This is a genomic window from Sanguibacter sp. Z6_81 (assembly GCF_057180625.1).
In genome coordinates this window covers 1-228014 of record NZ_JBXUFV010000003.1, presented here as the reverse complement: position 1 = coordinate 228014, position 228014 = coordinate 1, and the positions used below count along the sequence as shown (strand labels likewise).

Annotated in this window: 203 protein-coding genes, 1 tRNA gene and 2 riboswitches (1 of these 206 running past the window's edge); of the genes, 82 read left to right on the top strand and 122 right to left on the bottom strand. The window is 71.0% G+C overall.

Annotation, left to right across the window (positions count from 1 at the left end; translation table 11 throughout):
- Positions 1-541, bottom strand: partial view of an NAD(P)H-quinone dehydrogenase gene (locus AC2AXK_RS09415; protein ID WP_484345110.1) — the 5' end (the start) only. The gene continues 938 nt to the left of window position 1, outside the view; the window shows 541 of its 1479 coding nt (coding positions 1-541); it begins with the start codon at positions 539-541; its stop codon lies beyond the left edge, outside the window.
- A gap of 101 nt (positions 542-642) precedes the next feature.
- Here AC2AXK_RS09415 and AC2AXK_RS09410 point away from each other — a divergent pair, with 101 nt between their 5' ends.
- Both AC2AXK_RS09410 and AC2AXK_RS09405 read left to right on the top strand, forming a co-directional pair.
- Entirely contained in the window at positions 643-1482 is an 840-nt protein-coding gene (locus AC2AXK_RS09410) for a purine-nucleoside phosphorylase (protein WP_484345109.1), read from the top strand.
- A gap of 1 nt (position 1483) precedes the next feature.
- Positions 1484-3301, top strand: coding sequence for a phospho-sugar mutase (locus tag AC2AXK_RS09405; RefSeq protein ID WP_484345108.1), 1818 nt, complete (start codon positions 1484-1486; stop codon positions 3299-3301).
- 15 nt (positions 3302-3316) lie between these two features.
- Here AC2AXK_RS09405 and AC2AXK_RS09400 read toward each other — a convergent pair whose 3' ends face one another.
- The 14 genes from AC2AXK_RS09400 to AC2AXK_RS09335 form a co-directional block, all read right to left on the bottom strand.
- A complete protein-coding gene (locus AC2AXK_RS09400) occupies positions 3317-4165 on the bottom strand; it encodes a siderophore-interacting protein (RefSeq protein WP_484345107.1) in 849 nt (282 codons plus the stop codon).
- A 56-nt stretch (positions 4166-4221) separates the two neighbouring features.
- Positions 4222-4956 carry a deoxyribose-phosphate aldolase gene (gene deoC, locus AC2AXK_RS09395; RefSeq protein WP_484345106.1) on the bottom strand — a complete coding sequence of 245 codons (735 nt, stop codon included), beginning with the start codon at positions 4954-4956 and terminating at the stop codon, positions 4222-4224.
- A 43-nt stretch (positions 4957-4999) separates the two neighbouring features.
- Positions 5000-6133, bottom strand: coding sequence for an adenosine deaminase (locus AC2AXK_RS09390; RefSeq protein WP_484345105.1), 1134 nt, complete (start codon positions 6131-6133; stop codon positions 5000-5002).
- Between the two features lie 21 nt (positions 6134-6154).
- Entirely contained in the window at positions 6155-6400 is a 246-nt protein-coding gene (locus AC2AXK_RS09385) for a hypothetical protein (RefSeq protein ID WP_484345104.1), read from the bottom strand.
- A 150-nt stretch (positions 6401-6550) separates the two neighbouring features.
- The gene (locus AC2AXK_RS09380; RefSeq protein ID WP_484345406.1) at positions 6551-6916 is read right to left on the bottom strand and encodes a DUF202 domain-containing protein; all 366 of its coding nucleotides are present in this window, start codon (positions 6914-6916) and stop codon (positions 6551-6553) included.
- Positions 6913-7290 (bottom strand): YidH family protein, encoded by a 378-nt coding sequence (locus tag AC2AXK_RS09375; protein WP_484345103.1) that lies wholly within the window; start codon positions 7288-7290, stop codon positions 6913-6915. Before AC2AXK_RS09375 ends, AC2AXK_RS09380 begins: the two co-directional genes overlap by 4 nt.
- On the bottom strand, positions 7280-8575 hold the full coding sequence (locus AC2AXK_RS09370) for a thymidine phosphorylase (RefSeq protein WP_484345102.1): 1296 nt from the start codon (positions 8573-8575) through the stop codon (positions 7280-7282). Before AC2AXK_RS09370 ends, AC2AXK_RS09375 begins: the two co-directional genes overlap by 11 nt.
- 2 nt (positions 8576-8577) lie before the next feature.
- Complete coding sequence (locus AC2AXK_RS09365) at positions 8578-8994, bottom strand: cytidine deaminase (RefSeq protein ID WP_484345101.1); 417 nt, start codon at positions 8992-8994, stop codon at positions 8578-8580.
- A complete protein-coding gene (locus tag AC2AXK_RS09360) occupies positions 8991-10301 on the bottom strand; it encodes an ABC transporter permease (RefSeq protein WP_484345100.1) in 1311 nt (436 codons plus the stop codon). Before AC2AXK_RS09360 ends, AC2AXK_RS09365 begins: the two co-directional genes overlap by 4 nt.
- A complete protein-coding gene (locus tag AC2AXK_RS09355) occupies positions 10298-11590 on the bottom strand; it encodes an ABC transporter permease (protein WP_484345099.1) in 1293 nt (430 codons plus the stop codon). The genes AC2AXK_RS09360 and AC2AXK_RS09355 overlap by 4 nt, the downstream gene beginning before the upstream one ends.
- Entirely contained in the window at positions 11587-13170 is a 1584-nt protein-coding gene (locus AC2AXK_RS09350) for an ABC transporter ATP-binding protein (RefSeq protein ID WP_484345098.1), read from the bottom strand. Before AC2AXK_RS09350 ends, AC2AXK_RS09355 begins: the two co-directional genes overlap by 4 nt.
- A gap of 118 nt (positions 13171-13288) precedes the next feature.
- Positions 13289-14377 carry a BMP family lipoprotein gene (locus AC2AXK_RS09345; RefSeq protein ID WP_484345097.1) on the bottom strand — a complete coding sequence of 363 codons (1089 nt, stop codon included), beginning with the start codon at positions 14375-14377 and terminating at the stop codon, positions 13289-13291.
- Positions 14378-14515: 138 nt separating this feature from the next.
- Positions 14516-15790: an amidohydrolase gene (locus tag AC2AXK_RS09340; RefSeq protein WP_484345096.1), complete on the bottom strand. Its 1275-nt coding sequence runs from the start codon at positions 15788-15790 to the stop codon at positions 14516-14518.
- On the bottom strand, positions 15787-16908 hold the full coding sequence (locus AC2AXK_RS09335; protein ID WP_484345095.1) for a mannose-1-phosphate guanylyltransferase: 1122 nt from the start codon (positions 16906-16908) through the stop codon (positions 15787-15789). Before AC2AXK_RS09335 ends, AC2AXK_RS09340 begins: the two co-directional genes overlap by 4 nt.
- 218 nt (positions 16909-17126) lie before the next feature.
- On the opposite strand from AC2AXK_RS09335, the gene sdhC reads away from it, so the two are divergent.
- The 4 genes from sdhC to AC2AXK_RS09315 are packed head-to-tail and all read left to right on the top strand — an operon-like array spanning position 17127 to position 20611.
- Entirely contained in the window at positions 17127-17507 is a 381-nt protein-coding gene (gene sdhC / locus AC2AXK_RS09330; RefSeq protein WP_484345094.1) for a succinate dehydrogenase, cytochrome b556 subunit, read from the top strand.
- A complete protein-coding gene (locus AC2AXK_RS09325; protein ID WP_484345093.1) occupies positions 17507-17959 on the top strand; it encodes a succinate dehydrogenase hydrophobic membrane anchor subunit in 453 nt (150 codons plus the stop codon). The genes sdhC and AC2AXK_RS09325 overlap by 1 nt, the downstream gene beginning before the upstream one ends.
- Positions 17960-18011: 52 nt before the next feature.
- A complete protein-coding gene (gene sdhA / locus AC2AXK_RS09320) occupies positions 18012-19847 on the top strand; it encodes a succinate dehydrogenase flavoprotein subunit (RefSeq protein WP_484345092.1) in 1836 nt (611 codons plus the stop codon).
- Positions 19847-20611, top strand: coding sequence for a succinate dehydrogenase iron-sulfur subunit (locus AC2AXK_RS09315; RefSeq protein WP_484345091.1), 765 nt, complete (start codon positions 19847-19849; stop codon positions 20609-20611). The genes sdhA and AC2AXK_RS09315 overlap by 1 nt, the downstream gene beginning before the upstream one ends.
- A gap of 113 nt (positions 20612-20724) precedes the next feature.
- Here AC2AXK_RS09315 and AC2AXK_RS09310 read toward each other — a convergent pair whose 3' ends face one another.
- The 6 genes from AC2AXK_RS09310 to sigE are packed head-to-tail and all read right to left on the bottom strand — an operon-like array spanning position 20725 to position 25763.
- Positions 20725-21288, bottom strand: a complete 564-nt coding sequence (locus AC2AXK_RS09310; RefSeq protein ID WP_484345090.1) for a 2'-5' RNA ligase family protein — start codon at positions 21286-21288, stop codon at positions 20725-20727.
- On the bottom strand, positions 21285-22313 hold the full coding sequence (trpS, locus tag AC2AXK_RS09305; protein ID WP_484345089.1) for a tryptophan--tRNA ligase: 1029 nt from the start codon (positions 22311-22313) through the stop codon (positions 21285-21287). The genes AC2AXK_RS09310 and trpS overlap by 4 nt, the downstream gene beginning before the upstream one ends.
- Positions 22314-22356: 43 nt before the next feature.
- Positions 22357-22701, bottom strand: coding sequence for a twin-arginine translocase TatA/TatE family subunit (locus AC2AXK_RS09300; protein ID WP_484345088.1), 345 nt, complete (start codon positions 22699-22701; stop codon positions 22357-22359).
- A 4-nt stretch (positions 22702-22705) separates the two neighbouring features.
- Entirely contained in the window at positions 22706-24091 is a 1386-nt protein-coding gene (locus AC2AXK_RS09295) for a S1C family serine protease (RefSeq protein WP_484345087.1), read from the bottom strand.
- Positions 24088-25092, bottom strand: a complete 1005-nt coding sequence (locus tag AC2AXK_RS09290; RefSeq protein WP_484345086.1) for a zf-HC2 domain-containing protein — start codon at positions 25090-25092, stop codon at positions 24088-24090. The genes AC2AXK_RS09295 and AC2AXK_RS09290 overlap by 4 nt, the downstream gene beginning before the upstream one ends.
- A complete protein-coding gene (sigE, locus tag AC2AXK_RS09285; RefSeq protein ID WP_484345085.1) occupies positions 25089-25763 on the bottom strand; it encodes an RNA polymerase sigma factor SigE in 675 nt (224 codons plus the stop codon). Before sigE ends, AC2AXK_RS09290 begins: the two co-directional genes overlap by 4 nt.
- A gap of 182 nt (positions 25764-25945) precedes the next feature.
- Here sigE and AC2AXK_RS09280 point away from each other — a divergent pair, with 182 nt between their 5' ends.
- Positions 25946-26578, top strand: a complete 633-nt coding sequence (locus AC2AXK_RS09280; protein ID WP_484345405.1) for an O-methyltransferase — start codon at positions 25946-25948, stop codon at positions 26576-26578.
- Positions 26579-26724: 146 nt separating this feature from the next.
- Here AC2AXK_RS09280 and AC2AXK_RS09275 read toward each other — a convergent pair whose 3' ends face one another.
- The 5 genes from AC2AXK_RS09275 to dapE all read right to left on the bottom strand — a co-directional run bounded on the left by AC2AXK_RS09275 (position 26725) and on the right by dapE (position 31639).
- On the bottom strand, positions 26725-28320 hold the full coding sequence (locus AC2AXK_RS09275) for a leucyl aminopeptidase family protein (protein ID WP_484345084.1): 1596 nt from the start codon (positions 28318-28320) through the stop codon (positions 26725-26727).
- A 2-nt stretch (positions 28321-28322) separates the two neighbouring features.
- Positions 28323-28490 carry a DUF3117 domain-containing protein gene (locus AC2AXK_RS09270; RefSeq protein WP_083942151.1) on the bottom strand — a complete coding sequence of 56 codons (168 nt, stop codon included), beginning with the start codon at positions 28488-28490 and terminating at the stop codon, positions 28323-28325.
- Between the two features lie 166 nt (positions 28491-28656).
- Positions 28657-29592 (bottom strand): dihydropteroate synthase, encoded by a 936-nt coding sequence (gene folP / locus AC2AXK_RS09265; RefSeq protein ID WP_484345404.1) that lies wholly within the window; start codon positions 29590-29592, stop codon positions 28657-28659.
- Between the two features lie 32 nt (positions 29593-29624).
- Positions 29625-30467, bottom strand: coding sequence for an LOG family protein (locus tag AC2AXK_RS09260; RefSeq protein ID WP_484345083.1), 843 nt, complete (start codon positions 30465-30467; stop codon positions 29625-29627).
- Positions 30468-30529: 62 nt separating this feature from the next.
- Positions 30530-31639 carry a succinyl-diaminopimelate desuccinylase gene (gene dapE, locus AC2AXK_RS09255; RefSeq protein ID WP_484345082.1) on the bottom strand — a complete coding sequence of 370 codons (1110 nt, stop codon included), beginning with the start codon at positions 31637-31639 and terminating at the stop codon, positions 30530-30532.
- An 84-nt stretch (positions 31640-31723) separates the two neighbouring features.
- On the opposite strand from dapE, the gene dapD reads away from it, so the two are divergent.
- Both dapD and AC2AXK_RS09245 read left to right on the top strand, forming a co-directional pair.
- Positions 31724-32680 carry a 2,3,4,5-tetrahydropyridine-2,6-dicarboxylate N-succinyltransferase gene (dapD, locus tag AC2AXK_RS09250; RefSeq protein WP_484345081.1) on the top strand — a complete coding sequence of 319 codons (957 nt, stop codon included), beginning with the start codon at positions 31724-31726 and terminating at the stop codon, positions 32678-32680.
- A 4-nt stretch (positions 32681-32684) separates the two neighbouring features.
- Positions 32685-33605, top strand: a complete 921-nt coding sequence (locus AC2AXK_RS09245; RefSeq protein ID WP_484345080.1) for a hypothetical protein — start codon at positions 32685-32687, stop codon at positions 33603-33605.
- 71 nt (positions 33606-33676) lie between these two features.
- On the opposite strand, the gene AC2AXK_RS09240 is transcribed toward AC2AXK_RS09245, so the two are convergent.
- The 3 genes from AC2AXK_RS09240 to fdxA all read right to left on the bottom strand — a co-directional run bounded on the left by AC2AXK_RS09240 (position 33677) and on the right by fdxA (position 36668).
- On the bottom strand, positions 33677-34975 hold the full coding sequence (locus AC2AXK_RS09240) for a citrate synthase (protein WP_484345079.1): 1299 nt from the start codon (positions 34973-34975) through the stop codon (positions 33677-33679).
- Positions 34976-35174: 199 nt separating this feature from the next.
- A complete protein-coding gene (gene dapC, locus AC2AXK_RS09235; protein WP_484345078.1) occupies positions 35175-36341 on the bottom strand; it encodes a succinyldiaminopimelate transaminase in 1167 nt (388 codons plus the stop codon).
- A gap of 9 nt (positions 36342-36350) precedes the next feature.
- On the bottom strand, positions 36351-36668 hold the full coding sequence (gene fdxA, locus AC2AXK_RS09230) for a ferredoxin (protein ID WP_484345077.1): 318 nt from the start codon (positions 36666-36668) through the stop codon (positions 36351-36353).
- Positions 36669-36792: 124 nt separating this feature from the next.
- Here fdxA and AC2AXK_RS09225 point away from each other — a divergent pair, with 124 nt between their 5' ends.
- On the top strand, positions 36793-37065 hold the full coding sequence (locus AC2AXK_RS09225) for a putative acetyltransferase (protein WP_484345403.1): 273 nt from the start codon (positions 36793-36795) through the stop codon (positions 37063-37065).
- Positions 37066-37089: 24 nt separating this feature from the next.
- Here the strand turns inward: AC2AXK_RS09225 and AC2AXK_RS09220 are convergent, their stop codons facing one another.
- The 13 genes from AC2AXK_RS09220 to AC2AXK_RS09160 form a co-directional block, all read right to left on the bottom strand.
- Positions 37090-38091: a prephenate dehydrogenase gene (locus tag AC2AXK_RS09220; protein WP_484345076.1), complete on the bottom strand. Its 1002-nt coding sequence runs from the start codon at positions 38089-38091 to the stop codon at positions 37090-37092.
- The gene (locus AC2AXK_RS09215; RefSeq protein WP_484345075.1) at positions 38088-39038 is read right to left on the bottom strand and encodes a prephenate dehydratase; all 951 of its coding nucleotides are present in this window, start codon (positions 39036-39038) and stop codon (positions 38088-38090) included. Before AC2AXK_RS09215 ends, AC2AXK_RS09220 begins: the two co-directional genes overlap by 4 nt.
- A 7-nt stretch (positions 39039-39045) precedes the next feature.
- Positions 39046-39903, bottom strand: a complete 858-nt coding sequence (locus AC2AXK_RS09210) for a hypothetical protein (RefSeq protein ID WP_484345074.1) — start codon at positions 39901-39903, stop codon at positions 39046-39048.
- 61 nt (positions 39904-39964) lie between these two features.
- The gene (locus AC2AXK_RS09205) at positions 39965-41878 is read right to left on the bottom strand and encodes a VanW family protein (protein ID WP_484345073.1); all 1914 of its coding nucleotides are present in this window, start codon (positions 41876-41878) and stop codon (positions 39965-39967) included.
- Between the two features lie 110 nt (positions 41879-41988).
- Positions 41989-42369 (bottom strand): DUF6113 family protein, encoded by a 381-nt coding sequence (locus AC2AXK_RS09200; protein WP_484345072.1) that lies wholly within the window; start codon positions 42367-42369, stop codon positions 41989-41991.
- Positions 42370-42379: 10 nt separating this feature from the next.
- A complete protein-coding gene (locus tag AC2AXK_RS09195; RefSeq protein WP_484345071.1) occupies positions 42380-43363 on the bottom strand; it encodes a PIG-L family deacetylase in 984 nt (327 codons plus the stop codon).
- 160 nt (positions 43364-43523) lie between these two features.
- A complete protein-coding gene (gene typA, locus AC2AXK_RS09190; protein ID WP_484345070.1) occupies positions 43524-45434 on the bottom strand; it encodes a translational GTPase TypA in 1911 nt (636 codons plus the stop codon).
- 247 nt (positions 45435-45681) lie between these two features.
- Positions 45682-47484, bottom strand: a complete 1803-nt coding sequence (locus AC2AXK_RS09185; RefSeq protein WP_484345069.1) for an ABC transporter ATP-binding protein — start codon at positions 47482-47484, stop codon at positions 45682-45684.
- Entirely contained in the window at positions 47484-48419 is a 936-nt protein-coding gene (locus AC2AXK_RS09180; RefSeq protein ID WP_484345402.1) for an ABC transporter permease, read from the bottom strand. The genes AC2AXK_RS09185 and AC2AXK_RS09180 overlap by 1 nt, the downstream gene beginning before the upstream one ends.
- A gap of 147 nt (positions 48420-48566) precedes the next feature.
- Entirely contained in the window at positions 48567-50084 is a 1518-nt protein-coding gene (locus AC2AXK_RS09175; RefSeq protein WP_484345068.1) for an ABC transporter permease, read from the bottom strand.
- A 198-nt stretch (positions 50085-50282) separates the two neighbouring features.
- The gene (locus tag AC2AXK_RS09170; RefSeq protein WP_484345067.1) at positions 50283-52097 is read right to left on the bottom strand and encodes an ABC transporter family substrate-binding protein; all 1815 of its coding nucleotides are present in this window, start codon (positions 52095-52097) and stop codon (positions 50283-50285) included.
- Positions 52098-52347: 250 nt separating this feature from the next.
- The gene (locus AC2AXK_RS09165) at positions 52348-52863 is read right to left on the bottom strand and encodes a hypothetical protein (RefSeq protein ID WP_484345066.1); all 516 of its coding nucleotides are present in this window, start codon (positions 52861-52863) and stop codon (positions 52348-52350) included.
- 331 nt (positions 52864-53194) lie between these two features.
- Positions 53195-54262, bottom strand: a complete 1068-nt coding sequence (locus tag AC2AXK_RS09160; RefSeq protein ID WP_484345065.1) for an ice-binding family protein — start codon at positions 54260-54262, stop codon at positions 53195-53197.
- 406 nt (positions 54263-54668) lie between these two features.
- Between AC2AXK_RS09160 and AC2AXK_RS09155 the strand changes: the two genes are divergently transcribed.
- The 5 genes from AC2AXK_RS09155 (at position 54669) to AC2AXK_RS09135 (ending at position 58943) form a co-directional block, all read left to right on the top strand.
- Positions 54669-55361, top strand: a complete 693-nt coding sequence (locus AC2AXK_RS09155; RefSeq protein WP_484345064.1) for a histidine phosphatase family protein — start codon at positions 54669-54671, stop codon at positions 55359-55361.
- 24 nt (positions 55362-55385) lie between these two features.
- Positions 55386-55937, top strand: coding sequence for a DUF3090 domain-containing protein (locus AC2AXK_RS09150; RefSeq protein ID WP_484345063.1), 552 nt, complete (start codon positions 55386-55388; stop codon positions 55935-55937).
- Positions 55937-56704, top strand: coding sequence for an SCO1664 family protein (locus AC2AXK_RS09145; RefSeq protein ID WP_484345062.1), 768 nt, complete (start codon positions 55937-55939; stop codon positions 56702-56704). Before AC2AXK_RS09150 ends, AC2AXK_RS09145 begins: the two co-directional genes overlap by 1 nt.
- A gap of 116 nt (positions 56705-56820) precedes the next feature.
- The gene (locus AC2AXK_RS09140) at positions 56821-57435 is read left to right on the top strand and encodes an NAD(P)-dependent oxidoreductase (RefSeq protein WP_484345061.1); all 615 of its coding nucleotides are present in this window, start codon (positions 56821-56823) and stop codon (positions 57433-57435) included.
- Positions 57436-58256: 821 nt separating this feature from the next.
- Positions 58257-58943 carry a BglII/BstYI family type II restriction endonuclease gene (locus tag AC2AXK_RS09135; RefSeq protein ID WP_484345060.1) on the top strand — a complete coding sequence of 229 codons (687 nt, stop codon included), beginning with the start codon at positions 58257-58259 and terminating at the stop codon, positions 58941-58943.
- A gap of 3 nt (positions 58944-58946) precedes the next feature.
- Here AC2AXK_RS09135 and AC2AXK_RS09130 read toward each other — a convergent pair whose 3' ends face one another.
- Positions 58947-59138: a helix-turn-helix domain-containing protein gene (locus tag AC2AXK_RS09130; RefSeq protein ID WP_484345401.1), complete on the bottom strand. Its 192-nt coding sequence runs from the start codon at positions 59136-59138 to the stop codon at positions 58947-58949.
- A gap of 88 nt (positions 59139-59226) precedes the next feature.
- Positions 59227-59709 carry an MT-A70 family methyltransferase gene (locus AC2AXK_RS09125; RefSeq protein WP_484345059.1) on the bottom strand — a complete coding sequence of 161 codons (483 nt, stop codon included), beginning with the start codon at positions 59707-59709 and terminating at the stop codon, positions 59227-59229.
- Between the two features lie 588 nt (positions 59710-60297).
- Between AC2AXK_RS09125 and AC2AXK_RS09120 the strand changes: the two genes are divergently transcribed.
- Complete coding sequence (locus AC2AXK_RS09120) at positions 60298-61134, top strand: hypothetical protein (protein WP_484345058.1); 837 nt, start codon at positions 60298-60300, stop codon at positions 61132-61134.
- A 256-nt stretch (positions 61135-61390) separates the two neighbouring features.
- Here AC2AXK_RS09120 and AC2AXK_RS09115 read toward each other — a convergent pair whose 3' ends face one another.
- The 5 genes from AC2AXK_RS09115 to AC2AXK_RS09095 all read right to left on the bottom strand — a co-directional run bounded on the left by AC2AXK_RS09115 (position 61391) and on the right by AC2AXK_RS09095 (position 67452).
- Positions 61391-61555 (bottom strand): hypothetical protein, encoded by a 165-nt coding sequence (locus AC2AXK_RS09115; protein ID WP_484345057.1) that lies wholly within the window; start codon positions 61553-61555, stop codon positions 61391-61393.
- A 664-nt stretch (positions 61556-62219) separates the two neighbouring features.
- A complete protein-coding gene (locus AC2AXK_RS09110) occupies positions 62220-62603 on the bottom strand; it encodes a hypothetical protein (RefSeq protein ID WP_484345056.1) in 384 nt (127 codons plus the stop codon).
- A 1397-nt stretch (positions 62604-64000) separates the two neighbouring features.
- A complete protein-coding gene (ychF, locus tag AC2AXK_RS09105) occupies positions 64001-65086 on the bottom strand; it encodes a redox-regulated ATPase YchF (protein WP_484345055.1) in 1086 nt (361 codons plus the stop codon).
- A gap of 42 nt (positions 65087-65128) precedes the next feature.
- The gene (locus AC2AXK_RS09100) at positions 65129-66694 is read right to left on the bottom strand and encodes a hypothetical protein (RefSeq protein ID WP_484345054.1); all 1566 of its coding nucleotides are present in this window, start codon (positions 66692-66694) and stop codon (positions 65129-65131) included.
- Positions 66676-67452, bottom strand: coding sequence for an ABC transporter ATP-binding protein (locus AC2AXK_RS09095; RefSeq protein WP_484345053.1), 777 nt, complete (start codon positions 67450-67452; stop codon positions 66676-66678). The genes AC2AXK_RS09100 and AC2AXK_RS09095 overlap by 19 nt, the downstream gene beginning before the upstream one ends.
- A 75-nt stretch (positions 67453-67527) precedes the next feature.
- Here AC2AXK_RS09095 and AC2AXK_RS09090 point away from each other — a divergent pair, with 75 nt between their 5' ends.
- Positions 67528-68802, top strand: a complete 1275-nt coding sequence (locus AC2AXK_RS09090; RefSeq protein WP_484345052.1) for a DNA recombination protein RmuC — start codon at positions 67528-67530, stop codon at positions 68800-68802.
- A gap of 57 nt (positions 68803-68859) precedes the next feature.
- Here AC2AXK_RS09090 and AC2AXK_RS09085 read toward each other — a convergent pair whose 3' ends face one another.
- Positions 68860-69924 carry a 4-hydroxy-3-methylbut-2-enyl diphosphate reductase gene (locus AC2AXK_RS09085; protein WP_484345051.1) on the bottom strand — a complete coding sequence of 355 codons (1065 nt, stop codon included), beginning with the start codon at positions 69922-69924 and terminating at the stop codon, positions 68860-68862.
- Between the two features lie 135 nt (positions 69925-70059).
- Here AC2AXK_RS09085 and xseA point away from each other — a divergent pair, with 135 nt between their 5' ends.
- From xseA to AC2AXK_RS09070, 3 genes are all read left to right on the top strand, one after another.
- Complete coding sequence (gene xseA, locus AC2AXK_RS09080; RefSeq protein ID WP_484345050.1) at positions 70060-71334, top strand: exodeoxyribonuclease VII large subunit; 1275 nt, start codon at positions 70060-70062, stop codon at positions 71332-71334.
- Positions 71335-71401: 67 nt separating this feature from the next.
- Positions 71402-71650, top strand: coding sequence for an exodeoxyribonuclease VII small subunit (locus AC2AXK_RS09075; protein ID WP_484345049.1), 249 nt, complete (start codon positions 71402-71404; stop codon positions 71648-71650).
- Between the two features lie 6 nt (positions 71651-71656).
- Positions 71657-72586 (top strand): carbohydrate kinase family protein, encoded by a 930-nt coding sequence (locus AC2AXK_RS09070; protein ID WP_484345048.1) that lies wholly within the window; start codon positions 71657-71659, stop codon positions 72584-72586.
- 12 nt (positions 72587-72598) lie between these two features.
- On the opposite strand, the gene AC2AXK_RS09065 is transcribed toward AC2AXK_RS09070, so the two are convergent.
- The 4 genes from AC2AXK_RS09065 to AC2AXK_RS09050 are packed head-to-tail and all read right to left on the bottom strand — an operon-like array spanning position 72599 to position 77090.
- Positions 72599-73858, bottom strand: coding sequence for an ABC transporter ATP-binding protein (locus tag AC2AXK_RS09065; RefSeq protein WP_484345047.1), 1260 nt, complete (start codon positions 73856-73858; stop codon positions 72599-72601).
- Between the two features lie 60 nt (positions 73859-73918).
- Positions 73919-74761 carry a carbohydrate ABC transporter permease gene (locus AC2AXK_RS09060; protein ID WP_484345400.1) on the bottom strand — a complete coding sequence of 281 codons (843 nt, stop codon included), beginning with the start codon at positions 74759-74761 and terminating at the stop codon, positions 73919-73921.
- Between the two features lie 5 nt (positions 74762-74766).
- The gene (locus tag AC2AXK_RS09055) at positions 74767-75732 is read right to left on the bottom strand and encodes a carbohydrate ABC transporter permease (RefSeq protein ID WP_484345399.1); all 966 of its coding nucleotides are present in this window, start codon (positions 75730-75732) and stop codon (positions 74767-74769) included.
- Between the two features lie 47 nt (positions 75733-75779).
- The gene (locus AC2AXK_RS09050; RefSeq protein ID WP_484345046.1) at positions 75780-77090 is read right to left on the bottom strand and encodes an extracellular solute-binding protein; all 1311 of its coding nucleotides are present in this window, start codon (positions 77088-77090) and stop codon (positions 75780-75782) included.
- A 154-nt stretch (positions 77091-77244) separates the two neighbouring features.
- On the opposite strand from AC2AXK_RS09050, the gene AC2AXK_RS09045 reads away from it, so the two are divergent.
- Both AC2AXK_RS09045 and AC2AXK_RS09040 read left to right on the top strand, forming a co-directional pair.
- Positions 77245-77895 carry a carbonic anhydrase gene (locus AC2AXK_RS09045; protein WP_484345045.1) on the top strand — a complete coding sequence of 217 codons (651 nt, stop codon included), beginning with the start codon at positions 77245-77247 and terminating at the stop codon, positions 77893-77895.
- A 58-nt stretch (positions 77896-77953) separates the two neighbouring features.
- A complete protein-coding gene (locus AC2AXK_RS09040; RefSeq protein ID WP_484345044.1) occupies positions 77954-79375 on the top strand; it encodes a class II fumarate hydratase in 1422 nt (473 codons plus the stop codon).
- Between the two features lie 55 nt (positions 79376-79430).
- Here AC2AXK_RS09040 and phoH2 read toward each other — a convergent pair whose 3' ends face one another.
- A complete protein-coding gene (gene phoH2, locus AC2AXK_RS09035; RefSeq protein ID WP_484345043.1) occupies positions 79431-80750 on the bottom strand; it encodes an RNA 5'-3' helicase PhoH2 in 1320 nt (439 codons plus the stop codon).
- 407 nt (positions 80751-81157) lie between these two features.
- Between phoH2 and nhaA the strand changes: the two genes are divergently transcribed.
- Complete coding sequence (nhaA, locus tag AC2AXK_RS09030) at positions 81158-82447, top strand: Na+/H+ antiporter NhaA (protein WP_484345042.1); 1290 nt, start codon at positions 81158-81160, stop codon at positions 82445-82447.
- On the opposite strand, the gene AC2AXK_RS09025 is transcribed toward nhaA, so the two are convergent.
- Positions 82444-83568 (bottom strand): sugar kinase, encoded by a 1125-nt coding sequence (locus tag AC2AXK_RS09025; protein WP_484345041.1) that lies wholly within the window; start codon positions 83566-83568, stop codon positions 82444-82446. The genes nhaA and AC2AXK_RS09025 overlap by 4 nt on opposite strands.
- Positions 83565-84212 (bottom strand): bifunctional 4-hydroxy-2-oxoglutarate aldolase/2-dehydro-3-deoxy-phosphogluconate aldolase, encoded by a 648-nt coding sequence (eda, locus tag AC2AXK_RS09020; RefSeq protein ID WP_484345040.1) that lies wholly within the window; start codon positions 84210-84212, stop codon positions 83565-83567. The genes AC2AXK_RS09025 and eda overlap by 4 nt, the downstream gene beginning before the upstream one ends.
- A 112-nt stretch (positions 84213-84324) precedes the next feature.
- Here eda and AC2AXK_RS09015 point away from each other — a divergent pair, with 112 nt between their 5' ends.
- Both AC2AXK_RS09015 and AC2AXK_RS09010 read left to right on the top strand, forming a co-directional pair.
- Entirely contained in the window at positions 84325-85245 is a 921-nt protein-coding gene (locus AC2AXK_RS09015; RefSeq protein ID WP_484345039.1) for an IclR family transcriptional regulator, read from the top strand.
- 35 nt (positions 85246-85280) lie between these two features.
- Positions 85281-85664 (top strand): universal stress protein, encoded by a 384-nt coding sequence (locus AC2AXK_RS09010; protein WP_484345038.1) that lies wholly within the window; start codon positions 85281-85283, stop codon positions 85662-85664.
- 28 nt (positions 85665-85692) lie between these two features.
- Here the strand turns inward: AC2AXK_RS09010 and AC2AXK_RS09005 are convergent, their stop codons facing one another.
- On the bottom strand, positions 85693-86817 hold the full coding sequence (locus AC2AXK_RS09005) for a uroporphyrinogen-III synthase (protein ID WP_484345037.1): 1125 nt from the start codon (positions 86815-86817) through the stop codon (positions 85693-85695).
- Positions 86818-87189: 372 nt separating this feature from the next.
- On the opposite strand from AC2AXK_RS09005, the gene moaA reads away from it, so the two are divergent.
- Positions 87190-88287: a GTP 3',8-cyclase MoaA gene (gene moaA / locus AC2AXK_RS09000; RefSeq protein WP_484345036.1), complete on the top strand. Its 1098-nt coding sequence runs from the start codon at positions 87190-87192 to the stop codon at positions 88285-88287.
- A complete protein-coding gene (locus AC2AXK_RS08995; RefSeq protein WP_484345035.1) occupies positions 88280-88543 on the top strand; it encodes a MoaD/ThiS family protein in 264 nt (87 codons plus the stop codon). Before moaA ends, AC2AXK_RS08995 begins: the two co-directional genes overlap by 8 nt.
- Positions 88544-88555: 12 nt before the next feature.
- On the opposite strand, the gene AC2AXK_RS08990 is transcribed toward AC2AXK_RS08995, so the two are convergent.
- Complete coding sequence (locus AC2AXK_RS08990; protein WP_484345034.1) at positions 88556-91192, bottom strand: substrate-binding domain-containing protein; 2637 nt, start codon at positions 91190-91192, stop codon at positions 88556-88558.
- Positions 91193-91264: 72 nt separating this feature from the next.
- On the opposite strand from AC2AXK_RS08990, the gene AC2AXK_RS08985 reads away from it, so the two are divergent.
- Together AC2AXK_RS08985 and AC2AXK_RS08980 are read left to right on the top strand one after the other, a co-directional pair.
- Entirely contained in the window at positions 91265-92326 is a 1062-nt protein-coding gene (locus tag AC2AXK_RS08985; RefSeq protein ID WP_484345033.1) for a LacI family DNA-binding transcriptional regulator, read from the top strand.
- A gap of 151 nt (positions 92327-92477) precedes the next feature.
- The gene (locus tag AC2AXK_RS08980; RefSeq protein WP_484345032.1) at positions 92478-94343 is read left to right on the top strand and encodes a glycoside hydrolase family 6 protein; all 1866 of its coding nucleotides are present in this window, start codon (positions 92478-92480) and stop codon (positions 94341-94343) included.
- Between the two features lie 110 nt (positions 94344-94453).
- On the opposite strand, the gene AC2AXK_RS08975 is transcribed toward AC2AXK_RS08980, so the two are convergent.
- Together AC2AXK_RS08975 and moaCB are read right to left on the bottom strand one after the other, a co-directional pair.
- Positions 94454-94879, bottom strand: a complete 426-nt coding sequence (locus tag AC2AXK_RS08975; RefSeq protein ID WP_484345031.1) for a molybdenum cofactor biosynthesis protein MoaE — start codon at positions 94877-94879, stop codon at positions 94454-94456.
- Positions 94869-95930, bottom strand: a complete 1062-nt coding sequence (gene moaCB / locus AC2AXK_RS08970; protein WP_484345030.1) for a bifunctional molybdenum cofactor biosynthesis protein MoaC/MoaB — start codon at positions 95928-95930, stop codon at positions 94869-94871. The genes AC2AXK_RS08975 and moaCB overlap by 11 nt, the downstream gene beginning before the upstream one ends.
- Before the next feature lie 185 nt (positions 95931-96115).
- Between moaCB and AC2AXK_RS08965 the strand changes: the two genes are divergently transcribed.
- Positions 96116-96562, top strand: a complete 447-nt coding sequence (locus AC2AXK_RS08965) for a DUF4383 domain-containing protein (protein ID WP_484345029.1) — start codon at positions 96116-96118, stop codon at positions 96560-96562.
- A gap of 142 nt (positions 96563-96704) precedes the next feature.
- Here the strand turns inward: AC2AXK_RS08965 and AC2AXK_RS08960 are convergent, their stop codons facing one another.
- The 5 genes from AC2AXK_RS08960 to AC2AXK_RS08940 form a co-directional block, all read right to left on the bottom strand.
- A complete protein-coding gene (locus AC2AXK_RS08960; protein WP_484345028.1) occupies positions 96705-97697 on the bottom strand; it encodes an NAD-dependent epimerase/dehydratase family protein in 993 nt (330 codons plus the stop codon).
- Positions 97697-97828 carry a hypothetical protein gene (locus AC2AXK_RS08955; RefSeq protein WP_484345027.1) on the bottom strand — a complete coding sequence of 44 codons (132 nt, stop codon included), beginning with the start codon at positions 97826-97828 and terminating at the stop codon, positions 97697-97699. Before AC2AXK_RS08955 ends, AC2AXK_RS08960 begins: the two co-directional genes overlap by 1 nt.
- A 50-nt stretch (positions 97829-97878) precedes the next feature.
- A tRNA-Met gene (locus AC2AXK_RS08950) sits at positions 97879-97952 on the bottom strand.
- Between the two features lie 62 nt (positions 97953-98014).
- Positions 98015-99010 carry an aldose epimerase family protein gene (locus tag AC2AXK_RS08945; RefSeq protein ID WP_484345026.1) on the bottom strand — a complete coding sequence of 332 codons (996 nt, stop codon included), beginning with the start codon at positions 99008-99010 and terminating at the stop codon, positions 98015-98017.
- An 11-nt stretch (positions 99011-99021) separates the two neighbouring features.
- Positions 99022-102069: a UPF0182 family membrane protein gene (locus tag AC2AXK_RS08940; protein ID WP_484345025.1), complete on the bottom strand. Its 3048-nt coding sequence runs from the start codon at positions 102067-102069 to the stop codon at positions 99022-99024.
- A gap of 127 nt (positions 102070-102196) precedes the next feature.
- Between AC2AXK_RS08940 and AC2AXK_RS08935 the strand changes: the two genes are divergently transcribed.
- On the top strand, positions 102197-102757 hold the full coding sequence (locus AC2AXK_RS08935) for a PPA1309 family protein (RefSeq protein ID WP_484345024.1): 561 nt from the start codon (positions 102197-102199) through the stop codon (positions 102755-102757).
- A 43-nt stretch (positions 102758-102800) separates the two neighbouring features.
- Here the strand turns inward: AC2AXK_RS08935 and AC2AXK_RS08930 are convergent, their stop codons facing one another.
- Positions 102801-103991, bottom strand: a complete 1191-nt coding sequence (locus AC2AXK_RS08930; protein WP_484345023.1) for a YlbL family protein — start codon at positions 103989-103991, stop codon at positions 102801-102803.
- A gap of 46 nt (positions 103992-104037) precedes the next feature.
- On the bottom strand, positions 104038-105069 hold the full coding sequence (locus tag AC2AXK_RS08925; RefSeq protein WP_484345022.1) for a Rossmann-fold NAD(P)-binding domain-containing protein: 1032 nt from the start codon (positions 105067-105069) through the stop codon (positions 104038-104040).
- 85 nt (positions 105070-105154) lie between these two features.
- Between AC2AXK_RS08925 and AC2AXK_RS08920 the strand changes: the two genes are divergently transcribed.
- Positions 105155-106627 carry a zinc-dependent metalloprotease gene (locus tag AC2AXK_RS08920; RefSeq protein WP_484345021.1) on the top strand — a complete coding sequence of 491 codons (1473 nt, stop codon included), beginning with the start codon at positions 105155-105157 and terminating at the stop codon, positions 106625-106627.
- Positions 106628-106655: 28 nt separating this feature from the next.
- Here AC2AXK_RS08920 and AC2AXK_RS08915 read toward each other — a convergent pair whose 3' ends face one another.
- On the bottom strand, positions 106656-107216 hold the full coding sequence (locus AC2AXK_RS08915) for a M48 metallopeptidase family protein (protein WP_484345020.1): 561 nt from the start codon (positions 107214-107216) through the stop codon (positions 106656-106658).
- 115 nt (positions 107217-107331) lie between these two features.
- On the opposite strand from AC2AXK_RS08915, the gene AC2AXK_RS08910 reads away from it, so the two are divergent.
- Positions 107332-108327, top strand: a complete 996-nt coding sequence (locus AC2AXK_RS08910) for a ThiF family adenylyltransferase (RefSeq protein ID WP_484345019.1) — start codon at positions 107332-107334, stop codon at positions 108325-108327.
- Here AC2AXK_RS08910 and AC2AXK_RS08905 read toward each other — a convergent pair.
- Complete coding sequence (locus AC2AXK_RS08905; protein WP_484345018.1) at positions 108324-108695, bottom strand: WhiB family transcriptional regulator; 372 nt, start codon at positions 108693-108695, stop codon at positions 108324-108326. The genes AC2AXK_RS08910 and AC2AXK_RS08905 overlap by 4 nt on opposite strands.
- A 391-nt stretch (positions 108696-109086) precedes the next feature.
- Positions 109087-111168, bottom strand: coding sequence for an ATP-dependent helicase (locus tag AC2AXK_RS08900; protein WP_484345017.1), 2082 nt, complete (start codon positions 111166-111168; stop codon positions 109087-109089).
- A 108-nt stretch (positions 111169-111276) separates the two neighbouring features.
- Here AC2AXK_RS08900 and AC2AXK_RS08895 point away from each other — a divergent pair, with 108 nt between their 5' ends.
- Positions 111277-111555: a mycoredoxin gene (locus tag AC2AXK_RS08895; RefSeq protein ID WP_484345016.1), complete on the top strand. Its 279-nt coding sequence runs from the start codon at positions 111277-111279 to the stop codon at positions 111553-111555.
- Positions 111556-111600: 45 nt separating this feature from the next.
- On the opposite strand, the gene nudC is transcribed toward AC2AXK_RS08895, so the two are convergent.
- Positions 111601-112680, bottom strand: coding sequence for an NAD(+) diphosphatase (nudC, locus tag AC2AXK_RS08890; protein WP_484345015.1), 1080 nt, complete (start codon positions 112678-112680; stop codon positions 111601-111603).
- 106 nt (positions 112681-112786) lie between these two features.
- Between nudC and AC2AXK_RS08885 the strand changes: the two genes are divergently transcribed.
- Positions 112787-113875, top strand: a complete 1089-nt coding sequence (locus AC2AXK_RS08885) for a phosphotransferase (RefSeq protein ID WP_484345014.1) — start codon at positions 112787-112789, stop codon at positions 113873-113875.
- 7 nt (positions 113876-113882) lie between these two features.
- Here AC2AXK_RS08885 and AC2AXK_RS08880 read toward each other — a convergent pair whose 3' ends face one another.
- The 3 genes from AC2AXK_RS08880 to AC2AXK_RS08870 all read right to left on the bottom strand — a co-directional run bounded on the left by AC2AXK_RS08880 (position 113883) and on the right by AC2AXK_RS08870 (position 121904).
- Entirely contained in the window at positions 113883-117365 is a 3483-nt protein-coding gene (locus AC2AXK_RS08880; protein WP_484345013.1) for an ATP-dependent DNA helicase, read from the bottom strand.
- Positions 117362-120829: an ATP-dependent helicase gene (locus AC2AXK_RS08875; protein WP_484345012.1), complete on the bottom strand. Its 3468-nt coding sequence runs from the start codon at positions 120827-120829 to the stop codon at positions 117362-117364. The genes AC2AXK_RS08880 and AC2AXK_RS08875 overlap by 4 nt, the downstream gene beginning before the upstream one ends.
- Before the next feature lie 88 nt (positions 120830-120917).
- Positions 120918-121904, bottom strand: coding sequence for a DUF3152 domain-containing protein (locus AC2AXK_RS08870; protein ID WP_484345011.1), 987 nt, complete (start codon positions 121902-121904; stop codon positions 120918-120920).
- Between the two features lie 94 nt (positions 121905-121998).
- Between AC2AXK_RS08870 and AC2AXK_RS08865 the strand changes: the two genes are divergently transcribed.
- Together AC2AXK_RS08865 and AC2AXK_RS08860 are read left to right on the top strand one after the other, a co-directional pair.
- Positions 121999-122658 carry a TetR/AcrR family transcriptional regulator gene (locus AC2AXK_RS08865; protein WP_484345010.1) on the top strand — a complete coding sequence of 220 codons (660 nt, stop codon included), beginning with the start codon at positions 121999-122001 and terminating at the stop codon, positions 122656-122658.
- A 53-nt stretch (positions 122659-122711) separates the two neighbouring features.
- Positions 122712-122936 (top strand): DUF3107 domain-containing protein, encoded by a 225-nt coding sequence (locus AC2AXK_RS08860; RefSeq protein WP_484345009.1) that lies wholly within the window; start codon positions 122712-122714, stop codon positions 122934-122936.
- Between the two features lie 100 nt (positions 122937-123036).
- Here the strand turns inward: AC2AXK_RS08860 and AC2AXK_RS08855 are convergent, their stop codons facing one another.
- On the bottom strand, positions 123037-123777 hold the full coding sequence (locus AC2AXK_RS08855; protein WP_484345008.1) for a ferritin-like fold-containing protein: 741 nt from the start codon (positions 123775-123777) through the stop codon (positions 123037-123039).
- A gap of 250 nt (positions 123778-124027) precedes the next feature.
- Between AC2AXK_RS08855 and AC2AXK_RS08850 the strand changes: the two genes are divergently transcribed.
- On the top strand, positions 124028-125701 hold the full coding sequence (locus tag AC2AXK_RS08850; protein WP_484345007.1) for a DEAD/DEAH box helicase: 1674 nt from the start codon (positions 124028-124030) through the stop codon (positions 125699-125701).
- A gap of 50 nt (positions 125702-125751) precedes the next feature.
- Here AC2AXK_RS08850 and AC2AXK_RS08845 read toward each other — a convergent pair whose 3' ends face one another.
- A complete protein-coding gene (locus AC2AXK_RS08845; protein WP_484345006.1) occupies positions 125752-126609 on the bottom strand; it encodes a PHP domain-containing protein in 858 nt (285 codons plus the stop codon).
- Positions 126610-126667: 58 nt separating this feature from the next.
- Between AC2AXK_RS08845 and AC2AXK_RS08840 the strand changes: the two genes are divergently transcribed.
- Positions 126668-128257 carry an aminopeptidase P family protein gene (locus tag AC2AXK_RS08840; protein ID WP_484345005.1) on the top strand — a complete coding sequence of 530 codons (1590 nt, stop codon included), beginning with the start codon at positions 126668-126670 and terminating at the stop codon, positions 128255-128257.
- Positions 128258-128278: 21 nt separating this feature from the next.
- On the opposite strand, the gene AC2AXK_RS08835 is transcribed toward AC2AXK_RS08840, so the two are convergent.
- The gene (locus AC2AXK_RS08835; protein WP_484345004.1) at positions 128279-128947 is read right to left on the bottom strand and encodes a YflT domain-containing protein; all 669 of its coding nucleotides are present in this window, start codon (positions 128945-128947) and stop codon (positions 128279-128281) included.
- A 122-nt stretch (positions 128948-129069) separates the two neighbouring features.
- Between AC2AXK_RS08835 and AC2AXK_RS08830 the strand changes: the two genes are divergently transcribed.
- The 12 genes from AC2AXK_RS08830 to AC2AXK_RS08775 all read left to right on the top strand — a co-directional run bounded on the left by AC2AXK_RS08830 (position 129070) and on the right by AC2AXK_RS08775 (position 142963).
- Positions 129070-130413 carry a magnesium transporter MgtE N-terminal domain-containing protein gene (locus AC2AXK_RS08830; protein ID WP_484345003.1) on the top strand — a complete coding sequence of 448 codons (1344 nt, stop codon included), beginning with the start codon at positions 129070-129072 and terminating at the stop codon, positions 130411-130413.
- Positions 130406-130969: a DUF1003 domain-containing protein gene (locus AC2AXK_RS08825; protein ID WP_484345002.1), complete on the top strand. Its 564-nt coding sequence runs from the start codon at positions 130406-130408 to the stop codon at positions 130967-130969. Before AC2AXK_RS08830 ends, AC2AXK_RS08825 begins: the two co-directional genes overlap by 8 nt.
- A 50-nt stretch (positions 130970-131019) precedes the next feature.
- Positions 131020-132174 (top strand): Mrp/NBP35 family ATP-binding protein, encoded by a 1155-nt coding sequence (locus tag AC2AXK_RS08820; protein ID WP_484345001.1) that lies wholly within the window; start codon positions 131020-131022, stop codon positions 132172-132174.
- Positions 132175-132458: 284 nt separating this feature from the next.
- Positions 132459-133430 carry a hypothetical protein gene (locus AC2AXK_RS08815; protein ID WP_484345000.1) on the top strand — a complete coding sequence of 324 codons (972 nt, stop codon included), beginning with the start codon at positions 132459-132461 and terminating at the stop codon, positions 133428-133430.
- Between the two features lie 186 nt (positions 133431-133616).
- Positions 133617-134564 (top strand): hypothetical protein, encoded by a 948-nt coding sequence (locus tag AC2AXK_RS08810; protein ID WP_484344999.1) that lies wholly within the window; start codon positions 133617-133619, stop codon positions 134562-134564.
- A 56-nt stretch (positions 134565-134620) separates the two neighbouring features.
- Positions 134621-135589 carry a hypothetical protein gene (locus AC2AXK_RS08805; RefSeq protein WP_484344998.1) on the top strand — a complete coding sequence of 323 codons (969 nt, stop codon included), beginning with the start codon at positions 134621-134623 and terminating at the stop codon, positions 135587-135589.
- Positions 135590-135809: 220 nt separating this feature from the next.
- Complete coding sequence (locus tag AC2AXK_RS08800; protein WP_484344997.1) at positions 135810-136838, top strand: hypothetical protein; 1029 nt, start codon at positions 135810-135812, stop codon at positions 136836-136838.
- 191 nt (positions 136839-137029) lie between these two features.
- On the top strand, positions 137030-138076 hold the full coding sequence (locus AC2AXK_RS08795) for a hypothetical protein (RefSeq protein WP_484344996.1): 1047 nt from the start codon (positions 137030-137032) through the stop codon (positions 138074-138076).
- 163 nt (positions 138077-138239) lie between these two features.
- Positions 138240-139223 carry a hypothetical protein gene (locus tag AC2AXK_RS08790; RefSeq protein WP_484344995.1) on the top strand — a complete coding sequence of 328 codons (984 nt, stop codon included), beginning with the start codon at positions 138240-138242 and terminating at the stop codon, positions 139221-139223.
- Between the two features lie 61 nt (positions 139224-139284).
- Positions 139285-140808 (top strand): efflux RND transporter periplasmic adaptor subunit, encoded by a 1524-nt coding sequence (locus tag AC2AXK_RS08785; protein ID WP_484344994.1) that lies wholly within the window; start codon positions 139285-139287, stop codon positions 140806-140808.
- On the top strand, positions 140805-141512 hold the full coding sequence (locus AC2AXK_RS08780; protein ID WP_484344993.1) for an ABC transporter ATP-binding protein: 708 nt from the start codon (positions 140805-140807) through the stop codon (positions 141510-141512). Before AC2AXK_RS08785 ends, AC2AXK_RS08780 begins: the two co-directional genes overlap by 4 nt.
- Positions 141509-142963, top strand: coding sequence for an ABC transporter permease (locus AC2AXK_RS08775; protein ID WP_484344992.1), 1455 nt, complete (start codon positions 141509-141511; stop codon positions 142961-142963). The genes AC2AXK_RS08780 and AC2AXK_RS08775 overlap by 4 nt, the downstream gene beginning before the upstream one ends.
- Positions 142964-142978: 15 nt before the next feature.
- Here the strand turns inward: AC2AXK_RS08775 and AC2AXK_RS08770 are convergent, their stop codons facing one another.
- The 4 genes from AC2AXK_RS08770 to AC2AXK_RS08755 all read right to left on the bottom strand — a co-directional run bounded on the left by AC2AXK_RS08770 (position 142979) and on the right by AC2AXK_RS08755 (position 146915).
- Positions 142979-143776, bottom strand: a complete 798-nt coding sequence (locus tag AC2AXK_RS08770) for an exodeoxyribonuclease III (RefSeq protein ID WP_484344991.1) — start codon at positions 143774-143776, stop codon at positions 142979-142981.
- Between the two features lie 6 nt (positions 143777-143782).
- Positions 143783-144688 (bottom strand): bifunctional methylenetetrahydrofolate dehydrogenase/methenyltetrahydrofolate cyclohydrolase, encoded by a 906-nt coding sequence (locus tag AC2AXK_RS08765; RefSeq protein WP_484344990.1) that lies wholly within the window; start codon positions 144686-144688, stop codon positions 143783-143785.
- A gap of 122 nt (positions 144689-144810) precedes the next feature.
- Positions 144811-146112, bottom strand: coding sequence for a serine hydroxymethyltransferase (gene glyA / locus AC2AXK_RS08760; protein WP_484344989.1), 1302 nt, complete (start codon positions 146110-146112; stop codon positions 144811-144813).
- 269 nt (positions 146113-146381) lie between these two features.
- On the bottom strand, positions 146382-146915 hold the full coding sequence (locus AC2AXK_RS08755; RefSeq protein WP_484344988.1) for a GNAT family N-acetyltransferase: 534 nt from the start codon (positions 146913-146915) through the stop codon (positions 146382-146384).
- Between the two features lie 104 nt (positions 146916-147019).
- On the opposite strand from AC2AXK_RS08755, the gene purU reads away from it, so the two are divergent.
- A complete protein-coding gene (purU, locus tag AC2AXK_RS08750; RefSeq protein WP_484345398.1) occupies positions 147020-147889 on the top strand; it encodes a formyltetrahydrofolate deformylase in 870 nt (289 codons plus the stop codon).
- A 48-nt stretch (positions 147890-147937) separates the two neighbouring features.
- On the opposite strand, the gene AC2AXK_RS08745 is transcribed toward purU, so the two are convergent.
- From AC2AXK_RS08745 to AC2AXK_RS08730, 4 genes are read right to left on the bottom strand one after another with little or no spacing between them, the layout of a single operon-like run.
- Positions 147938-149167: a sugar ABC transporter permease gene (locus AC2AXK_RS08745; RefSeq protein ID WP_484344987.1), complete on the bottom strand. Its 1230-nt coding sequence runs from the start codon at positions 149165-149167 to the stop codon at positions 147938-147940.
- Positions 149164-149934, bottom strand: a complete 771-nt coding sequence (locus tag AC2AXK_RS08740) for an ATP-binding cassette domain-containing protein (RefSeq protein ID WP_484344986.1) — start codon at positions 149932-149934, stop codon at positions 149164-149166. The genes AC2AXK_RS08745 and AC2AXK_RS08740 overlap by 4 nt, the downstream gene beginning before the upstream one ends.
- 2 nt (positions 149935-149936) lie before the next feature.
- On the bottom strand, positions 149937-151034 hold the full coding sequence (locus tag AC2AXK_RS08735; protein WP_484344985.1) for a substrate-binding domain-containing protein: 1098 nt from the start codon (positions 151032-151034) through the stop codon (positions 149937-149939).
- Positions 151031-152239 (bottom strand): ROK family transcriptional regulator, encoded by a 1209-nt coding sequence (locus tag AC2AXK_RS08730; protein ID WP_484344984.1) that lies wholly within the window; start codon positions 152237-152239, stop codon positions 151031-151033. The genes AC2AXK_RS08735 and AC2AXK_RS08730 overlap by 4 nt, the downstream gene beginning before the upstream one ends.
- A 366-nt stretch (positions 152240-152605) precedes the next feature.
- On the opposite strand from AC2AXK_RS08730, the gene AC2AXK_RS08725 reads away from it, so the two are divergent.
- Together AC2AXK_RS08725 and AC2AXK_RS08720 are read left to right on the top strand one after the other, a co-directional pair.
- The gene (locus AC2AXK_RS08725) at positions 152606-154054 is read left to right on the top strand and encodes a glycoside hydrolase family 10 protein (RefSeq protein ID WP_484344983.1); all 1449 of its coding nucleotides are present in this window, start codon (positions 152606-152608) and stop codon (positions 154052-154054) included.
- A 255-nt stretch (positions 154055-154309) separates the two neighbouring features.
- The gene (locus AC2AXK_RS08720; RefSeq protein WP_484344982.1) at positions 154310-155749 is read left to right on the top strand and encodes a glycoside hydrolase family 10 protein; all 1440 of its coding nucleotides are present in this window, start codon (positions 154310-154312) and stop codon (positions 155747-155749) included.
- A gap of 98 nt (positions 155750-155847) precedes the next feature.
- On the opposite strand, the gene AC2AXK_RS08715 is transcribed toward AC2AXK_RS08720, so the two are convergent.
- The gene (locus AC2AXK_RS08715; protein ID WP_484344981.1) at positions 155848-156837 is read right to left on the bottom strand and encodes a malate dehydrogenase; all 990 of its coding nucleotides are present in this window, start codon (positions 156835-156837) and stop codon (positions 155848-155850) included.
- A 115-nt stretch (positions 156838-156952) separates the two neighbouring features.
- Complete coding sequence (locus tag AC2AXK_RS08710) at positions 156953-158170, bottom strand: NADP-dependent isocitrate dehydrogenase (protein WP_484344980.1); 1218 nt, start codon at positions 158168-158170, stop codon at positions 156953-156955.
- 202 nt (positions 158171-158372) lie between these two features.
- On the opposite strand from AC2AXK_RS08710, the gene AC2AXK_RS08705 reads away from it, so the two are divergent.
- Positions 158373-159635, top strand: coding sequence for an MIP/aquaporin family protein (locus AC2AXK_RS08705; RefSeq protein ID WP_484344979.1), 1263 nt, complete (start codon positions 158373-158375; stop codon positions 159633-159635).
- A gap of 114 nt (positions 159636-159749) precedes the next feature.
- On the opposite strand, the gene AC2AXK_RS08700 is transcribed toward AC2AXK_RS08705, so the two are convergent.
- Positions 159750-160070 carry a hypothetical protein gene (locus tag AC2AXK_RS08700; RefSeq protein WP_484344978.1) on the bottom strand — a complete coding sequence of 107 codons (321 nt, stop codon included), beginning with the start codon at positions 160068-160070 and terminating at the stop codon, positions 159750-159752.
- Between the two features lie 54 nt (positions 160071-160124).
- On the opposite strand from AC2AXK_RS08700, the gene AC2AXK_RS08695 reads away from it, so the two are divergent.
- A complete protein-coding gene (locus AC2AXK_RS08695; protein WP_484344977.1) occupies positions 160125-161456 on the top strand; it encodes an NAD(P)/FAD-dependent oxidoreductase in 1332 nt (443 codons plus the stop codon).
- Positions 161457-161469: 13 nt separating this feature from the next.
- On the opposite strand, the gene AC2AXK_RS08690 is transcribed toward AC2AXK_RS08695, so the two are convergent.
- From AC2AXK_RS08690 to purN, 3 genes are all read right to left on the bottom strand, one after another.
- Positions 161470-163086 (bottom strand): RecQ family ATP-dependent DNA helicase, encoded by a 1617-nt coding sequence (locus AC2AXK_RS08690; protein ID WP_484345397.1) that lies wholly within the window; start codon positions 163084-163086, stop codon positions 161470-161472.
- 61 nt (positions 163087-163147) lie between these two features.
- Positions 163148-164800 (bottom strand): bifunctional phosphoribosylaminoimidazolecarboxamide formyltransferase/IMP cyclohydrolase, encoded by a 1653-nt coding sequence (gene purH / locus AC2AXK_RS08685; RefSeq protein ID WP_484344976.1) that lies wholly within the window; start codon positions 164798-164800, stop codon positions 163148-163150.
- A gap of 60 nt (positions 164801-164860) precedes the next feature.
- A riboswitch (ZMP/ZTP riboswitch) is annotated at positions 164861-164948 on the bottom strand.
- Positions 164949-165041: 93 nt separating this feature from the next.
- Entirely contained in the window at positions 165042-165743 is a 702-nt protein-coding gene (gene purN, locus AC2AXK_RS08680; RefSeq protein WP_484344975.1) for a phosphoribosylglycinamide formyltransferase, read from the bottom strand.
- A gap of 48 nt (positions 165744-165791) precedes the next feature.
- Here purN and AC2AXK_RS08675 point away from each other — a divergent pair, with 48 nt between their 5' ends.
- Positions 165792-166382, top strand: coding sequence for a hypothetical protein (locus tag AC2AXK_RS08675; RefSeq protein ID WP_484344974.1), 591 nt, complete (start codon positions 165792-165794; stop codon positions 166380-166382).
- Here the strand turns inward: AC2AXK_RS08675 and AC2AXK_RS08670 are convergent.
- From AC2AXK_RS08670 to sucC, 3 genes are all read right to left on the bottom strand, one after another.
- Entirely contained in the window at positions 166361-167701 is a 1341-nt protein-coding gene (locus AC2AXK_RS08670; protein ID WP_484344973.1) for a cell division protein PerM, read from the bottom strand. The genes AC2AXK_RS08675 and AC2AXK_RS08670 overlap by 22 nt on opposite strands.
- 169 nt (positions 167702-167870) lie before the next feature.
- Complete coding sequence (gene sucD / locus AC2AXK_RS08665; protein WP_484344972.1) at positions 167871-168761, bottom strand: succinate--CoA ligase subunit alpha; 891 nt, start codon at positions 168759-168761, stop codon at positions 167871-167873.
- Between the two features lie 33 nt (positions 168762-168794).
- Positions 168795-169973 (bottom strand): ADP-forming succinate--CoA ligase subunit beta, encoded by a 1179-nt coding sequence (sucC, locus tag AC2AXK_RS08660; RefSeq protein ID WP_484344971.1) that lies wholly within the window; start codon positions 169971-169973, stop codon positions 168795-168797.
- A 284-nt stretch (positions 169974-170257) separates the two neighbouring features.
- Between sucC and AC2AXK_RS08655 the strand changes: the two genes are divergently transcribed.
- On the top strand, positions 170258-170842 hold the full coding sequence (locus tag AC2AXK_RS08655) for a CueP family metal-binding protein (protein ID WP_484344970.1): 585 nt from the start codon (positions 170258-170260) through the stop codon (positions 170840-170842).
- A 9-nt stretch (positions 170843-170851) separates the two neighbouring features.
- Here AC2AXK_RS08655 and pcrA read toward each other — a convergent pair whose 3' ends face one another.
- The 4 genes from pcrA to AC2AXK_RS08635 all read right to left on the bottom strand — a co-directional run bounded on the left by pcrA (position 170852) and on the right by AC2AXK_RS08635 (position 176168).
- Positions 170852-173575: a DNA helicase PcrA gene (gene pcrA / locus AC2AXK_RS08650; RefSeq protein WP_484344969.1), complete on the bottom strand. Its 2724-nt coding sequence runs from the start codon at positions 173573-173575 to the stop codon at positions 170852-170854.
- A gap of 43 nt (positions 173576-173618) precedes the next feature.
- The gene (locus AC2AXK_RS08645; protein ID WP_484344968.1) at positions 173619-175202 is read right to left on the bottom strand and encodes a methyl-accepting chemotaxis protein; all 1584 of its coding nucleotides are present in this window, start codon (positions 175200-175202) and stop codon (positions 173619-173621) included.
- 142 nt (positions 175203-175344) lie between these two features.
- Complete coding sequence (locus tag AC2AXK_RS08640) at positions 175345-175827, bottom strand: DUF456 domain-containing protein (protein ID WP_484344967.1); 483 nt, start codon at positions 175825-175827, stop codon at positions 175345-175347.
- Positions 175824-176168 carry a hypothetical protein gene (locus tag AC2AXK_RS08635; protein ID WP_484344966.1) on the bottom strand — a complete coding sequence of 115 codons (345 nt, stop codon included), beginning with the start codon at positions 176166-176168 and terminating at the stop codon, positions 175824-175826. The genes AC2AXK_RS08640 and AC2AXK_RS08635 overlap by 4 nt, the downstream gene beginning before the upstream one ends.
- Positions 176169-176569: 401 nt before the next feature.
- On the opposite strand from AC2AXK_RS08635, the gene AC2AXK_RS08630 reads away from it, so the two are divergent.
- The 8 genes from AC2AXK_RS08630 to cobA all read left to right on the top strand — a co-directional run bounded on the left by AC2AXK_RS08630 (position 176570) and on the right by cobA (position 185615).
- Entirely contained in the window at positions 176570-178279 is a 1710-nt protein-coding gene (locus AC2AXK_RS08630) for a nitrite/sulfite reductase (RefSeq protein WP_484344965.1), read from the top strand.
- Complete coding sequence (locus AC2AXK_RS08625) at positions 178276-179115, top strand: phosphoadenylyl-sulfate reductase (protein ID WP_484344964.1); 840 nt, start codon at positions 178276-178278, stop codon at positions 179113-179115. The genes AC2AXK_RS08630 and AC2AXK_RS08625 overlap by 4 nt, the downstream gene beginning before the upstream one ends.
- Entirely contained in the window at positions 179112-180119 is a 1008-nt protein-coding gene (cysD, locus tag AC2AXK_RS08620) for a sulfate adenylyltransferase subunit CysD (RefSeq protein ID WP_484344963.1), read from the top strand. The genes AC2AXK_RS08625 and cysD overlap by 4 nt, the downstream gene beginning before the upstream one ends.
- Complete coding sequence (locus tag AC2AXK_RS08615; protein ID WP_484344962.1) at positions 180119-181435, top strand: sulfate adenylyltransferase subunit 1; 1317 nt, start codon at positions 180119-180121, stop codon at positions 181433-181435. The genes cysD and AC2AXK_RS08615 overlap by 1 nt, the downstream gene beginning before the upstream one ends.
- A gap of 9 nt (positions 181436-181444) precedes the next feature.
- Complete coding sequence (locus tag AC2AXK_RS08610) at positions 181445-182563, top strand: ABC transporter substrate-binding protein (RefSeq protein WP_484344961.1); 1119 nt, start codon at positions 181445-181447, stop codon at positions 182561-182563.
- A gap of 5 nt (positions 182564-182568) precedes the next feature.
- Positions 182569-183345 carry an ABC transporter ATP-binding protein gene (locus AC2AXK_RS08605; RefSeq protein WP_484344960.1) on the top strand — a complete coding sequence of 259 codons (777 nt, stop codon included), beginning with the start codon at positions 182569-182571 and terminating at the stop codon, positions 183343-183345.
- Positions 183335-184246, top strand: a complete 912-nt coding sequence (locus tag AC2AXK_RS08600; RefSeq protein ID WP_484344959.1) for an ABC transporter permease — start codon at positions 183335-183337, stop codon at positions 184244-184246. The genes AC2AXK_RS08605 and AC2AXK_RS08600 overlap by 11 nt, the downstream gene beginning before the upstream one ends.
- A gap of 85 nt (positions 184247-184331) precedes the next feature.
- Positions 184332-185615, top strand: coding sequence for a uroporphyrinogen-III C-methyltransferase (gene cobA, locus AC2AXK_RS08595; RefSeq protein ID WP_484344958.1), 1284 nt, complete (start codon positions 184332-184334; stop codon positions 185613-185615).
- 30 nt (positions 185616-185645) lie between these two features.
- On the opposite strand, the gene arfB is transcribed toward cobA, so the two are convergent.
- The 4 genes from arfB to AC2AXK_RS08575 are packed head-to-tail and all read right to left on the bottom strand — an operon-like array spanning position 185646 to position 188990.
- Positions 185646-186125 carry an alternative ribosome rescue aminoacyl-tRNA hydrolase ArfB gene (gene arfB / locus AC2AXK_RS08590; RefSeq protein WP_484344957.1) on the bottom strand — a complete coding sequence of 160 codons (480 nt, stop codon included), beginning with the start codon at positions 186123-186125 and terminating at the stop codon, positions 185646-185648.
- Complete coding sequence (locus AC2AXK_RS08585) at positions 186122-186910, bottom strand: sirohydrochlorin chelatase (protein WP_484344956.1); 789 nt, start codon at positions 186908-186910, stop codon at positions 186122-186124. The genes arfB and AC2AXK_RS08585 overlap by 4 nt, the downstream gene beginning before the upstream one ends.
- A gap of 17 nt (positions 186911-186927) precedes the next feature.
- Positions 186928-187590 (bottom strand): LuxR C-terminal-related transcriptional regulator, encoded by a 663-nt coding sequence (locus AC2AXK_RS08580; protein ID WP_484344955.1) that lies wholly within the window; start codon positions 187588-187590, stop codon positions 186928-186930.
- Positions 187587-188990, bottom strand: a complete 1404-nt coding sequence (locus AC2AXK_RS08575; protein ID WP_484344954.1) for an ATP-binding protein — start codon at positions 188988-188990, stop codon at positions 187587-187589. The genes AC2AXK_RS08580 and AC2AXK_RS08575 overlap by 4 nt, the downstream gene beginning before the upstream one ends.
- 146 nt (positions 188991-189136) lie before the next feature.
- On the opposite strand from AC2AXK_RS08575, the gene AC2AXK_RS08570 reads away from it, so the two are divergent.
- Both AC2AXK_RS08570 and AC2AXK_RS08565 read left to right on the top strand, forming a co-directional pair.
- Positions 189137-190543 (top strand): PspC domain-containing protein, encoded by a 1407-nt coding sequence (locus tag AC2AXK_RS08570; RefSeq protein WP_484344953.1) that lies wholly within the window; start codon positions 189137-189139, stop codon positions 190541-190543.
- Entirely contained in the window at positions 190540-190758 is a 219-nt protein-coding gene (locus AC2AXK_RS08565; RefSeq protein WP_484344952.1) for a hypothetical protein, read from the top strand. Before AC2AXK_RS08570 ends, AC2AXK_RS08565 begins: the two co-directional genes overlap by 4 nt.
- A gap of 139 nt (positions 190759-190897) precedes the next feature.
- Here AC2AXK_RS08565 and AC2AXK_RS08560 read toward each other — a convergent pair whose 3' ends face one another.
- The 3 genes from AC2AXK_RS08560 to thiE all read right to left on the bottom strand — a co-directional run bounded on the left by AC2AXK_RS08560 (position 190898) and on the right by thiE (position 194299).
- Complete coding sequence (locus tag AC2AXK_RS08560; protein WP_484344951.1) at positions 190898-191887, bottom strand: hypothetical protein; 990 nt, start codon at positions 191885-191887, stop codon at positions 190898-190900.
- A gap of 77 nt (positions 191888-191964) precedes the next feature.
- Positions 191965-193545 (bottom strand): glutamine-hydrolyzing GMP synthase, encoded by a 1581-nt coding sequence (gene guaA / locus AC2AXK_RS08555; RefSeq protein WP_484344950.1) that lies wholly within the window; start codon positions 193543-193545, stop codon positions 191965-191967.
- 34 nt (positions 193546-193579) lie between these two features.
- Positions 193580-194299, bottom strand: coding sequence for a thiamine phosphate synthase (gene thiE, locus AC2AXK_RS08550; RefSeq protein ID WP_484344949.1), 720 nt, complete (start codon positions 194297-194299; stop codon positions 193580-193582).
- A gap of 25 nt (positions 194300-194324) precedes the next feature.
- Positions 194325-194408: riboswitch (TPP riboswitch) on the top strand.
- A gap of 7 nt (positions 194409-194415) precedes the next feature.
- Here thiE and thiO point away from each other — a divergent pair.
- Genes thiO through AC2AXK_RS08535 form a run of 3 tightly spaced genes read left to right on the top strand, consistent with a single transcriptional unit; the run spans position 194416 to position 196630 of the window.
- Complete coding sequence (thiO, locus tag AC2AXK_RS08545) at positions 194416-195609, top strand: glycine oxidase ThiO (RefSeq protein ID WP_484344948.1); 1194 nt, start codon at positions 194416-194418, stop codon at positions 195607-195609.
- Positions 195606-195833 (top strand): sulfur carrier protein ThiS, encoded by a 228-nt coding sequence (gene thiS / locus AC2AXK_RS08540; RefSeq protein WP_484344947.1) that lies wholly within the window; start codon positions 195606-195608, stop codon positions 195831-195833. Before thiO ends, thiS begins: the two co-directional genes overlap by 4 nt.
- Complete coding sequence (locus AC2AXK_RS08535) at positions 195830-196630, top strand: thiazole synthase (RefSeq protein ID WP_484344946.1); 801 nt, start codon at positions 195830-195832, stop codon at positions 196628-196630. Before thiS ends, AC2AXK_RS08535 begins: the two co-directional genes overlap by 4 nt.
- Before the next feature lie 24 nt (positions 196631-196654).
- Here the strand turns inward: AC2AXK_RS08535 and moeB are convergent, their stop codons facing one another.
- From moeB to AC2AXK_RS08520, 3 genes are all read right to left on the bottom strand, one after another.
- Positions 196655-197890 carry a molybdopterin-synthase adenylyltransferase MoeB gene (gene moeB, locus AC2AXK_RS08530; protein ID WP_484344945.1) on the bottom strand — a complete coding sequence of 412 codons (1236 nt, stop codon included), beginning with the start codon at positions 197888-197890 and terminating at the stop codon, positions 196655-196657.
- A gap of 76 nt (positions 197891-197966) precedes the next feature.
- Entirely contained in the window at positions 197967-198311 is a 345-nt protein-coding gene (locus tag AC2AXK_RS08525) for a Fe-S oxidoreductase (protein WP_484344944.1), read from the bottom strand.
- A 288-nt stretch (positions 198312-198599) separates the two neighbouring features.
- Positions 198600-198974, bottom strand: coding sequence for a DUF3817 domain-containing protein (locus AC2AXK_RS08520; RefSeq protein WP_484344943.1), 375 nt, complete (start codon positions 198972-198974; stop codon positions 198600-198602).
- Positions 198975-199022: 48 nt separating this feature from the next.
- Here AC2AXK_RS08520 and AC2AXK_RS08515 point away from each other — a divergent pair, with 48 nt between their 5' ends.
- The 3 genes from AC2AXK_RS08515 (at position 199023) to AC2AXK_RS08505 (ending at position 203372) form a co-directional block, all read left to right on the top strand.
- A complete protein-coding gene (locus tag AC2AXK_RS08515) occupies positions 199023-200813 on the top strand; it encodes an ABC transporter ATP-binding protein (protein ID WP_484344942.1) in 1791 nt (596 codons plus the stop codon).
- Positions 200810-202552 carry an ABC transporter ATP-binding protein gene (locus AC2AXK_RS08510; RefSeq protein WP_484344941.1) on the top strand — a complete coding sequence of 581 codons (1743 nt, stop codon included), beginning with the start codon at positions 200810-200812 and terminating at the stop codon, positions 202550-202552. The genes AC2AXK_RS08515 and AC2AXK_RS08510 overlap by 4 nt, the downstream gene beginning before the upstream one ends.
- 124 nt (positions 202553-202676) lie before the next feature.
- Positions 202677-203372, top strand: a complete 696-nt coding sequence (locus tag AC2AXK_RS08505) for a YceI family protein (protein WP_484344940.1) — start codon at positions 202677-202679, stop codon at positions 203370-203372.
- A 7-nt stretch (positions 203373-203379) separates the two neighbouring features.
- Here AC2AXK_RS08505 and AC2AXK_RS08500 read toward each other — a convergent pair whose 3' ends face one another.
- Both AC2AXK_RS08500 and AC2AXK_RS08495 read right to left on the bottom strand, forming a co-directional pair.
- Positions 203380-203946: a hypothetical protein gene (locus tag AC2AXK_RS08500; protein WP_484344939.1), complete on the bottom strand. Its 567-nt coding sequence runs from the start codon at positions 203944-203946 to the stop codon at positions 203380-203382.
- A 1259-nt stretch (positions 203947-205205) separates the two neighbouring features.
- A complete protein-coding gene (locus tag AC2AXK_RS08495) occupies positions 205206-206126 on the bottom strand; it encodes an SURF1 family protein (RefSeq protein WP_484344938.1) in 921 nt (306 codons plus the stop codon).
- On the opposite strand from AC2AXK_RS08495, the gene AC2AXK_RS08490 reads away from it, so the two are divergent.
- Positions 206126-206560, top strand: coding sequence for a YceI family protein (locus AC2AXK_RS08490; protein ID WP_484344937.1), 435 nt, complete (start codon positions 206126-206128; stop codon positions 206558-206560). The two genes, AC2AXK_RS08495 and AC2AXK_RS08490, sit on opposite strands and share 1 nt — an antisense overlap.
- A gap of 7 nt (positions 206561-206567) precedes the next feature.
- Here AC2AXK_RS08490 and AC2AXK_RS08485 read toward each other — a convergent pair whose 3' ends face one another.
- Complete coding sequence (locus tag AC2AXK_RS08485; protein ID WP_484344936.1) at positions 206568-207545, bottom strand: hypothetical protein; 978 nt, start codon at positions 207543-207545, stop codon at positions 206568-206570.
- A 234-nt stretch (positions 207546-207779) separates the two neighbouring features.
- Here AC2AXK_RS08485 and AC2AXK_RS08480 point away from each other — a divergent pair, with 234 nt between their 5' ends.
- Positions 207780-209195, top strand: a complete 1416-nt coding sequence (locus AC2AXK_RS08480; protein ID WP_484344935.1) for a hypothetical protein — start codon at positions 207780-207782, stop codon at positions 209193-209195.
- Between the two features lie 181 nt (positions 209196-209376).
- Here the strand turns inward: AC2AXK_RS08480 and AC2AXK_RS08475 are convergent, their stop codons facing one another.
- Positions 209377-210273 (bottom strand): SURF1 family protein, encoded by an 897-nt coding sequence (locus tag AC2AXK_RS08475; protein WP_484344934.1) that lies wholly within the window; start codon positions 210271-210273, stop codon positions 209377-209379.
- Positions 210274-210499: 226 nt separating this feature from the next.
- Between AC2AXK_RS08475 and AC2AXK_RS08470 the strand changes: the two genes are divergently transcribed.
- From AC2AXK_RS08470 to AC2AXK_RS08460, 3 genes are read left to right on the top strand one after another with little or no spacing between them, the layout of a single operon-like run.
- Positions 210500-213016, top strand: coding sequence for a phosphoketolase family protein (locus AC2AXK_RS08470; RefSeq protein ID WP_484344933.1), 2517 nt, complete (start codon positions 210500-210502; stop codon positions 213014-213016).
- Entirely contained in the window at positions 213013-215181 is a 2169-nt protein-coding gene (gene pta, locus AC2AXK_RS08465) for a phosphate acetyltransferase (protein ID WP_484344932.1), read from the top strand. The genes AC2AXK_RS08470 and pta overlap by 4 nt, the downstream gene beginning before the upstream one ends.
- The gene (locus AC2AXK_RS08460; RefSeq protein ID WP_484344931.1) at positions 215178-216452 is read left to right on the top strand and encodes an acetate/propionate family kinase; all 1275 of its coding nucleotides are present in this window, start codon (positions 215178-215180) and stop codon (positions 216450-216452) included. Before pta ends, AC2AXK_RS08460 begins: the two co-directional genes overlap by 4 nt.
- 53 nt (positions 216453-216505) lie before the next feature.
- Here AC2AXK_RS08460 and AC2AXK_RS08455 read toward each other — a convergent pair whose 3' ends face one another.
- The 3 genes from AC2AXK_RS08455 to AC2AXK_RS08445 are packed head-to-tail and all read right to left on the bottom strand — an operon-like array spanning position 216506 to position 219777.
- Positions 216506-218173 (bottom strand): succinic semialdehyde dehydrogenase, encoded by a 1668-nt coding sequence (locus tag AC2AXK_RS08455; RefSeq protein WP_484344930.1) that lies wholly within the window; start codon positions 218171-218173, stop codon positions 216506-216508.
- A gap of 21 nt (positions 218174-218194) precedes the next feature.
- A complete protein-coding gene (locus AC2AXK_RS08450; RefSeq protein WP_484344929.1) occupies positions 218195-218656 on the bottom strand; it encodes a GNAT family acetyltransferase in 462 nt (153 codons plus the stop codon).
- The gene (locus AC2AXK_RS08445) at positions 218653-219777 is read right to left on the bottom strand and encodes a GuaB3 family IMP dehydrogenase-related protein (RefSeq protein WP_484344928.1); all 1125 of its coding nucleotides are present in this window, start codon (positions 219775-219777) and stop codon (positions 218653-218655) included. The genes AC2AXK_RS08450 and AC2AXK_RS08445 overlap by 4 nt, the downstream gene beginning before the upstream one ends.
- Before the next feature lie 150 nt (positions 219778-219927).
- Between AC2AXK_RS08445 and AC2AXK_RS08440 the strand changes: the two genes are divergently transcribed.
- On the top strand, positions 219928-220659 hold the full coding sequence (locus tag AC2AXK_RS08440) for an exonuclease domain-containing protein (protein WP_484344927.1): 732 nt from the start codon (positions 219928-219930) through the stop codon (positions 220657-220659).
- Here the strand turns inward: AC2AXK_RS08440 and AC2AXK_RS08435 are convergent.
- The 3 genes from AC2AXK_RS08435 to AC2AXK_RS08425 form a co-directional block, all read right to left on the bottom strand.
- Positions 220586-221542: a pseudouridine synthase gene (locus AC2AXK_RS08435; protein ID WP_484344926.1), complete on the bottom strand. Its 957-nt coding sequence runs from the start codon at positions 221540-221542 to the stop codon at positions 220586-220588. The two genes, AC2AXK_RS08440 and AC2AXK_RS08435, sit on opposite strands and share 74 nt — an antisense overlap.
- A 3-nt stretch (positions 221543-221545) precedes the next feature.
- Positions 221546-223069 (bottom strand): IMP dehydrogenase, encoded by a 1524-nt coding sequence (gene guaB / locus AC2AXK_RS08430; RefSeq protein ID WP_484344925.1) that lies wholly within the window; start codon positions 223067-223069, stop codon positions 221546-221548.
- An 83-nt stretch (positions 223070-223152) separates the two neighbouring features.
- Positions 223153-224325, bottom strand: a complete 1173-nt coding sequence (locus AC2AXK_RS08425; protein WP_484344924.1) for a MerR family transcriptional regulator — start codon at positions 224323-224325, stop codon at positions 223153-223155.
- A 342-nt stretch (positions 224326-224667) separates the two neighbouring features.
- On the opposite strand from AC2AXK_RS08425, the gene AC2AXK_RS08420 reads away from it, so the two are divergent.
- Positions 224668-224970 carry a WhiB family transcriptional regulator gene (locus AC2AXK_RS08420; RefSeq protein ID WP_484344923.1) on the top strand — a complete coding sequence of 101 codons (303 nt, stop codon included), beginning with the start codon at positions 224668-224670 and terminating at the stop codon, positions 224968-224970.
- Between the two features lie 122 nt (positions 224971-225092).
- Here AC2AXK_RS08420 and groES read toward each other — a convergent pair whose 3' ends face one another.
- The gene (gene groES, locus AC2AXK_RS08415) at positions 225093-225386 is read right to left on the bottom strand and encodes a co-chaperone GroES (RefSeq protein WP_484344922.1); all 294 of its coding nucleotides are present in this window, start codon (positions 225384-225386) and stop codon (positions 225093-225095) included.
- 206 nt (positions 225387-225592) lie between these two features.
- Positions 225593-226012: a tyrosine-type recombinase/integrase gene (locus AC2AXK_RS08410; protein ID WP_484345396.1), complete on the bottom strand. Its 420-nt coding sequence runs from the start codon at positions 226010-226012 to the stop codon at positions 225593-225595.
- Between AC2AXK_RS08410 and AC2AXK_RS08405 the strand changes: the two genes are divergently transcribed.
- Complete coding sequence (locus AC2AXK_RS08405; RefSeq protein ID WP_484345418.1) at positions 226011-226493, top strand: hypothetical protein; 483 nt, start codon at positions 226011-226013, stop codon at positions 226491-226493. The two genes, AC2AXK_RS08410 and AC2AXK_RS08405, sit on opposite strands and share 2 nt — an antisense overlap.
- Positions 226494-226837: 344 nt before the next feature.
- Here AC2AXK_RS08405 and AC2AXK_RS08400 read toward each other — a convergent pair whose 3' ends face one another.
- Positions 226838-227665: a NucA/NucB deoxyribonuclease domain-containing protein gene (locus AC2AXK_RS08400; protein ID WP_484344921.1), complete on the bottom strand. Its 828-nt coding sequence runs from the start codon at positions 227663-227665 to the stop codon at positions 226838-226840.
- Between the last annotated feature and the right edge of the window lie 349 nt (positions 227666-228014).

The window sequence follows — 228014 nt, the reverse complement described above, 5'->3', positions numbered from 1 at the left end:
CCGTCGGCAGGACCCGCGGCGTCGAACCCGTCGCGACGAGCACGACGTCGGCCTCGATCGTCTCCGGCTCCGACCCCTCGGTGGGGTCGACGACGACGCGTGACGGCCCGTCGAGCCGACCCTGCCCGTCGACCACCCGGATGGACTCGCGCTCGAGGCGCGCACGGATGTCGTCCGACTGCGCGGCCGCGAGCCGCCGCACGCGTGCGTTGACGACGGCAAGGTCGACCGACAGCTGGTCGGCGGGGTCGCCGGCCGCGTCCTGGATGCGGATGCCCAGCTCCGATGCGGTCCGGCCCACCGCCATCCACTCGGCTGTCGCGATGAGCGTCTTCGACGGCACGACGTCCGTGAGGACCGCCGCCCCGCCGAGGCCCTGGCGCTCGACGACCGTGACGTCCGCACCGAGGCGCTTCGCGACGAGGGCGGCCTCGTAGCCGCCGGGTCCACCTCCGAGGATGACGATCTTCGTCGCCTGCAGGTCCGGGTCAGACAGCGAAGCGGCTCCAGGGACGGGGGGCGGGGTCGTGGATGACGTCATACGTCCAGTATCCCAGGGGTCCGGCGGTCGCTCCACGGGTCGACGACACGCGCACCCGGCGACCGGTCGTCGCCTCCCTGTGCGGGCGCTAGCCTCGAACCATGACCACTCCCTCACCCGCACGAGCGGCCGACCCAGCCGTCACCGACCCCTTCGACCTCGCAGCCCAGGCAGCCAGGCACCTCGCGCAGGCCACCGGCATCGAGCGCCACGACATCGCGCTCGTCCTCGGCTCCGGGTGGGGTGGCAGCGCCGATCTCCTCGGCGAGACGGTCGCCGAGGTGCGAGCGGACGAGGTGCCCGGGTTCACGGCTCCAGCCGTCGCCGGACACGTCGGGACGTTCCGTTCGGTCAAGGTCGCCGCGACGGGCAAGCATGCCCTCGTGCTCGGCTCCCGTACGCACCTCTACGAGGGCAGGGGGGTGCGCGCCGTCGTGCACGGGATGCGCACCGCGGCGGCAGCGGGCGCGAGCACCGTGATCCTCACGAACGGGTGCGGTGGGCTCAATCCTGACTGGGCGCCCGGGACACCCGTGCTCATCTCGGACCACATCAACCTCACGGCGACGTCGCCGCTCGAGGGCGCGACGTTCGTCGACCTCACGGACCTGTACTCGGCGCGGTTGCGTGCCGTCGCCCGCGAGGTCGACCCGGAGCTCGCCGACGGCGTGTACGTCCAGTTCCGCGGACCCCACTACGAGACCCCGGCCGAGGTCCGTATGGCAGGCAGGCTCGGGGGGGACCTCGTGGGGATGTCGACCGCTCTCGAGGCCATCGCCGCACGGCACGTGGGCCTCGAGGTGCTGGGCATCTCCCTCGTCACGAACCTCGCTGCCGGGATCAGCCCGGTACCTCTCTCCCACGCCGAGGTCATCGAGGCGGGCCAGGCCGCCGGACCGCGCATCAGTGCCCTGCTCGCCGCGATCGTCTCGAGGATCTGACATGACGAACGACACCACGACCGACCAGCAGCCGTCCGAGCAGGAGCGCCTCGAGCGGGTCCGGGCACTGGTCCGGGACTGGATCGCGGACGACCCCGACCCCACGACGCGCGACGAGCTCCTCGACCAGCTCCGCGTCGCCGACGACCGGGACGACCCCACGCGAGCGCACGTCGCGGCCCTGCACGACCTGGAGGACCGCTTCTCGGGCACGTTGCAGTTCGGGACCGCGGGCCTGCGGGGAGCCCTGGGCGGTGGCCCGAACCGGATGAACCGAGCGGTCGTGCTGCGAGCTGCGGCCGGACTCACCGCCTTCCTCTCGGACACGGTCGGTCCGGGGCGTCCGCCGCGGATCGTTGTCGGGTACGACGCTCGGCACCGGTCGCTCGACTTCGCACGGGACACCGTCGCGGTGGCGACGGCCGCCGGTCACGAGGCCTTGCTGCTCGACCGGCCCCTGCCGACGCCCGTCCTCGCCTTCGCGCTCCGACACCTCGACGCCGACGCCGGCGTCATGGTCACCGCGAGCCACAACCCCGCGACGGACAACGGCTACAAGGTGTACCTCGGTGGCCGGGTCGTCACCGACGCGGGCCAGGGTGCGCAGATCGTGCCGCCGCAGGACGCCGAGATCGCCGCCCGCATCGAGGCCGTGCCGTCCGTCGCCTCGATCGCCCGCGCCGACCACGGGTGGACGGTCGTCGGACCGGACCTGCTCGCTGCCTACCTCGACTCGGTCGACGCCCTCGTCGACGACTCGTCGCCCCGCAGGCTCAAGGTCGTGGCGACGCCGCTGCACGGCGTCGGAGGGGCCGTCCTCGGCGAGGTGCTGCGCCGCGCCGGCTACCCGGACGTGTTCCTCGTCCCTGAGCAGGCGGACCCCGACCCCGACTTCCCGACCGTGGCGTTCCCCAACCCCGAGGAAGCGGGCGTCATCGACCTCTCCCTCACCTACGCGGAAGCTCTCCGGGCCGACCTCGTCATCGCCAACGACCCGGACGCCGACCGGTGCGCCGTCGCGGTCATCGACCCAGGGGTGATCCGCCAGCTGCCGGTGAACGCGGGCGCCGACACCGCCGCGTTCGAGGGATGGCGCATGCTGCACGGCGACGAGGTCGGAGCGCTGCTCGGTGAGCTCGTCGCGAGCCGGGCCGAGCGCGAGGGCCGCAGGGGCACCCTCGCGAGCTCGATCGTCTCGTCGCGGCTCCTCGCCCGCATCGCTGCGGCGCACGGGCTCGAGCACGCGACGACGCTCACCGGGTTCAAGTGGATCTCCCGTGTCCCCGGCCTCCTCTTCGGGTACGAGGAGGCGCTCGGCTACTGCGTCGACCCGCAGTCCGTGCGGGACAAGGACGGGATCAGCGCGGCGCTCCTCGTCGTGCAGCTGGCAGACCACCTCAAGGCCCGCGGTCAGAGCCTCGTCGACGCCCTCGACGATCTCGCCCGGCAGCACGGGTTGTACGTGACCGACCAGCTCTCGGTGCGTTTCACGGACCTCACCGAGATCCCTCGGACGATGGCGCGGCTCCGGCAAGCGCCTCCCGTGTCGCTCGGCGGCTCGTCGGTCGTGGAGACGGTGGACCTCGCCGACGGGGTCGACGGCCTTCCGCCCACGGACGGCCTGCGCCTCCTCACCGAGGACAACACCCGGGTCATCGTGCGCCCGAGCGGCACCGAACCGAAGATCAAGTGCTACCTCGAGGTCGTCCGGGACGTCTCGGCCAGCGCGTCGTCCGACGACCTGGCCGACGCGCGCGCGGCGGCGCGGCTCAGGATCGCCGACGTGTCCGCGGACATGCGCGCAGCCCTCGGGATCTGAGGGCGCCCCTGGGGGTCACGAGGCGGCGAGGGTGCGCTCGTCCTCGTCGACAGCGGCCTTCCACTGTGCCTTCTCGGTGCGCCAGCCCTCTTCCGTCCGGCCACGCCGCCAGTAGCCCGACGCGGAGAGGGCGGCAGGTGGCACGGCACGCTCGGAACGCAGGTGGCGCCGCAGGTCCTTGACGAGCCCGGCGTCGCCGTGGAGGAACACGGACGGCACCCCCTCGGGGAACGGCCAGGACGCCACCACGTCGAGGAGGCTCCGGCTGCGCCCACGGTGCACCCAGGTGACGAGGGGGTCGTCGAGCGGGCCGTCTGTCCGCGCCGCGACGTGCGCAGCGGTGTGCAGGTCCAGCTCGTCAGCCGGTCCGCCGACCTCGAGGAACACCTTCGCGCGGGCGCCGCTGTCGAGAGCGTCGAGGGCGGCCGCGATCGCCGGCATCGCACTCTCGTCACCGATGAACAGGTGCCACAGGGCGTCCGGGGGCGGGGCGTACCCGCCCCCCGGACCGACGAAGGTGATCTCGTCGCCCGGCCGGGCGCGTGTGGCCCAGGGACCGGCGAGGCCCTCGTCGCCGTGCACGACGAAGTCGATCGCGAGCTCACGCGCCACCGGGTCCCAGGAGCGGACGGTGTAGGTCCGCAGGCGCGGTCTGCCTCCCTCGACCTCGGCAGGGAACCGCAGCTTGATGTACTGGTCCGTGCAGGGCAGCGGCGTGAACCCGTCGAGCCCGGCGCCCCCGAGGACCACGCGGACCATGTGCGGCGTGAGGAACTCCGTGCGCAGCACGACCGCGCTGGTCACCGGGCGCTCGGGCCGTCCGGGTCGGCGCTCGTCGCCGGCTGGCGTGGCATCGGGGGTCATCAGTGCCCTCTCGGGGATGCGGGTGGGTGGCGCCCAGCAGCTGGCGCCAGGGTCGGTCAGTAGCCGGAGCTCTCGCCAGCCGCCGGCGGTTCCTGCTGGGCACCACGACCGTCGAGCGCGTCCAGGCCCGCGAGGACGGCGGCGGTGCCGGACAACCCGAGGCGGGTCGCTCCCGCATCGATCATCGCGAGCGCGGCCTCGGCCGTCCGGATGCCTCCGCTGGCCTTGACGCCCAGTCGCCCGCCCACCGTCCGGGCCATGAGCTCGACCGCGTGCACGCTGGCGCCACCCGCCGGGTGGAAGCCCGTGGACGTCTTGACGAAGTCCGCACCGGCACTCTCCGCGGCCTGGCACGCCGCGACGATCTCGTCGTCCTCGAGCGCGGCGGACTCGATGATCACCTTGAGCAGGGCTGGAGCGGGGACGGCCGCCCGCACCGAGGCGATGTCCGCCTCGACGGAATGCCAGGCGCCAGCCTTCGCGGCGCCGACGTCGATGACCATGTCGACCTCGTGCGCGCCCTGCTCGACGGCGAGCGCGGCCTCCGCAGCCTTGATCTGGCTGTGGTGCTTGCCCGAGGGGAAACCGCAGACGGTCGCGATCTTCAGGGTGCTCCCGGCGGGCAGCGCCAACGGCAGCATCGACGGCGACACGCAGATGGAGTACACGCCGAGCTCGTCGGCCTCCTCCGCGAGCGCCGCGACGTCGGCCTGCGTAGCGTGCGCCGTGAGGAGCGTGTGGTCGACGTACTGGGCGAGCTCGCTCGCGCTCAGGTGGCTCGTGCTGGTCATGATGGGCTCCGTCGTTCGTGCGGTTCTCGTGGGGCGGGTGGGATCAGAGGGCGCTGGACGTCCCGACGACGTCGGACGCGGCCGCAGCGTCGTACGCGGCGGCGATGCGCTCCCCCAGGGCGTGCCGCTCGTCGTGGTGAACGAAGGCGCTCCATGCCGCGGCCAGCGTCACGTCACGCAGGTCCTCGAGGCTCCAGCCGGCCTGCTCGACGAGGAGCGTCATCTCCCGGGTCATCGAGGTCCCGGACATGAGGCGGTTGTCGGTGTTGACGGTCACCGCGAAGTCGAGGTCCCGCAGCCGGGAGATCGGGTGGGCGGCGATCGAGTCGGTGACGCCGGTCTGCAGGTTCGACGACGGGCACAGCTCGAGCGGGATCTGGTTGTCGCGGATCCAGTGCGCGACGCGTCCGAGCTCCGGCGCATCGCCGTCGATGCCGGTGATGTCCTCGACGATGCGGGCGCCGTGGCCGATGCGGCTGGCCTGGCCGAGGTGCACGGCCTCGGCGATCGACGGCACACCCGCGGCCTCGCCGGCGTGGATCGTCACGGGGAACGACGCGTCGTTGAGGGTGCGCCACGTCGAGGGGTAGCGGGACGGCAGGAAGCCGTCCTCGGCTCCGGCGATGTCGAATCCGACGACGCCTCGGTCGCGGTTCGCGAGGGCGAGCGCCGCGATCTCGTCCCAGCGGTCGGCGTGCCGCATCGCGGTGACGAGCTGGCCGACGCGGATCTCCCGGCCCTCCTGCGCGGCCAGCGCGACGCCCTCCTCGAGTCCCTCCTGCACGGCGTCGACGGCGTCCTGCAGGGACAGCCCCTGGGTGAGGTGCTGCTCCGGCGCCCAGCGCTGCTCGGCGTAGACGACGCCGTCGGCGGCGAGGTCGACCACGGCCTCCCGGGCGACGCGGCGCAGGCCCTCGCGGGTCTGCATGACGGCGATCGTGTGGTCGAAGGTCTCGAGGTACCGCACGAGGGACCCGGAGTCGGCCGCTGCGACGAACCAGTCAGCGAGCTCGGCAGGGTCTGTGGTCGGCAGCGTGTGGCCGGCCACGGACGCGAGCTCGATGATCGTCTGGGGCCGCAGGCCGCCGTCGAGGTGGTCGTGGAGAAGGACCTTGGGGAGCGCCGCGATGTGCGACACGGTGGTCGCAGGCGCGTCGGAGCGCGGAGAAGACGTCATGCCCCAACGGTACCGCCGAGGTCAGACGTACTCGTCCTCGTCCGGGACGACAGCCGCCTGCTCGACGACGTCCGCCTCGGCCGCGGCGCCCCGCTGGTCCGGGCGCGGGGAACCGGGCGCGTAGTCCTCCGGCGCGGCATCGGCCGCGGCCGCGGCCGCGGCCTGGTGCTGCGCGTCGAGCTCCTCCGTGAGGTTGACCGCTCCGTCGAGATCGGGACTCGTGAGCCCTGCGTCGCGGAGCGCGTCGTTGCCGGGCTGGGTGCTCATGGATGACCTCCTGGGGGGACGGGGGTGGGGACGGCCGGGCCGTGCGGCTTCACGCCCCGGATCTCTCCATGCTCGCCCCGTCGGCTGCCACCCGCCACCGGTCGGCGGACCACACGGGGGTCTCACCGCTGGGTCCGGACCGCTCGGCACCTACGTGCCCCGGATCACCGCGACCACGGCGAGCGTCGCACCGAGCACCCCGAGCAGTGCGACGACGGTCGCCACCCGGACGAGGACCGGCCCGGTGCGCGGCTGGCGGCCGGCCCGGTGATCCGCCGCCGGATTGCGCCCGGGTGACCCACCCAGGAGCACGGCCCCCACGTAGCCGACCAGCCCCGCTGCCGCCGCAGCGAGCCCGGGCGCCCCGGCGCGCAGCGCGGTGAGGGCGAGGACGAACGTCGCGCCGACCACACCCACGAGGGTCCGCTGCCACGCGAGCGCGGTGCGCTCGGGCTGGGCCCCCGGGGGCGGCTCCGGACTCGTCGCGCCGCCCTCCCCGGGCCCGTCGCCGGTCAGAACGCCGCCGTGAGCGCGTAGCCGCCGAGCAGCACAGCCATGACGACGACGCCGGCCACGAGGACCGGCAGCGCACGCGGCGCCGGCAGCGGCCTGCGCGTGCGGAGCGCGATCTCGTTGCGCCGCCACGCGTGGACCGCGTAGAGCGCCACGACGCCGCCGGCGAGGCACACGACGGCCGCGACGACGTCGAGGAAGACCGAGAGGTCCGCGAACGTCGCGAAGGACGTGAGAGCAACCCCGCCCGCGACGAGGCCCAGGCCGGTGCGCACCCAGGCGAGCGCGGTCCGTTCGTTGGCGAGCGAGAACCGCGCGTCGGGCTCGTCCCCGACGTCGTAGACAGCAGCCGGACGTCGGGGGCGGTCAGTCGACACGGTCGATGAGGAGCGGTCGCGCGGCGACCGGCTCTCCCGTCGGGGCGATCCGGACGGCAGCCCGCGCGGACTCGAGCGCCCGCCCGAAGCGCTCCGGGGTGTCGGTGTGCAGGGTGAGCACCGGTTGTCCGGCGACGACGCGGTCGCCCGGCCGTGCATGGATCTCCACACCGGCGCCCGCCTGCACGGGGTCCTCCTTGCGGGCGCGCCCGGCGCCCAGCCGCCAGGCCGCGAACCCGACCTCCAACGCGTCGAGGGACGCGAGCACGCCGTCGTGCGGCGCGAGCACCTGCTCGGTCTCCCGGGCGACCGGGAGCGGGGCCCGCGGGTCACCGCCCTGCGCGGAGATCATCCGCTCCCAGCGGTCCATCGCGCGACCGTCGGCGAGCGCGGCACGGACGTCGTCCGGGCTGGTCTCCCGGCCCGCACCGGCGAGCATCTCGACGGCCAGCGCCACCGTGAGCTCGACGACGTCGTCGGGCCCCCCGCCGGCGAGCACCTCGACCGACTCCCGCACCTCGAGCGCGTTGCCGGCGGTGAGGCCGAGCGGCGTCGACATGTCCGTGAGCAGGGCGACCGTGCGGACGCCGGCGTCGGTCCCCAGGTCCACCATGGTGCGGGCGAGCTCGCGCGCCGACGCCTCGTCCTTCATGAAGGCGCCGGAGCCCACCTTGACGTCGAGCACGAGCGCACCGGTGCCCTCCGCGATCTTCTTGCTCATGATCGACGACGCGATGAGCGGGATCGCCTCGACCGTCCCGGTGACGTCGCGCAGGGCGTAGAGCTTGCGGTCGGCGGGGGCGAGCCCGAAACCCGCCTGGCAGATCACCGCGCCGACGTCCTCGAGCTGCGCCATCATCTCGTCGTTGGTCAGCGCCGCGCGCCAGCCCGGGATCGACTCGAGCTTGTCGAGCGTGCCGCCCGTGTGCCCGAGGCCCCGGCCGGACAGCTGCGGGACGGCCACACCGAAGACGGCCACGAGCGGCGCGAGCGGCAGCGTGATCTTGTCCCCCACACCCCCGGTCGAGTGCTTGTCCGAGGTGGGCCGCGACAGGGACGAGAAGTCCATGCGCTCGCCGGAGGCGATCATGGCCGCGGTCCAGCGTGCGATCTCGGGCCGGGTCATGCCGTTGAGCAGGATCGCCATGTTGAGCGCCGCCATCTGCTCCTCGGCGACCGCGCCCCGCGTGTACGCGTCGATCACCCAGTCGATCTGGGCGTCGCTCAGTGCTCCCCCGTCGCGCTTGGTGCGGATGACGTCCACCGCGTCCAGTGCCTCAGCCATCGTCATGCCCTCCTCACGAGGTCGTCCGGCCCGAACGCGTCGGGCAGCACCTCGGTCATCTGCTTGATCCCGTTCACCGTCTCCACCTGAAGGTCGGCTCCCCCGTGCTCCCACAGGAGCTGGCGGCACCGACCGCACGGCATGAGGGTGCGCCCGTGCCCGTCGACGCAGGTGAAGGCGACGAGCCGGCCACCACCCGACGCGGCGAGCGCGGACACGAGCCCGCACTCGGCACACAGCCCCACCCCGTAGGAGGCGTTCTCGGTGTTGCAGCCGACGACGACCCGTCCGTCGTCGACGAGTGCCGCGGCCCCCACAGGAAAGTGTGAGTACGGCACGTATGCCCGCGTCATGACGTCACGGGCGGCGGCGCGCAGGGCGTCCCAGTCGACGGGTGGCGGGGAGTCGGCGGTGGTCACTTGGTGTACGGGATCCCTTCTGCAGCGGGCGCCCGCACGCGGCCGACGAGGCCAGCGACAGCGAAGATCGTCGCGAGGTACGGCAGCATGGCCAGGAACTGGCTGGGGATGTCGGAGCCCACGACCCCGAGCGCGCTGCGCAGTGCCTCGGCGAAGCCGAAGAGGAGTGCGGCGAGGAACGCACCGCGCGGGCTCCACCGGCCGAGGATCATGGCCGCGAGGGCGATGAACCCCTTGCCCGCGGTCATCTCCTTCCCGAACGCCAGCCCGAGGGTCACGGTGAACGAGGCCCCGCCGAGACCGGCGATCGCCCCACCGAGCAGCGTGTTCCGCCACCGCGTGAGGTTGACCTTGATGCCGACCGTGTCCGCGGCCTTGGGGTGCTCGCCGACAGAGCGCATCCGCAAGCCCCACCGGCTGCGGAACACCATCACCTGGAGGACCACGACGAAGGCGAACATGAGGTAGACGAGGATCGTCTGGCGGAAGAGCATGGGCCCGAGGACGGGGATCTGCGACAGCAGGGGGATCTCGATGATCGGCAGGCGCGGCGGAGAGTTCCACGTCGACGAGTTGGCCTTGAGGACCGTCGAGAACAAGAAGCTCGTCACGCCGGCGACGAGGACGTTGAGGACGACACCCACGATGATCTGGTCGACCCGGTAGGTGATCGCGAACCACGCGAGAAGGACGGCGACGGCCGCACCCGCGACGGGGGCCGCAACAAGCCCCGCGTAGGGGTTCGACGCGAGAGTCGCGACGACGGCCGCCGTGAACGCCCCCGCCAGGAGCTGGCCCTCGATCGCGATGTTGATGATGCCCGACCTCTCGCACACGAGGCCCGCCATCGCACCGAAGGCGAGCGGGATCGCGATGAAGATCGTCTGCGACAGCAGCAGCGGCACGGGAAGCGACTGTGCCGACCCCGCACCTGCCCACACGAGGAACGCGAGGACGACGGCCACCCCGAAGGTCACCGGCAACCACGCGCCGGTGCGCCGGTGCCGGCTGGCCTCGAAGGCCGAGTACGCCGCCAGGAGGAGTCCCAGCACGGACAGCACGATCGCTGTCGCGCGGGCGGCGACGGTCAGCGGGGCGAGCTGGACGACGTCGCTCGCGCTCGCGAGCGTGAACGTCGTCGAGTCGCCAGCCGGCGAGCCGAGCCCGAACAGCACGAGGCTCGTGAGCGCGACGACCGCGTAGCCCGCAGACGGACCCCACGACACGCGCGGTTCGACCTCACCCGTGAGCGTCCCGTGCGTGGCCTTGCCCGGCGGGACGGACGGGGACTTCGTCGTCGCGCTCACGCTGCGACCTCCTTCGAGAGCCGGACGGACGAGCCCGGGGCGGGCAGCCGGAAGATCGCACGGACCAGCGGAGGCGCAGCGATGAGCAGGACGATGAGCGCCTGCACGACGAGGACGATGTCGATCGGTGTGCCGCTCGCGGTCTGCATGAGCGGCGAGCCTGCTCGCAACGCACCGAACAGTGTTGCGGCGAGGACCGTGCCGAGCGGACGGGAACGCCCGAGGAGGGCGACCGTGATCGCGTCGAAACCGATGGAACCGGCGACGCCGTCCTGGAGGACGCCCTCGGTGCCGAGCACCTGTGACACTCCGCCCATCCCGGCGAGGCCCCCCGCGACGAGCATGACCGCGAGGTACACGGACGGCACGGAGATCCCCGCCGTCCGGGCGGCGTCAGGGTTCTCACCCACGGCCCGGAACTTGAAGCCCCACGTCGAGCGCTCCATGAGCCACCAGGTGCCGACCGCGGCGAGGATGGCGAGGATCCAGCCCGCGTGCAGTCGGAACGAACCTCCGAGAAGCCCGACGAACATCGCCGAGTCCTCGAGGCGGGGCGAGATCGGGTTGTTGCTGCCGGGCCGCTTGAACGCCGTCGTCGACAGCAGGTACGACATGAGGAACACGGCGACCGAGTTGAGCATGATCGTCACGATGACCTCGTTGGCGTCGAACCGCGCCTTGAGGTAACCCGCGATGCCCCCCCACAGGGCGCCAGCCATGAGGCCGCCGACGACGGCGAGGATCACGTGCACGACGCCCGGCAGATCGAACGCGAACCCGATGTACGCCGCGCCGATCGCACCAAGGACGACCTGGCCCTGCGCACCGATGTTGAACAGCCCGGACCGGAAGCCGATGCCGATGCCGAGACCCGCGAAGATGAGCGGGACCGAGGCCGTGAGCGTCTCCGTGATCGGTTTGAACATACGTTGCGTCGTCGAGGCCTGCGGATCGAAGACAGCGCCGCGGAACAACGACGAGTACGCGCCCCACACGGAGTCCCACACGGCTGTGAAGAAGTCGCTCGGCCGGGCGAAGACGTATCCCGCCGTGCGCTGGACGTCGCTGTCCGCGGCCGCGACCAGGACGGCCGCGAGCGCGAGCGCAGCGACGACGGCGAGGACGACGACGGCGGAGCTGCTCTCGAGGATCTCTCGGACCATCGAACGCGGTGCGGCTGCGCCCTTCTCGGTGGTCGCGCCGGGGGCCCCGGGAACGGTCTCGGTCACGGCGGTGCCCTCGGCGTCGTGGGGCGCCCCGGCACTCTGGCTGGGTCGGGGGTCGGTCACGGGGAAACCTCCGGGATGCTGCCGGGCGCGGCATCGGCCTGGCTGAGGAGCGTGGTGTGCTTGGCGGCCTCTGCCCGGGCCGCGTCGAGCGAGAGCCCCGCCATCATGAGCCCGAGGACGTCGCGTGACGTGTCACCCGGGACGATCCCGACGATCGAGCCGCGGTACATGACCGCGATCCGGTCGGCGAGGGCGAGCACCTCGTCGAGCTCGGTCGAGACGATGATGACGGCCGTCCCGTGGTCGCGCTCGGCGACGATCCGCCGGTGCACGAACTCGATCGACCCGACGTCGAGGCCACGCGTGGGCTGCGACGCGACGAACAGCTGCAGGGGGCGCGACATCTCGCGGGCGAGGACGACCTTCTGCTGGTTCCCGCCGGACAGCGTGCTCGCCGCGTCCTTCGGCGACGCGGCACGGACGTCAAACTCCTTGACGTACTTGGTGGCGTTCGCGGCGACGGCGTCGCGGTCGAGGGCGGCGCCGCGGGCGAAGGGCGCCTTGTCGTGCAGGTCGAGGATGAGGTTCTCCTCGATGGAGAACGACGTGATGAGCCCGTCCTTGCTGCGGTCCTCGGGCACGAACCCGACGCCTGCGGAGAGCACGTCGCGGATGGAGCGCCCGAGGAGCTCGGTCCCGCCGAGGCGGATGCTGCCCGTCGCGTCGCGGTGCATGCCGAGGATCGTCTCGGTGAGCTCGGTCTGACCGTTTCCCTGGACCCCTGCGACGGCGAGGATCTCTCCCGACGCCACCTCGAACGACACGTCGTCGAGGAGCGTCTCGTCAGACGAGCCACGCAGTGCCAGCCGGGACACGACGAGGCGTGTCTCGGCGGGCTTGGCGGGCGCCTTGTCGGTCGTCAGGTTGACGCTGCGTCCGACCATGGCGGACGCGAGCTCCATCTCGGACGCGGTGGGGTCGGCGGAGCCGACGACCGTGCCACGTCGGATGACCGTGATGCGGTCCGCGACGGCGCGGACCTCGCGAAGCTTGTGGGTGATGAAGACGATGGACGTCCCCGCAGCCTTGAGCTGACGCATGATCTCGATGAGCTCGTCGGTCTCCTGCGGCGTGAGCACCGCGGTCGGCTCGTCGAGGATGAGGACCTTCGCATCGCGGGAGAGGGCCTTGATGATCTCCACGCGCTGCTGGGCTCCGACCGGCAGGTCCTCGACGAGGGCGTCGGGATCGATCTGGAACCCGAAGCGGTCCGAGATCTCCCGGACGAGCGCGCGGGCCTTCTTCAGGTCGATGAGACCGCCCTTGACGGGCTCGTGCCCGAGGACGACGTTCTCGGCGACCGTGAACACCGGCACGAGCATGAAGTGCTGGTGCACCATGCCGATCCCTGCGGCCATCGCGTCACCGGGGCCGGAGAAGGTGCGCGGCTCGTCGTCGACGAGGATCTCCCCGTCGTCGGGGTCGTACAGGCCATACAGGACGTTCATGAGCGTGCTCTTGCCCGCCCCGTTCTCGCCCAGCAGGGCATGGATCTCCCCGGGTTCCACGACGAGGTCGATGTGGTCGTTGGCGATCAACGACCCGAAGACCTTGGTGATCCCCCGCAGCTCCAGCTTCATCCCGGTGAGTCCTTCACGTCGATCGGGTGGACGGCCACTCTTCCATTGTGCCGTCGCGGTGCGGACGAACGAGCGGGTGGCCCCTGGCGTCGTGCCAGGGACCACCCGCCGGTGTGGATCAGTCGACCGGAGTCGCACTCACGGACTCGACGACGAGGTCGCCGTCGATGATCTGCTGCTCGAGCACGTCGAGCTGCTCCTGGAGCTCGGCGGGCACGGCCGACTCGAGGTCGTGGAACGGGGCGAGCGAGACGCCACCGTTCGCGAGGGTGCCGACGTAGGGCTCCGGGTCGAACGAGCCCTCGGAGGTCGACGAGACGACGTCGAAGACGGACTGGCCGATCTCCTTCATGACGGACGTGAGGATGATGCCCTGGTACTGCGCAAGCTTCTCCTGCTCGTAACCGTCCGAGTCCACCCAGATGACCTTGACGCCCTCGTGCTGGCTGGCGGACGCGAGCGCGCCCTCACCGACCGGCCCGGCGACGGGGAGGATGACGTCCGCACCCTGCGAGATGAGCAGGTCGGCCTTCGTGGCGCCCACGCTGATCTCCTCGAAGGTCTCCGTGAACTCGCCGGACTGCGCGTCCTTGTCCCAGCCGACGACCGTGACGGCCGTGCCGTTGTCCTCGTTGTACTTCGCGACACCGTCGACGAACCCGTCCATGAAGATCGTCACCGACGGGTACGGCTGGCCGCCGAACGTGCCGACCACGCCGGTCTCGGAGACGCCCGCGGCGAGGTACCCGGCGAGGAACGCAGCCTCCTGCGTGTTGAACAGCAGCGGCTTGACGTTGTCACGGACGGGGTCGACGCCCGAGTCGATGAGCGCGAAGCGCTGCTCGGGGTTCGCGTCCGCAGCCTCAGCGGTCGCGTCGGCGAGGTTGAAGCCGACCGTCACGATGAGGTCGCAGTTCGCCTGGACCATCGAGTCGACGTTCTGCGTGTACTGGCCCGCGTCGGTGGACTCCGCGAACTGGACGTCGATGCCCAGCTCCTCCTCAGCGCGCTCCAGACCGCTGAATCCCGACTCGTTGAACGAGTTGTCGTCGAATCCGCCGAAGTCGGACACCATGCACCCGGTGAAGTCGCCAGCTGCAGATGTTCCGTCGGACCCGCTCGTGTCCTCGTCGGGGGCGTCAGCGCACGCGGTCAGGGTGAGCGCGGCGGCGGCGCCCATCGCAGCGATGCGGGCAAGTGTCTTCACGTGGAGCTCCTGTGGTCTGGTCGAGAGAGATCGCCCTGGGTCTTCCAGGTACGCAGGAATGCGCCTAGACCTGGTTCGGTGACCCGTGCGCGCTCACCATACGACCCCGGGTGTGAACATCTCGTTACTGAAGGGTAACTACGCGAGTTCGTTACGAAAGCGCAAGGTTGGTCTGCGCTCTGACACACCGGGTCCCGCGCTTCGAGATGCCGCAGCGCCGCCCGCCGCCGCCACCTCCGAGAGCAGGAGGATGCCCACGGAGATCGCCTGCTCGTCGACGCGCAGGTCCCCCTGGTGGATGTCGTACGTGCGGCCGCCCGGGGTCCGCGTCCCCAGCCGTGCCATCGCACCGGGGACCTTCGTGAGGTACCAGGCGAAATCCTCCCCACCGAGGGACTGCTCGGTGAGGACGACCGACCCCTCGCCGAGCATCTCGCGCGCCGAGCGCTCGAGCGTCGTCGTGCAGGCCGTGTCGTTCTCGACCGGTGGCACGCCCCGCTGGTGGTGCACCTCGACCTCCACGCCGTAGGGCTCGGCGACCTGCCGGACCGCGTCGTGCAGCACCTGTGCGGCGCGCTCCCACGCGCGCACGTCGAGACAGCGCAGCGTCCCGCGCAGCAGTCCGCTCATGGGTATCGCGTTGGGCGCCGCCCCGGCCTGCACCGCGCCCCACGTGAGGTTGACGCCCGACCGCGGGTCGAGCCGGCGCCCGAGGACGGCCGGGACCTGGGTGATGATCTGCCCGAGCACGTACACGAGGTCACCCGTGAGGTGCGGCCGCGACGTGTGCCCGCCCCTCGAGGTCGCGTGCACCGTGACCTCGTCGGACGCCGAGGTGATGGGACCGATCCTCGTCCCGATCTTCCCGACGTCGAGCTTCGGGTCGCAGTGCAGGGCGTAGATCTCGCCGACGCCGTTGAGACCACCCTGGTCGAGGACCTCCAGGGCACCGCCCGGCTGGACCTCCTCCGCGGGCTGGAAGATGAGTCGCACAGGTTGGTGCAGCTCACCGGCGGCATGCAGCCTGGCGAGCACGAGGCCCACGCCGAGCACGATGGTCGTGTGCACGTCGTGGCCGCACGCATGGGCGACGCCGCGGACCGTCGAGGCGAACTCGACGCCGGAGGTCTCCGGCAGCGGAAGGGCGTCGATGTCCGCCCGGACCGCGATACGTCGGCGTCCGGAGCCTGCGGCGCCGGGCCCGATGTCACAGGTCAGGCCACTGCCGTTCAAGAGCCTGGGCTCGAGCCCCGCCTGCCGCAGCCGCGCCGCGAGGAGCGCCGTCGTCCGGAGCTCCGCCCGCGCGACCTCGGGGTGCGCGTGGATGTCGCGGCGGATCCCGACGAGCTCGTCGATGATCTCGTCCGTGAGGTCCGCGATGCGTGCGCGCAGCGACTCCTGCTCACCGGTCACAGGAGCTCGTCCAGACCGCGATCACGCAGCTCGGTGACGACGTCCTTGACCTGCTGCGCCCGGGCGCGTGTCGTGACGAGCAGCGCGTCCGGGGTGTCCACGACGACGACGTCGTCGAGCCCGAGGATCGTCACCACCCGACCTGCCGCGGGGACCACCACCGACCCCGCGCTCTGGATCCGCACGACCGCGCCGTCGTCGCCGAGCACCTTCGAGCCCGCCTCGTCCGCGGCAGGCAGCAGCGCGGCGAGGGAGTTGAAGTCCCCGACGTCGTCCCAGCCGAACGACCCGGGGACGACGACGACGCCACCGGCGGCCGCGACCGGCTCTGCCACGGCGTGGTCGATCGCGACCTTCTCCAGGCCCGGCCACACGCGGGCGACGACCGCCGCGCGCTCCGGCGTGTCCCAGGCGGCCGCGATCGTCCGGATGCCGTCGTGCAGGGCGGGGCGCTCCCGGGCGAGGTGGTCGAGGAGCACCGAGGCGCGAACGAGGAACATGCCGGCGTTCCAGCGGTACTCGCCGGTGGCGAGGTAGCGCTGGGCCGTCGTCGCGTCGGGCTTCTCCGTGAACCCGACGACGTGCAGGGCGCTCGGCGCCCCGGCAAGACCGAGCGGAGCCCCGGAGTGGATGTAGCCGAACGCCGTCGACGGGCGGGAGGCAGCGATGCCGATCGTCACGACGTACCCCTCCTCCGCGGCGCGCACACCCTCACGGACGGCCTGCTCGAAGGAATCCTGGCCGGTGATGACCTGGTCGGCGGCGAAGGAACCGAGGACCACGTCGCCGTGCCGCTGGGCGAGCACCGCCGCAGCCAGACCGATCGCCGCCATCGAGTCCCGCGGCGACGGTTCGGTGAGGATGTTGGCGGCGTCGAGCGCGGGCAGCTGCTCGGAGACGGCTGCGGCGTGCGCCTCCCCGGTGACGACGACGACCCCCTGGGCGAGCGCACCCACCCGGTCCACCGTCGCCTGGATGAGCGAGCGCCCCGAACCGGTGAGGTCGTGCAAGAACTTGGGCGCGCCGGACCGCGACAGCGGCCACAGCCGGGTTCCTGCGCCCCCCGCGGGAATCACTGCGTAGAAGTTCGGGAGGGCGGGCTCACGGGTCGGGGACATGGCACGAGCATAATCACCGGCTCGCCGCCCGGCCGTCGATCCTGTGGAGTGCATCACAAACGACGAGCGCCACACGCGAACTCCCGCCCTGCGGGCGCAACCATGGCGCAACAGTCACTACAGTGAAGAGGTCAGACGGATCTGGTCGACGACGCCCAGAGACTTCCGTGGAGAACCGGACACAGGTCCGACGCTATGAACAGCCCAGGAGGCGCCCAGTGCCCAGTGCACCCGCTGGCACGTTGTACCGCGGCCGCGAAGGTATGTGGTCCTGGGTCGCGCACCGCGTGACCGGCGTGCTCATCTTCTTCTTCCTGCTCGTGCACGTCCTCGACACCGCACTGGTACGGGTCTCACCGGAGGCCTACAACGCCGTGATCGGCACGTACCAGACGCCCATCATGGGCCTCGGAGAGGCCGGCCTCGTCGCGGCGATCGTGTTCCACGCCTTCAACGGTATCCGCATCATCCTCGTGGACTTCTGGGCCAAAGGTCCGCAGTACCACCGAGCGATGCTCTGGACCGTCGTCGGCCTCACACTCGTCACCATGGCCGCGTTCCTGCCGCGCCACCTCATGAACGTCTTCGGGGAGCACTGATGGCCGCCGCACCTGCGCTGACGAACCCGCGCGACTCCTACAAGCGCGTCAAGAGCACGCGCTCGAACTTCGAGCTGTACGGCTGGGTCTTCATGCGGGCCTCCGGCGTCGTCCTGCTCGTCCTCATCTTCGGCCACCTCTTCGTCAACCTCATGATCGGCGACGGCGTGAACGCGATCGACTTCGCGTTCGTCGGCGGCAAGTGGACGTCGCCGTTCTGGCAGATGTGGGACCTGCTCATGCTGTGGCTGGCGATGATGCACGGCACGAACGGGGTGCGCACGATCATCAACGACTACGCGGAGCGTGACGGTGTCCGGCTCGCGCTGAAGATCGCCCTCTACGTGTCCTTCGTCGTCGTGACGGTCCTCGGCACGCTCGTGATCTTCACGTTCAGCCCGTGCCCGGTCGGCGCACCTGCCGACCTGCTCCCGTCCGTCTGCACGTCCTGAGCCACCGCTCGACCCCCTGACCCACCCTCTCGTCACAGGAGACCTCGACCCGATGCAGACCCATCAGTACGACGTCGTGATCGTCGGCGCAGGAGGCGCCGGGATGCGCGCTGCCCTCGAGTCCTCCGGCGAGGTCCGCACGGCCGTGATCTCCAAGCTCTACCCGACGCGCTCCCACACCGGCGCGGCGCAGGGCGGCATGTGTGCCGCCCTCGCCAACGTCGAGGAGGACAACTGGGAGTGGCACACGTTCGACACGGTCAAGGGCGGCGACTACCTCGTCGACCAGGACGCCGCAGAGATCATGGCCAAGGAGGCGATCGACGCCGTCCTCGACCTCGAGCGGATGGGGCTGCCCTTCAACCGCACACCTGAGGGACGTATCGACCAGCGCCGCTTCGGCGGGCACACCCGCAACCACGGCGAGGCCGCCGTCCGCCGCTCCTGCTACGCCGCGGACCGCACCGGCCACATGATCCTCCAGACGCTCTACCAGCAGTGCGTCAAGCAGGACGTGGAGTTCTTCAACGAGTTCTACGTCCTCGACCTGCTCGTCGACCACGACCTCTCCGAGGGCCACGTGCCCGACGGCGAGGAGGTCAACGTCACCGGCGTCGTCGCGTACGACCTCGCCACCGGCGAGATCCACATCTTCCAGGCGAAGGCGATCATCCTCGCCACCGGCGGTGCTGGGAAGATCTTCAAGACGACGTCGAACGCGCACACCCTCACCGGCGACGGCATGGCGCTGGCGCTGCGCCGCGGGTTCCCCCTCGAGGACATGGAGTTCTTCCAGTTCCACCCGACAGGCCTCGCCGGCCTGGGGATCCTCCTGTCCGAGGCCGCTCGCGGCGAGGGCGGCATCCTCCGCAACGGTGACGGTGAGCGCTTCATGGAGCGCTACGCCCCGACCATCAAGGACCTCGCGCCGCGCGACATCGTCGCGCGCTCGATGGCGAACGAGGTCCGTGAGGGCCGCGGGGCAGGCCCGAACAAGGACTACATCCTCCTCGACCTCACGCACCTCGAACCGGCGCACATCGACGCCAAGCTCCCCGACATCACCGAGTTCGCCCGGACGTACCTCGGCATCGAGCCGTACACCGAGCCGGTGCCCGTGTACCCCACCGCGCACTACGCGATGGGTGGGATCCCCACCAACGTCGACGCCGAGGTGCTGCGCAACAACACCGACGTCGTGCGCGGCCTCTACGCCGCCGGCGAGGTCGCCTGCGTCTCCGTCCACGGCTCGAACCGTCTGGGGACCAACTCGCTCCTCGACATCAACGTCTTCGGCAAGCGCGCCGGTCGCGCGGCTGCGAAGTACGCCAAGACGGCCGTCTACCGGGACATCGCGCCCGACGCGGCCGACCCGGTGGTCGCCCAGCTCGACGACATGCGCGGACGCCCCACGGGCGAGCGCGTCGCGGACATCCGGACCGCGCTCCAGGAGACGATGGACCGCAACGCCCAGGTGTTCCGCACGGAGGAGTCCCTCCGCGAGGCGCAGGCGGACATCCGCGAGCTCCAGCGTCGCTACAAGAACGTGTCCGTCCAGGACAAGGGCCGGCTGTTCAACACGGACCTCCTCGAGGCGATCGAGCTGGGCTTCCTGCTCGACATCGCGGAGGTCGTCGTCGTCGGAGCGCTCAACCGGAAGGAGTCCCGCGGGGGCCACTTCCGCGAGGACTACCCCGAGCGCGACGACGCCAACTGGATGCTCCACACCATGGCCTACCGCCGCCCGCTGGGTGACACCGAGGTCGAGAGCGCCGACGGAACTGCCGGTGTCTTCACCGAGCAGAGTGAGTTCGACAATTACAAGGTCGTGCTGGGCGGAAAGCTCGTCACACAGACCAGGTACGAGCCGATGGAGCGTAAGTACTGATGACAGCCACCGCCGAGAAGGCCCCGGAGACCACCGTCGGAGCGATCCCCAGCTTCGAGGTGACCCTCCGGGTGCGCCGCTACTCCCCCGAGTCCGCCCACGGCGACGAGGCGTACTGGGACGACTTCACCGTCACGGCCTACGGCACGGACCGTGTGCTCGATGCGCTCCACAAGATCAAGTGGGAGCACGACGGGTCGCTGACGTTCCGCCGCTCCTGCGCGCACGGCGTCTGCGGGTCTGACGCCGTCCGGATCAACGGACGCAACCGCCTCGCCTGCAAGACGCTCCTCAAGGACGTCAACCCGGACAAGCCGATCCTCGTGGAGCCGATCAAGGGCCTGCCCGTGATCAAGGACCTCGTCGTGGACATGGAGCCGTTCTTCGCGTCCTACCGCGAGATCATGCCGTTCCTCATCACCTCCGGCAACGAGCCGAGCAAGGAGCGCCTCCAGTCGGCCGAGCAGCGCGAGCGGTTCGACGACACGACGAAGTGCATCCTCTGCGCCGCGTGCACGTCCTCCTGCCCCGTCTTCTGGACCGACGGGCAGTACTTCGGCCCCGCGGCGATCGTCAACGCGCACCGGTTCATCTTCGACTCCCGCGACGAGGGCTCCGAGCAGCGGCTCGAGATCCTCAACGACAAGGAAGGCGTGTGGCGCTGCCGCACGACCTTCAACTGCACCGAGGCGTGCCCCCGGGGCATCGAGGTCACCAAGGCCATCAAAGAGGTCAAGCAGGCGATGATCACCCGCGCCTTCTGAGCTCGCGGGGGGCGATGACCGTCCCCACAGACGACGAGAGGCCCGCAACCACCCGGTTGCGGGCCTCTCGTCGTCTGCGCCGGCGCGGAGGTTCTGCCAGCGGGACACCCTCGTCAGCGGGTGGCTTCCTGTGTGCCGGCCGGCTGCAGCGGGAAGCGCCGCACGGGACGCCAGACGTTGTCGTCGCCGTGCTCGTAGAGCGAGATGAAGTCCACCGAGAACGTCGCCTCGTAGTCCGCCATCGCCTCGAAAGCGGTGTCGAGCGCCGTGTCCGGCACCTCGTGGGCGACCGTGACGTGCGGGTGGTAGTTGAACCGGAGGGACTGCTCGAGCGGGCCTGACCGGACCGCCTTCTCGAGCGCCTCGCACTCCGAGATCCCCTGGGCCACCTGGACGAAGACGACAGGCGACACCGGCCGGAACGTGCCGCTGCTGCGCAGCCGCACGACGAACGCCGACACGTCGCGCACGACACTCTCGAGGTGGGCGTGCACGCCCTCGAAGGCCTCGGGCTCGACGATGGTGGGCCCGAGCAGGGTGATGTGCGGGGGGATGAGGTCGGCGAGCGGGTCGCCGAACCGCCGACGGGCCTTCTGCAGCTCGGGGCCGTACGGCTCGGGCACCTCGATGGCCACTCCCACCCTGCGCTGGTCGCCCACCCGCTCGGGGAGGTTCACCGCGCGCGCCCAGGTGCGGGGATGAGTCCGACGCGGTCGTAGATCCGGGCCAGCGTGACGCTTGCGAGGTCCCGGGCCTTGTCGGCGCCACGAGCGAGGATCGTGTCGAGCTCCGCCGGGTCGGAGAGGTAGTGCGAGACGCGCTCCTGGAACGGCGTGACCAGGGCGACGACGAGGTCCGCGAGGTCGACCTTGAGGTTGCCGTACTGCAGGCCGGCGTACTGCTCCTCGAGCTGGGCGATCGTCCGACCGCTGAGCGAGGAGTAGATCGTCAGCAGGTTCGCGATGCCAGGCTTGTTCTCCGGGTCGAACACGATCTCCGAGCCCGCGTCGGTCACGGCAGACCGGATCCGCTTGGCCGTCACCTTGGGGTCGTCGAGCAGCCACACGGTGCCCTTGCCGGTCGACGACTTGCTCATCTTCGCCGTCGGCGCCTGGAGGTCGTAGACCTTCGCTGCGCCCTTGACGATGTGCGCCTCCGGGACCACGGCGGTGCCCTCTCCGAACCTGCTGTTGAGCCGCTCTGCCAGGTCCCGGGTGATCTCGAGGTGCTGCCGCTGGTCCTCGCCCACCGGCACGAGCGCCGTGTCGTACAGAAGGATGTCCGCTGCCATGAGCACCGGGTACGTGAAGAGACCGACCGTGGTGTTGTCCGCACCCTGCTTCGCCGACTTGTCCTTGAACTGGGTCATCCGGCTGGCCTCGCCGAACCCCGTCTGGCAGGACAGGATCCACGCGAGCTCCGTGTGCTCCGGGACGTGCGACTGGAGGAACAACGTCGAGCGGTCCGGGTCGACGCCGCCGGCGAGGTACTGCGCCAGCGTGCGGCGCGTGCGCTCGCGCAGCTTGTCCGGGTCCGGGTTCACCGTGAGTGCATGGAGGTCGACGACGCAGTACAGCGCGTCGTACGAGTCCTGGAGGGCCACCCACTGGGTGAGTGCACCGATGTAGTTGCCCAAGGTCAAGGAGTCGTCGGTGGGCTGCATCCCTGACAGGATCCTGGGTCGCGACGCGTCGTTGGGCATGAATGCCATTCTGGCAGCATCGAGCGGCATTGCCGAATCGTTGTCAGGTCGCCTCGACGTCGAACGGGGCGGGTGCGCCGAGCGCCAGGACCGGCTGGGCCACCGGCTGTGCTGGACGCGACGGTGGGGGCGGCGGCTCGTCGAGCAGGGCGTCGCGGACGATCCGGCGCGGGTCGTAACGGCGGGGGTCGAGCTGGGACCAGTCGACGTCCGCGATCTCGGGACCGAGCTCCTCGGAGACCTTCACCTTGGCCTCGCCGAGCAGCGCCCGTCCCTTCCGGACGAGGACGCCGAGCTGTTCCGCGTACCGCGGGAGACGTTCCGGCCCGATGACGAGGACCGCGATGACGAGCAGGACGACCAGCTCGCCCCCGTTGACTCCGAACACCGGTCTACTCGCTCGTGGCCTTGTCGAGCACGATCGAGACGTCCTGCTCCCCGCTCCCCGAGCGCACGCGCAGGACGACCGTGTCCCCCGGCGCCTTGGCGCGGATCGCGACGATGAGCTCGTCGGACTGCGTCACCGGCCGCCCGTCGATCTCGAGGATGACGTCGCCCGGCTCGAGCCCCGCGTCAGCGGCCGGGCCGTCCGGCGTCACCGGCTCCTGGCCGTCCTGGACGTCCGTGACGACCTGGACGCCCTCGCCGTCGTACGCCGGGTCGAGGAGGACACCGATGATCGGGTAGCTCGCACTGCCCGTCTCGATGATCTCCTCGGCCGTCCGCTTGGCCTGGTTCGAGCCGATGGCGAACCCGAGCCCGATGTTGCCGGACGCCACCATCTGGCCCGGCGGCTGGGCGATGGCGGAGTTGATGCCGATGACGTTCCCCGACGCGTCGACGAGCGGGCCGCCGGAGTTGCCGGGATTGATGGCGGCGTCCGTCTGGAGCGCGTTGATGAAGGCGGTGTCCCCCGTGTCACCTGCGGACACCGGGCGGTTGAGCGCGCTGATGATCCCGGACGTCACGGTGCCGTCGAGTCCCAGCGGGGCTCCGATCGCGATGACGGGGTCGCCGACCATCACGGCGTCGGAGTCACCGAGCCCGAGCGGCGTGAGGCCCGTGAGGTCCACCTGGATGACGGCGAGGTCGTAGTCCGCGGTCCGGCCGACGAGGGTCGCTTCCTCCTCGCTGCCGTCGGAGAACGTCACCCGGATCGTGCCCGAGGGCACAGCGCCGGCGATCACGTGGTTGTTCGTGAGGATGTATCCGTCCTCACGGATGACGAACCCGGAACCCGTCCCCTGGCCGTCCGCCCCGCTCACCCTGATCGAGACGACGCTCGGACCCACGGTCGCGGCGATGTCCGCGATCGATCCGTCCGGGCGCGTGAGGTCGGGATCGGCGACGACGGACGGCAACGAGCCGTCGGTGGGGCGCCCGTCGAGCGCGTCGACGATCCGCGGTGCGACGACTCCTCCGAGCGAACCCAGGACGAGTGCACCGAGGAGCACCATCGCCACGAATCCCGCTCGTCCGCGGTGCTGCGGCTCCGAGCCGCCCGCGACGCCCGGGTGACCCGCGGCACCGGGCTGGAGGGCGAACGGGTCCCACCCGGCGTCGGTGTCTGCGTCGACCCGGTGCTGCGGCTGCGGGTTCGTCTGCCACTGCGGCGCGGTGTGTCCGCCGGGCGGTGCGGGCTCGGCGACGACGGGCTCGTACCGCCGAGGGGCATAGGACGGGGTGGGCGCCCCTGGCGGGAGCGGGACGGGCGGCACGGGGCGCGCCTGCGGGGTCGGCTCCGGCGAGCTCGGCGGCACAGGACCGGTATCGGTCACGAGAGTCCTCCTGTCAGCGACGACCAGCCGCGCACGAGCTGCGCCTGGACCCTCGTGTCGTACTCGTCGACTGAGAACGACGAGATCAGTTCTAGCACGTTCGCCAACGATGTCTCCGCGACGAGGTCGACGACCGTGTCCCCCGACTGCCACACCACGTGCAGCGGGGCGTCGGAAAGGATGTAGACCGGCGCGTCGTGCACGGTCGCCGTCGCGGCGCCCTCGACCGAGCTGGGATCGAGCCGACCCTTCTGCTCGCGCACGACGGCACGGCCGACGGGGCTCTCCAGGTCGAGCTCGAGCACGGACGCGTCGTGGCCACCCACCCGGACGGCGGCGACACTCACGCCGGCTGGTAGCTCGACAGGACACTCCCACCCGTCCGAACGCACCCATGCCAGGGCGTCAGCGTCCGTGCCCGGCCCGGACAGCGCCTCGTCGAACCCGATGGTCCGCACGACCGTCGACGAGTCGCTGGCTGAGCCCGGTGCCGGGGCGGCCGCGAGCACCGACAGCGCCGCGGACGGCACCCGGTCCGGCACGACGACGGGCCGCTGCCCGAGCACGAACAAGCCGGAGGCGGCGACACCCGACGCGACGAGCGCGGTCCCAGCGCCCCAGGCAGCCCACCGGGAGCGAGCGGTGCGGTGCACCTCTCCCCCGAGCGCCCCGCCGCTCGGGAGCCGGCGCGGAGCGCGATCACGCAGCTCGGCGTGGTCACCCCGCAGCGCCCCGCTCTGCGAGCGCCCGCTGTGCGGCGGGGGGATTCGCGCCGCCGACTGCGCGTCCCCCTCCAGGGCGAGCAACCTGGTCATGAAGCTCGGGTCCGGGACGATGCGCGGCAGGTCGACCGACAGTGCACGCCTCGCGGCGCGCGCGTCACGCACCTCGTCGGCGCACCGCGGGCACCGGGCGACGTGGGCCAGAGCCCGCTCGTGCGTCGCCGGGTCGAGCTCGCCGTCGACGAGCTGCGACACCTTGCTGCCGAGGTGCCCGTTCATCCCGCCACCCCGAGAGCGGCCGCGGGCGCATCGTCACGGGGGGACCGAGGAGCTCTGTCGGCGAGGAGCATCCGCAGCTGCGAGCGTGCCCGGTGGATCCTGGAGCGCACCGTCCCGAGCTTGATACCGAGGGTCACCGCGATCTCCTCGTACGAGAGTCCTTCGATGTCGCACAGCACCACGGCGGCGCGGTACTCCGGCGCCAGGCTGTCGAGCGCGCGCTGGATGTCGTGATCGAGGTTGGCGTGCTCGAACCCACGGACCGGGTCGTGCAGGTCCCCGCGCGCAGGAACCTGCATGTCGGTCTCCCCCATCGCGTCCATCCGGATCCGCTGCTTGCGCCGGACGTGATCGAGGAAGAGGTTGGTGGTGATGCGGTGCAGCCAGCCCTCGAACGTCCCGGGCGTGTAGCTGTGCAGCGACCGGAAGACCCGGACGAACACCTCCTGCGTGAGGTCCTCGGCGTCGTGCTGGTTGCCCGTGAGGCGGTACGCGAGCCGGTACACCCGCCCGGAGTGCTCACGGACGATGAACTCCCACGTGGGTGGCTCCCAGGTGTCCCCGGTGACTGCGTCCCCCGCCCCGCCGACGTCGACAGCACCGTCCTGCACAGCCACGGCCCCCGCAGGGCTGCTCACTGGCACGGACGGGGGGTGCGACGACTCCTGCATGGCGTGATTCTCCCAGGCCACGGCGCCGTCTGTCGCACTCGCGGGCGAACTTTCACGCAGAGCACACACGGGCACCACGACGGACGCCGCACATCGGCGTGCACCGGTAGCATTCGGCTGGGGCGTGGGGGTCTGCGCGCCCCTCCCGCTCTGCTCGACCACTCGTCCGCCTGGAGGACATCATCTGTGCTGACAAGGCCCGCTCCTGGGCGTACGCCGAGGACTTCATCGTCGAGGACGACGTCCTGCTCGGCGCCAGGGAACGCGCCGCACAGCTGGGCTGCCCGTCGATCCTGCCGGGTGCTGGTGCAGCACTGAGCGTCCTCGCCGCTGCCGTCGGCGCCCGGGCGGTGGTCGAGATCGGCACCGGGGCCGGCGTCGCGAGCCTGTGCCTCCTGCGGGGTATGCGTGAGGACGGCGTGCTGACGACGATCGACCTCGAGGTCGAGCACCAACGCGCCGCGAAAGAGGCCTTCACCGAGGCGGGGATCCGACCCACCCGGACCCGGACCATCTCCGGCCGCGCGCTCGACGTGCTGCCGCGGCTCACGGACGGGGCCTACGACCTCGTCCTCGTCAGCGCCGGCAAGCCCGACTACCCCGCCTATGTCGAGCAGGCGCTGCGGCTCCTGCGACCCGGAGGCCTCCTCGTGCTCGACAACGCCCTCCTCCACGGGCAGGTGGCCGATCCCGCGCGACGGGACGCGCTCACGACGACCGTCCGCGAGGTGGGGCGGCAGCTGCGCGACGACGAGCGTGTCGTCCCCGCCCTGCTCCCCACGGGCGACGGGCTCCTCGTCGCCGTGCGGCGCTGACCGAGCACGGATCGACGTCGCCGGAGGCTCGTCCGACCGTGACGGCGCCCGTCCGACCGTGACGGCGCCCGTCCGCGACTGACCGGACGGTCACGCGACCGGACGGTCACCCGGCCGGACCCTGACGCAGCGAGCCGCGCGGGGTCTCAGCGCAGGGACTCGAGGTAGCTCAGGACGAGCCGCGCCCCGAACCCCGTCGCGCCCTTGGGCACCTCGTGTGCTGCTGTGCCGGAACGGGCCGGCCCCGCGATGTCGAGGTGCGCCCAGCGGCGCGCGCCGACGAACTCCCGGAGGAAGAGCGCAGCCGTGATCGACCCGCCTCCGGGCGGGGACTCCGGCACGTGCCGCAGGTCGGCGACCGACGAGGTGAGCGCTGGGACGTACTCCTCGACGAGCGGCATGTGCCACACCTGCTCCCCGGTCCGCTCAGCGGCCGCCACGAGCGCGGCGACGAGCTCCTCGTCACCGCTGTACAGCGCCGCGTGCCCCCGACCGAGCCCGAGCGTCGCCGCTCCTGTGAGCGTCGCGACGTCGATGAGGATGTCGGGGTCGAGCTCGGCGTCGGCGTACGCGAGAGCGTCGGCGAGCACGAGCCGGCCCTCGGCGTCCGTGTCGGCGATCTCGACGCTCCGCCCTCCGCCGAGCACGACGACGTCTCCCGGTCGGTAGGCCGCGGACCCCACCTGGTTCTCGGCGAGTGCGAGGACGGCGGTGACCCGGTGCGGCAGCCGCGCGTGCGAGGCGCCGAGCACCGCCGCGAGCGCGACCGCCGCACCGGCCATGTCCGTCTTCATCGGGACCATGGCCGCACGTGGCTTGATGGAGAGCCCACCTGTGTCGTAGGTGATGCCCTTTCCCACGACGACGACGTGACGGGGCGTGCGGCCGCGCGGTTCGTCGAACGGGTCGTAGGTGACCGTGACCAGCCGGGGCTCGTGAGCTGACGCGCGCCCGACGGCGAGGAGTCCGCCGAGACCTGCCGCCTCGAGCTCGCGCGCCCCGAGGACGCGGACGTCGAGCCCTTCACCGTCCGCCAGCTCGCTCGCCCGCTGCGCGAACCATTCCGGGGTCTTGACGTTGGACGGCACCGTGGTGAGGTCGCGGGTGAGCCACGTGGCGCGCGCGGCCCGGGCGGCGGCGTCGAGCGTGCTCTGCCGCGTCCGGCCGAGCATCACCAGCTGCTCCGCCGGAGGCGGCCCGGCTGGTGTCGCCGCGTAGCTCGCCGGTCGGTGCGCGCCGAGGAGGTACCCCTCGACGAAGGCCCGGGCGGTGGCGGCGTCCGACGAGCTCGCGATCGTGGTGACCACCCGCTCGAGGCCCCGCGTCGCACGTGCCAGTGCCGCACCGGCGCGCCGCAGGTCCCGGGGCGACTCGTGACCGAGGCCCACGAGGATGACCCGGGACGGAAGGCCCGCCCAGGGCAGCACCGCAGCGGAGCGGCGATGAGGCTTGGGCAGGTCGACCGTGTGCGTGGTGCCGGACGCGGCACGGAACGCCGATCGGCTCGCGAGCTCTGCGAGGTCGATGCCGTAGCGCGTCGCTGCGTCGACGGCACCGTCCCGCGGTTGCAGCTCGTCGTCGCCGTCGACAGGCGCCGCGACGCCGACAGCGACCGCGTCGACGTCGCTCTCCTCGAGGAAGGTGCAGTCGCGCAGCCGCCCAGCGGCGACCACGACCTCGGGGAGGACGCGGTCGAGACGCGCAGCGATCTCCGGGACGCCAGGAACGGCGGACCGGGGCATGCTCAGCCGACGACGGCCTGGAGCGCCTCGCCCAACTCGCTCGCCTCGACCGCGTTGAGCTCGACGACAAGTCGACCGCCACCCTCGAGCGGGACGCGCATGACGATCCCGCGTCCCTCCTTGGTGACCTCGAGCGGTCCGTCACCCGTCCGTGGCTTCATCGCAGCCATTCGTGGCTCTCCATTCGATCGGTACCGCCGGTAGTCTCGAGGAGATTCTAGTTCACGCGGAAAGGGCTTCGTGCCCCACGTCACTCCGGCACGTCGTGTCATCGCTGAGCGGCGCGGGTCGCCGGCCGCGCGACGGGCCCGGTCGCGGCACGGCGCCAGCCGCGTGCTACGTCTCGGTCCCCCGTCGCGCCAGCCGCGGCGGAAGGTCGCCGCGCACCACCGCCAGCATGTCGAGCACCCTGCGTGTCGCCCGCACGTCGTGCGCACGGAACACGCTCGCGCCCAGCCAGGCGGCGACCGCGGTCGCTGCAAGGGTTCCCTCGAGCCGCTCGTCCGCGGGAAGGTCGAGGGCCTCGCCGACGAAGTCCTTGCGCGAGAGCGCCATGAGGAGGGGGAACCCCGTCGCTGCGAGCCTGTCGGTACGGCGCAGCACCTGGAGCGACTGCGCAGTCGTCTTGCCGAAGTCGTGGGTGGGGTCGACGAGGATCGACTCGCGTCGCACACCGCAGCGCAGCGCCCGTCCGGCTGCGCTCTGCAGGGTCTGGAGGACGTCGAGCACGACCCCGTCGGCAGGATCGGTCCCCGCCGGGGATCCGGGCGGGACGGGGTACGCACCCGGGAACGTGTCCGTGCGTGGTGTCCCACCGCCCGTGTGCGAGCAGACGACACCGATGCCGAACTCCGCGGCGACCTCGACGAGCCGGGGGTCGTGACCTGCCCAGGTGTCGTTGAGCAGGTCCGCACCAGCGGCCGCGACCTCGCGGGCGACCTCGGACCGCCAGGTGTCGACGCTGACGAGCAGGTCGGGGAACTCTCGCCGGACCTGCTCGACGAACGGGACGACGCGGCGGATCTCCTCCTCCACAGAGACGTCCGGGCCGACACCGGCCCGGACGCCACCGATGTCGACGAGCTCCGCGCCGTCCTCCAGCGCGCGCTCCACCGCGGTCATCGCCGCGTGGTCGTCCAGGTGCCGCGCGCCCGAGTAGAACGAGTCCGGCGTCCGGTTGACGATCGCCATGATCGCCGCAGCACCCGCGCCCACGGTCCGGCCACGCAGCACGAGGGCAGGCGCACGAGGCGGTGCCACGAACGGCTCCATGCCTCTCCCGGGATGCTCACCGACGTCCGGCGTCACGCGGACGTCCGCTCCTTCGCCTGGGGGTCTCCTGGCTTTCCGGCCACCTCGTGCGCCAGCTCTGCGACCGCTGCCGCCTCGCGGGCACGGAGCTCGGCGTTGTGCTCGGACACGATCCGCACGGCCTCGTCGGGGTCGTCGACCACCCGCAGGAGGTCGAGGTCCTTCTCGCTGATCATCCCGCGGCTCAGGACGGACGTCCGGAGCCAGTCCACGAGCCCGTTCCAGTAGTCGGACCCGACGAGGACGATGGGGAACTCGGTGACCTTCTGCGTCTGGACGAGGGTCATGGCCTCGAACAGCTCGTCGAACGTGCCGAACCCGCCGGGCAGCACGACGAAGCCTGTCGCGTACTTGACGAACATCGTCTTGCGGGCGAAGAAGTAGCGGAAGTTGACGCCGAGCTCGACGTACGCGTTCATCCCCTGCTCGAACGGCAGCTCGATCCCGAGACCGACCGAGAGTCCGCCCGCCTCCTGCGCGCCCCTGTTGGCGGCCTCCATGATGCCCGGCCCGCCGCCGGTGATGACGGCATACCCGTGCTCCGCGAGCCCGCTGCCGACCCGTCGACCCAGCTCGTAGTCCGGATGGTCGCGCGGCGTGCGCGCGGAGCCGAACACGCTCACCGCCGGCCCCACCTCCGCGAGCGCCCCGAACCCCTCGACGAACTCGCTCTGGATCCTCAGCACCCGCCAGGGGTCTCCGTGCACCCACTCGGCGCTGCCGCTGTTGTCGAGCAGCCTCTGGTCCGTCGTCTCGTGCGGGATCTGCTTGCCCCGCAGCACGACGGGTCCCCTGCGGTACCCCACTCCGGCCTCTGCCACTCCCTCATCAGTCATAGGGCCGAGGGTATGTCCGTGCGGCGACGGCTTCCACCCCGTCCGGACGCCCGGCGCCCGTGTCAGGCGGTCAGCCAGGACCGCAGCGCGAGGTGGCAGAGCTCGATCTGCGCGACGGGGCACCGCTCGTCGTCCTTGTGCGCGAGGAGCGCATCTCCGGGACCGAAGTTCACGGCGGGGATGCCCAGACCTGCGAACCGCGCCACGTCGGTCCACCCGTACTTCGGCGCCGGCGCCCCTCCGGTCAGCGCGAGCACGACCTCGCTGAACTCCACGGCCAGGGGCGCGTCGAGGCCGGGCCTGGCACCCGGCGCCGCGTCGTCGACGACGACCTCGAAGCCGTGGAACACCTCGACGACGTGCTCGAGGGCCTGCTCGACCGAGCGTGCGGGAGCGAACCGGAAGTTCACGGTCACCACGCACTCGTCGGGGATGACGTTGCCCGCGACCCCGCCGGAGATGGCGACGGCGTTGAGGCCTTCCCGGTAGACGAGGCCGTCCACCTCGATCGACTGCGGCTCGTACGCGGCGAGGCGAGCGAGGACCTCGGCGGCGCCGTGGATCGCGTTGACACCCATCCACGCGCGGGCAGAGTGAGCCGCCTCCCCGGGCACGCGGACGTGCACGCGCAGGGTGCCGTTGCAGCCTCCCTCGATCCCCGCGGCGGTGGGCTCGCCGAGGACCGCGAAGTCTGCGGCGAGCAGGTCCGGTGCCTCCCGGACGAGGCGGCCGAGGCCGTTGAGGTCGGAGGCAACCTCCTCGTGGTCGTAGAACACCCACGTGACGTCACGGCTGGGCTCCGTGAGCTCTGCGGCGAGCGCGAGCTGGATCGCGACCCCACCCTTCATGTCCACGGTGCCGCGTCCCCACATCTCGCGGTGGATACCCTCACCGACCACCCGGACGGGAAGGTTGTCCGCGATCGGCACGGTGTCCAGGTGCCCTGCGACGATGACGCGCTGCTCGCGTCCGAGGTGGGTGCGTGCCACCACCGCGTCACCGTTGCGCACGACCTCGAGGTGGGGGTGGAGCCGCAGCGCGGCCTCGACCGCATCGGCGATCGCCCGCTCGTCCCCGCTCACGGACGGGATGTCGCACAGGGCCCGGGTGAGGGCGACGACGTCCCCGAGGAGTGGGAGGGGTGGGATCTGTGCACCGTCCGTGAGAGTCATCCTCCGACCCTACCGGCGCCTCCTTCGGGCACGGCCCGCCTGTCGATTCCGGAACCCCGGCACGGCCCCTCTAGGCTGGTCGCCATGACCCCCTCACCCGTGCGCCTGGCCCACGGCCACGGCCTCGCCACCGTGACACGCTCCGGCACGACCCTCGACGTCTGGTACCCCCGGCCCTCGCTCGGCCCGGTCGCCGACGACGCGGCCGTCCCTGCCGACCTCGCCGCGCTCACAGGCCCCGACGACGTCCGGGAGGTGGACCTCGTCGTGGTGAGCACGCAGACCGACCTCGACGCGCCGCCCGCGGACGCAGCGGACGTGTACCTGCGTCTGCACCTGCTGTCCCACCGCCTCGTGGCGCCCCACGAGCTCAACCTCGACGGCGTGTTCGGGCTGCTGGCGAACGTCGTCTGGACGAACCACGGGCCCTGCGCGGTCGACGGGTTCGAGGCGACCCGGCTGCGCCTGAGGGCACGGGGACCGGTCACCGTCCACGGGATCGACAAGTTCCCCCGCATGGTCGACTACGTCGTCCCGTCGGGCGTCCGCATCGCCGATGCCGACCGCGTCCGGCTCGGTGCCCACCTCGCGTCGGGCACGACGGTCATGCACGAGGGGTTCGTCAACTACAACGCCGGCACCCTCGGGACCTCGATGGTCGAGGGACGCATCTCAGCGGGCGTCGTCGTCGGGGACGGCAGCGACATCGGCGGCGGTGCCTCGATCATGGGCACCCTGTCCGGGGGCGGCCGCGAGGTCATCTCCATCGGCCGCCGGTCCCTGCTGGGAGCCAACGCCGGGCTCGGCATCCCCCTCGGTGACGACTGCGTCGTGGAGTCCGGGCTGTACCTCACGGCCGGGACCAAGGTGACGGTCGTCGGTTCCGCCGATGCCGGAGCCGATCCCGTCGTCGTCAAGGCCAAGGACCTCGCCGGGCGGGACAACCTGCTGTTCCGCCGCAACTCGCTCACCGGAGCCGTCGAGGCCGTGTCCCGCTCGGGCGTCGGCATCGAGCTCAACGCCGCTCTGCACGCCAACTAGAGCCGTGCCGCGGACAGGGACACCGGCGCGTCGGCTGGGCAGGAGAGCCGTCACCGCGGCGCTCCTCCTCGCCACGGGAGCCGCTGCGGTCGGCGGGGTCGTCCTCGCACTCGAGCGCACCTCTCCGCTCGCCGGCGTCCGCGCCCGGTGCGAGGCGCAGCTCGACGGCTCGACCTGGCAGCTCTCCCCCGTCCAGGCCGACAACGCCGCCACCATCTCTGCGATCGCCGTCCGGCGGGCGATGCCGGCGCGAGCCGTGACGATCGGTCTCGCGACCGCGCTGCAGGAGTCGAAGCTCACGAACATCGACTACGGGGACCGCGACTCCGTCGGTCTGTTCCAGCAGCGCACCTCTCAGGGCTGGGGCAGCGTCGAGCAGATCATGGATCCGGTGTACTCGACCAACGCGTTCTACGACGGCCTCGACAAGGTCCCGGGTTACCCAGAGATGCCCATCACCGAGGCCGCCCAGGCCGTGCAGCGGTCGGGGTTCCCCGACGCGTACGCCCAGCACGAGCCACGGTCCCGGGCCTGGGCCTCCGCGCTCACCGGCCACTCACCGGCGAGCGTCACGTGCGTGCTCGACGAGGCGCAGTCCCCCGAGGCCGCGGACGCCGCGGGGGTCGAGTCCGCCGCGACCGCGCTGCGCACCCGGTTGGAGCGAGACTTCGGCGCCCTTCCCACGACCGTCGCCGACGGTGCGCTCGTCGTCGACGGCGCCGGGCTCCCCGGCGGCGGTGAGCAGCCCGCCAGGATGGCCTGGGCGCTGGGCCACTGGGCGGTCGCGAGCGCATCGGCCACCGGTGTCGTGTCCGTCGTCGTCGGCGACCAGCAGTGGACGCGCGACGCGCAGGCGTGGGGTCCGCTCACCGAGGAACGGGCGCCCGCGGACACCGGGACGGCGCAGCTCGTCGTCGCGCACTGACAGCGGACGGCCCGCGCCCTTCCGGGGGCGCGGGCCGTCTACCGGCTGGACTCGTGACCGACCGTGGGTCGTCAGCGCTGCGAGAGGTCCACGTACGAGCGCTCGGGGGCGCCCGTGTACACCTGACGCGGGCGGCCGATCTTCGTCTGCGGGTCCTTCATCATCTCGCGCCACTGCGCGATCCACCCGGGCATCCGCCCGAGCGCGAACAGGGGGGTGAACATCGCCGGGTCGAATCCCATGGCCTTGTAGATGAGGCCGGTGTAGAAGTCGACGTTCGGGTAGAGCTTGCGCTCGATGAAGTAGTCGTCGCTCAGCGCGATCTCCTCGAGCTCCATCGCGATGTCGAGCAGCTCGTCGCGCTTGCCCAGGGTCGACAGCACGGCGTCAGCGCTCTTCTTGACGATCGCCGCACGGGGGTCGTAGTTCTTGTACACGCGGTGTCCGAAGCCCATGAGGCGGACACCGTCCTCCTTGTTCTTCACCTTGTCCATGTACGACTTGACGTCCGTACCCGAGTCCTTGATCTCGTTGAGCATCGCCAGCACCGACTCGTTGGCGCCCCCGTGCAACGGGCCGGAGAGAGCGTTGATGCCGGCGGAGATCGAGGCGTAGATGTTCGCCTGGCTCGAGCCCACGACGCGCACGGTCGCGGCTGAGCAGTTCTGCTCGTGGTCGGCATGCAGGATGAGCAGCTTGTCGAGCGCGTCCACGACCGTCGGGTCGGAGTCGTACGCCATGTACGGGACGGCGAAGGTCATCCGCAGGAAGTCGTCGACATAGCCCCGCGAGTAGTCGGGGTAGAGCAGCGGCTCACCGACGCGACGGCGGTGCAGGTAGGACGTGACGGTCCGCGCCTTGGCGAGCAGGAGGACGGTGGCGAGCTCGACCGTCTCGTCGTCGAACGGGTCGAGGGACTCGGGGTAGAACGTCGCGAGGGCGTTCACGGCCGACGCCATGACGGCCATCGGGTGCGCGTTGCGCGGGAACGTCCCCATGAACGTGCGGAAGTCCTCGTGGACGAGCGTGTGCCGGTTGACCCGCTCCACGAACGCGTCGTGCTCGGACGGCGACGGCAGCTCCCCGTGGATGAGCAGGTACGCGACCTCGAGGAACGTCGACTTCTCGGCGAGCTGGTCGATGGGGTACCCGCGGTAGCGCAGGATCCCCGCGTCGCCGTCGATGTAGGTGATCTGCGACTCGCAGTTGGCGGTGTTCATGAACCCGGGGTCGAGCGTGACCATCCCGGTCTCCCGGAGCAGGGACGACACGACGATGCCGGGGTTGCCGACCGTGGCCGGGACGACCGGCAGAGTCTGGGTGGAGTCGCCGACGGTGAGGGTGACCGGCGGCTGGTGGGTGTCCGACATGGTGTCCTTCCTGCTGCGCCTGCCGCTCTGTGGAGCTGCAGTGCGTGACTGGCATCTGACGAGTGCCCGGGACCGACGCAGGTCCCGGAGGGCGCCGCCGCTGGCCACCACGACGGTACCTGCCGTCACCCGATTGTGACCACCTGGTGAAGGGACGAAGGGCCTGGCAGGACCGTGATCCGGGTCACACCCGGACGAATCAGGCGTCCAACTCCGTCAAGCGCTCCGCCGCACGCGCCACCGCGGTGTCCGGCGCTGTGAGCGCGACCCGGACGTGACCGGCACCAGCGCTGCCGTAGAAGGACCCCGGAGCGACGAGGATGCCTGCGTCAGCGAGACGCGCCACGAGACCCCAGGCGGGCTCCGCAGTCGGCTGACCGGCACGGTCGCCGGACGTATCGCCACCGTCGGCCCGCGTCCACAGGTACAGGCCGGCCTGCGACCCGTCGACGACGAGCCCGGTACCCGCGAGCGCAGCGGTGAGGACGTCCCGGCGCCTGCCGTACGTCGCGCGCTGCGCGACGACGTGCGCGTCGTCCGCGAGCGCGGTCGTCATCGCTGCCTGGACGGGCGCGGGGACGATCATGCCGAGGTGCTTGCGCAGCTCGAGCAGCCGGCGGACGAGGGCCGGGTCACCTGCGACGAACGCCGCCCGGTACCCCGCAAGGTTGGACTGCTTGGACAACGAGTACGCGCAGAGCACCCCCTCGAGCGATCCCCCGTTCACCCGCGGGTCGAGCACGCTCGGGACACCGCCCGACACCCAGGGCTCCTCCCACGCGAGCTCCGCGTAGCACTCGTCGCTCACGACCGTGGCGCCGATCTCACGCGCCGCGCTGACGACCCGCGCCAGCTCGGCGACGGACAGCACCTCGCCCGTGGGGTTCCCGGGCGAGTTCACCCAGACCAGGCGGACGTCAGAGCGACCCTCCCACTGCGTGACATCGCTCGCGGGCACCGCGCTCGCACCCGCGAGCCGCGCACCCACGTCGTACGTCGGGTACGCCACGCTCGGGTGGACGACCACGTCGCCGGCGCCGAGAGACAACATCGACGGCAGCAGTCCGACGAGCTCCTTGGAGCCGATCGTCGGCAGGACGGCCGCAGGGTCGAGCCCAGGCACCCCCCGGCGGCGCTCGAACCATGCGACGACAGCCTCCCGCAGCGCGGCGGTCCCGTGCGTCGTCGGATATCCGTGTGCATCACCCGCGGCGCTCAGCGCCTCCCGGACGAGCGCCGGTGTGGGATCCACCGGCGTGCCCACGGACAGGTCGATGATCCCGTCCGGGTGCGCTCGCGCGCGTGCGGCGTACGGGGCCAGGGTGTCCCAGGGGAAGACGAGGTCGGAGAGGTCCGCGAAGCCCATGCGGGGCGGTCAGGCCTGCGGGGGCAGGACCGCGATGACCGGGTGGTCCTTGTCGATCTCACCCATCTTCGCCGCACCGCCCGGAGACCCGAGGTCGTCGAAGAACTCGACGTTCGCCTTGTAGTACTCGGACCACTCCTCGGGGACGTCGTCCTCGTAGTAGATGGCCTCCACCGGGCACACCGGCTCGCAGGCGCCGCAGTCGACGCACTCGTCGGGGTGGATGTACAAGGATCGTTTGCCCTCGTAGATGCAGTCGACAGGACATTCCTCGATGCACGCCTTGTCCTTGACGTCGACGCAAGGCTGAGCGATCACGTAGGTCACTTCGAGGTCCTTCCCGGACGAGTGGTCCAGACGATCCGCGAGCCAGTCGGCGCGCGACGTCTAGTATCGCTCACGTCAGCCGCGGCCACAGAGCTGCCCACCCTGTGAAAATGTGAGGTCGGTCATGCCGGAACGGGGCGCGTCAACGGCATCTGACCAGCCTGGAGACCCGTGGCGCACCTGGGCCCCCGGGACCCGGGTGATGGTCCGCCGCCGGCTTCCGGACGGCGCCTCCCACCTCTACACCGACCTCCTTGGTGTCGTCGTGAGCAGTGACGACAGGACCCTCACGCTCAGGACGCGCACGGGCACCGTCGAGGTGCCCGGGAGCGAGATCGCCGTCGGGAAACCCGTGCCGCCCCCTCCCCCGCGGCGTGAGCGGCGCGAGCAGGTGTAGGCGACGGCTCACGCGCGTCGTCGGCTAGGGACGTGCGACCGCGAGCGTCACGGAGCGGCGCACCGTGTCGACCGCAGTGACGTAGGACCCCTGCACCCCCAGCGCGGTGAGGGTGTGCGCCCAGTCGTCCTCCTCGCGCAGCAGGAGATGCTGCTCGGTGACCTCCGTCGCAGCCGGTGCGCGCAGGGATGCTGCGCGATCGAAGAAGCGACCCACGGGAGCCCCGGACTCGAGATCGGCAGCGAGCTCCTCGAGGTGCCGTGCCGCAGCGCGCAGCGCCGGGGCGACGGCGCCGGCGTTGTCGACAACCATCGCCTCTGTCCGTCGCGGGTCCGTCCGCGCGACACGTGTCCCGTCCCGGAAGCTGCCCGCAGCGAGCCGCTCGGCCACGGCGCGCACCGGCGAGACCGCCACCTGGTTGAGCAGCTCCGTGGCGACGACGTGCGGCACGTGGCTGACTAGAGCGACGGCGTCGTCGTGGACGGCGTCGGTGAGGGGCAGCACGACGCCGCCGAGCACCGAGGTGATGAGGTCGACGACCTCGAGAAAGGCGCCGAGGTCGTTCTCTGCACCGAGTGTCACCGCCCAGCGCGCGCCGAGGAGCAGATCGGCGTCCGACGCGTCGAAGCCGCTGTGCTCGGTGCCGGCCATCGGGTGCGCGCCGACGTACCGCGCGCCCAGCCCGTCCTGCTCCACGGCGGAGCGCACCGCGGCCTTGACGCTTCCGACGTCGGTGAGGACCGGGGTCCCGACGAGGCAGGCGCGCAGGGCACGCGTCGTCGCCGGCACCGCACGCAGCGGGACCGCGACGACGACGACCGTGGGGAGCCACGCGCAGAGGTCCTCGAGCGACCGACCGACCGGCACGTCCGCGGCGGAGGCACGCTCGAGGGTGGCAGCGTCCGCGTCCCACGCGATGACGTCGACCCCAGCTGCACGCAGCGCGCGGGCGAGCGAGCCGCCGATGAGACCCAGACCGACGACCGCGACCCGCCGTCCGCTCGTGGAGCCCGCTCCGTCGGTCATGACCAGAGCAGCCCGCGCCGCAGCACGTCTGCGGGCAGTCCGTCCTGGACGCTGCCCGGTGGGACCCGCTGGGCGTCCACGACGTCGTCGATCTCCCCGCGGGCCGGGAACACCCCGAGGGTCTTCACGGAGTCGCCGGAGGCCAGCAGGCCCTGCAGGACGCTGTGGACCCGGTCGTCCCACGGGGGCCCGTCGACGGTCACGATGAAGACGTACCTGCCCTCGAGCGCCTTGAGGGGCCGGGTGATGAGGCTCGAGAGATTGACCCCCGTCTCCCCGAAGGCGCGGGTGATGCGCGCGAGGACACCCGGCCCCGTCGCGTGCGGCGTGATCGCGAGCATCGAGCGCCACGTCCCGGTGGGCGAGGGACCGCCCACCCCGGCGAGCGCGGCCTGACGCCCGGCAAGGAGCAGGAACCGCGTGCGAGCACCGTGGAAGTCCTCGACGCCGCGGGCACGGGTGCGCAGACCGTAGGCCTGCCCGCATCCGGGCGGGCCGAGGGCCACCTGTCCGGGCACGAGGTCGCGGCAGGCTGCCGCATTCGACGTGGCTGGCACGGGCACCAGGCCGGACGACGTGACAAACCCCTGGCACTGCGCGAGACCATGCGGGTGGCTCACCACCTGGGTGGGCTCGACGTCGCTCGTCGGGTGCTCGAACGCGTCGAAGGTGATGGGCACGAACGCCTCGTCGACCGCGACGACCTGCTGCGCCGAGACGAGGGCGTCGAGCGATGGCACGACGTACCCCTCGACGGAGTTCTCGATGGCGACGACGCCGTGGGTGACGGCGCCGCTGTCGACGCCCGCGTAGACGTCGGTCACGGTGGTCATCGGTACGACCTCGACGTCGCCCACCGCCCCCGTGAGGATGCGCGCAGCCTCGTGGGTGAACGTGCCCTCCGGGCCGAGGTACGCGACCCGGGCGCCGTCCGAGACCAGGCTCATCGGGCGCTCATGCGTGCGTGACCGCCCACCGCGGGGTGAGGGCGTCGGGCCCGGGGATGAACTCCTGACCACCGAGGACGCCGAGCACCCGGTGCGAGACCCCCCGCGCGTCGAACTCCTCGAGGAGCCCGGCCAGGACGCCGGAGTCCTCGCAGGAGAACGACGTGAGGAACACGTGCGGACCGGCCTCGGACCGCTGGCTGCGCAGGTGCTGGAGGTCGATCCCCACCGCGGCGATCACCCCGAGGGTCTCCTGCAGCGAGCCCCGGTGGTCGTCCCGAGGACCGAGCGCGAGCCACACCTGCGAGGGCGAGTGGAACGTCGGCACGCTCTCACGCTTCTCGAGGAGCCCGTACCAGATGACCGGCACGTCCGCGAGGAGGGCGCTGCCCGGCAGCTCCTGGAACCCGGACGGCACGGCGGAACGCTCGATGACGAGCGTTCCGCGCTCACCGGCGAGGGCGATGCGCTCGTCGACGGTCGTGCTCGTGGGGACGAGCCGCGCGCTGAGGCCCATCGTGCGCAGCACGTGCCGGCAGTCCCGCATGCCTGCCTCGTCGACGACCGCGACACCGCTCGCATCCGGCGTCCGGCCCACCCACGCCCATTCGGACGCGACCGGGACGGCCGCCGTGAGCAGCAGCGACGGGTCGGCGGCGAGCAGCGTGCGCTCGAGCTCGGGCGCCGGCTGTGCCGGGTGACCGATGTGCACCACGGCCGAGAGGTTCTCGATGCTCGCGACGGTGGCCAGCACAGCCGTCGTCGAGCCGAGGTCCAGCAGGCCGCTGACGTCGTCGTCCCAACCGCCGCGCAGCGCGGCGAGCCTCGCGTGGGGGCCGGACTCGCGACCGCTCTTGCCGAGCATGGATGTACCTCGCCTGCGTTGTGGTGGGGGTGCTGGACGCATCTGATGCTAACGGCTGGCGCTAGCCGTCACAGACGATGGCGTTCTGGGGCTTGTACCGCACGGTCGTGTTCTCGTCGATGACGAGCTCGCCTGTGGCGATGACCGTCACCTTGCGCCAGACCGAGACGGAGAAGCCGGGGCTTCCCGCGCTCTGCGGCTGGCACGTCGGGCCGGACCGGTGCTCCGTCGTCGGGCTGACGACGTTGGAGCGCCCGGAGGTGCCCTCCTGCACGTCGTAGTACTTCGTGCTCCAGGCCGCGACCCACAACCGGTTGTCCGCGATCCACGACTGCAGGAGCACGCCGTGCGGCGAGTCGTTGCGGAACTTCACGTCGATGACGCCCTCGTAGATGGTCGACTCGCGACCCTCGGGGTACCGGCTGAAGTAGTTGCTGTGCGGCTGGTGCTCGACGTCGACCATCCCCGCGAAGAAGCCCGCGTTGTACGTCGTGGTCGCCATCTGGGACAGCCCGCCGCCCATGCCGTCCTGCAGCTGGCCGTTGACGACGACGCCCGCCTCGTTGTAGCCGTTGCCGGCCGTGATCGGCCCGATGACGTCGATGAGCGAGAACGTCTCGCCGGGCAGCACGAGGGACCCGGTCACCTTCGACGCCGCGATCCGCAGGTTCTCCGTGCGGGCCGCGTTCGCGGTGAGCTCGGTGGAGAACTCGCTCACCTTCTCGACGACGCCGAGCGCCTGCAGGGACTCGGTCGACTGTGCGGGGTCGCTCATGGTGAGGTCGACGGTCGCGGTGCGCTCGGTCCCGAGGGCGGCGTCGCGGACCGCGCCAGCGAGAACCACCGGGTCGAGGGTCGTCCCCGGTGTCCCGGGCTGGACCTGCGGGACACCGTCGACGAAGACGAAGCTCGCGTCGGCGGCGGTCGTCAGGAGGTTGTTCGTGCGCTCGAGCACCGCGGTGACGAGGGTGGGCCCGTCGACCGTGAGTGTGAGGTTGCCGTCCTGGGGCACGTACGCCGCGGCGGCGAGGAGGTTGGCGGCAGGGATCTCGACGATCTGCCCCGAGACGGTCAGCGTGACGGGTCCGCTCGCGAAGGTCTGGGCCTCGGCGTACGCGGCGTCGGTCTCGCTCTGGGTGATGTCCGGCTCGAGGGGGACCGTCGGCAGCTCCACCGGGCGCGTGCCGGTGAGCCAGGAGTCGGCGATGCGCTCGCTCGCGGTCGGGCTGTCGAGGCTCGTGCCGTCGGCAGCCGCGGTCTGGACGGGGGCTCCGTCGACGAACGCCACGGTGCCGTTGACGGCCGGCACCTCGAGGTCGGTGGCCAACGGCACCAGCGCCGCTGTGAGCTTCTCCTCGTCCACCGCGGTGACGGGCGCGACCGCCCCACCGCCGGTGACCTGGGCGAGCAGCCGCGACGGGTCGAGCGTGAACTTCGTGAGGGGCTCGACCGTCGCCGCAGCGTCGAAGGTCAGGCCTGCCGCGACGGGGTCGATCGTGCTCGCGGCACCGCCCGCCGTGACGGGCAGGGGCTGTACAGCCAGGGGGCCGAGCTCGGACTCGAGCTTCTCGGTCGCCTCCGTACCGGACAGTCCGCCGACGTCGACGCCGGCCACGGTCGTGTCGGTGGCGATCCGGTCGGCGAAGTACCACTGGGCACCGAGGTAGGCGCCCGCGGCGACGAGCACCCCGAGCACGGTCCACAGCAGCACCTTGGGCCACTTCCGCGAGGTGTCCGGGTCGTCGAAGACGTCGAGCGGGGAGTCAGCGGCCGGCCCCGCGGGTGCGGTGACCTCGTCGTCCGTGCTGTCGCTCGCCGTGCTCTCGCTCGCCGGGCTCTCGCTCGCCGGGCTCTCGTTCTCCGTGGAGGGAGCAGTGCGGTCGGGCCAGCCGGCGTCACGGTCGACGATCGCGTCCTGGTTCGAGGCGACAGCCGGCGTGGTCTGCCCGGACGGACGGTCGGTACTGCTGCTCATGGTTCTCCGCTCGCGAAGGAAGGGCCGCTGCGCGGTCCTGCTGCATCGGGCGTCGTCTGCCCCCCGACGGACCAGTGTACGGCGCGGCTACGCACGCCCATCAGCGCCGTTCAGTCGGTGAACCACCGCTGTGGAGCGAACGCCGCGACGGCGATCATGAGCATCCCGCCGACGAGCCACGCGACGCTCAGCGCCTGCAGCGGCAGCACGACGTCACCGCCGGGTCCGGAGAACATGAGGACCGCCACGACGGCGAACCACCCGAACGCGTAGGGGCCCAGGGCGCTGCTGCCGATCCACGCGCGGACGAGCACGCCCGCGACCGCGACGAGGAGCAGGGAGGCGAGGAGGATCCACGGGGTCCACTGCCTGTGCACGAACGATCCGACAACACCGACGACCGCTCCCAGCCCGAGGGCGCAGGCGTAACCAAGGATCGTCGTACGCAGGGGGCGGGCCTGACGGCTCGCGGCAGTGGGGCTGACCGGCATGGTGGCGAGGCTACCGTCCGCGCCCGGACGGTTCCTGGACGTCCGCACGTGCGCGCACGTAGTGCTCGTACGCGAGCCAGGGCACGAGGACGTCGTTGCTCAGGGCGTACCACCCGACGAGCAGCTCGCCGTCGTGCCGGGCGACGCCCTGGACCTGGGTGGCGTGGGCGCGGAGGGCGGCTGCGACACGGTCGACGACGGGCCGGACGTCGATGACGACGTCGGGCTCGCCGAGATCGTCGGCGAGCGACGGGAGGATCCCGGCAGGGTCGGGCAGGACCGGGGCGCGCCCCTCGTCGAGCAGCTCTCCCTCGTCGAGCGGTGCGACGGCCGCAACGAGCTCGGCGCGCGCGCTGCGGAGCGTGGGTGCAGGAACAACCGCCCACCACGTCTCACGGACCGTGTGGCCGGGCTGGTCGGCGGCTGGCTCACGAGCACGGAGCACCGCGTGCATCGTCAGCTCGTGCGCGCGGACGTGGTCCGGGTGGCCGTACCCGCCACCCGGCTCGTAGGTCACGACGACGGCGGGTCCCCGGTCCCGCACGATCGCGGCGAGCCGGTCCACCTGCTCGGTGACCGACCCCGCGACGAGCGTCCCTGGTGATGGCTCACCCGCAGCGCCCGCACGGCCGCCGGGAGCGGAGTCGTCGAGCCAGGCCATGCCCGAGTCCGCGTAGCGCGACGAGCCGTTCCCGGGTGCCGGGATCTCGTCGAGGTAGACGTGGTCCGTCACCCCGAGGGCAGCGAGGGCGTGGGTGAGCTCCACCTCGCGGTGCGCCGCGAGGGCAGGCCCGTCCCCTTCGAGGTGCGCGAGGTCAGCGCCGATGACCTCGCCCTGCTCCCCCCGGGTGCAGGTGACGAGCGTGACCGGCCGGCCTGCGCGGGCCCATGCCGCGAGGAGGCCGCCGGTCGCGAGGGTCTCGTCGTCCGGGTGGGCGTGCACGACGAGCAGTGCGTCGGCCGGCCCGCCGGGAAGGATCTGGGGCTCGTTCATGGTCGGGTTCCTGTCGTGGACGGCGCTCGCGTCGGGCCGGGGTGGGACGGCCCGCCGGGCGGGTCGCGCCGGGGTGAGACGACGCTGAGTGCGGGCCGAGCGGCACGGGTGCCCCTCCGCCCGCACTCAGCGGGTCATGCAGGTCCTGCGAGGTACGTCGTCAGCTCTTCTTCGCGCGGGAGAAGGCGCGGGCGCGCTCCGACTGGTCGAGGATGACCTTACGGATGCGCACGACCTCGGGGGTCACCTCGACGCACTCGTCCTCGCGGGCGAACTCCAGGCTCTCCTCGAGGGTGAGGTGCTTCGGCGGGACGAGGTTCTCGAAGGTGTCGCTCGAGGCTGCACGCATGTTCGTGAGCTTCTTCTCCTTCGTGATGTTCACGTCCATGTCCTCGTTGCGAGAGTTCTCGCCGACGATCATGCCCTCGTAGACCTCCTGCGTGGGGTCGACGAAGAAGGAGCCACGCTCCTGGAGGTTGATCATCGCGAACGGCGTGACGACCCCGGGGCGGTCAGCGACGAGTGAGCCGTTGACGCGCGTGTCGATCGGGCCGACCCAGGGCTCGTAGCCCGCCGCGATCGAGGACGCGATGCCGGTTCCGCGGGTGTCCGTGAGGAACCGCGTGCGGAATCCGATGAGGCCACGGGCGGGGACGACGAAGTCCATGCGGACCCAGCCGGTGCCGTGGTTGGCCATCGTCTCCATGCGGCCCTTTCGCTGGGCGAGGAGCTGCGTGATCGCACCGAGGTACTCCTCGGGCACGTCGATGGTCATGCGCTCCATCGGCTCGTTGCGCTTGCCGTCGATGATCTTGGTGACGACCTGCGGCTTGCCGACCGTGAGCTCGAAGCCCTCGCGGCGCATCTGCTCGACGAGGATCGCGAGTGCGAGCTCCCCGCGGCCCTGGACCTCCCAGGCGTCAGGGCGCTCGGTCGGCAGGACCCGGATGGAGACGTTACCGATGAGCTCCTTGTCGAGGCGGTCCTTGACCTGGCGGGCGGTGACCTTGTGGCCCTTGCCGCCCTTGCCGGCGAGCGGCGAGGTGTTGATACCGATCGTCATCGAGATGGCGGGGTCGTCGATCGTGATGAGCGGCAGCGGACGCGGGTCGTCCGGGTCGGTGAGGGTCTCACCGATGGTGATGTCCTCGATGCCGGCGACGGCGACGATGTCGCCGGGCCCGGCCGACTCGGTCGGGACGCGGTCGAGCGCCTTCGTCTCGAGCAGCTCGGTGATCTTGACGTTCTGAAGCGTGCCGTCGGCGCGTGCCCAGGCGACCGTCTGACCCTTGCGGATCGTTCCGTTGAACACGCGCAGGAGCGCGAGACGGCCGAGGAACGGCGAGGCGTCGAGGTTGGTCACGTGCGCCTGGAGGGGGTGGCCCTCCTCGTACGTCGGCGCCGGGATCTTCTCGATGATCATCTTGAACAGCGGCTCGAGGTCCTCGCTGTCCGGCAGTCCGCCGTCCTCGGGCTGGTTGACCGAGGCACGGCCGACCTTGGCCGCGGCGTAGACGACCGGCATGTCGAGGATGGCGTCGAGGTCGAGGTCGGGGACCTCGTCGGCGAGGTCGCTCGCGAGACCCAGCAGGAGGTCGGTGGCCTCGGCGACGACCTCTTCGATGCGGGAGTCGGGGCGGTCCACCTTGTTGACGAGGAGGATCACGGGGAGCTTGGCGACGAGCGCCTTGCGGAGCACGAACCGGGTCTGGGGCAGCGGGCCCTCGGACGCGTCGACGAGCAGGACGACACCGTCGACCATGGACAACCCGCGCTCGACCTCGCCGCCGAAGTCAGCGTGGCCCGGGGTGTCGATGACGTTGATGGTGATGCCGTCGGCCTCACCGGCTGCGGCGGCAGCGGGACCTGCGTAGTGCACGGCGGTGTTCTTCGCGAGGATCGTGATGCCCTTCTCGCGTTCGAGGTCGCCGGAGTCCATCGCGCGCTCGTCCACGTGCGCGTGGGCGCTGAAGGCGCCGCACTGACGCAGCATGGCGTCGACGAGCGTGGTCTTGCCGTGGTCAACGTGGGCGACGATCGCGACGTTGCGCAGGTCGGAGCGCACAGACATAAAGAAACTCATTTCACCGTGTGGGAGGACCGAGGTCGGCGCGCAGGTGCGCGCCACAGGTCACCGAAAGATCAAGGCGGTCATAGGCAGTCGACGTGGGCTTTGCGTGGCTGGGCACGCGCGCACGGCGACCTACGGACGACGTTGACCTATGCGATCGTACCGGACGCAGCCGCCCCCGACCGCAATCCCCTCTGAGGACGGGCGCCGCCCACCTCGTCAGAGGCGAACAGCGACCGCCAGGAGGTCATCCGCCGCCGAGCCCTCCGAGGATCCGCGTCGTGGGGTCCGGCCCGTCCGGGTTCGCCCCCCGCTGCAAGGGCTCCGCCGATGGCAGGTGGAGGTCGGAGACCTCCTCACCCAGGCTCGTGAGCAGGGCGCGCCGCGCCTCGCGGCGTCGGCGCTGCTCCCCCGGCTCCGGGACGGGTGCGGCAGCGAGCAGCCGACGGGTGTACTCCTCCTGCGGGTCGAGCAGGACGGCCTCACGGGCCCCCTGCTCGACGATCTTCCCGTTCTGCAGCACGATCACCCGGTGCGCGAGCATGTCGATCACGGCGAGGTCGTGGCTGACGAAGAGGCACCCGAACCGGTAGCGCTCCTGGAGCGCGCTGAACATGGCGAGGACGCTCGCCTGCACCGAGACGTCCAGTGCCGAGGTCGGCTCGTCCGCGACGAGGAACTCGGGGTCGAGCGTCAGCGCGCGGGCGATACTCACGCGCTGCCGCTGACCGCCGGACAGCTCGTGCGGGTAACGGTTGACCGTCGCACGCGGGAGCTCGACGGCGTCGAGCAGCTCGTAGACCTTCGCGAGCTGCGACTTGCGGTCACCCACCTTGTGCACGACGAGCGGCTCGGCGATGGTGTCCCCGATCGGGAACCGCGGGTTGAGCGACGAGGCCGGGTCCTGGAACACCACGCCGATGCGCTTGCGCAGCGCTTTCGCCTCCGCGCGCTTCATCGCACCGAAGCTCGTCCCGAAGATCGACACGGATCCGCTGGCGGCGGGGATGAGGCCCAGGGCACAGCGCGCGATCGTCGACTTCCCCGAACCGGACTCCCCCACGAGCCCGACGATCTCCCCGGCGCCCACGGAAAACGTCACGTCGTCGACAGCGCGGAAGGGCGTCTTGCCCACGCGCGCATACTCGACGACGAGCTTGTCCAGCGAGAGTGCGGCGACCTCGCCCTCGCCTGCGGGCGACTCGACGACAGGCGCCCCGAACTGCCCGGGTCCGGCGCCGAGGCGCGGGACGGATCCCAGCAGGCGCCGGGTGTACGGGTGCTCCGGGTGGTTGAGGACCTGGTCCGCCGTGCCGGTCTCGACGATCTCGCCCTTGAGCATCACGGCGACGCGGTCAGCCATGTCCGCGACGACGCCCATGTTGTGCGTGATGAGCAGGATCCCGGTGTTGAGCTCCGCCGTCAGTGACCGCAGCAGGTCGAGGATGTCGGCCTGGACCGTCACGTCGAGGGCCGTCGTGGGCTCGTCGGCGATGATGACCTTCGGGTCGCAGCTGATGGCCATCGCGATGACCACACGCTGACGCTGTCCACCGGACAGCTCGTGCGGGTACTGCTTGAGCCTGCGCTCCGGCTCGGGGATCCCGACCATGCGGAGCAGCTCAGCGGCCCGGGCGGTGGCCTTCTTGCCGAAGGCGATCTCGTGCAGCTCGAGCGCCTCGGTCAGCTGCGCGCCGATGGTGAGCACGGGGTTGAGCGCAGTCATGGGTTCCTGGAACACCATGGCGACGTCGTTGCCGCGCATCCGGCGCAGGCCGCGCTCGTCGAGGTCGTTGACGACCGTCTCCCCGACCCTGATCGTCCCGCTGACCCGCGCGTTGTGCGGGAGCAGTCCGAGGGCGGTCATGGAGGTCACGGACTTGCCTGACCCGGACTCGCCCACGAGTGCGAGGACCTCGCCCGCGCGGACGTCCAGATCGATCCCCTTGACGGCGTGCACGGTCCCGAACTCGGTGCCGAACTTCACGTCGAGGTCCGCGAAGGAGAGCACGGACGTCGTGCTGGGTGCTGCGGTGCCGGTGCTGCTCATCAGTCCTTGTTCCTGTTCTGACGTGGGTCGAACGCATCTCGGAGGCCGTCGCCGATGAAGTTCACCGTGAGGGCGATGGCCAGGATGAACAACCCGGGGAACCAGAACAGCCACGGACGGGTGGTGAAGGCGTTCTGGTAGGTGCTGATGAGCGATCCCAGCGAGATGTCCGGCGCCTGGACGCCGTACCCGAGGAAGCTCAGCGACGTCTCGAGGAGGATCGCGGAAGCGATGTTCAACGTGGCCGAGACGATGATGACCCCGACCGTGTTGGGCAGGATGTGCCGGAAGATGATGCGCCCGGGACCCGTGCCGACCGCACGCGCGGAGGCAACGAACTCTCGTTCGCGCAGCGAGAGGACCTCACCACGCACGAGCCGCGCGAGGCCCGTCCACGTGACGACGCCCAGCACGAGCGCGAGGCCCAGCACGCCCCAGCTGGCGGCCATCTTCCCGAGCACCGCGGCGAGCACGAGGAGCGGGATGACGATGAACAGGTCGGTCATGCGCATGAGGATGTTCTCGAGCCACCCCCGGAAGTACCCGGCGAGGGCACCGATGACGGTGCCGATGACGGTGGAGATCAGTCCGACCGCGAACGCGACGATCAGGGAGATCTGCGTGCCCCGCATGACGAGCGCGAAGTAGTCCTTGCCCGTCGAGTCCTGCCCGAACGGGTGCTCACCGATGGCGAAGGGCCACAGCTGCATGGTCGGTCGGCCACCGTCGATGACGTTGGCCGCCTTGGTGAAGTCCTTGTCCCACCATCCGGGGATGGGCCCGATGCCGATCGACGTGAAGGCGAGCACGGCGACGAAGGCGAGGAAGAAGAGCGAGACCATCGCGCCCTTGTGGCGGACGAAGCGGCGCAGGACGAGCTGGGTCTGGCTGTACGACTTCTGCTCGCCTGGTTGCATCTGCGTGCTGACGTGCATGTGTGCGGCGACCGGGTCGATGCCCCCGTCGGCCGGGGTCGGCTGCCCTTCGTGATCGGCAGGCTTGTTCGGGTCAGTCATTGCGCTCTCCGGTGGTCGTCGCGCGGGGCCTCGGCGTGGACGGACGGTGTGGTGACGTCATGCCCGTCACCGCCTGATCCGTGGGTCGAGACCGGCGTAGGCAAGGTCCGCGACGAGGTTCATCACGATGGCGGCGCTTCCCGTCACGAGGAAGAACGCCATGACGGGCGCGGGGTCCACGTGGTTCAGGCCCGTCTGGAAGAGCTCTCCCATGCCCTTCCACCCGAAGACCTTCTCTGTGATGACCGCGCCGCCGATCAGCCCTGCGAAGTCGAAGGCGACGATGGTGGTGATGGGGATGAGGGCGTTACGGAACGCGTGCTTGACGATGACGACCCGCTCCGACAGCCCCTTGGACCGCGCCGTACGCACGTAGTCCTGGTTGAGGACCTCGAGCATCGAGGACCGCGTGTACCGGGTGTAGGAGGCGACCGAGATGAGGGTGAGGACGACCGTCGGCAGGAGGAGCTGGGCGCCCTGGTCGAGGAACGACTCCCAGAAGTCGCCCTTGAAGTTGGGCGTCGAGGAGCCGATCGTGGAGATCGGGCGGGACTTGAGCCTCAGCAGCCCGCTCCAGCTCGAGATCGCGTGGTCCGCGATGATGAGAGCACCCATGAACAGCGAGGTCGGGATCGAGATTCCCATCGCGAGCCTGCGCGACTCGCCACCCCACAACCATCCGATGAGCGCTCCGACGGCCAGGGTCACGAGTCCCAGGACGAGGAGCAGCCCCCAGCTCGGCTCTTCGAGCAGACCCAGGGTGGCGAAGTACCCGACCGCCCCGGCGGCGACAGAGGTGAGAGACGCGTAGAGCACCCTGCGGTTGCCCAGTCCTGCGAGAAGCATCGTCAGCAGCAGAGCGAACCCGACGCCGATGAGCACGACGAGCGCGATGCCGAGCGCCGGGCGGCGGAACCACTCGACAGCCGAGAAGTACGTCATCGCTCCGGCCACCACGACCGCTGCGGCACCCGCCGTGGCGAGTCGCCGGCGCACAGGGCCGCCGAGCGCGGCCTGGAGGATGACACCGATGACGAGCGCCGTGAGCGCGATCTGCAGCGGTGAGAACGTCGGATCCGCGATCCAGTCGTTGAACCGGATGGCCCCGTACTCCTTGAGCAGGACGGCCATCCAGAACACGGGCAGGGAGAAGAAGAGGAACGCCAGGAAGGTCACGGCGTAGTCGAAGCCCGAGTACTGGCGGATCGCGGTGAGGATCCCGACCAGGATGCCGATGACGATCGCCAGGACCGTCGCGAGGATGACCAGACGCAGGGTCGAGCCCACCGCGTTCCCGAGCATGCTGTTGACGCTCACACCATTCATGTTGGTGCCAAGGTCGCAGTTGCCGGTGACGCAGCCTGCGACGCCCCGCAGCCAGTCCCAGTACCGCTCGTACCACGGGTCGTCGAGCCCCATGAAGAGCTTGCGCTGCTGGATGAGGTACTCGCGGTTCTTCGCGTTCGACTCACGAAGATCTTCTAGCGGGTCTCCTGCATTGATCGTCAGGACGAACATGAGGAGCGAGCCGCCGATCAGGACGAGGAACGACTGCCCCAGCCGACGCAGGATGAACTTGGCCACGAACGAACCCTTCGAGTGCTCTGGGGAAGCGGAGCGCTTCACCCACTAGTGCGCGCGAAACCACACCATGGTGTCATGGCGGATCGGTTCCGGACGGCCACCGGGGTGGAAGCAGCAGTTCTGCCTCCACCCCGGTGTGATGCAGTTCACGGTCCGTAGACCGTCGGCCCTTCACTCACGTGATGGACGTTCGAGCGATCAGGACGCGCGGACCCACTGCTCCGCGTTCCACGGCACTGCGGTCTGCGCCGAGGAGGAGCGGACGTTCGAGATCGTGGAGTCGTACGCGATCACGCCCGGGTGGGCGAACAGCGGGATTCCGTAGAGCTCGTCCCAGAGGACCTTCTCGATGGTCTCGATCTGCTCGAGCTGCTCGTCGCGGTCGAGCGTTGCGGAGAGCGCGTCCCAGGCGGCGTCGACCTCGGCGTTGGAGAACCCGCCGTAGTTCTGGCCACCGGTGGTGGAGTAGATGTTCTGGCCCGAGACGATCTGGCCGGAGCCGGCCCACGCGAACAGCGCGACCTCGTAGTCACCGTTCGGCAGGGTCTGGTCGAAGAAGTCGGGGTTGCCGACGTCCTGGACGTCGAAGCCGACCTCGTCACAGCTGGACTTGATGAGCGCGACCTGCTCCGTGCGTCGCTGGTTCGGAGCGGAGTAGCCGATGCGGACCGTGATCGGGCCGGCAACTCCGGCCTCCTCGATCTTCGCCTTGGCGCCGTCGAGGTCGACCTCGTCGTAACGGCCGTCGTAGCTGGCCTCCACGATCGTGTCGTAGTCGTCCTGGAACGGGAAGACCTCACGGGCGTTCATGACGCTCGCTTCGTCGGACACCGGAGCGATGAGGTTGTCGACGATCTGCTGGCGCGGGACGCACATCGCGAACGCCTCGCGCAGCGCGAGGTTGTCGGCGAAGACACCGTTCTTGAAGTTGAAGTCGAGGTGCTCCCACGTGAGGCTCTGGTCGGTCTCGATGGTGATCGCGTCGCCGAGGCCCTCGAGCTGCGCCACGGTGTCGACGGTGGCCTGCGGCTCGATGATGTTGAGGTCACCGTTCTGCAGCGCCTGGACCTGCGCCTCGGGCGCGACGAACCGGTAGACGAGGGTCTTGGTCGCGGGCGGCGTGCCCCAGTAGTCCTCGTTCGCGACGAGGGTGATGGACTGGCCGGCCTCCCAGGAGGACAGCTTGTACGGGCCCGAGGACGGCGTGAGCGCCTCGTCCGGGAGCTCGCCCGGGTTCGGCGAGAGCCACCCGGTGTTCCAGAACTCAGCGGCGGGACGGAGCGCCTCGACGTCCGCGTCCTGGATCGCCTGGACGAGGTCCTCGACGGTCATGCCGGCCTGCTCGGCGACGATGTGCGCGGGGAACGCGCTCGTGACCTGGAGCTGGTAGTCCGGGTACGGGTTCGTGTACTCGTACGAGAAGGTCTTTCCGCCGACCTCACCGGTCGGGCCCTCGGGAACGAGCTCACCGAAGTCCAGGCCTGCCACGTGGTTGAACAGCGGGACGGGGTTGCCTTCCTCGTCGGTGCCGTCCGACATCGCCTGCGCTGCCCAGTCGAGGAGGTAGTCCTCGTAGGCGATGGGCGTGCCGTCGGACCAGACCGCGTCCTCGTTGAGCGTGTACTCGACGGTCATCGGGTCTTCGCTCGTGAGCTCGAACGTCCCGTATTCCTCGTTCTGGTAGATAGCCCCGTCCGTACCGAAGTACATGAAGCTGCCCATGATGCGCTCGTTCACGACGCTGTTGTACGTCGAGTACGTCTCAGGCGTGAAGTCGTTGTAGCCGAGCCACTCGTCCTCACCCAGCGTGTAGGAGATGGTGTCGTCAGCGGTGACGACCTCGCCGAGGTCCGCCTTGCCGGTGCCGTCGGGCTCGCCCGCAGCGCCGGAGGACGACGAGGACGACGACGGCGTCGAGCTCTCGTCGGGGTCCTCGGACGTGGTGCAGGCTGACAGCACGAGTGCGCCGCTAGCGAGCATGGCGACCGCGGCATGAGTGCGCCTGATCTTCAATGTTCCTCCTTGAAGGATGGGATGAGTCGTGCGCCGCGGACTGTCGGAGCCGGATCGGCTCGCTCAGCCAGCGTTGGCGTCGGCATCGTTGCGTACGAGAAAAGTACCCAGCGGTAACCGGCACGAGAGCCAGATCACCACTGTCCTGCGCGATCGTTACCGAGATGATACTGGTCGGTAACGTTGGACACCTGATGGTCACACTCTGAGACGGACGTCTGGGGCGGGATTGTCGGAAGTGCGCAGAGTGTCAGGTTAGGGTGGCGTCGGACCCCGTCGCCACGGCCGGAGCGATGCTGTCGTGAAGCGCCATGATTGACGCCTCGGGACCCTCGACGATCCTGCGGGCCACCCGCCCACACACACCGACCCGGACCGCGACGGCGGGCTGACCGACGACGAGCCAGAACGGGTCGTCCTTGTCGCCGGCGACGTATCGCCCTCCGAACTCCTTGCGAGCGACCTCGCCGACATACGACGCGAACGCGTTCCGGATGTCCGCGGCGACCGGAGCGGTACCGAGCTCGGCCGCCGCACGCTGCTCGTGCAGCGCCTGCAGCACCTCGTCCAGCCGGTCGAGCGACGCCCGCGAGAAGTTGAGGCTGCCGGGCTGCAACGGGCCGTCGGTCCCGGTGAGGTCGTTCACGAGGTCGAGCGCTGCCCGCGCGACGACCTGCTCGACCGAGCCCTGGGCCGACGGGGCGGGGCGGCCCGACGAGGCGCCGACTGCGGGTGGGCCATCGACGGGGCTGTGGGCGTGAGCCATCTGAAACACATCTCCTGTGGGTGAGGGCGGCGAGACGTCGGCGCGGAACTCCCCCGCATATCCTCGTGCCCGGAACACCGCACACGAGATACGCGGTCCTGTCCCACGACGCCCGCGTGAGCTGCGACTGCAGCGCCAAGCGTTTCGCCGCGATTATTGTACGCCTGTCTCGACGACGTCCATCCCGCGATCTCTGGGAGAGGGACTGTGCCACGTCCAGCAGGGAGACTGCGGGCTACGGCTTCACCGTGATCGGTCCGGTGCGTCGTCGTTCCCACGGGTCGTCGACTCCGCGTACCCCTTGATCACCTGTCGGCTGTGGAGGCCGTTCTCATCGCAGCCCGCAGCGACGCGTGCCGATGACGACTCCCGCCCCCACGAGTATGGACGCGGCGGCCACGAGGATCGGCGCGGTCATCGTGGGCCCGGTGACCGCCAGCGCCGGTGGCGTTCGTCCCGGCGGAGTGGTGAGGTCGACCGGCGGCGTGCCCGATGGACCGCCCGGGACGATCGGACCGACGGGCGGTTGCACGGGCACGACGGGCTCGGCCGGCGGCACGGTCGGGTCGCCGGGCCCGGTCGGTACGCCCGGCCCGGTCGGGTCCTCCGGCACGGTCGGTACGCCTGGCCCGGTCGGGTCCTCCGGCACAGCCGGCGGCTCGTCGGGATCGACCGGAGCTTCCTCCGGCTCGTCGGGCAGCAGCGCTGGCTCGCACGCACCGCGGGTGAACGTGTTGGTATCGAGGGTGACAGATCCGTCGCGTGCCAGGGCACGGCCCTCGACCGTCGCTCCGGTGTTGGCCGTGATCGAGGTCAGGGCCAAGATGTTGCCGACGAAGGTCGTGTCCGTCCCGAGCGTCGCGGAGCTGCCGACCTGCCAGAAGACGTTGCAGCTGGTTGCTCCGTTGATGAGCTCGACGGTGCTGTCGGACGCCGTGGTCAGGGTCGACCCGATCTGGAAGATGAAGACCGCGTTCGGGTCACCTTCGGCGTCCAACGTCAGCGTCCCGGTGAGCCCGAGAGAGTCGGCGGCGTTGTACACACCTGCCAGCATCGTCGTGCCGCCGATGTCTCCGGCGACGGTGGCGTCGGGCGCTTGGCCGGCGGCATCGTCGTACGCGATGACGAGATCGGCCTGGGCCTGGAGCGCATGAGCGTCCGTCCGATGCTCGACCCCCGCGGTGAGGCCCGGCGGGAAGCCACTGATCGCCGTGCCTGGACTCACTCCGAGGTCGCCAGCGAGGCGGCTCGGTCCGGTGTTCGTCACGGACTGCCCGGCGAGGACCGCGTACGACTGAGCAGTGCCGAGGTCGACGGCGGTGCCGATCGCATAGGCCGGTTGCGTGCCCAGGAGGAGCACGCCCGCTGCAGCCAGAGCGAGCGCTCCTCTGACCGGCACCCGCACCCGTGACGGGGCTCGATCGTGCATTCGTGCGTGTCTGATCTCGTCGCTCCCCATGGAAGCACCCCCCAGTCTTCCCCGGCTGCCGGGGTCAAGCTCGCTGTGAATAGAGGCGACCATACGCATCGCCGCAGCCGTTATCTCGGACATCAGCGGCACACGCGTGAGATTCACCCGCGGAACCTGCTTCCGAGTCCGGTGGTCGCCGGCGCGGTGGCAGCGGCCTCATGGGCGATGGCCACGGCGGGCGGCGGAGTCGTCCGCGGGAGCTGGCTGCCCTGCCGACCTGCCGACCTGCCAGAAGACGTTGCCGCAGGTCGCCTTCCGGGAACGTCGTCGTCCGGCGCTCGCCCGCGCCACGGTGCGATCGGACGGCCGTCGCCCGCGTGGTTAGGCTGGCTGGATGGCGACAGCTCTTCTCGTGCGGCACGGCCGCACCACAGCAAATGCCACGGGGCTGCTTGCCGGGAGGGCCGCCGGCATCAGCCTGGACGAGATCGGGCGCGGCCAGGCGGCTCTCGCCGGAGACCGGCTCGCAGCCGTTCCCCTTGTCGCGGTGGTGTCGAGCCCCCTCGAGCGGTGTCGGCAGACCGCCCAGCACATCCTCGATCGCCAGGCGGGCACGCCATACGCACCGATCGATCTCGATCTCACCGAATGCGACTACGGCCAGTGGCAGGGCCGCACGCTCTCCGAGCTCGCGACCGAGGACCTGTGGCCGCTGGTGCAGTCGCACCCCTCCGCCGTCATCTTTCCCGGCGGTGAATCCATGGCCGCGATGCAGGCTCGCTCGGTGGCAGCGATCCGTCGCCACGACGCAGCGGTCGAAGCCGAGCACGGGCCCGAGGCCGTGTGGGTCGCGGTCAGCCACGGCGACGTCATCAAGTCGATACTCGCCGACGCGCTCGGCATGCACCTCGACCTGTTCCAGCGCATCACCGTGGGCCCCGCATCCGTCTCGGTCGTGCGCTACGGCGCCAGCCGGCCGAGTGTCCACGCGATCAACACCGACGCGGGTGATCTCTCGTGGCTGTCGAAGGGCATCCCGTCCGGGGATGCGCCGGTGGGTGGCGGCGCAGGGCACAAGGCGCCGTGAATCGCATGAGCCTAGGATCCTGACATGCCCACACGCGTCCACGAGTTCGACTGGCCTGATCGGGCCGTCATCGGCACCATCGGCCTTCCGGGGGCGCGCACGTTCTACCTCCAGGTGCGCTCAGGGACACGGCTGGTGAGCGTCGCCCTCGAGAAGCAGCAGTCGGCTCTGCTCGCGGAGAACATCAACGAGATCCTCGACCAGCTCATGACCATCGAGGGCAATCCCTTCAGCGTTCCCACGGGTACGCCTCCCGAGCTCGTCGACAACGACCAGCTCGAGGCCGTCCAGGAGCAATTCCGCACCGGCGCCATGAGCCTGGGCTGGGACCCGAGCACGGCTCAGGTCGTCATCGAGGCCTACGCCCTCACGGACGACGATGCCGACGACGGTGACTCGCCTGATGAGGACGGCGCGCATGACACCGAGATGCTGCTGGTGCGACTTCCGGTGGGCACCGCCCGCGCATTCGCCAAGCGCACCCTGGAGATCGTCGGCGCCGGGCGCCCGGCCTGCCCGCTCTGCGGACAGCCCATGGACTCCGACGGGCACGTCTGCGCCCCTCCCGAGGACTGATGTCGGCGACGGACCTGGTGACGGCGCAGCTGACGATCACCGGCCGCATCAGGACGGCCTCCAACGCGACGTTTCTCGGCACCATCGGCGCCGTGGTCGTCGTCTACAAGCCCATTGCCGGCGAGAGTCCGCTGTGGGACTTTCCCGACGGCCCGCTCGCGCACCGGGAGGTGGCCGCCTACCAGGTCTCCCAAGCTCTCGGCTGGGACGTGGTACCGCACACCTGGCTGCGCGACGGGCCCTTGGGCGAAGGAATGGTGCAGCTCTGGCAGGAGCAGGACCCCGACCACAGCGCCGTCGACCTCGTCGCGACGGACGACGTGCCGACGGCAGGTTGGAAGCCTGTCCTCGAAGGACAGGACGAGACCGGACGGAGGGTCACCCTCGTGCACGAGGACTCGCCCGCGCTCAGGCGCATGGCTGTGTTCGATCTCATCGTCAACAACGCCGACCGCAAGGGTGACCACATCCTTGCCATGACGGACGGCCGCCGGCACGGCGTGGACCACGGGCTCACCTTCCACCGTGACCACAAGGTGCGCACCGTCCTGTGGGGATGGCTCGGAGAGGCACTGACCACCGAGGAACGTGACGGCATCGATCGTGTCAGCGAAGGGCTGCACGGTGACCTGGGAAGGAGCCTGGCGGACCTGCTCAGCGCCGACGAGATCGCATCGCTCGCTGCTCGCTGCTCGAGGTTGCGCCTGGCAGGGCGGTTTCCGGCTCCCGCTGGCGGGATGCCAGCGGTGCCCTGGCCCCTCTTCTGAGGGAGCCGCAGCTCCGAGCATCGCCGGGAAGGCGCGTGATGTCCGATCGGTGGCGGCCGGACGGCGCATAGAATGGCCTGAGGTATCACCTCCTTCCGGCCACTCGAGAGGACCCCGTGAAGATCACGATCATCGGCGGCTCGCAGGGCACAGGAGCCCTCCTTGCCACGCTCGCTCACGACGCCGGGCACGAGGTCACCGTCCTCTCACGCAGCGGCACCGCACCGGCGGGCGTCCGGGCGGTCACCGGGGACGCTCGCGACCTGGCCGCAGCATCCCGGGCCGTCGCCGGAGCCGACGCCGTCGTCATCACCGTGGGCGGCGCCAAGGGCGTGTCCGACCACCGCGCGGCCGTCACCCGGACCGTCATCGCTGCCATGCACGACGCCGGCGTCCGCAGGCTCGTCGCCCAGTCCTCCCTGGGCGCTGGCGACTCCGGCTCGCAGATGCCCGCGCCCCTCCGGCTGATCACCAAGGCGCTCCTCGCCAAGCCGTTGGCTGACCACAACGAGCAAGAAGCTGCCGTGACCTCCTCCGGCCTGGACTGGACCCTCGTGCGCCCGACCGGACTCACGAACAAGCCGCCGACGGGCTCGTGGCATGCGCTCGACGCCGCGAGCGAAGGGACGCTGGGCGGTTCCATCCCCCGCGCTGACCTCGCCGCGTGCATCCTCGACGTCCTCGGCGACGACTCCACGATCGGCAAGGCTCTCGGCGTCAGCAGCAGCTAAGCGATCGGGGCCGGGGTTGTTCCCCCGGACAGGCTGTGTTCTCGGTTCCCGCCGGTGAGATGCCACAGGCTCCCTGGCCCGCGTCAGGCGGGAGTCGCGACTCGAGGCACGGCCGGGTCACGTGATGCTGGGGTCTAGACGGTGAAGCGGAACTCGGTGCGTGTCGTATTTTCCATCGGCTAAATCCCCAGTTTGGGCTGGAGTCGCAGGCCCGATCGTATCGATTTGACACAATGGTCTGACACAGCGATCACGAGGGGCATCGTCCATGGCGAGCGGGATTCCGGTAGTAGGCACGACAGCGACGATCTACGAGTCCACAGAGGCTTACCGATCTTGGCGGATCGTGTGTGTGGATCGAGCCACCGGCAGACGCAAGACCACCAGCGGCGGCAGCACGAGAGACAACGCCGAGAGCAAGGCCCGGATGCCGAGCGGCGAGTATGTGCCGGGCTGGGGACCGAACGACGAGCAGCCCACCGTCAGCGAAGCCGTGGCCAACTGGCTCGCAGCTCACCGGAGAAACTGGTCGCGCAGAACCTACGACCAGTATTTCTATTTTGGCAAGAAGCTCACCGACCCTTACGGGATCGACCCGTCAAGCATGTGTCACCGGCAGAGATTGGTGGGATCGATCTATCCAACTCATTTACGGGGACAGCAGCAGAAGGCACGCTCACTGGTGCGCGGCATCTTCGCCCACGAGCTTGACGAGCTGAGGCTTCTCCCAGATCCGGACCCGGATGCGGAAGGGTGGCCGGTTGGTCCGCTCGTAGTCGGCAAGCCAGTCCTTTGCACCATTGGAGAGGTAGCCGGAAGCGATGAACAGAAACGACAGCGGGACGCTCCGCCATGGCACAGGCCAAAGTTCCTTGGAGAGCGTCAGGCGGCACCCCACGCTTGCAGTGCTTGCAGTCGACGAACCACTGTTCCTGGCAGGCGAGAAGTCCAAAACTGTTCGCGAGAGCGTAAGCGAGTACGAAGGCCACCAGATCGACAATGCGAAAGGCCGAATCGGGCCCGATGTCGAGTGGAATCCCAAGGATGGCAACCTCGACCGGGACTTCTCGAACTTCCGCAGTCTCTACGAGGCGGGTGTGCTCGACCTCGGCATCTTGGTCGTTCGACGCGAGACCGGCATGCGCGGGCTGTGGAGCGACACGATCTCCCGTGCGAAGGAGCTCAACGAGGCCCAGTCGGTTTCACCCGAGCGGACTGAGCGCCTCCACAAGACGCCGATCGACCCTCTCGGAACCAGCACAACTTCCAACTTCGAGAAACTCGTCACCCGAGTGAAGCCCGGCGACGGCGGAGGGTGTCCGATCCTCGCCATTGCGATCACGACTCGCTGCTACGAGCCGCCCGTCGACCTCGATGCCGAGATCGCCCGTGTCGCCCAGAACCACACCGACGGAGGCCATGTCACGCGACTGGCGGAGCGACTCTTCCCAACCGCGAGCATCGGTGACCTTGAGGACGCTACGAGCGATCTCGAAGAAGACGAGTAGCGTCTACGCGTCGACTGCCTGCGGCACTCGGATCGGGCGGCCACGCCGACGGAACTCGACTCCGCCCTTTTCCAGTAGAGCTCGGACTCGCGCGATCGAGTAGCCCGACGAGTCGGCCAGGTGCTGAACCGAGGCTCCCGACTGGTACTCCTCGACGAGAATGCGAGCAACTCGATCCGACAGCCATCCACTCATGCGCTCGTTGGGAGCCAGAGTCGGGAGGTGCGTGATCTCTCCATCGCCAAATCCGCGCTGCGCCTGCCCCTTCGGCTCAACCGTCTCGTCAGCCTCGTTGCCCCAGGCGCTCCACCCAGGTCGCTTGTATCGGGGCATACATCTCACGGTAAGGGCCAGGTGAACAGGATTCGATCAGGTCGTACTGCTCGTCGGGCTTCCGGCTGTGCTCTCGCTTCCGCGTCTCCAGCATGTTCACGGTCGAGCGAGCTGGAGCCAGCGTTCGCATCGATCCCTTGACGCCGAAGACGATGGGCTCGGTCACATTGCGGAAGTAGAACCCGACACCACGCCCAACGGGGACGCAGTCCTTGCGTCGCTTGGCCCAGATGATGTTGCTCGCGGCCTGCGTCTCGCGCCACCTGCGCTTGTAGGCGTCCCTCAGCTCGTTGCTGGCCCACCCGCCTCTGGGTGAGAGTAGGTGTAGCCGTGGAGCTCCATGCGGCGTAGTCGGACATGTGTCCTCCGGATTCGTGTTTGCTTCCCCCGCCTGGTCGAGCGGATTGAGATGTATATCAAAACGGCCAAACAACGAAGAACGACCCGGAGCGGTGGGGAGGAAGCAGGAACAGGAACACGAACCCAACTCAACTCAACCCACTACTCCGAGCCGTATGCTCAGGCGACCAGACCCAGCTCCACCTGCCCGGTGTAGGACTCTTATATGAATGTGGGCCTAATCCCCCAGCCATACTCAGTACCGTCTGCGACCGCATCCTGATACCGAAGTGATGCCGCTTGATACCGAACCTAAAACTTCGGTATCAACCCGCTACAGCATCGGCGAGATCGGGCTTCCTGCCCATTCTCACGGCCTACCAGCGATACGGGCAGACAGCCTTGAGCCTCGATGAGATCGGGGTTTCTGCCTACGAGCCGAGATCCTGATACCGAACGCTCTGGAAGCTGCTCAGCTCTAGGGAAGCGACTCCCGTAACCTCCTACAGGTTTTGACTTTTTCGGTATCTCGGTATCAAAAGCAGAGAAAACAGGCCAGAGCATCGATGAGATCGGGGATATAGCTTGATACCGAAGTTTTAGGCTTGGTATCAATCGGCATCTTTCGGCATCGCTTCGGTGTCAGGCATGTCGTGTCGGAAGCGGCGGCTACCATGAGCCCATGGCTGAAGCCCGAGAGGTCCAAGACCCTGGAACGAAGTTCTCCCAGGTGATCGACGCCGCCGCGAGGCTGCCCGGCGTCAGGATCAATCGAACGAGCTATCTTCGAACAGCACTCAGGCGCCACTGCACCGAGGAGCAAATCGAGCAAGCGATCGCGACGAATCCCGCGTCAGCAGGCATCTCGCTCAAGATCATCACCGAGATCGCCAACACCTCGATCAGCAACGAGACGGGGAAGGTCACCGGCCTCTCGACTCTTGCGGGCATTCCCGGCGGGCTCGCGATGATCGGCACCGTTCCCGCCGATCTCGCCCAATACATGGGCCACATGCTCCGGATCTCGCAGAAGCTCGCGTACATCTACGGTTGGCCCGATCTCTTCGGCGGGGACGGGAAGGAGCTGGACGAGGCCACAGAGAGCATGCTGATCCTCTTCGTGGGCGTCATGTTCGGCGTCCAGCTCGCGCAGGGCGGCGTGTCGAAAGCCGCAGGCATGATCGCCGCCAATGTGGCCAAGAAGCTTCCCCAGCAGGCGCTCACCAAGGGAGCCATCTACCCCATCGTGAAGAAGGTGGCGGGCCGCCTTGGGGCGGAGATGTCTAAGACGATCTTCGCGAACGGGATCGCGAAGGCAATCCCATTCGTCGGCGCAGTGCTCTCCGGTGGCCTTACGCTCGCCACCTTCCTGCCCATGTCGAAGCGGCTCCAGAAGCATCTGGCGAGCCTGGAGCTCACGAAGCCTGGGCACCGTGCCGAGAAGTCGGAGGGGGCAGAGAACATCGAGCTGGCGGTCGTCGAAGAGCCTCTCGACGAGATCGAGGACACCGAGCGCTAGCTGCCCACCTACGCGCCGACGCCCCCGCATAATGAGCATGTCCACGAGGTCGCTCCGAGCGCCTTAGATCGCAGTCTCAGGCGGGATCGCGGTGGTCACAGCCCGACCCGCGATGGATCGAGGTGTCGCACATCCCCAGCTGATCACCCATGGACCAGACCACTCCCCCCCCTAAGCCCATAGCTGAGCCGGGCGGTCAGCATGTGCGTGGCTCCGCAGAAAGTGCCCTAGAACGCAGCCGAGCACACGCGAGCGGTCAGCGGTCCGCCGCTGGAGGATTCCAGAGCTCACCGAAGACGGCGATCTGAGCCTCCCACTCCTCATCGAACTCGGCTCCGAGAGTCCGGAGCTCAGCAGCGACGGCATCGGCGCTGACCGTCAGCAGATGGCCGACAGCCCCCCACCACCCCAGCAACCGCATCTCGAGCTACCCACTTCGCCCTACTCGCTGTCCGGTTGGGCTGCCGCTTCGCTCCACGCTTGGATGCGCGCCCCGCTGTAGCAAGGATCTTCCTCAGTCGATTGCGTCGCTGTCGGGCCATGGCGGCCGGCAGCATGGTGCCATCCTCCCGGAAGCTCTGCTTCCGCTTGGCTGTGCCCACCGTGAATACGCCGCCGAGAAGCGGCGAGATCGCCTGCGTCTGACCGTGGCCGTTGGTTCACAGCTCCGCGCCTCCAGCCTGCGCAGGTTCGAGCATGCTCCGGTGGGCGCCGTAGCGGCAAGAATGGACAGCCACGCAGCGCTGCCACTTGCCCGTCCTTGGGGAGTGATGAAGATTGCTGCTGATGCCACGATGCCTCCGATGTCGGAGCTCATATCGGCGCAGTTAGGACACGGGCCTAGAAGCTGACCTGTGCCCATAGAACAGCGGTCGCGCATGGATGATGCAGGAGCGACGGAAACAGTCCGAGGGCGCAGGCTACGCGCTGGGAGGCCGCCTGGAGCGTCGGGGTCATCGATGCTGTAGCGGGCGGGCTCAGACTGCGATCTCAGCATCCCCGGCACATGCAGAAGGGCGGCGATCCGATGATGAACAAAAAGAGCGCCCCGGCCGATCGGCTGGGGCGCTCTCTTCCGGTGCTGTTTAGGCGTTGGGTGTGTTGACGCCGCGCCAGGTGCCGTCGAGACCAAGGATCTGATCACCGGCGAAACCGCGGTCTAAATAGCCGCCGTAGTACGGCCGCTCATAGGTGTAGTTGCTGTCAGCGTCGAGTACTGGTTCACCGTTGTCGTCAGTGATCATCCCACCGATGATCTCGCGGAATCGATCGGCGGGGATCGTCCACGAGAGGTTGGTGCCGTTGCTGGCAGTGAATGTCATCTCGAACGAGCGCGCGCCCTGGGGCACGCTGGGCGTGAGGTAGCGGTCTGTCACGAGACTGTGAGTGATGTAGCCGTTAGCGGCCGCCGTGCCGTTAATGACGGTCCAGGCATCAGAGCCGTATCGGTAACTGAGCGCTCGGCTCACTGTGGTGTCACACCACTGGTCCCGCCACGCTTCTCGCCGGGTGGCAGGAACGGTGCCAAACGCTCCTCAAGGTGTCCCATCGTCTCTGCTGAGTACAGCGATCCAGCGGAGCGAACACGATGGATGAGATGGAGGAAGAAGGCGGGGCAGTCGGGCGCTGATCCTCCCAAAGATCGGGCGCCTCAGCGCGGCTCGTAAGCTCGGCATCCAACGGCATGTCCACGAAGACGACGAGAAGGCTCTCAGGAAACTCGCCGTCTCGGACCTTCGAAAGGTAGATGCCATAGGAGCTGCTCAGATGGCCCTCTTCCCGCCGGGGATTTGGCCGCACCTGGAATCTCGGTCATGGATGGAAACCGGCGACTGCGCTCATAGCCTCAAGCCTACGGATATGGCTCCCGCTGAGCCCGAGCCGTGATGTCACACCATGCCGCCCGATCCTGCTGATGCTGTGGTGTCACATCACCGCGCCCGGAACTAGCTCAGCCGGAGTGCGACACCATTGCTGGAGCTGAGACCGCGGAGCGGAACTGCGTGGAGCTGGAGCGGAACTGAGGCTGAGGCTGAGGCTGAGGCTGCTACTGAGGAGGAGGGAGTCTGGCTGAAATCCTGGGACAGGCCTGTTGGAAGGCTGACGGCAGGACTGGGCGGACTCGAGGCTGCGGAACTATCCAATGGTGGGAGGAGGAAGGTTTGTTCTACAGGGTGTAGATCCAAACATGTTTCGCATAGTTCACGGTTGATCTAATCGCGAAATCTCCGACATTCGGGTGGTGCAAGCAAATCGGCCCACGGCCCACCTCTCAGACCGACCAGTTCGCCCGTATGCTCCCCCACCATTGCCCCCATGAGTTCCCCCAGGCTTTGATATGGCATCTCGCGCGTGCACCACCCAGGGCGCAATCCATCACAAGCCGTTGGAGGCAATCAGGGACTTCCATTCAGACAATCGAAGCGCTACCGGAGGTCGCTGAGCTCAGCACCGAGCCGACCGTGACGAAGACCGTAGGCGACTACATCGGACCACGGATCACGGATCACTGAGCGAAATGCGCTCCGCCTCTGGTTCTCCGGCAAGTTCCCCGACGCAGATGTAGAGGCTTGCTCCGTCGTCATCGACCGCGAAGATCAGCCCTTCGCGCAGTCCGGACTCATGCCGACCGTCAAGGGCACAGACAAGATCATGCACAAGCTTCGCAGCTTCGGCGCAGTAGGCAAGTACACGAACACGGCGATGACGAGATGCGCGATCAGACGGGCCGGGAGCGACCATGGTTCTGCGAGACCGGCATGGCCGAACGAGAGGTGTCGATCGATGACACAGGTGTGACACAGAGAGCGGTTTGACGCATGCAATCTGTGTCAAGAACTAATCAAAAGGACGTGATTCCGCGCTTCTAGACGTTGAAGCGGAACTCCACGACGTCGCCGTCCTGCATGACGTAGTCCTTGCCCTCGATGCGGGCCTTGCCCGCGCTGCGGGCGGCCGCGATGGATCCGGCCTCGACGAGGTCGTCGAAGCTGATGACCTCGGCCTTGATGAAGCCGCGCTCGAAGTCGGTGTGGATGACGCCGGCGGCCTGGGGCGCGGTCCAGCCCTTGTGGATCGTCCAGGCGCGCGACTCCTTGGGGCCGGCGGTGAGGTACGTCTGCAGGCCGAGGGTCTCGAAGCCGACGCGGGCGAGCTGGTCGAGCCCCGGCTCCGCGATGCCGGAGTCGGCGAGCATCTCCGCCGCCTCGTCGGGCTCGAGCTCGACGAGCTCGGACTCGAACTTCGCGTCGAGGAAGATCGCCTGGGCGGGGGCGACGAGAGCGCGGAGCTCGTCCTGGAACGCGGTGTCCGCGAGCCCGGTGTCGTCGGTGTTGAAGACGTAGATGAACGGCTTGGCCGTCATGAGCTGCAGCGACGCGAGCTGCTCGAGGTCGAGCTTGGCCTTCGCGGCGCCGGCGAAGAGCGTGGTGCCCTCCTCGAGGAGGGCCTGGGCGCCCTGGGCTGCGGCGAGCAGCGCGGGGTCGCCCTTCTTGATCCGCACCTCCTTCTCGAGGCGCGGGACCGTCTTCTCGAGCGTCTGGAGGTCCGCGAGGATGAGCTCGGTGTTGATGGTCTCGATGTCGTCCTTCGGGGAGACCTTGCCGTCGACGTGCACGACGTCGGGGTCCGCGAACGCGCGCGTCACCTGGCAGATGGCGTCCGCCTCGCGGATGTTCGCGAGGAACTTGTTGCCCAGGCCCTCGCCCTCGCTCGCGCCCCGCACGATCCCGGCGATGTCGACGAACGACACGGTCGCGGGCAGGATCCGCTCGGAGCCGAAGATCTCCGCGAGCTTCTCCAGGCGGGGGTCGGGCAGCGGGACGACGCCCACGTTGGGCTCGATCGTCGCGAACGGGTAGTTCGCGGCGAGCACCTGCGCCCGGGTCAGCGCGTTGAACAGGGTCGACTTGCCGACGTTGGGTAGTCCGGCGATACCAATAGTGAGAGCCACGGGACACGAGTCTACGTGGCCCACCTCGAGAGGCGGCCCGCCTCAGCGCGTCGCGAGCACCTGCTGCAGGAGCTCGGCGGACCGGGAGTCGTACACGCGCCCACCGAGACGCACCCCCGCCACGAGGCACACCGAGGACAGGGTGAGCCCCACGGCACACGCGGCCCAGCCCACGATCGCGTTCGAGGTGACGATCGCGATCACCCCGAGGACGACCTCGGGCAGTACGAGGACGAAGAGCACGAGCCACCCGCCCGACTGGATCGCGAGGCTCGCGACCGCAGACCCCTGCGGTGTGCTGAACGGCCCGTCCCCGGGGCGGGGAACCGGGTAGACGAAGCGCGCCGAGACGATGCTCGACAGTCCGAACGCCGACAGCAGCACCCCGACGCTCACACCGAGCAGCGCCGGGAGATCGGCCCACCGGTCGGTGTACCAGCACACGCCGACGACGAAGACGAGCGTCACCGGCAGCCCGACGGCGCCAGCAGCGAGCACCCTCCCCACCCGGTCTGCCTGCCCGCGGATCCCTGCCGCGACGTGCAACCAGAAAGCGCTGTGGTCGTACGCGACGTCGGCCGAGATGATCCACCCGAGGAGGAAGGCCGTCACCGGCGGCAGGAGCAGGAGCACCACGCCGCTGCCCGGGTCGAGGAACTCGAAGAGGAACGGCAGGAACGGCACGACGGCGAGCGAGCTCGCGTACCTGGGGTCCCGCAACCAGTACGTGAGGCACCGGGCAGCGACGCTCCACGCGGGCCCGGACGGCAGGGCGCGGAACAGACCAAGGCCGCGCACGCGCTGCCCGCTCCCGTCCCGCCCGGGGGGCGAGACGACGACGCGTCCGAGCGCCCACCCCCACAGGAGCGTGAGCACCCCCAGGGTCGCGACCGCGGCGCAGAAGTGCGCGAGCGCGAGCCAGGGCTGGCCGGTGGCGATGTTGCCCGGGACCGCCCACACCGCCGCGAAGGGCATCCACGACACGATCTCCCCCGCCTGCGCGAGCGTCACCCGGTCGGTCTCCAGCTCACCGGACGCCCACGACATCACGGGCGCGAGAGCGAGCACCGGCACGAGCACGAGCACCCCGGTGACCTCACGGAAACGCCGGGACGTGCGCAACGGTGCCAGCAGCGTCGTCGTCGCCCTCGACCCCACGACGCACGTCGCGACGGCGACGACCGAGCACACGAGAGCGGCGAGCGCCGCTGCTGGCGACCGCCGCCACACGAGCGCGCTGCCGACGCTCACGAGGACCGTGACGAGGCCGGGCACGCCGACGAGCGCAGCCGCCGCGAGGCCGAGCAGGAGGTCCTTGCGGCGGATCCCGTAGAGCGCGAACCGGTGCGGATCGAGCGTGGAGTCGACACCGAACGCCACGAGTGGCAGGAACCACCAGCCGAGCACGAGGAGACTCCCCGCGAAGACGACGATGGTCGCCGCGAGCGTGACGTCCCGTCGCCCGAGGTAGGCGAGGCCACGCAGGAGCGCGGCGAACACCGTCGTGGCGTACAGCAGGGCGACGACGAGCCCGATGACCTGCCAGACGCTGCGCCGCAGCGCGTTGCCGAGCATGACGAGCTTGAGGCTTACGAGGTGCGCAACCACGGGAGCCCTCCCGCGACCGGGCCTCCACCGACGAGCTCGACGAACCGGTCCTCCAGGGTCCTGCCGGCACGAACCTCCTCGACCGTGCCCGCGGCGCGCACCTGACCGTCGGCGACGACCGCGACGTGGTCGCACATGCGCTGCACGAGGTCCATCGCGTGGGAGGAGACGATCACCGTCCCGCCCGTGCGGACGTAGCCGGTGAGGATCTCGCGGATGTGCGCGGAGGAGACGGGGTCCACGGACTCGAAGGGCTCGTCGAGCACGAGCACGCTCGGAGCATGGATGAGCGCGGCGGCGAGCATGGCCTTCTTCGTCATGCCCGCCGAGTAGTCGACGACGAGGGTGTCCGCCGACCCGTGGAGGCCGAGCGCGTGGAGGAGGTCATGGGTGCGTTCCCGGACCGTCGCGCGGTCCATCCCGCGCAGGAGGCCCGCGTACGTGACGAACTGCTCACCGGTGAGCCGGTCGAACACGTTGAGCCCGTCGGGGAGGATGCCGAGCGTCCGCTTGACCTCGTGGAGGTTGGACCACAGGTCGACACCCAGGACGGCAGCGGTACCGGCGTCCGGTCGGAGCAGGCCGGTCGCCATCGAGAGCATGGTCGTCTTCCCGGCCCCGTTGGGACCGACGACCCCGTAGAAGGACCCACGGGGGACGTCGAGGGAGACACCCGCGACGGCGACCTTCTCACCGAACCGTTTGGTCAGCCCTCGGAGCGCCAGCGCGGGCACGGGCTCCCAGGACGTTCCTGTCATGGACGCACAGTAGTTCCTCGCGGCGCGGAGGACCGCCCGGCGGCCGATGTCAGTGGCTGGAGCGAAGGTGTCGCCATGGAAACGATCCTCTGGCCCCTCCTCACTGCCGTGCTCGGCGCCGTGCTCGGCCTCCTCGCCGGCGCGGTACGCGCGGCCGCCGCAGTCCGCGCTGCCGACGTGCGGGTCGCGCGAGCCGAGGCAGAGCTCCTCGCGGAGCGGCGCGGGTCCGCGGAGCGGCTGCGGGTGCTGCAGGAGGACTCGGACCGCCTCTCCGACCAGTTCCGGGCGCTCGCTGCCGACGCCCTCGCGGCCAACAACGAGCAGTTCCTCGGCCTGGCCGAGCAGCGGCTGCGCTCCACGCAGGTCGCCGGTCAGGCAGACATGGCCAAGCGTGCGGAGGCGGTCCACTCCCTCGTCGACCCCCTCACCCGGACGCTCGCCGAGGTCCGGCAGCAGATGACCGCCGCGGAGGAGGCCCGCATCGCGAGCGCCGCCGCCCTCCGCGAGCAGGTCCGCGGGATGCGGGAGACCTCGGACCTCCTGCGCTCGGAGACCGGCTCCCTCGTCACGGCGCTGCGCTCGTCGCAGGTCCGTGGCGCCTGGGGCGAGATGCAGCTGCGGCGCGTGGTCGAAGCAGCCGGCATGCTCAACCGCGTCGACTTCGTCGAGCAGAGCCACGTCGAGACAGACGGCGGAGCGCTCCGCCCCGACATGGTCGTGCACCTCGCGGGAGGCAAGCGCGTGGTCGTCGACGCGAAGGTCGCGTTCCTCGGCTACCTCGAGGCGCAGCAGGCGACCGACCCGGACGTCCGTGCGGCCCGCCTGGCGGCCCACGCCCGGCACGTCCGCAAGCACGTCGACGACCTCGCGGGCAAACGCTACTGGGACCAGTTCAGCCCGACGCCCGAGTTCGTCGTCATGTTCCTGCCCGCCGAACCGTTCCTCGCCGCGGCGGTCGAGGAGGACCCCGGTCTGCTCGAGCACGCGTTCAGCCGCAACGTCGTCATCGTCACCCCGGTGACGCTCATGGCGCTCCTGCGGACCGTCGCCTACGCCTGGCGCCAGGAGGCCCTTGCCGAGAACGCTCAGAAGGTCCTCGTCATCGGCAAGGAGCTGCACGGCAGGCTCGCGACCATGGCCACGCACCTCACCCGCCTGGGCCGCACGATCCAGCAGTCCGCAGACGCCTACAACCGCACGGTCGGTTCGCTCGAGACGCGCGTGCTCGTCAGCGCCCGGAGGTTCTCCGAGCTCGACCTCGTCGACGACCAGCTGCCCGCACCGACCCCGATCACGCCGCACCTCACGGTGCTCACGGCGCCCGAGCTCCTCGAGGCCGCCGACCTGTGAGGATCGGACGAGCTGGGAGGATCAGACGAGCTGGGAGGATCAGACGAGCTGTGCGGATCAGACCGGCTGGACGGGCAGCTGGGTGCGCGACCCGCGGCGCAACCGCTCGGGCTGGCCGCCCGCCTGCTTGAGGTCCGCCCGGAGCTCCTTCGGCAGGGAGAACATGAGGTCCTCCGTCGCCGTGCGGACCTCCTCGACGGTGCCGTATCCGCGCTCGGCGAGGAACCGCAGGACGTCGTCCACGAGGATCTCCGGCACGGAGGCGCCGGAGGTCACCCCGACGGTCGTCACACCCTCGAGCCAGGCCTCGTCGATCTCCTTCGCGTAGTCGATGAGGTACGACGCGCCCGCACCCGCATCCAGGGCGACCTCGACGAGCCGCACCGAGTTGGAGGAGTTCGTCGACCCGACGACGATGACGAGGTCGCACGCCGGCGCGAGCTTCTTCACGGCGACCTGGCGGTTCTGGGTCGCGTAGCAGATGTCGTCGCTCGGCGGGTCCTGCAGCGTCGGGAAGCGGTTGCGGAGCCGGCGCACCGTCTCCATCGTCTCGTCGACGGACAGGGTCGTCTGCGAGATCCACACGACCTTGTCGGGGTCGCGGACCGTCACGCTGTCCACCTCGTCCGGGGAGTTCACCACCTGGATGTGGTCGGGCGCCTCACCCGCGGTGCCCTCGACCTCCTCGTGGCCCGCGTGGCCGATGAGGAGGATGTCGTAGTCGTCGTCGGCGAAGCGGATCGCTTCCTTGTGCACCTTCGTCACGAGGGGGCACGTCGCATCGATCGTCTTGAGCGACCGCGCCTCGGCTGCCGCGACGACGGCCGGCGACACCCCGTGCGCCGAGAAGACGAGCCGCGCACCCTCGGGCACCTCGTCCGTCTCGTCGACGAACACGGCCCCACGGTCCGAGAGCGTCTCGACGACGTACTTGTTGTGGACGATCTCCTTGCGCACGTATACCGGTGCGCCGTGGAGGTCGAGCGCCTTCTCGACGGCGATGACGGCACGGTCCACACCAGCGCAGTACCCACGCGGAGCGGCGAGGAGCACGCGCTTGGTGTCGGGGCGGTGCGCGTCCGGGGAGGTCGTGCTGGCGGGGGCGATCGAGGGTGCGGTCACACCCTCGAGTCTAGGCGAGAAGCCCTCACCCCGGCCTGCATCGTGATCCACCGCACCAGCTCTTCACCAGCCCGACCCGCCACCCGCACGTCGTACCGCGCCGACGGTGTCAGCCGGATGGGGCAGGCTTGACCCGTGGCCACCCCGAACACGTCCGAGCACACCCCCGTCGCCCCGCTCGCCGCGAAGGCCGCGGACACGACCGCGGAGCGCCCCTGGCCCGTCCGGCTGCTGTCCGCGAAGATCGCCGAGTACGTCGACCGCATGTCGCCCCTGTGGGTCGAAGGCCAGGTGGTGCAGCTCAACCGCCGCCCCGGGGCGGGGATGGCGTTCCTCACGCTGCGAGACACCGACACCGACATGTCGCTGCCCGTGTCCGTGTACGCCAAGGTGCTCGAAGCCGTCGAGACGCCGCTGGCCGAGGGCGCGCACGTCGTCGTCCGCGCCAAGCCCGTGTTCTGGACCAAGCGCGGCTCGCTCCAGCTCCAGGCCGACCAGATCCGGCCCGTCGGCGTGGGTGAGCTCCTCGCCCGGATCGAGCACCTCCGACGGATCCTCGCTGCGGAGGGCCTCTTCGACGTCGAGCGCAAGAAGCCACTGCCCTTCCTCCCCGCCGTCGTCGGCCTCGTGTGCGGACGAGAGTCGAAGGCGGAGCACGACGTCGTCGTCAACGCACGTCAGCGCTGGCCGCAGGTGCGGTTCGAGATCCGCGAGGTCGCCGTCCAGGGCCCCGGCGCTGTCCCCCAGGTGAGCGCCGCGATCGCCGAGCTCGATGCGCGCCCCGAGGTCGAGGTCATCGTCGTCGCTCGCGGCGGCGGCGCCGTGGAGGATCTCCTTCCTTTCAGCAACGAGGCCCTCGTCCGGGCCGCAGCGGCCTGCCGGACTCCGCTCGTCTCGGCCATCGGCCACGAGACCGACGCGCCGTTGCTCGACCTCGTCGCGGACTACCGCGCGTCGACCCCGACGGATGCGGCCCGCCGGATCGTTCCCGACGTCGGCGAGGAACGGGCCCGGATCGTCCAGGCCCGCTCACGGCTCCGCACCGCGGTCACCCACCGCGTCGACCGGGAGCAGCACGGCCTCGACTCCGTCCGGTCCCGCCCGGTCCTCGCCGCGCCCCAGACGATGGTGGACGCTCGCGAGGCGCAGGTCGACCGGTTGCGCGAGTCCGCCCGCGGCCGCTTCGACCGGTTGCTCCTCGCGGCACGCTCGGAGATCGGCAGCATGTCGGCGCAGGTCCGTGCCTTGTCCCCCGCAGCGACGCTCGACCGCGGGTACGCCGTCGTCCAGGCGCCCGACGGGCGGGTCGTCCGGGCCCCCGACGACGTCACCGCGGGCGATACCCTGCGCATCCGCCTCGCAGGTGGCGAGACCTTCGCCACGGCACGCCCCACCCGGGGCGAGCCGTAGCCCTGGCGCTCGGCCGCGCGCACAGGCGCATCCGTCCGGCGCCGCCGGATCTTGGTTTACTTCTTCTATGTCCTCCGACCAGCACGACACCGCGCCCACCGTCCCCGACACCGCGGACCTCAGCTACGAGCAGGCCCGCGACGAGCTCGTGCAGGTCGTCGCGCGCCTCGAGGCCGGAGGCGAGCCGCTCGAGGCGTCCCTCGCGCTGTGGGAGCGTGGCGAGGCCCTCGCCGCGCGCTGCCAGCAGTGGCTCGACGGCGCACGGGATCGGCTCGAGGCCGCCCGCACCGCCACGCAGGCCCCCGACGAGGACTAGGGCACCGTGACTCCGCCGCCACCCGTCCCGCGCGCCCTCGTCGTCGGTGAGGCGCTCATCGACGTCGTCCGCCGGCCCGACGGTTCGGTGGACGAGCACCCGGGGGGCAGTCCCGCCAACGTCGCCCTCACCCTGGGCCGGCTCGGCCGCCCCGTCGAGCTCCTCACGTGGCTGGCGCGGGACCCGCGCGGCGCGGTGATCGACGCGTGGCTCGCGGAGTCGGGCGTCACGCTCGCCTCGGGCAGCACCGGCGCACCGGCCACGTCGGTCGCCACGGCGCACCTCGACGCCGACGGAGCAGCGAGCTACGAGTTCGACCTCACCTGGGACCTCGCGCCGGACGCGACCGTGCCCGAGGGCACGGTCGTCGTGCACACGGGGTCCGTCGCTGCCGTCCTCGACCCCGGCAGCGCGGCCGTCCGACGCGTCCTCGCCGCGGCCCGCCCCTCAGCGACGGTCACGTACGACCCGAACGTGCGACCCACCCTCATGGGCGACCCCGGCACGGTCCGTGGGCAGGTCGAGGAGCTCGTACGCGGAGCCGACGTCGTCAAGGTGAGCGACGAGGACCTGCGCTGGCTCTACCCGGGCGCCGACCTCGACGAGGTCGCTGCCTCGTGGCAGAGCTCCGGCCCGGCTCTCGTCGTCGTCACCTACGGCGGCGAAGGCGCGGTGGCCCTCTCCGCTGCGGGCCGGGCTGACGTCGCCGCCCCGCAGGTGACGGTCATCGACACGGTCGGCGCGGGCGACTCGTTCATGGGTGCACTCCTCGACGGACTCTGGAGCGCCGACCTCCTGGGTGGCGACCGCCGAGAGGCCCTCACCGACATCTCGCTCCGCACGCTCACGCACGTGCTCGAGCAGTGCGTGCGCGTCGCGGCGATCACCGTCTCGCGCGCGGGCGCCAACCCGCCACGCCTGGCCGAGCTCGGCTGACGACGGCGCGGCTCAGGCCGCAGCGTCCGCGTCCTGCTTCTTCGACCGGTCGAGCGACGCCTTGCGGTCCTCCTCGTTCTCCTGGTCGATGCGCTGCGCCTCGGCATCGTCGCGCGTGAGGTTCACGCCGCTCTCCGGGTCGAACGCGAGCATCTTCTCCGGGTTGAACCACAGGGTGGTCGTGCTGCCGTCCCGCACGCGGCTCGCGGAGTCGAGGGCGACGATGAACTGGGTGCGCATCCCCTCCCCGTCCAGGTCACGGTCGAGCTCCTCGAGCTTCGCGGCGATGTCGGGATGCGTCTCGAACGGGACGTAGGCGTAGAGCTCCGAGCCCAACCACTCCGTGACGTCGATGGTCGCCTCGAAGGTCTCTCCACGCTCTCGCTTGCCCTCCTCGACGAGCGCAGCGTCCTCGAAGTGCTCGGGGCGCAGCCCGATGATGACGAGCGAGCGGTCCCCGATGCCCGCTGCGATGCGCTCCGGCAGCGGGAAGGTCCCGAACGGCAACGTGATCTGACCGCCGGAGACCTCACCGGGCATGAAGTTCATGGGCGGCGACCCGATGAAACCCGCGACGAAGAGGTTGACCGGCTGCTCGTAGAGCGCACGGGGGCTCGCGACCTGCTGGAGCTCACCCTTGCGCAGCAGCGCCACCCGGTCGCCGAGCGTCATGGCCTCCGTCTGGTCGTGCGTGACGTACACGGTCGTCGTCCCGAGCCGCCGCTGCATCCGGGCGATCTCGGTGCGCATCTGCCCGCGCAGCTTCGCGTCGAGGTTGGACAGCGGCTCGTCGAAGAGGAAGGCGTCCGCGTCGCGGACGATCGCACGCCCCATGGCGACCCGCTGGCGCTGTCCACCGGACAGGTTCCCCGGCTTGCGGTCGAGGTGGTCGGTGAGCTCGAGGGTCTCTGCCGCCTTGCGGACCTTCGCCTGGATCTCCTCCTCGGTGAACCTGCCCTTCGTCAGCCGCAAGGGGAAGGCGATGTTCTCCCCCACGGTCAGGTGCGGGTACAGGGCGTAGTTCTGGAAGACCATCGCGAGGTTGCGGTCCTTGGGTGCCTTCTCGTTGACGCGGGTGCCGCCGATGAAGAGATCCCCCGAGGTGATGTCCTCGAGGCCGACGATCATCCTCAGCAGCGTCGACTTCCCGCATCCGGAGGGCCCGACGAGGATGACGAACTCACCGTCGGCGATGTCCAGGCTCACGCCGTTGACCGCCGGGAAGCCGTCTCCGTACTTCTTGACCAGGTTCTTCAGCGTGATGGAGGCCATCAGTTCACTCCTTCGTGGTGAGCAGGGACGGTGCGCGGTGGGAGCGGGCTCGCCAGACGGTCACCCCTTGACCGCGCCCTGGGTGAGGCCGGCGACGATCTGCCGCTGGAACAGCAGGACGAGGATGACGACCGGGATCGTCACGACGACGGCGGCCGCGGAGATGGCCCCGGTCGGTTCCTCGAACTGGGACGCTCCCGTGAAGAACGCGAGCGCAGCCGGGACCGGACGGGCTGCCTCGGTCGACGTGAGCGAGATGCCGTACACGAAGTCATTCCACGCGATGAAGAACGCGATGAGCGCCGTCGTGAAGACCCCCGGTGCGGCGAGGGGGACGATCGCCTTGCGGAACGCCTGCCACGTCGTCGCGCCGTCGACCTGTGCGGCCTGCTCGAGCTCCCAGGGGATCTGCCGGAAGAACGCCGCGAGCGTCCAGATGGAGATGGGGAGCGTGAGCGAGAGGTACGGGATGATGAGGCCGAGCCAGGTGTCGTACAGCCCGATCGTCCGCCAGATGTTGAACAGCGGGGTGACGATCGAGATGACGGGGAAGATCGACACACCCAGCGCGGTGGTGAGGATGAGCTTCTTGCCCGGGAAGTCCAGGCGGGCGATCGCGTACGCGGCGAGCGTCGCGAGGACCACCGCGATGGCGGTGGCGATGAGCGAGATGCCGATGGAGTTGCGCAGCGCCGAGAGGAACAGGTCCTGAGCAGCTCCGTCCGGGGAGAGGATGGCCTCGTAGTTCGTCCCCGACCAGGTCTTCGGCAGGAACGTCCCCGTGTTGAGCTCGCTCGGGAGCTTGAACGAGGTCGCGATGATCGAGGCGAGCGGGAAGAGCGCGTAGAGCAGGACGAGGACCGTGATGACACCCCAGCCGACCTTCTGCTTCGTCGTGAGCATGGTCATCAGCTCTCCCCCCGCGCGCCGGCCAGATCGACCTTGAACAGCTTGATGGCGATCGCGCAGATCCCGATGACGCACAGGAACAGGAGCACGGAGATCGCCGAGCCGAGGCCGATCTCGAGCCGGTTGATCGACGTCTCGTACGCGAGCAGGGACAGCACCCGCGTCCCGTACGCACCGTCGGTCATGATGAACACGTTGTCGAAGATCCGGAACGCGTCGAGCGCCCGGAAGAGGACCGCGACCATGATCGCCGCCTTCATGTTGGGCAGGATCACCCGCTGGAGCACCTGCCACGACGTCGCGCCGTCGACCTTCGCGGCCTCCTCGAGGTCCCCGGGAACCTGGGCGAGCCCCGCGAGGAGGAGGAGCGAGATGAACGGGGTCGTCTTCCAGATCTCGGAGGCGATGATGACGAAGAGGCTCGTCCCGGTACCCGCGAACCAGTTGAGGTCAGGACCGATCCCCGGCACCCAGTCGAACCATTGGTTGATGAACCCCGAGTTGATGTCGAACGCGTAGAACCACGAGAACGCGGACACGACGGTGATGATCCCGTAGGGCACGAGGATGGCCGTCCGCAGCATCGGGCGGAGCCTGCGCACCGCGCGGTGCATGACGAGGGCGAGGGCGAACCCGAGGATGAGCTCGATGACGACGGTGACGACCGTGATGAGGAGCGTGACGGCGAGCGCCTGCCAGAACGCCGAGTCACCGAGGATCACCACATAGTTGCCGAGCCCGACGAACGTGCGCTCGTCGGGCGCGGTCAGGCGGTAGCTGAAGAGGGACTCGAACATCGCCTGGAGGATCGGGACGAGGGTGACGGCGAGCATGATGAAGAACGCGGGCCCGGCGAGGTACCACCCGAGGCGGATCTCCGCCTTGGCCCGATCGCTCCGGACGGGCTTCTTCCCCCGCCGCGCACGCCCGCCGGACGAGTCCGCCCCTCCCGTGTCCTCGACGATGCGTGGCCCGTCGCCACCTACCGTCCCCGTCGCAGCCGTTGATGCGCTCACAGCAGCTTCTCCCCTCGTAGCACCGCAAGGATGAGATCGGTCGACACCTCGGGGGTGGTGTCAGGGTTCACGGACGAGATCGGGTGCCACGTCTCCTGCAGACCGCTGGACACCTCGTTGTAGTACGGCGTCTGGGGTCGGGGCACCGCGAGCTCGAGGGACTCCCGGATGACGTCGGCCATCGGGTACGTCTCCTGCACCTCGGGGTCGTCGAAGGCCTCGACGTTCGACGGCGGGTTGCCGTTCGTCACGAAGTACTGGGCCTGGTTCTCAGGCTGGACGATGCACTGGACCGCGTCGTACGCGAGGTCCACGTGGTCGCTGAACCTGCCGACACCCAGGTTGATGCCGCCGTACGGGGGTGCCGTCTCCTCGCCCTCGTTCGTCTGCGGGTAGAGCGCCCACCCGACGTCGTCGAGCACGGCCTGGTCGAGCGAGCCCGAAGCGACGGCCGTCTGCATGGCGGGCCAGACGAACGGCCAGTTGACCATGAAGGAGCCCGAGTCCCCCTGGAAGACGGTGAGGGACGCGTTCTCGTCGCGTGTCGGGAGGCCCGGGCCGCCGACACCCGTCTCGGCGATCGTCTGGAGGATCGTGGCGGCCTCGACGCCGGCGGCCGACTCCAGCCCCAGCTTGATCTCGTCCGCCGGCGCTTCCGGGTTCTCGACGATCCTCCCGCCCGACGAGGCGACGAGGGCGTTGATCCACACCGTCAACGACTCGGCCTTGGCCCCCTGGACACCGAGCACCTTGTCCTCGCTCGCCGTGGCCTCGATGATCTGGTCCCAGGTGACCGGCTGGGTGAGGTCGAGGCCTGCCGCCTCCGCCACGGACGTGCGGTACCACAGGAGCTGCGTGTTGGCCCAGAACGGCGCCGTCACGAGCTCGTCCTTCCACGACGCGCCGTCGAGCGCACCCTGGACGACGCCCTCGGAGACGACCTCCGCCACCTCGGGCGGCATGGGCGCGAGGAAGTCGGCCTCAGCGAACTCCGGGATGAAGGGCGGGTCGAGGCTCATGATGTCGATCGACGCGTCGTTGGCTGCGAGGCGGCGCGCCAGCTGCTGACGCTGCTCCGACGCTTCCTTCGGCAGCCCCGCGACCTCGATCACGTACTCCCCGTCAGCCTCCTCGGTGCACAGGGCGGCGATGTCGGCCTGCCCCCCGGCGTCGGGGTTCGTGTACCAGGTGAGCGTCGGAGGGCCGCCGTCGTCGCCACCGCCGCCGCACGCGGCGAGCGACAACGCGACCACAGCTGCGGCGACAGCGGACACAGAACTCGAGCGACGGTGCACGGGTCTCTCCATCACTGCTCATCCAGGTACCGCACATCGTGGACACCTGGGCGAGCCGGGTTGAATGATGCCTACATTCAGGGATACACGAGGTTGGTCCGGCGCGCCCGACGAGAGACGAGCCCGCGCGACCTCAGCACCGACCACCGCACAGATTGGACCGCACATGCCGCACGCGATCACGCCCGCCGAAGCCTGGAGGGACCTGCGCGCCGGGAACACCCGGTTCGTCGAGGACGCCATGCTGCACCCGTCCCAGGGCTTCGACCGTCGCGCTGAGCTCAAGGTCGCCCAGCACCCGTTCGCGGTGGTGTTCGGCTGCTCGGACTCCCGCGTCGCGGCGGAGATCATCTTCGACCAGGGTCTCGGCGACGTCTTCGTCGTACGTACCGCGGGCCACGTCCTCGACACCACGGTCATCGGTTCCATCGAGTACGGCGTGAACGTCCTCGGCACCCCCCTCGTCGTCGTCCTCGGGCACGACTCGTGCGGCGCCGTCGCCGCTGCGGCCCACGCCCTGACGACAGGGGAACAGCCCCCCGGGTTCGTCCGTGCCGTCGTCGACCGCGTCATCCCGTCCATCGTCAACATCACCGCCAAGAACGGCGGGGGCCTGGTGTCGGTGGAGCCGGACGTCCTGCGGCGGGAGCACGTGCGCAACTCCGTGTCGATGCTGCACGCCTACTCGGCAGGTGTCGCCACGGCTGTCGCCGAGGGCCGGTGCGCGATCGTCGGTGTGGAGTACGACCTGTCGGACGGCAACGCCCGGCTCGTCGAGGTCATCGGGGACATCGGCGACGTCCAGCCCGACGTGTGACCACGCCCGCCCGAGGTCCGGCTCGAACCGGACCTCGGGCGTGGGGCACGATGGGTTCATGACCTCCACACCTGAGACAGACAGCACGGGCGAGTACCGGATCGAGCACGACACGATGGGTGACGTGCGCGTCCCGGTCGCGGCCCTCTACCGCGCGCAGACCCAGCGCGCCGTAGAGAACTTCCCCATCTCCGGGACCCCCCTCGAACGCAGCCACATCGAGGCGCTCGCCCGCGTGAAGAAAGCCGCAGCGCGCGCCAACGCCGAGCTCGGGGTGCTCGACGCCGACATCGCGGACGCGATCGTCGCCGCCGCGGACGCCGTCGCGGCCGGCGGCTACGACGAGCACTTCCCCGTCGACGTCTTCCAGACGGGGTCGGGCACGTCGTCGAACATGAACACCAACGAGGTCCTCGCGACCCTCGCGACGCGCTCCCTCGGACGCGACGTGCACCCGAACGACCACGTCAACGCGTCGCAGTCGTCCAACGACGTCTTCCCGACCTCCGTGCACCTCGCGGCGACCTCCGGTGTCGTCACCCGGCTCGTCCCCGCGCTCGAGCACCTCGCCGCCGCGCTCGAGTCGAAGGCCGAGGAGTTCGCCGGGGTCGTCAAGGCGGGTCGGACGCACCTCATGGATGCGACGCCCGTGACGCTCGGCCAGGAGTTCGGTGGCTACGCCGCCGCGGTGCGCTACGGCATCGAGCGCCTGCAGACCGCTCTGCCCCGCGCGGCGGAGGTGCCCCTCGGCGGGACGGCCGTCGGTACCGGGATCAACACCCCCGCCGGGTTCCCCCAGCGCGTCATCGCGCTGCTCGTCGAGGACACCGGGCTGCCGCTCACCGAGGCTCGTGACCACTTCGAGGCACAGTCCTCCCGGGACGGGCTCGTCGAGCTCTCGGGCGCGCTGCGCACCATCGCCGTGTCCCTGACGAAGATCTGCAACGACCTGCGCTGGATGGGATCGGGGCCGAACACCGGCCTCGGCGAGATCGCGATCCCCGACCTCCAGCCCGGGTCGTCGATCATGCCGGGCAAGGTCAACCCCGTCATCCCGGAGGCCGTCCTCATGGTCGCCGCCCGCGTCATCGGCAACGACGCGACCGTGGCCTGGGCGGGCGCGAGCGGCTCCTTCGAGCTCAACGTCCAGATCCCCGTCATCGCGCTCGGCGTGCTCGAGTCGATCCGCCTGCTCGCGAACGCGAGCGTCGCGCTCGCGGACAAGACGGTCGCGGGCATCACCGCCAACGTCGAGCGCGCGCGCTCTCTCGCCGAGTCGTCGCCGTCGATCGTCACGCCGCTCAACCGTGTCATCGGTTACGAGGCCGCTGCCAAGGTCGCGAAGCACTCGGTCGCGCAGGGCCTCACCGTGCGTGAGGCCGTCATCGACCTCGGGTTCGTCGAGCGTGGCGACATCACCGAGGCGCAGCTGGACACGGCACTGGACGTCCTGTCCATGACGCGGCCGCCGCAGGCCTGAGGAGGTCAGCGCGGGGACCTGCCCGCCCGTCGAGGGCGGGCAGGTCCGCGCGCGGTCACACCTCGACGCTCTCGAGCATCTCCGTGACGAGTGCCGCGACCGGGGACCGCTCCGAGCGCGTGAGGGTCACGTGCGCGAACAGCGGGTGCCCCTTGAGCGCCTCGATGACGGCCGCGACGCCGTCGTGGCGCCCCACCCGCAGGTTGTCCCTCTGCGCGACGTCGTGGGTGAGGACCACGCGTGACGACTGACCGATCCGGGACAGGACCGTGAGCAGGACGTTGCGCTCGAGCGACTGCGCCTCGTCGACGATGACGAACGCGTCGTGCAACGAACGTCCGCGGATGTGCGTGAGCGGAAGGACCTCGAGGATCTCCCGCGCGAGCACCTCCTCAAGGACCTCCGTGCTCACGAGGGCACCGAGCGTGTCGAACACCGCCTGCGCCCAGGGGTTCATCTTCTCGGCCTCGGAGCCCGGCAGGTACCCCAGCTCCTGACCCCCGACCGCATACAGGGGTCGGAAGACCATGATCTTGCGGTGCTTGCGCCGCTCGAGCACCGCCTCGAGGCCCGCGCACAGGGCGAGTGCGGACTTTCCCGTCCCGGCCCGTCCGCCCATCGACACGATGCCGATGGAGTCGTCGAGCAGGAGGTCGATGGCGACGCGCTGCTCCGCGGACCGCCCGTGCACACCGAACACGTCCTGGTCCCCCCGGACGAGCTGCACGCGCTTGTCCGCCGTGACACGTCCGAGCGCCGAGCCCCGGGGCGACTGCAGCACCATCCCTTCGTGGCAGTACAGCGCCCCCGCGGCCTCGACCGCTGCGGGGTCGAGCGCCGCGAGCTCGACGGACTCGTTCTCCCACAGGGACGTCATCTCGTGCTCGACCAGCGTGAGCTCCCCCATGCCCGTCCACCCGGAGTCGACCGCCAGCTCGGCGCGGTACTCCTCAGCGCGCAGGCCGACGGCTGAGGCCTTGACCCGCATCGGCAGGTCCTTCGAGACGACGGTCACCGTCGCGCCGCCGTGCGCGAGGTTCGCGGCGACCGCAAGGATCCGCGTGTCGTTGTCCCCGAGCCGGAACCCGTCGGGCAGGACGGCCGGATCGGTGTGGTTGAGCTCGACGCGCAAGGTCCCACCGGCCGTGCCGACCGGGAGCGGCGCGTCGAGCCCGCCGTGCTTGATCCGCAGGTCGTCGAGCATCCGCAGCGCACTGCGCGCGAAGTACCCGAGCTCGGGGTGGTGGCGCTTGCCCTCCAGCTCCGTGATCACCACGATCGGGACGACCACGTCGTGCTCCGCGAACCGCACGAGAGCCCTGGGGTCCGAGAGCAGGACCGAGGTGTCGAGCACGAACGTCCTACGAGTGTCCACAGCGGACTCCCTCCGGCGCTGGCGCGCCACGGTGCTCGGTGCCCGCACGACGTCGCGGGCACCGGGCGGGTGGGTGGGTCGGGCGACCGGTCCGCAGGGGACCGGGGCCGGCCCCCCTGCTCGGAGCGAGAACTCCATGCACGCGGCCTCCCGGGAGCAGCGGATGCTGCCCACACCTGAAAAGTACGCTCGTGTCGTTCTCCGGCATACCCCCCGGAACGGACGAACCTCGATCGTCACGCGATGTTTACCGTGAGCGCGTGCCCCACGGACGCCGCGCGGGGTGCACGCGGCCGGGCTCCCGCGCGGCGCGCGCGGTCGAGGTGCACCCGCGTAAAATTGCCCGTGGCGTGCCGGGACGTCTGTTCGACGGCGAGTCCGCCGACCTCTGCGAGCACCGGAGAACCATGACCTCGAGCACGCCCGACCGGCCCTCGCCCCCCGTGCAGTCCTGGCGCCAGCGGACCCGCTCCTGGCTGGCGCTCGAGACCACCGGTGGGGCACTGCTCATCGCCGCGGCCGTGCTCGCGCTCGCGTGGGCCAACTCGCCGTGGCGGGAGGCGTACCAGGACCTCGCGACGACCACCGTGGGACCTGCCTCGCTGCATCTCGACCTCTCCCTCGCCACCTGGGCGGCCGACGGGCTGCTCGCGATCTTCTTCTTCGTCGTCGGGCTCGAGCTCAAGCACGAGTTCGTGGACGGGTCGTTGCGCAGGCCCAAGCAGGCGGGCGTACCGATCCTCGCTGCCGTCGGCGGGATGGCCGTGCCCGCTCTCATCTTCGTCCTCGTCGTCCACCTCACCGGTGACACGACGGCACGCGGTGGCTGGGCCATCCCCACGGCGACCGACATCGCCTTCGCCCTCGCCGTCCTCGCCGTCTTCGGGCGCGGGCTCCCTGCGGCGATCCGCACGTTCCTGCTCACTCTCGCGGTCGTCGACGACCTCCTCGCGATCGTCGTCATCGCCGTCTTCTACACGGCTGCGCTCGACCTGCTGCCCCTGGGGCTCGCTGTCGTGGGGCTCGTGCTGTTCCGGTTCCTCGTCACACGACAGAAGGTGCGGGTCTGGGCGCTGCTCCCGCTGGCGGTCGTCATCTGGGGACTCGTGCACGCGTCGGGCATCCACGCGACCGTCTCAGGTGTCGCGATGGGCTTCCTCGTGCCGGCGCTCGCGGTGCACGGCGAGAAGCAGCCACGCACGACGACGATGGACCACGCCTGGGCACCGTGGTCGGCAGGCGTGGCGCTGCCGGTGTTCGCCTTCTTCGCCGCGGGCGTGTCCCTCGTGGACGACGGGATCGTCGAGGTCTTCAGCCAGGGCGTCGCGCTCGGGATCGTCGCGGGCCTCGTCGTGGGCAAGCTCGTCGGTGTCCTCGGCACGACGTGGTTGCTCACCCGGCTCACCCCGCTGCGCCTCGCCCAGGGCATCGGGCTGCGGGACCTCCTGCCCGTCGGCCTGCTGGCCGGGATCGGGTTCACGGTCTCGCTGCTCATCGCCGAGCTGTCGTTCTCCGAGGAGTCGATCCACGCTCATGGCGCGAAGGCCGCGGTCCTCCTCGCCTCCGTCATCTCGGCCGCGCTCGCCGCTGTCGCGCTGCGGCACGACGTCCGTCGCGCCCGCAGCGACGACATGAACGACGACGGGATCCCCGACGAGGTCACGGAGCACATCGGGGACCCACGCCCCGGGTCCTAGCGCTGGACGCGCGCGCCGCCACCGGACGCCAGCTTGCGGACCTCGGCGAGGCTCGCGGTCGAGGTGTCCCCCGGCGTCGTCATCGCGAGCGCACCGTGGGCGGCGCCGTACTCCACCGCGGTCGCGAGGTCGTCGAGCTCCATGAGTCCGTAGACGAGACCGGACGCGAACGAGTCACCGCCGCCCACCCGGTCGAGGATCTCGAGGTCGCGGCGGTGCGTGGCCTGCGCGAAGCCCTCCGCGCGGCTCCACGCGATGGCGCCCCAGTCGTTGCGGCTCGCGCTGCGGACCTCCCGCAGCGTCGTCGCGACGACCTGGAAGTTCGGGTACTGCGCGGCTGCCGTCTCGATCATCGACCGGAACGCCGCGGTGTCGAGGTCGGTGAGGGACGCGTCGACGCCCTCGACCTCGAGCCCGAGGCTCGCCGTGAAGTCCTCCTCGTTGCCGATCATCACGTCGACGTGCTGCGCCAGCCGCCGGTTGACCTCCTGCGCGCGCGCCTCGCCGCCGATACCGCTCCACAGGGACGGGCGGTAGTTGAGGTCGTACGAGACGACGGTGCCGTGTGCGCGCGCGGACCGCATCGCTGCCTCGGCGACGTCCGCCGAGGACTCCGAGAGCGCGGCGAAGATCCCCCCGGTGTGCAACCAGCGCACGCCGCGACGCCCGAAGAGGTCGTCCCAGTCGACGTCTCCGGGCTGCATGGCGGCGACCGCGGTGTTCCCGCGGTCCGAGACACCCACCGCGCCACGGACGCCGTAGCCGCGCTCGGTGAAGTTCAGCCCGTTGCGGACCGTGCGGCCGATCCCGTCGTACGGGACCCAGCGGACCAGGTCGGTGGCGAGCCCGCCGGCGAGGATGAAGTCCTCCACGAGGCGCCCGATCTCGTTGTCCGCGAGCGCTGTGACGATCGCGCCGCGCAGACCGAAGCACCGGCGCAGGCCGCGTGCCACGTTGTACTCCCCGCCGCCCTCCCAGACGTCGAAGCTCCGCGCCGTCTTGATCCTCCGTTCGCCGGGGTCGAGGCGGAGCATGACCTCACCGAGGGCCACGACGTCGAGCTCGCACTCGGCAGCCGGGCGGGTGGCCACCGAGCGGCCCGGGATGCTGGGGGTGCTCATGCCGCTGCTCCGTCCTGTGCGGCGAGGCGGACTGCGGCGGCTGCCCGGCGGGTGATCTCGGACCAGTCGCCAGCCTCGATGAGGGCGCGCTCGACCATCCACGACCCGCCCACAGCGAGGACGGACGGGAGAGCGAGGTAGTCCGCCGCCGTGCTGGCCGTGATTCCCCCGGTGGGCACGAACCGCACGTCACCGAACGGCGCGGAGAAGGCCTTCACGGCAGCCGGGCCACCGAGGGTGGCGGCCGGGAAGAGCTTGACTGTCGTCAGCCCGAGAGCCTGGGCATGCATGATCTCCGACGGTGTGGCGACGCCGGGAAGGATGGGCAGGTCGGCGTCGTGGGCCCGGCGGACGATATCGGCATCGGTGCCCGGCGAGACGAGGAACTGCGCGCCGGCGGCGGCCGCGGAGTCCACCTGGTCGGGGCGGACGACCGTGCCCGCCCCGACGACGAGCCCGGGCACCTGGGCGAGCGCAGCGAGGGCGTCCTGGGCTGCTGCGGTCCGATAGGTGATCTCGATGACGTCGAGGCCACCGGCGAGAAGGGCCTCGCCGAGCGGGACCGCATCGGCAGGGTCGTCGATGACGACCACGGGGACGATCTGCGTGGCGGCGAGCGCCGTGACGAGCTGGTCGGAGTTCATGTGTGACCCTTCTTAGCGACCCTGCTAAGTTTCGTATCAGCAAACGGCTATTGGTGATGACGAAATGACCCTACCAAGCGGACACTCCACCCGCTCCACCAGGAGATCGACGATGACCGAGCAGGCCGGCGGTGCCACAGCCCCCACGGACTCCCCCGGCGCCGCATCCGCGGGATCAGCACAGCGGTCCCCGATGGGCAGCGTCGACAAGGCGCTCCTCGCCCTCGTCGAGCTCGCCGCCGCAGGTGTCACAGGCCTGGCCCTCGCCGACCTGTCCGCCAGGCTCGGGCTCAACAAGACCTCGCTCCACCGCACCCTCGCAGCACTGAGGTTCCGCGGGTTCGTCGACCAGGACGCGCGGACCGGACGCTACGTGCTCGGCGTCGGTGCCGCGGCACTCGCCGCTGCCTTCTTCTCCGACGAGAACCTGCCTGCCCTGCTCCGGCCGTGGCTCCTGGAGCTGTGCGCACGCACCAACGAGCTCATCCACCTCGGTGTGCTCACAGGTGCCGAGGTGCTGTACCTCGACAAGGTCGAGCCCGTCAGGCCGGTCCGCGTGTGGTCGTCCGTGGGCGCCCGCCGCTCCGCGTCGACGACGGCGCTCGGCCGCGCGATCCTCGCGCACAGCGCCCCGGGCCGCACGCACACCTCGTGGTACGCCGGTCCCCACCTCGCCGAGGACCAGCTCGTGACGATCCTCGACGACGCATCCGCACGGGGGTACGCGGTCGAGGACGAGGAGAACGAGGTCGGCATCAGCTGTCTCGCCGTCCCGCTCCTGCGTCACGGAAGCCCGGTGGCCGCGATCAGCGTCACGGCCCCCGCGGAGCGGATGACCCCGGAACGCCACGTCGAGCTCGTCGCCACGGTCGTGGCGACGGCGCCGGCCCTGCTGCCCGCAGGCCTCACGCTCCCAGGACCCCTGGGGCGAGGAACGCAGCACCTCCCGGCTCACGGCCCCGGGACGCCTGTGCGCCCCGGGGCAGCTCGTGGCCCTAGGCTGGGCACCGGACGACGCGCGGACGAGACCTGACGTCCGGCAGGCAACTGGCGAGGAATGGGTGCAGCATGACGGTACTTGTGGCCTACAACGAATCCCCCCAGGGCGAGGCGGCGTTCGCCGCCGCCGTCGAGGAGGCGACCCGGCGTAGCACCACGCTCACCGTCCTGGTCCTCACCCCCCAGCCCGACGACGCACCCGTCCCTACGCACCTCACCCACCTGCTGCAGACGCTCGGCGGGGGCATGCGGGACGTCGAGGTGGCGTTCCGCAGCGACCGGATCGACGTGGCGGACGCGATCCTCGACCACGCGGAGAAGGTCGACGCCGAGATGATCGTCATGGGTTCCCGCAAGCGGTCTCCGGTCGGCAAGTTCCTGCTCGGCAGCACCACGCAGCGCGTCCTGCTCGACGCCGCCGTACCCGTGCTCGTCGTCAAGGCCACCCGCTAGCGACCGCTCGGCGGTCACCACTCAGCGGTCACCGCTCGGCGGCGAGGACCAGCCGGTACCCGCGCTTGACGACCGTCCGGATCGCGGTCCGGTCACCGATCGCGTCACGCAGGCGGGCGATCGCGACGTCAGCGGCGTGCGAGTCCTGGGACGCCCCCGGCAGCGCACGGAGCACGTCGGCACGCTGGACGACCCCGCCGCCCGCGGCGACCAGCACCCGCATCACCTCGACCCCGCCCCGGGCCAGCGGGACGACCGCCTCGTCGAGCACCACGGACGTCGCACGGACCTGAAGCACCCCCGCGACCGTGCGCAACGCGTGCTCCCCGAGCGCGGCGTAGTGGGCGACCATCGCCCGGACGAGGCTCCCGAGGCGTCCGCGGTCGGGCACGAGCGGCTCGATCCCCGCGTCCCGGAGCGGCTTCGCCGTGATGGGCCCGACGGCGACCGCGAGCAGCGTCCCGGCTTCGACCCGCTCGCAGATCTCCGGAAGCACGCCCTCGTCCCGCGCGACGTCCAACCAGGCAGCCGCCCCCGGCGCGGACGTGAACACGAAGGCGTCGAGCTCGCCGCTCGCGGTCGCCCGCACCGACGCGCGCAGCGCGGCGGGGTCCGGGGGCGGCCCCCACCGGTACACGACGAGGCTCTGCACGGTAGCGCCGGCATCCCGGAACATCTGGTCGAGACCGTCCGAACCAGCACCGTGGTGCTGGATCGCGAGGTGCAGCCCGTCGACCCCCTCACCGAGCAGGTAGTCGGCGACCTCGGCGGACGTCTCGGACTCCGCGACCCAGTCCGTCTGCAGTCCCACCTGCTGCACGGCGCCGCGGGCCTTGGGGCCGCGCGCGACGATCCGCGCGCGCGAGAGGACCGCGTGCAGGTCACCAGCGAGGCCGACCGCGTCCGCCGCCTCCATCCAGGCGCGGAACCCGATGCCCGTCGTGGCCACGACGACGTCCGGCGGGCACGCGATCACGGCTCGGGTGTCGGCGATGAGCTGCTCGTCGTCGTGGTTGGGGACCATGCTCAGCGCGGGGGCGTACTGCGGCACCGCCCCGCGGCGCGCGAGGGCCGCGCCGAGCTCGGCCGAGCGGCGGTCGGCGGTGATGAGGACGGCGCACCCGGCCATGGGCTGCCCGACATGTGCGTTCATGGGCTCACTCTCGTCTGGGGGACCGTGTCCGGGGCTGCGCCGAGGAGCCCGGTCTCGACGACACCACCGATGCCAGACCGGAACCTGTCCTCGGTCGGCAGCGACCGGGGCAACCCTACCGACCGCCGACCGGGTCTCCGCACGTCGTGGTCGCTCGCCATGTCACCCCGTCCCCGTCCACCCGCGGGCCCCCGCGACGGGCGGCGATGGCACCCGTCCGCCCAGGCTACGAACCGGACGTTTCGCGACCGTTGGTGCCGTGTTTCGGCAGTGCGTCGCGTCCCTCACACGTCGATGCGGTGCGCTGAGAGGTCTCCGCACGGCGCCCGCACCCGTCGGCGCGGCACCAGCGACGGCTGTAGCATCGGCACGATGACGACAGTCGCTCTCGGGATGCCCGCTCCCCTGCGGCCCCGCGCGGCGCAGGAGGCGCCGCGCCCAGCCAGCAGCGCGCTCGTCGACAGGTTCGGTCGGGTCGCCACAGACCTGCGGGTCTCGGTCACCGAGAAGTGCTCACTGCGCTGCACGTACTGCATGCCTGCCGAGGGGCTGCCGGCGATCACCCGCTCGAGCCTCCTCACCCCGCTGGAGATCGCCCGCCTCGTCGGTCTCGCCGTCAACCGGCTCGGTGTCCGCGAGGTGCGTTTCACCGGCGGCGAGCCCCTCATGCGCCACGACCTGCACCACATCGTCGCGGCAGCCAGGGAGGCGGCGCCCGGCGCCCCGCTCGCCATGACGACGAACGCCATCGGACTCGACAAGCGGATCACCGCCCTCGTCGGCGCGGGCCTCACCCGGGTCAACATCTCCCTCGACAGCATCGACCGCGCACACTTCGCCGAGCTCACCCGCCGGGACCGCCTGCCCGACGTCCTCGCGGGGATCGCCGCTGCCCACGCGGCGCTCGGCCCCGTGAAGATCAACGCCGTACTCATGCGCGAGACCCTTGCAGGCGCCGCCGACCTGCTCGCCTGGGCGCTCGACCACGGCTGCAGCCTGCGGTTCATCGAGCAGATGCCCCTCGATGCCGACCAACGCTGGTCCCGCCAGACGCTCGTCCCCGCCCAGGAGCTCCTCGACGCGCTCGCTGGACGATTCACCCTCACCCCCGCCGGGCGCGACGACCCGGCCTCCCCCGCCGAGGACTGGGTGGTCGACGGCGGCCCGGGACGCGTGGGGATCATCGCCTCCGTCACGCGATCCTTCTGCGGGGCCTGCGACCGCACCCGCCTCACGGCCGAGGGGACCGTGCGCTCGTGCCTGTTCTCCGACACCGAGACCGACCTGCGCGCACTGCTGCGTGGCGGAGGCTCGGACGACGACATCGTCGCCGCCTGGCAGGGCGCGATGTGGGCCAAGCCCTTCGCGCACGGCCTCGACGCACCCGACGGCGGCGTCCCGACCCCGGCACTCGCCCGGACGCAGACCTTCGCGACCTCGGCGCGGAGCATGGGAGCCATCGGTGGGTGACGCTGTGCGGTCCCCCGTGCACGTCGCGTACTACGCCGCGGCCGCCGAGGCAGCGGGCCGCACGGACGAGTCCCTCCTCCTGCCGGTCGGCGCGACCGTCGCCGACCTCAAGGCGCTGCTCGTCGAGAGGTACGGCACGCGGATGGAACGCGTGGTCGCGTGCGCGTCGTTCCTCGCAGACGGCACCGTCACCCGGGACGACGCGCACGAGCTGGGTGCCGGGATCGACGTCCTCCCGCCGTTCGCGGGCGGCTGACCGCCCGCGCCGTCACGCGTCGCTCGACACGACGCCGACCGTCGTGGCCAGGGCCTGGCGGAACGCATGCTCGGCGTCGGCGACGTCGCGGAGGCTCGCGACGAGCCCCACCAGCGCCCGCTCGCGCACACGATCGTGCAGCAGGTCGACGCGTTCGCGGGCGTCGACCGCGGTGACACCGTCGAGCAGGACGGCGATCTCGGTCGCGGCGCGCAGCGTCGCGCAGTCTCCCGGACCGGTCGCCCGGAGCACGGCATCGACGACCCCCGTGACGTCCGGAGGCGCACTCCCCTCGTCGGCCCCGGAGAACCGCAGGACGACGAGGGCGCAGTCGTAGCCCGAGAGGCGGTGCGCTCGCTCGACAGCCCTGTCCAGCCGGTCGCGGAAGATCTCGGACGCGACGAGACCCACCATGCCGCTCTGCCTGGCGAGGTCACGCATCGACAGCTCCAAGCACCGGGCGTCCGAGAGGTCCGTGAGCGCACCCACGAGGCGTGAAGGGCTCCCCGCTTCGTTGACCACGGTCACCGCGCGGCACAGCATCCACCGGTAGGTGCCGTCCCCCGCGAGGACGCGGTGCTCGAGGGCCAGCGGTTCCTCCACCCCGGAGAGCTGCGCGGCGATCGCGGTCGCCAGCTCGTCGCGGTCGTCCGGGTGCACGCGGTCCGTCCACTCCTCGAGGGACGACCCGATCTCGGACTCCGCATACCCGAGCGCACTCTTCCACCGGGGTGAGAAGTACACCGAGCCGGTCAGCACGTCCCAGTCCCACATCCCGTCGTACAGCGCCGCCGACGCGAGCGCGTACCGCTCCTCGCTGGCCTGCACCGCCTCGGCGAGTGCGCGCTCCCGCTCCGCCGCGACCTGCAGAGCCTCCCGCTGCTCACGCAGCGAGGCGAGCATGGTCTCCTGGTCGAGTGCTACCGCGAGCATCGCGGCCCACTGGTTGTACTTGTCGCGCGGGCTCGTCGACCGGGTGTCGACGGGGCCGCCGATGCTCAGGTACCCGCGGTCGCTCCCGGCGAACGTCACGGGGATGACGAAGATGACGTCCGTGCGGCCGCCACCGGGCGACCGGGTGAGCGCCGCCGGTGGAAAGTCCCTCATCGCGACCGTCGTCCCCACGAGCCTGCCGCCGGCGGCGCCGACGTCACGCGTCCCGACGATCTCCAGCTGTCGGTCCCCCTCCGGGGTACGACGACCGGTCCAGAGCGCCAACGACGCGGGACCGCGGTGCGACGCCGGCAGCCAGCCGAGCGTCCGGGGGCTCGCGTCGTCGGACCGCATGAGTGCGAGGTCGATCTCGTACTGGCTCACGAGGGTGCGCTCGAGATGGCCCGAGCGTGCCAGCAGAGCGCGGGAGCAGCCCTTCGTCAGGGCCACGGCCATACCCGTCGCGGCCGTCCGCAGCGCACGCGCATGCGCAGGGGACCCCACGCCCTGCCCCGCCTCGATCTCGAGCGCTCGCAGCGCGACGAGCAGCTGCTCGAGCGCTTCAGGGTGGGGGTGCAGCGCCGTCGTCGTGTCGGCGACGCGGCTGAGCGCGGCACTCGTCGGGACGACAGCCCGTTCCGCGGCTGCGACGAGCACCTCGACGACGCCCCGGAGCCACGCCCCGATGCTCGCCTGCGTCTCGCGCTCGAGCCCCGGCAGGCCTGGCAGGACAGCACGTGCCACCTCGCCCAGGTGAGCGGCCGCCGACGGGGCGCCTGGCGGGGCGACGCCCTCGAGCAGCACCCCCGCACGGGAGGTGTCGACGCATCCGCACGACTCCCGGGTGACGAAGGTCGTCTCCGACAGGTGAGCACCGGAGCCCACGTCCTCACCCTCCAGACGGGCGAGCAGGAGGCTCGCTGCGAGCTCTCCGACCCGGTCGTGGTGCGGGTCGACGCTCGACAGACGCGGTCGCGCACGCGCACCCGCCTCGATGCGGTCGAACCCGATGACAGCGTGGTCGGCGGGCAACGACAACCCCTCAGCCCTGAGTCCACGGATGAACCCCAGGGCGTTGCGGTCGGTCGCGGCGATCGTCGCGGTCGTGGGAAAGCCGCGGGCGCGGAGCGTCGCCACGGCCGCGGAACCGCTCGCCTCCTGGTTGTCGGCCGTGATGACGACCCAGTCCTCGGCGGGGTCGATCCCGTTCGCGACGAGCGCCGAGCGGTAGGCCTCGTACCTCTCCCGGATGTCCAGCTGCTCCGGACTGCCGACGAAGCTGATGCGGGTGTGCCCGTGCCCGAGGAGGTGCTCGACCGCCGCCCGGACACCACCCCGGTTGTCGGGTGTGACGACCGGGGCGCGCAGGCCGGCCTCCTGCTCGCTGACGACGACGAGCGGCTTTCCCGAGGCATCGAGCTCGCGCAGGGTGTCCCGGTCGACGGCGGACGTGATGACGATGACGCCGTCCACCGCGTCGAGCCCGACCGTCGCGTCGTAGCGCGGGAGGTTCGGGAAGAGCTCGCGGTCGATGTCGGCCGCGTAGGTCTGCACAGCGACGACCTGGTGACCGCCGGAGCGCAGCGACCGCCCGACGCCTGCCAGGATCTTTCCGAAGTAGAAACCACCGACGACCGGCGAGAGGACGCCGACGGTGAAAGGCCCGGACCGCGCCCTCGGCGGGCTGCTCCCCGCGTGCATCGGCAATGGTGTCATGGTGACCCAGCCTGGCCCTTCGTCGGGTCGAGGAGATGCGCGCACGCGCTCCGTCGAGCATGCTCTGGTCTCGTGGAATCCGAAACTTCCCCTGAATTTACGCAAGCATCTACGAAACGTCCAACAATCACCGACATCGCCCGGGCCGCCGGCGTCTCGATCGCTGTCGTCTCGTACGCGCTCAACGGGCGACCCGGGGTCTCCGCAGCGACGCGGGACCGCGTGATGCGGATCGCTGACGAGCACGGCTGGCGCCCGAGCGCTGCCGCCCGGTCCTTGCGGACCACGTCCCGGTCGATCGGGCTCGCGCTCGTCCGGGGGGACACGGCGACGACCCACCCCGCGCTCTTCATGGACCTCCTCACCGCCGTCCAGGAGACGCTGGCCGCCCACGGGCTCGCCCTCGTGCTCCAGGTGGTGGAGGACCTCGACGCCGCCGTCTCCCTGTACCGGTCGTGGTGGGCGGAGCGGCGCTTCGACGCCTTCGTCGTCACCGACGTCCGCGCTGAGGACCCGCGGGTCGAGACACTGCGCTCCTTGCGCGCACCTGCCGTCGCCGTCGGGCACCCGGACGCGAGCCGCGGGCTCGCCTGCGTGCACGTCGACGACGAGGAGGCGTACGCCCGCATCGGGCGGTTCCTCGCGGGCCTGGGGCACCAGCACGTCGGCCTGGTGACCGGGTCACCTGACCTCGACACGACCGCGCGGCAAGCGCGCGCCCTGCGGGAGGCCTGCGAGGAGAGCGGCGGCAATCTGCTCGTCGTCGACGGAGCCGCCGACCACGAGAGCGCAGCAGGCGCCACACGGCGCATCCTCCTGCCCGACGACGCCCCGTCGGCGCTCGTGCTCACCACCGACCTGGCGGCCGTCACCGCTCTCGACGTGGCCCGCAGGGTGCACAAGGACGTCCCCTGGGACGTCTCTGTCGTCGCTGGCAACGACTCCGCGTCGTGCCGGCTCGCGACGCCCTCGGTGACGGCCCTGCCCTACCCCGTCACGTTGCTCGGCGCCGCCGTCGGGCGGGCTGTCCTGGCGGTGCTGGACGGCGAGCGTGACGTGCGTTCCACCCTCCCGGTAGGCCCGCTCACGGTCCGCGGGACGACCGCTCCGCGCTCGTCGCGCGCTCCCACCTAGATCACGTTCTGGTAACGGAGCCTGGGCTAAACGTTTCACACCTGTGCCGATTCATACCGGGATGCGACGTTCTATCCCACCGGCGCTCCCGTGCCGGTCCGACCTCTCGCCCCGGCGCGGGGTCGGACGAGCCCGACCACCGGAGGATCCCGTGACCCGACCCCCTCAACGGCTGCGCAAAGGCGCGACAGCCGTCACCGTGGGAGCGCTCCTGGCAGCGCCGTTGATCCTCGCGTCCACGACCACAGCGGTCGGGGCCGAGGCCCACGTCGACAACCCGTACGCCGGAGCAGAGCAGTACGTGAACCCGCAGTGGACCGCGAAGGTCGAGGCCGAGGCCGCTGCCGTCGAGGCCAGCGACCCGGAGCTCGCAGCCCAGATGCGCGCCATCAAGAACGAACCGACCGCCGTGTGGATGGACCGGATCGGAGCGATCGGTGGGAACGTCGACGGCCCCGGCCTGAAGTTCCACCTCGACGAAGCACTCGAGCAGAAGCAGGGCAGCACGCCCCTCGTGCTCAACCTCGTCATCTACGACCTGCCCGGGCGCGACTGCTTCGCGCTCGCCTCGAACGGCGAGCTCCCCGCGACCGACGCAGGGCTCGAGCGGTACAAGACCGAGTACATCGACGTCATCGCGGACCTCCTCGACAACCCGGAGTACGCCGGGATCCGCATCGCGGCGACCATCGAACCGGACTCCTTGCCGAACCTCACGACGAACATGGCCGACCCCAAGTGCCAGCAGTCTGCCCCCTACTACAAGGAAGGGGTCGCGTACGCGCTGGACCAGCTGCACGACATCCCGAACGTCTACACGTACGTCGACGCCGCCCACTCGGGCTGGCTCGGCTGGCCCGAGAACGCTGCGGGCTCGGTCGCGACGTTCGTCGAGGTCGCCCGGCTCACCGAGGACGGTTTCGCGTCGATCGACGGCTTCGTGACGAACACCGCCAACACCACCCCGCTCGTCGAGCCGTACCTGCCCAACCCGGCCCTGACGGTCGGCGGGCAGCCGGTCCGGTCGTCCTCGTACTACGAGTGGAACTCGGACTTCGACGAGATCGACTGGACGGCGAACCTCTACTCACGCCTCGTGGCTGCCGGGTTCCCCTCGACCATCGGCATGCTCATCGACACGTCCCGCAACGGGTGGGGCGGGCCTGACCGCCCCACGGCACCCAGCACCTCGACGAACCTCGACACGTACGTCGACGAGTCGCGCATCGACCGTCGGACCCACCGCGGCGCATGGTGCAACCCGGCAGGCGCGGGCATCGGCGAGCGTCCGCAGGCGACCCCCGCCGGCTACGACGCGTCCCACCTGGACGCGTTCGTCTGGATCAAGCCTCCGGGCGAGTCGGACGGGTCCTCCTCGGAGATCGCGAACGACGAGGGCAAGGGCTTCGACCGGATGTGCGACCCGACCTACGCGTCGGACAAGCTCGGCGGGGAGCTCACCGGAGCGCTCGCCGGGGCTCCTGTCTCCGGCAAGTGGTTCTCGGCGCAGTTCCGCGAGCTCGTGGCGAACGCCTACCCGCTCATCCCCGCGACGGGCGAGCCGACGGACCCGACCGACCCGACGGACCCCACGGACCCCACCGATCCGACGGACCCCACGGACCCCACCGATCCGACGGACCCGACTGATCCGACGGATCCCACGGACCCCACCGATCCGACGGACCCGACTGATCCCACGGACACCACCTGCGACGTGACCTACACGGCCAACAGCTGGAACACCGGCTTCACCGCGTCGGTGAGGGTCACCAACACCGGCACGTCGGCGCTCAACGGCTGGGCACTGTCGTTCGCGTTCCCGACGGGTCAGCAGGTCACCCAGGCGTGGTCCGGCACGGCGAGCCAGTCGGGCGCCAACGTCTCGATCACGAACGCGTCCTGGAACGGCACGCTCGCACCGGGCGCTTCCGTCGACGTCGGCTTCAACGGTTCCCACTCCGGGACGAACACGGCACCCACCGCGTTCGCGCTCAACGGCGCCGCCTGCAGCTGACGGTCACCTCAGGCTCGTCAGGCGCTCGAGGTCGCACACCTCGGGCGCCTGACGTGTGCGCCGCTCCGTGGTGGCCGCTCGACAGGGCGCACCCTCGTCCGGGAGAGGCGTCAGAGCCCGACCCACTCCGCCACACCGTCGGTGAAGTGCTGACGCTTCCAGATCGGCACCTCGGCCTTGATCCGCTCCACGAGCTCGGCGCAGGCGGCGAACGCCTCGGCGCGGTGCCCGCTCGAGACCGCGGCGACGAGCGCGACGTCGCCCACCGCAAGCTCACCGACCCGGTGGACTGCCGCGACACGCAGCCCGGTCCGGGCTGCGACGTCGGCGCAGCACCGAGCGAGGAACTCCTGGGCTGCGGGATGCGCCTCGTAGTCGAGGCCCACCACTGCCCTGTCGCTGTCGTTGTCGCGCACGATCCCGCGGAACGTGACGACCGCGCCGCACTCGTCGGCCTCGACCGACGCCTCGATCGCCCGGACAGCCGCCTCGTCGATGCGGTCGCGGGTGACTGATCCGCGCCCGTCAGCGCCCACTACGGTCCCCCTCGTGGCCGCCAGCGCCGCGCACCTGGTCGAGCACGTGCGTGAGCACGTCGTCGACGACGGCGAGACCGTCCCGGACGCCGCCCGGCGAGCCGGGAAGGTTGACGACGAACGTCGACCCCGCGATCCCCGCGAGCGCTCGGCTGAGCACCGCGGTCGCGGTCGCATCCGCACCTCGACGCCGGATCTCCTCCGTGATGCCGGGGAGCTCCCGCGTGAGCAGCGCCCGGGTGGCCTCCGGCGTGACGTCCGTCGGCGAGACCCCAGTCCCCCCGGTCGAGATGAGCACGGCAGGACGGGCCCGGAGCTGCTCGCGCAGGGCCTCGGCGACCTGCGCGTCGGGCACGACGACGGGACCGGTGACGTCGAAGTCCCGGGCGCGCAGCCATCCGACGATCGCCGGCCCTGTGGTGTCCGTGCGGTCCCCCGCGGCTCCCGAGGTGGACGCGACGACGACGCACGCGGTCCGACGTCCGGAGCTCGGCGCACCCTGCTCGACGACTGCCTGGGCCGCACCCGTGCGGGCGGTCGGGCGCTCCTCGTCGGCCCCCTCCTCCACACCTCCCGGGACGTCGTGGCGCGCCCAGTCCCCGCTCCTGCCTCCCGTCTTCGTCAGGAGCCGGACACCGTCGAGCGTCGCCGCGGGGTCCACGGCCTTGACCATGTCATGGAGCGTCAGACCCGCGACGGCGACCGCGGTAAGCGCCTCCATCTCGACGCCCGTCGGAGCCGTCGTCCGAGCCGAGACCTCGATGCGGATGGCGGACTCCTCGAGCTCGAACGCCACGTTCACCCCGGACAACGGGATCTGGTGACAGAGCGGGATGAGCTCCCACGTGTGCTTGGCCGCGCTGATCGCGGCGATCCGGGCCGTCGGCAGGACGTCGGCCTTCGGCAGTCCCTCAGCACGGACGAGAGCGACGACCTCTGCCGTCGTGCGCAACCGGCCTTCCGCGACCGCGGTGCGCGAGGTGACCGCCTTGCCACTCACGTCGACCATGCGCGCGCGTCCGTCGGGGTCGAGGTGGGTCAGCTCGCTCATGTCGCCTGCGCTCCGTCGATAGGTGTCGCCGCGCCGGAGGAACGTCGCGACCCGTCATGCTAACCCGGCCCCCGATCGCCCGAACCCGGGATGCGGCATCCCCCCAGATGCGGATCAAACGGACAGGCGGCAGGCTGAAAGGGTCCGGGTTCATCAATGCTCACCGCCAGCACGTGGAGGACGTCATGACCAGTTCCGCCGCCACCACCTCGGCGGCCACGACCGGCCGGAGGCCGTACCAGTGGCTCGCTCTCGTGTTCGGGATCATCTACCTGCTCGTCGGGATCCTCGGGTTCTTCGTCACCGGGTTCGACGGGTTCGTCGCGCACGACCACGAGGAGGTCCTCGTCATCTTCGCGGTCAACCCGCTGCACAACATCGTGCACCTGATCATCGGCGTCCTGGGTGTGGCGCTGTGGAAGTCGCGCTCCGGAGCCCGGACCTTCGGCTGGATCCTCGCCGTGGTCTACGGCATCGTGTCGATCTACGGCCTCGTCGTCGCGGGCGAGATCGACGGCAACTTCCTCAACATCAACGGCGCCGACAACGGCCTGCACATCGCCACGACGATCGTCGGTCTGATCATCGCACTGTGGCCCGACAACGACACGGCTCGCACATCGCGAGCCTGACGGCCCTGAGGTCATGACCAGACGTGTCCCATGCGTGCGGTGACCACCACCGCGGGCGGCCCGGCGCACTGCGCGACGAAGCCCGGCAGGATGCCCTGCCGGGCTTCGTCATGCAGCGGTGGTCCGGCCGGACCTGTGTGCGTCAGGAGACGCGGAAGCGCTCCACGAGCTCGTCCAGCACCGCGTCGAACTGCTCGTCGACGACACGCCGCTCCGGGTCGGCGAGGTACCACTCGACGATCTCCCGAGCGCCCTGCTCGAACGGGATCGTCGCCCGGAAGTCGGGGACGATGCCCCGGAGCTTCGAGTTGTCGAAGACCATCGAGTGCGCCTTGTCGCCGAGCAGGCCCGCACCCCAGGCGGGGTCGACCGCAGCGATCGCCTCGGAGGGCACGTGCACGATCCGCGGCTCGACGCCCAGCGCGAGACCGAAGGCGCGGGCGATCTGGTCCCAGGTGAGGACATCGTCCGACGTGATGTGGAACGTGTCGCCCACGGCCCGCGGGTGACCCAGGAGTGGCACGAGCCCACGAGCGAAGTCGGCGTGGTGGGTGAGCGTCCACAAGGACGTCCCGTCGCCGTGGACGACGATCTCGGCACCGCGCTGCATGCGGTCGAGGACGGTCCAGCCGCCGTCGAGCGGGATGGAGGTCTTGTCGTACGTGTGGGACGGACGCACGATCGTCATCGGGAAGCCGGTCTCGCGGTACGCGCGCACGAGCAGGTCCTCGCAGGCGATCTTGTTCCGCGAGTACTCCCAGTGGGGGTTGCGCAACGGGGTCGACTCGACGACCGGGAGACGCTCCGGAGGGGTCTGGTACGCGGATGCCGAGCTGATGAAGACGTACTGGCGGGTCCGGCCGGCGAGCAGGTCCATGCTCGCCTGCACGTGCTCGGGGGTGAACGCCACCCAGTCGACGACGGCGTCGAACTCGAGTCCGTCCAGGGCTGCACGCGCCGAGGCAGGGTCGCGGATGTCACCGCGCAGACGGGTGACCGCGTCGGGCAGCGGACGCACGCTCGTCTCACCGCGATTGAGGACGTACAGGTCGATGCCGCTGTCGACCGCGAGCTGTGTGCTCGCGGAGCTGATGACGCCGCTGCCACCGATGAAGAGAACTTTGAGAGAGGCCATCACGCCACCCTAGTGCGCGGGGTCGTACCGAGCCGCTCGGCGGCCGCGCCGGAGGCCTTCTGCGCGTCGGGGTCCTCGTCGACCCGCGCCGGCGGGGCGTCGAGCTCGCGGACATAGGAACTCGCGGACACACAGAGACGGCCCCCGCACTACGTTTCCGTAGTCCGGGGGCCGTCATTCGTAGCGGGGACAGGATTTGAACCTGCGACCTCTGGGTTATGAGCCCAGCGAGCTACCGAGCTGCTCCACCCCGCGTCGATGTCTTTACTCTACGTCAGCGACGCGGATAAGGACAACCGGACAGGGTGTGAGGGCCGTCACTGGCGGCCGTGGACCACCTCGGCACCGAAGGAGAACGTCCGGGCCGTGCCTGCCGGCAGGCGGACCTCAGCCTCCCGGTCGGGACGGTTGAACGCGTCCGTGATCGACTCCAGCGGCTCGATGGCGACCGACTCCCGCGGACGGTCGAGCGTCTCGCCGGTGAACACCAGGACCGTGCCGTGCTGCTGCCACACGGCCACGCCGTCGCCCGTGCGCGGGTCGCTGAGGACCGTCCGCACGCGACCGTCGGTCTCCGGCACGAGCCGCACCCATGCGTGGTCGTACGCGACCCCCTCGAGCGTCTCGTGGACGAGGTCCGAGTCCCGCTCCTCGTACGCCGCCCCACCCGCGAGCGGGATGAGCCCGTCGTCCACGACGATCGCCGCACGGGCCGGCACGCGCAGCGCGAGCCCGTCGATCGTCGCGTGCCCGGGGATCTGGAAGTACGGGTGCCACCCCGCTGCCACCGGAGCATCCCGGTCCCCGACGTTGCGCACCTCGAGGTGCACGTCGACGGAGCTCGCGGTGAGCTCGAACCGTGCGGTCACGTCGAGGGAGAACGGGTAGCTGTCCTCCGGACGGATCGCGCAGGACAGCGTGAGCACGGTCGCGCGCTCGTCGCTCGCGTCCTCGCTGACGACCACCCAGTCGGTCATCCGCACGTTCCCGTGGATGACCTCCTTGTCGACGGGGTACTGCAGACCGACCTCGTGGGTCACCCCGTCGAACGTGTACCGGTCGTCCCGCAACCGGTTCGCGAACGGAAGGAGGATCGCGCTGCGCCCCCCGTGCTGGCGCTCGAAGTCCGCCTGGTCGCGGTACCCGTCGATGAGCTCAGCCGTCCCGTCGCCACCCCACGGAGCACGCCAGGACAGGAGCGTCGCGCCGCGCAGCAGGATCTGCGCCTCGGAACCGCTCGGGCCGTGCCGCAGGATCTTCGTCGGCAGGCTCCCGAAGGTGCCGTCGGTGATCGTGCTCGTTCCTGTCGTCATGCTCGTCCCCATCAGCCGATCTCCGTGTCTGCCGCGATCGCTTCTTCGATCGCGGTCTCCAACCGTGCCTGCGCCTCGCCGTAGGCGGCGAAGTCACCTGCCTCGAGCGCAGTCCTGCTGTCCTGCAACGCCTGGCTGGCGTCAGCCAGGGCCGCGTCCAGACGTGCCTGCGGCGTGTCACCGGTGGCTGGCGGCGTCGGCACGGTCGGGTCCGTCGTCGGCTCGTCCGCGGGTTCCGTCGTCGGGTCCTGCGTCGGCTCGTCCGACGGGGTGTCGGTCGGCTCGTCCACGGGGACGTCGTCGATCGGCACGTCACCGTCGTCGATGGTGCTCGCGTCGCCGGCCACGGCGCCCGAGTCACCCTCGAACACCTGGTCGAGGGCCTCGTCCAGGGTGTCCGCGAAGCCGACCTCGTCACCGAAGGCCACGAGGACCTTGCGCAGCAGCGGGAACTGCGTTCCGCTGCTCGACTGGACGTAGACCGGCTGCACGTACAGCAGGCCGCCACCCATGGGCAGGGTCAGGAGGTTGCCGTTGAGCACCGTGGAGTTCCCGGTGCGCAGCAGGTTGAGGGTCGTGGCGATGTTGGAGTCCGAGTCGAACGCGTTCTGCACCTGGCCCGGTCCGGGCACGGTGGAGCCTCGTGGGAGCTCCAGCAGACGCAGCTGGCCGTAGTCCTCAGCCGGTTTCCCGGCCGTGTCGCCCGCCTCCGCGTTGACCGCGAGGTACCCCGTGAGCACGTTGCGGTCGCTCGTCCCGCCCGTGATGAACGACGACGAGAGGGAGAAGGTCGGCTCGTCCTGGCCCGGCATCTGGAGCGTCTGGTAGTACGGCGGCTGCATCGGCTTGTTGTCACCGGGTGCGGTCGGGTCCTCCGGGTTGCGCCAGAAGTCCTGGCCCGAGAAGAACTCCGACGCCGTGTCCACGTGGTACTGGGTGAGGAGCGTGCGCTGGACCTTGAACATGTCCTCCGGGTACCGGATGTGGCTCATGAGGTCGGCGCTGATCTCGGAGATCGGCTCGATCGTCCCCGGGAACACGCTCTGCCACGCCTGGAGGATGGGGTCCTCGGTGTCCCACGCGTACAGCGTCACCGAGCCGTCGTAGGCGTCGACGGTCGCCTTCACCGAGTTGCGGATGTAGTTGACCTCTTGCGGCTGGAGCGCCGCGACGCTGCCCGCCATCGTCAGCGTGTCGGCCGTGGCGTCCTCGAGGGACTCCGACGCCGAGTACGGGTACTCGTTCGACGTGGTGTACCCGTCGACGATCCACTTGACGCGCCCGTCGACGACGGCCGGGTAGACCCTGCCGTCGAGCGTGAGGTACGGCGCGACCTTCTCGACACGCTCGCGCGGGTCGCGGTCGTACACGATCTGCGACTCGGGCGTGACGCGGTCGGAGAAGAGGATCTCCTCCGCCTGGAACTTCAGCGCGTAGAGCAGCTTGTTGGCGAACGAGCCGACGTCCGGACCGATCGTGACGTCCCTCGTCGGGAAGGTCGTGTCGACCTGCCCGCCCTCGTCGTCGGTCGGGTAGTCAAGCTCCCACGGGTCCGTGCCCTCGGGTGCGCCCACGATCGAGTACGAGGGCGAACGCGGGCTGAAGTAGATGCGCGGCTCGTAGCCGTCAGGCCCCGACTGCTCGGTGAGTCCACCGACGGACGGGATGCCGCCCTCGTAGAACGCGGGGCGCCCGTCGGGACCGATCTGGTTGCCGTAGGCGGCCACCACGCCGAAGCCGTGGGTGTACACGGTGTGGTCGTTCACCCAGTTGCGCTGGTCCGCACCGAGGCCGTCGAGGTCGAGCTCCCGGACCGCGATGAGCGTGTCCCGGCTCTCGCCGTCGATCTCGTAGCGGTCGACGGACAGGGCATCGGTGAAGTTGTAGTAGCCACGGTTCTGCTGCAGCTGCCGGAACGAGGGGCTGACGATCGTCGGGTCGAGGAGCCTGATGGACGCCGTCGTCTCCGCGTCCTCACGCAGCGCACCGGCCGTCGCATCGGTCTCCGCGTTGTAGGACTCGACCTCCATGCCGTCGAGCCCGAACGCCGTCCGCGTCGCATCGATGTTGCGCTGGATGAACTCGGCCTCGAGCTGCTGCGCGTTCGGCGTGACCTGGAAGCGCTGGACGACGGCCGGGTAGATCCCTCCGACGGCGATGGCGGCGACGACCATGAGACCGACCCCGATGATCGGCAGACGCCACGTCCCGCGGAACGCCGTGACGATGAACAGCGCGGCGACGAGCAGCGCGACCCCCGCGAGGATCGCCTTCGCCGGGATCACCGCGTTGACGTCGGAGAACGACGCCCCTGCGAACTTGTCCCCGCCGGTCTTGAGGATCGTGTACCGGTCCAACCAGTAGTTGGCGCCGATGAGGATCATGAGGACGGCCGCGATCACCGCGAGCTGGATCTGCGCGGCGCGCGTCGTGCGCGCTCCGCCACCGCCGACCTGCAGGCCCCCGTAGAGGTAGAGCGTCGCGATCGTCCCGATGCCGGCGATGACGACGACGGCCATGAGGAAGCTCACGATGAACCGGACGGCCGGCAGCGTGAAGACGTAGAACGAGAGGTCGATCTGGTGCTGCGGGTCCACCGTGCCGAAGGGCACGGAGTTGATCCACAGGAGGAACGTCGTCCACTGCGACGACGCTGCGATCCCGGCGAACAGTCCGAGGAGCGCCGGCGCTCCGATCATCACCACGCGCCGCAGCGGCTCGATGGCCTCGCGGTACTGGTCGAGGGTGGCCTGCTCGGGAGTCGAGGGCGCGTAGATCGGACGGTTCCGGTACGCGAGCTGCAGCGCGAGGAAGACGACCCCCGCCATGACGGCGAACCCGGCCACGAACAGGGCGGCACGTGTCCCCCACTCCGTCCACAGCACGCGGTCGAAGCCGAGCTGGCGGAACCACAGGACCTCGGTCCAGAACTGCGCGAGCAGGAAGACCGCGACGACGAGGGCGACCACCGCGCCGACGGTGATCGCCAACGGGCTCGGCCGTCTCCGCGACCTCCCCGGAGTCGGTGACGGACGGCGCGGATGTGCTGCAAAAGACACGACGGGAAGTCCTCGCTGTAGGTGACACTCTCTGGTGATGCAAACGCGTGCGAGCACCACAAGGTTCCCACAGGTGCACGTCGGGGGCGGCATGGTCGCAGCCGCGGCGATCTGTCATTCTTGCTCCATGACCACCTCAGCCAGAGCCGGCATCCCACCCGCTCAGCGCGCCCTCGCCGACGCCGTCGTCGAGATCGAACGGCACGTCGCGTCGTTCGGGTGGGACGCACCCGCACGGGTGTTCGCCCTCGTCTCGACCCAGGCCGCGCTCCGCGCCGAGCCGGGCCTCGCCGCCCAGCTGCCGGAATCGACCGTTCGCACCGCGCTCGAGGACGCCTCGCACCTGACCTCTGTGGAGCAGGACGACCTGCCGGCCACCGAGTCGCTCGAGGACCTTCTCGCGTCGATCATCTGGCCGGACGCGGTGACGGGAGCCGCCGTCGTCGTCGAGCGCGTCGTGCTGCCGCCGTCGGCCGAGGACGAGCTTCCCGAGGACCCCACGGCTGCACTGGCATACCTGCAGGACCACCCGGACCGGCAGGACGTGCGGCTGGCCGCCGGGGCGCTGCGGGACGGGACCACGTGGTGCGCGCTGCGGAGCCGGTCGAACGACACCGACGACGCCGTCGGTGTGGGACCCGACCTCGTGCCGGGGCTGACCCAGGCGCTGCTCTCGACGTTCGAGTGAGTCCGCGGCGCGGCCGCACTCAGCGTCGCTGCGCGCCCGGCCGCTAGCCGTCCGCGTTCTCGACGTCGGCCGCTGTGCAGGTGGGGAGGTCCGCGCCGCTCCCGGCACCGATGGCGACCATCGCCTCGCGCGCCTCGGCGATCGTCGCGACCTTGACGACCCGCAGCCCGACCGGGACGTTCCCGAAGACCTCCCCGCAGTTGTCTGCCGGAGCGAGGAACCACGTGGCGCCGTCACGCAGGGCGCCGTGGAGCTTCTGCCGGATGCCGCCGATCGCCCCGACCTCGCCGTCCATCGACATCGTCCCGGTCCCCGCGATGACCTGTCCGCCCACCTCGTCCTCGGGGGTGAGGAGATCGATGATCCCGAGCGAGAACATCGTGCCGGCGCTCGGTCCGCCGATGTCGTCGATCGCGATGCCGACGTCGACCGGCAGGTCGAACGTGCTGCTCACGAGGACTCCCAGCCGCGACCCCGTCACCTCGGGGCCCTCCGTCGGGCCCTGCTCCGGCGCGGTCGTGGTCACGACCTGCTCGACGACGTCCTCGCCGCGGCGGACCACGACAGGAAGCTCCGTGCCGACGGGGGTGCCGTCCAGGACGTCGAAGAGCGTCCCCTGGTCCGTGACGGGCGTCCCTCCGATGGACAGGACCACGTCCTCAGGCTCCAGGAGCCCCGTGGCGGGCGAACCGTCCGCGAGTCCCTGGACGACGACCTCGACGGGGATGTCGTAGCCGAGCTCGACGAGCGCGGCGTACGCCGCGCTCTGCTGGGACTCCTGCATCTGCTGGTTCGAGCGTTGGTCCGCCTCCTCCTGCGTGATGCCGACCGGGAACGCGGTCTCCGCAGGCGCGACGGCGTCCACCGGGTCGATCCACCCACGGACGGCGTGGACGATGGTGAGCGGGTAGCCCGGACCTCCGGTGACGCCCACGGTCGTCAGCCGCAGCTGGCCGGACGAGTCGTACGTCGGTGCACCCTCGATCGTGATGAGCGGTTCGCCGTCGGCCTCGCCCAGCGTGTCGACGGTCGGCCCCGGGGACTTCACCACGTACGGGCTCGGGACGACGGCGAGACCGCACACGAGCAGGACGGTCGCGAGGAAGGACACCCCGAGCGTGATCCCGCGAGCGGTGACCGCGGGCCGCTCGTCGACGTCGATCACCGGGCGCGGGACGTCCTGGCGCTCATCGACGGGACGTGGGGTGTACGGGTTGGTCGTATCGCTCGGCACTCTCAGGAGTATCCCTGACCCACCTGGATGAACCCTGACGCAGCGGTCACCCGCGTCCGCGCGCCTGTCGCCACAGGGCTGCTGTCCCGAGCAGGGCCACCGCCGCACCAGCGGCACCGAGCGCCGCCGCATCCCGGCCCCCCACCCTGCGTCCGGCGACCCCGGAACGTCCACGCACCTGATCGAGGAGCACGCGCAGGCACTCCTCGCTCGAGTACGTCGACGTCCAGCCCGCGTCCCGGAGGGTCGCGGCACCCACGGTCCAGGGATAGACCGCGAACGCCATCTCGCTCGCCGGCGAGGGGAGTACTCCGACGCGGTGCAACCGCTCGGCCGTCCCGAACGCGGAGCGCGTCGGCAGGTCGATCGCGCGCATACCGGCGATGCGGGACACCTCAGCGGGCGCGAGCACGTCCGGCAGCCCGTCACGCAGCGCGCCGACGGTGAGCCGACCCACGAGCTCGCCGTCGACGACCACCTCGACCGCGCTCGCCAGGTCGTCGAGGTGCACGAACTGCCAGTCCCGGACCGCGCCACGGATGGTGAGGATCCGTGGCGCCTCGAAGTGGCGGGTGATGAGGGTGTCGACCTCGGGACCCACGACGGCCGCGGGTCGCAGCATCGTCACCCTGGCCCCGCTCCCGAGCGACAGGCCGACCTGGACGACCGTCTCCTCGAAGGCCTGGAGGTCACCCACGAGACCGTCGTCGGTGACGAGCGCGGCTCCCTCGTCGTCCTCGATGACACCGCGACCCGGGCTCGCACCGTTGACGACGGCCGAGCTCACGGCGACGAGGTGCTCGACACCGGCGACGATCGCGTCGAGCACGTCGCGGGTCGTCTCGGCGACGAGGTCGCCGCGACGCTCGGCAGCATGTCGGGTGCTCGTGCGCGTGAAGTCCCCCTGGTGCCCGACGACGACGACGGCGCGGGCTCCGGCGAACCGGTCAGGGCCCTCGGTCCCCTGGTCAGGGCTGCGAGCGCCGAGCGCCGCCCGCAGGCCTCGCCCCACCGGCCCGCCGTCGAGCACGACGATGTCCGGCCGGGTGCGCCCAGAGCGAACCGGTCTCCTCGTCATGGCAGACCGGCCTCCTGGGCAGCGTTTTGTGGTTACCGTGGACGGACCTGTTGCTCGCCCCGCAGACATCGTCCCAGGAGACCACATGAGTAGCGACTCGTCCGACACCTCCGGAACGCCCGACCCCGACCCCTCCCCCTGGGAGGACCTCCTGCGCTCCCTGTTCAATGGGGACAACGAGGAGGCGATGCGACAGATGCGCGCGAGCGGGCTCGACCCCCAGGCGCTCGCCGCCGCCTCCGGGATGGTCAACGACCCGAAGATGCTGGAGCAGGTCCTCGCGCAGGTGCAGCGGCTCCTCGCGGCCTCCGGCGGCGCGCCGGTGAACAGCGACGTGGCGCACGACGTCGCCCGGCAGGCCGCGGTCGCGGGCGGTGACCCGTCCGTCGGCCAGCCGGAGACTCGCGCCGTGACGGGCGCCCTGTCCGTCGCCGAGCTCTGGCTCGATGCGGCGACGGACTTTCCGCCGGCTGGTGGGCCGACCTACGCCTGGAGCCGCTCGGAGTGGGTCGAGCACACGCTGCCCGCGTGGAACTCCCTCGCGGAGCCTGTGGCCGCATCCGTCGCCGACGCCCTGTCGTCGGTGCTCCGGGACCAGCTGCCCGACCTCGGCGAGGCGACCGGTCTCCCCGGCGGCCTCCCACCGGGTCTCTTCGGCCCCGGCGCCGGTCTCGATCCCACCCAGATGGTGCGCCAGCTCGGCGCCGCCGTCTTCGGCATGCAGGTGGGGGCGGCGGCGGGCACCCTCTCCCGGGAGGTGTTCGGCGCGACCGACATCGGCGTCCCCCTCCTGTCCGGGGCTGCCACCGTGCTGGTGCCCGCGAACATCGCCGTGTTCGCCGAAGGGCTCGACGCCCCCGCCGAGGAGGTCCGGCTGTTCCTCGCCCTGCGGGAGGCCGCCCACGCGCGGCTCTTCACGCACGTGACGTGGCTGCGCTCGCACCTCCTGGGGCTCGTCAGCGCCTATGCCCGGGGCATCACGATCGACATGGACGCTCTCGAGGGATCGCTCCGCGAGATCGACCCGACCGACGCAGAAGCACTGCGCGGGGCGTTGTCGGGTGGCGTCTTCGGCATCGAGTCCACCGAGGAGCAGCGGGCCACGCTCCTGCGCCTGGAGACCGTGCTCGCGCTCGTGGAGGGCTGGGTCGACGAGGTCGTCGCCCGCGCCGCACTCCCCCACCTGCCGCACGCGGCGGGGCTGCGCGAGATGATCCGGCGACGCCGGGCGGCGGGGGGCCCTGCCGAGCAGACGTTCGCGTCCCTCGTCGGGCTCGAGCTGCGCCCCCGGCGCTCGCGCGACGCTGCGACGTTCTGGGCGAAGGTCGAGCAGGAGCTCGGCGCCACCGGTCGAGACGGCGTGTGGGACCACCCCGACCTCCTCCCGACCGGTGCCGACCTCGACGATCCCGCCGGGTTCCTCGCGCGGCGGGCTGCGCCGTCAGCCGAGGACACGGACCTCGACCGGGCACTCGCGGAGATCCTCAGGTCGGACGACGAGGCCCAGGATGCCGGCGCCTCCGACGAGGGCACACCGGACGCCCCCGACCGCTCCTGAGCGGACGCCGGCGGACCGACGGACCGCGTCAGGCCGAGGGCACCTCGGGGTCCTCCTCGAGGTGCTCTCCGCGGTCCTCCGCGAAGGACACACCCTCGAGGAAGCCCCGCGCACGCTCGGTCCGCGGGTAGGTGACGAGAAGCTCCCAGAACTCCGGGCCGTGCCCGGAGTGGAGGATGTGCGCGAGCTCGTGCAGCAGGACGTAGTCGAGGACCCACTCGGGCATGCCACGCACCCGGGTGGAGATCCGGATGGAGCGTTCCGGCAGGCTGCACGAGCCCCAGCGCCGGCCCTGCCGACCGGACCAGCGCACGGAGGACGGGACGGCGCGCCCTCCCAGGTACTTGTCCGAGAGCTCCGTGGCCCGCGTCGCCAGCCCCTCGTCCGAGGGGCGTCGGCGGCGCTCCTTGTCAGCGAGCCGGCCGAGCATCCGTTGGACCCACTCGCGTTCCTGGGCACGGGAGAACCTGGCGGGGATGGACACGATCGTCACGTCTCCGTCGCGGTACGCGCTCACCGTGCTCGTGCGACGACGGCTCCGGCGCACCTCGATGCGGGTGCTCGGGGGTCCATCGGCGGCGGTGGGCACGGCACGACCGTAGTGCCTGCCCGCCTGCTGGGGTAGATGCCCCGCCGAACATCGTTGCTCGGACCAGACTGTGGACAACACCGTGGAGCTGCACCGACGTGCCACGCTCGTCCGCATGAAGCTCAGAGCAGGCCTCCGGATCCTCGACCGCGGGGCCGACGGCCTGCAGGTCGGCGCCGACCCCCGGTGGGCCATGCTGCTGCCGCAGGTCTCCCCCGACGCAGCCACGGCACTGCGCGCGTCGGCTGCGTCGCGACCGAGCCGCCCCCGTCGTCCCGCGGCCGGACAGGCCGCCGCGGAGCTTCCCGAGGAGCTCGAACCCCTCGCCCGCTCGGGACTGCTCGTCCCGGACACGGCACCACCGTGCGTGCCGTCCGCACGCACGGACGACCTCGCTGCGATCGACCACGTGACTCAGGGTGCGGGTGGTTCGCTGGCGCTGGACCGCCGTGCCGCAGGCACGGTCGGCATCGTCGGGCTGGGCCGGATCGGGATGGTGATCGCCGGTTCGCTGGCGTCCGCCGGCGTCGGGACGCTGCTGCTCGACGACTCCCGCCCCGTCCGCACCGCCGACGTGGGCGTCGGTGGTCTGCGAGAGCCGCACGTCGGACGAGCGCGCCGACGCGCCGCAGCAGAGGTCCTCGCCGAGAGCTCTCGAAGCACGCGCATCGGCAGCGAGCGTGACGCCCCCGACGTCGTGGTCCTCGTGTTCGACGAGGTGGCCGACCCCATCGCCACGGCACGGCTCGTGGCCGAAGAGGTCGCGCACCTGGCGGTCGTCGTCCGGGAGGGCGACGTCGTCGTGGGGCCCTTCGTCATCCCGGGCGACTCGCCGTGCCTGCACTGCCTCGACCTGCACCGCGCGGAGCACGACGCCAGCTGGTCGGCACTGGCGTCGCAGCTGCGGGCCGCAGCACGCGACCTGCCCGCCGCGCAGGAGTCCTGCGTCTCCGGGGTCGCGGGCGCGCTGGCCGCCGCGCAGGTGCTCGCACACATCGACGGGCACCGTCCCGCGACGTGCGGCGAGACCATCGAGCTGTCCCTGCCGGACGTCCTGCCCCGGGTACGGTCGTGGGCACCGCACCCGGGGTGCGGGTGCGGTGCCGCCTAGGCCGCCGCGTCCTTGCGAGGACGGCCGCGGCCGCGCTTGCGAGCGACCACGACGCCGTCGACGAACACCTCGCCGCCCCACACCCCCCAGGGCTCCGCGCGTTCGATCGCGCCGGCGAGGCAGCTGCTGACGAGCGGGCAGCCGCGGCACAGCGCCTTGGCCTCCTCCACCCTGTCGCTCTGCTCGGCGAACCACAGCTCAGGGTCGTTCCAGCGGCACGGCGCCAGGCCGGCGACGACGTCGTCGAACTCCCGGTCCTCGCGTGCGCGCCGCACCGCGTCCGTCAGGGCGTCGCCCCCGACGGCCGACGGTGGACAGGTCGTGTCCTGTGTCGGTCGTGTCGTCTCGAGCAGCAGTGTGCGCCGCACGGTGTCCTCCTGGTATCCCTGGTACGTCTCGTCGATGGGGCGTGAGGGATACGCGGCGGCGTCCGCCTCGCCCGCCGTGAGCGGAGGGGCGTGGAGACGACGAAGGCCGCGGATCCCTGATGGACTCCGCGGCCTGGGCTGTGATCGTCCCGGTGCTACAGGGGACGACGGCCTGGAGCGGAGTCGTGGGTGGCGATACGGGCGGTACGGGCGGTACGGGCCCGATGGCGCGCAAGGGCGCTCTCGTTGCCGGACCATGTGACCTGCGTGGTCACCATCTCGTTCTTCATCGCTGCACCCACCTCCTCTCATCGCGAGCCCCCGCCTCTCGGCGGGCCGCTCTCCTCCAGGGACTCGTGAACACTATTCCCGCCCCTGCGCCGCGTGCAACCTATTTATCGTCGGCGTTCTTCAGGTGCTCGGCGACGACAGCGAGGACCGCTTCCCCGTAGGCGTCCACCTTGCTCGGTCCGACGCCGTTGATGCGCACGAGCTCGGGCACCGAACGGGGCCGCAGCTCCGCGATCGCCTCGAGCACGGCGTTGGACAGCACGACGAACGCGGGACGGTCGATGGCCTTCGCCTGCTGGGACCGCCACCGACTGAGCGCCTCGAGCAGCGCGGGGTCGTAGGTGCCGGTGAGCGCCACCGCGCTCTGCCCGGTCCCGGCGCGCTCCCGCCGTCGCGCCTGCCCGGCCGGTGCCTCGCCCGGCCACAGTCCGTCAAGGAAGCGGGAGCGACGTCGCGACGCACGCCCTCCAGGGTTGCGTGCCCGCGCGAACGACAGCTCGAGGTGCACCCGTGCCCGGGTGACACCGACGTAGAGCAGCCGCCGTTCCTCGGCGACGGCCTCGTCCGTCTCTGCGAGCGAGATCGGCATGAGCCCCTCGCTCGCACCGACGAGGAAGACCGCGTCCCACTCCAGCCCCTTGGCGGCATGGAGGGACGCGAGCGTGACGCCTTCCACCGTCGGCGCGTGCTGCGCCGCCGAGCGCTCCTGGAGCTCAGCGACCACGTCCGCGAGCGTCACCTCACGGGTCGCCGCAAGGTCGTCGGTGAGTGCGACGAGAGCCTGCAGGGAGCCCCAGCGTTCCCGCGCCGCACCCCGGGCAGCGGGCGGCTCGGGGGACCAGCCCGCCGACGACAGGACGTCGCGCACCGTCTCGGTGACGGGGACGTCGGGCTCCGCCGAACGCGCAGCACCACGCAGGAGGACGATCGCGTCACGGACCTCCTTGCGCTGGAAGAAGCGCTCTCCGCCACGCACGAGGTAGCCGATCCCCGCGTCCGCGAGGGCCTGCTCGAACACCTCCGACTGCGCGTTCGTGCGGTAGAGCACCGCGATCTCGCTGGCAGGAGTCCCGCCGGCGACGAGCCGGCCCACCTTGGCCGCGACGCCGGACGCCTCCGCCTCGTCGTCGTCGTAGGTCGTGAACGCCACCGGCGGTCCTGACGGCCGCTGAGCGATGAGCTCGAGCGCAGGGTGCGTCCCCGCCCGCGGGCGCCCACGTACGGACAGCAGGTCGTTCGCGAGTCGCACCACCTGCGGCGTCGAGCGGTAGTCGCGCACCAGACGCACGACGCGCGCGGTGGGATGAGCCTTGGTGAACGTCAGGAGGTGGTGCGGCGTCGCACCCGTGAACGAGTAGATGGTCTGGCTCGGGTCACCGACGACGCAGAGCTCCTCCCGGCCGCCGAGCCACTGGTCGAGGACGAACTGCTGGAGGGGCGACACGTCCTGGTACTCGTCGACGACGAAGTGCCGGTACTGGCGCCGGACCTGCTCGGCCACCGACTGCTGGGACGCGAGCATGTCACCGAGCATGAGCAGGACGTCTTCGAAGTCGATGACGGAGCGCTCCGTCTTCACCTCCTCGTAGCCCGCGATGAGCCGGGCGACGGTCCGGTGGTCGAAGCCCGCGGGAGCGGGGCGGGCGATCGCGGTGCACGCGCGCTCGTAGTCCTCCGCCGTGACGAGCGAGACCTTCGCCCACTCGACCTCCGACGACAGGTCCCGGACCGCCACCCGGTCGACGGACAGCCCGAGGCGACGCGCCGCCTCCCCGACGGCCGGGGCCTTGTGCTCGAGGATGCGCGGGGGTGGTCCACCGACGACCTGCGGCCAGAAGAAGCTCAGCTGGCGCAGGGCGGCCGCGTGGAACGTCCGGGCCTGCACACCCACCACGGACAGGTCGCGCAAGCGGGTCCGCATCTCCCCTGCTGCCCGTGCCGTGAACGTCACTGCGAGGACGGTCGTCGGCGTGTAGACGCCCGTGCGGACGCCGTACGCGATGCGGTGCGTGATGGCGCGGGTCTTGCCCGTCCCGGCGCCCGCGAGGACGCAGACCGGTCCGGTGAGCGTCTCGGCGACCGCACGCTGGTCCGGGTCGAGCGCGTCGAGGATCGCGTCCGCCGAGAGAGGGCGCGGGACGGAGGAGGCGGGGTGACCGGCAGGAGCAGAGGCGTGTGACATCACCCCCATCATCCCAGCCCGAGGTGCCCGCCCGCACGGCTGGGACATACTGGTGCGACGGTCCTCACAGGGCCGGCAGGAGCACCCCCCGAGTGAAGGAACCACGCGATGAGTGAGCAGGCAGCGGTCTCCCCGACGATCCCGGACCCCGGGTCGATCGTCATGTACAGCACGTCCTGGTGCGGCTACTGCCGCAGGCTCAAGACGCAGCTCGACTCTGCCGGGATCGGCTACACGGAGATCAACATCGAGGAGGTTCCCGGCACCGCCGAGTTCGTCCAGGAGGTCAACGGTGGGAACCAGACGGTCCCCACGGTGGTCTTCCCCGACGGGTCGTCCGCGACCAACCCCTCCCTCGCGGACGTCAAGGCCCGCCTCGCGGCCTGACACCGCCCACCTTTCGGTGCACGGCGGCTGACCGGACGTTCCCGGTCAGCCGCCGTGCCCGTTCCACGCCCCGGGGAGGGGCTCGCCGTACCACTCCTCGATGAGGGCCCGGGCGATCGAGGTGCGGCTCGGCAGGAGCACGCCCCCGGTCGCCACGGCCTCCTGGAGCTCCTCGCGGGTGAACCACCGGGCGTCCGCGATCTCCTCACCGTCGACGGTGACGTCGGTGGACGACGCGTGCGCGACGAACGCGAGCATGAGGGACGCGGGGAACGGCCACGGCTGGCTCCCTCGGTACTCGACGGCCGAGATGACGACACCGACCTCCTCCATCACCTCGCGCCGTACCGCAGCCTCGACGGGCTCACCGGGCTCGACGTACCCCGCGAGCGTCGAGTAGCGGCCCACGGGCCACCGCGCAGAGCGCCCGAGGAGGAGGCGGTCCCCGGCGTCGACGACCGCCATGATCACCGCCGCGTCCGTCCGCGGATAGTGCTCGGTGCCGTCGTTGGTGCACCGACGGACCCATCCGCCCTGCACGGCCTCGGTCGGCTCCCCGCACCGCGGGCACCGAGGGTGCGACGCGTGCCAGGCGGCCAGTGCGACGGTCGCTGTGGCAAGGCCCGCATCGAGTGCGGGCAGAGTCTCGCCCACGTCACGCAGGGACGCCCACCGGTGCTCCTCGACGAGCTCGTCGCACGGGTCCAGGGCGGCCACGCCCGAGATGTCCACCTCGTCGGACCCCGCCTCGTCAGGGAGCACGAACGCCAGGTAGGAGCGCAGCCCGGCAGCCTGGCGCTCTGGCGCCCCGTCGGCTCGACCGACGGTCTCGGGACCTCCCGTCGCCCGGTCCTCGTCCGCGCCGAGGTACAGCCAGTCACCGCGCCGCTCGGCTCCGTCGGACGAGCTGCTGGGACCGAGCGCCTCGCGCAGGCGCGCGGCTGGGACGCGCGCGAGCGACCGACCGTCCGGCTCGACAGCGAGGCGGCCCCGATGGACGAGGACCACCTCGGTGCCCTCCTCGTCCAGCACGGACGCGACGAGGTCGGGCTCTGTCCGCCTCTCCGCGTACCGGGAGGTCGCTGCGCGGGAGAGCGGCAAGGAAGTCCAGTCGACGAGTGCCATGTTCACACCGTAGGTGCGTCGTGACGTTCGTCGCAGCCGCCGTGACCGTGCGGGCGCCAGGGTCCGGGCTCAGGCATCCTCGCGCCGAGCCGACTACCGTGGCTGTGTGCAACGCTCTCCCCTCGCCCTCGCCGCCATGTCGACCCTCGCCGTCCCGGGACTCGACGTCCACCACGTCGTACCGGTGACCGCTCCGCACGGTTTCGACTGCGCCGTGGCCATCGACGCGGAGCGCCGGCGGTGGATGGTGCGCGCGCCGCACTCCACCGCTGCGGGCGCTGCGCTCGAGGCGGAGGCGGCATTCCTGTCGGGCCTGGTGGCTCACGTCGACTCGGGTGCGTTGCCGTTCCTCGTGCCGCGGGCTGCGGGGTTCGTCTCGCTGCCCGAGGGAGGACGCGCGATCGTCCACCCCGACCTTCCCGGTCATCCGCTCGACGTCTCGCGTCTGACGCCCGGACCTGGTCTGGCGGCGAGCGTCGGGCGCGCGATCGCGGCGCTGCACGAGCTGCCGGTGTCGCTCGTCGAGTCGTCCGGCCACCCGGTCTACACGGCGGAGGAGTACCGGGGACGGCGGTTGTCCGAGGTGGACGAGGCGGCCCGCACCGGGAAGGTCCCGGCGACGCTGCTGCGTCGATGGGAACGGATGCTCGAGGACGTGTCGCTGTGGCGGTTCCGCGCGGTCGTGACGCACAGCGCTCTCAGCTCGGACAACGTCCTCGTCCAGGCCGGGCAGGTCAGTGCGGTCACCGACTTCTTCGAGGTGCAGGTCGCGGACCCGGCGGACGACCTCGCGTGGTTGCTCGCGTCCGCTCCTCACGAGGCGGTGGACTCGCTCATGGAGGCCTACCAGCTGCGCCGGACCGAGCTCATCGATCCGCGGATCGTCGAGCGCGCGCTCCTCGCCAGCGAGCTCGCCCTCGCCCGCTGGCTCCTGCACGGCGTCCGCAACGGCTTGGACGACGTCGTCGCCGACGCCGTGGGCATGCTGCACGACCTCGATGTCGAGGCTGCCGAGTCGGAGCGGTCCGGGAATCCCATCCAGCGCCCCGCCCGGATCCCCGACTACGAGAAGTCGGCCCCCCGGCCCTACGCGAACGTCGAGACGACGAACTACGCCGTCCTCCGGGACACCGGCGGGCGCGCGGGTCGGGGTGCGAGCGGTGCGAGGGCGCCCAAGACCGGCGCCCGACCCTGACCGACCGTCATGTCCCGGGGAGCTCCACCTCGCCGCGGACGAGCCTCTCTAGGTCGGACCTGCTGGCGAGGGACGCGGGCCTGACGGTCGTGTCGTCTGCCACGTAGTAGAAGGCGGCGGCGACGTCCTCGAGCGGAAGACCGGACCACTGCGACCAGGCGAGCCGGTACACAGCGAGCTGGACCTCCCGTGCCCGGCGGGCATCGGCGTCGCGGGGTTCGCGTCCGGTCTTCCAGTCCACGACGACGACGCCGCCACCCGGGCTCGTCGCGGTGCCGGGCGGACGTTCCGGGTCGCGGAAGACGGCATCGATGCGAGTCCGGGTGACCACACCTGCGATGACGGTATCGATGGCCACCTCGACCTCCAGCGGGACGAGCCGCGCCCACGCGGACCCCTCGAAGGTGCGTCGCAGCTGCACGAGCTCGAGGTCAGGGTCGATCCTGTCGTCGTCGGCGCCAGGGAGGTCGTCCACGTCGAACAGCGCGGTGGACCCGTAGTACTGCTCGACCCACAGGTGGAACGCGGTACCCCGACGAGAGTGCACGGAGGGCTGGCGCGGCACCGGACGGCGCAGAGACAGCGCGTACGCGTCACGGTCGCGAGCGATCTCGACGAGCCCCGAGGCTGAGACGTGCGCCGGGAACGGCACCGACTCCGCGCGGGACCGGCTCGCATGACGCTCCGCGAGAAGAATCTCCGTGAGCGCGACGAGGTCCGTGCCGTCCTGCGCGAGCAGGAGGGGTCGGGGAGGCGACGCAGTGTGGGACGGCTCAGTGCCGGACGGCTCGGTGCGGGGCGACTCAGTGCCGGACGGCGCAGTGCGGGACGGCTCAGTGCCCTGCGGCAGCGTCGTGTCTGCAGCACGCTCCAGCGCGTCGAGCACGAGATCCCGTGAGCGACGGACGAGCTCGAGCGGAGACGGGCGCCCGGTCAGGTCGCCGGCCTCCCGGCTCGGGTCGGCGGTGTCCCCGGTCCCGTGCCTGTGGGCTCCTCCCTCTCCCGAGCCGCTGTCGTCAAGCGGCCACGTCGCCGTCCTGGGCTCTGCGTCCCGGGGGTTCGCCGCGCCCTCCTCGGGCGGGTCCGCCACGGTGGACTCGGCCAGCAGACCGGCGTCCTGGAGCTCGGTGAGGAAGATCGACGGAGTCGTCGGTTTCACGGCCGTCCGCCACCATGCTCCCGTGAGCAGGAGGTCCGAGCGCGCTCGGGTGAACGCGACGTAGGCGAGCCGGCGCTCCTCGAGCACCTCGTGGGCACCGCACCGCGCGGTGAAGTCCTTGAGCCGCTGGTTGAGCTCCGCGGAGTCGTCCGAGCCCGCGAGCGCAAGCTCCGGCAGGTCGCCGGCATCACCTCGGAGGGGGAAGGGGAGCGCTCCGAGGGACGTGAGCCACCCGGTGGAGCGGGCCACGGTGTCTCCGGCGCACCTGGTCGACGGGAATGCGCCGTCGACCAGCCCGGGCACGGCCACGACGTCCCACTCCAGTCCTTTCGACGCGTGGACGGTGATGAGCTGCACCGCGTCGGGATCGGGCGTGCTGCCCGGCCGTTCGAGCCCGCGCTCACGCTTCTGGGCGGAGGTGAGCCACGCGAGGAACGCGCCGAGGGTGGTGAGGTCCGAGCTGTCTGCGAACGCTGCAGCAACCTCACGGAACGCGTCGAGGTGCGCACGTCCGCGAGGATCAGCACCCGGCCGTGGCTGCCCGGCGTGCAGCCTGGCCGCGCCGAACGCGAGCTCGATGTCCAGCCCGAGCGCGCGCTCCGCCCGGTCCACGAGCTCCGGCAGCGACAGGTACGTGAGGGACCGCAGCTCACGGAGGGTCTGGGCGAGGCTCCTGAGCCGTGCCCAGCCGGCGGCCGTGAAGCTGCGGCCGTCCGGACCGCTCCAGGATGCCGGGGGGAGGTCGTCGAGCGCGTCGACGATCGAGCGTTCGTCCGCTGGGTCGCCCTCGGCGCCTGCCGCGGTGGGACGCCGCCGCCGGAGCTCCTTGGCGCGGGCTCCGAGGGCGTGGAGGTCGGCCGCACCGAGGTTCGTCCGTGGGCCCGTGAGCAGCCGAGCGAGCGAGTCCCCCCGCGACGGGTCATGGACGACCTGGAGGAGCGCGACGAGGTCCACGACCTCAGGGGTGTCGAGGAGCCCACCCAGCCCCACGACCTCGACGGGTAGGCCGCGCACCCGCAGCGCTGCCTCGATGGCCGGGAACTGGCTCCTCGCCCGGCACAGCACGGCAGCGGTGGCCTCCCCTGGTGCCCATCTCTTGGCGATGAACTCGGCGACGGCCGCTGCTTCCTCCTCCGTCGTCGCTGCATAGACGGCGTGCACGGACCCGAGGCCGGCGGCGGGGCGTGCGCCGAGGGTCGGCAACGAGCTCGTGCCGGCTGCTGCACGCAAGGGCGCGGCGGTAGCGTTCGCGGCGTCGAGGATCGCCAGGTCGTTGCGCCACGACGTGCTCAGGTGGTGGACGGGCGCGCGTTGGCCGGTCGCTGTCCTGAACTGCTCGGGAAACCTCGCCGGTCCCGCGGCGCTCGCCCCGCGCCAGCCGTAGATCGACTGGTTGGGGTCACCCACGGCCGTGACAGGGTGCCCCTCGCCGAACAGTGCTGACAGGAGCCGGATCTGCGCGTACGAGGTGTCCTGATACTCGTCGAGGAGCACCACGCGGTACCTGCCTCGCTCGCTGCTCCCGACGGCGGGCACCTCCTCGGCGAGCTGGGCCGCGAGAGCCACCTGGTCACCGAAGTCCACGGCCTCCATCGCCCGTTTGCGCTCCTGGAAGGCTTCGACGACGTCGAGGAGACGGTGGCGCTCGGCGAGCGACGCCGCGAGCTTTGCCACGTCTGCGTGGTAGCTGTGCCGTCTGCCTCCGAACGGGGTGCTCGTGATGTCCGCGAGGAGCCTGGAGATCCCCTCGCGGGCATCGCTCACGCTCAGCAGGTGCTCGCTGAGGGCGTTCGACAGGTCGAGCACCGCGGAGACGACGGTCGAGACGGCGGCGTCTGTCCCGAGGTCGCCGTGCCAGCGCTCCACGACCTGGCTGGCGAGCTGCCACAGGCTCGCCTCGGAGAGCAGGCATGCGCCGGGCTCGCGTCCGACGCGCAACCCGTGATCGGCGACGAGCGAGGCTGCGTAGGCGTTGTACGTCGAGATCGTCGGGCGGTCGAGCGCGTCCAGGACGTGCGCCGTCGAGCCGGGCAGCGCCCTGCGCAGCTGCCGCAGGCGCACGGTGACGCGCTCGGACAGCTCCCCCGCCGCTTTGCGCGTGAACGTCAGTCCGAGCACCTCGTGCGGCTCGACGAGCTCGTTGGCGATGAGCCACACGACACGTGCCGCCATGGTCTCCGTCTTGCCCGACCCCGCGCCGGCAACGACGAGCATCGGGCTCAGCGGTGCCTCGATGACGGCTGCCTGCTCCTGGGTCGGAGGGTGCTGGCCGAGGAGCGTTGCGATCCGTGCGGCGCTCAACCGCGCACCCGCCGTGCGGTGCGTGCTCATGGGCGCTGCTCCTCGTCCTGGGTCCTCGTGTGGTCCATCCGCTCGTCGACCCCCGCACCGGGCGTGCGGCCCGCCGCCGCACCTGCCGCGGCCCCGGGCTGGTCCCTCGTCGCGGTGAGGTGGGCGAGCACCCTGCCCTCGGGTTGGAGCGGGCATGCGCGGCGGACGCCGCACATCGCGCAGAGGGGGTTCTCGACCGCGGCGAACCGGGCGCCCGCCATCGTCTCGGCCGCGTCCTGCACGAGGGCCCGCGCCCAGTCGGTGCGGTCCTCCGCGAGCGCGGGCTGGGCCCGGCGCGTGCCGGTCGCCCCGTCGCTGACGAAGACGAGCTGGGCGCCCACGCTCCTGATCCCCTCCGGGAGCGCCGCGAAGGCACCACCGTCCACGGCGAGCTGGTACGAGCCGAGCTGCGCATTCGTCGTGGTCTCCGCCACGCTCGGCACCGAACGGCCGGTCTTGAGGTCCGTGACCCGAACTCCGCCGTCGACCGTCTCGAGGCGGTCGACGGAGCCGCGCAGCACGGCACGCCCCACGGCGAGCTCGAAGGTCTCCTCGACGAGGACCTCCCCCGGCACGCTCGTGTAGTACTCGGCGAGCCGCCGGATCATCGCGTCGGCGCGGCGCCGCTGCTGCACGGATGGCCACCCGTCGGCGAGACCCAGCTCGGACCAGCGTGCATCGAGCCGCGCCGCGAGCTCGGCGTGCCCCGCGGAGGGAAGCTCTCGGGCGATGTCGTGGATGAGGGTCCCGACGGACTGCGAGACCGCGTCGGCGGCGGTGGCACCGGCGCTCTCCAGGGCCCACCGCAAGGAGCACCGGTGCACCTGCTCGACCTTGGACGGTGAGACGACGACGAGCTCGTCGTCGCGCCGCAGCGGCGCGGTCGAGGAGACCTCTCCCGACCCGTACCAGCTCCGGGGGTCGGCGTCCGGTATCCCCGCGTTCGCGAGGCGCGCAAGGAGCGCGGCCAAGGATTCCGCTCGCGGCCCGGGCTCCCCGACGCGAACCGGTGCGACGGGCCCCCCGGTCACCGCCCTTCCGTCCGGCCCGGCCCCGACCTCGGGCACCCCGGGCTCGGCCAGCTCCGCCGCGAGCTCCGTCCGCAGGGTCGCGACGATGCCGCGGAGGTCGAGAGGAGCCGACCCCGCGTCCGTCACCGGAGTCGACGGACGAGCAGCCGCGGCTCTGGCGTCGCCCGTCCCCGGCTCCCCGGCATCTCCGGCTGCACGGTCGGGCGAGGGCGCGAGGAGGTCGAGGAACACCGACGGCGCAGAGTCCGCATCGCTCGTCGCTGTCACCACGAGCCGTCGACGCGCCCGGGAGACCGCCACCGCGAACGCCCGGAGCTCGTCGGCGAGCACGGCGCGGCGCGCCTCGCGTGCGACGACGTTCGCGTCCGCGGTGCCGTCGGCCCGCCCACTGAGCACCTCGACGAGCGCCTGCGAACCGAGCAGGGAGTCGCGCAGGCGCAGGTCGGGCCACGTCCCGTCCTGCACCCCGGCGACGACGACGACGTCCCACTCGCCCCCGGCAGCACCGGCCGGGGTGAGCAGCTGGACGGTCTCGGTCGTCGCTGCACGTGCCGCGAGGTTGTCCGCCGGCAGATCCTGGGCCTCGAGGTGGTCGACGAATGCCCGCGGTGTCGCGTGCGGCACCCGGTCGACGAACTGCTCCGCTGCGCGGAAGAGCGCCATGACGGCGTCGAGGTCGCGGTCTGCTCGCGCCGCTCCCGGGCCGCCGTTGACGGCGATGGCCCGCCAGGTCTCGGCGAGGTCGGCCGCGGCCCACAACGCCCACAGGACAGTCTGGGCCGTGGCTCCTGGCTCCCCGACGGCTGCCCGCCCGGCGACGAGCATGCGTGCGACCCGGAGCGGGGCGCGGGCGACGTCGGACGGCAGGGAGGCGACGCGCGCGGGGTCGCCGAGCATCTCGACGAGCAGCGCGTCGGACGACCGGCCTCCTCCAGCATCAAGCTCCTCAGAGCGCAGATGCCGGCGCAGGCGCCGCAGCGCCACCGCGTCGATGCCGCCGAGCGGCGAGGTCAGCAGCTCGACGACGCTGTCGATATCGAGCTCGTCCGCGAGGACCGCGCGCACCGCCGCCAGGAGCGGGCGCACGGCTGGCTCGTCACGCAGCGGCACGTCGCTCCCGAGGATGGCCACAGGCACCCCGCTGGACGTCAGTGCCCGACGCAGGCGCACGAGCATGGTCCCGGACCGGGCGACCACGGCCATCCGGGACCATGGCGTGCCTGCCAGGATGTGCTCGCCGCGCAGCACCCGCGCCACGTGCGCCTCCTCGAGCGCGGACGACGCGAGGACCGCTGTCTCGACCGAGTCCGTCGTCGCGGAGCCGGCACCCGCACGGCGGTGCTCGACCGCACCGACCGAGCCGATCTCCTGCGTCACGGCACGCGTCGCCTCCCGCACGGCCGGTCCGTTGCGCCATGCCGTCGTCAGGACGAACACCTCGGCGCCGAGCTCCCCGACGCTGCCGCTCGATCCCGGCGCGGAGCCCGCCGCGGGCGGCCGTCCCGCTGCAGCACGGCCCACGAGGGACGGGCTGGCCCCGCGGAACGCCTGGACCGAGGAGTCCGGGTCGGCGAGCAGCACGAGGCGTGCCCCGTCGGCGGCCAGGAGATGGAGCAGCCGCGCCGTCGCCGCCGTGGCTTCCTGGTAGTCGTCGACGACGACGAGCTGCCAGGACGGCTTGTGCTCGCCGTGCCACCGCTCGAGGACGCGCGCCGCCTCGTCGACGACCACGGCCGGGTCGAACCGCGCCCCGGCGTCCGGGGTGAGCTCACGCAGCGCCATGACTGACAGGTACTCGTCGTACATCCGCCCCGCGGCGACCCACTCGGGACGTGCATGCTGCCTGCCGAGCTCAGACAGGTCCTCGGGTCCGAGCCCCCTCTCGGCGGCACGCATGAGAAGGTCGCGCAGCTCCTGGCGAAAACCCCGGAGGCCCAGCGTCTCCTCCGGGATCGTCCGGGGCCACCCCACGTCGACGCCCTCGGAGCGAGCGTGCCCCGCGAGGAGCTCGGCCAGCACGAGGTCCTGCTCCGGACCCGTGATGAGCGTCGGTGGTGGCTCGCCGGCCACCGACGCGCTGCGCGCGAGCACGGAGAACGCGGCCGACGCGGCGGTGCGGACCACAGCACCTCGGGTGGCTGCTGCCAGCCGACCCGCGAGCGCGTCCCGGAGGTCACCGGCTCCCCGGCGGGTCGCCGCCAGCACGAGGACGTCCTCGGGCCGCAGGCCTCTGTCGACCGCTGCCACGACGATCTCCTGGGCGACCACGGACTTCCCGGTGCCCGGCGCACCGAGGACGATCGAGACCCGCTCCTCGAGCGCCCCCCGGAGGGCGCGCTGCTGCGACGCGTCGAGCAGCCTGCGCCCAGCATCACCGGCGGTGCCGGTCATGCCGGTCGTCAGCGTGACGGGTTCAGGGGCGAGGAGCTTCACGGGACGATGGGACCACGAGCCACCGACAGCGAGGACCAGGACCGCCGGGACGGGACGTATGTCACAGGACCGGCGGAGCGGTCGGCCGCTACGGCCGTGGCCACCCGTTCGGGACGCAGGAGATCGCCTCGCCGCTCTGCTGGACCATGACGTCGGCAAGGGCGCCAGGTCCGCCGCACTGCTTGTGGCGGTTGCCGAGCACGTGCCCGACCTCGTGGTTGACGAGGTACTGCCGGTAGGCCACCCGGTCCTCGCCGTAGACGCCGGAGCCGCCGGCCCAACGCATGTAGTTGAGCACCGCGTTGCGGTACTGACCGCACGACCAGATGCCCACGGTGTCCATCGGGGCGCAGAGCGCGTCCGTCGTGTCCGGGCTGGCGAGGGTCACGGTGAACGACGCTTCTCCCGCGGTCCGGGCGAACGTCTGCGAGCCGTCCCCACCCCAGCTCCGCGGATCGTTGAGCGTCGCCATGACAAGGGCAGCGACCTTCTCGCCGTCGACCGGGAGCCCGTGCTCCACCTCGACGCGGACGGTCTTGACCTCACCTCCGCCCGGAGCGGGTACCTCCCCCGGCACCACGTGGAAGGTACCTCCCGCGAACTCAGGGACGTCGGTGGAGAGCATGCCTGCGGCGAAGTCGGACTCCGTGACACCAGCGGGCAGGACGGGCGCCGGCGGCTCGACGAGCACCGGCGGCTCGACGGGAGCGACGTCGACCGCGGGAGCCTGGGCGTCCGGCAGCACGGCGGGCGCATCAGAGACCGCCTCCCCGTCCGGGACCCCTGTCCCGGTGGGCAGCGGGTCGCGGGCTCCGCCGCGGCTGGCCGGCGCACGGTCGGTCGAGTGCGCGTCCGTGCCCGCCGTCGGCGCGGTCCCGTCGGAGCGGGCGCCCGAGAGCGCCGGGCCGCCGAGCACCGACCTCACGCCGTCGCCCGAGGCCGCTCCGGTGGCGACCCCACCCAGCAGGCCCACGACGGCGAGCGCCAGGGCCGGGAGAGCGCGCATCCGGCGTCCGGGCCGACGCACGTCGGTGTCACGCACCACCGGTCGGCGGGCAGAGGTTTGCGGGGTCACCCACCCATGGTGCCAGAATCCGGGCGAGTAGCCCTACGCTGGACAGGTGCAGAGCAACCCACCTGCCCCCGCGGAGCGCCGCACGAGGCCTCGCATGCCCAAGAGTGAGCGCGTCGCGCAGCTCCTCGCGATCGCACAGGAGCTCTTCGCCGAGCACGGGTTCCATCACATCTCCATGGATGACATCGCTGAGCGCGCCGAGGTGTCGAAGCCCATCCTCTACCGACACTTCCCCTCGAAGCTCGACCTCTACCTCGCCGTCATCGACAACCGTGGGAGCGCTCTCGTCGATGCCGTGTCGTCTGCGCTCGTCCCCGTCGAGGAGGCGATCGACGCACCGGACACCGCACCCGGTGGGTACGACGTCGTCCACGCGGTGGTGCGCGCGTACGTGGAGTTCGCGGAGGGGTCCGGGGTCGCGGCGTCGCTGCTGTTCGAGTCCGACGTGACCCGCGACGCCACCGTCCGGGACCGGGTCGAGGGACCGAACCGGCGTAACGCCGAGGTCATCGCCCGGGTGCTCGCGCAGATCACCGACCTCACTCCGGCACAGGCCCTCGTCGTCGCGCGGACGTCGACCGCGGTCGCCCGCGTCGCGGCGGCAGAGGCGCTGCTCAAGCAGCTGCCGCAGACCGATCTGACGTCCTCCACCCCGACCGAGGAGACGACCGACCTCATCGCGCAGTTCGCTTGGCGCGGAATACACGGGATGCTCCGGCGTGACGGCGCCCCCGACGCCGATACGTCCGCCTAGGATCAGAGCGTACGGCTGGTCACCAGCCCTCGGAGCAACGGAAAGTGGGACCCGTGGACATCACGATCGGCGTTCAGAACCAGGCACGCGAGCTCGTCGTCGAGACCGACGCGACGGCCGACGAGGTCACCAAGGCGGTCACGGACGCACTCACCGGCGGAGCGGTCCTCGAGCTCACGGACACCCGTGGGCGGCGCGTGCTCGTGCCGTCCGCGACGATCGGGTACGTGGAGATCGGCAGCGAGGCCCAGCGCCGCGTCGGGTTCGCCTCCATCTGAGGCGGCCCGCCCGGGAGGCCTGGCGGCGCCCTCGGGCACGCCCCTCGCTCCGGCCCCGCCCGGCCGCCCACCGCGCGGTGGGCGGCCGGGCGGTGAGGCCCTAGGCGGCCAGCCCCAGCCGGCCCATGCGACGGGTGTGCTCGGCGGTGAGCTGGGCGAACAACCACGACTGGTCGGCGACGACGTCGCCAGCCATCTGCGCCGCACCGCTGACGACGAGCCTGCCCAGGCTCGGGCGTTCGCTCAGCAGGTGCCCGACGAGGCCGAGGGCCTCGCCGACGAGACGCCGCCCCCACAGGGCCAGGCGCGATGCCAGCACGGCGTCACCCCGCGCCGCGTCACCGAGGATCTCCACCGACAGCTCGGCCGTGCGGTTCTCGTCGAGCACCTCCATGACGACTGCTCGCGTGCGGGGCTCGAGCCCCTGCGCCGCGATGCGGCAGAAGTCGTCAGCCACGCCACTCCCGACATACCCCTTGAGGACGCCCTCCCACCAGGTGCCGGGCTCGGTGCGCGCGTCGTAGTCGTCGAACGTGCCGAAGAAGGTCAGCATGTGCGGGTCGGGCTCTTCGCCGAGGTCGGCGATGTGCGCAAGGATGCGCTCCTGCCGCTGGAGGGCGGCCCCGGCCAGCCTGACGAGGCGCAGCTGCTGGTCGACGGTCGGCGCGCTGGCGGCGTCCGAGGCGAGCCTCGTGAACGACGCGAGCTCGGTGTAGGCGATGAGACCGAGGAGGTCGAGGGTGTCGGCGAGCTCCGTCGTGGCGCCACCCGGCCGGCCACGGTCGTGGGGCTGCGTCTCGCGCGCTGGGGGGTGGCTTGCGGTGGACCTCACGTCGCTCATCGGACAAGAGTACGTACCGACCCCGGTGGAGGGTTGCGTCCGATACGCTATGGACGTACATCGGTTGCCCGGTCGTCTCGACCCTTGGGTCGGAGCGAAGCCCGCGAGAGCGGTCCGCCCCGGCGCGCATACCTGCGATCGGCTGCCGGCCACAGGCGCGCACGCCCGTCCTGACGTCTCAGCGCCGCGAGTCCTCGCGGAAGCTCCGGCCGACGACGTGCAGCGCCCACCAAGAGACACTTGAGGCGACGTGACCACCACTTCGAGCAGCGTCCAGGCTGCCAACCCCACTTTCAGCGACTTCGCCGTACGGCCGGAGATCGTCCAGTCGCTCGCTGACGCGGGCATCGTCACCCCGTTCCCGATCCAGGCGATGACCCTGCCCGTGGCCATGTCGGGACACGACATCATCGGCCAGGCGAAGACCGGGACGGGCAAGACGCTCGGCTTCGGCGTCCCGCTGCTGCACCGGGTGGTGGCACCCGGTGAAGAGGGCTACGACGAGCTCCCCGCGCCCGGCAAGCCCCAGGCCCTGGTCATCGTCCCCACCCGCGAGCTCGCGGTCCAGGTCGCCAAGGACCTCGAGGCAGCGTCCACGCGTCGGTCGGTCCGGATCGTCCAGCTGTACGGCGGGCGCGCGTACGAGCCGCAGGTCTCTGCCCTCGAGAAGGGGGTCGAGGTCGTCGTCGGGACCCCGGGACGCATGATCGACCTGCTCAAGCAGGGGCACCTCGACCTCACCCGTGCGCAGTGCGTCGTGCTCGACGAGGCGGACGAGATGCTCGACCTCGGGTTCCTGCCCGACGTCGAACGCCTGCTGTCGCGGACGCCCGCGGTCCGGCACACGATGCTCTTCTCGGCGACCATGCCGGGCGCCGTCGTGACGATGGCGCGCAAGTACATGAAGCAGCCGACGCACATCAGGGCGAACGACCCCGACGACGGCGGCCAGACCGTGAAGAACATCAAGCAGGTCGTGTACCGCGCGCACGCGCTCGACAAGGTCGAGGTGCTCGCGCGACTCCTGCAGTCCAACGGGCGTGGTCTGTCGATCGTGTTCGCCCGCACCAAGCGCACGGCCGCCAAGGTCGCTGACGACCTGACGGAACGTGGCTTCGCTGCGGGAGCGATCCACGGCGACCTCGGCCAGGGTGCGCGCGAGCAGGCGTTGCGCGCGTTCCGGAACGGCAAGGTCGACGTGCTCGTCGCCACGGACGTCGCGGCACGCGGCATCGACGTCGACGAGGTCACCCACGTCGTCAACTACCAGTGCCCCGAGGACGAGAAGACGTACCTGCACCGCACCGGCCGCACGGGCCGCGCGGGACACAAGGGCACCGCGGTGACCTTCGTCGACTGGGACGACATGCCGCGTTGGTCGCTCATCAACAAGGCGCTGGACCTGGGCATCCCGGAGCCGGTGGAGACGTACTCGACGTCCCCGCACCTCTACTCCGACCTCGACATCCCCGAGGGGACGAAGGGCCGGCTCCCGCGGTCGGCGCAGACACGGGCAGGCCTGGCCGCCGAGACCCTCGAGGACCTCGGCGAGACGGGCAAGCGAGGCTCGGGCCGTGCGGCTCCAGCAGGCGCTGGCTCGGCGGGCGGCGGTCGCCGTGAGGGCGCTTCCCGGAGCGCGGCACCCCGCGACAAGGGCGCCCGCGACACGGCACCGCGCGAGGGCGAGCGGCGCCCTCGGACCCGCGTCCGCGACGACAGCTCGCCGGCAGCGCAGAGCACAGCGACAGCTGCGGACGCCGTGGCGCCTGCGAGCGCCACGACGGGACCGTCGTCCACCGGGGCACAGGGATCGGGTGACGGCGAGAGCACCCGTCCCCGCCGGAACCGTAACCGGCGCCGGACCCGGTCCGGCGGACAGGAGAGCGGGAGCTCGACACCCGGCGAGGCGCCCGCCACCGCCTGACCTCTGTCCGCGGCGCGCCGCCCACGGTGGTCGGGTGGGAGCGCGCCGCGTCAGGCGGGCCGGACCACGTCCATGAGCCCCGCGGCCTCGATCTGCTCGAGGACCGCGGGGCTCGTCGTGTTCTCACCGAGCCGGTTGGGCTTGCCGTCACCGTGATAGTCGCTCGAGCCCGTGACGAAGAGCCCGAGCGCTCGCGCCAGGTCGGTCAGGCGGCGGCGCTGCTCGGGGCTGTTGTCCCGGTGCTGCACCTCGAGCCCCATGAGCCCGGCCGCCGCCATCTCCTCGATCGCCGCGTCGGACACGATGCGGCCGCGCACGTCGGCGCCCGGGTGGGCGAACACCGCGACACCACCTGCTGACCGCACCGCGCGGATCGCATCCAGTGCGTCGGGCGCGTAGTGCGGGACGTAGTACGGGGTGTCCGTCGCGAGGATCGTCGAGAACGCTGCCGAGCGGTCCGGCACGTAGCCCGCGGTGACGAGTGCGTCGGCGATGTGCGGTCGGCCGATGGTCGTCCCCTCCTCCGTGTGGTCGAGGACGTCCTGCCAGGTGAGGGCGTAGTCGTGTCCCAGGCGCTCGACCATCGTCCGGGCCCGCTCGGTCCGCGCGGTGCGGACCCGCTCGTTCTGCGCGCGCAGCGCCTCGTGCTCCGGGTCATGGAGATAGCTGAGGACGTGGACGCTCACGCCGGCGTGCTTGGCGGAGATCTCCGCCCCCCGGACGAGCGTGGCACCGGTGCGGCGGGCGGCGTCCGCGGCCTCGCCCCACCCGGACGTCGTGTCGTGGTCCGTCAGGGCGATGACGTCGATGCCTGCCTCCACCGCGCGCTCGACGACCGCGGCGGGCGCGTCCGTCCCGTCCGAGGCGTTCGAGTGGGCGTGCAGGTCGATGATGAGGTCGCGTGGCACGAGAGCCACTGTACTGAGGAGTGTGCGGACGTCCCCGCAGGAGTGCGAGCATGGAGGGATGACGTCCGACGCACTCTCCCCGACCGATCCCGCCCTCCCCTCGGAGTCGCTGACACCGACCCAGCCGTTGAGCGACCGCGGCAGCAACCGGTCGCAGCGGCCGTCCTCGGACGGATTTCGTGCGTTCATCGCGAGCGGGTGGGCTCCTCGACGGGGTGCGCGGGTCACTCCCGGCCGGGCGGCACCGTACACGTCGGCTCGTCGGGCGGCGATCTCCGCCCGGTTCCCCGGAGACCTGCTCGTCGTTCCCGCGGGATCCCTCAAGACGCGGTCCAACGACACGGACTACAGGTTCCGGCCGCATTCCGCGTTCGCGCACCTCACTGGTCTCGGTGCGGACCGCGAGCCGGACGCGGTGCTCGTGCTGCATCCCGTCGAGCGGCGCGACGGCACCGAGCGCCACGAGGCCGTCCTCTACGTCCGTCCCCTCGCGGACCGCGACACGGAGGAGTTCTACGCCGACGCCCGGTACGGCGAGTTCTGGGTCGGTGCACGTCCGTCCCTGGCCGACGTGACGATGCTCACCGGCATCCGGGCGGCGCACATCGACGACCTCCCGGCCCGCCTCTCCCACGACGTCGAGAGCAGCGGTGCGCAGGTGCGCGTGGTGCCGGGGTCCGACAGCGCGACGGAGATCCTCGTCGAGTCGCTCCGGCTGATGCACCCCACACCTCCCGAGCAGGGCACGGTGGCCGACGGAGCCGGCTCAGACGGCGCCACCCCGGACGAGGAGCTGGCCGAGGCGCTCTCCGAGCTGCGTCTGGTCAAGGACCCGTTCGAGATCGCCGAGATCCGCGAGGCCGTCGCGACGACGATCGACGGTTTCACCGCCGTCGTGCGGAATCTGCCGCGCGCCACCGCGCACCGGCGCGGGGAGCGCGTCGTCGAGACGACGTTCGATGCTCACGCCCGCCTGGAGGGGAACACCGTGGGCTACGAGACGATCGCCGCCGCCGGCGAGCACGCGACGACCCTGCACTGGATCCGCAACGACGGCACGGTGCGCGACGGCGACCTCCTGCTGCTCGACGCCGGGGTCGAGGTCGAGTCGCTCTACACCGCGGACATCACGCGGACTCTGCCTGTGAGCGGGACGTTCAGCGACGCCCAGCGGCGGGTGTACACCGCCGTGCTGGACGCCGCGGACGCCGCGTTCGCTGCCGCGCGACCGGGTGCGAAGTTCTCGGACGTGCACGCGGCCGCGATGGAGGTCATTGCGGCCCGCCTCGCCGAGTGGGGCCTCCTGCCCGGGACCGCTGCGGAGTCGCTGGCACCCGAGGGCCAGTTCCACCGGCGCTGGATGGTGCACGGCACGAGCCATCACCTGGGTCTTGACGTGCACGACTGCGCGCAGGCACGACGCGAGATGTACCTCGACGCGCAGCTCGAGCCGGGGATGGTGTTCACCATCGAGCCGGGCCTGTACTTCAAGAGCGACGACCTCACGGTCCCGGAGGAGCTGCGGGGCATCGGCGTGCGCATCGAGGACGACGTCCTCATCACGGCAGACGGGAACGAGAACCTCTCGGCGGCGCTGCCCCGCCGGCCGGAGGACGTCGAGGCCTGGATGGCGACACTGCGGTCGTGAGGGCGCGCGCCCCGGGGTCGATCAGGGAGCCGTCGGATCGCTCTCGGGCCGTACCGGCGTCGTGTCCGCGATCCGTACGCCGTAGCGGGGCTCGCCGTCCTTCGTGAGCGGCGACGGGCCGACGGGACCGGTGCCTGGTCCGGTGGGTGTGAAGGCGGCCGCCGGACCAGCGCCTGCGTCCTGCACCGGCGGGGTGGCGACCGGGCGGGCCCATCCGGCGACCTGGTTCTCCCGCAGGATGCGGGTCGCCTCGTGCGAGCGGGTGGAGTCGCAGAGGACGGCGTAGGACGTCGCGACGATCTGGCTCGAGGACGTGAAGTCACGCTTCCCGCGCGTCATCGAGTAGGAGAGGACGGAGAACAGCAGTCCGAAGCCTGCACCGATGGCGACGGCCGCAAGGATCGAGAGCGCGGCCCCTTCGCCTCCGAACATGGAGAGCAGGAGGCCGACGAACAAGCCGAACCAGGCGCCTGACGCGAGCCCGGCGAGCGCGACGCGTGAGTACGTCAGACGTCCGGTCACTCGTTCGACCATCTTGAGGTCGGTGCCCACGATGGTGACGGACTCGACCGGGAACCCCGCGTCCGAGAGGACGTCGACGGCCTTCTGCGCCTCGAGGTAGGTCCCGTAGGAGGAGATCTCTTCGCCGCGGGGCTGGGTCGGCAGGTTGGGTGCTTGGCTCAGGCTCATAGCTCAGTGTCTCGCACGCCTGAGTATCGCGCTAGCGGTCTGTCCTGGTTTAGGGGGTTTGTACGCACCGCGAACACTGACACTCCGGGGCGGTCGCGCGAGAAGTGCGTAGGCTTGCGTCCGTGAGCAGCGTCGGAACACAGGTCTTCGTCGCGCGCCTGGCCGGCACCATGGTCTTCGACCCGATCGGGGACCAGGTGGGTCGTGTGCGCGACGTCGTCGTCCTCATCCGGCCCAAGGGCGCCCCGCGCGCCGTCGGACTCGTCGTCGAGGTGCCCGGACGCCGTCGGGTCTTCCTCCCGCTCACCCGGGTGACGAGCATCGACGCCGGCCAGGTGATCAGCACCGGCCTGCTCAACATGCGCCGCTTCGAGCAGCGCGCGGTCGAGAGCCTCGCGGTCGGGGAGCTGCTCGACCGCACCGTGGAGTTCGTCGACGGCTCCGGCACCGCGACGATCGAGGACCTTGCGATCGAGCAGCAGCGCACCGGTGACTGGCTCGTGAACAAGCTGTTCGTCCGACGCCCGGGCACCGGCAAGGGTGCGCTCGGTCTGCGGCGCCGCGGACACACGCAGCTCGTCGACGTGGAGTCCGTCACAGGGCTCGCCGACAGCTCGTCGACCCAGGGGGCCGCCCTCCTGCTGGCCGCCTACGACGACCTCAAGCCCGCGGATCTCGCCGACGTGCTGCACGAGCTCGGCACCACCCGCCGCGTCGAGGTGGCCACCGCCCTCGACAACGAACGCCTCGCCGACGTCCTCGAGGAGCTCCCCGGCGACGACCAGGTGTCGATCCTCTCCTCGCTCGACAACGACCGCGCAGCCGACGTCCTCGAGGCGATGCAGCCGGACGACGCGGCCGACCTCCTCCACGAGCTCCCCGACGCACAAGCCGCCGAGCTCCTCGAGCTCATGGAGCCCGACGAGGCCAGGGACGTGCGACGGCTGCTGGCGTACGACGAGAACACCGCCGGCGGCATGATGACGACCGAGCCCGTCGTCCTCTCCCCGGAGACGTCGATCGCCGCCGCGATGGCGCGCATCCGGCGCGCCGACCTCTCCCCCGCACTGGCCTCGATGGTGTTCGTCGTGCGCCCTCCCCTCGAGACACCGACAGGCCGGTTCCTCGGGGTCGTGCACTTCCAGAAGATGCTCCGGGAGCCGCCGCACGAGCCCGTGGGCTCGGTCCTCGACTCCGACATCGAGCACGTCTCGACGGATGCGCCCCTCGGGCGCGTCACGCGCCTGCTTGCCGCGTACAACCTGCTCGCCCTTCCGGTGCTCGACTCCGAGCGGCGGCTTCTCGGCGTCGTGAGCGTCGACGACGCCCTCGACCACATGCTTCCGGCAGACTGGCGGGAGAGCGACGAGAGCGAGGCGCTCGACCGCACCGGCACGCGCCTCGAGTCACCGCCCCGCGCCTCGCGCAGCGGACGGACAGGAAGCCGTGGAGGTCGCCGTGGCTGACCGGCTCGACACCCCGAAGGAGTCGCGACGGACCCTCCTGCCGAGGTTCCGTTTCAGGCAGGACGCGTTCGGCCGGGTCGCCGAGGGTACCGCCAGGTTCATGGGGACCCCGCGCTTCCTCATGTACATGACGGTCTTCTGCATCGCGTGGCTCGCATGGAACGTGTGGGGACCGGAGAACCTGCAGTTCGACTCCGCGGCGCTGGGGTTCACCGCGCTCACGCTCATGCTCTCGTTGCAGGCCTCGTACTCCGCGCCCCTCATCCTCCTCGCGCAGAACCGGCAGACCGACCGCGACCGCGTGACCGCCGAGCAGGACCGTCAGCTCGGCGAGCGCAACCTCGCCGACACGGAGTACCTCGCGCGCGAGATGGCGGCGCTGCGCATCGCGCTCAACGAGGTCGCGACCCGCGACTTCGTCCGTTCCGAGCTGCGCAACCTCCTCGAGGACATCACCGCCAAGGACGACGAGCGTGACTCCGAGCGGCAGGCCCGCGAGGGCGACGAGCCCGGGCGGCCCGACCTCGTCGACCGGTTGGGCGACCACCGGCCCTGACCTCGTCCGCCCGGACCGGACCACGGCGGACCGCTGCGTAGGATGGCAGCATGCCCATCTCCAGCGCCACCGCTGACCTCGAGGCAGCCGTCCGGGCCGCCCTCTCGCGCGTGATCGACCCGGAGATCCGCCGCCCGATCACCGAGCTCGGCATGGTGCGGTCCGTCGTCGTCCAGCCGGGCCCCGGCGCCGGTGCCCGTGCCGTCGTCGGGCTGGACCTCACCACGGCGGGGTGCCCGATGAAGAGCACGCTGACGGCGGAGTCGAGCGCGGCGGCACTCGCGGTCGAGGGCATCACCGACGTGGCGATCGAGCTCGGGGTGATGAGCAGCGAACAGCGGGCCGGGCTCCGCTCCATGCTGCGCGGGGGCGACGGAGACCCCCGCATCCCCTTCGCGGAACCCGGATCGCTGACGAAGATCTACGCGATCGCCTCCGGCAAGGGCGGGGTCGGCAAGTCCACCGTCACGGCGAACCTCGCGGCCTCGATGGCCGCCGACGGACTCAAGGTCGGTGTCATCGACGCAGACATCTACGGATTCTCCGTGCCGCGGCTCCTCGGCGTCACGGCGCAGCCGACGCGGGTCGACTCCATGCTCCTGCCGCCCATCGCGCACGAGGTCAAGGTCGTCTCGATCGGCATGTTCGTCCCGGCCGGGCAGCCTGTCGTCTGGCGCGGACCGATGCTGCACCGCGCGCTCGAGCAGTTCTTGTCCGACGTCTTCTGGGGTGACCTCGACGTCCTCCTCCTCGACCTCCCGCCCGGTACGGGTGACATCGCGATCTCCGTGGCCCAGCTCCTGCCGAACAGCGAGATCGTCGTGGTGACGACGCCGCAGGTCGCCGCGGCCGAGGTCGCCGAGCGGGCCGGGTCGGTCGCGACCCAGACGAACCAGGGCCTCGTCGGCGTCGTGGAGAACATGTCGTGGCTGGAGCAGCCTGACGGCTCCCGTCTCGAGCTCTTCGGTGCCGGTGGCGGCGCCCGGGTGGCGGAGAACCTCTCGACGCTCACGGGGACCTCGGTGCCGCTCCTCGGGCACGTCCCGCTCGACATCGCGCTGCGCGAGTCCGGCGACGACGGCGTCCCTGTCGTGCTCAGCCACCCGGAGACGCCGGCTGCGCGCGCGCTGCAGTCGATCGCGCGCTCGCTCGCCGCACGCTCGCGCGGGCTCGCAGGACGACATCTGGGACTCTCGCCCGTCTGAGCCATGGACCGGCTGTCCGGACAGCGCTCCCCGCTTGCGGCGACGTGCCCTGCGCCCCCGACCTGCCTCCGTACCCGATGAGTGTTGGGGAAGGATCATCCCGCGGGTGGATATGTCCCGACCGTCCCGCGCTCTAGAGTCGTACGGGCCGCACAGGCCACTCGTCTCCACGTCACCGACGGGACGGGCGTCCGTTCCCGGCGACATCTTCCTCACGCCCGCCGCCCGGTGCGCCAGTCGTCGGCTATCGACACAGCAGCCGGCCCAGGAAGGTGTGCCCGACCATGAAGACCGTTGCGACACACCATCGAGCCGTCGTCGCCGCATCAGCAGCCGTCCTGCTGCTCGGCGCATGCTCGAGCACCACCTCCCCGGAGACGGACCCCGTGCCGACGTACGAGGACAGCCCGCTCTCCGTGTACCTGGGCAGCATCTGGAACAGCGACCCGGAGGCCGCGGCGGCGGCGCAGGTCGAGCTCGAGGAGAAGGTCGCGCAGTGCATGGCCGACCAGGGGTTCGAGTACACGGTCTCTGCAGGCGCACCGGACGGCGCAGCGGACGTCGGCGCGGACGACTGGAACACCGAGTCGTGGATCGCGGCGAACGGGTTCGGTGCCGCGTCGCTCTACGGTGATGCGCCGGAGGTGCCCGACGCACCCACCGACCCCAACGGGGACTATGTCGCGTCGCTGTCCGAGGCGTCGAGGCAGGAGTACTTCAGGGCTCTCCACGGCGAGGAGGCGGGCAGCGTGACGGCGGAGGAGCTGGGAGGATCCGCGCCACCAGCCGACGGGCTGGGCTGCTACGGGGCGAGTCAGGAGGGAGCGACCTCCGCCGAGATCTTCGCCGACCCCGCGAACCGGGAGCTCTACGACAAGATCTTCGAGCTCACGCAGACCATCCTCGCAGATCCCGCGGTCCTCGCCGCCGACGTGGAGTGGTCGGACTGCATGGCCGACGCCGGCCACGCCGGGTATGCGTCCCAGGGCGAGCTGTTGGAAGAGGTGTACACCTCCTTCGACGAGCTCTACGGATGGGTCGACGGCATCCCCCCCGACAGCGACATCAGCCCTGACCCCCAGGCGGTCGCAGAGCTGCGGGAGTGGGAGATCAGCATGGCGCTCGCCGACCGCGCGTGCCGGGAAGAAGTCGGTTGGGACGCCGCCTACATCGCTGCTCAGCACAGGACCGAGGAGCAGTTCATCTCCGATCACAAGAGCGAGCTCGACGCGCTCATCGCAGAGTACGGCGGTTGATCGGCAACCTGCACAGATCACCCGGGAGCTCGCTGGGCACGGCCCGGGCTGGCACGGCCTGACGGCCCAGAGTCATCCCGTGGGGGGATGGGAGGGCTCGCGGATCGGTCGTAGCCTTCTCGATGTCCCGCCGTGGCGATTCGTCACCTTCGACACCGTTGCCCGTCTCGAGAGGTTCTCCGCATCATGAAGCGCACTGCCACCTCCGGTCACCCGCTGATCGCCTTCGCGGCGGTGGCCCTGCTCCTCGCCGCATGCTCGGACGGGGCGCCGTCGACGAAGGGGCCCGGCCTTCGGTACGGAGAGAGCCCGCTCGCGGAGTACCTGGGGAGCGCCTGGGGCTACGACGACGATGCGGCGCAGGTCGCGGCCGATGAAGCGGTGGCCCAGTGCATGGCAGACCAGGGTTTTGAGTACACGGTGCGCGACGCCGGGTCGACGGACGAGTCCCAGGCCGACTACGACCCGGACGAGATGAACTCCGAGTCGTGGGTCGCGGCGAACGGGTTCCACGTCTGGTCGATGTACGAGGAGGCCGCCCCTGTGCCCGACGCCAACGCGGAGTATGTCGCGTCCCTGTCCGAGGCCTCGCGCGCTGAGTACGACGCGGCACTCTACGGGGAGTACGGAGAAGGCATGACGGAGGAGGAGCTGCAGAGCTACGTGCCGTCGCCGGAGGAGCGGGGCTGCTTCACGCTCAGCGCGCAGGCCGCTCCCGCCACGAGCTTCCTCGACGACCCGAAGTACAGCAGGATCTCCGAGCAGATGGGCGCCCTGCACCAGGCCTCGCTCAAGGTTCCCGCCGTCCTCGCCGCGGTCGAGGAGTGGTCCGGATGCATGGCCGACGCGGGGCACGCCGGGTACACGTCCCTGGACGAGATGCTGTCCGAGCTGTTCGCGGAGTATGAGGACCTGTACGGATGGACGGCCGGCGAGGCCACCGTCACCCCGGCACCCCAGGAGGTGACCGAGATGCGTGAGCGGGAGGTCACCCTGGCGCTCGCCGACCTCACCTGCCGCGAGGAGGTCGGCTACGACGACGTCTTCCTCACGACCCTGCACGCCGCCCAGGAGCAGTTCATCGCCGACAACAAGAGCGAGCTCGACGAGATCGTCGCCGAGTACGGCAGCTAGCTAGTCGTTGTCGTCACGGCCGCCACTGTCGCCCGACCCGAGAGGACCTTCTCACCATGAAGCCCACTGCCGTCTCCCGCCGCCCGCTGGTTGCCGTCGCGGCGATCGTCCTGCTCCTCGGAGCATGCTCGAACGAGGAGTCCACGCCGACAGACGACGACCTGCGCTACGGGGAGAGCCCTCTCTCGGAGTACCTGGGCAGCGCCTGGGACTACGACCCTGAGACAGAGGCCGCAGCGCAGGTGGAGCTCGAAGAGGCCGTCGCTCAGTGCATGGCGGACCAAGGATTCGAGTACACGGTGCCCGATGCCGGGTCCGACGACACGTTCTCGTCCGTCGATCCTGACGAGATGAACACCGAGGCGTGGATCGCGGCGAACGGGTTCGGCGCGTCATCGGTCTACGAGGACCTCGGCGCCGAGGTGCCCGCAGACGCCAATGCAGAGTATGTCGCCTCCCTGTCCGAGGCCTCCGCCGCCGAGTACTACGCGGCGCTCTATGGCTCGTACGGCGAGGGCATGACTGAGGAAGAGCTGCAGAGCTACGTGCCGTCACCGGAGGAGCAGGGCTGCTACGGGACGGGTCTGCAGGCAGCCCCCGCCTCGAACGTGTTCTCCGACCCGGAGCACAGCGAGCTCTTCGAGAAGATCGGCGCCATCAGGACGACCGCCCTCGAGGATCCCACCGTCGTCGCCGTGACCAAGGAGTGGTCGGACTGCCTGGCCGACGCGGGGTTCTCCGGGTACGCGTCCCAGAGCGAGCTGATGGACACGGTCTTCGCGGAGTACGACGTCCTGTACGGATGGGTCGACAACGTTCCACCCGAGACCGCCGTCACCCCCGAACCCCAGGCGTTGACCGAGATGCGTGAACGGGAGATCTCCATGGCGCTCGCCGACTTCACGTGCCGCGAGGAGGTCGACTACGACGACGTCTTTCTCACGACCCTCTATGCCGCTGAGGAGCAGTTCATCGCCGACCACAAGAGCGAGCTCGACGAGATCGTCGCCGAGTACGGCAGCTAGCCACGGAGCCTGATGTCGGCCGACAGTCCGGCGGACACGGCGGATACGCGACCCAGGAGGAGCTGCTGGACGCGCCGAACACACGATCTTCACAGGTCCCCGAGGTCACGGGCTGCACAGATCGGCGTCGGGCGGCGTTCTAAGGAGGCACACCTATCCGCCCCAGCGCGTCCGACACGGACGCCCCACCACGCAGCGTCACGCTGCCGGGAGCGCACCCATGACACATCCGGCCCTCCACCGCGCCGTCCTCCTCGGAACAGCGGGACTCCTTCTCGTCAGCGCCTGCTCCGACGGGGGTGGGACGACACCGGAGGCGAGCTCGCCCGCCGAGGGCGGCGAGGCGGACCCGACCCCGGTGGCCTCTCCGATCGAGGAGTACCTGGGGGTCCTGGCGGCCCCCGACGAGAGCGACGCGGTGGCCTCGGCGCTCGCTGTCCAGGAGTTCATCGCCCAGTGCATGGCCGACGAGGGCTTCCAGTACACCGTGGTCGACGTCGCGTCGTGGTACTCGGACGACCTCCATGGCTCCGACGACGGCGGGGGCACGCGCGAGTACGTCACCGCGAACGGGTACGGGATCACGGAGAAGCCCGGTGAGGTCGAGGAGGCCGAGAAGGCCGTGGAGGACCTGGGACCCGAGCCGAACATGGCGTACGTCGAGACCCTCTCGGACGCGTCGGCCGCCGCGTACCAGCAGGCCCTGAGCGGCGTATGGGCTGGCGCTGGCACGAACGGCCTCAGCGAGACCGAGATGGCGGCCGCCCCTCCGGAGGACCAGGGGTGCAAGGGGCAGGCCGACGCCGCGGTCTACGACGAGGGCCCGTGGCAGAGCCCGGAGTTCGCGGCTCTCAAGGACGCGCGCGACGCGCTCTACGATGGGCTCGCGAACAGTCCGGAGACCGCCGACGCGGACGCGGCGTGGGCCGACTGCATGGCCGACGCGGGTTATCCCGGGCTGGCCAAGCAGCCTGACGCGGCGGAGAGCATCAAGGCCGCCCAGGACGAGGTGTGGGCTGCGGTGGACGTGAGCACCGACCCCGCGGCGCGACCCGAACCGACCGTCCAGGCCGAGCTCAACGCCCTTGAGATCGCGACGGCCCTCGCCGACCTCACCTGCCGCGAGGAGGTCGGGTACGACGCCACCGTCGATGCCGTCCGCATCGCCGCGGAGGAGCAGTTCGTCGTCGACCACAAGAGCGAGCTGGACGCGCTCATCGCAGCAACCGAAGAGGCCGACCGAGAGTGACGGACCGGCGACCCCGGACGGTGCGGCACCCCTCCCGCGAGCGGTGTGCCGCACCGACGAAGGTCGCAGGAGGCGGCCGATCATGGCGTCCGACGGCCGATGCCTCCCGCCGGGGGCGACCCGTAGCGTCGACGGCAGCGAGGGCCAGCGGTCCTCGACCCGACGTGTCGCCACCCCAAGGAGCTGCTCCCATGACTGTGCCCACCGGCCCCCACCCCACCACCAGAGCTGCGCGGAGCACCTGTTCCGGCCACCCTTCCGCCCGCCGCGCGGTCGTCGCCACGGGGCTCGTCGCGGTCCTGCTCACCGCCGCCTGCTCGGCGGAGGACACCACCGCGAAGACGGGTGCCGCGGACGGGTCGAGCGGCGTGACGCTCGCCGACAGCCCGCTGGCGGAGTACATGGGCGACCTCTGGACGATCGACACGGCGTCGATCGTCGCCGAGCAGCGCGAGATCGAGGAGCGCGTCGCCCAGTGCATGGCTGACGAGGGCTTCGAGTACACCGTGGCGGACGTCGAGCAGCAGCTCGGGCCCCTCGCGTCGCTGGACCTCGCCGAGGTCGGCACCCGCGAGTGGATCTCCCAGCACGGGTACGACGTCGCGACGTCCGTGGGCACGACCGACGACGTCACGACAGAGGTCGTCGACCCGAACGTCGCGTACGTCGAGACGCTGTCCGCGGCGTCCAGGGCGGAGTACGACCTCGCGCTGTACGGCGACCTCTTCCCCCCGGAGGACCTCGCGCCCGAGGAGGTCGCGGACTGGGAGCCGCAGCACCCCGGGTGCACCTCGACCGCACGTGACGAGGTCTCCGGGCCGGCGATCTACGCCGATACCCAGTACCAGGAACTCATGGCCAAGACGTTCGAGCTCGAGGAGGCCGCCCTCGAGGACCCTGCCGTCGTGACGGCGAACGACGCCTGGGCGGACTGCATGGCCGACGCGGGATACCCGGGCCTCGCGTCGCCGGCGGACGCCCGGGACACCATCACGGCCGCGCTGGACGACCTGTGGGCGACCGTGGAGGGGGACGCCCCGACGTCCGAGGACCTCGATCCTGCCGCTCTCGCCGAGCTCAGGGAGCGCGAGATCGAGACGGCCCTCGCGGACGACACGTGCCAGGCGGGGTCCGGCTACCGGGACGCGCTCCTGCGGAGCGTCTTCGCGGCGGAGGAGCAGTTCATCGTCGACCACCAGAGCGAGCTCGACGCGCTCAAGGAGGCGTACGGGCGATGACCCTGCCATCGCCCGGGCGGAGACGCCGGACGCACGAGTCATCCCTTGGGTGGATAGTCCCCCCACCCCGCTCGCGCATAGTCTTCTCGCGTCGCCCTTCGCGATACATCCATATTCTTCGCTTCCATCCTGAAGCGTCCGCCCGCAGGGGGTTCGTCCACACATGAAGCAATCTGTCCTCCGCCGTGCCACCGGCGTCACCGGGTTGGCCCTCGTCCTGCTGACGAGCGCCTGCTCCGACGACGCCGGGTCCACCACCCCCTCCTCCGGCGCCGAGCTCACGGCGGAGGAGTCGCCGCTGCTCGTCTACCTCGGCGACATCATCGGGTTCGACTCCGAGTCCTTCATCGCCGAGCAGATCGTCGTCGAGGAGTTCATCGCGCAGTGCATGTCGGACGAGGGGTTCGAGTACGTCGTCCAGGACGTCAAGGCGATGTACTCGGACCTGTCCGACGTCTCCAGCGACATGAACTCCGAGGAGTGGGTCATCAAGAACGGCTACGGCTACGGCAGCGTCGAGGAGGACAGCGAGACCCCCGAGCCACCCACCGACCCCAACGCCGAGTACACGGAATCACTCTCCGAAGCGAGCCGCGTGGCGTACGAGGAGGCGCTCTGGGGGACCTACACCATGCCCGAGGGCCTCTCCGAGGAGGAGCAGATGGAGTGGACGCAGCCTCTCGAGGAGCAGGGCTGCTACGGCGCGGCGCAGCAGGAGGCCGGCAGCACACAGCTGTGGGACGACCCCGAGTTCCAGGCCATGAACGACCAGGTCACCGCCCTCTACGAGGACATCCTCAAGGACCCGAAGGTCGCCGAGGCCGATGCGGCATGGGCCGACTGCATGGCCGATGCCGGCTACTCCGGGTTCTCGAAGCAGGAGGACGCGAGGCAGTCCATCTCCGACGCCGACACCGCGTTGTGGAGCGACGCCGAGGCCCTCGGCCCCGACGGCGCTCCCCGCTCGGACGCCGTCGCGGAGCTCCGCGAGCTCGAGCTCGCCACCGCGCTCGCCGACTTCACCTGCAAGCAGGAGGTCGACTACGACACGACGGTCCTCACGGTGCAGTTCGCCGCCGAGGAGCAGTTCATCGCCGACCACAAGATCGAGCTCGACGCGCTGCTCGCCGCCCACGCCGAGGGGTGAGGTCGCCGATGCCGCACCACGCACGACCATGACCACTGCACGAGACACGAAGGAGCACCCCATGGGCGACGCAGCACCTGCGCGAGGCCTGCACGGACACCGCATCATCTGGTTGATCGCGGTGGTCGCGGTCCTGTCCCTCGTCGCGGGGATGCTCCTCAGCCGGCTCATCGTGTCCCCCAACGACGCGGCCGCCCAGGCCGAGCCCCCGACCGGCGGGCCCATCACGGTGCCCGTCGAGAGCCGACTCATCCAGAACGACGTCGTCCTGCGCGCCGACGTGCTGTACGACGAGGCCGTGGACGTCCGCATCGACACGTCGGAGTTCAGCGGGGCGGCCGTCGTCACCGGGGCGATCCCCGAGGTCGGTGCCGTCATCGAGAACGCCGCCGTCATGCTCGAGATCGCCGGCCGGCCCGTCATCGCCCTGCCGGGGGCCCTGCCCGCCTACCGCACCCTCCGTGCCGGCGTGTCCGGCCCGGACGTCATCCAGCTCAAGCAGGCGCTCGTGGCCCTCGGAATCGATCCCGGCGACGCCGAGTCGGACCTCTACGACGCCGCGACCGCGGCGGCGGTGGACAAGCTCTACGTCGCCGTCGGGTATGAGTCACCGCAGAGCAGCGACGAGGCGACAGCCGCCGTCGATGCCGCCCGCGACGCGCTCACCATCGCGAAGTCGAGCCTCGTCTCGGCCGAGGCGGCCCTCCTCAAGGCCCGCGCGGGGGCGACGCAGGTCGCGCGGATCGAGGCCGACAACGCGGTCAACGCCGCGTGGCGGGCGCGGCAGAACCCCGAGGAGGGAGCCGACGTCGCCACGCTCGACGAGACCCTCGCCGTCGCCGTCGCCCAGCGGGACGCCCTCCTGGCTCCCGTCGACACGAGCGAGGAGACAGCGACGCGCGACGCCGCGAGCCAGGCCGTCACCACGGCCCAGACCGACCTCGACGAGGCGCTCGAGGACACCCTCACGCACCTCCCGGCGAGCGAGGTCACGTTCTTCTCCGACCTCCCGCGGCGCGTCAACGCCGTGCAGGTCGCGCGCGGTGACGCCGTCGAGGCGTCCACGCCCGTGCTCAGCGTCTCCGGCGCGACACTCGTGGTCCAGGGGACGGTGAGTGCCACCGAGGCGCCCCTGCTCAGCGCGGGGCTCGTCGGGAGCTTCGAGCTCCCGGACGGGACACCGGCCAACGCGACGATCCTCGAGCTGACCAAGGGCGGTCCGAGCCCGACCGGCGCAGCCGGGGGTGAGGGCGATGACGCAGCAGCAAGCAGCGGCACGCAGGACGGGCTCTTCACGGTGACCTTCACCCCGGACGCCCTCACCCCTGAGCAGATCGCGCTGCTGCAGGGCACCAACGTCCGCATCGTCGTCCCCGTGAGCTCCACCAACGGCGAGGTGCTCGCCGTACCGTCCGCGGCGCTCACAGCCGGCCCGAGCGGTGAGTCCCGCGTCGAGCGCCGGACCGAGGGGGACGCCAGCGAGCTCGTCACCGTCGAGACAGGTCTCGCCGCGGACGGGTACGTCGAGATCGTCTCCTCCGAGGTCCCCCTGGCCGCCGACGACCTCGTGGTGGTCGGCGGATGACCCTCACCGAGGAGATCCCGCTCACGCCACCCGACCCCACGCCCGCGGTCGTGGAGCTCCGGGCACTCGGCCGCTCCTTCCCCGGCGTGGACGCCCTCCGTGAGGTCGACCTCACGGTGACTCCGGGAGACTACGTGTCGATCATCGGACCGTCGGGCTCAGGCAAGTCGACGCTGCTCCACATCCTCGGGCTGCTCGACCGTCCCACCTCGGGCGAGTACCTCATCGACGGCATGGCGACGGGGAAGGCGTCCGAGCACGACCGTGCCGCCCTGCGCGGCGGACGCATCGGCTTCGTGTTCCAGTCCTTCCACCTGCTCCCGCAGCGCACCGTCCTCGACAACGTCCTGCTCGCCTGCCTGTACAGCGGCGTGCCGCGCGGCGAGCGCGTGGAACGGGCACGGACCGCGCTCGCGCGGGTGCACATGGACCACCGCATGAACTTCACGCCCGTCACCCTCTCCGGTGGTGAGCGGCAACGTGTGGCGATCGCGCGCGCGGTCGTCGCCAACCCGAAGCTGCTGCTCGCCGACGAGCCCACCGGCAACCTCGACACGACGAACTCGGCGGGGATCATGGACCTGTTCGACGAGCTCCACGCGGACGGTCTCACGCTCGTCGTCATCACCCACGATCCCGCGGTCTCGGCCCGGGCGACCCGACGCGTCCGCATCACCGACGGACGACTGGCGGAGGTCGCATGAGGTCGCCACTGGCCGCACTGGCCGCACGCAACGCCGAGACGTCAGCGGCGCCCGCCCTCCCGGACACCACCGAGACCACCGACACGGTGGGAACGACGCCCGCGGCGGAGACCGGTCCCGCGGGTCCGGCTCGCGCGGCCCGGTTCCGGGCCCTCGTGGGACGTCGCCCACGCTGGCCCGAGCGGTGGCGACGCGGGCAGCGGACCTCTCGTCTGCACCTCAGCTCCCGCCGCGACCGCTTCTCGGTGCGTGACCTCTTCGCGGAAGCAGCGCACGGCATCGGCGCCCGCCCCGGCCGGCTCCTGCTCACCATCCTCGGGACCGTCCTCGGCATCGGGTCCGTCGTCGTCACCGTGGGCCTCGCCCAGACCGCGGCCGGTCAGATCAGCGCCGAGTTCGACGCCGTCGCCGCCACCCAGGTGGTCATCGAGCCCGAGACCTCCGGCGGCGCGCTCGGTGGGCAGGAGCGCGCCCTGACGATGCTTCCGTGGGACGCACCGGAGCGAGTCCTACGCCTCAACGGTGTCGAGCGCGCCGGCCTCGTCGGCGCGGTCGACGTGAAGGGCCAGACCGTGACGGCCGTCCCGGTGAACGACCCGTCCGTCGCTGCCCTCTCGAGCCCACCCGTCCTCGCATCGAGCGGCGGTTTCCTCGAGGCGGTGCGCGGCGACGTCGTCGCCGGGCGCTACTTCGACGACGGCCACTCCGAGCGTGCGGACCGGGTCGTGGTACTCGGTGAGCGCGCTGCGACGAAGCTCGGCGTCAACCGCCTCGAGAGCCAACCGTCCATCTTCATCGGGGAGACCAACTACACCGTCATCGGGATCGTCAACGGGATGGACCGCCGCAGCGACGTGCTCGACGCGGTCGTCCTGCCGATCGGTACGGCGCGTGCGGACTACCAGCTCCCCGCCGCGGAAGAGCTGCACGTGCGCATCGCCACGGGGGCGGGGCCGCTCGTCAAGGAGCAGGCACCCGTCGCGCTCGACCCCAACGCCCCGGAGACGTTCTCCGTGGCCGCACCCCGCAGCGGCTCCGACCTGCGCGAGAACGTCCAGGCGAGCGTCGACGCGATCTTCCTCGCGCTCGGCGGCGTCGCCCTGCTCGTCGGGGGCGTCGGCATCGCGAACGTCACCCTCCTGTCGGTCATGGAGCGCCGTGGGGAGATCGGGCTGCGCCGGGCCCTGGGGGCCACGAAGCGCAACATCGCCGGTCAGTTCGTCGTCGAATCGGTCGTCATCGGGTTGCTCGGCGGGCTCATCGGGGCCGCCCTCGGGGTGTTCATCGTCGTCGGCGTGTCCGTCGTGCGGGAGTGGACACCGATCCTCGACATCCGGATGGCGGGCGGCGCCGCGCTGCTCGGTGGGGTCATCGGGCTCCTCGCGGGCCTCTACCCCGCCATGAAGGCGGCGGCCGTCGAGCCGATCGCCGCGCTGCGCGGCGGAGCCTGAGCTCCGCCGCCAGCGTCAGAAGGCGTACTCGACGACGAGCGGGGCGTGATCGCTCCAGCGCTCGTCGTGCGCCGCGGCACGGTCCACCTGGGCCGTCGACGCGAGCTCGCCGAGGGCGGGCGTGGCGAGCTGGTAGTCGATCCGCCAGCCGGAGTCGTTGTCGAACGCCCGCCCCCGGTTGGACCACCACGTGTACGGTCCGGGGCCCGGGCCGCCGAGCCGGCGCCCCAGGTCGTCCCAGCCCGCCGCGAACCACCGGTCGAGGTAGGCCCGCTCCTCGGGAAGGAACCCGGCCTGCTTGAGGTTGCCCTTCCAGTTCCGGATGTCGTCGTTCGTGTGCGCGATGTTGAGGTCGCCCGCGACGAGCACGAACCGCGCGTCCGCGAGCTCCTCGAGGCGCGCGGTCACCTTGTCGAGGTAGGCGTACTTCTCGTCCATCTTCGGGGTGCCGACGCTGCCGGAGTGGATGTACGCCGAGACGACCGTGAGCAGGTCCCCGGACGGCAGCCGCAGGTCGGCCTCCACCCAGCGGCCGGTGTCCACCGGAACCTCGGTCGCGCCCGCGCCGAGCCCCACCCGGACGGCCTCGAAGGGCAGCCGGCTCGCGACAGCGACACCCGCGCGGCCCTTGATGTCGCACGCCTGGTGCACGCTGTGCCAGCCCGGCCCGAGGAGGTCCTCGAGGATCTCATCGGTCGCCCGGACCTCTTGCAGGAGGAGCACCTGGGGGTCGCGTCGTGCGAGCCACTCCCCCATGCCCTTGCGGTACGCGGCACGGATCCCGTTGACATTGACGGTGGCGACGGTGAGCATCGGCCCCTACCTGCCGTTCTCGTCCGACGCGGCGGCGGCCTCGCGCTCCGCGGTCGCGACGACGTTCGCCAGGAGCATCGCCCGCGTCATCGGACCCACCCCGCCGGGGTTCGGTGAGATCCACCCCGCCACCTCGGCGACGGCCGGGTCGACGTCGCCCACGATGCGGGACCTCCCCGTCGCCTCGTCGGTCACCCGGCTCACGCCGACGTCGACGACCACAGCGCCCGGCCGCACGTCCTGCGGCTTGACGATCCCCGGGACACCCGCCGCGGCGACGATGACGTCGGCGGTGCGCAGGTGGGCGGACAGGTCCCGGGTGCCCGTGTGCGTGAGGGTGACGGTCGCGTTGACCGCGCGACGGGTGAGCAGCAGGCCGATCGACCGGCCCACCGTCGTGCCACGGCCGACGACGACGACGTGCTTGCCTGCAAGATCGATACCGTTGCGGTCGAGGAGATCGATGATGCCCGCGGGCGTGCAGGGCAGCGGCGAGGTGATCGTCTCGTTCGTGCGCAGCACGAGGCGACCGAGGTTCGTGGGGTGCAGCCCGTCGGCGTCCTTGGCCGGGTCGACGAGCTCGAGGACGGCATTCGTGTCGACGCCGCGCGGCAGGGGCAGCTGGACGATGAACCCCATGCATGCCGGGTCCTCGTTGAGGCGCCGGACAGCGGCTTCGATGTCCGCCTGGCTCGCGTCCGCGGGCAGGTCCTCACGGATCGACGCGATGCCCACCTCGGCGCAGTCGCTGTGCTTGCCGGCGACGTACTTCGTCGAGCCGGGGTCCTCACCCACGAGGAGCGTGCCGAGGCCGGGGGTGATCCCCCGCTCGCGGAGGGCGTCGACACGCACCGCGAGCTCGGACTTGATCTGCTTCGCTGCGGCCTTGCCGTCGAGAATCTGTGCGGTCATGAGGTCTCCTCCACCGGGAACGGGACGGACGGCGCGGGGCCCGCAGCGTGCTCGCTGGGGCCCCGCACCGGGGTGAGGGTGCTGTCTGTGACGCTCGAGACTGTCTGTACAGCGCGAGGCCGTCAGTACTGCTCGAGGCCCGGGTACAGCGGGAAGTCACCCGTGAGCTTCTGGACGCGGGCGCGCAGGGAGTCGACGTCGGCGGCCGCGCCGGACACGAGCGCCGTCGCGATGATCTCGGCCACCTCGGCGAACTCGGCGTCCCCGAACCCGCGAGAGGCGAGGGCCGGCGTGCCGATGCGCAGACCCGACGTCACGCGCGGCGGGCGCGGGTCGAACGGGACGGCGTTGCGGTTGACCGTGATGCCGACCGCGTGCAGGAGGTCCTCGGCCTGCTGGCCGTCGAGCTCGGAGTGACGCAGGTCGACGAGCACGAGGTGCACGTCCGTCCCGCCCGTGAGGACCGAGACACCGGCACCCGCGACGTCGGGCGCGGTCAGGCGCTCCGCGATGATCCGGGCTCCGTCCAGGACGCGCTGCTGGCGCTCCCGGAACTCGGCCGAACCGGCGATCTTGAACGCCACGGCCTTCGCGGCGATGACGTGCATGAGCGGGCCGCCCTGCTGCCCCGGGAACACCGCGGAGTCGATCTTCCTGGCGAACGCCTCGCGGGAGAGGATGAAGCCGGAGCGGGGTCCACCGATGGTCTTGTGCACGGTCGAGGACACGACGTCGGCGTACGGCACCGGGCTGGGGTGCAGGTCCGCGGCGACGAGCCCGGCGAAGTGCGCCATGTCGACCCACAGCTTGGCCCCGACCTCGTCGGCGATCGACCGGAAGGCCGCGAAGTCGAGCTGGCGCGAGTAGGCGGACCAGCCACCGATGATGACGTCCGGACGCTCGGCGAGCGCCGTCTCGCGGACCTTGTCCATGTCCACGAGGTGCGTCTGCGGGTCGACGCCGTACGCGGCGACCTCGTAGAGCCTGCCCGAGAAGTTGATCTTCATGCCGTGCGTGAGGTGCCCGCCGTGCGCGAGCTCGAGGCCGAGGATCTTGTCACCCTTGTTGATGAGGGCGTGCAGGACGGCGGCGTTCGCCGTCGCACCGGAGTGCGGCTGGACGTTCGCGTGCTCGGCGCCGAAGAGCTCCTTCGCGCGCGCGATGGCGAGGACCTCGGCGACGTCGACCTGCTCGCAGCCGCCGTAGTACCGCTTGCCCGGGTACCCCTCGGCGTACTTGTTCGTCAGGACGGAGCCCTGGGCCTCGAGGACGGCGCGCGGGACGAAGTTCTCGGAGGCGATCATCTCGAGGGTGTCGCGCTGCCGCGCGAGCTCCCCGTCGAGGACCGCGGCGATCTCCGGGTCGACCTCGGCGAGGCCCTGGTTCATGACGGTGTGCTGGCTGTTTCCGGTCTGGGCGGTCATGCGTCTCCTTGCAGCGCGGGACGGCGGTCAGGCCCCGGCCGGGGACCTGCTCGCCTCGTGTACCTGCTGTGCGTGAGGGGCCCGGCCGTCGCGGCACCGCACACACGTGTGTGGTGACCGGGGCCCAGGCGAACGACCCGAAGTCTTCGAGAACACGTCACTCCCCGGTGGTCATCCACCATGCCCGCTGCCGACCGTGCGCACAGGGTCCTCAGACACCGTGCGGGACGGACGGGGTGCGGGACTGCGCCAGTCGCGACACCGCGATCCTACACGGGCGACCCGGAAGACTCCGACTCCGACTCCGCGGCATCCTCGGCCCCGGACTCGCCGAGGATGCGGCGCAGGTACGCATAGGTGAGGTCGCCCGCCACCCGGTCGTGCTGGTGCTCGTAGCCCTGCTTCTCGTAGAGCGCGAGGTTCTGCTTCGAGTCCTTGCCGGTGAAGACCCAGATCTCCGTGGTCTCCTCCGGCAGGTGCGGGAGGACAGCGAACATCATCTGCGTGCCGATCCCCTTGCCCTGGAGGTCGGGGGCGACGGCCAGACGCCCGAGCGTCGCCTTGCCCTCCTCGATCTCCACCCGCACAGAGCCGACGAGGCGGCTGCCGGCCCAGGCACCGAGCGTCACGACACCCTCCGCGGCGAGGTCGGCGCGCAGCTCACCGAGCGTCTGGGTCAGCGGCGGGATGTTCGGGTCCCCGTACAGCTGGGCCTCGGTGACGAACGCGGCACGGCGCAGCGTGAGCAGCTCTCCGGCGGCGTCGTCGGTGACCAGTCCGATGGTGATGTCCAGATCGCTCATGCACGTATCGTCTCAGACTCCGTGCGCACACCCCGCCGCCGCACCACCCCTCGGGCACTACCCTTGGCCGGGTGACATCTCCCGCCACCTCCTCCCCCGCGAACCTGCCCACGGCCGAGCAGACCGGCGCTCGGACGCACTGGGTCCTCTCCCTCTCCTGCCCCGACCGGCCCGGGATCGTGCACGCCGTCGCCGGCCTGCTGGCCGCGCACGGCGGGAACATCACGGAGTCCCAGCAGTTCGGCGACCCGGACACGAACCTCTTCTTCATGCGCGTGCAGGTGCAGTCGGCCGCGTCCCGGCAGGAGCTGGCGGACGCCGTCGAGGAGCTCGCGGCAGAGTTCTCGATGAGCTGGAACCTCGATGTCGTGGGGCGCCCGGTCCGGACGCTCGTCATGGTCAGCCGCGCCGCGCACTGCCTCAACGACCTGCTGTTCCGCCAGCGGTCGGAGGACCTGCCCCTCGACATCGTGGCCGTCGCCGGAAACCACAGGGACCTCGAGTCGCTCACCGAGTTCTATGGCAAGGAGTTCCACCACATCCCGGTCACGAAGGACACGAAGGCCGAGGCGGAGGCGCAGCTGCTCGCGCTCGTGCGGGAGCTCGACGTCGAGCTCGTCGTGCTCGCCCGGTACATGCAGGTGCTCTCGGACGACCTCTGCCGCGAGCTGCAGGGCCAGGTCATCAACATCCACCACTCGTTCCTGCCGAGCTTCAAGGGCGCCAAGCCCTACCACCAGGCGCACGACCGGGGCGTCAAGCTCATCGGCGCCACGTCGCACTTCGTCACCGGGGACCTCGACGAGGGTCCGATCATCGAGCAGGACGTCGAGCGGGTGGACCACTCCCGGACGACCGCCGAGCTCGTCGCGCTCGGCCAGGACGTCGAGCGGCGGGTGCTGGCACGCGCCGTCCGGTGGCACGCTGAGCACCGGGTCCTGCTCAACGGCCACCGGACCGTCATCTTCCGCTGACGGCCCCGCGCGCGTCCCGGACCGTCACCAGCGCCCCGGGGTCGACCGTCACCAGCGCCCCGGGGTCGCTCTCGAACGGGCGCGCCGGGCAGCGGTGTCGATCATGATCGCCAGGACGAGCACGACGCCGGTCACCATGTAGTAGACGTCGACGCCGAGGTTCATGAGCGTGAGCCCGCTCGAGATCGCCTGGATGACGAGGATCCCCAGGAGCGCAGCCCACGCGCTCCCGCGCCCCCCGAACAGGCTCACGCCCCCGATCAAGGCTGCCGCGATCGCCGTGAGGGACGCCTCGGTCCCGCCACTGCCCTGGTTCGCGGCGGCGAGCCGGCCCACGGCCAGCACCCCGCCCACCGCGGCCAGGGAGGAGCAGGCGACGAACACGGACACCGTGACCCGCCGGACAGGCAGCCCCGCCCGGCGTGCCGACTCGACGTCACCGCCCACCGCGCGCACGACACGCCCCCATCGTGTCCGGCGCAGCAGGAGGTCCGCCGTGGCGACGAGCCCGACGAAGACGGTGAACATGGCGGACAGACCACGGTCGGTCCCGAGGTGCGCCACACCGCAGACGAGGACGACCGCCAGGACCCCCACCCGCAGCCACAGGGACCGCCAGGACGCGACCGGCAGGTCGGCGTGCGCCCGACGGGAGCGCTCGATGAGACGGCTCGCGGCGTACCCGGCGACGACACACCCGACGAGCGCGTACGCGAGAGGTTGCGGCAGGAACATCTGCTGGGCGAACCGCACGAGCCACGAGTCCAGGGGCATGCTCACGGACCCCGTGCTGCCCAGGACCCGCAGCTGCAACCCGAACGCGACGAGCAGCCCCGCGAGCGTGAGGACGAAGCTCGGCAGACCCAACCGTGTGCTCAGCAGGCCGTAGACGAGACCGAAGGCCGCGCCGAGCGCGACCGCGGCGACGATCGTCACCGCGAGCGGGGCGTCGAGCCGCATGAAGGCCACCGCGACGACGGCGGACCCGAGTCCGCTGACGGCTCCGACCGAGAGGTCGATCTGCCCCACGAGCAGGATGAGGACGACGGCGAGCGCGAGAACGCCGCTCGAGCTCGACTGGAGGGTGAGGTTGACGAGGTTCTCGCTCGCCAGGAACGTGGTGTCGAGCACCTGGAAGACGACAGCGATGAGGACGAGCACGCCGACGACCGGGAGCGCACCGAGGTCCTCGCCGCGCAGCCGCGCCAGCACCTGCGCGCTCCGACCCCCGCCTGTCGGGGTGGGGCCTGCCGTCACCGAGCGCGCGGGGGCGGTCATCGGGCCAGCCCCGGTGCGGCACCGGTCACGGCAGCGAGCAGGTCCTCGTAGGTGGTCTCGCGCGCCGGGAAGAGTCCGTTGACGCGGCCCAGGCGCAGGACGGCGATGCGGTCGGCCACCGCGTGCACGTCGGCCATGTTGTGACTGATGAGGACCACGGCATGACCCCGTTCTCGGAGGCGTTCGATGAGATTGAGGACCTCGGCCGTCTGCGTCATACCGAGGGCTGCGGTCGGCTCGTCGAGGATGACCACACGCGGCTCGCCGAGGAGCGCGCGGGCGACGGCCACGGCCTGCCGCTGGCCTCCCGAGAGCGCGGCGACGGACGCGCGGACGGACGGCACCCGTGCGGCGAGCTGGCCCAGGAGCTCCCACGCCCGACGTTCCATCGTCACCTCGTCGAGCAGGGCACCGCGCCGCAGCTCGTTGCCGAGGAACAGGTTCTCGACGACGTCGAGGTTCTCGCACAGCGCCAGCTGCTGGAACACCGTCGCGATACCCCAGGAACGGGCCGCAGCGGGCGACGCGAAGACGACCGCCTCGCCGTCGACCAGGACCTCGCCCGCATCCGGCCGTGTCACCCCAGCCATCACCTCGACGAGAGTCGACTTGCCCGCACCGTTGTCGCCGACGACGGCGAGCACCTCGTGCGGGCGGACGTCGAGGTCCACACCGACGAGTGCGCGCACCGCTCCGAAGCTCTTCGATACCCCGCGCAGGCTGAGGACGGGCGTGCCGCCCGGGGCCGCGGTCGTATTCGTCACCATGATCACCTCTCCTCCGCCGGGAGCAGACCCACGGCGGCGCACGCCTGCTCGTACGGCTGGACGCAGATCTCGTCGACCGTGAAGACTCCGCCGTCGATGAGCACCTCCTGGATGGTCTCGCGCATGACCGCGACGGGCTGCAACAGCTCGGCCGGCACACCGTCGACGGTCTCCGAACCAGCGGTCCCAGATCCGTCGAGCAGCCCGACCGCCAGCTCCGCGGCCGTGCGGGCCTGCTCGGCGATCGGCTTGTAGACGGTCATGTGCTGGTCCCCCGAGACGATCCGCTGCACCGCCATGAGCTCTGCGTCCTGACCGGTCACCGGCACGCTACCGAGCCCTGCCGCCCGCATGGCCGCGACCGCGCCGCCCGCTGTGCCGTCGTTCGCCGCGTACACGGCGTCGACCTCCGCGCCATACAGGGCCAGCTGTCCGGACACCCAGTCCTGGGCCTTGTCGGGGCTCCAGTCGGGGGTGTCGTACTCGGCGAGCACCCGCACACCGCTGCCGGCGAGGGCGTCGTCCAGACCTTCGCGCAGTGCTGCGGCGTTCGTGTCGGTCACTGCTCCGTTGACGACGAGGATCCCACCCTCGGGCTCCCCCGCGGCCTCGAGCGCGGCGAGGAGCGCCTCACCCTGGAGCCGTCCGATGCGCGTGCTGTCGAAGGACACGTAGTGGTCCGCACCGGCAAGGAAGCGGTCGTACGCGACAACCGGGACGCCACGGTCCTGGGCCGCGGCGACGATGCTCGCCGCAGCCGCCGCGTCGACGGCGTCGAGGACGAGGACGTCCGCGCCCTGGGTCAGGGCAGACTCGGCCTGCTGCTGCTGCCGTGCGGGGTCCTGGTTCGCGTTGGCGTAGATCACCGCACAGTCCGCGCACCGGTCAGCCACGGCCCCGACGAACACCGGCCTGTCGAGGCTCTCGTACCGGGCCGTCTTGGACTCCGGGAGCAGGAACGCGATGGTTCCTCCTGCGGCACCGGGGGTGGCGCAGGCGACGAGCGGCAGGACGAACGCGGCGAGCAGCGCACCGGTCGCGCTGCGACGTGCCGCGTCCCGCCGTCTCCGGGGCCCGCTGCTCGGGGGCATGGTCGTCATGGTCGTCCTTCGTCCTGCGTCAGCACTGCGGGCAATGGTCCCCCGGCGATCTGTGCGCGGTCCATGGCAAGCAGCAGGGCGCCCCGCACCTCGGCCAGGTTGCCGAGGTCCGACGTGACGACGGGCACCGGCCCCGCCGTGCTCTGCACGGTGTCGCGCGCGAGTGCTGCTCGGAGCGGGTCGAGGACGAGGTCCCCGGCCCGGGCGAGGGGGCCGCCGAGGACGACGACCTCGGGATCGGCGACGGCGCACAGGACGGCGACCGCGTGCCCGATCCGCTCCCCTGCCGCGGCCAGCACCTCACGGCAGGGGTCATCTCCGCTCGCGGCCAGGGTCAGCACCTCGTTGAGGCTGAGGTTCCCGTGACTGTCCTGGAGCGCACCGAGCAGGGCGTCGGTGCCTGCGTAGGTCTCGAGGCATCCGCGCTGCCCGCAGCGACACAGGGGTCCGCCGGCCTCCACCTGGAGGTGGCCGATCTCACCGGCTGCTCCGCTGCGGCCGTGCATGAGCGACCCGCCGACGACGAGGCCCGCGCCGATGCCGTGCGAGGCACGCACGTAGACGGCGTGCTCCCGGCCCCGCGCCGCTCCGGCGCGGACCTCGGCCAGTGCGCCGAGGTTCGCGTCGTTGTCGACGTACACCGGTACGCCGAGCTGCTCCGAGAGGAGGTCGGGCACGCTCACGCTCTGCCACCCGCGCAGCACCCCGACCGTCGACACGCGCCCCGTGCGGGGATCGACCGCGGCGGGCACCCCGACGCCCACCCCGAGCACCTCGGCCATCGTCGCGTCGACCTGGTCGACGAGCTCCGCGAGCAGGATCCCGGCACGGTCGAGTCCGTTGTCTCCTCGATGATCGGGCGGGAGGGGCATCCGCTGCTCAGCGATGATCCGGTGGGCGGTGTCGGCGAGCGCGACGCGCAACGACCGGGTGCCGAAGTGCACCCCCGCGACGAGCCCGAGGTTGCGGGCGAGCGTCACCTGCTGCGCCCGCCGCCCGCTCCGTGACGTCGGAGCCGTGTGCAGGACCCCGATGGAGCTGAGCTCCTTGACGATGTTCGAGACGGTCGCCGGCGACAGCCCAGTGACCCCGGCGAGCTCGACCTGCGTGAGCGAGCCGCGCTGCTGCACCGCGGTGACGATCCGGGCCCGGTTCGCCTCGCGCAGCGAGGTCTGCGAGCCGGGCGTCGTCCGGTCCTGTCTCACGGTCGCCAGCGTACCGTCGGGCGGGCCTCGCGACCTTCGGCGCCCGACGACCTCCCGGCACCGTCGGCGGAAGAGGGGTCGGCACGGGCCGACGGGACATGACGTCGCCGGCTGGGCCGCGCGGTGAAATCTATCGGGCGCCATCCGCCGGGGAGACCCCCCGGCGGCGACCGGTGTACGGACGAAGCCCTCGGGGCGCCTCTCCATGCCGGAGATGAAACGTTTAAGGGGGTGTCGAAAGTTCACGAAACTTGTCGCAACCTCTTGACCGCATCGGGTGAAACGGTGAGTGTGTGACGAGCGCCCCAATCCGGGCGCTCCGGCCGCGCAGCGACGCGTCGACCGGGAGAGTCCAGTGGAGGATCAATGACGAACCCACCCATGTTGACGCGGTTGAGGGGCGGCTCCGCGAGCCGACGCTCACGCGCCAGCCGTACAGTCTTCGGCGCACTGGCCACGGCCTGCGTCGCGGCAGTCACCCTCAGCACGATCCCCGCAGCAGCGGCCGGATCGACGCTCGCGGCGGCAGCTGCCGAGACGGGCCGGTACTTCGGCACGGCGATCGCGGCCAACAAGCTCAACGACTCGGCCTACACGACCATCGCGAACCGCGAGTTCAACATGATCACGGCCGAGAACGAGATGAAGATGGACGCTCTCGAGCCCAACCAGAACCAGTTCAACTACACCAACGGCGACCGCATCGTGAACTGGGCACTGCAGAACGGCAAGCAGGTGCGAGGCCACGCCCTCGCCTGGCACTCCCAGCAGCCCGGCTGGATGCAGAACATGTCCGGCACCGCCCTGCGCAACGCCATGCTCAACCACGTCACCCAGGTCGCCACCCACTACAAGGGCAAGATCTACGCCTGGGACGTCGTCAACGAAGCCTTCGCCGACGGCTCTTCCGGCGCCCGCCGCGACTCCAACCTCCAGCGCACCGGCAACGACTGGATCGAGGCCGCGTTCCGCGCCGCCCGCGCCGCCGACCCCGCCGCCAAGCTCTGCTACAACGACTACAACACCGACAACTGGGCGCACGCCAAGACCCAGGCCGTGTACAACATGGTCAAGGACTTCAAGGCCCGCGGCGTACCGATCGACTGCGTCGGGTTCCAGGCCCACTTCAACAGCGGCAACCCGGTCCCCTCCGACTACCACACGACGCTCAGCAACTTCGCCGCCCTCGGCGTCGACGTCCAGATCACCGAGCTCGACATCGAGGGCTCCGGCTCCTCGCAGGCCCAGCAGTACGACGGCGTCGTCCAGGCGTGCATGGCCGTCGCCCGCTGCACCGGCATCACCGTCTGGGGCGTCCGCGACCCCGACTCATGGCGTGCGAGCGGCACCCCGCTCCTCTTCGACGGCTCCGGGAACAAGAAGGCGGCCTACACGTCCGTCCTCAACCGTCTCAACGGCGGCGGCGGCAGCCCGGCGAACCCGGGCACCGGCAACCCTGGAACAGGCAACCCCGGAACCGGCACCCCCACCGACCCTCCGCCCACGGACCCCGGCACCGGTGCAGCCTGCACCGCGACGTACTCCGAGGGACAGAAGTGGAACGACCGGTTCAACGGGACGGTCACCATCCGCGCCAACCGCGCCATCACCAGCTGGACCTCGACCGTCACGCTGCGCTCACCGCAGCGCATCACCGCCACCTGGAGCGGCACCCCGACCTGGGACTCCTCCGGCAACGTCATGACGATGCGTCCGGCCGGTAACGGCAACCTGGCCGCTGGCCAGACCACGACGTTCGGCTTCACCGTCAACCACGGCGGCCAGTGGGCATGGCCCACGGTCTCCTGCTCCTGAACCTGACCCGGGCCACTCACCCCTGACCAACCCGGGTCACCACACACGACGGCGGTCTGCGCGAGCAGGCCGCCGTCGTCGTGCTCCGGCGTGATGACGCTCGGCCAGCGAAACGTTTCAGACTCGCTGAAATCGCCATGAACAGCACGAAACGCTTGACCTCGCAGGGATCGCCCACGACTCTGAGAACGCGCCGCAGTGCGCGACCTTTCTCGTAGACGCTGGGGTCTGCGGGGCCACTCTCCTGGAGGATCGATGACGAACCCACCCCTCACGCGTGCCCGCAGCGGATCCCGCCGCGCTCCGTCGCGTGGATGCCGCGCTGTGTTCGGTGCCCTGGCCACGGCCTGCGTCGCTGCAGTCACCCTGACCGCCCTCCCCGCCTCGGCGGCCGGCACGACTCTGGCGACCGCGGCAGCCGAGTCCGGTCGGTACTTCGGCACGGCGATCGCGGCCAACAAGCTCAACGACTCGACCTACACGACCATCGCGAACCGCGAGTTCAACATGATCACGGCCGAGAACGAGATGAAGATGGACGCCACCGAGCCCTCTCAGGGCCAGTTCACCTACACCAACGGTGACCGCATCGTGAACTGGGCGCTGCAGAACGGCAAGCAGGTGCGAGGCCACGCCCTCGCCTGGCACTCCCAGCAGCCCGGCTGGATGCAGAACATGTCCGGCACCGCCCTGCGCAACGCCATGCTCAACCACGTCACCCAGGTCGCCACCCACTACAAGGGCAAGATCTACGCCTGGGACGTCGTCAACGAAGCCTTCGCCGACGGCTCTTCCGGCGCCCGCCGGGACTCCAACCTCCAGCGCACCGGCAACGACTGGATCGAGGCCGCGTTCCGCGCCGCCCGCGCCGCCGACCCTGCCGCCAAGCTCTGCTACAACGACTACAACACCGACGACTGGACCCACGCCAAGACCCAGGCCGTGTACGCCATGGTCAAGGACTTCAAGGCCCGCGGCGTACCGATCGACTGCGTCGGGTTCCAGTCCCACTTCAACCCGCAGAGCCCCGTCCCGGCCAACTACCAGACGACCCTGCAGCGGTTCGCCGACCTCGGCGTCGACGTCCAGATCACCGAGCTCGACATCGAGGGCTCCGGTGCATCACAGGCCCAGAACTACGACGCGGTGACCCGGGCGTGCCTCGCCGTCACCCGCTGCACCGGCATCACCGTCTGGGGCGTCCGTGACACCGACTCCTGGCGCGCGAGCGGCACCCCGCTGCTCTTCGACGGCTCCGGGAACACGAAGGCTGCCTACACCTCCACCCTCAACGCCCTCAACTCGGCCTCGAGCACCCCCGTGGACCCCACGGATCCCACGGATCCGACCGACCCCACCGACCCGACCGACCCCACGGACCCGACGGATCCCGTCGAGCCGCCAGCGGGGACATGCTCGGCGACGCTCGCGGTCGCCAACTCGTGGCCCGGTGGGTACCAGGGCACGGTGACCGTGACGGCGGGCTCCGCATCGGTCAACGGCTGGTCCGTGGCGCTGACCCTGCCCGGCGGCTCCTCCGTCTCCAACCTGTGGAACGGAACTGTGTCCGGGTCCGGCCCGTACACGGTGACGAACGCGCAGTACAACGGCTCGCTCGGCGCGAGCCAGTCGACGACGTTCGGCTTCGTCGCGTCCGGTAGCGCACCGAGCGCTGGAGCGGTCACCTGCCGGTGACGACCAGGCTCAGCTCCCGGGGCGCACGGCCCCGACGATGACGAACGGCGTGGCACCGACCCGGTGCCACGCCGTTCGCGCGCCCGACCGTCCGGGCGTCAGAGGAGGCCGAGCTCCCGCACCGCGTCGCGCTCCTCGATGAGCTCCGCCACCGACGCGTCGATGCGCTGCCGGGAGAAGTCGCTGATCTCGAGCCCCTGGACGATCTCCCACGCCCCGCCGCTCGAGGTCACGGGGAACGACGACACCAGGCCCTCGGGCACCCCGTACGACCCGTCGGACACGATCCCGGCCGAGGTCCAGTCACCCTCGCGCGTGCCGGTCACCCAGTCGCGCACATGGTCGATCGCGGCGTTGGCCGCCGAGGCGGCCGAGGAGGCCCCACGTGCCTCGATGATCGCTGCGCCACGCTTGGCCACGACAGGGATGAAGTCGTCGACGAGCCACGCCTCGTCCTCGAGGAGGGCGGTCGCTGGCTCTCCGCCGAGCACCGCGTGCGAGATGTCGGGGTACTGCGTCGCAGAGTGGTTGCCCCAGATCGTCAGACGCCGGACGTCATCGACACCCACCCCCGCCTTCTTCGCCACCTGGGTCAACGCCCGGTTGTGGTCGAGGCGCATCATGGCGCTGAACCGCTCCTTGGGGATGTCCGGCGCGTGCGCCGCGGTGACGAGCGCATTCGTGTTGGCGGGGTTCCCGACGACGAGAACCCGGATGTCGTCCGCTGCCCCCGCGTTGATCGCCTCGCCCTGCGGCTTGAAGATTCCCCCGTTGGCCTCGAGGAGGTCTCCGCGCTCCATGCCCTTCGTCCGGGGCCGGGCTCCGACGAGGAGGGCGATGTTCGCGCCGTCGAACCCGTCGCGCGGGTTGTCATGGATGTCGATGCCGGCGAGCAGCGGGAACGCGCAGTCGTCGAGCTCCATCGCTGTCCCCTCGGCCGCCTTGACCCCCTGCGGGATCTCGAGCAGGCGCAGGCGCACCGGTACGTCCGGGCCGAGCAGCTGACCCGACGCGATCCGGAACAGCAGCGCGTAGCCGATCTGACCGGCGGCGCCGGTCACCGTGACGTTCACTGGCGTGGCACTCATGTCACAACTCCTTTGTCAGTACACCGGGTGGCCGTAACGACGAAGTGCGTGACCGCCGACCGGATCACGAGGGATCTCGGGTCAACGATCACGCACTCCGCGCGGTTGTGCTACCTCAGGCCAGGCGTGCGGCGAGGTTCTCGTCGAGCGCTGCGAGGAACTCTTCCGTGGTGAGCCACGGCTGCTCGGGGCTGATGAGCAGCGCGAGGTCCTTCGTCATCTTGCCGGACTCGACCGTCGTGATGACGACGTCCTCGAGCGTCTGGGCGAACTCGGTGACCTCGGGCGTGCCGTCCAGCTTTCCGCGGTGCATGAGGCCACGGGTCCACGCGAAGATCGACGCGATCGGGTTCGTCGACGTCGGCTTGCCCTGCTGGTGCTGGCGGTAGTGACGCGTCACTGTGCCGTGGGCGGCCTCGGCCTCGACGGTCTTGCCGTCGGGGGTCATGAGGACGGACGTCATGAGGCCGAGCGAGCCGAAGCCCTGGGCCACGGTGTCGGACTGCACGTCACCGTCGTAGTTCTTGCAGGCCCAGACGTAGCCGCCCTCCCACTTCATGGCCGAGGCGACCATGTCGTCGATGAGGCGGTGCTCGTACGTGAGCCCCTTCTCGGCGAACTGCTCGGCGAACTCCGCGTCGAAGACCTCCTGGAAGAGGTCCTTGAACTGACCGTCGTACGCCTTGAGGATCGTGTTCTTCGTCGAGAGGTACACGGGGTAGTTCCGCTGCAGGCCGTACGCGAAGGAGGCCCGAGCGAAGTCCTTGATGGACTCGTTGAAGTTGTACATGCCCATCGCGACGCCGCCCTCCGCGGGCATGGTCACGACGTCGAACTGCATCGGCTCGCCACCGTCGGACGGCTCGAAGGCCATCGTGATCTTGCCGGGGCCCGGGACCTTGAAGTTCGTCGACTTGTACTGGTCACCGTGGGCGTGGCGGCCGATGATGATCGGCTTGTTCCACCCCGGCACCAGACGAGGGATGTTCGAGATGATGATGGGTTCGCGGAAGACGACGCCACCGAGGATGTTGCGGATCGTCCCGTTGGGCGAGACCCACATCTTCTTCAGGCCGAACTCCTTGACGCGGTCCTCGTCGGGCGTGATGGTGGCGCACTTGACGCCGACGTTGTGCTCCTTGATCGCGTTCGCCGCGTCGATCGTCACCTGGTCGTCGGTGGCGTCGCGGTTCTCGATCGACAGGTCGAAGTAGCGCAGGTCGACGTCGAGGTACGGGTGGATGAGGCGGTCCTTGATGAACTGCCAGATGATGCGAGTCATCTCGTCGCCGTCCAGCTCGACGACCGGCCCTACAACCTTGATCTTGCCCATGCGGGAAACACTCCTGTGTGGTTTGGTCCTGTGTGGTGCACTCGGTGCTGCTTCCGAGATTACTCGATTTCTCGACGTCAAGATATCTCGGCCGTGTCCACCGTCGTGGTCGCACCGTGCATCGCGGTGGCCACCGGACTACCGTTTCCTGAATCGCCCCGAACCGGGCGACACGTCTCCACCCTCACACGACAGGACCACCATGCCTCACGACGCCCCTGCGCAGCAGACGGCCCTCGACGGCCCTCAGACCTCCTCCGCGCACGACGCCAAGGACGGCCGTGCGGTCAGCAGCCCCTCGACGCTCGCGATCGTCGGGGCCGAGCTCTTCGGCTCCTTCCTGCTCGTCTTCCTCGGCGTCGGCGTCGCCCTGTACGCCGCGCAGCAAGACGCCGGCTCGCTCGCCGTGGCGCTCGCGTTCGGGGTCGCGCTCCTCGCCGGGATGGCCGCCGTCGGGCACCTCTCCGGCGGGCACTTCAACCCCGCCGTGACGTTCGGCGCGGCCCTGGCCGGGCGCACACCCTGGAAGCTCGTGCCGGTCTACTGGATCACCCAGGTCGTCGGAGCGACGGCCGCGGCAGCGGCGCTCTTCGCGACGATCCCCGAGCAGCTGTTCCGCGGTGCCGAGGCCACGTTCGACAACGCGCGCGACGCCTTCTCGCAGACGTCCAACGGCTTCGACGAGCACTCGCGCACCTTCATGGAGGGCACGGACGCCTTCTGGGCACAGTTCGCCTCCTACCCCCGGGAGCAGGTCGACGCAGCGATCGCCTCGGGTGAGCTGCCCGTCCCGGAGTTCGCGACGTTCGACCTCGTCGCCGTCGCCATCATCGAGGCCATCGCGACCGCGCTGCTCGTCGGCGTCTACCTCGCCGTGACGGACCGCCGGACCCGCAACCGCTACGCCCCGGTCGTCGTCGGCCTGACCTTCGGCTTCCTCGTCCTTCTTGCGACTCCCATGTCGGGCGGCTCGCTCAACCCCGCGCGCTCGCTCGCGACGGCCATCTTCTCCGAGGGCTGGGCCCTCGAGCAGGTCTGGCTCTTCTGGGCAGCACCCCTCCTGGGTGCCGCGCTGGCGGCACTGTTCTACCGCGGGTTCGCGGTCGCCGAGCCGGTGACCGAGTACGACTACGACACCACGGAGGCGGTCGTCGTCAGCGGCCCTGCCGGGACCACGGCCGCGGTCGTCGCCACGGACACGGACGCGGCAGCGCTGGACGTCGACGCCGTCCTCGAGGCGGAGCGGGACGCCGTCCTCGAGGCCGACGCCATCCCGGCGCTCGAGCGTGAGACCGAGGCTGAGACGGCCGCACGCCTCGACGCCATGGCCGACGCCCGCGCGGAGGTCATCGACGAGGCGATCGTCGAGGCCGAGGCCGTGCAGGAGTCGACCGACGTCGCGTCGCCGACCACCGACGAGGACGACACGGAGCGAGGCACGGACAAGGGCACCCCGCCCGCCTGAGTCCCACGACCGTGCCCCGCGACGGCCCGGTACGGAGCGCTCCCTGAGCGCCCTGTACCGGGCCGTCGTGCCGTGGTGGCGGCGTCGTGCCGTACCGGGCCGTCGTGCCGGCGACTACAGGTTGGGAGCGGTCCGGGCGAGAACAGCGATCGCCAGCGCCAGACCCAGGAACATCGTCACGTCCACCGGACGCGAACGGATCGTGATGCCGATCGGACCGGGGCCGGGGATGATCGCGCGCGCCAACCCTGCCGCGGTGAGCAGGACGACGAGCGCGACGGCCCCCTGGGTCGCGCCGAAGAGCACCGTCGCCGCGACGACACCGGCGAGCCCGGCGCACACGAGCCACACGGCCATCCCGCGCGCAGGTCGGTCCGCGTGCGGGTTCGGGGTCCCAGCACCGTCGGACGGCTCGGGCGCCTCATCCACCATCACGCTGCCTGTCTCCTTCGGCGGCCTTCTCACGTCACCGAGACTACCGTTGCGCGCATGACTCCCACGCACCTTCCCGGCACCCCCATGTCCGTCGTCGTCGTCGGCGCGGGTCTGGCGGGCGCGGGGACGGCCGCTGCGCTGCGGGCTCGCGGGTTCACCGGGACCCTCACCGTCCTCGGCGCCGAGGACGTCCAGCCGTACGACCGCCCCCCGTTGTCCAAACAGCTGTACAGCCGCCCCGAGCCGGCGTGGCTCCTGGACGAGCTCGGCATCGACCTGGACGCCCTCACGGACGAGCTCCTGCTCGGCGACCCCGCCGTCGCGCTCGACCTGCGGGGGCACACGGCGGAGGTCACCACCCGCTCCGGCCGGCTGATCCACGCAGACGCCGTCGTCCTGGCCTGCGGCGCGGACCCGGTCCGCCCCGCGGGGTGGGAGCACGCCGTGACCCTGCACAGCGCACCGGACGCGGGGGTGCTGCGCGCACGCGCGACCCCCGGCGCCCGGCTCGTGTGCGTGGGCGCCGGGTGGATCGGCGCCGAGGTCGCGGGCGCCGCGGCGACGGCGGGCTGCGAGGTCACCGTCGTCGAGGCCGCGACGACTCCGCTGGCCCGGCCGCTCGGGACGGAGGTCGGAGCCCATCTGGTGCCCTGGTACACCGCCGCCGGCATACGCCTCCTCACGTCGACGACCGTGGACGGCATCGACCCCACAGGCATCCACCTTCGGCCGACCGGCAGCCCCGGACCCGGACGTGCAGCGGAGCAGGTCGACGCGGACGAGCCGGGCGGCCCGGGCCACGTGCGTGCCGACGTCGTCCTCGCGGCCGTGGGTGCCCGCCCGGCGACCGCGTGGCTCGCGAGCAGCGGTCTCGCACTCGACAGCCGCGGTGCGCTCCTCACCGACGAGACCGGCCGTGTCATGGCCTCCGTGCAGCCCGGCACACCTGCCGTCTTCGCCGTCGGCGACTGCGCCACCCGGGCGGACGGGCACTGGTCCAGCGTGCCCGGGGGGCACTGGTCCGGCGCGCTCCAGGACCCTGATCTCGTCGCCCGGGCGGTCGTGGGCGCTGCATCGGGGCCCGTCCCGCGACCGCACACGCCCTACGTCTTCTCGAGCCAGCTCGGCCACGACCTGGCTCTCGTCGGGCTTCCCGACCCCGCCCGGGACACGGTGACGTTCCGGGGCGACCCGGGACGCTCGGACGCTGGCTGGGCGGCGTTCTACGCCCGACCGGACGGCGCCGTGACCGGGATCCTCGTCGTCGACTCCCCGCGCGACGTGTCGGCCGCGCGTCGGCTCCTCGCGAGCGGTCCGGCTGTCCTCGACCTCGCGCGCGCGGCCGACCCGTCCGTCCCCCTGCGTAGCGTCGGCATCGTCGGGTGACCCCGCACGACGCTCACTCCCCGTCCACCGGTGCGAGGAGGTCGGAGCTGGTGACGAGGTCGGTCGCGAGCGTCTTGTAGCCCTGCTCGTCGAACATCACGGTGATGCGGTCGTCCTCGACGAGGGTGACGTCGCCCTGGCCCCACTGCGCGTGCTCGACGCGCTCCCCCAGCGCGAAGGGGCCGGACTCTGCCGTGCGGCTCGTGCCCCGCTCGCAGTTGTTGCACGTCCCGCACGGCTCCGGCTGCCCCTCACCGAGGAGCTCGAGCAGCACGCGGCGCCGGCAGTCGAGCGTGTCCGCGTACGTCCGCATCATCTCGACGCGGGAGAGATCGACACGCTGGTGCGTCTCGCGCCGGTCGGTGATCGTCCTCATCGTCGCGGCGATCGTCCCGTCGGCGATCCAGGTCCACGTCCCGTCCGGCGCCTCGGCGACGGCCCCGACCTGGAGGAACGACCCGAGCACGCGGGAGACCGTGCGGGTCGTCAGCGACGTGCTCCCGACAAGGTCCGTGCGCGTTGCGGGCTGCTTGCGCAGCCGCTTCGCCACCGTGCGGAACGTCGAGTCCGCCGGCGCGCCGCCCGACCGGAGGTACCTGCCCAGCGAGAAGTCCTCGGCACGGTGGAAGAGGGTGGCGACCGCTGGCTGCTCGTCCCGGCCGGCACGGCCCACCTCCTGGTAGTACGCGTCGAGCGACGGGGACGGTGCCGCGTGCACGACGAACCGCACGTCCGACCGGTCGACGCCCATGCCGAACGCGCTCGTCGCGACGACGAGGTCGCCGCGACCCGTCATGAACGTGTCCTGGGCCTCGTCCCGCTCCCCCTGCGGCAGCCCCGCGTGGTACCTGAGCGCCGGACGGCCTGCGCCCGTGAGGAGCTCTGCGAGCGCCTCGACGTGCGCGCGGGTCGGCGCATAGACGATCCCTGCGCCCTCGCTGGCGAGGACGAGCTCGACGACGGCGGCGTCCCGCGCACCTTCCTCGGTCGCGTCGCGTGCTGTGAGCCGGATGTTCGGCCGGTCGACGTCGTGCACGACGACCGCAGGGTCGACGAGCCGCAGGCGCTCGACGATGTCCGCGCGGACCGACGCGGAGGCGGTCGCGGTGAGCGCGAGGATCCGCGGCCGCACCCCGTCCCCGAAGCGGGCGGCAGCCGCGGCGACGTGGAGGTAGTCGGGCCGGAAGTCGTGCCCCCACTCGCTCACGCAGTGCGCCTCGTCGACGACGACGAGGCCGACGTCGGCGGACGCCAACGCGTCGACGACCTCGGTCCGGACGAGCTGCTCGGGAGCGAGCAGGAGGATGTCGAGGTCCCCCGACGCGGCCGCGGCGAGGGCGTCGCGCTGCTCGACGACGCCCAGCCCGCTGTTCACCGCCCGGACGCGCAGGCCGACGTCGGACAGCGAGTCCGTGTGGTCGCGCTGGAGCGACAGCGTCGGGGACACGACGATCGCCATCCGGCCGGTGAGCAGCGTCGCGATCGCGTACACGGCGGTCTTCCCGGCGCCGGACCGCGCCACGAGGAGCGTGTCACGCGTCGTGAGCGCCTCGAGCGCCTCCTGCTGGGCGTCGCGCAGCTGCGCGTCCGCGCCCAGGACCTGGTGGACAGCAGCCTCGAGAGCGGTCATCACCGGGCAACGCTATCCACGCAGCCGCGGCGGCGCCCGCCGAGCGGGCGCCGCCGGTCCGTCAGTGGGCGAAGTGCCGGGTACCGGTGAGATAGAGCGTCGCGCCGGCCGCCTGGGCGGCTGCGACCACCTCGTCGTCGCGCACGGACCCACCCGGCTGGACGACGGCGCGGACCCCCGCGTCGAGCAGCACCTGCAGCCCGTCCGCGAAGGGGAAGAACGCGTCCGACGCTGCGACCGCACCGCGGGCACGCTCGACGTCGCCGGAGTTGGCGCGTGCGACGGCCAGCTTGCAGGAGTCGACGCGGTTGACCTGTCCCATGCCGACACCGACGGATGCCCCGTCGGCGGCGAGGAGGATGGCGTTCGACTTCACCGCGCGCACCGCGCGCCACGCGAACGCCAGGTCGGCGAGGGTCTGTGCGTCTGCGGGCTCGCCGGCCGCGAGCACCCACCCTGCGGGGTCGTCGCTCGCGCCGTCGCCGGAGGCGTCGATCCGGTCGACGGCCTGCATGAGCATCCCGCCGCTGATCGGGCGCAGCTCGATGCTCGCCGTCGGGGGGGCGTCGACCTGCAGGAGCCGGATGTTCTTCTTCGCGGTGAGGATCTCGAGCGCCTCCTCCTCGAAGCCGGGCGCCACGACGACCTCGGTGAAGATCGGCGCGATCTGCTCGGCTGCGGCGCGGGTGATGATGCCGTTGGCCGCGATGACGCCACCGAAGGCCGAGAGCGGGTCGCACGCGTGGGCCCGGGCGTGGGCGTCCGCGATGTCGGCGCCGGTCGCGATCCCGCAGGGGTTGGCGTGCTTGATGATCGCCACCGCCGGGCCGCTGTGGTCGTGGGCGGCGCGCCACGCCGCGTCAGCGTCGACGTAGTTGTTGTAGCTCATCGCCTTGCCGTGCAGCTGGGTCGCCTGAGCGAGCCCGGCGGTGCCGTGGCCGTCGGTGTAGAGCGCTGCGGGCTGGTGCGGGTTCTCGCCGTACCGCAGCACGTCGCTGCGCTCCCAGGTGGCACCGACCCAGGCCGGGAAGCCCGTGCTCACGACACCTTCGGTGGTGACGACCTCGTCCGTCGGGGCGACGACACGGCTCATCCAGGACGCCACGGCGACGTCGTACGTGGCGGTGTGCACGAACGCCTCCGCCGCGAGCGCCTTCCGCTGGGCGTAGGTGAATCCGCCGGCCTGCACGGCGTCGATGACCGCGGAGTAGGCGTCCGGGTCGACGACGACGGCCACGCTCGGGTGGTTCTTGGCCGCGGCACGCACCATCGAGGGGCCACCGATGTCGATCTGCTCGACGCACTCGTCAGGCGTCGCACCCGACTCGACCGTCGCCGTGAACGGGTAGAGGTTGACGACGACGAGGTCGAACGCCGCGATGCCCAGCTCGGCGAGCTGCGCGAGGTGGTCGGGCTTGCGGGTGTCCGCGAGGATCCCGGCATGGACGCGGGGGTGCAGCGTCTTCACCCGTCCCTCGAGGCACTCGGGGAAGCCGGTGAGGGTCTCGACACCGATGACGGGGACGCCGGCGGCAGCGATGGTCGCGGCGGTCGAGCCGGTGGAGACGATCTCGACGTCGGCGGCGTGCAGGGCGAGCGCGAGCTCCACGAGCCCGGCCTTGTCGTAGACGCTCACGAGGGCGCGGCGCACGGGGTGCTGCGAGTCGTCGGCCAGGGGTGCGGGAACGGACGTGGGGTGGGAACCGGCGGACATGGGCGTCTCCTGTCGTGGATGTTCCGGACGACGCGCAGATCGGCACGTCGGGAGGTGGAACCCAGGCGCCCAGGCGGGCGGCGCGGCACAGGGACGATCAGCCGCTCCCCGGTGGTGAACCCCACCCTCGCCAGTTGCGACCGGGGTCGATCCTACCGGTTGCGCGCCCGGCGTGGCTGGGCCTCCCCCTCGCACCCACGGGCACGAGAGCACGGGGCCGCACGCCCGCGCGTCGGTTGAGCTACCCGACGACGGCCGAACGCCCCTCCACCCGCAGGCCCTCACGAGCGATCCGCCCGACCCACTCGACGAGCATCGCGCGCTCCTGCGTCTTGATCCGCTCGTGCAGGCCGGCCTCGTCGTCGCCGGGCAGCACGTCGACGGCGACCTGGGCGATGATCGGTCCGGTGTCGACGCCGGCGTCGACGACGTGCAGGGTGCAGCCGGTGACCCGCACGCCGTACGCGAGCGCGTCCCGCACGCCGTGCGCTCCGGGGAACGCGGGCAGGAGCGCCGGGTGCGTGTTCACCGTGCGGCCGCCGAAGCGGTCGAGGAAGGCGGGACCGAGGATGCGCATGAACCCTGCGCTCACGACGAGGTCCGCGCGGAACACGTCGACCGTCTCCGCGAGCGCCGCGTCCCAGTGCCCGCGGCTGTCGAAGTCACGCGGCGAGACGGTCGCGCTGGGGATGCCGGCGTCGGCGGCGATCTCGAGGGCACCGGCAGTGGGGGTGTCGGTGATGACAGCGACGACGCGCGCCCCGTAGGCCGCGTCCGTGTGCGCGGCGAGCAGCGCCGCGAGGTTGCTGCCCCCGCCCGAGGCGAGGACGACCAGGCGTGCGACCCCGCCGTCGCCTCCCGTCACGGGCACCTCGTGGCCGGACGGTGTCGTGGTCCGGTGGCGGCGCGGTCGGGGAGATGCTGCTGCGGTGGGGCCGGTCACGGGGGAACCCTAGCGCGTGCACCCTGCGAGATACGGGAGAATGAACCCATGGGTAACCCGTTCGCGCCGCCGCCCACGGGCGCACGCTCCCCCGTCACGGACCGCCCGACGGACGACGACCGTCCGACGGATCCCGATGCCCGGGCGCCCCGCCCGGCCGACGACGGGTCCGCTGCCGACGGCCCGCCCTCCGGCGCGAAGCGAGCACCGGGCTCCGCTCCACAGACGCCACCGCCGCCTCCCGACGAACCCGTGGACCCAGCCCTCGTCGCCGAGAGCGCTCGGCACGTCCTGCGGTTCGGCGTGGTCATGCTCGTCACGCTGCTCACGAGCACGCTGCCGCTGCCCGCGCGGCTGGTGAGCGTCGCGGCTGCCGTCGTCGCGCTCGTCGTGGGTGTCCAGGCCCTGCGCAGGGTCCGGCGGGCCCGCGTGCGCGGGACTCTCGTCGTCGCGCTGTGCGCAGGGATGGCCATGACGACGCTGGTGGGACTCTCGACGCTCGTCGTCGCGTCCATGTGGGACATCGAGATGGATCGCCAGACGTGCGAGGCCCGTGCGATCACCCACGGCGCTCGTCTGGCGTGCCAGGTGGAGTATGAAGAGAGGCTCGAGGAGCGTCAGGACGAGCTGTCGTCCTGACGCACGGCGCCGTCCGCACGCACAGCCTCGTCGCGGACGGCTGAGGTGTCGTCGTGGTCTCCCACGCGGCGCACACGGTGCCACGCCGTCACCACCGCACGACGCACCTCCGGGCGCAGGACGAGCAGCGCGAGCAGGGCGCCGAGCGCGACGAGCCCGGCGGCACAGAGCCCGACGAACGGTGCCGAGGCGCCGACGAACTCGAGCCGCCCGGGCCCGGCAGAGCCCGTCCCGAGCGCCGCGAGAACGCCCACACCGGTGCCCGCTCCGACCCCGACGAGCGCCGCCACCACGGGGACCTGCCAGAGCGCGACGGAGGTGAGCCTGCGGTGCGTGCACCACCCCCCGACGGCGCCTGCGAGCACGACGACGACCGGGACCCACCGGAGGATCCCGCCGCCGGAGAACGGGAGGGCCCCCAGGAGCGGCAGGCCCGGGAGCGGTGCCGAGGTCACGCCGTCGGGACCGAAGTGCGTGTCGGAACCCACCGCGAAGCCGGGCCCGGTGAGCCACGCCATGGCCCACACGACGAGGTCGGGGAGCAACGCGAGCTGAGAGACCGCGAGCGAGATCCCGCTCACGAGATCGAGCTCGAGCGCATCGATGATCTCCCTGGCCGTCGAGCGTCCCGCGACGAGCCACACGAGCACGAGGACGGAGGCGGCCGCGACGACGAGGCTCGTGGCTGCGGTGGCCCCGCGCAGGGCCACGGAGAGCGGTCGGGGCATCCGGCGGCCGAGGGCGAGGACGCTGCGGCGCAGGTCACCCGCGTCCGGGCGCGAGAGCAGACCGACCATGAAGCCCAGGACCGCGACGACGAGCCCTCCGAGGGCGGCGGACACCAGCTGGTCCGGCGCGACGGCACCCGCCAGGATGGCGATGAAACCGGTCGCAGCCGCGTAGACAGCGCTGCCGACCACGACGGCGGACCACGCCGGACGGACGGACCTGCGCGCGGAGGCGACCACGCTCAGGACTGATGCGGCGCTGATGCCGAGCGGGACGAGCGTCACCGTGGCGGCGGGCGTGACGAACGGCACGCCGTGCGCGAGGAGCCAGAGGTTGGTCGACACGCCCAGGGCCGCTGCCCAGGGAGCAACGGCACCGTCGACCTGCGCGGTGGCAGCGACGCCCATGGCGGTCGCGGGGACGATGACGAGGGCGAGCGAGAGGACGAGCGCCTGGAGCGCACCAAGCACGGCGGTGAGCCACGGAGCCGTGCCGTCGTGCGTGGGCTCAGGGGTGCCGGGGACGCGCTGCTCGAGGATCGTCCGCAGGGCACCGAGCCTCGACGTGCTGCGCAGGGATCCGGATGTCACGTCCCCATCGTCCCCCTGCGAGGTGCCCACCGCCGGGAGGTCGTCCGGCGTGCCCCGCCAGCGGAGCGACGGCATGCGCGTGCCGTGCCCCGTGGAACGCCTGATGCCCGCCCCCACCGAGCGGGACGGGCATCAGGGAGCCGGTGGCGAGCACCGGCTGGGAGGCGGGTCAGGCGGAGAGGATCTCCCGCATGAGCGCAGCGGTCTCGGACGGCGTCTTGCCGACCTTGACCCCGGCGGCCTCGAGGGCCTCCTTCTTGGCCTGCGCGGTGCCCGAGGAGCCGGACACGATGGCGCCGGCGTGGCCCATCGTCTTGCCCTCAGGAGCCGTGAAGCCGGCGACGTAGCCGACGACCGGCTTCGTCACGTGCTCCTTGATGTACGCCGCTGCGCGCTCCTCGGCGTCGCCGCCGATCTCGCCGATCATGACGATCGCCGCGGTGTCAGGGTCTGCCTCGAACGCCTCGAGAGCGTCGATGTGCGTCGTCCCGATGATGGGGTCACCGCCGATGCCGATCGCGGTGGAGAACCCGAAGTCCCGCAGCTCGTACATCATCTGGTACGTCAGCGTGCCGGACTTGGACACGAGGCCCACCTTGCCCGGGCCCGTGATGTTCGACGGGATGATGCCGACGTTCGACAGCCCGGGGCTGATGAGGCCGGGGCAGTTGGGGCCGATGAGCCGGACACCCTTGCGCTGCGCGAGCGTGAAGAACTCTGCGCTGTCCTTGACCGGGACACCCTCGGTGATGATGACGACGAGCGGGATACCGGCCTCGATCGCCTCGACGACCGCGGCCTTGGTGAAGGCCGGGGGCACGAAGATCACGGAGACGTCGGCGCCGGTCGCGGCCATCGCGTCGGCGACGGACCCGAAGACGGGGACGTCGACGGTGGACTCGCCGCTCGGGAACGACACGGACGTGCCCGCCTTGCGGGGGTTGACCCCACCGACGATGTTCGTGCCGGAGGCGAGCATGCGGGTCGTGTGCTTCTGACCCTCGGACCCGGTCATGCCCTGAACGATGACCTTGGAGTCCTCAGTGATGAAGATTGCCATAGTTGTCTGCTTCTACTCTCGTTCGGGTCCGGATCAGGCGTTCGCTGCGGCGTGGGCGAGCTCGGCAGCCTTGTCGGCGCCGCCGTCCATCGTCTCGGCGAGGGTCACGAGCGGGTGGGCGGCCTCGCTGAGGATGCGACGACCCTCCTCGACGTTGTTGCCGTCGAGGCGCACGACGAGCGGCTTGGTCGCTGCGTCGCCGAGCATCTCGAGTGCGCTGACGATGCCGTTCGCGACCGCGTCGCACGCGGTGATGCCACCGAAGACGTTGACGAAGACCGACTTCACCTGCTCGTCCCCGAGGATGACGTCGAGGCCTGCGGCCATGACCTCGGCCGAGGCGCCGCCGCCGATGTCGAGGAAGTTGGCGGGCTTGACCCCGCCGTGCGCCTCACCGGCGTATGCGACGACGTCGAGCGTGCTCATGACGAGTCCCGCGCCGTTGCCGATGATGCCGACCTCGCCGTCGAGCTTGACGTAGTTGAGGTCGTTCTCCTTCGCCTTCGCCTCGAGCGGGTCAGCGGCTTCCTTGTCCTCGAGAGCGGCGTGGTCCGCGTGGCGGAACCCGGCGTTCTCGTCGAGGGAGACCTTGCCGTCGAGCGCGACGATGGAGCCGTCCTCGGTGCGCACGAGGGGGTTGACCTCGACGAGCGTCGCGTCCTCCTCCTTGTACACGTTCCACAGCGTGATGAACGCAGCGGCGACCTCAGCCCTGATGTCGTCGGCGAAGCCCGCTGCGGCCACGATCTCGTCGGCCTTGGCCTGATCGATCCCGACGAGCGGGTCGACGGCGACCTTCGCGAGCGCCTCGGGGCGCTCGACCGCGAGCTGCTCGATCTCCATGCCACCCTCGACGCTCGCCATGGCGAGGTAGGAGCGGTTGGACCGGTCGAGGAGCACGGAGAAGTAGAACTCCTCGGCGATCTTCGCACCCGCAGCGATCATGACGCGGTGGACCGTGTGGCCCTTGATGTCCATGCCGAGGATCTCACCGGCCTTCTCGGCGGCCTCGTCGGGCGAGTGGGCGAGCTTGACGCCGCCCGCCTTCCCGCGGCCTCCGGTCTTGACCTGCGCCTTGACGACGACAGTTCCTCCGCCGAGCTCTTCCGCGCCTGAGCGAGCCTCTTCAGGGGTGGTGGCGACCACTCCCCCCAGCACGGGAACGCCGTGCTTCTCGAAGATGTCGCGCGCCTGGTATTCGAACAGGTCCACCCTGCTGCGTCCTTCCGTCGACCGGTAAGCAAATGTCTCGACGTCGAGACATTTTCCTCAAGAGTAGACCGGGACGGCCTGTCAGCGTCACCCCCGGCCCTGAGTCCTGGGCCACACTGCTCGATCACCGGCGCTGACGGTGCTCGGCTGCGTCCCGCGGTGGCGGGCACCGCCTGTCCCTCGGACGGCTGGCCGCCAAGCGTCGCGGGGACGTAGGACCCGGTCCCGGCGACGGCGCGCCTGCCTACCATGGTGGCCCGCCCGGCCGCCACGAGGAGACGCCCATGAGCCGCTACCTGTCGCTCCTCGGTGTCCTCGCGCTGCTCCTGGCGGGATGTGCGGTCCCGGACCAGGACGCCCCCGGGGCGCCGACCCCCGCGGCCAGCAGCACCCTTCTCGCGGAGCACGGGCTGGACGGGATGGAGACGACCGCGCTCGTCGACCATCTCGACCGGTTGGCGGGCGGGGACCGGCCCGAGGACCTCGTCGCGTCCGTCCGTCCGGACGAGGTCCTCGTCTCCGACGGCGAGCAGGAGGTGTCGCTCAGCCTGCCCGAGGACCTGTTCTACCTGTCGGTCGCCCCGTACGCGGACGAGACGCACGAGTGCTTCTACCACAGCCTGACGACGTGCCAGGGAGAGCTCGGTGGGCAGGAGATCACGGTCCGCATCGTCGACGGGACGAGCGGCGAGGTGCTCGTCGACGAGGCGGTGACGACGTTCGACAACGGCTTCGTCGGGTTCTGGCTGCCTCGTGACATCCAGGGCACCATCGAGGTCGAGCACGAGGGCCGGGCGGGCTCGGCCGACTTCTCCACGGCGGACGATGCCGCCACGTGCCTGACCACGCTCCGGGTGCTGCCCGCCTGACGGCGGCCCCTACAGCTTCGTGACGGGAGCGAAGCGCAGCAGCAGGCGCTTCTGGCCGTCGGCGCCGAAGTCGATCTTGGCGACCGCCTTGGCCCCGACGCCCTCGACCATGACGACCGTGCCGAGCCCGAACGAGTCGTGCGTGACCCGGTCCCCCACGGCGAGGGACGGGATGTCCGCCTCTGCCTTGCCGCCTCCGGAGCCGAAGGTCGGGCTCGCCGGCTCGGCCTGCTTCTTCCACGCCGGGATGCCGGGTGACGCCGCGCGGTTCCCGCGGTAGCCGCCGCCACCGATGGGCGCGCCGAAGTCGTCGTCGTCCGACGATCGGCGCCGGGCTCCGGACCCGTACCCACCCGAGCCGTAGCCACCGGTGAAACCGCCGGGACCGCGGAGTGCGGCCATGCTCGACTCGCGCCGCCGCCAGTCCCACAGCTCTTCGGGGATCTCGTCGAGGAACCGCGACGGCGGGAACTCGTTCGCCATGCCCCACGCCGAGCGCACGGCGGAGCGCGAGATGTACAGACGCTCGCGCGCGCGGGTGATGCCCACGTACGCGAGGCGTCGCTCCTCCGCGAGCTCGACCTCGTCGTGCAGGGACCGCATGTGCGGGAACGTGCCGTCCTCCATGCCGGTGAGGAACACGACGGGGAACTCCAGGCCCTTGGCGGTGTGCAGCGTCATGAGCGTCACCACACCGGGGTCGACCTTCGGGGTGCCCTCGTGGCCCGCGTCGTCGGAGCTGGGGATCTGGTCCGCATCGGCGACGAGCGACACGCGCTCGAGGAAGTCGGCGAGCGTCCCCTCCGGCTCGGACTCCTCGAACTCAGCTGCCACGGCGTGCAGCTCGGCGAGGTTCTCCACCCGGGTGCCGTCCTGCGGGTCGTCGCTCGCCCGCAGCTCGGCGAGGTAGCCGGTGCGGTCGAGCACCTCACCGAGCACCTCGGCCGGCCCGGCGCCTGTCTCGGCGAGCTCGCGCAGGCCGTACATGAGCTCGCGGAACGCCAGCAGCGGTTTGAGCGACCGGGACGTGAGACCCGGGATGTCCTCGACGTGGTCGAGGGCCTCACCGAACGACGAGCGCTGCCGCTCGGCCTGGGCGACGACCATCGACTCGGCACGGTCCCCGAGGCCGCGCTTGGGGACGTTGAGGATGCGCCGCAGGTTGACGTCGTCGTCCGGGTTGGCGACCGCGCGGAGGTAGGCGATGGCGTCCTTGACCTCGCGCCGCTCGTAGAAGCGGGTACCGCCGACCACCTTGTACGGCAGGCCGACCCGGATGAGCACCTCCTCGAGGGCGCGCGACTGGGCGTTGGTGCGGTAGAAGATCGCGACGTCGCCGGGCCGGACGCTCTCGGCGTCGCCGAGGCGGTCGATCTCCTGGGCGATGAACCGCGCCTCCTCGTGCTCGTTGTCCGCGACGTACCCGACGATGGGCGCGCCGGCTCCGGCATCCGTCCACAGCCGCTTGGCCTTGCGGTCAGGGTTGCGGGAGATGACGGCGTTGGCTGCCGAGAGGATGTTCTGCGTGGACCGGTAGTTCTGCTCGAGGAGGATGGTGCGCGCGTCCGGGTAGTCGGCCTCGAACTCGAGGATGTTCCGGATCGTCGCGCCACGGAACGCGTAGATCGACTGGTCGGCGTCGCCGACGACGGTGAGCTCCCCGGGACCGAGCGGAGCGGGCTGCCCGGGCTCCGGCTCCTCTGCGCGCGACCCGACCCCGGCGAGCTCCCGCACGAGGGTGTACTGCGCATGGTTGGTGTCCTGGTACTCGTCGACGAGGACGTGCCGGAACCGCCGCCGGTAGTGCTCCGCCACGGCCGGGTGCTCCTGGAGCAGCCGGACCGTCGTCATGATGAGGTCGTCGAAGTCGAAGGCGTGCGCCTGACGCAGCCGCGCCTGGTAACGCGTGTAGACGTCGGAGAGCACCTGGTCGAACTCGTTCGCGGTCGAGCCCGCAGCGTCGGACGCACCCGACTCGCGGGCGTACTGCTCCGGCCCCACGAGCTCGTCCTTGAGCGACGAGATCTTGTGGCTCAGCTGCTTGGCGGGGTACTTCTTGGGGTCGAGGTCGAGCTCCCGCAGGATCATCGTCAGCAGGCGCTGGGAGTCCGCGGCGTCGTAGATGGAGAAGCTCTGACGCAGCCCGAGAGCAGACGCCTCCTTGCGCAGGATGCGCACGCACGCGGAGTGGAACGTCGAGACCCACATGCGGCCCGCGGCGGGCCCGACGAGCGCCTCGACGCGCTCGCGCATCTCCGCGGCCGCCTTGTTCGTGAACGTGATGGCGAGGATCTCGCTCGGCCGTGCCCGTCCCGTCGCGAGGAGGTGCGCGATGCGGTGGGTGAGCACGCGCGTCTTTCCCGACCCCGCGCCGGCGACGATGAGGAGCGGGCCGCCGCCGTGCACGACAGCCTCGCGCTGCTGCGGGTTGAGGCCCTCGAGGAGGGCGTCAGACCTGCGGGAGGCCGACTCCTGCAGCTCGCGTGCACGGCCCTCCCACTCCGCGGTGCGCTCGGCGGAGGCGCGCGACCACGCCGTCCCCTCCGGGCCGGTCCCCGGTCCGGTGCCCAGCCCGGCGACCGCCGCGCGGCCGCCCGGCCCCCCGGGCTCGCCGTCGGACGGCTCCGCCGCCGACGCGTCCTGGCCCGAGGGCTCGGCGCGCGGGAGTCGGACGCGGGGGGCTTCGGGGACCGGACCGTCGAAGCCTGGGAGGTGATCGAAGAGCGATGTCATAGCCCGACAAGCCTATGCGTGCCCACGGACACCGCACACCGCGTCAGCGGGCGAAGGCGCTCACCGCGAGCTGCAGCAGCCGTGACGTCTCGCCGAGCTCCGCAGCAGCGCCGCGGACCGTGTCGATCTCGAGCGACGTCGAACGCGACGCCGACTCGATGCCCTGCAGGGTCACCGCGATGTCCCGCCCGCTGTCGGCGACCGCCACCATCGTCGTCGCCATCGCGGTGGTCGTCGCCGTCTGCTCCTCGACCGCGCCGGCGATGGTCACCTGGTAGTCGTTGATGCGCGCGATGATCTGGGAGATCTGCGTGATCTCTCCCGCTGCCCGCTCGACGGCGGCCTGGATCGCCACGACCCGCTCGGAGATGCCGCCCGTCGCCCGCGCGGTCTCCTGAGCGAGGTCCTTGACCTCGCTCGCGACGACCGCGAAGCCCTTGCCCGCATCGCCGGCCCGGGCCGCCTCGATCGTCGCGTTGAGCGCGAGCAGGTTCGTCTGCTCAGCGATCGACGTGATGACCTTCACGACGCTGCTGATCTCCGCGGACGACGAGCCGAGGGTGCACACCGTCTGGTTGGTCGCCTCCGCCGCCTGCACCGCCTCGGCGGCGATCCTCGCGACTGCGTGGACGTTCTGGGCGATCTCGCTGATCGACGCGCCCATCTGGTGCGCGCCGGACGCGACGGTGTCGATCCCCTCGCTCACCGCGACGGCAGCGCCGGAGACGGCGACGGTCTGCGACGTGGCGTCGGCGGACGCCGTGGCGATCCCGTTCCCGGTCTCGATGAGGCGCGCGGCAGAGGCATCGAGCGTCGCCGCGATCCTGCTGACCTCGGCCGCGACGGACGACGAGCGGTCGAGCATCGCGTTGAGCGACACCGCGAGGTGCTCGAGCTCCGTACGCTGGCGCCCCTCGTCGAGACGGGAGGCGAGGTCGCCGGAGGCCAGGACGTCGGCGGCCCGGCGGATCGGCCGGACGATGGATCGCGCGATGAGGATGGAGCTCCCGGCGATGAACGCGAGGACCGCAGCTGCGGCGAGCAGCAGCTTCCCCGCGTCGGCGAGCGCCGCGGACCGGACGTCGTCCACATAGACACCGGAGCCGATGATCCAGTCCCACGGCTCGTAGCCCGTCACGTAGGACACCTTCGGCTGCGGGTCCTCGTGGCCCGGCTTGGGCCACTGGTACTCGACCAGTCCTGAGCCGTCGGCCTCCACGACATCGACCATCTCGACGAAGAGGTGCTTGCCGTCAGGGTCGGTGTTCTCGGTGAGGTCGGTGCCGTCGAGCTCGGGCTTCATCGGGTGCATGATCATCGTCGGATACATGTCGTTGATCCAGAAGTACTCCTCGCCGGAGTACCGGAGCTGGGCGACCGCCTGGACCGCTGCGGCCTGGGCGTCGTCCCGGCTCATCGCACCGGAGGCAGCCAGCTCGCCGTACTGCTCGAGCACGCCCGCTGCTGTCTCGACGACGGCCCGTGTGGCGGCCTGGCGCTCGGCCATGATCCGTTCGCGGACGATGGCCGACGCGGCGAGGCAGACCACAGCCATCCCGAGAGCGGACAGGACGACCATGACCACGAGACGGGTCCGGATCGAGGTCGAGGAGAGTCGTGGCAGCATGTGCGCTCGCAGGCTCGCAGGGGTGGGTCCCCGCTCTCATCGGCCGCGGAGCTGCGGATATGACCAGGGCCGTGCCACCCGAACGCGGGGCGGACGCCTGCGAGGGGGCGTGTCAGGACAAGCCTGACGAACCGCGTCGCGATCAGGTGACGAGCAGCCCGACGATCCACGCCCCCGCTGCGACGAGCGCGCCAGCGAGCTCGATGAGGATCGTGATCCCCGTGGCCGTGAGCGCCGCGCGCGTCGACGTCCAGGCCAGGCGCTGGTCTCTGCGGCGGAGGTACTCCGCGAGGTAGACGCCGCCGACGAAGCCGATGGGCAGGCCCACGACCGGGATGACGAAGAACCCGACGATCCCCAGCGCGCCGCCCACGAGGAGCGTCCGGTTGGGGACCTCGGCGCGCTTGAGGTGGCGCCCGGCCAGCACGTACTTGACGACCGCCGCGGCGGCGATGGCGACGAAGCCGACGGCGAACACGGTCCACGCTGCGGCGCCCCCGGTCACGCCGGCCCAGACGCCGACGGCGACGAGGATGATGATGCTCCCCGGGATGATCTGGGTCAGCGCACCGAAGATCCCGACGCCGATCGCGAGCCCGACGAGAAGCTCGCCGGCTCCGTTCACCAGAAGACCGCGAGGCAGATGTTCACGATGACGAGTGCGCCGATCGTGTGCTTGATCCCGACCGGGGCGTCGTCACCCTTGCGCTTGGCGACGAACGCGAGCACGGTGACGACGAGCGCGACGAGGAGCTTGACCGCGATCTTCGTGTTGTTCGGGTCGTGGACGGCGTCGGACGAGCTGGCGATCCCCACCATGGCGATGCCGGTGACGAGGGCCGTGAGGGCCGCGTGCAGGGTGCCGCGGTAGACGCCGGGCTGGCGGATGGTCGCGATCCAGCCACCGAGGACGATGGCCCAGGCGACGAGGTGGAGGACGAGGAGGAGATCGTAGAGCGTCTGCATGCCTCCGATCATAGGGAAGGCGCCGACGCCGTCACACGCCCGACCGGGGCGGTCGGCACATTCTCGGAGCACCCGGGCATCGCGCCGCCCGGTTCGCGCACCGTCTCGCATGGTGGAAAAGTGTTTCGCATGGTGGACGCGCTCGACACTGCCGCACGCCGACCCGTAGCGTCGACGCCATGACCACGGCCCGCAGCACCCAGCAGACGACGCTCTGCTGCGCCCTGCGTCGCGCGTCCAGCACCTCGTGTTGCTGTTGTTGACCCGCGCCTGACCTGACCGCGCCCACGGGCGCCGATCGACCAGACCAGGGCGCGCGAGACGACCGCTCGGTCCGGAGATCATGCTGAGCCCTCCTCCTCGCGCTGCCACGCACCACCACACCGCGAGGAACCCCCACCATGACGTCATCCGCCGAGGTCGCAGCCGCTCGCCCCGCCCGCGCGGCCCGCACCCCGAAGCCGAACGGCCAGTGGAAGATCGACGGCACCACCCCCCTCAACGGCAACGAGAGGTGGAAGCAGGAGGACGGCGGCCTCAGCGTCCGTGAGCGCATCGAGACGATCTACTCCAAGGAGGGATTCGACTCGATCACCGGCGACGACCTCCACGGGCGATTCCGCTGGTGGGGCCTCTACACGCAGCGCAAACCGGGGATCGACGGCGGGCGCACCGCCACCCTCGAGCCGCACGAGCTCGAAGACCGCTACTTCATGCTCCGCGTCCGCATCGACGGAGGCGGGCTGACCACCGAGCAGCTGCGCGTCATCGCCGAGATCTCCACCGAGTTCGGCCGGGACACGGCCGACATCACCGACCGGCAGAACATCCAGCTCCACTGGATCGAGGTCGAGGCCGTCCCGGAGATCTGGCGCCGGCTCGAGGCCGTCGGCCTGCAGACCACCGAGGCGTGCGGCGACGTCCCGCGCGTCGTGCTCGGCAGCCCCGTGGCCGGCATCGCCAAGGACGAGCTCATCGACCCCCGCCCCGTCATCGACGAGATCACCCGGCGGTACATCGGCATCCCCGAGCTCGCGAACCTCCCCCGCAAGTTCAAGACGGCGATCACCGGCCACCCCAGCCAGGACGTCGTCCACGAGATCAACGACGTCGCATTCGTCGCCCTCGAGCATCCTGAGCTCGGGATCGGGTACGACCTGTGGGTCGCGGGAGGACTCTCCGCGAACCCGCGTCTCGGCGAGCGCCTCGGCGCGTTCGTCACCGCTGAGCAAGCCCCCGACGTCTGGCACGGGGTCGCCCAGATCTTCCGCGACTACGGCTTCCGCCGTCTGCGCAACAAGGCTCGCCTGAAGTTCCTGCTCGCGGAGTGGGGCACCGCGAAGTTCCGGCAGATCCTCGAGGACGAGTACCTCGGGTACACGCTGCCCGACGGCCCGCCGGCGCCACGTCCGACGAGCCCCGGTGACCACGTCGGCATCCACGAGCAGAAGGACGGCAAGTTCTACGTCGGCGCTGCGCCGTACGTCGGTCGGGTGTCCGGGACCATCCTCAGCGGTGTCGCCGACCTCGCCGAGTCGATCGGCTCGCAGCGGGTCCGCCTGACACCGCACCAGAAGCTGCTCGTCCTCGACGTGCCGCCCGCGGACGTCCGCACGGTCGTCGACGGGCTGCGCGCGCTGAGCCTCGAGGCCGAGCCCAGCGCGTTCCGCCGCAACACGATCGCCTGCACCGGGATCGAGTTCTGCAAGCTCGCGATCGTCGACACCAAGGACACGGCCACGGCCGTCATCGACGACCTCGAGAAGCGGCTCGGCGACACCTCGCACCTCAAGCCGATCACGCTGCACGTCAACGGGTGCCCCAACTCCTGCGCGCGCATCCAGACCGCGGACATCGGCCTCAAGGGCCAGATCGTCATGAACGACGCCGGCGAGCAGGTCCCCGGGTTCCAGGTGCACCTCGGCGGGGGGCTGGCCAACCAGGACCGCGACCTCGCCGGACTGGGCCGCACCGTGCGTGGCCTCAAGGTCACCGCGGACGACCTCTCGGAATACGTCGAGCGGGTGGTGCGTCGTTACGAGGCGGACAAGGACACGACGGAGACCTTCGCCGAGTGGTCGCACCGCGCCGACGAGGAGGCCTTGCTATGACCGTCGAGGACGCCCTGAGTCCGCTGGCCGCGATGCGCGCGGCCGCGCAGGCCCGGACCGAGCACCGCGAGGCGAGCAAGGCGGCCCACGCCGAGCGCCGCGCACGCACCCAGCGCCCCAAGCGCTCCGATGCCGAGCTCCAGGAGATCGTCGCCCGCGGTCAGCTCGAGCTCGCGGGCTCAGGCGTCGGCTCCGCCGACGAGGCCGATGCCGCGGCCGTCGTCGCCTGGGCCGTCCGGGAGTTCGGCGACTCGATCGCCGTCGCCTGCTCGATGGCCGACGCCGTGCTCCCGCACGTCGTCGCCGCCCAGTCCCCCTGGGTCGACGTCCTCTTCCTCGACACCGGCTACCACTTCGCGGAGACGCGCGGGACGCGGGACGCCGTCGAGCAGCAGATGGACGTGACGATCGTCGACGTCCTGCCGCAGCTCACCGTGCTGGAGCAGGACGAGACCTACGGCAAGAACCTCTTCGCGCGGGACCCTGGCGCGTGCTGCGCCATGCGCAAGGTCGAGCCCCTGCACCGCACCCTCCAGGGCTACGAGCTGTGGGTCACCGGCGTGCGCCGCGACGAGGCCCCGACGCGGGCGACCACGCCGCTCGTGACCTGGGACGACAAGAACGGGCTCGTGAAGATCAACCCGTTCGCTGCCTGGTCCTTCGACGACCTGCTCGATTACGCGAGCGAGCACCAGGTCATCCTCAACCCGCTGCTCAACGACGGCTACCCGTCGATCGGGTGCGCCCCCTGCACCAACCGCGTCGCCCCCGGCGAAGACCCCCGCTCCGGCCGCTGGGCCGGACTCGACAAGACCGAATGTGGGCTCCACGTATGACGATCACCGATGCCGACGACACGGCACTCGACCACGCCACGAGCGCCGCGTCCGTCGCCGCCGCGCCGACCGACGGGACCCCGGTCCCGGCGGCAGCGCTGCGGGCCGAGCGTCGCCTGAGCCAGCTGGACTCGCTCGAGAGCGAGGCGATCCACATCATCCGTGAGGTCGTCGCCGAGTTCGAGCGTCCCGTGCTGCTGTTCAGCGGGGGCAAGGACTCCGTCGTCATGCTGCACCTCGCCGCCAAGGCGTTCTGGCCCGCGCCGGTGCCGTTCCCGGTCATGCACGTCGACACGGGGCACAACTTCCCCGAGGTGCTCGCCTACCGGGACGCCACCGTCGAGCGGCTCGGCCTGCGCCTCGTCGTCGCGAGCGTCCAGGACTACCTCGACGACGGGCGCCTGTCCGAGCGCGCCGACGGCACCCGCAACCCGCTGCAGACGCAGCCGCTGCTCGACGGCATCACGGCCCACAGGTTCGACGCCGTGTTCGGTGGCGGCCGGCGCGACGAGGAGAAGGCCCGCGCCAAGGAGCGCGTCATCTCCCTGCGCGACGAGTTCGGGCAGTGGGACCCGCGCAACCAGCGCCCCGAGCTGTGGAACCTCTACAACGGCCGCCACCGCCCGGGCGAGCACGTGCGCGCCTTCCCGCTGTCCAACTTCACGGAGCTGGACATCTGGCGGTACATCGAGCGCGAGAACATCGAGCTCCCGCCCCTGTACTACGCGCACGACCGCGAGGTCTTCGAGCGCGACGGCATGCTGCTCGCCGTCGGGCCGTACTCCCGACCCCGGGAGGACGAGCCCGTGAGCACCGTCCAGGTGCGCTACCGCACCGTCGGCGACATGTCCTGCACCGGAGCCGTCGAGTCCGACGCGACCGATGTCGCGGCCGTCATCACCGAGGTCGCCGCGACCCGCATCACCGAGCGCGGCGCGACCCGCGCCGACGACCGCATGTCCGAGGCCGCGATGGAAGACCGGAAAAAAGAGGGCTACTTCTGATGACCACCCAGGGAACGCTCCTGCGGCTCGCCACGGCCGGCTCCGTCGACGACGGCAAGTCCACCCTCGTCGGCCGCCTGCTGTTCGACTCCAAGTCCGTGCTCGCCGACCAGCTCGACGCCGTCGAGCGCGTCAGCCGCGACCGGGGCCTCGAGACCACCGACCTCGCGCTGCTCACCGACGGCCTGCGCGCCGAGCGTGAGCAGGGCATCACGATCGACGTCGCCTACCGGTACTTCGCGACCGCCCGCCGCTCGTTCATCCTCGCCGACTGCCCCGGGCACGTGCAGTACACGCGCAACACCGTGACGGGCGCCTCGACAGCAGATGTCGTCGTGCTGCTCATCGATGCCCGCAAGGGCTTGCTCGAGCAGACGCGGCGCCACCTCGCCGTCGCCTCCCTGCTCCGCGTGGCGCACGTCATCGTCGCCGTGAACAAGATCGACCTCGTCGGCTACTCCCAGGAGCGGTACGACGAGCTCGCCGCACAGATCACCGCGACCGGTGAGGACCTCGGCGTCGCCGACCTGCGGACGATCCCCGTCTCCGCGCTCGAGGGCGCGAACGTCGTCGACCGCTCGGACAGGACCCCGTGGTACGGCGGCCCCAGCCTCCTCGAGCTCCTCGAGGAGCTCCCGCCCGCCGACGAGCCGAGCGACGAGTCCTTCCGGTTCCCCGTGCAGACCGTCATCCGTCCGCAGGGCGCGGCGCGCGACCCGGAGCACCGTGACTACCGCGGGTACGCGGGCCAGATCGCTGCGGGCGTCGTGCGCGTCGGTGACCCCGTCGTCGTGCTGCCGTCCGGGCGCCCGACCGTCGTGGAGGGTATCGACACCGCGGACGGGACCCTCACGGAAGCCTTCGCGCCACAGTCCGTGACCCTGCGCCTGGCCGACCAGATCGACATCACCCGCGGCGACCTCATCGCGTCGGCACAGGACGTCCCTGACGTCACCCAGGACGTCGAGGGCACGGTGGCGTGGCTCGCCGAGCGGCCGCTCCTGCCCGGCTCGCGCGTCCTGCTCAAGCACACGACGCGCACCGTCCAGGCGGTCGTCCGGGACATCGTGGGCAAGCTCGACCTCGACACCACGGAGCTCGAGCCCGCGGAGCGCCTCGACCTCAACGACATCGGCCGGGTCACCCTGCGTCTCGCGAGCCCCATCGCGGCGGAGGAGTACGTCGTCTCCCGCCGGACCGGCGCCTTCCTCCTCATCGACGCCGCCTCCGGTGGAACGCTCGCCGCGGGCATGGTGGGCGACGCGCTCGCCGCGGCCCGCTCCCCCGAGGACCGCCCCGTCCAGTACGCCATCTGAGCGCGAGCCATGACACGCCCTCGACGGTCGAGCCGGCGCGGCCCGGCGGCGGCCGTGCTCGCCCTCGCGCTCGGTGTCCTGGCGCTCACCGGGTGCGCCACCACGGGCCGCCCGGCCAACGCGACCGAGTACACCGATCGCGGTGCGGCTGACGAGGTGCGCATCGGGTACTTTGCCAACGTCACGCACGCCCCCGCCCTCGTGGCGGACGTCGAGGGCTACTTCGCCGAGGCCCTCGGCCCGGACGTCGACATCACGGTGTCGACGTTCAACGCCGGGCCCGCAGCGGTCGAGGCCCTCCGGGGTGGCTCCATCGACATCGCCTACCTCGGACCGAACCCGGCTCTCACGGGGTACGTGACGACGAACGGCGCGCTGCTGCGGATCATCGCCGGCGCGGCCTCGGGTGGCGCACAGCTCGTCGTCGACCCCACGATCACGAGCATCGCGGACCTCGCGGGCACGAACCTCGCGACACCCCAACGGGGTGGCACCCAGGACGTCGCCGCACGCGCGTACCTTGCGGAGAACGGCTTGACCACCGACCTCAACGGCGGCGGCGACGTCGCTCTCATGCCGACCGCCAACGCCCAGGCGCTGCAGCTGTTCACGAGCGGTGAGATCGACGGCGCGTGGGTGCCCGAGCCCTGGGCGTCGCGCCTCGTCATCGAGGCCGGCGCCAGCGTCCTCGTCGACGAGAAGGACCTGTGGCCCGGCGGACAGTTCGTCACGACGAACGTCGTCGCCACCCAGCAGTTCCTCGGCGAGCACCCCGAGACCGTCGAGGCCGTCCTCGACGCGCACGTGCGCGCCGTCGACTGGATCGGTGCGCACCCGCAGGAGGCCGCCGCGGTCGTCAACGACGCCCTCGAGGAGACGGCCGGCAAAGCCCTGTCCGACGACGTCCTGACCCGGGCCTTCTCGAACCTCACCTTCACCCCGGACCCGCTCGCGGGGACGCTCGACACCCTCTTCACGGACGGGCTCGACGCGGGCACCACCCAGCTCCCGCTCGGCATCGACCCCGAGGGCGCCCTCGACGGGATCTACGACCTGCGGATCCTCAACCGGGTGCTCGGTGCCCACGGACACCCGGCCGTCAGCGCCGCCCACCTCGGCAAGGAATGAGCCGCATGACCACCTCCACCACCCTGCCCACGCCGCTGCGCAGCGACGCCGCCGTGCAGATCACCGGCGTCCACAAGCGGTTCGCCCCCGACGGACCCGCCGTGCTCGAGGGCATCGACCTGACGATCCGCCCCGGGGAGTTCGTCTGCCTGCTCGGCGCCTCCGGGTGCGGCAAGTCGACGCTGCTCAACATCATGGCCGGTCTCGAGAGGGCCACGAGCGGCACGGTCGAGGTGGCCGGTGACGGCGCCGCCCTCATGTTCCAGGAGGCCGCGCTCTTCCCGTGGCTCACCGCCGGCCAGAACGTCGACCTCGCACTCAAGCTCCGGGGCGTCGGCAAGAGCGAGCGGCGCCAGCGCGTCGGCGAGCTCCTCGGCATGGTCCACCTCGCCGGCGCGGCCGACAAGCGGGTCCACGAGCTCTCCGGTGGCATGCGCTCGCGCGTCGCGCTCGCTCGGGCGCTCGCCCAGGAGCGCGACGTGCTGCTCATGGACGAACCCTTCGCCGCGCTCGACGCGATCACGCGTGACCTCCTGCACGACGAGCTCGAGCGGGTGTGGAAGGCCACCGGTCGCACCGTCGTGTTCATCACCCACAACGTGCGTGAGGCCGTCCGCCTGGGCCAGCGCGTCCTGCTCATGTCGAGCCGGCCCGGGCGCATCGTCCAGGAGTGGGACGTCGAGGTCACCGGCGAGCGCAGCATCTCTGCACCCCAGGTCGCGAGGCTCGCGCACGAGATCACCAACGAGCTGCGCGAGGAGATCCGCCGCCATGCCCTCTGAGACCCTCACGAGCCCGGGGACCGGCAGCGGGCGCCCGGACGACACCCTCAGCTCCCTCGAGGCAGGGCTGGACGCGCTCCAGACGTCCTCCACGGCTCGGCCGAGCCGGTCCCGCAAGACCCTGCGTGCCGTCCTGCCGCTCGCGATCTCCGTGAGCGTCCTGCTCCTCGCGTGGGAGATCGCCTTCCGGCTCGGTCCGCAGGACGTCACGCAGTTCCCCCCACCCGCCCTCGTCGGGATGACGTTCCTGCGGCTCTGGGACGACGACACGGTCCTGGCTGCACTCACCACGAGCGTGGAACGCGGGGTCCTCGGGTTCCTCCTCGCCGCCATCATCGGCACACCGCTCGGGATCGTCGTCGCCCGCGTGGGCTGGATCCGTGCGTCGTTCGGTCCGCTCATCACGGGCCTGCAGGTGCTGCCGTCGGTCGCCTGGGTGCCCGCGGCAGTCATCTGGTTCGGACTCAGCGACGTGACGATCTACTCCGTCATCCTCCTCGGGGCGGTCCCGTCGATCATCAACGGGATCGTCGCGGGTGTGGACCAGGTGCCGCCGCTGTACCGCCGCGTCGGCCTCGTGCTCGGGGCCAACCCCGTCGAGCTCGTGCGGTACGTCATCCTCCCCGCCGCGCTCCCCGGGTACCTGGCCGGCCTCAAGCAGGGCTGGGCGTTCTCGTGGCGGTCCCTCATGGCCGCCGAGCTCATCGCCGTGGGTGGCGACATCGGGTTCGGGCTCGGGCAGCTGCTGCAGCAGGGGCGCGACCTCGGGGACATGTCCCGCATCTTCGTCGGGATCATCCTCATCCTCGTCGTCGGGATCGCAGTGGAGCTCCTCGTCTTCGCCCCCGTCGAGCGCGCCGTCATGCGCCGCCGCGGCCTCGTCGCGGACGGTGGACGCTGAACGCTGCCCTGCGGAGGGCGCCCGGCGGGATCGTCCTGCGGACCGTGCCGGACGCCCGGGCGGCGGGGCCGTAGTGTTCGGTGCCATGACGGACGCCGACCACACACCGGAGATCTTCCCCCTCGGCCTGCGACTGGCCGGACGCCGTGTCGTCCTCGTCGGCGGAGGGCTCGTCGCCGCTCGTCGCGCACGCTCGCTCGCGGACGCCGGTGCGTCCGTCGTGGTCGTCTCCCCCGCGCTCTGCGCACCGCTCGCCGAGCTCGTGGCGTCCGGCGCGGCCACCTGGGAGCACCAGCGGGAGTACCTCCCGGGGGACCTTGCCGGCGCATGGCTCGCCCACGCCGCGACCGGTGACCCCGAGGTCGACGCGCAGGTCGCGACGGACGCGGACGCCGGACAGGTGTTCTGCGTCGTGGCCGGGGACGCGGTGCGCGGCACCGCATGGGTGCCCGCGATCGCGCACGTCGACGACGTCGTGGTCGCCGTGACGTCCTCCTCCGCGAGCGAACGCAACCCGCGACGGTCCATCCGCGTCCGGGACGCCGTCGAGCGCGGGCTGCGGGACGGGACGCTGCCTGTGCGGCACGCGCCTGCCCGCCCTTCCGCCGCGCAGGCGCACTCCGCAGGCGCAGCCGACGCCGCCGCTCCCGCCCCCACCGGCTGGGTCGCGCTCGTCGGCGGGGGCCCCGGGCGGCTCGACCTGCTCACCGTCCGTGCCCGGGCGCTGCTCACCGCCGCGGACGTCGTCGTCATCGACCGGCTCGCACCGCGTGCCATCCTCGACGAGCTCCCGCCCGACGTCGACGTCATCGACGTCGGCAAGACCTCCGGGCTGCACCCGATCCCCCAGGAGCGGATCAACGAGCTGCTCGTGGAGCACGCGCTCGCCGGGCGCGGCGTGGTGCGCCTGAAAGGTGGCGACCCCTACGTGTTCGGGCGGGGCGGCGAGGAGCTCGACGCCTGCGAGGCCGCGGGCATCCCCACCGAGGTGGTCCCCGGGGTCACGAGCGCCATCTCCGTCCCCACCGCGGCCGGGATCCCCGTGACGCACCGCGGGCTCTCCCGCGGCTTCACCGTCCTCACCGGCCACGAGGACGTCGGCCGGGTGCCCGCAGCGCCCGACCACACGGTCATCCTCCTCATGGGCGTCGCGCACCTGCCTCTGACGACGGCCGGTCTCATCGCCAACGGGCGCGACCCGCAGACGCCTGCCGCGGTCGTCGAGGACGGGTACGGAGCGCGCCAGCGCACCACCGTCGGAACGCTCGGCACCATCGCCGAGATCGCGGTGGCGGCGGGGGTGCGACCGCCGGCGATCACCGTCGTGGGCGACGTCGTGCGCCGGTCACCGGCCTGGTGCGACCGCTAGCCCGCGCGCTTCTCCGGTCGTGGCGGGCACTCAGCCCTCGCCACGGCGGTGGTCTGCCGAGCGACCGGCCTTCGTCGCGGACCGCGACCGCTTCGCGACGAGCCGGCGCTCCACGGAGCCGCGGGTCGGGCGCGTCGCCCGCCGTGCACGAGGGGGCGGCGCGAGCGCCTCGCGGACGAGCTGCGCCAGCCGCTCTCTGGCCGCCATCCGGTTGCGCAGCTGGGCACGGTGCTCCGAGGCGGTGATCGTCACGCGCGCCCCGGCCCACCGTGCCGTGAGTCGGATGAGCACCCTCTCCCGCACCGCGTCGGGCAGTGCCGCGACCGTCGGGGAGGCGGCAGCGTCCCACACGAGCTCGACGCGGCTGTCCGCGGTGTTCACGCCCTGGCCGCCCGGGCCGGACGCGCGGGAGAACCGCCACGCGAGCTCCCTCGCCGGGATGCTCACACCTGCGGTGACGACCACCGGCGCGTCGACGCCACGACCGGCTGCGTCGGACGCGCGCGTCACGGGACGACCGGCTCCCCCGTCAGTGTCGCGGCAGCGGTGCGGTACCGGTCGACGACGACGTCCGCGAGGAAGGGGTGCGCGCCCAGGGGCGCCGTGACGATCTCAGCGCCCGCGCCTGCCAGCCTGTCGTGGAAGAACCCGGGCGCCAGGAGGTACGAGGCGATGACGACCCGACCGTGGTCACCGCCACCGCGCCCGGCACGCGCGAGATCCGCAGCGACCGCCACCCGGGGGGCAGCCGCCGAGCAGTACCCGACGCTCACCGGCCCGTCCCACCCCTCGGCGACGCCTGCGACGACCTCCTCGACGTCAGCCGCGGCGCGCGCGTCGGAGGATCCGGCTGCGGCGACGACGACGGCGTCCCCCGCCCGGGCGCCCGCCCCGACGAGGCGCTCGAGGAGGATCGCGGCGAGCCTGGGGTCAGGGCCGAGCGCGTTCGCCGCGACGGTGGGCGAACCCGCCGCCGCGCGCGCCGCCACCGCCTCGGCGATGTCGACGTGCACGTGGAACCCGCCGGAGAGCAGCACCGGGACGACGACGGCCGGTCGCCCGGGAGCCACCGACCCGAGCACCTCCTCGACCTGCGGATGCTGCACGTCCACGAAGGTCTGCAGCACCTCGACGCCCGGCAGCGACGCACGGACGTCCGCGACGATCTGGTCGACGACAGCGCGTCCCTGAGGATTGTCGGTGCCGTGCGAGCACGCGACGAGGACGGGCGCGCTCAGCGCGGCCGTGGGTGCAGCGGTCGGAGCCGCGACGGGTGCAGCGTTCTCGGAGGTCATCGCACCATCCTGCCGGATCACACGATGCGCCGGGCCGCGGCCCACCGCGTGAGCTCGTGCCGCGACGACAGCTGGAGCTTGCGCAGCACCGCGGAGACGTGCGTCTCGACCGTCTTGACGGAGATGAACAGCTCACCGGCGACCTCCCGGTAGGAATAGCCGCGGGCGATGAGACGCATGACCTCCTGCTCCCGTGCCGAGAGCCGGTCGAGCTCGTCGTCCGCGACCGCGAGGTCGGTCGACCCCGTACCGAAGGCGTCGAGCACGAAGCCCGCGAGCCGCGGCGAGAACACTGCGTCACCACTCCAGACGCTCTCGATCGCCGCGCTGAGCTCCGGCCCCGAGATCGCCTTCGTCACGTAGCCGCGTGCACCCGCCCGGATGACCGCGACGACGTCCTCCGCAGCGTCCGACACCGACAGCGCGAGGAACCGCGTCCCGGCGAGGAGGTCCGCCGAGCGGGTGAGGACCTCCGCGCCGCCGCCGCCCGCGCCCCCCGGGAGGTGGACGTCGAGCAGGACGACGGTGGGCAGGGTCGCGCGGATCGTCGCGACCGCGGTGTCCACGTCCGCGGCCTCCCCGACGACCTCGACCCGCGGGTCGAGGCTGGCTCGGACACCGGCCCGGAACATGTCGTGGTCGTCCACGAGCACCACCCGGATGCGCTCTGCGTCGGTCATGTGCTGCTCTCCTCGCGTACGTCGGGCTGCTCGTCCCCGGGTTGTCCGCCCGCCGCTCCCGACGGGACCTGGGCATCGGGGCCATTCTTCCCTGTGGCACCGCGTGCCCCGTCTCCCGGGTCGGCCAGCGGCATGCACAGCCGCACCTCGGTCCCCCGCTCGGGGGTGCATCGCACGCTCGCCTCGCCCCCCCGGCGCTGGACGCGCCCGATGATGGACTCCCGCACGCCGAACCGGTCCCGCGGGACGGCGGAGATGTCGAAACCGTCGCCCCGGTCGCGGATGAACACCTCGGCCCGCTCGGCGCTCACCTCGAGGTAGAGCGACACGGGAGGGCGTCCGTGCACCACGGCGTTGACGAGGCCCTCGCGCGTGGCCTGCAACAACGCGCTGGTCGCCTCGGAGGGAGCGCAGTCGCCGACCACCACCGTGTCGAGCGAGACCGGCTCGTCGCCGCCCGCGCGTTCGGTCAGGGTGTTCTCGACCTCGGCGACGAGCGCCCTGAGCTCCTCCGCGAGCGAGGTGCCCGCTGCCGGGCGGTCCCGGTAGAGCCACTCCCTCAGCTCACGCTCCTGGTTGCGTGCGAGCCGTGTCACCTCGCCGGGCCGGTCCGCGCTGCGCTGGATGAGCGCGAGGGTCTGGAGCACCGAGTCGTGCAGGTGGGCCGCGATGTCAGCCCGCTCGTTCGCCCGCTCCCGGGCCGCGCGTTCCTCGCCGAGCTCCCGCACGAGGCGCAGCCACCACGGAGCGAGGACCAGCCCCGTGCCCGCGAGCACCGCGAGCGCCGCGACCACTGCGGGCATGATCGCGGTCCCGGGCATGTCGTCGCTCACGAGGAGCAGCACACCGATGAGGACGAGCACGAGACCACCCGCCAGACGCAGCACCCCGTTGGGCGTCCGGCCGCCGGCCATCGTCAACCAGCGGCCTCGTTGGCGCTCGTCGAGCTGGCTCCAGGCGATCCCGGTGCCGATGAGGGCGACGACGACGGGCATGACCCAGGACCACTCGATCTGGACACCGGCCCGGTTGGCGACGAGAGCCGCCGCGGCGACGAGGAAGAGGGCGCCGACGAGGATGTCCCGGATCGGGAGCTGCGCCCACGCGCTCACCGGGCGCTCTTCGTGCGGGACCGGGGCCCGGGGCGCCAGACGCGCCCGCTCGGGCGACGGTTCCGGCGGTGCGTACGGGTCCCCGGTCGGGATCGTGAACCACAGGAAGCCGTACGCGAGGAAGCCGACCCCGCCAGCGACGCACAGGACGGCGGTCGCCAGGCGGACCGTGTGCACCGGGACACGCAGGTGCGCGGCGATGGCCAGGCAGACGCCACCGAGCAGCCTGCCGTTGGCAGGTCGCAGGAGCGGTGGTCGGGCGGGTGGGCCCGCGACAGGTGTGGTCACCGGACGATCGTCACACGAACCTCGTCGGGCCGTGGGCCTCCGCCCGCGATCTCAGGGCAGGCTCCGGGCTGTGCGCGTGAGGTCTCAGGGTCGTTTCAGGGTGACACCCGATGGTCACCGCGCCAGGAGCAGGCAAGGATCGGGACATGGACAGCACAGGAACACCCGCACCAGGATCGGGGGCCGACACGCCCCCTCCGCCAGCAGGCCACGACAGGTTCGACGACTTCTTCGACTCCATCCGACGCACAGGGATCACCCGCGGTGACGACCGGTGGATCGGGGGCGTCGCGTCAGGGGTGGCCGCACGTCTCGGCGTCGACCCGCTCCTCGTGCGGGCGCTGCTCGGCGTCCTCGGCATCGCTACCGGCGTCGGGCTCATCCTCTACGCCGCGGGGTGGGCGCTGCTCCCCGAGCGTTCGGACGGTCGCATCCACCTGCAGGAGGCCGTCCACGGTCGCTTCGACGCAGCCCTCGCCGGCTCGGCGATCATGCTCATCCTCGGGTTCAGCGACCGGCCGGGTGCGTGGGGGAACTCCGGGAACGGGTGGTTCGACGCGGTCTTCTGGGTGGCGCTCTCCGGGTTCACGATCTACCTCGTCGTCGCGTACGTGCAGAACCGCTCCGCCAACGGTGCACGTCCGCGCGGGTCGGCAGGCACGACCGGCGCGGAGACGGGCTCCGGCGGCTGGACCGTCACCGGATGGACGAGCGGGCAGGGCTGGTCGAACGGTCAGACCTGGTCCGACGACGAGCTCCACGGGCACGGCGCCGGTGCACCCGCACCCGGTGGCACCGGACAGCAGCCACCGGTCAACCTGTCGAAGTCGACCCCGGCGAGTGCGAGCGCGGTCGAGCAGGCACCCGCCCGCCACGGCGCCGGCGCGGCGGCGGTGTCGCTCGTCCTCGGACTGGGCACCCTCACCTACGTGGGGTTGCGCCTCGCCGAACGGGCGGGCCGCCTCGACGTCGACGGTGGGCTCATCACGATCTCGCTCATCGCCGTCGCCGTGACGCTCGTGCTCGCGGGCCTCGCGATCATCGTCGCCGGGGTGCTCGGCCGCACGAGCGGCGGCCTCGGCGTCCTCGCGGTCCTCGGGATCCTGCTGGCCGTCGGCGTCGGCTCCTGGTCGACGGAGCTCGACCTGCGCACGGCCACCCGCTCGGGGGTCGGTGACGAGCGGTTCGCCCCCACGACCACGGGTGAGGCGCAGGACGGGTACGCGATGGGCATCGGCGACATGGTCCTCGACCTCACCGACCTCGACCTCGACCCGGGCGACGCGGTCCGCATCCCGGTCCAGATGGCGGTCGGCCAGCTCACCGTCATCCTTCCCGAGGACCCGTCGGCGTCGGCCGAGGTGGCTGTCCGCGCGGGCCAGGTCGAGTGGGTGATCGGCGACGAGGACCACCGACAGGAGCGCAGCGTCGGGGGCCTCGGGATCAGCTCGGCAACCTTCGAGACGCGGGACGTCGCCGACGGCGAGGACGCGCAGATCCACCTGGAGATCAGCCACGGCGTGGGCAACGTCATCATCAAGGAGGACTCATGAGCGGCACGAGCAGCACGCGACCGGCGACGTCCCGTCCCGGGGTCGCCGTACCGACCCTCATCTGGGGCGTGTTCGTCGCCCTCGTCGGGGCAGGTTTCCTGGCGCGCCTCCTCGGCGCGGAGTTCGACGAGGAGCTGGCGCTCATCATCGCGCTCGCCGCGGCCGGCGCCGCGCTCGTGGGAGTGTCGGTCGCGAAGGCGGTCCGGCGACGCTGACGCGCAGGGCGCGACGCTGATGCGCAGGGCGCGACGCTGACGCGCAGCCCGCGACGCCGCACGTCGCGCGAGCACCGGCAGGAACGAGGACGGGCACCGGGGGTCTCCCCCGGTGCCCGTCCTCGTCGTCGGGCGTCCCTCAGCTGCCGGACGAGCCTCGCGCGTCGTCGGCCGGCGGGACGCGGTCGGCGGGCGACGCCCATCCGGCCGGGCGCCCGTCCGTCTCCGGCCGTCCCACACCATCGGGCCGGGAGCCCTCGGCGGACGAGTCCTCCGCGGAGACCGCGGGCTGGACGGCGGTCGCGTCGGACGCCGACGCGGCAGTGGCCGGCCGCAGGCCCGCCGGTGCGGGAGATGAACCGATGCGGTCGGTGCGGCTCAGCCGGACCGGGTCCTCGCGCGGGGCGACGGGAGTCGCACCCGTGGCGGGGGCGGCGTCGTGCTGGGACGCGGCCCGGCCCGAGGCCGGGACGATCGGCGTGGCGGTCGTGGACGGTGCCGCGTCGGAGCGCTGTGCGGCCGGCGTCGTCACAGACGACGCGATGGGTCCGCTGCGCCGCGTCCCGGGCTCCTTGCTCGCCTCGGCCGGCAGGCCGGCCTCGTGGCGCGTGCTGTCCGCACGCGACGTGTCGGTGCGTGCCGAGCGGCCGCCGCGGTCACCGCCGTCACGGTCGTCCGAGGTCTCGACGACGACCGGCGGTCCACCGGCCATACGGCGCAGCGCCCACCCGTTGATGATGAAGAGGATCCCGAGGCCCATGACGAGGGCCGCCACGCCGAACGACACGACCGACGTGAAGAGCGACGCTCGCAGGAACGACGCGTTCATCACCGTCTCGCGCCGCTCGTCGCCCTGCCCGAGCTCCGCGTACGTGTTGCCGTCGGACGCCTCGAGAGCGTGCTTGTTGATGACGTCAGCCTGGGCGAAGGCCGAGAACGGGTCGTTGACCTTCTTCCCCGCGAGGAAGGACGCGTCCTCGGAGACGGTGATCTCCTCGTCCGCCAGCTTGTCCGCGACCGCCCACCACGTGATGCCACCCGCGATGAGGAGGACCACTCCCGCGATGAGCGTCAGCAGCCCGACGACCCCCACACCCTTGCTCTGCCTGATCGTGACCTTGCTCGCCATCGTGCACTCCTTCGTTGGTCGTGCCTGCATGCTCTCTGTCCCACCGTAGCGAGAGGGCTACGGATGCGGGCGGTGAGTCACTCCCACTCGATGGTGCCCGGTGGCTTGCTCGTGACGTCCAGGACGACACGGTTGACGTCCTTGACCTCGTTGGTGATGCGCGTGGAGATGGTCGCCAGCACGTCGTACGGCAGGCGGGTCCAGTCGGCTGTCATCGCGTCCTCGGAGGACACGGGACGCAGGACGATGGGGTGCCCGTAGGTGCGCCCGTCGCCCTGCACGCCGACGGACCGCACGTCGCCGAGCAGCACGACGGGGCACTGCCAGATCTCCCGGTCGAGGCCGGCGCGCGTGAGCTCCTCGCGGGCGATCGCGTCCGCGGCACGGAGGATCTCCAGCCGCTCGCCGGTGACCTCTCCGACGATCCGGATCCCGAGGCCGGGCCCCGGGAACGGCTGGCGCCAGACGATGCCCTCGGGCACGCCGAGCTCGAGGCCGACGGCCCGCACCTCATCCTTGAACAGGGTGCGCAGCGGCTCCACGAGGGAGAACTGCAGGTCGTCAGGGAGCCCGCCGACGTTGTGGTGGCTCTTGATGTTCGCAGCACCCTCACCACCGCCGGACTCGACGACGTCCGGGTAGAGCGTGCCTTGCACGAGGAACTTCACCTCGTCACCGTGCGCGCCCGCGTCGGCGACGACCTCGCGTGCGGCGTCCTCGAACACCCGGATGAACTCACGGCCGATGATCTTGCGCTTCGTCTCGGGGTCGCTCACCCCGGCGAGCGCCTGGAGGAAACGCTGCTGGGCGTTGACGACCTTGAGCTGCACGCCGGTGGCGTCGACGAAGTCCTTCTCGACCTGCTCGGCCTCACCGGCCCGCAGCAGACCGTGGTCGACGAACACGCAGGTGAGCTGGTCTCCGACGGCCTTCTGCACGAGCGCGGCAGCCACGGAGGAGTCGACCCCGCCGGAGAGGCCACAGATGACCCGGGCGTCGCCCACCTGCGCGCGGATGATCTCGACCTGGTCGGCGATGACGTTGCCGGGCGTCCAGTCGGGTGCGAGCCCGGCGCCGCGGTAGAGGAAGTTCTCGATCGCCTTCTGGCCGAGGGGCGAGTGCCTGACCTCGGGGTGCCACTGCACGCCGTAGAGGTGACGCTCCGTGTCCTCGAACGCGGCCACGGGCGAGCCGGCCGACGTCGCGAGGACCTCGAAGCCCTCGGGGGCGGAGTGCACGGCGTCGCCGTGGCTCATCCACGTCGTCTGCTGCTCGGGCGATCCCTCGAGGAGGGAACCGGGGTGGTTGATCTCGACGAACGTCCCGCCGTACTCGGACAGGCCGGTCTGGGCGACGGATCCGCCGAGCGCCTTGGCCATCGCCTGGAAGCCGTAGCAGATGCCCAGGACAGGGACGCCGGCGGTGAACAGCTCAGGGTCGACGAACGGGGCGCCCGTGGCGTAGACGGACGACGGGCCGCCCGAGAGGATGATCGCCGCCGGGTCCTTCGCGAGCATCTGCTCGACCGTGAAGGTGCTGGGGACGATCTCGGAGTACACGTTGGCCTCGCGGACACGGCGCGCGATGAGCTGGGCGTACTGGGCACCGAAGTCCACGACGAGGACGGGGCGCGGCAAGGAGGTTGGGGTCTGCGTCACGACCCCAGGATAGTCGGCGCACGTCGGGCGGGGTTCAAGCGCCCACGACGGCGGCCCGGATCCTCCTCGTCGCGTCCGCGGGGTCGCTCGCGTCCGTGATCGCCCGGACCACGACGACGCGGCGCGCACCGGCGTCGAGGACGGGTCGCAGCGTCGTGAGGTCGATCCCGCCGATCGCGAACCAGGGCGTCGTCGGGGCGAGGCGTGCGACGTCCCGCACGGCGTCCACGCCGACGGCGGACCGGCCAGGCTTCGTCGGAGTGGCATGGACCGGGCCGACGCAGAAGTAGTCGACGTCCGGGTCGGCGTCCGCTGCTACGGCCTGCTCCCCGCCGCGTGTGGAGCGTCCGATGCCGACGGACGGGCCGACGAGGCCGCGCGCGACGGTGACCGGCAGGTCGCGCTGGCCGGTGTGCAGGATCTGCGCTCCTGCCGCTGTCGCCACGTCGGCGCGGTCGTTGACGGCGAGCAGCGCGCCCTCCTCCTCGGTGAGGGCGGCCATGAGCGCGAGCAGCTCGAGCTCCTCGACGACGTCCAGGGACCGGTCCCGCAGCTGGATGACGTCGACACCGGCCCGCAGCACGGTGCGGACGAACGCCGCGAAGTCCGCCCGGTCGCCGCGGTCCGCGCGCGCGTCGGTGCACAGGTACAGCCGGGCGTCGGCCAGGCGGCGGCGCACGGACGCGCGGGCCGCGAGAGAGCCCGTGGCGCTGTCGTCGGGCAGGGGGGCCGCGCCGTGCTCCGTGAGCGTCATGGGGCGTGAGTGTACTGTGGCTGACGCACGGGAGCCCCGCACACGGCGGGGCTGAGAGGGCGTCACGCCGACCGTCGAACCTGCTCTGGGTCATGCCAGCGAAGGGAGCACAGCGCATGCGCGCACCTGTCGATCGGTCCACGCCCGCTCGCGCCACGACGAGCGACGTCCTCGTCGTGGGGCTCGGCATCATCGGTGCCACGGCCGCATGGCGCGCCCTGCGCGCAGGCCTCACCGTCACCTGCCTCGATCCGGCGCCCGGCACCGGCGCCACCCACGCTGCGGCCGGGATGCTCGCACCGGTCACCGAGGCGAGCTTCGGTGAGGAGTCGCTCACCGAGCTCTGTGTCGCGTCCGCCCGGCGGTGGCCGGCCTTCGCGGCGGAGCTCGAGGACGCGACGGGCAGCCCCACCGGACTGCAGGCGTGCGGCACGCTGTCCGTGGCGTACGACCAGGCCGACGCCGCGCAGGGCAGGCGGCTCGCGGAGCTCCACCGGGCGCTCGGCCTGACCTCCGAGGAGCTCACCGTCTCCCAGGCACGGGAGGAGGAGCCGTTCCTCGGCGGCCGCCTCTCCGGCGCGTACCGGGTGGCCGGCGACCACCAGGTCGACCCCCGTGCGACCCACGCCGCGTTGCTCACGGCTCTCACGGGCTCTGGTGCGGGCAGGCGGACCGCGACCATCGTGCGGCACGAGGCCGCGCGCCTCCTGCGCTCACCGTCCGGCGCCGTCGTCGGCGCCGAGGACCGCGCAGGCGGGACCCACCACGCCGGCGTCGTCGTGCTCGCCGCAGGTGCGGCGTCGGGCGGGCTGCTGGGCGACGTCCCCGAGGTCGTGCTGCCGACCCGGCCGGTCATGGGCGAGGCGCTCCGGCTCGACGCGCGCGGGACGGGCTTCGGGCTGCGCCACGTCGTGCGCGGGACGGTCCAGCTGCGCCCGGTCTACGTCGTGCCACGGCCCGGCGGGGAGGTGGTCGTGGGTGCGACGAGCGAGGAACGCGACGTGCCCACCGCCACGGCCGGTGGGGTCCACGCGCTCCTGCGGGACGCGCGGGCACTCGTCCCGGGCATCGACGAGCTCACGTTCGTCGAGGTCACCGCGCGGGCCCGTCCCGGGACGCCGGACAACCTGCCCCTCATCGGCCGGACGTCCGTGCCCGGCCTCGTCGCCGCGACCGGCCACCACCGCAACGGCGTCCTGCTCACCCCGCTCACCGCAGACCTCCTCGACGACCTGTTCGCGGGCCGACACGGCAGTCCTCCCCCCGCGGTCGATCCCCTCCGCTTCGCGCTCACCGGAGCGGACCGATGACCCGCGGATCGATCATCGTCAACGGTGAGGAGCGGGCGCTCGCCGGGCTCACCGACCTCCGGTCCCTCGTCGCGCTCTACGCGCCGGCCTGCGCGTCGGACGGTGCACCGAGCGGCGTCGCGGTCGCCATCAACGACCACGTCGTCCCCCGGGGACGGTGGGCGGGCACCGGGCTCACCGTCGGGGACCGCGTCGAGATCGTCACGGCGGTGCAGGGCGGATGACCGAGGAGCCTGACGCGTTCGTCGTCGCGGGAGTCACGTTCACGTCCCGCCTCGTCATGGGCACCGGCGGGGCACCGAACCTCCTGCACCTCGAGGAGGCGCTCGTCGCCTCCGGGACCGAGCTCACGACGGTCGCGATGCGCCGCGTGAGCACGCCGCAGCCGGGTGCTGCGGGCGGCGGCACGGTGTGGGACCTGCTCGCTCGCCACGGCATCCGACCCCTGCCCAACACCGCGGGATGCTTCAACGCCCGCGAAGCCGTGCTCACCGCCGAGCTCGCCCGCGAGGCGTGCGGGACACCGTGGGTCAAGCTCGAGGTCCTCGCGGACGACGTCACGCTCCTGCCGGACCCCATCGAGCTCGTCCGGGCCGCGGACGAGCTCGTCCGGGCGGGCTTCGTCGTCCTGCCGTACACCAACGACGACCCGGTGCTCGCACGCAAGCTCCAGGACGTGGGCTGCGCTGCCGTCATGCCGCTGGGCGCCCCGATCGGGTCGGGCCTCGGGATCCTCAACCCGCGCAACATCGCCGCGATCGCCGACTGGTCCTCCGTGCCCGTCATCCTCGACGCCGGGATCGGCACCGCCTCCGACGCGGCGCTGGCGATGGAGCTCGGGTGCGACGCGGTCCTGCTCGCGTCCGCCGTGACCCGGGCCGCGGACCCGGTGCGCATGGCCCGCGCGATGCGGCTGGCCGTGGACGCCGGGCGGCTCGCAGCCGGAGCCGGCCGGATCCCGCGCAGGGAGCAGGCGCTCGCGTCCTCCCCCACGACCGGGCTGCTCGACCTCGCGCTGTAGCGGCCCGCCGCCCACCGGGCCTGGTCAGTACACGGGCAGCCCGGGGTCGACCTCGTGCACCCACGCGAGGACGCCACCGGTGACGCTGCGCGCGTCCAGACCGCGCTCGCGCGCCGCCTCGGTCACCGCGAGCGAACGACCGCCCATCTTGCAGTAGAACGCCACCGGCCGGTCTCTCGGGAGAGCATCGAGCCCTCCGCCCGCGAGCAGCTCGTCCATGGAGACGTGGACGGACCCGGGGATCGCGACGATCTGACGCTCGTAGGCCTCCCGGACGTCGACGACGAGGACGTCGTCGCCCGTCGCGAGCATCGTGGCGAGCCGGGCGGCGCTCAGCTCGATGCCGTCGTCGGCCCTCGCGTCGTCCGTCGTCGCGGCCGGCGGGAGCCCGCAGAGCACCTCGTAGTCGACCAGCGCGACAACGGGCACGAGGTCGGGGTCCGGGTGGACGGTGAGCTGGCGCCACGTGAGCTCGAGCGCGTCGTAGACGGCCAGTCTGCCCAGGAGCGGGCGACCCGCGCCCGTGATGAGCTTGACCGCCTCGGTGACCATGACCGAGCCGACGGTCGCGCACAGCGCACCGAGCACCCCACCCTCCGCGCAGCTGGGGACGGAACCAGCCGGGGGCGGCGTCGGGAAGAGGTCTCGGTAGGTCACCGGCTCGACGCCTTCGGGCGGAGCAGCCCAGAACACGCTCGTCTGACCGTGGAACTGGAAGATCGAACCCCACACGTACGGGATCCCGAGCAGCGCGCACGCGTCGTTGACGAGATAACGGGTCGCGAAGTTGTCGGCGCCGTCGAGCACGAGGTCGTACTCCCGGAAGATCTCGAGCGCGTTCCCGGCATCGAGGCGCACCGGGTGCGTCCGCACGTCGACGTGGGGGTTGAGCGAGCGGATCCTGTCCCGGGCCGAGTCCACCTTGGGCCGGCCGACGTCGGCGACGGTGTGGATGACCTGGCGCTGGAGGTTCGAGGTGTCGACGACGTCGTCGTCGACGATCCCGAGCGTCCCCACGCCGGCCGCAGCGAGGTAGAGCAGGGCGGGACTGCCCAGGCCCCCGGCTCCCACGACGAGGACACGCGCGTTCTTCAACCGGCGCTGCCCGCTCGTGCCGAGGTGGGGCAGGCTCAGGTGCCGCGCATACCGGGCGAGCTCGGCGGGCTCGAGAGGGGCGGACTCGGCGACGAGCGGCGGGAGGGCGGCCGTCGGGCCGTCGGTCGCGCGACGGGCTGCGCTGCCTGGCGTGGTGTCGGTCATCGAGGCCCCAATCGGCAGGGAGGAGTCCTGCGACTCTACCGAGCGGGGCGCGTCACAGACCGCGCCGTGACCGCGGTCACGCGCACGTGTAGTCGCCCTCCTCGAGCCCTGCGGCCTCCTCGAAGTAGTTGCCGCACGGGTCCACACCGGCGGTGACGTAGAGGAGGGCGAACGTCGGACCGAAGAGCTGCCACTGGTGCACGTGCTCGCGCTCGTGCGCGATGAGGTCGCGGCCGAGGTCCTCGCGGGACCGCCTGGTGAGGTAGGTGTCCCCGTACGTCGTCCCACCGCGCAGGACGAAAGGGACGTCCACGTCGAAGCAGACCCACAGGGCCTGCTGGATCTCGCACGTGCCCCCGTTGAGGACGGCCGCGACCCGCTGATGGAGGCCCGCCACCGCGGCGAGCCCCGTGCGGGACACGCGACAAGCCCACGCACCCGCCTCCGCCGGACCGTCCGGGCAGAGATAGCCCGCGTACGGCCCCGACCGGTAGTCAGGCGGGTCGTGCGAGGTCGCAGCGTCGTCCGGAGGCGGGTCCGCCCGGGCGGACCCGTCGACCGACCACCCAGGGGCGAGGGCCGGTCCGCCTTCCTGCACGGGCCCGTCCGCCGCGATCCCGGCAGCGAGCAGCGCGGGAAGGACGCCGACGAGGCGTCGGGCACGCCCGCCCCCAGCGCACGCGCTCCCCCCGCGCCGATGCACGAGCGGTCACCCGTTGCGAGCGGCGGCGATCCTCGCCTCGGCGTCCCGGTGCACGCGCCGCTCGACGACGAAGGACAGGACGGGCACGACACCACCGAGCACGAGCACCGCGAGCCGTGACACGGGCCAGCGCATCTTGCTCCACAGGTCGACGACGGTGACGAGGTAGACGACGTAGATCCACCCGTGGGCGAACGGGATCCACGCGATCCATCTGGCCGAGTCGTCGCTGATCTGCACGAGGTAGACGAGCACCATCTCGACGACGAGGAGCAGCAGCATGACACCGGTGACGTACGCCATGACCCGGTAGCGCGTGAGGGCGCCCTCCGCGGCGCGGATGATCTTTGCGCGCGGATCGACCGCAGGTGCTGACGTCATGAGGACCTCCCCGAATATTCCGTCGCTCCGTGTCGGAGCCACGACGTAATGTTACTGACCGTGCTTTCGCTCCCCCGCCCGGACCCCGGGACACCGCCGTCCTCGTCCCCCACCCGCTTCCTGCTCTGGCTCGCGCGCCAGCAGCGGGGGATCCTCGCTGGCTCCATCGCCCTCGGGATCCTCACCTTCCTCGCCTCCGCCGTCTCACCGTTCGTCCTCGGCCGCGCCCTCGACGAAGGGCTCGAGAAGGGCGTCGGCCCCGAGCTCCTGCGCTGGGCCGCCCTCATGCTCGCAGCCGGCCTCACCCAGGTGGTCGCCGGCGCCGTCGGGCACCGGCTCGACGTGCAGAACTGGCTGCGCGCAGCGTTCGCGACCACCCAGCTCGTCACGCAGACCGTGGGACGCAGCGGCGACGCCGTCACCGCCACGATCCCCACGGGCGAGGTCGTGGCGACCGTCGCGACCGACACCAAGCGGCTCGGCGAGTTCTTCTTCAACTGCGCCCGCCTCATCGGTTCCCTCGTGGCGTACGCCGCCGTCGCCGTCCTCATGCTCGTCACGTCACCCGTGCTCGGCGTCGTCGTCGTCGTCGGGCTGCCGCTCGTCGCCGGGATCCTCGGCCTGCTCGTCAAGCCCCTGCACCGCCGCCAGTCGGTGCACCGCGAAGCCTCCGGCGCGCTGACCACCCTCGGAGCGGACACCGTCTCCGGGCTGCGGATCCTGCGCGGCATCGGCGGTGAGAGCGTCTTCACCGACCGGTACCGCGAGCGCTCGCAGGAGGTCCGGCGAGCCGGGGTCCGGGTCGCGCAGACGCAGTCCTACCTCGATGCGCTCCAGGTGCTGCTCCCGGGGCTCTTCGTCGCCCTCGTGCTGTGGCTCGGCGCGCACCAGGCCCTCGAGGGCACCATCACGGGCGGTCAGCTGGTGACCTTCTACGGGTACGCCGCATTCCTCACGTGGCCCCTGCAGAACCTCACGCAGTCGCTGCAGATCACGACGCGCGCCGTGGTCGCCGTCCGCAAGATCTCGGCGGTGCTCGCCGTCGTGCCGTCGACCGGCGCCCAGCCGGGCACGGCCACCGCGCCGCCCCCCGGCGCGCCGCTCCTCGACACGGTGACGGGCATCGAGCTGCGCCCGGGGCGCCTCGTCGCGCTCGTGAGCGTGGACCCGGACGAGTCCGCCGCGGTCGCGACCCGGATGGGCCGGTTCGACGACACCGCCGAGGCCGCGACGCCCGTCCTCCTGGGAGGCGTGCTCCTGCGCGACCTCGACAAGGCCGTCGTCCGTGAGCGGATCGTCGTCGCGGAGGCCACGACCCAGCTGTTCTCCGGCGTGCTGCGCGACGAGCTCGACGTGCGTGACCGCGCGAGCGACGAGGAGATCCTCGCCGCTCTGCACGTCGCCGACGCCCAGGACGTGCTCGACTCGACGCCGGGCGGGCTCGCCGGTGAGCTCCCCGAGAAGGGCCGGTCGTTGTCCGGGGGCCAACGACAGCGCGTCGCCCTGGCGCGCGCTCTGCTGACGCGGGCCGAGCACCTGCTCCTCATCGAACCCACGAGCGCCGTCGACGCCCACACCGAGGCGCGGATCGCCGACCGGCTCGCCGCGGCACGGCAGGGGTTGTCGACTCTTGTCGTCACCGCGAGCCCCCTCGTCCTCGACCACGTGGACGAGGTCCTCGTCCTGCGGGACGGCGCCGTCGTCGCCAGGGGGACGCACCGCGAGCTGCTGACCGGCACGGAGCCGTCCCACGCCTACTACCGCGGCGTCGTCGGGCGTGGCCTCGACGAGGACACCGAACCTGTCTCCGCCGTTCGTATCGACAAGGAGCTCTCATGAGCAGCGTGCTGCTTCCCGTGGCCGACAGCGCCACCGTCCGGCGCCACACCGCCGGACTCCTGCGGCAGCACGGCAGCCGGCTCGCGCGCGTCGTCGTCCTGCACACGTGCGCGGCGGTGGCGGGCCTGGCCGGCCCGTTCCTGCTCGGCAGGCTCGTCGACGCCGTGACACAGGGCACGACGGCGACGTACGTCAACCGCACGGTGCTCGTGCTCGTGCTCGCCGTCGTCGCGCAGTCGGTGCTCATCCGGTTCGCGCAGCGGGGCGCGATGGTCTTCGGAGAGACCGTGTTCGCGGGCCTGCGCGAGGACTTCCTCGTCACCGTCACCGAGCTCCCGCTGTCCACGGTGGAGAAGTCCGGCACCGGTGACCTGCTCGGCCGGACGACGAACGACGTCGACCTCATCCAGCACGCGGTGCGGTTCGGTGTCCCCCGCATCCTCGTCTCGATCGTCACCGTGCTGCTGACGATCGTGGCAGCGTTCTTCGCCGCTCCGCACGTCGCCGTCGCGCTCCTCGTCGGGACGCCCATCTTCGTTCTCGTCGGACGGTGGTACCTGCCCCGCGCCGCGCCGGCCTACCGGCGCGAGTCGGCCGCCTACGCGACGATCAACGGCACCGTGTCCGAGTCCGTCGAGGGTGCGCGCACCGTCGACGCGCTCAACCTCGCCGACCGCCGCCGGCGGCGCGTCCGTTCCGACCTGTCCGAGGCGTTCGAGGCCGAGCGCCAGACCCTCAAGCTCCGCACCGTGCTCATCCCCGGGATGGACAGCGCGTTCATGATCGCACCGGTGGCCGTGCTCCTGTGGGGCGCGTACATGATCTCCACGGGCAACGCGAGCGTCGGAGCGGTCACCACCGTCGTGCTCTACGCCTCACAGCTCATCGGCCCGATCTGGGAGCTCATCTTCTGGCTCGACGAGACGCAGGTCGCCGCGACCTCGCTCTCCCGGATCATCGGCGTGGGCCTCGTCGAGCGCGACCGGGAAGCCGGGGACGCCGTTCCGCAGGACGAGCACATCGTCGCCACCGGCGTGCGGTACGCCTACCGGGAGGGGCACGACGTCCTGCACGGGATCGACCTCGACCTCGCTGTCGGGGAGCGCCTCGCGGTCGTCGGGCCGTCCGGTGCGGGCAAGTCCACGCTGGGTCGGATGCTCGCGGGGATCCACCCGCCCACCGGTGGTGCGGTGACCGTCGGCGGCGTCCCCCTCGTCGAGCTGCCCCTCGAGGACCTGCGCCGTCACGTCGCTCTCGTCACCCAGGAGCACCACGTGTTCGTCGGCACGCTCGCGGCGAACCTGCGCCTGGCGGACGTCACGGCCGACGACGCCGCACTGCTCGAGGCGCTCGACGCGGTCGACGCGCTCGGCTGGGTCACCGCACTCCCGGACGGCCTCGGCACGGAGGTCGGCTCCGGCGGGCACGTGCTCACCCCGGCGCAGGCCCAGCAGGTGGCGCTCGCGCGCCTCGTCCTGCTCGACCCGCACACCCTCGTCCTCGACGAGGCCACGTCGCTGCTCGACCCGCGAGCGGCCCGGCACCTGGAGCGCTCGCTCAACGCCGTGCTCACGGGCCGGACCGTCGTGGCGATCGCGCACCGGCTGCACACCGCGCACGACGCCGACCGCGTGGCCGTCGTCGACGCCGGCCGGATTTCCGAGATCGGTTCGCACGACGAGCTCGTCGCGGCGGACGGCGAGTACGCGCGGCTGTGGCACAGCTGGCAGCAGGCGTGAGCATGCACGGCCGCCGGGCCCCGGACCGGCGGCCGTGCCACGCTGTGTGCGGTGGGTCTCAGCGAAGTCCCAGTTCCACATGCCGTACTAGTGGCTCAACCGTCTCGCGCCCTGGAGCCTGCTCGTGAACAGAAAGCTCGTCATCGTCCTCGTGGCCGCGGTGCTCGCCGTCCTCGCCGTCGTGGCGGGCACGGCTCTGTACGCGCAGATCCAGAACGACAAGGCGCCGGACGAGCTGAGCCTGTCCCCGACCGACGACGCGTCGGCGGACCCGGACGCCCCCAGCACCCCGCCCCTGTCCGCCGAGAGCCTCGCGGGCGACTGGACCGTCGCGGCCACGTCACGGGCCGGGTACCGGGTCGACGAGGTGCTCAACGGCCAGGACGTCACGGTCGTCGGGCGGACGGACGACGTCTCGGGCACGCTCACGGTCGAGGGCACCGAGCTCACCGCCGCGGAGGTCACGGTGGACATGACGACCGTGACGACCGACTCGGACTCCCGCGACGGGCAGTTCCTCGAGATCCTCCGGACGGACGACTTCCCGACGGCGACGTTCACCCTCACCGAGCCCGTGGACGTCGCCGGGATCACCGAGGGCATGGTGACCGGCGAGGCCCGCGGCGCCCTGACGATCGCCGGCCAGACGCAGTCGGTCACGGTCTCCCTCGAGGCGCAGACCACGGCGGAGGGCACGGTGGAGGTCTCGGGCCAGATCCCCGTGACGTTCTCGGACTACGGCATCGAGGCGCCCGACCTCGGCTTCGTCAAGGTCGAGGACTCCGGCGCCGTGGAGATGCTGCTCGTCCTCACGCGCTGACGCGGTGCTACCGAGACCAGAAGGACGATGGCATCCGGGCAATCGTCTGCTGGTACAGCTCCGCGTTCTTGCAGGTCAGCAGCACCTCGGACGCTCCGGACTCGATGTTCACGCCCAACACGGCGAACGTTCTCCCCTTCTGCGTGAGTGTGAGAACCCGGTCGTCCTCGATGAAGCCCTGCAAGCGGACCGACTTCTCGAAGGGGACGGCCAGGTTCGACCCCGGAAGGAACGGCAGCGGATGGAGCTCGTCCGTCGTGATGTCGAAGGTCCACGCGACGCCGTCCCGGTCGACGACGAGCAGCTGGGCGCTGTCGGGCGTCCACGCGAGCGAGCCGACGAGCGAGAGGCCGTCCCTGCAGACGACAACCTCGCCAGATTCCGGATCGAACACCAGGACAGAGGTGACTTCCGTCGTGTGCCCTTCCCGGAGATGACGCACGGAGAACGCGATGAAGCGGCCGTCGGGTGACCACTGCACCGCCAGGTCGTCGGGTCCCGCGCTTCTGACCCCGGCCAGGGTCAGCAGCTCTCTCGGCTGCGCGTCCGAGAAGAAGCAGACGGAGAGCGTCACCCGAGAGATGGAGCGACCAGCAGCGACACTCGCGGACGGCGCAAACCAGTCGGCAGCCACCGCGACGCGCTCCCCCTGGGGGTCCGGAGAGAACGCTCTCGAGTTCCTATAGTCACCTGGAGCGTCATATCGCGCTCGCCTTACCGCGCCGGTCGTGAAATCCAACCGGTAGATGCCGAGGCTCCGACGTTGCCTCGCTGGGACTGCTCCATCCGGGTGCTCGCGTTCGAAGATCAGGGCTCGGCCGCCTGGCACGAGCACATCTCGGGAGTTCGGATGTGTCCTGTCCAAGTCTGGAAGCGGAACCAGCGCTCCAGACGTACGCAGCCACACGTGGTCGCCCCCCGACACTCCGTCGACATTACCGACCAGAGCGATCGCTTCCCCTGTAGGACCGAGCGGTTCTTCTTGGCGCGTGCACAGTCGACGATCGAAAGGGGCGCGATGACTGAGCCATTGCGACATGCGCTGATGATATGCGTCGCACGCTGCGGCTTGCCATCCCTGCCCGCTCTGCTAGATCGATCAATCCGTCCCGCTGCGCCGCGATTATTCGTTGGCTACCGCGTTTACCCCTTGGCCCCACCTCGAACTACGCTCTTTCCAGGCAGAACCGTTTGTGACTAGCCTCGCGCTCGGCGACCCGCCGGGGGACGCCGACAGGAAGGGACTGCGCAAATAGTCCGACGACCGCCGTCGGCGTAGCGCTGCCACTGCGCGCCAATGGGCAGCAGATCCGCGCACGCGATTCCATCAAGGACTCCTGTTTCGAGCAAGCCCAGGATGCGGTCATTTCACGAGGCGCCTGCTCCGACTCGAGGATCCGACAAGCGGAACGGATCGCACAAACAAGGTTCGCCCAGGCGTTGAGCACCAAAGATCAGTACCCCGAAAAAGACATGATCAGCCCTAGCACTCAGTGGGAAGTCCGCATCCCGCGCCCTTGGAATTCTTCAAATAATGGCTACGCGGGCGTCATCAAGTACGACTTCACAGACGGTCGCGATCCAGCGAACGTCGTTGTCGAAGTCTGGGAAGTGCTCCTGCACCTACAACCTCAGCCTCCTGCTCGTCCTGTAGAAGTAGCCGGTGCGACCTAGGCTCTTTACGACGGTGCCGTCGAAGTCTCGGGTCAGATCCCGTGACGTTCTCGGATCACGGCGCCGGACCTCAGCTTCGTCGACGTCGAGGAAGCAGGCACCGGCACCGGCACCGGCACCGTGGGGATGCTGCTCGTTCTCCCCCGCTGACGCGGAGTCTCACGCGCCGCGCGCCGCCTGCTCCGCGAACGGGTCGAGCTTCGCCCCACCGTTGCGCAGGCGCGTCTCGTCGCGGACGAGCCGGAGCCACAGCGCGACGGCGAAGCCTCCGAAGATCCACCACTGGAGCGCGTAGAAGAGGTTCTGGAGATCGAGGCCGTCCCCACCCTCGATGCTCGGACGCGGCAGGAGCTCGACGACGTCCGACTGCCCCGGGTCCGAGCTCGACTCGACGAGGTACCCGGAGTAGATCGGACCACCCCAGACGTTCGCGAGCGCAGCCGAGCTCACGGCGTCCGTCCGACCGTCCGCGATCCCGGTCTGCCCGGTGGCTTCAGAGGCCTGCAGGTAGCCGGTGAGGCGGACAGGCCCGGCGGGCGGCGCGAGCTCGTTCACCGATGCGTCGGTCGGTCCCGCCGAAAGAGCGGAGTCGCCCAGCGCCTGGGGAATCCAGCCGCGGACCACGGGGAGCACCGGTGCGCCGGACAGCTCGGCCCACGAGGCGCCCTCGCTGCCGTCGTCCGCCACCCGCAGAGGGGTGAGCACGAGGTAACCGGTCTCGCCGTCGAGGGCTCGGCCGGTGACGAGCAGCTGCTCCGCGGCGTCGTACTCGCCCTCCACCCAGACCTGCTGTCCGACGATCTCGCCCGGGAACGTCGTCTGGGGCGTCAGGACGTCGGCGAGGGGTGCGACATCGGTGGCCGCGGCCTCGGCAGCAGCGTGCTCGTCCGCCAGCTGCCCGCGTTCCTGGGCCCGGTCGAGCCAGAACGACCGCGCGCCGCAGGAGCTCGGGCTCTCGAGCACGCCCCCGGCCGAGGCCGACGCCGACGTCTCGCCGCCGGCCTCCGTCGAGGACCTCGTCGGAGAATGGACGGTGACAGCGCCGTCGGAGGCCGGGTACCGGGTCGACGAGGTGCTCAATGGCCAGGACGTCACCGTCGTCGGACGTCACCGGCATCGCCACCGTCGAGGGCGACGAGCTCACCGCGGCGGACGTCGCGGTCGACATGACGACGGTGACCACCGACTCGGGTTCCCGGGACAACCAGTTCCTCGACATCCTCCGCACGGACGACTTCCCGACGGCGCAGTTCACGCTCACGACCCCCGTCGACGTCTCGGGGCTCAGGGAGGGCGTCGTCGAAGGGCAGGCCGAGGGTGCGCTGACGATCGCCGGCGAGACGCAGACGGTGATCGTCGACCTCGAGGCGCAGTTCACGGCGGCCGGCACCGTCGAGGTGTCAGGACAGATCCCCGTGACGTTCTCGGACTACGGGATCGACGCACCCGACCTCGGGTTCGTCAACGTCGAGGACTCGGGCACCGTGGAGATGCTCCTCGTCCTCACACGCTGACGCGGTGCTACCGAGACCAGAAGGACGATGGCATCCGGGCAATCGTCTGCTGATACAGCTCCGCGTTCGTGCATCTGAGCAGCAGCTCCGATTCTCCAGTGTTGATGTTGACGCCCGACAAGGTGAACGTCCTCCCTCTCTCGGAGAGGGTCAGGACGCGGTCGCGCTCGATAAGTCCCTGCATCCGCACAGTCTTCTCGAAGGGGATGGCGCTGCTCGAGCCGGGCAGGAACGGCAGCGGATGAAACTCGTTCGTCGTGATGTCGAGAAGCCCCGCGACCTCGTCTCCGTCGATGACGAGCAGCCCGGTGCCGTCGGGCGTCCACGAGAGCGACCCGCGGAGCGCAAAGTCGTCGCGGGAGTACACCAACGCGCCCGTCGCGGCGTCGCACACCAGAACGGCATCGCAGGCTCGGCGGTGACTCTCTCCCTCTCGGCGCGCCGACAACGCGATGAGGCGACCGTCAGGCGACCACTGCACTGCTAGGTCGTCGGGCCCCGCCTGATGCCAGCCGACAAGGGTCAACAGTTCTTTCGGTGGCGCGTCAGAGAAGGAGCAGATCGAGAGCATCATGCGCGGAACCCAACCTCCACCGGGAAGGCTCGTGGACGGCACATACCACCCCGCAGCGACCGCGACCCGCTGGCCCTGAGGGTCGGGCGCGAACGCCCTCGCACCGCGATAGTCACCGGGCGCGTCGAACCGCGCTCGAGTCACCGCGCCGGTGGGCAGATCTAGCCGGTAGATGCCAAGGCTGATGCCGGTCTGGTGTCCGACCTCGTCGTCCTTCTGCTCGCGCTCGAAGACCAAGGCTCGGCCACCTGCCACGAGCACGTCCCGGGAGTTCGGGTGCCACCTGTCGAGGTCTGGCAGAGGAGCCAGCACCCCAGACTCACGCAGCCACGCATAGTCCCTCCCGGCGGATCCGTCGACGTTACCCACCAGAGCAATCGGCTCATCGGTGAGGCCGAGCGGTTCTTCCACACGCTCGCACCGCCAACGAACGGGTGGTCGACGTGGACTCAGCGGTCGGGCCATGCGCCGATGGTAGTTGCCACACGTTGCCAGTGCCCCTCCATTGCTGATCTCCGGCTGACCAACTCTCTTCCGCGCCTGACGACGCCGCGATTACCAAACTAGTTTCACACTACTTTGTTAAGAGGCTTCTCGAACGTCGATTTCGAGGGACCTCTCCCGAACAACTTCATGGCCGTCCGCGTGGGCGAGGACGAGCGGCTTTCTTCGTTCGCAGGGCCCTTCCGAGGCGATGAACAGTACAGGTTCTACGTACCGCAGCTCCCGGGCCATAAATCGGCGAGCATCGAGTTCGACCTCATCAGGTTCGGTGTTCCAGCGCCTGGCCTTGAGGAGGTCCGCTTCAGCGTCGACGACAAACCGATGCTTCTGCAGATCGATTGGTCCGAAGCAGATTTCGGGACTTCCGACAGTGGAGCCTTTTTCCGTAAGCAGCACGTGTCGGTCGAGATCGACCATCACCTTTCACAAATTGCTGGCACCTTCTCCTCTAACTCTGAGAGCGGAGCATCAGACGCCTTCGGCGTCGACAACCTCTCGGTGGAACTCGACCTAGTCCCGGCAGAGCGTTTCCCGGTCACCCTCACACAGGGGGCGCCCGTGGGGCTCGACAGTCGGTTGCGCCTCGACGGTGCCGGCGTCCTCGAGAACCGCGGGGCGAACGATCAGTACCTTTTCGAACTGCCTAGCGAATCTGACTTGATGCTCGACTGGAACTCGGCATCGGCGAGTGTGAGTTGGGACTTGTCTACTGCCGACGGAACATCAGTGGGTGCTGGTTCGAGCCGCGATGGCGACGTGCGTCTACGCAAACTCTCCGGGGCGTACGTTCTGAGCATTCGTAGTGCGGGCGCGATGCCACCTGCAGTGCAGTCCTACTCGCTTGATGCACTCTGGATTCCGGAGGCTGATTCGTTTGAGGTGACGATGCCCGGACCGGTGAACATCTCCGACGGCAAGCCCGGTGCTGGCGCCCGGAACCTCGAGACGAAGGCCTCGGTCGATGAGTACGTGTTCACCGTCGCGGAGGGGGGCTCTCGGACCCTGATCGACTTCACCTATCCCACCTGGGGCGCCTACGGCACATGGGAGGTTCTCGACTCCGAGGGTGTAGTGGTCGGTCAGGGGCTCACTTCCAAGAGCGAGCGGACCTTCGATCAGATCCTGCCCGGCGGCCAGTACCGATTGCGGTACAGCGGCGAGTACGAAGGCTCAGGGACCTACACTCTGCGCATCTACCAGCCCCCCGCGGCCCAGCAGTTCGCGGTCCTGGTCAACACCACCACGCCCGTGACCCCGTCCCCCAACACCCCTGCCGCCGGAGCCGGGTCCCTGGAGACACGCCTGTCCTCAGACGTGTACTCCTTCACCGCCGGACCAGACCAGGAACTGTTCGTCGACCTCAACGGCACCAACTCCCACCTGCGCTGGCAGCTCAAGGACACCACCGGAACACTCGTCGCGGAGAACACCTTCAGCGCCGACCAACGCATCCCCCACCTCACCGCCGGCAACTACACCTTCACCACCTTCATCGACCCCACCAAGACCACCACCTACGACGCCACCTACAACCTCAGCCTCCTGCTCGTCCTGTAGAAGTAGCCGGTGCGACCTAGGCTCTTTACGACGGCACCGTCGAAGTCTCGGGTCAGATCCCGTGACGTTCTCGGATCACGGCGTCGAGGCGCCGGACCTCAGCTTCGTCGACGTCGAGGAAGCAGGCACCGGCACCGGCACCGTGGGGATGCTGCTCGTTCTCCCCCGCTGACGCGGAGTCTCAGGCGCCGCGCGCCGCCTGCTCCGCGAACGGGTCGAGCTGCGCCCCACCGTTGCGCAGGCGCGTCTCGTCGCGGACGAGCCTGAGCCACAGCGCGACGGCGAAGCCGCCGAAGATCCACCACTGCAAGGCGTAGAAGAGGTTCTGCAGGTTGATGCCGTCCCCGCCCTCGATGCTGGGGCGCGGCAGGAGCTGGAGCGCCTCGGGCTGCTCCGGGGCCGAGCTCGCCTCGACGAGGTACCCGGAGTAGATGGGACCGCCCCACACGTTGGCCAGGGCGGCCGAGCTCACGGCGTCCGTGCGACCGTTCGCGATCCCGCTCTGCGCGGTGGCTTCCGAGGCCTGCAGGTAGCCCGTGAGGCGCACAGTGCCAGCGGGCGGGACGAGCTCACTCACGGCCGCGTCGGCCGAGCCCGCCGCGAGCGCCTCGTCGCCGAGCTCCTGGGGCACCCACCCACGGACCACTGGCAGCACGGGTGCGCCCGACAGCTCAGCCCACGAGGCGCCGTCGCGGCCGTCCTGGCTCACCCGCAGGGGGGTGAGCACGAGGTAGCCGACCTCGCCGTCGAGGGCTCGGCCGGTGACGAGCAGCTGCTGCGAGGCGTCGTACGTGCCCGCCACCCAGACCTGGCGTCCGACGACCTCGCCCGGGAAGGTCGTCTGGGGCGTGAGGACGTCGGCGAGGGGTGCGACGGCGGTGGCCGCGGCCTCGGCGGCGGCGTGATCGTCCGCCAACCGGCCGCGCTCCTGGGCCCGGTCGAGCTGCCACACACCGAGCCGGGCGCAGACGGCTGCGGCGGCGAGGAAGAGAACGAGGAGCGCGATCATCCGGGGTTGGCGGGCTACCGCGAGCATCGACGGGCCCCGCTGCGCTGGCGCGTGGTCGAGGTCGGACACCTTGCCAGGCTACCGCCGGGTCACGCCTCTCCCGGCCCACTCACCCCCTCACGGGGACCGTGTGACAAGTCTCACGGGCGCACCGTCGCACTGTCGACCTCCTCGCCGCAATCGGCCCGAAGCGCTACCACGGACCGCGGGGGACCCGCGGCACCAAGGACCTAGTGCACCCCGGCCCCGCATGGGGTTGTATGAGTGGACAACCTTTCACAGGTAGGAGATCACCATGAGCATCGCTGCTGAGCCCCGCACGCCAGACCCGGATGCACCCGTGAGCACGGCGACCGCGTGGCAGCGCGGCTCCGGTGCACCGGTGAGCGACGAGACGCTCCATCGCGTCGACGCCTGGTGGCGGGCGGCGAACTACCTGTCTGTCGGGCAGATCTACCTGCTCGCCAACCCGCTGCTGCGTACCGACCTCAGCCGGGAGGACGTCAAGCCTCGCCTCCTCGGCCACTGGGGCACGACCCCCGGTCTCAACTTCCTCTACGCGCACCTCAACCGCGCGATTCGGGAGCGGGCACAGTCGACGATCTACATCACCGGTCCGGGTCACGGTGGACCGGGGCTCGTCGCCAACTCCTACCTCGAGGGCACCTACACCGAGACGTACTCGGACATCACCCAGGACGAGGAGGGCATGCGCCGCCTCTTCCGCCAGTTCTCGTTCCCCGGCGGGATCCCCAGCCACGTCGCCCCCGAGACGCCGGGGTCGATCCACGAGGGCGGTGAGCTGGGCTACGCCCTGTCGCACGCCTACGGAGCAGCCTTCGACAACCCCGACCTCCTCGTCGCCGCCGTCGTCGGTGACGGTGAGGCCGAGACGGGCCCGCTCGCCACGAGCTGGCACTCGAACAAGTTCGTCAACCCGGCGAAGGACGGCGTCGTCCTGCCGATCCTCCACCTCAACGGGTACAAGATCGCCAACCCCACCGTCCTCGCGCGCATCAGCGACGAGGAGCTCACCTCCCTCATGGTCGGCTACGGCCACAAGCCCTTCGTGTTCGAGGGCGGGTTCGACGGCGAGGACCACCTCACGGTGCACGCCCGCTTCGCGGCACTCCTCGACGAGGTCCTCGACGAGATCGCGGCGATCAAGGAGCGCGCTGCAGCCGGCGACGAGTCCCGCCCGATGTGGCCGATGATCGTCTTCCGCACCCCGAAGGGTTGGACCTGCCCGCCGGTCATCGACGGCAAGAAGACCGAGGACTCCTGGCGGGCGCACCAGGTGCCGCTCGCCAGCGCCCGGGACACCCCGGAGCACCTCGAGGTGCTCAAGGACTGGATGAAGTCGTACAAGGCCGACGAGCTCTTCGACGCCACGGGCCGCCTGCGGCCCGAGATCGCGGAGCTCGCCCCCGCCGGCGACCTGCGGATGAGCGCCAACCCGCACACGAACGGCGGACTCCTCACGAAGGACCTGCGCCTGCCCGACTTCCGGGACTACGCCGTCGACGTACCGACGCCGGCGGGGTCGATCAGCGAGGCGACGCGCGTCCTGGGGACGTGGCTCACCGACGTCATCCGGCTCAACCCGGACAACTTCCGGATCTTCGGTCCTGACGAGACGGCATCGAACCGGCTGCAGGCGGTGTTCGAGGTCACGGACAAGGTGTGGAACGCCGAGTACCTCCCCGGCGACATCGACGACCACCTGGCGCGCGCGGGCCGCGTCGTCGAGATGCTCTCGGAGCACCAGTGCCAGGGATGGCTGGAGGGGTACCTGCTCACCGGCCGCCACGGGATGTTCAACTGCTACGAGGCGTTCATCCACATCATCGACTCGATGTTCAACCAGCACGCCAAGTGGCTCAAGGTCACCAGGGAGATCCCGTGGCGTCGCCCCATCCCGTCCCTCAACTACCTCCTCTCCAGCCACGTGTGGCGCCAGGACCACAACGGGTTCTCGCACCAGGACCCCGGGTTCATCGACCACGTGGTGAACAAGAAGGCCGAGGTCGTGCGGGTGTACCTGCCGCCGGACGCCAACACCCTGCTGAGCACGTACGACCACTGCCTGCGCAGCAAGGACTACGTCAACGTCGTCGTGTCCGGCAAGCAGCCCGCCCCGAACTTCCTCACGATGGACCAGGCGGTGGCGCACTGCACCCGTGGTCTCGGGATCTGGGAGTGGGCCGGGACCGAGGTGCCGGGCGAGGACCCCGACGTCGTGCTCGGCTGCGCCGGTGACGTCCCGACCCTCGAGGTGCTGGCCGCCGCAGACATCCTGCGCCGGGAGCTCCCGGAGCTCAAGGTCCGCGTCGTCAACGTCGTCGACCTCATGCGCCTGCAGCACGTGAGCGAGCACCCGCACGGGCTCGCCGACCGTGACTTCGACACCCTGTTCACGACGGACAAGCCCGTCGTGTTCGCCTACCACGGCTACCCGTGGCTCATCCACCGCCTCACCTACCGCCGCAAGGGCCACGCGAACATCCACGTCCGCGGGTACAAGGAGGAGGGCACGACGACGACGCCGTTCGATATGGTCATGCTCAACGACCTCGACCGGTACCACCTGGTCATCGACGTCATCGACCGGGTGCCTCACCTGGGCAGCCGCGCGGCTATCCTGCGGCAGGAGATGGTCGACGCCCGGCTCCGCGCCCGGCAGTACACCCGTGACCACGGGATCGACATCCCCGAGGTGCAGGACTGGGTGTGGCCCGACGCCGGCGAGACCGGCACCGAGGCAGCAGGACCCCAGCTGAGCACCAGCGATACCGGAGGCGACAACGAGTGAGCTCGACCGCACGCAGCATCTACATCACGTCCCCCGAGGGTGAGACCGGCAAGTCCATCATCGCCCTCGGGGTCGTGGACCTCCTCACCCGTCGGGTGCAGAAGGTCGGCGTCTTCCGCCCCGTCACGCGCAGCGGTCACACGCAGCGCGCGTCGGGCGGGGACGTGGCTGACACCCCGGACTACGTCGTGGAGCTCCTCCTCGCCCACGACGGCGTGGATCTCACGTACGAGCAGTGCGTGGGTGTGACCTACGACGACGTCCATGCCGACCCCGAGGCCGCCCTCTCGAGGATCGTCACCCGCTACCACGAGGTCGAGAAGCAGTGCGACGTCGTGGTCGTCGTCGGCACGGACTACACGGACGTCGCGGGCCCCACGGAGCTCGCGTTCAACGCCCGTATCGCCGCCAACCTGGGCGCGCCGGTGCTGCTCGTCCTGTCGGGCAACCGGCGTTCCCCGGAGGGCGTGCGGCAGATGAGCGACGTGTCCGTCGCCGAGCTCGAGGCGAACCACGCCCAGGTCATCGGTGTCGTCGCGAACCGGTGCCTGCCGGCGGACCTCGAGGCGATCCAGTCGGAGTTCGCCCGCAGCGACGCCCTCCCCGTGTGGACCGTCCCCGACGACCCGTTCCTCATGGCCCCGACCGTCAATCAGCTCATGCAGGCGGTGGAGGGCGAGCTCGAGCTCGGCGACCCGGCACTGCTCGGCCGCGAGGTGCTCGACGTGCTCGTGGGAGCCATGAGCTTCGAGCACCTGCTCGACCGTCTGTCCGACGGTGCCGTCGTCATCACCCCGGGCGACCGCACCGACGTGCTTCTCGGGCTGCTCACCGCGCAGACCGCGAAGAACTTCCCGTCCCTCGCCGGGATCATCCTCAACGGAGGCTTCTACCCGCCGCCGTCCGTGGCCCGGCTCATCCACGACCTCGCGCCCAGCGTGCCGATCATCCGGACCGAGCTCGGGACGTTCCGGTCCGCGAGCGCTGCCGCGTCGGCGCGGGGCCGGGTGACGAAGGAGTCCCAGCGCAAGGTCGACACGGCGCTCGCACTGTTCGAGCAGAACGTCGACGGCGCGGCGCTGCTCGCGAGCCTCGACGTCGAGCGCCCCGAGGTCGTGACCCCGCTGATGTTCGAGTACGACCTGCTCAGCCGGGCGCGGGAGGACCGCAAGCGGATCGTGCTGCCCGAGGGCGGGGACGACCGCATCCTGCGGGCGGCCTCGACGCTCCTGCAACGTCAGGTCGCAGACCTGACGATCCTCGGTGACGAGGAGGCGATCCGCGCACGGGCCGTCGAGCTGGGTCTCGACATCTCCGAGGCGCAGGTGGTCAATCCCCGCAGCGGGGAGCTGCACGAGCGCTTCGCCGAGGAGTACACGGCGCTGCGTGCCCACAAGGGCATGACCCTCGACCTCGCCCGCGAGATCGTCAGCTCGGTCTCGTACTTCGGCACGATGATGGTCCACCTCGGCCTCGCCGACGGCATGGTCTCCGGGGCCGCGCACACGACGGCTCACACGATCAAGCCGTCGTTCGAGATCATCAAGACGCTCCCCGGTGTCTCCGTCGTCTCCTCGGTGTTCCTCATGTGCCTCGAGGACCGGGTGCTCGTCTACGGCGACTGTGCCGTCAACCCCGACCCCACCGCGGAGCAGCTCGCCGACATCGCGATCTCCTCGGCGGCAACGGCCGCCCAGTTCGGCGTCGAGCCCCGCATCGCGATGCTCTCCTACTCCACAGGAGAGTCCGGGACGGGAGCCGACGTCGAGAAGGTCCGCACCGCCACCGAGCTCGTCCGGTCGCGGCGCCCCGACCTCTCTGTCGAGGGACCCATCCAGTACGACGCAGCGGTCGACGCATCCGTGGCGGCCTCGAAGATGCCCGACTCCGCCGTTGCCGGTCGGGCGACCGTGTTCATCTTCCCGGACCTAAACACCGGGAACAACACCTACAAGGCCGTGCAGCGCTCCGCCGGTGCGGTGGCCGTCGGCCCCGTGCTGCAGGGCCTGCGCAAGCCGGTGAACGACCTGTCGCGCGGCGCGCTCGTGCAGGACATCGTCAACACCGTGGCCATCACCGCCATCCAGGCCCAGGCGCTCGCCAGCACTGCTGACGCCGCGCCCGGCGCTGCCGCCCCGACCGACTCAGGAGCACCCACCGCATGAACCCGTCCGCCGTCGGCGACCGACTCAGCTCCTACAGCGCCCACGGCGCGCACGGCAGCGTCCTCGTCATCAACTCCGGGTCGTCGTCCGTGAAGTATCAGCTCGTCAACCCGGTGGGGGGTGAGGCGATCGCCTCGGGTCTCGTCGAGCGCATCGGGGAGAGCACGGGCCGCATCTCCCACAGCTTCGGGGGGAACACCGTGCGGCGGGAGGGTGCCGACGCGGTCGTCCCGGACCACGGGACGGCTCTGCGCACGGTGCTCGACCTCTTCGCCGAGTACGGTCCCGACCTCTCCGAGGCGGACGTGTTCGCTGTCGGGCACCGCGTCGTCCAGGGCGGGAGCACCTTCTCGGGGCCCGTCGTCATCGACGACGACGTGGTCGAAGAGATCAGGGACCTCATCCCGCTGGCCCCGCTGCACAACCCGGGCCACGTCCGGGGTATCGAGGTGGCCCGGGAGCTGCTGCCGGACGTGCCGCACGTCGCGGTCTTCGACACCGCGTTCTTCCAGACGCTTCCCCCGGCCGCGCACACGTACGCGATCGACACGGAGGTCGCACAGAAGTACGGCGTGCGCCGGTACGGGTTCCACGGCACGAGCCACCAGTACGTCTCCGGCAAGGTCGCCCGGGTTCTCGGACGTCGCCTGGAGGAGCTCAACCAGATCGTGCTGCACCTGGGCAACGGCGCGTCGGCGTCTGCCGTCCAGGGCGGCGTGGCTGTCGAGACGTCGATGGGTATGACACCCCTCGAGGGCCTGGTCATGGGGACGCGGTCGGGCGACATCGACCCCGCGGTGATCTTCCACCTGTACCGCAACGCAGGGATGTCCATCGACGAGATCGACGACCTGCTCAACAAGCGGTCCGGGCTCAAGGGGATCGCTGGCGACAACGACTTCCGCGGCCTGCACGACCTCATCGCCGCCGGGAACGAGGCGGCGCAGCTGGCGCTCGACGTCTACATCCACCGGCTGCGCAAGTACATCGGTTCGTACCACGCTGTGCTCGGCCGGCTCGACGTGCTCACGTTCACCGCAGGCGCCGGTGAGAACGACGCCCGGGTTCGCGAGCTCGCCGTCGCCGGTATGGAGAGCATGGGGATCGCGATCGACCCGGTGCGCAACTACGACACGAACCGCGGCCCGCGCATCATCTCCCCCGACTGGACCTCGACCCTCGTCATGGTCGTCCCGACCAACGAGGAGCTCGCCATCGCACGCCAGTGCGCCGCTGTCCTCGACGAGCAGGGCGAGCTGCTCCAGGACTGACCGGCCCCGCACGAGCACCCCCGCGTTTCCGTGCGGGGGTGCTCGTCGTCGGTTCAGGCGATGCGCAGACGACGCATGAGGGCGAGCGCATGCGTGAGCCGCTCCTGCGCGGCGCCGTCCGGGAGCGGGTCGCCGCTCGTGGCACCCCCGGGATCCGCCAGGCCGAACGCGGCGCTGATCCGTCCAGCAGCGGAACCTGCCGTGCCCGCTGCCGCCACCGTCTGGGCGCGCGTGTAGCCGAGGATCCCCTCGCGCCCGTGCCGACGCCCCAGCCCCGACGCCTTCGTGCCACCCGCTGGCGCCGCCGGCGAGCCCCATGCCGAGGCGTAGCCGTCGTTGATGTTCACGAGGCCCGCGTCGATCTGCGCGGCGAGCCGCCGTCCTCGCGGGACGTCCCGGGTCCAGATGCTCGCGTTGAGCCCGTACCCGGTCTCGTTCATCACGCGGACTGCCGACGCGTCGTCCGGAACCCGGACGACCGAGACGACCGGCCCGAAGGTCTCCTCCTGCGCGCACAGGGCGTCCGCCGGCACCGCCTCGAGGACGGTGGGGGCATAGAAGTAGGGTCCGACGTCCGCACGGTGCACGCCGCCGGTGAGGATCCGTGCCCCGCGGGCGAGCGCGTCATGGACGTGCTCCTCGACGCGCTCGAGCTGACGTGGCCCGGCGAGCGACCCCATGCCGCCGGAGTAGTCCAGGGCTGCTGACAACCGCAGAGCCCGGACCCGTGCGAGGAACCGGTCGAGGAATGCCTCGGCGACGTCCTCGTGGAGGACGAGCCTCTCGACGGACAGGCACAGCTGCCCGGCGCTCGTGAAGCAGGCGCGCACGGCGCCCGCCGCAGCGGCATCGAGGTCGGCGTCGGCGGCGACGTAGAGGGGGTTCTTCCCACCGAGCTCGAGCGTGGCCGGTACGAGCCGCTCCCCTGCCTGTGCAGCGACCCGGCGTCCCGTGGGCGTCCCGCCGGTGAAGGTCACCTGGTCGACCTCCCCGACCAGCGCCGCCCCCACCTCGGCCCCTCCGACGACGACCTGCACCACGCCCTCCGGCACACCGGCGTCGGCGAGCGCGGTGACTGCCCACAGGGCCGTGAGGGTCGCGCCTGTGTCCGGCTTGAGCACGACGGCGTTCCCTGCCAGCAGTGCAGGCAGGACGTCGCCGAGCGTCAGGGCGAGGGGGTAGTTCCAGGGCTCGATGACCCCGACGACTCCGAGCGGCCGCCGGTGGACCGTGGTGCGGGTGATGCCGGGAAGCGCACCGCGCACCCGGCGCGGACGCAGGTAGGACGCACCTCGCAGGCCGTAGTGCCGGGCGACCTGCGCTACGTCAGCGACCTCCTCGAAGGCGTCGCGCCGCGTCTTTCCGCACTCCATCTGAAGAAGGTCGAGCACCTCGGACTGCCGGGACAGCACGAGGTCGTGCGCCCGCAGGAGGACCCGCGCGCGGTCCCTGACCGGGCGCGCCGCCCACTCGGGCTGCGCACCGCGGGCACGGGCGACGGCCCGGGCCACGTCGGAGGCGCTCGACAGCGGGAGCTCGACGAGCGGGGCGCCGGTGAAGGGTGCCACCGCTCGGTGCGTCCCTGCCTCGTGCGTGGTGGTGACGCACGTCAGGAGCGGGGCAAGGACGTCGGGGTCGAGGAGACCGGTCGCCCGGGGGTGCGTCTCAGGGTCGATGGCGCCCGCCGGGTGCGGGACGGCGTGTCGGGGGTGGTCTGCCATGCGGCGAGGATACGTCGGGCGTCAGACAAGCCGACGGCCGAGGACCACGCACTGTGCGTCCTCGTAGCCCAGTGCCGTGTAGAACCCCACGACGTCGGTGTTCGACGTGCGCACCATGAGCTGGACCTTCTCGGCCCCCTGGGCGGCCAACCACGCCTCGGCCGCGACGACGAGGTCCCGGCCCAGACCGCGTCCCCGCCACGCGGGGTCGACGGCGAGGTAGTACACCCATCCGCGGTGCCCGTCGAAGCCGGCCATGACCGATCCGACGAGGGGCCCCGTCGCGGAGCCGTCCGCCGGGGTCCCGCCGTGCGTGACGAGGACGGTGGCGGAGTCCGTGGCGCGAGCGTTCGCGATGTCACGTTCCGGGTCGTTCCACGGCCTCGTGAGGTCGCACGCCTCCCACAGGGCGATGACGTCCGCGACGTCGGCGTCAGTGATCTCGGTGACGGTGGCGCCGTTCGTCTCCCGCACCCCGTTCACCGGGGCTGGTAGGGCGAGACCACGACCTCGACGCGCTGGAACTCCTTGAGGTCGGAGTAGCCGGTCGTCGCCATCGCGCGCTTGAGCGCACCGACGAGGTTGAGAGTGCCGTCAGCCTGCCGGCCCGGGCCGAAGAGGATCTCGGCGAGTGTCCCGGCCGTTCCGACGTGCACCCGCTCACCTCGCGGCAGCTGCGGGTGGTGGGCCTCAGAACCCCAGTGCCAGCCGTGCCCAGGAGCCTCGGCCGCCCGCGCGAGGGCCGCACCGACCATGACGGCGTCCGCTCCGCACGCCACGGCCTTGACGAGGTCGCCAGCGCGACCGACGCCGCCGTCGGCGATGACGTGCACGTACCGGCCGCCGGACTCGTCGAGGTAGTCACGACGCGCCGCGGCGACGTCGGCGACCGCGGTCGCCATGGGAGCGTGGATGCCCAGGGAGATGCGTGTCGTGTGCGCCGCTCCCCCGCCGAAGCCCACGAGCACACCAGCGGCGCCGGTGCGCATGAGGTGCAGGGCCGCCGTGTACGTGGACGCCCCGCCGACGACGACGGGGACGTCGAGCTCGTAGATGAACCGCTTGAGGTTGAGGGGTTCCGCGTTGCCCGAGACGTGCTCGGCGGAGACCGTCGTGCCGCGGATGACGAAGAGGTCGACCCCGGCGTCGACGACGGTGCGGTAGAACTCCTGGGTCCGCTGCGGGGACAGGGCGCCCGCGACCGTGACGCCCGCAGCACGGATCTCCTGGAGACGCTGCGTGATGAGCTCGGGGCGGATCGGCGCCGAGTAGATCTCCTGCATCCGACGCGTCGCGACCTCGGGAGCGAGGGACGCGACCTCCGCGAGCAACGGCGTGGGGTCGTCGTAGCGCGTCCACAGGCCCTCGAGGTCGAGCACACCGAGGCCGCCGTGACGACCGAGCGCGACGGCGGTGGCCGGGCTCATGACCGAGTCCATCGGAGCGGCGAGGATCGGGAGACCGAACTGGTACGCGTCGATCTGCCAGGTGACGGACACGTCCTCCGGGTCACGGGTGCGCCGCGACGGCACCACCGCGATGTCGTCGAAAGAATATGCGCGCCGTCCGCGCTTGCCCCGGCCGATCTCGATCTCGTTGCTCACCGGACTAGGCTACCGTCCCCGACGCAGCCCGGGAGCGGACCCGGTCGGCGTTCGGCAGCGACATCGAGCGCACCGCGCGCCCTCCGCCCGGTGTCGGTGCCCCCTGGCACCCTGAGAGCCGTATCCAGGACAGAGGTCAGGAGAGCAACCATGACGTGGACAGCGGGTCCCCTGCTCGGGTTCGACACCGAGACGACCGGGGTCGACGTGCACACCGACCGGATCGTCACGGCCGCGCTCGTGCGGCGCGACGCGACGACGACGGACGTGCGGACGTGGATCATCGATCCGGGCGTGCCGATCCCCGACGAGGCAGCCGCGATCCACGGCGTGACGACAGAGATGGCGCGCGAGCGCGGTGAGCGCCCGGCTCCCGCGCTCGACGCGATCGCCGCGGCGCTCGCCCAGGCGCTCGTCGACGGGGTGCCCATCGTCGCCTTCAACGCGACCTTCGACCTGTGCATCCTCGACGCCGAGCTCGCCCGGCACGGGCTGCCGTCCTTGCAGGACCGCATCGGCCGCGAGGTGAGCCCCGTCATCGACCCGCTGGTCCTCGACCGCGCGGTCGACCGCTACCGACGCGGCAAGCGCAAGCTCGTGGACCTCTGCGGCGTGTACGGCGTCGCGGACGAGGGGAACCTCCACACCGCGGACGTCGACGTCGTCGCCACCCTCGACGTCCTGCACGCGATGGCTGCGCGGCACCCGGACCTCGCGGAGCTCGAGCTCACCGCACTGCACGCCTACCAGCACGCAGAGCACCGCAAGTGGGCGGAGAACTTCAACGCGTGGCGGGCGCGCGAAGGGCTCACCGGGCCGGGAGCGAGCCTGGCGTGGTTGGCGGAGCACCGTCAGACCACGCGGCCAGCTGCCGCTCGCTGACGAACGAGCGTCGGAGCCCTGTGAGCGGGTCGGTGAACTCGACCGACCGGGCCAGGAGCTGCAGCGGCGCCGAGTAGTCGTCCGCCGCGACCTCGACGACATCCGGGTAGAGCGTGTCGTTGAGGATGGGGATGCCCAGCGCCGCCATGTGGACGCGCAGCTGATGCGTCTTGCCGGTCGCCGGAGTCAACCGGTACCGACCCAGCCCCGCCGCCTCGCGCGCGTCGACGAGCTCCACCCGACTCTCGCTGTTCGGCTCTCCGTCGGCCTCCCACGCCGCGAGGATCCCGTGCTGCTTGACGACCCGGCTGCGCACCGTCCGCGGCAGGTCGAGCTCCGGCCGGAGACCGGCGACGGCCTCGTACGTCTTGTGCACCCGTCGCTCGGCGAAGAGCTGCTGGTACGTCCCGCGCAGCTCGCGTCTCGTCGTGAGCACGAGCACACCGGCTGTCACGCGGTCGAGCCGGTGGGCGGGACTGATCTCGGGCAGCCCGAGCTCGCGCCTCAACCGGACGACGACCGACTCGGCGACGTAAGCGCCCTTGGGCGTGCTCGCGAGGAAGTGCGGCTTGTCCACGACGAGGAGGCTGTCGTCGTGGTGCAGCACCTCGATCTCGAACGGCACGCGTGCCTCCACCGGCGCGTCCCGGTAGAGGTAGACGAGCGCGCCCGGGACGAACGGTGACGACTCGTCGAAGGGGCGCCCGATCTCGTCGACGACCTCACGGGCACGGACCTTCTCCCGCAGGCGCGCCTCGTCGTGCGGGAAGCGCGCGACGAGGTACTCGAGCACCGTCGGCCGCGCTGCCAGGGGCTCGTGCGGCATCTGGAGCCGCACCGGGTTGAGCCCGTCGCGGACCGGCAGCGGCGCAGTGCGCGCCATGCCCTACCGCCCGGTGTAGTTGGGCGCCTCCACCGTCATCTGGATGTCGTGCGGGTGCGACTCCTTGAGACCGGCAGGGGTGATCCGGACGAACTTCCCGCGCTCCTGCAGCTGGGGGATCGTGTGCGCCCCGACGTAGAACATCGACTGGTGCAGCCCCCCGACGAGCTGGTGGGCGACGGCACCGAGCGGGCCCCGGTACGGGACCTGACCCTCGATACCCTCGGGGACGATCTTGTCGTCGCTCGCGACGTCCGCCTGGAAGTACCGGTCCTTGGAGTAGGACGCCTTCTTCCCCCGGCTCGCCATCGCCCCGATGGAGCCCATACCGCGGTAGTGCTTGAACTGCTTGCCGTTGACGAAGACGAGGTCGCCGGGGCTCTCGTCGCACCCCGCGAGGAGCGAGCCGAGCATGACGGTGTCGGCTCCGGCCACGAGGGCCTTCGCGATGTCGCCGGAGTACTGCAGCCCGCCGTCGCCGATCACCGGCACGCCGGCCGGCTTGCAGGCGAGGGACGCCTCGTAGATGGCGGTCACCTGGGGCACCCCGACGCCTGCGACGACCCGGGTCGTGCAGATGGACCCGGGACCGACCCCGACCTTCACGGCGTCCGCCCCTGCGTCGACGAGCGCCTGGGCGCCGGCCCGCGTCGCGATGTTGCCGCCGATGACCTGGACGTTGCGGAAGAACGGGTCCGCCTTGAGCTTGCGGATCATGTCGAGGAGCAGGCGGGCATGGCCGTTGGCCGTGTCGGCGACGAGCACGTCGACCCCCGCCTCGGCGAGCGCCGTCGCCCGGTCCCACGCGTCCCCGAAGAACCCGATCGCCGCGCCGACGACGAGGCGGCCCTCGGCGTCCTTCGTCGCGTCGGGGTACTGCTCGGTCTTGACGAAGTCCTTGACGGTGATGAGACCGCTGAGTCGGCCGGCGTCGTCGACGAGCGGGAGCTTCTCGATCTTGTTCTTGCCGAGCAGCGCTGCGGCGTCCTCGCGGGAGATCCCGACGGGGCCCGTGACGAGCGGCATGGGCGTCATGACGTCGCGGACGCGCCGCGTCGTGAACTCGCCCGGAGCGACGAAGCGCAGGTCGCGGTTGGTGATGATGCCGAGCAGCGTGCCCCGGTCGTCGACGACCGGCAGGCCGGACACCCGGTACTGGCCGCACAACGCGTCGAGCTCGGCGAGGGTCGCGTCGGGGCTCACGGTGACGGGGTCGGTGATCATCCCCGACTCGGAGCGCTTGACGAGGTCGACCTGCTGGGCCTGCGCCTCGATCGACAGGTTGCGGTGGAGGATGCCGATCCCACCCTGGCGGGCCATCGCCACGGCCATGCGGGACTCGGTGACGGTGTCCATCGCGGCGGACAGCAGCGGGACCGCGACGCTGATCTCGCGAGTGAGCCGCGCGGTGGTGTCCACCTGGCTCGGGATGACGTCCGTCTCGTTGGGCAGGAGGAGGACGTCGTCGTACGTGAGGCCGGTGAAACCGAAGGGGTCGTGGGGCTGCGTGGTGCTCGGCGCGCTCATGAATGAAGTCTACGCATCGGGCACGCAGCAGTCGGCTGTCGCGCTCGTCAGCCTCGCCCGTTCACCGAGGCAGCTCCCGGCGCTCAGCGCGCGACGGCGAGGACCTCGTGGAGCAACCCCTGGAACGTCCGCACGCGGCTGACGTTCGCGGACAGCGGGAGGTCCGCGGCCGCGTCGTCGCTGCTGAGCCCGACGAAGATGGGCAGCTGCGGCTGGGCTTCGTGGAGCGCATGGACGATCCCCAGCTCCGGCCGTGTGAGCGAGGTCACGAGCACGGTGGCCACTGGGCGGACCATCGTCACGAGCTCCATCGCCCGGTGGGCGTTGGCCGGGCCCGTGACGATCCTCGCGGTCACGCCCTGAGCGACGAGCGCTGCCGCGAGCGCGTGCATCGCGAGCGGCTGGGTGTCGTCGACCGCGGAGAAGAGCAGGACGATCTTGCGCATCTGGCTCGGGTGGGGCGAGCCGCCGCCGCTCTCCTGGGCGGCGCGCTCCTCACGTGCCCGGATGAAGTCACCGAGCACCTTGAGCGTCGCGCTCGCGAGCATGGCCTCCGGAGCCTCGCCCGGCTTCGCCAGGACCGTGCGCGCGGCCAGCTTGCGCACGGTCGGCTCGACGAGCGACGTCCACCACGTCCCCGGGTCCTCGTCGGGCTCGAGCGCGAGCAGGCGCTCGCACGCGGCGATGTTGCCTCGCAGGAGCGCGTCGACGATGTCGGAGGAGGTGATCTGCGTGACGGTCGCCGCAGACGCGAGCCGGAGCGGTGGCCGCTGGTCGTCCTGCGTCTCTGCAGCCCCCTGGCGAGGAGCCCGCAGGGACGTGACGGAGCCGAGCGTGCCCGCGCCGCGCGGGCCGGGCTGGTCCCCGGCACCCTCGACGCTCGCCGCCGAGGGCTCGTCGTCGTCGGACGCCACATCAGCGTGCGCGAGCGACGCTTGCAGCTCCGCCTCGAGCTGCTCGCGGGTCGTCGAGCCGAGGTCGAGCGCGATCGCCGCCTTGGCCGCGTCGACGGGTGCCACACCCTCGAGCGCGAGTCGCCGCATGACCATGAGACGAGCGACGTCGTCGTCGGAGTAGCGGCGGTGCGCGCCAGCACTGTGCTCCGAGGGCCCAAGTCCGTACCGGCGGTCCCAGGTGCGCAGGGTGGCCGGCGCGACGCCCAGCCGACGCGCCACGACAGCGACCGCCAGCCCGGGAGACGTCGATCCCTGGTCCGAATCAGCGGCCGGCTCATCACGTGGTCGCTCGTTCGTCATGGCTCGATTGTGCCCAGCCTGCGCGACCGATGCCACTTGGTCTCACTGCTCCCGCTGCCACACATTGTTCATAAGTTGTTCGTCGCCGGTACCTCCGCCCGCCCCGCATTCCGCGTATTCCTGCCGGTCTGACGGCTGCCGACCGCAGGCACGAGTAGGCAGACGCGCCCCAGTTCGCGGCGATTCGTCCGCTTTCAGAATCGCATCGAGCCCATGTGTCCGCAAGGGAGGCTTGAACAACCTGTGAATCGGTTGTACGTTGTGCAGACCGAAGGCGCGGTTCGACCACCAGCCGCCCACGGATCGACTTCCGCACAACTTCTGACCGAAGGATGTACCGCGATGACTGAGCTCTCCCGCCTCCCCGGCCCCGTGATGGAACTGTGGGAGTGGCAGTACCAGGGTGCCTGCCGCGACGTCGACGACACGCTGTTCTTCCACCCGGAGGGCGAGCGCGGCGCTGCGCGGCGTCGCCGGGCGGAAGCCGCGAAGGCCATCTGCCACAGCTGCCCCGTCATGATGGAGTGCCGCGAGCAGTCCCTCGCCGTCCGTGAGCCCTACGGGGTGTGGGGTGGCCTCAGCGAGGACGAGCGCACCGCAGCGCTCGCCGGCACCACCTCCACGACCGCCCGTCGGATCGGCTGATCCGAGAGTCACACACTCCAGCGCGCCCGTACCGGGTCTCGCCTCCTTCACGCAGCAACGACGAAGCCCCCACACCGATGAGGTTGTGGGGGCTTCGTCGTTGCTGCTTGCGAGGGGCTGTATCAGCCGATCACGGCGAGGACGTCGCGGGCCGAGAGGATGAGGAACTCCTGGCCGTCGTACTTGACCTCGGTGCCGCCGTACTTGCTGTAGATGACCTTGTCACCCACGGCGACGTCGACGGGGACGCGGTTGCCGTTGTCGTCGATGCGACCGGGCCCGACAGCCAGGACCTCGCCCTCCTGGGGCTTCTCCTTGGCGGTGTCAGGGATAACAAGACCGGAGGGCGTGGTCAGCTCTACATCGAGAGTCTTGACGACGATCCGGTCCTCGAGCGGCTTGATGGAGACCGACACGCGGACCTCCCCTTTCGCAGAGAATGAAGGACAGTTCAGTTGGTCACGCCCGCCGACGATCGCCGTCGCGGGGGTCGATCACGTGCGGTGCGGAACCGAGCCAAATCTACGTCGGCGTTAGCACTCGGTCAAGGTGAGTGCCAAAGAGAAGCGGCGACACCCTCGATTCGAGGGTATCGCCGCAGGTCAGAGGCTATCTGGGGTACTCACTGAGCACGTTGTTCATGCTGGCGTGTCCCCCCGGTGTCCCCCGCCCCCAGCTTCGCGTTCATGAGCGCCAGGCCGTAGGCACCCTCGGACATTGGAAGGTAATGGGCGTAGCGGTCCATCGTCATCGCGGCCGTCGAGTGCCCCAGCCATGCTTGGACGGTCTTCGGCGGGATGCCCGATGACAGCCACAGTGTGGCTGCGGTGTGCCTGAGGTCGTGGACACGGCGCCCGCGGGCGTGGACGTCCCACTTCACCCTGCACTTCCACGCCCAGCCGCCCCAGATGCGTCCCTTGCCGTTCGTGAAGAGCAGCGCGTCCGGGACGGTCTTACCGGCCATCGCGTCCGCGATGACCGGCCACACCTCATCGACGAGCGGCACCACGCGCGCGTGACCACCCTTCGTCGTCTCGCGGATGGCGTGCCCGGTTGGAGCAGACCGTGCGACCCGGACGGCCGAGGAGCTCCATCTGCTGCACGAGCAGCTGGACCGACTGCTCGCGATCGTCGTCGACGAATATCCGGAGGTGCAGCTGCGGAGCTTCCCGAAAGGCCGCCGCCTCGACGCGCTCTTCGATGGTGTGCTGCTCGGGGATGTCCTGATGGTGATCACGGCACTGGTGCGCGTCAGCGATGACGGCTTGGCCGAGACGATCGAGGACGCCGTGGAGAAGGTCGCCCGAGCGGAGGTCCGCTGGGTGGAGGCCTACCTCAACGACGTCGAGCTCGTCCGTCTGGCAGTCGAGGCGCACACCCCGCGCGACCCTCCATCCCCCTGGCGCTGGGCGACGACGTCCGGGCGGGCCAGCCGGGTGGCGATGACGACGAGGACACGACAGCCATCGCGATTAGGGTCGCGACGACGCGTGACCTGCCCGACGATGGGATCGACTGCCTAGTGCTCTACCCCGGAGCGGTACCCGGGGTGATCCCCCTCCGGCCGTGGGGCGCGATCTTCCAGACGACCGGCGACGTCACGGCGTGCCTCGAACTGGCGGACGCCGTCCTCGCGGCGCCCGCAGTGGGTGACGCCTTTCGCGAAGATGGGCAACTCGCCACGACTTAGGGAATCAGACTTCTGCGGTGAGCGGTTAGCGCAGCCCGAACAACCTGGGAACCAGCTGCACAAAAGCTGGGTCGGCCCCGCCTCGGTGCGGAGCCGACCCAGCGTTGTCGTCGCTTGCCGTACTCGGCCGGGCGATCGTTCTATGGTCAGTACGGAATTCGCTCAGTGCTACCGCGACTAACTGACCACCTTGACGAAGAAGGAATCCTCCGTCAGTATTCGGTTGGCGAGGTAGAAGTTGTTGAGCTGCGTGCCCCCCTTGCCGTTCTCGACTGCGTTGATTCGGCACCTGCTCACCGGCGCTGGGTATCGCGGCGCAGTCTGCACGGCCCAACCGCAGTTGGGCGGGACAATTATCGGACGAAGCGTTGTGTTATTGCGAATCGTTGTGCCTCCCTCGACCGTAGACGCGAACGGATATTCGTCGCATTCTGTGGTTGTGGTCCTCGGCAAGGCTATCGAGTTCGGGCAAACTTGCTTTCTGTTCTCATCCCGGTCGGCCGGAGTAGTTCGCCTCAGCCAGGTCGTCGCACCGAGCTTCTGCGCCGCTTCGATGTGGACCGCAACGCCCTTGGCAGGGCCAGTCTTCGAGTATGAGATGGTCGGGTAGTGCGTGTAATAAACGCACCCCTTACCCATGCTCTTGATGAAGTTGTTGTCACAGCGGGCCGGCATACCAGGGAGCTCGTACGACTGCCCACCCATGAGGGGGAGCGATGAGAAAGTGTAGGTCGCCCTCACCTTGTGTCCATATGTCGATTTGCCGTCGTCCGGAATGGGATATTCGAGGAGTTCTGTCACCGTGTTCCACGTCGTAGTGACGGTGTACTGACCGCCTGCCTTCAGCACCTCCCGGTTCGTTGGCGGGTCATAACGCCAGGTGGCAACTACCATCCGAAACGTCCGTCCAACCAGTGTCCCCTTCAGGCTCGAGGCCCTTACCCGAGTCTCAACCTTGACGATGCCCGATTTGGGATCCGTGCGAACTCCCGTCTCGACATTCATCATTCCAGTGCCCGTAATAGCGTTGTTGACACGCAGGGTGATAGGTGCGTTCCGCACCGCGCAAGACAGGAAACGAGTGGGGGTCAGCATCTGATCCGGCTCTAGATTCACCGAACACTCATTCGCAGGGCTAGCGGCGGCCGCGAGGGCGCGCGGCTGAACCTGTCCGAGGGCCGAGGACACAGGAGTCACTTCCGCTGGCACCGGCTGCGCAGGGCTTGGGTCCGGCACAGGCTGCGGCTGCACAGCATTCGGGTCCGGCACAGGCTGCGGCTGCACAGCATTCGGGTCCGGCACAGGCTGCAGCTGCACAGCATTCGGGTCCGGCACAGGCTGCAGCTGCACAGCA

What these genes read in the sequence shown, in the direction of transcription:
- AC2AXK_RS08600 (WP_484344959.1), top strand. Translation starts at nt 183,335, where the DNA reads ATGCCCTCTGAGACCCTCACGAGCCCGGGGACCGGCAGCGGGCGCCCG.
- AC2AXK_RS08710 (WP_484344980.1), bottom strand. Translation starts at nt 158,170, where the DNA reads ATGGGCAAGATCAAGGTTGTAGGGCCGGTCGTCGAGCTGGACGGCGAC.
- dapD (WP_484345081.1), top strand. Translation starts at nt 31,724, where the DNA reads ATGACCCCCTCACCCGTGCGCCTGGCCCACGGCCACGGCCTCGCCACC.
- AC2AXK_RS08795 (WP_484344996.1), top strand. Translation starts at nt 137,030, where the DNA reads ATGACTGTGCCCACCGGCCCCCACCCCACCACCAGAGCTGCGCGGAGC.
- AC2AXK_RS09335 (WP_484345095.1), bottom strand. Translation starts at nt 16,908, where the DNA reads ATGTCCCCGACCCGTGAGCCCGCCCTCCCGAACTTCTACGCAGTGATT.
- AC2AXK_RS08895 (WP_484345016.1), top strand. Translation starts at nt 111,277, where the DNA reads ATGAGTGAGCAGGCAGCGGTCTCCCCGACGATCCCGGACCCCGGGTCG.
- AC2AXK_RS08790 (WP_484344995.1), top strand. Translation starts at nt 138,240, where the DNA reads ATGAAGCAATCTGTCCTCCGCCGTGCCACCGGCGTCACCGGGTTGGCC.
- glyA (WP_484344989.1), bottom strand. Translation starts at nt 146,112, where the DNA reads ATGACCGCCCAGACCGGAAACAGCCAGCACACCGTCATGAACCAGGGC.
- AC2AXK_RS08605 (WP_484344960.1), top strand. Translation starts at nt 182,569, where the DNA reads ATGACCACCTCCACCACCCTGCCCACGCCGCTGCGCAGCGACGCCGCC.
- AC2AXK_RS08715 (WP_484344981.1), bottom strand. Translation starts at nt 156,837, where the DNA reads ATGAGTGCCACGCCAGTGAACGTCACGGTGACCGGCGCCGCCGGTCAG.
- pcrA (WP_484344969.1), bottom strand. Translation starts at nt 173,575, where the DNA reads ATGACATCGCTCTTCGATCACCTCCCAGGCTTCGACGGTCCGGTCCCC.
- AC2AXK_RS08725 (WP_484344983.1), top strand. Translation starts at nt 152,606, where the DNA reads ATGACGAACCCACCCATGTTGACGCGGTTGAGGGGCGGCTCCGCGAGC.
- AC2AXK_RS09095 (WP_484345053.1), bottom strand. Translation starts at nt 67,452, where the DNA reads ATGACAGGAACGTCCTGGGAGCCCGTGCCCGCGCTGGCGCTCCGAGGG.
- AC2AXK_RS09400 (WP_484345107.1), bottom strand. Translation starts at nt 4,165, where the DNA reads ATGACCCCCGATGCCACGCCAGCCGGCGACGAGCGCCGACCCGGACGG.
- dapE (WP_484345082.1), bottom strand. Translation starts at nt 31,639, where the DNA reads ATGACTCTCACGGACGGTGCACAGATCCCACCCCTCCCACTCCTCGGG.
- AC2AXK_RS09315 (WP_484345091.1), top strand. Translation starts at nt 19,847, where the DNA reads ATGACAGCCACCGCCGAGAAGGCCCCGGAGACCACCGTCGGAGCGATC.
- AC2AXK_RS09180 (WP_484345402.1), bottom strand. Translation starts at nt 48,419, where the DNA reads ATGCACGTCAGCACGCAGATGCAACCAGGCGAGCAGAAGTCGTACAGC.
- AC2AXK_RS08695 (WP_484344977.1), top strand. Translation starts at nt 160,125, where the DNA reads ATGACTCCCACGCACCTTCCCGGCACCCCCATGTCCGTCGTCGTCGTC.
- moeB (WP_484344945.1), bottom strand. Translation starts at nt 197,890, where the DNA reads ATGACCGACACCACGCCAGGCAGCGCAGCCCGTCGCGCGACCGACGGC.
- AC2AXK_RS08900 (WP_484345017.1), bottom strand. Translation starts at nt 111,168, where the DNA reads ATGTCACACGCCTCTGCTCCTGCCGGTCACCCCGCCTCCTCCGTCCCG.
- AC2AXK_RS09075 (WP_484345049.1), top strand. Translation starts at nt 71,402, where the DNA reads ATGTCCTCCGACCAGCACGACACCGCGCCCACCGTCCCCGACACCGCG.
- AC2AXK_RS09150 (WP_484345063.1), top strand. Translation starts at nt 55,386, where the DNA reads ATGCCCACACGCGTCCACGAGTTCGACTGGCCTGATCGGGCCGTCATC.
- cysD (WP_484344963.1), top strand. Translation starts at nt 179,112, where the DNA reads ATGACGATCACCGATGCCGACGACACGGCACTCGACCACGCCACGAGC.
- typA (WP_484345070.1), bottom strand. Translation starts at nt 45,434, where the DNA reads ATGTCTGTGCGCTCCGACCTGCGCAACGTCGCGATCGTCGCCCACGTT.
- AC2AXK_RS08815 (WP_484345000.1), top strand. Translation starts at nt 132,459, where the DNA reads ATGAAGACCGTTGCGACACACCATCGAGCCGTCGTCGCCGCATCAGCA.
- AC2AXK_RS09410 (WP_484345109.1), top strand. Translation starts at nt 643, where the DNA reads ATGACCACTCCCTCACCCGCACGAGCGGCCGACCCAGCCGTCACCGAC.
- AC2AXK_RS08510 (WP_484344941.1), top strand. Translation starts at nt 200,810, where the DNA reads ATGAGCAGCGTGCTGCTTCCCGTGGCCGACAGCGCCACCGTCCGGCGC.
- AC2AXK_RS08690 (WP_484345397.1), bottom strand. Translation starts at nt 163,086, where the DNA reads ATGACCGCTCTCGAGGCTGCTGTCCACCAGGTCCTGGGCGCGGACGCG.
- AC2AXK_RS08630 (WP_484344965.1), top strand. Translation starts at nt 176,570, where the DNA reads ATGACGTCATCCGCCGAGGTCGCAGCCGCTCGCCCCGCCCGCGCGGCC.
- AC2AXK_RS09195 (WP_484345071.1), bottom strand. Translation starts at nt 43,363, where the DNA reads ATGAACGAGCCCCAGATCCTTCCCGGCGGGCCGGCCGACGCACTGCTC.
- AC2AXK_RS09350 (WP_484345098.1), bottom strand. Translation starts at nt 13,170, where the DNA reads ATGAAGCTGGAGCTGCGGGGGATCACCAAGGTCTTCGGGTCGTTGATC.
- AC2AXK_RS09220 (WP_484345076.1), bottom strand. Translation starts at nt 38,091, where the DNA reads ATGACCGACGGAGCGGGCTCCACGAGCGGACGGCGGGTCGCGGTCGTC.
- AC2AXK_RS09275 (WP_484345084.1), bottom strand. Translation starts at nt 28,320, where the DNA reads ATGCCCCGGTCCGCCGTTCCTGGCGTCCCGGAGATCGCTGCGCGTCTC.
- AC2AXK_RS08490 (WP_484344937.1), top strand. Translation starts at nt 206,126, where the DNA reads ATGGCCAGGACGTCACCGTCGTCGGACGTCACCGGCATCGCCACCGTC.
- AC2AXK_RS09270 (WP_083942151.1), bottom strand. Translation starts at nt 28,490, where the DNA reads ATGGCTGCGATGAAGCCACGGACGGGTGACGGACCGCTCGAGGTCACC.
- AC2AXK_RS08785 (WP_484344994.1), top strand. Translation starts at nt 139,285, where the DNA reads ATGGGCGACGCAGCACCTGCGCGAGGCCTGCACGGACACCGCATCATC.
- AC2AXK_RS09025 (WP_484345041.1), bottom strand. Translation starts at nt 83,568, where the DNA reads ATGAGCACCCCCAGCATCCCGGGCCGCTCGGTGGCCACCCGCCCGGCT.
- sdhA (WP_484345092.1), top strand. Translation starts at nt 18,012, where the DNA reads ATGCAGACCCATCAGTACGACGTCGTGATCGTCGGCGCAGGAGGCGCC.
- AC2AXK_RS08425 (WP_484344924.1), bottom strand. Translation starts at nt 224,325, where the DNA reads ATGACGAACGAGCGACCACGTGATGAGCCGGCCGCTGATTCGGACCAG.
- AC2AXK_RS09385 (WP_484345104.1), bottom strand. Translation starts at nt 6,400, where the DNA reads ATGAGCACCCAGCCCGGCAACGACGCGCTCCGCGACGCAGGGCTCACG.
- AC2AXK_RS08745 (WP_484344987.1), bottom strand. Translation starts at nt 149,167, where the DNA reads ATGACCGCCCCCGCGCGCTCGGTGACGGCAGGCCCCACCCCGACAGGC.
- AC2AXK_RS09405 (WP_484345108.1), top strand. Translation starts at nt 1,484, where the DNA reads ATGACGAACGACACCACGACCGACCAGCAGCCGTCCGAGCAGGAGCGC.
- AC2AXK_RS08565 (WP_484344952.1), top strand. Translation starts at nt 190,540, where the DNA reads ATGAGCGGCACGAGCAGCACGCGACCGGCGACGTCCCGTCCCGGGGTC.
- AC2AXK_RS09205 (WP_484345073.1), bottom strand. Translation starts at nt 41,878, where the DNA reads ATGAGCAGCAGTACCGACCGTCCGTCCGGGCAGACCACGCCGGCTGTC.
- moaA (WP_484345036.1), top strand. Translation starts at nt 87,190, where the DNA reads ATGACGACAGTCGCTCTCGGGATGCCCGCTCCCCTGCGGCCCCGCGCG.
- AC2AXK_RS09040 (WP_484345044.1), top strand. Translation starts at nt 77,954, where the DNA reads ATGACCTCCACACCTGAGACAGACAGCACGGGCGAGTACCGGATCGAG.
- moaCB (WP_484345030.1), bottom strand. Translation starts at nt 95,930, where the DNA reads ATGAGCGAGCTGACCCACCTCGACCCCGACGGACGCGCGCGCATGGTC.
- AC2AXK_RS08560 (WP_484344951.1), bottom strand. Translation starts at nt 191,887, where the DNA reads ATGGCGAGCAAGGTCACGATCAGGCAGAGCAAGGGTGTGGGGGTCGTC.
- AC2AXK_RS09115 (WP_484345057.1), bottom strand. Translation starts at nt 61,555, where the DNA reads ATGCGGTTGCTGGGGTGGTGGGGGGCTGTCGGCCATCTGCTGACGGTC.
- AC2AXK_RS09045 (WP_484345045.1), top strand. Translation starts at nt 77,245, where the DNA reads ATGCCGCACGCGATCACGCCCGCCGAAGCCTGGAGGGACCTGCGCGCC.
- AC2AXK_RS09225 (WP_484345403.1), top strand. Translation starts at nt 36,793, where the DNA reads ATGCCGGAACGGGGCGCGTCAACGGCATCTGACCAGCCTGGAGACCCG.
- AC2AXK_RS09120 (WP_484345058.1), top strand. Translation starts at nt 60,298, where the DNA reads ATGGCTGAAGCCCGAGAGGTCCAAGACCCTGGAACGAAGTTCTCCCAG.
- AC2AXK_RS09210 (WP_484345074.1), bottom strand. Translation starts at nt 39,903, where the DNA reads ATGCTCGGCAAGAGCGGTCGCGAGTCCGGCCCCCACGCGAGGCTCGCC.
- AC2AXK_RS08740 (WP_484344986.1), bottom strand. Translation starts at nt 149,934, where the DNA reads ATGGTGACGAATACGACCGCGGCCCCGGGCGGCACGCCCGTCCTCAGC.
- AC2AXK_RS08945 (WP_484345026.1), bottom strand. Translation starts at nt 99,010, where the DNA reads ATGACGACAGGAACGAGCACGATCACCGACGGCACCTTCGGGAGCCTG.
- AC2AXK_RS09135 (WP_484345060.1), top strand. Translation starts at nt 58,257, where the DNA reads ATGAACAGAAACGACAGCGGGACGCTCCGCCATGGCACAGGCCAAAGT.
- AC2AXK_RS08520 (WP_484344943.1), bottom strand. Translation starts at nt 198,974, where the DNA reads ATGACGTCAGCACCTGCGGTCGATCCGCGCGCAAAGATCATCCGCGCC.
- AC2AXK_RS08585 (WP_484344956.1), bottom strand. Translation starts at nt 186,910, where the DNA reads ATGACCTCCGAGAACGCTGCACCCGTCGCGGCTCCGACCGCTGCACCC.
- AC2AXK_RS08780 (WP_484344993.1), top strand. Translation starts at nt 140,805, where the DNA reads ATGACCCTCACCGAGGAGATCCCGCTCACGCCACCCGACCCCACGCCC.
- AC2AXK_RS08735 (WP_484344985.1), bottom strand. Translation starts at nt 151,034, where the DNA reads ATGACGACCATGCCCCCGAGCAGCGGGCCCCGGAGACGGCGGGACGCG.
- AC2AXK_RS09060 (WP_484345400.1), bottom strand. Translation starts at nt 74,761, where the DNA reads ATGCTCACGACGAAGCAGAAGGTCGGCTGGGGTGTCATCACGGTCCTC.
- AC2AXK_RS08755 (WP_484344988.1), bottom strand. Translation starts at nt 146,915, where the DNA reads ATGAGCGATCTGGACATCACCATCGGACTGGTCACCGACGACGCCGCC.
- eda (WP_484345040.1), bottom strand. Translation starts at nt 84,212, where the DNA reads ATGAACTCCGACCAGCTCGTCACGGCGCTCGCCGCCACGCAGATCGTC.
- AC2AXK_RS09215 (WP_484345075.1), bottom strand. Translation starts at nt 39,038, where the DNA reads ATGAGCCTGGTCTCGGACGGCGCCCGGGTCGCGTACCTCGGCCCGGAG.
- AC2AXK_RS08635 (WP_484344966.1), bottom strand. Translation starts at nt 176,168, where the DNA reads ATGCAGACGCTCTACGATCTCCTCCTCGTCCTCCACCTCGTCGCCTGG.
- AC2AXK_RS08615 (WP_484344962.1), top strand. Translation starts at nt 180,119, where the DNA reads ATGACCACCCAGGGAACGCTCCTGCGGCTCGCCACGGCCGGCTCCGTC.
- sucD (WP_484344972.1), bottom strand. Translation starts at nt 168,761, where the DNA reads ATGGCAATCTTCATCACTGAGGACTCCAAGGTCATCGTTCAGGGCATG.
- AC2AXK_RS09015 (WP_484345039.1), top strand. Translation starts at nt 84,325, where the DNA reads ATGACCGAGCAGGCCGGCGGTGCCACAGCCCCCACGGACTCCCCCGGC.
- AC2AXK_RS08405 (WP_484345418.1), top strand. Translation starts at nt 226,011, where the DNA reads ATGGCGTGCCCGGTTGGAGCAGACCGTGCGACCCGGACGGCCGAGGAG.
- AC2AXK_RS08420 (WP_484344923.1), top strand. Translation starts at nt 224,668, where the DNA reads ATGACTGAGCTCTCCCGCCTCCCCGGCCCCGTGATGGAACTGTGGGAG.
- thiS (WP_484344947.1), top strand. Translation starts at nt 195,606, where the DNA reads ATGACCCGCGGATCGATCATCGTCAACGGTGAGGAGCGGGCGCTCGCC.
- AC2AXK_RS08805 (WP_484344998.1), top strand. Translation starts at nt 134,621, where the DNA reads ATGAAGCCCACTGCCGTCTCCCGCCGCCCGCTGGTTGCCGTCGCGGCG.
- AC2AXK_RS08720 (WP_484344982.1), top strand. Translation starts at nt 154,310, where the DNA reads ATGACGAACCCACCCCTCACGCGTGCCCGCAGCGGATCCCGCCGCGCT.
- AC2AXK_RS09200 (WP_484345072.1), bottom strand. Translation starts at nt 42,369, where the DNA reads ATGCCGGTCAGCCCCACTGCCGCGAGCCGTCAGGCCCGCCCCCTGCGT.
- AC2AXK_RS08705 (WP_484344979.1), top strand. Translation starts at nt 158,373, where the DNA reads ATGCCTCACGACGCCCCTGCGCAGCAGACGGCCCTCGACGGCCCTCAG.
- AC2AXK_RS08460 (WP_484344931.1), top strand. Translation starts at nt 215,178, where the DNA reads ATGAACCCGTCCGCCGTCGGCGACCGACTCAGCTCCTACAGCGCCCAC.
- cobA (WP_484344958.1), top strand. Translation starts at nt 184,332, where the DNA reads ATGACGGACGCCGACCACACACCGGAGATCTTCCCCCTCGGCCTGCGA.
- AC2AXK_RS08765 (WP_484344990.1), bottom strand. Translation starts at nt 144,688, where the DNA reads ATGACCGCACAGATTCTCGACGGCAAGGCCGCAGCGAAGCAGATCAAG.
- AC2AXK_RS08865 (WP_484345010.1), top strand. Translation starts at nt 121,999, where the DNA reads ATGCCCAAGAGTGAGCGCGTCGCGCAGCTCCTCGCGATCGCACAGGAG.
- AC2AXK_RS09145 (WP_484345062.1), top strand. Translation starts at nt 55,937, where the DNA reads ATGTCGGCGACGGACCTGGTGACGGCGCAGCTGACGATCACCGGCCGC.
- AC2AXK_RS08625 (WP_484344964.1), top strand. Translation starts at nt 178,276, where the DNA reads ATGACCGTCGAGGACGCCCTGAGTCCGCTGGCCGCGATGCGCGCGGCC.
- AC2AXK_RS08935 (WP_484345024.1), top strand. Translation starts at nt 102,197, where the DNA reads ATGACCACCTCAGCCAGAGCCGGCATCCCACCCGCTCAGCGCGCCCTC.
- guaB (WP_484344925.1), bottom strand. Translation starts at nt 223,069, where the DNA reads ATGAGCGCGCCGAGCACCACGCAGCCCCACGACCCCTTCGGTTTCACC.
- AC2AXK_RS08570 (WP_484344953.1), top strand. Translation starts at nt 189,137, where the DNA reads ATGGACAGCACAGGAACACCCGCACCAGGATCGGGGGCCGACACGCCC.
- AC2AXK_RS09165 (WP_484345066.1), bottom strand. Translation starts at nt 52,863, where the DNA reads ATGGCTCACGCCCACAGCCCCGTCGATGGCCCACCCGCAGTCGGCGCC.
- AC2AXK_RS09290 (WP_484345086.1), bottom strand. Translation starts at nt 25,092, where the DNA reads ATGAACGGGCACCTCGGCAGCAAGGTGTCGCAGCTCGTCGACGGCGAG.
- AC2AXK_RS09390 (WP_484345105.1), bottom strand. Translation starts at nt 6,133, where the DNA reads ATGACGTCTTCTCCGCGCTCCGACGCGCCTGCGACCACCGTGTCGCAC.
- AC2AXK_RS09090 (WP_484345052.1), top strand. Translation starts at nt 67,528, where the DNA reads ATGGAAACGATCCTCTGGCCCCTCCTCACTGCCGTGCTCGGCGCCGTG.
- AC2AXK_RS08775 (WP_484344992.1), top strand. Translation starts at nt 141,509, where the DNA reads ATGAGGTCGCCACTGGCCGCACTGGCCGCACGCAACGCCGAGACGTCA.
- AC2AXK_RS08855 (WP_484345008.1), bottom strand. Translation starts at nt 123,777, where the DNA reads ATGAGCGACGTGAGGTCCACCGCAAGCCACCCCCCAGCGCGCGAGACG.
- AC2AXK_RS08960 (WP_484345028.1), bottom strand. Translation starts at nt 97,697, where the DNA reads ATGGCCTCTCTCAAAGTTCTCTTCATCGGTGGCAGCGGCGTCATCAGC.
- AC2AXK_RS08435 (WP_484344926.1), bottom strand. Translation starts at nt 221,542, where the DNA reads ATGGCGCGCACTGCGCCGCTGCCGGTCCGCGACGGGCTCAACCCGGTG.
- AC2AXK_RS08965 (WP_484345029.1), top strand. Translation starts at nt 96,116, where the DNA reads ATGACCAGTTCCGCCGCCACCACCTCGGCGGCCACGACCGGCCGGAGG.
- deoC (WP_484345106.1), bottom strand. Translation starts at nt 4,956, where the DNA reads ATGACCAGCACGAGCCACCTGAGCGCGAGCGAGCTCGCCCAGTACGTC.
- AC2AXK_RS08645 (WP_484344968.1), bottom strand. Translation starts at nt 175,202, where the DNA reads ATGCTGCCACGACTCTCCTCGACCTCGATCCGGACCCGTCTCGTGGTC.
- AC2AXK_RS09010 (WP_484345038.1), top strand. Translation starts at nt 85,281, where the DNA reads ATGACGGTACTTGTGGCCTACAACGAATCCCCCCAGGGCGAGGCGGCG.
- AC2AXK_RS08515 (WP_484344942.1), top strand. Translation starts at nt 199,023, where the DNA reads ATGTTACTGACCGTGCTTTCGCTCCCCCGCCCGGACCCCGGGACACCG.
- nhaA (WP_484345042.1), top strand. Translation starts at nt 81,158, where the DNA reads ATGACCTCGAGCACGCCCGACCGGCCCTCGCCCCCCGTGCAGTCCTGG.
- AC2AXK_RS08990 (WP_484345034.1), bottom strand. Translation starts at nt 91,192, where the DNA reads ATGACACCATTGCCGATGCACGCGGGGAGCAGCCCGCCGAGGGCGCGG.
- AC2AXK_RS08835 (WP_484345004.1), bottom strand. Translation starts at nt 128,947, where the DNA reads ATGAGCCTGAGCCAAGCACCCAACCTGCCGACCCAGCCCCGCGGCGAA.
- AC2AXK_RS08580 (WP_484344955.1), bottom strand. Translation starts at nt 187,590, where the DNA reads ATGACCGACGCAGAGCGCATCCGGGTGGTGCTCGTGGACGACCACGAC.
- AC2AXK_RS08810 (WP_484344999.1), top strand. Translation starts at nt 133,617, where the DNA reads ATGAAGCGCACTGCCACCTCCGGTCACCCGCTGATCGCCTTCGCGGCG.
- AC2AXK_RS09185 (WP_484345069.1), bottom strand. Translation starts at nt 47,484, where the DNA reads ATGAGCAGCACCGGCACCGCAGCACCCAGCACGACGTCCGTGCTCTCC.
- AC2AXK_RS08840 (WP_484345005.1), top strand. Translation starts at nt 126,668, where the DNA reads ATGACGTCCGACGCACTCTCCCCGACCGATCCCGCCCTCCCCTCGGAG.
- AC2AXK_RS08800 (WP_484344997.1), top strand. Translation starts at nt 135,810, where the DNA reads ATGACACATCCGGCCCTCCACCGCGCCGTCCTCCTCGGAACAGCGGGA.
- AC2AXK_RS09370 (WP_484345102.1), bottom strand. Translation starts at nt 8,575, where the DNA reads ATGGCTGAGGCACTGGACGCGGTGGACGTCATCCGCACCAAGCGCGAC.
- AC2AXK_RS08925 (WP_484345022.1), bottom strand. Translation starts at nt 105,069, where the DNA reads ATGACGAGGAGACCGGTTCGCTCTGGGCGCACCCGGCCGGACATCGTC.
- AC2AXK_RS09005 (WP_484345037.1), bottom strand. Translation starts at nt 86,817, where the DNA reads ATGAACGCACATGTCGGGCAGCCCATGGCCGGGTGCGCCGTCCTCATC.
- AC2AXK_RS08455 (WP_484344930.1), bottom strand. Translation starts at nt 218,173, where the DNA reads ATGGCAGACCACCCCCGACACGCCGTCCCGCACCCGGCGGGCGCCATC.
- AC2AXK_RS09325 (WP_484345093.1), top strand. Translation starts at nt 17,507, where the DNA reads ATGGCCGCCGCACCTGCGCTGACGAACCCGCGCGACTCCTACAAGCGC.
- folP (WP_484345404.1), bottom strand. Translation starts at nt 29,592, where the DNA reads ATGGAGCCGTTCGTGGCACCGCCTCGTGCGCCTGCCCTCGTGCTGCGT.
- AC2AXK_RS08770 (WP_484344991.1), bottom strand. Translation starts at nt 143,776, where the DNA reads ATGCTCACCGTCGCCACCGTCAATGTCAACGGGATCCGTGCCGCGTAC.
- AC2AXK_RS09240 (WP_484345079.1), bottom strand. Translation starts at nt 34,975, where the DNA reads ATGTCGGACACCCACCAGCCGCCGGTCACCCTCACCGTCGGCGACTCC.
- AC2AXK_RS08610 (WP_484344961.1), top strand. Translation starts at nt 181,445, where the DNA reads ATGACACGCCCTCGACGGTCGAGCCGGCGCGGCCCGGCGGCGGCCGTG.
- thiO (WP_484344948.1), top strand. Translation starts at nt 194,416, where the DNA reads ATGCGCGCACCTGTCGATCGGTCCACGCCCGCTCGCGCCACGACGAGC.
- AC2AXK_RS08920 (WP_484345021.1), top strand. Translation starts at nt 105,155, where the DNA reads ATGAGTAGCGACTCGTCCGACACCTCCGGAACGCCCGACCCCGACCCC.
- AC2AXK_RS08400 (WP_484344921.1), bottom strand. Translation starts at nt 227,665, where the DNA reads ATGAATGTCGAGACGGGAGTTCGCACGGATCCCAAATCGGGCATCGTC.
- sigE (WP_484345085.1), bottom strand. Translation starts at nt 25,763, where the DNA reads ATGCAGGAGTCGTCGCACCCCCCGTCCGTGCCAGTGAGCAGCCCTGCG.
- dapC (WP_484345078.1), bottom strand. Translation starts at nt 36,341, where the DNA reads ATGGGCTTCGCGGACCTCTCCGACCTCGTCTTCCCCTGGGACACCCTG.
- AC2AXK_RS08535 (WP_484344946.1), top strand. Translation starts at nt 195,830, where the DNA reads ATGACCGAGGAGCCTGACGCGTTCGTCGTCGCGGGAGTCACGTTCACG.
- AC2AXK_RS08910 (WP_484345019.1), top strand. Translation starts at nt 107,332, where the DNA reads ATGAAGCTCAGAGCAGGCCTCCGGATCCTCGACCGCGGGGCCGACGGC.
- purH (WP_484344976.1), bottom strand. Translation starts at nt 164,800, where the DNA reads ATGTCCGCCGGTTCCCACCCCACGTCCGTTCCCGCACCCCTGGCCGAC.
- AC2AXK_RS08440 (WP_484344927.1), top strand. Translation starts at nt 219,928, where the DNA reads ATGACGTGGACAGCGGGTCCCCTGCTCGGGTTCGACACCGAGACGACC.
- AC2AXK_RS08655 (WP_484344970.1), top strand. Translation starts at nt 170,258, where the DNA reads ATGAGCCGCTACCTGTCGCTCCTCGGTGTCCTCGCGCTGCTCCTGGCG.
- AC2AXK_RS08675 (WP_484344974.1), top strand. Translation starts at nt 165,792, where the DNA reads ATGGGTAACCCGTTCGCGCCGCCGCCCACGGGCGCACGCTCCCCCGTC.
- trpS (WP_484345089.1), bottom strand. Translation starts at nt 22,313, where the DNA reads ATGCCCAACGACGCGTCGCGACCCAGGATCCTGTCAGGGATGCAGCCC.
- AC2AXK_RS09050 (WP_484345046.1), bottom strand. Translation starts at nt 77,090, where the DNA reads ATGGAGAGACCCGTGCACCGTCGCTCGAGTTCTGTGTCCGCTGTCGCC.
- AC2AXK_RS08880 (WP_484345013.1), bottom strand. Translation starts at nt 117,365, where the DNA reads ATGAGCACGCACCGCACGGCGGGTGCGCGGTTGAGCGCCGCACGGATC.
- thiE (WP_484344949.1), bottom strand. Translation starts at nt 194,299, where the DNA reads ATGACGCTCACGGAGCACGGCGCGGCCCCCCTGCCCGACGACAGCGCC.
- AC2AXK_RS09065 (WP_484345047.1), bottom strand. Translation starts at nt 73,858, where the DNA reads ATGGCCTCCATCACGCTGAAGAACCTGGTCAAGAAGTACGGAGACGGC.
- AC2AXK_RS08470 (WP_484344933.1), top strand. Translation starts at nt 210,500, where the DNA reads ATGAGCATCGCTGCTGAGCCCCGCACGCCAGACCCGGATGCACCCGTG.
- AC2AXK_RS09155 (WP_484345064.1), top strand. Translation starts at nt 54,669, where the DNA reads ATGGCGACAGCTCTTCTCGTGCGGCACGGCCGCACCACAGCAAATGCC.
- nudC (WP_484345015.1), bottom strand. Translation starts at nt 112,680, where the DNA reads ATGGCACTCGTCGACTGGACTTCCTTGCCGCTCTCCCGCGCAGCGACC.
- AC2AXK_RS08820 (WP_484345001.1), top strand. Translation starts at nt 131,020, where the DNA reads ATGCCCATCTCCAGCGCCACCGCTGACCTCGAGGCAGCCGTCCGGGCC.
- AC2AXK_RS09260 (WP_484345083.1), bottom strand. Translation starts at nt 30,467, where the DNA reads ATGACTGATGAGGGAGTGGCAGAGGCCGGAGTGGGGTACCGCAGGGGA.
- AC2AXK_RS09130 (WP_484345401.1), bottom strand. Translation starts at nt 59,138, where the DNA reads ATGAGTGGATGGCTGTCGGATCGAGTTGCTCGCATTCTCGTCGAGGAG.